At 67.1% G+C, this 230,686-nt stretch carries 197 protein-coding genes, 1 tRNA gene and 1 pseudogene (1 of these 199 cut by a window edge); 88 read left to right on the forward strand and 111 right to left on the reverse strand.

All coding sequences use genetic code 11. The annotated features are described in order from the left end of the window. Window positions 1-86: 86 nt before the first annotated feature. Window positions 87-221 carry an entericidin A/B family lipoprotein gene (locus HWX09_RS27265; protein ID WP_027781077.1) on the reverse strand — a complete coding sequence of 45 codons (135 nt, stop codon included), beginning with the start codon at window positions 219-221 and terminating at the stop codon, window positions 87-89. A 232-nt stretch (window positions 222-453) separates the two neighbouring features. Here HWX09_RS27265 and HWX09_RS27270 point away from each other — a divergent pair, with 232 nt between their 5' ends. Next, window positions 454-1,749 (forward strand): aspartate carbamoyltransferase, encoded by a 1,296-nt coding sequence (locus tag HWX09_RS27270; RefSeq protein ID WP_027781078.1) that lies wholly within the window; start codon window positions 454-456, stop codon window positions 1,747-1,749. A 107-nt stretch (window positions 1,750-1,856) separates the two neighbouring features. On the opposite strand, the gene HWX09_RS27275 is transcribed toward HWX09_RS27270, so the two are convergent. Further along, entirely contained in the window at window positions 1,857-2,276 is a 420-nt protein-coding gene (locus HWX09_RS27275; protein ID WP_027781079.1) for a type II toxin-antitoxin system VapC family toxin, read from the reverse strand. After that, the gene (locus HWX09_RS27280; protein ID WP_027781080.1) at window positions 2,273-2,512 is read right to left on the reverse strand and encodes a plasmid stability protein; all 240 of its coding nucleotides are present in this window, start codon (window positions 2,510-2,512) and stop codon (window positions 2,273-2,275) included. Before HWX09_RS27280 ends, HWX09_RS27275 begins: the two co-directional genes overlap by 4 nt. A 315-nt stretch (window positions 2,513-2,827) precedes the next feature. On the opposite strand from HWX09_RS27280, the gene HWX09_RS27285 reads away from it, so the two are divergent. The 8 genes from HWX09_RS27285 (at window position 2,828) to HWX09_RS27320 (ending at window position 8,480) form a co-directional block, all read left to right on the forward strand. After that, on the forward strand, window positions 2,828-5,071 hold the full coding sequence (locus HWX09_RS27285; protein ID WP_027781081.1) for a TonB-dependent siderophore receptor: 2,244 nt from the start codon (window positions 2,828-2,830) through the stop codon (window positions 5,069-5,071). 3 nt (window positions 5,072-5,074) lie between these two features. Further along, entirely contained in the window at window positions 5,075-5,830 is a 756-nt protein-coding gene (locus tag HWX09_RS27290; RefSeq protein WP_027781082.1) for a tetratricopeptide repeat protein, read from the forward strand. Next, a complete protein-coding gene (locus HWX09_RS27295; RefSeq protein WP_027781083.1) occupies window positions 5,827-6,510 on the forward strand; it encodes a Fe2+-dependent dioxygenase in 684 nt (227 codons plus the stop codon). Before HWX09_RS27290 ends, HWX09_RS27295 begins: the two co-directional genes overlap by 4 nt. An 83-nt stretch (window positions 6,511-6,593) precedes the next feature. Continuing rightward, window positions 6,594-6,833: a type II toxin-antitoxin system Phd/YefM family antitoxin gene (locus tag HWX09_RS27300; RefSeq protein WP_027781084.1), complete on the forward strand. Its 240-nt coding sequence runs from the start codon at window positions 6,594-6,596 to the stop codon at window positions 6,831-6,833. Continuing rightward, on the forward strand, window positions 6,830-7,225 hold the full coding sequence (locus HWX09_RS27305) for a type II toxin-antitoxin system VapC family toxin (RefSeq protein ID WP_027781085.1): 396 nt from the start codon (window positions 6,830-6,832) through the stop codon (window positions 7,223-7,225). The genes HWX09_RS27300 and HWX09_RS27305 overlap by 4 nt, the downstream gene beginning before the upstream one ends. 100 nt (window positions 7,226-7,325) lie before the next feature. After that, the gene (locus tag HWX09_RS27310; protein WP_329601537.1) at window positions 7,326-7,481 is read left to right on the forward strand and encodes a hypothetical protein; all 156 of its coding nucleotides are present in this window, start codon (window positions 7,326-7,328) and stop codon (window positions 7,479-7,481) included. 102 nt (window positions 7,482-7,583) lie between these two features. Continuing rightward, window positions 7,584-8,168 carry a nucleotidyltransferase family protein gene (locus tag HWX09_RS27315; RefSeq protein ID WP_027781086.1) on the forward strand — a complete coding sequence of 195 codons (585 nt, stop codon included), beginning with the start codon at window positions 7,584-7,586 and terminating at the stop codon, window positions 8,166-8,168. A 171-nt stretch (window positions 8,169-8,339) separates the two neighbouring features. Then, window positions 8,340-8,480 (forward strand): hypothetical protein, encoded by a 141-nt coding sequence (locus tag HWX09_RS27320; RefSeq protein WP_175888605.1) that lies wholly within the window; start codon window positions 8,340-8,342, stop codon window positions 8,478-8,480. Between the two features lie 50 nt (window positions 8,481-8,530). On the opposite strand, the gene HWX09_RS27325 is transcribed toward HWX09_RS27320, so the two are convergent. The 8 genes from HWX09_RS27325 to panE form a co-directional block, all read right to left on the reverse strand. Continuing rightward, window positions 8,531-9,289: an SDR family oxidoreductase gene (locus HWX09_RS27325; RefSeq protein WP_027781087.1), complete on the reverse strand. Its 759-nt coding sequence runs from the start codon at window positions 9,287-9,289 to the stop codon at window positions 8,531-8,533. Further along, entirely contained in the window at window positions 9,286-10,833 is a 1,548-nt protein-coding gene (locus tag HWX09_RS27330) for an FGGY-family carbohydrate kinase (RefSeq protein ID WP_027781088.1), read from the reverse strand. Before HWX09_RS27330 ends, HWX09_RS27325 begins: the two co-directional genes overlap by 4 nt. A gap of 29 nt (window positions 10,834-10,862) precedes the next feature. Then, window positions 10,863-11,951 (reverse strand): alcohol dehydrogenase catalytic domain-containing protein, encoded by a 1,089-nt coding sequence (locus HWX09_RS27335; protein WP_027781089.1) that lies wholly within the window; start codon window positions 11,949-11,951, stop codon window positions 10,863-10,865. 46 nt (window positions 11,952-11,997) lie between these two features. Further along, complete coding sequence (locus HWX09_RS27340) at window positions 11,998-13,005, reverse strand: ABC transporter permease (protein WP_027781090.1); 1,008 nt, start codon at window positions 13,003-13,005, stop codon at window positions 11,998-12,000. After that, the gene (locus HWX09_RS27345; RefSeq protein WP_027781091.1) at window positions 12,992-14,512 is read right to left on the reverse strand and encodes a sugar ABC transporter ATP-binding protein; all 1,521 of its coding nucleotides are present in this window, start codon (window positions 14,510-14,512) and stop codon (window positions 12,992-12,994) included. The genes HWX09_RS27340 and HWX09_RS27345 overlap by 14 nt, the downstream gene beginning before the upstream one ends. Before the next feature lie 62 nt (window positions 14,513-14,574). Beyond that, a complete protein-coding gene (locus HWX09_RS27350; protein ID WP_027781092.1) occupies window positions 14,575-15,519 on the reverse strand; it encodes a substrate-binding domain-containing protein in 945 nt (314 codons plus the stop codon). Between the two features lie 122 nt (window positions 15,520-15,641). Beyond that, window positions 15,642-16,601 (reverse strand): AraC family transcriptional regulator, encoded by a 960-nt coding sequence (locus tag HWX09_RS27355; protein WP_027781093.1) that lies wholly within the window; start codon window positions 16,599-16,601, stop codon window positions 15,642-15,644. Between the two features lie 254 nt (window positions 16,602-16,855). Continuing rightward, complete coding sequence (panE, locus tag HWX09_RS27360; RefSeq protein WP_027781094.1) at window positions 16,856-17,803, reverse strand: 2-dehydropantoate 2-reductase; 948 nt, start codon at window positions 17,801-17,803, stop codon at window positions 16,856-16,858. Window positions 17,804-18,052: 249 nt separating this feature from the next. On the opposite strand from panE, the gene HWX09_RS27365 reads away from it, so the two are divergent. Beyond that, window positions 18,053-19,606 (forward strand): methyl-accepting chemotaxis protein, encoded by a 1,554-nt coding sequence (locus HWX09_RS27365; protein WP_027781095.1) that lies wholly within the window; start codon window positions 18,053-18,055, stop codon window positions 19,604-19,606. An 18-nt stretch (window positions 19,607-19,624) separates the two neighbouring features. Here HWX09_RS27365 and HWX09_RS27370 read toward each other — a convergent pair whose 3' ends face one another. Then, window positions 19,625-20,302 (reverse strand): response regulator transcription factor, encoded by a 678-nt coding sequence (locus HWX09_RS27370; RefSeq protein ID WP_027781096.1) that lies wholly within the window; start codon window positions 20,300-20,302, stop codon window positions 19,625-19,627. Window positions 20,303-20,678: 376 nt separating this feature from the next. Here HWX09_RS27370 and HWX09_RS27375 point away from each other — a divergent pair, with 376 nt between their 5' ends. Further along, window positions 20,679-21,170 (forward strand): hypothetical protein, encoded by a 492-nt coding sequence (locus HWX09_RS27375; RefSeq protein ID WP_027781097.1) that lies wholly within the window; start codon window positions 20,679-20,681, stop codon window positions 21,168-21,170. Between the two features lie 8 nt (window positions 21,171-21,178). Here HWX09_RS27375 and HWX09_RS27380 read toward each other — a convergent pair whose 3' ends face one another. The 8 genes from HWX09_RS27380 to HWX09_RS27415 all read right to left on the reverse strand — a co-directional run bounded on the left by HWX09_RS27380 (window position 21,179) and on the right by HWX09_RS27415 (window position 29,947). Next, window positions 21,179-21,685 (reverse strand): hypothetical protein, encoded by a 507-nt coding sequence (locus HWX09_RS27380; RefSeq protein ID WP_027781098.1) that lies wholly within the window; start codon window positions 21,683-21,685, stop codon window positions 21,179-21,181. Window positions 21,686-21,818: 133 nt separating this feature from the next. Continuing rightward, window positions 21,819-23,216 carry a sigma-54 dependent transcriptional regulator gene (locus HWX09_RS27385; protein WP_051421296.1) on the reverse strand — a complete coding sequence of 466 codons (1,398 nt, stop codon included), beginning with the start codon at window positions 23,214-23,216 and terminating at the stop codon, window positions 21,819-21,821. A gap of 147 nt (window positions 23,217-23,363) precedes the next feature. Then, entirely contained in the window at window positions 23,364-23,948 is a 585-nt protein-coding gene (locus HWX09_RS27390) for a hypothetical protein (RefSeq protein WP_027781100.1), read from the reverse strand. Between the two features lie 154 nt (window positions 23,949-24,102). Continuing rightward, a complete protein-coding gene (locus HWX09_RS27395; RefSeq protein WP_027781101.1) occupies window positions 24,103-25,785 on the reverse strand; it encodes a hypothetical protein in 1,683 nt (560 codons plus the stop codon). A gap of 44 nt (window positions 25,786-25,829) precedes the next feature. Then, on the reverse strand, window positions 25,830-26,111 hold the full coding sequence (locus HWX09_RS27400; protein WP_027781102.1) for a hypothetical protein: 282 nt from the start codon (window positions 26,109-26,111) through the stop codon (window positions 25,830-25,832). 72 nt (window positions 26,112-26,183) lie between these two features. Beyond that, the gene (locus HWX09_RS27405) at window positions 26,184-26,774 is read right to left on the reverse strand and encodes a hypothetical protein (RefSeq protein ID WP_027781103.1); all 591 of its coding nucleotides are present in this window, start codon (window positions 26,772-26,774) and stop codon (window positions 26,184-26,186) included. A 111-nt stretch (window positions 26,775-26,885) separates the two neighbouring features. Continuing rightward, the gene (locus HWX09_RS27410) at window positions 26,886-27,209 is read right to left on the reverse strand and encodes a hypothetical protein (RefSeq protein WP_027781104.1); all 324 of its coding nucleotides are present in this window, start codon (window positions 27,207-27,209) and stop codon (window positions 26,886-26,888) included. Between the two features lie 1,814 nt (window positions 27,210-29,023). Beyond that, complete coding sequence (locus HWX09_RS27415) at window positions 29,024-29,947, reverse strand: AraC family transcriptional regulator (RefSeq protein WP_027781105.1); 924 nt, start codon at window positions 29,945-29,947, stop codon at window positions 29,024-29,026. A gap of 180 nt (window positions 29,948-30,127) precedes the next feature. Here HWX09_RS27415 and HWX09_RS27420 point away from each other — a divergent pair, with 180 nt between their 5' ends. The 7 genes from HWX09_RS27420 to HWX09_RS27450 all read left to right on the forward strand — a co-directional run bounded on the left by HWX09_RS27420 (window position 30,128) and on the right by HWX09_RS27450 (window position 48,498). After that, the gene (locus HWX09_RS27420; protein ID WP_027781106.1) at window positions 30,128-30,589 is read left to right on the forward strand and encodes a (2Fe-2S)-binding protein; all 462 of its coding nucleotides are present in this window, start codon (window positions 30,128-30,130) and stop codon (window positions 30,587-30,589) included. A 2-nt stretch (window positions 30,590-30,591) separates the two neighbouring features. Then, entirely contained in the window at window positions 30,592-32,802 is a 2,211-nt protein-coding gene (locus HWX09_RS27425; RefSeq protein WP_027781107.1) for a xanthine dehydrogenase family protein molybdopterin-binding subunit, read from the forward strand. A gap of 488 nt (window positions 32,803-33,290) precedes the next feature. Further along, window positions 33,291-33,689, forward strand: a complete 399-nt coding sequence (locus tag HWX09_RS27430; RefSeq protein WP_027781108.1) for a winged helix-turn-helix domain-containing protein — start codon at window positions 33,291-33,293, stop codon at window positions 33,687-33,689. A 403-nt stretch (window positions 33,690-34,092) separates the two neighbouring features. Then, on the forward strand, window positions 34,093-35,247 hold the full coding sequence (gene sctQ / locus HWX09_RS27435; RefSeq protein WP_027781109.1) for a type III secretion system cytoplasmic ring protein SctQ: 1,155 nt from the start codon (window positions 34,093-34,095) through the stop codon (window positions 35,245-35,247). Window positions 35,248-35,250: 3 nt separating this feature from the next. Next, entirely contained in the window at window positions 35,251-35,925 is a 675-nt protein-coding gene (gene sctR, locus HWX09_RS27440) for a type III secretion system export apparatus subunit SctR (protein WP_006480865.1), read from the forward strand. Further along, window positions 35,922-36,710 (forward strand): lytic transglycosylase domain-containing protein, encoded by a 789-nt coding sequence (locus tag HWX09_RS27445; RefSeq protein ID WP_027781110.1) that lies wholly within the window; start codon window positions 35,922-35,924, stop codon window positions 36,708-36,710. Before sctR ends, HWX09_RS27445 begins: the two co-directional genes overlap by 4 nt. 208 nt (window positions 36,711-36,918) lie before the next feature. Next, window positions 36,919-48,498 (forward strand): LWXIA domain-containing protein, encoded by an 11,580-nt coding sequence (locus HWX09_RS27450; protein ID WP_027781111.1) that lies wholly within the window; start codon window positions 36,919-36,921, stop codon window positions 48,496-48,498. 45 nt (window positions 48,499-48,543) lie between these two features. On the opposite strand, the gene asnB is transcribed toward HWX09_RS27450, so the two are convergent. From asnB to HWX09_RS27525, 15 genes are all read right to left on the reverse strand, one after another. Next, window positions 48,544-50,511, reverse strand: coding sequence for an asparagine synthase (glutamine-hydrolyzing) (gene asnB / locus HWX09_RS27455; protein ID WP_027781112.1), 1,968 nt, complete (start codon window positions 50,509-50,511; stop codon window positions 48,544-48,546). A 267-nt stretch (window positions 50,512-50,778) separates the two neighbouring features. Beyond that, the gene (locus tag HWX09_RS27460) at window positions 50,779-51,810 is read right to left on the reverse strand and encodes an EscU/YscU/HrcU family type III secretion system export apparatus switch protein (RefSeq protein ID WP_027781113.1); all 1,032 of its coding nucleotides are present in this window, start codon (window positions 51,808-51,810) and stop codon (window positions 50,779-50,781) included. A gap of 16 nt (window positions 51,811-51,826) precedes the next feature. Further along, entirely contained in the window at window positions 51,827-52,636 is an 810-nt protein-coding gene (sctT, locus tag HWX09_RS27465; protein ID WP_027781114.1) for a type III secretion system export apparatus subunit SctT, read from the reverse strand. Then, on the reverse strand, window positions 52,630-53,298 hold the full coding sequence (locus HWX09_RS27470) for a hypothetical protein (protein WP_027781115.1): 669 nt from the start codon (window positions 53,296-53,298) through the stop codon (window positions 52,630-52,632). The genes sctT and HWX09_RS27470 overlap by 7 nt, the downstream gene beginning before the upstream one ends. Beyond that, window positions 53,291-54,673: a FliI/YscN family ATPase gene (locus tag HWX09_RS27475; RefSeq protein ID WP_027781116.1), complete on the reverse strand. Its 1,383-nt coding sequence runs from the start codon at window positions 54,671-54,673 to the stop codon at window positions 53,291-53,293. The genes HWX09_RS27470 and HWX09_RS27475 overlap by 8 nt, the downstream gene beginning before the upstream one ends. Beyond that, the gene (sctL, locus tag HWX09_RS27480; RefSeq protein WP_027781117.1) at window positions 54,670-55,299 is read right to left on the reverse strand and encodes a type III secretion system stator protein SctL; all 630 of its coding nucleotides are present in this window, start codon (window positions 55,297-55,299) and stop codon (window positions 54,670-54,672) included. The genes HWX09_RS27475 and sctL overlap by 4 nt, the downstream gene beginning before the upstream one ends. Beyond that, on the reverse strand, window positions 55,281-56,030 hold the full coding sequence (locus HWX09_RS27485) for a SctK family type III secretion system sorting platform protein (RefSeq protein ID WP_027781118.1): 750 nt from the start codon (window positions 56,028-56,030) through the stop codon (window positions 55,281-55,283). Before HWX09_RS27485 ends, sctL begins: the two co-directional genes overlap by 19 nt. Continuing rightward, the gene (gene sctJ, locus HWX09_RS27490) at window positions 56,027-56,914 is read right to left on the reverse strand and encodes a type III secretion inner membrane ring lipoprotein SctJ (protein ID WP_027781119.1); all 888 of its coding nucleotides are present in this window, start codon (window positions 56,912-56,914) and stop codon (window positions 56,027-56,029) included. The genes HWX09_RS27485 and sctJ overlap by 4 nt, the downstream gene beginning before the upstream one ends. 50 nt (window positions 56,915-56,964) lie before the next feature. Further along, the gene (locus tag HWX09_RS27495) at window positions 56,965-57,438 is read right to left on the reverse strand and encodes a hypothetical protein (RefSeq protein ID WP_027781120.1); all 474 of its coding nucleotides are present in this window, start codon (window positions 57,436-57,438) and stop codon (window positions 56,965-56,967) included. Between the two features lie 124 nt (window positions 57,439-57,562). After that, on the reverse strand, window positions 57,563-57,772 hold the full coding sequence (locus HWX09_RS27500; protein ID WP_027781121.1) for a hypothetical protein: 210 nt from the start codon (window positions 57,770-57,772) through the stop codon (window positions 57,563-57,565). 140 nt (window positions 57,773-57,912) lie between these two features. Next, window positions 57,913-59,253: a type III secretion system inner membrane ring subunit SctD gene (sctD, locus tag HWX09_RS27505; protein WP_027781122.1), complete on the reverse strand. Its 1,341-nt coding sequence runs from the start codon at window positions 59,251-59,253 to the stop codon at window positions 57,913-57,915. Continuing rightward, window positions 59,234-61,276: a type III secretion system outer membrane ring subunit SctC gene (sctC, locus tag HWX09_RS27510; RefSeq protein WP_027781123.1), complete on the reverse strand. Its 2,043-nt coding sequence runs from the start codon at window positions 61,274-61,276 to the stop codon at window positions 59,234-59,236. Before sctC ends, sctD begins: the two co-directional genes overlap by 20 nt. After that, complete coding sequence (gene sctS / locus HWX09_RS27515) at window positions 61,276-61,554, reverse strand: type III secretion system export apparatus subunit SctS (RefSeq protein WP_006480854.1); 279 nt, start codon at window positions 61,552-61,554, stop codon at window positions 61,276-61,278. The genes sctC and sctS overlap by 1 nt, the downstream gene beginning before the upstream one ends. Beyond that, window positions 61,551-63,758, reverse strand: a complete 2,208-nt coding sequence (gene sctV / locus HWX09_RS27520) for a type III secretion system export apparatus subunit SctV (RefSeq protein ID WP_027781124.1) — start codon at window positions 63,756-63,758, stop codon at window positions 61,551-61,553. Before sctV ends, sctS begins: the two co-directional genes overlap by 4 nt. A 251-nt stretch (window positions 63,759-64,009) precedes the next feature. Continuing rightward, on the reverse strand, window positions 64,010-64,843 hold the full coding sequence (locus tag HWX09_RS27525; protein WP_027781125.1) for an autoinducer binding domain-containing protein: 834 nt from the start codon (window positions 64,841-64,843) through the stop codon (window positions 64,010-64,012). A gap of 283 nt (window positions 64,844-65,126) precedes the next feature. Here HWX09_RS27525 and HWX09_RS27530 point away from each other — a divergent pair, with 283 nt between their 5' ends. After that, complete coding sequence (locus HWX09_RS27530) at window positions 65,127-66,035, forward strand: LuxR family transcriptional regulator (protein WP_027781126.1); 909 nt, start codon at window positions 65,127-65,129, stop codon at window positions 66,033-66,035. Between the two features lie 116 nt (window positions 66,036-66,151). Here HWX09_RS27530 and HWX09_RS27535 read toward each other — a convergent pair whose 3' ends face one another. Further along, window positions 66,152-67,798 carry an Nramp family divalent metal transporter gene (locus HWX09_RS27535; protein ID WP_027781127.1) on the reverse strand — a complete coding sequence of 549 codons (1,647 nt, stop codon included), beginning with the start codon at window positions 67,796-67,798 and terminating at the stop codon, window positions 66,152-66,154. A 117-nt stretch (window positions 67,799-67,915) separates the two neighbouring features. Next, window positions 67,916-68,053, reverse strand: coding sequence for a hypothetical protein (locus tag HWX09_RS27540; protein ID WP_175888606.1), 138 nt, complete (start codon window positions 68,051-68,053; stop codon window positions 67,916-67,918). A gap of 1,084 nt (window positions 68,054-69,137) precedes the next feature. Here HWX09_RS27540 and HWX09_RS27545 point away from each other — a divergent pair. Both HWX09_RS27545 and HWX09_RS27550 read left to right on the forward strand, forming a co-directional pair. Beyond that, a complete protein-coding gene (locus HWX09_RS27545) occupies window positions 69,138-69,404 on the forward strand; it encodes a hypothetical protein (RefSeq protein ID WP_027781128.1) in 267 nt (88 codons plus the stop codon). 90 nt (window positions 69,405-69,494) lie between these two features. After that, window positions 69,495-70,970, forward strand: a complete 1,476-nt coding sequence (locus HWX09_RS27550; protein WP_027781129.1) for a carbohydrate porin — start codon at window positions 69,495-69,497, stop codon at window positions 70,968-70,970. Between the two features lie 124 nt (window positions 70,971-71,094). On the opposite strand, the gene treA is transcribed toward HWX09_RS27550, so the two are convergent. Together treA and HWX09_RS27560 are read right to left on the reverse strand one after the other, a co-directional pair. Further along, window positions 71,095-72,813, reverse strand: a complete 1,719-nt coding sequence (gene treA, locus HWX09_RS27555) for an alpha,alpha-trehalase TreA (protein WP_027781130.1) — start codon at window positions 72,811-72,813, stop codon at window positions 71,095-71,097. A 136-nt stretch (window positions 72,814-72,949) separates the two neighbouring features. Further along, window positions 72,950-73,579: a TetR/AcrR family transcriptional regulator gene (locus HWX09_RS27560; RefSeq protein WP_027781131.1), complete on the reverse strand. Its 630-nt coding sequence runs from the start codon at window positions 73,577-73,579 to the stop codon at window positions 72,950-72,952. A 403-nt stretch (window positions 73,580-73,982) separates the two neighbouring features. Between HWX09_RS27560 and HWX09_RS27565 the strand changes: the two genes are divergently transcribed. Together HWX09_RS27565 and HWX09_RS27570 are read left to right on the forward strand one after the other, a co-directional pair. After that, window positions 73,983-75,371, forward strand: a complete 1,389-nt coding sequence (locus HWX09_RS27565; protein ID WP_027781132.1) for an MFS transporter — start codon at window positions 73,983-73,985, stop codon at window positions 75,369-75,371. Between the two features lie 351 nt (window positions 75,372-75,722). Further along, window positions 75,723-76,934: a crosslink repair DNA glycosylase YcaQ family protein gene (locus tag HWX09_RS27570; protein WP_027781133.1), complete on the forward strand. Its 1,212-nt coding sequence runs from the start codon at window positions 75,723-75,725 to the stop codon at window positions 76,932-76,934. Window positions 76,935-76,995: 61 nt separating this feature from the next. Here HWX09_RS27570 and HWX09_RS27575 read toward each other — a convergent pair whose 3' ends face one another. Together HWX09_RS27575 and HWX09_RS27580 are read right to left on the reverse strand one after the other, a co-directional pair. Further along, on the reverse strand, window positions 76,996-77,214 hold the full coding sequence (locus HWX09_RS27575; RefSeq protein ID WP_006480837.1) for a DUF1653 domain-containing protein: 219 nt from the start codon (window positions 77,212-77,214) through the stop codon (window positions 76,996-76,998). 60 nt (window positions 77,215-77,274) lie between these two features. Further along, window positions 77,275-77,718, reverse strand: coding sequence for a GNAT family N-acetyltransferase (locus HWX09_RS27580; RefSeq protein WP_027781134.1), 444 nt, complete (start codon window positions 77,716-77,718; stop codon window positions 77,275-77,277). A 249-nt stretch (window positions 77,719-77,967) separates the two neighbouring features. On the opposite strand from HWX09_RS27580, the gene HWX09_RS27585 reads away from it, so the two are divergent. Continuing rightward, window positions 77,968-78,591 carry an HAD hydrolase-like protein gene (locus HWX09_RS27585; RefSeq protein WP_027781135.1) on the forward strand — a complete coding sequence of 208 codons (624 nt, stop codon included), beginning with the start codon at window positions 77,968-77,970 and terminating at the stop codon, window positions 78,589-78,591. A gap of 406 nt (window positions 78,592-78,997) precedes the next feature. Beyond that, window positions 78,998-79,576 (forward strand): DUF4142 domain-containing protein, encoded by a 579-nt coding sequence (locus tag HWX09_RS27590; protein WP_027781136.1) that lies wholly within the window; start codon window positions 78,998-79,000, stop codon window positions 79,574-79,576. Window positions 79,577-79,690: 114 nt separating this feature from the next. Here the strand turns inward: HWX09_RS27590 and HWX09_RS27595 are convergent, their stop codons facing one another. Together HWX09_RS27595 and HWX09_RS27600 are read right to left on the reverse strand one after the other, a co-directional pair. Continuing rightward, a complete protein-coding gene (locus HWX09_RS27595; protein ID WP_027781137.1) occupies window positions 79,691-80,290 on the reverse strand; it encodes a GNAT family protein in 600 nt (199 codons plus the stop codon). A 59-nt stretch (window positions 80,291-80,349) separates the two neighbouring features. After that, window positions 80,350-81,264, reverse strand: a complete 915-nt coding sequence (locus HWX09_RS27600) for a LysR family transcriptional regulator (RefSeq protein ID WP_027781138.1) — start codon at window positions 81,262-81,264, stop codon at window positions 80,350-80,352. A 107-nt stretch (window positions 81,265-81,371) separates the two neighbouring features. Between HWX09_RS27600 and lysA the strand changes: the two genes are divergently transcribed. The 6 genes from lysA (at window position 81,372) to HWX09_RS27630 (ending at window position 87,134) form a co-directional block, all read left to right on the forward strand. Beyond that, window positions 81,372-82,610 carry a diaminopimelate decarboxylase gene (gene lysA / locus HWX09_RS27605; protein ID WP_027781139.1) on the forward strand — a complete coding sequence of 413 codons (1,239 nt, stop codon included), beginning with the start codon at window positions 81,372-81,374 and terminating at the stop codon, window positions 82,608-82,610. A gap of 582 nt (window positions 82,611-83,192) precedes the next feature. Beyond that, the gene (locus HWX09_RS27610) at window positions 83,193-83,993 is read left to right on the forward strand and encodes a transporter substrate-binding domain-containing protein (RefSeq protein WP_027781140.1); all 801 of its coding nucleotides are present in this window, start codon (window positions 83,193-83,195) and stop codon (window positions 83,991-83,993) included. A 67-nt stretch (window positions 83,994-84,060) separates the two neighbouring features. Further along, window positions 84,061-84,720 carry an amino acid ABC transporter permease gene (locus HWX09_RS27615; RefSeq protein WP_027781141.1) on the forward strand — a complete coding sequence of 220 codons (660 nt, stop codon included), beginning with the start codon at window positions 84,061-84,063 and terminating at the stop codon, window positions 84,718-84,720. A 41-nt stretch (window positions 84,721-84,761) separates the two neighbouring features. After that, the gene (locus HWX09_RS27620; protein ID WP_027781142.1) at window positions 84,762-85,487 is read left to right on the forward strand and encodes an amino acid ABC transporter ATP-binding protein; all 726 of its coding nucleotides are present in this window, start codon (window positions 84,762-84,764) and stop codon (window positions 85,485-85,487) included. 46 nt (window positions 85,488-85,533) lie between these two features. Beyond that, entirely contained in the window at window positions 85,534-86,715 is a 1,182-nt protein-coding gene (gene metC, locus HWX09_RS27625; RefSeq protein ID WP_027781143.1) for a cystathionine beta-lyase, read from the forward strand. 74 nt (window positions 86,716-86,789) lie between these two features. Further along, window positions 86,790-87,134, forward strand: coding sequence for a DUF3088 domain-containing protein (locus HWX09_RS27630; protein WP_027781144.1), 345 nt, complete (start codon window positions 86,790-86,792; stop codon window positions 87,132-87,134). Between the two features lie 100 nt (window positions 87,135-87,234). Here HWX09_RS27630 and HWX09_RS27635 read toward each other — a convergent pair whose 3' ends face one another. Further along, on the reverse strand, window positions 87,235-88,122 hold the full coding sequence (locus HWX09_RS27635; protein ID WP_027781145.1) for a DMT family transporter: 888 nt from the start codon (window positions 88,120-88,122) through the stop codon (window positions 87,235-87,237). A 124-nt stretch (window positions 88,123-88,246) separates the two neighbouring features. Between HWX09_RS27635 and HWX09_RS27640 the strand changes: the two genes are divergently transcribed. Next, a complete protein-coding gene (locus HWX09_RS27640) occupies window positions 88,247-89,722 on the forward strand; it encodes a PLP-dependent aminotransferase family protein (protein WP_027781146.1) in 1,476 nt (491 codons plus the stop codon). A 45-nt stretch (window positions 89,723-89,767) separates the two neighbouring features. Here HWX09_RS27640 and HWX09_RS27645 read toward each other — a convergent pair whose 3' ends face one another. Together HWX09_RS27645 and HWX09_RS27650 are read right to left on the reverse strand one after the other, a co-directional pair. Continuing rightward, entirely contained in the window at window positions 89,768-91,201 is a 1,434-nt protein-coding gene (locus tag HWX09_RS27645) for a nicotinate phosphoribosyltransferase (protein ID WP_027781147.1), read from the reverse strand. Between the two features lie 73 nt (window positions 91,202-91,274). Then, the gene (locus HWX09_RS27650) at window positions 91,275-92,315 is read right to left on the reverse strand and encodes a bifunctional nicotinamide-nucleotide adenylyltransferase/Nudix hydroxylase (RefSeq protein ID WP_027781148.1); all 1,041 of its coding nucleotides are present in this window, start codon (window positions 92,313-92,315) and stop codon (window positions 91,275-91,277) included. A 191-nt stretch (window positions 92,316-92,506) separates the two neighbouring features. Here HWX09_RS27650 and HWX09_RS27655 point away from each other — a divergent pair, with 191 nt between their 5' ends. The 4 genes from HWX09_RS27655 (at window position 92,507) to HWX09_RS27670 (ending at window position 94,989) form a co-directional block, all read left to right on the forward strand. Continuing rightward, the gene (locus HWX09_RS27655; protein WP_006491214.1) at window positions 92,507-92,959 is read left to right on the forward strand and encodes an SRPBCC family protein; all 453 of its coding nucleotides are present in this window, start codon (window positions 92,507-92,509) and stop codon (window positions 92,957-92,959) included. Window positions 92,960-93,205: 246 nt separating this feature from the next. Continuing rightward, window positions 93,206-93,970: an N-acetylmuramoyl-L-alanine amidase gene (locus HWX09_RS27660; RefSeq protein ID WP_027781149.1), complete on the forward strand. Its 765-nt coding sequence runs from the start codon at window positions 93,206-93,208 to the stop codon at window positions 93,968-93,970. 54 nt (window positions 93,971-94,024) lie between these two features. Then, the gene (locus HWX09_RS27665) at window positions 94,025-94,414 is read left to right on the forward strand and encodes a lysozyme inhibitor LprI family protein (RefSeq protein ID WP_006480817.1); all 390 of its coding nucleotides are present in this window, start codon (window positions 94,025-94,027) and stop codon (window positions 94,412-94,414) included. 47 nt (window positions 94,415-94,461) lie between these two features. Beyond that, window positions 94,462-94,989, forward strand: a complete 528-nt coding sequence (locus HWX09_RS27670; protein ID WP_027781150.1) for a GNAT family N-acetyltransferase — start codon at window positions 94,462-94,464, stop codon at window positions 94,987-94,989. A gap of 25 nt (window positions 94,990-95,014) precedes the next feature. Here HWX09_RS27670 and HWX09_RS27675 read toward each other — a convergent pair whose 3' ends face one another. The 3 genes from HWX09_RS27675 to HWX09_RS27685 form a co-directional block, all read right to left on the reverse strand. Then, complete coding sequence (locus HWX09_RS27675; protein ID WP_027781151.1) at window positions 95,015-96,361, reverse strand: glutamine synthetase family protein; 1,347 nt, start codon at window positions 96,359-96,361, stop codon at window positions 95,015-95,017. Window positions 96,362-96,513: 152 nt separating this feature from the next. Further along, the gene (locus tag HWX09_RS27680) at window positions 96,514-97,071 is read right to left on the reverse strand and encodes an XRE family transcriptional regulator (protein WP_027781152.1); all 558 of its coding nucleotides are present in this window, start codon (window positions 97,069-97,071) and stop codon (window positions 96,514-96,516) included. Window positions 97,072-97,088: 17 nt separating this feature from the next. Next, window positions 97,089-98,378, reverse strand: a complete 1,290-nt coding sequence (locus tag HWX09_RS27685; protein ID WP_027781153.1) for an FAD-binding oxidoreductase — start codon at window positions 98,376-98,378, stop codon at window positions 97,089-97,091. Between the two features lie 280 nt (window positions 98,379-98,658). On the opposite strand from HWX09_RS27685, the gene HWX09_RS27690 reads away from it, so the two are divergent. After that, complete coding sequence (locus HWX09_RS27690; RefSeq protein ID WP_027781154.1) at window positions 98,659-98,886, forward strand: DUF2945 domain-containing protein; 228 nt, start codon at window positions 98,659-98,661, stop codon at window positions 98,884-98,886. Further along, a complete protein-coding gene (locus tag HWX09_RS27695; protein WP_027781155.1) occupies window positions 98,883-99,443 on the forward strand; it encodes a DUF488 domain-containing protein in 561 nt (186 codons plus the stop codon). The genes HWX09_RS27690 and HWX09_RS27695 overlap by 4 nt, the downstream gene beginning before the upstream one ends. Before the next feature lie 18 nt (window positions 99,444-99,461). On the opposite strand, the gene HWX09_RS27700 is transcribed toward HWX09_RS27695, so the two are convergent. From HWX09_RS27700 to HWX09_RS27715, 4 genes are all read right to left on the reverse strand, one after another. Further along, entirely contained in the window at window positions 99,462-100,634 is a 1,173-nt protein-coding gene (locus tag HWX09_RS27700; protein WP_027781156.1) for an HlyD family efflux transporter periplasmic adaptor subunit, read from the reverse strand. After that, window positions 100,631-102,850, reverse strand: coding sequence for a type I secretion system permease/ATPase (locus HWX09_RS27705; RefSeq protein WP_027781157.1), 2,220 nt, complete (start codon window positions 102,848-102,850; stop codon window positions 100,631-100,633). Before HWX09_RS27705 ends, HWX09_RS27700 begins: the two co-directional genes overlap by 4 nt. Continuing rightward, complete coding sequence (locus tag HWX09_RS27710) at window positions 102,843-104,366, reverse strand: TolC family protein (RefSeq protein ID WP_230469097.1); 1,524 nt, start codon at window positions 104,364-104,366, stop codon at window positions 102,843-102,845. Before HWX09_RS27710 ends, HWX09_RS27705 begins: the two co-directional genes overlap by 8 nt. A gap of 422 nt (window positions 104,367-104,788) precedes the next feature. Then, entirely contained in the window at window positions 104,789-112,324 is a 7,536-nt protein-coding gene (locus HWX09_RS27715) for an Ig-like domain-containing protein (RefSeq protein WP_027781159.1), read from the reverse strand. Between the two features lie 1,162 nt (window positions 112,325-113,486). Between HWX09_RS27715 and HWX09_RS27720 the strand changes: the two genes are divergently transcribed. Together HWX09_RS27720 and HWX09_RS34015 are read left to right on the forward strand one after the other, a co-directional pair. After that, window positions 113,487-114,224 (forward strand): sulfite exporter TauE/SafE family protein, encoded by a 738-nt coding sequence (locus tag HWX09_RS27720; protein WP_027781160.1) that lies wholly within the window; start codon window positions 113,487-113,489, stop codon window positions 114,222-114,224. A 15-nt stretch (window positions 114,225-114,239) separates the two neighbouring features. Beyond that, window positions 114,240-114,694 (forward strand): annotated as a pseudogene (locus HWX09_RS34015) (amino acid permease); the annotation flags it as partial. A gap of 14 nt (window positions 114,695-114,708) precedes the next feature. Here HWX09_RS34015 and HWX09_RS27730 read toward each other — a convergent pair. The 6 genes from HWX09_RS27730 to ftrA all read right to left on the reverse strand — a co-directional run bounded on the left by HWX09_RS27730 (window position 114,709) and on the right by ftrA (window position 121,055). Continuing rightward, the gene (locus HWX09_RS27730) at window positions 114,709-115,287 is read right to left on the reverse strand and encodes an NnrU family protein (protein WP_027781163.1); all 579 of its coding nucleotides are present in this window, start codon (window positions 115,285-115,287) and stop codon (window positions 114,709-114,711) included. A gap of 264 nt (window positions 115,288-115,551) precedes the next feature. Further along, window positions 115,552-116,235, reverse strand: a complete 684-nt coding sequence (locus HWX09_RS27735) for a TfoX/Sxy family protein (protein ID WP_175888607.1) — start codon at window positions 116,233-116,235, stop codon at window positions 115,552-115,554. Continuing rightward, window positions 116,232-117,341: a malate/lactate/ureidoglycolate dehydrogenase gene (locus HWX09_RS27740; RefSeq protein ID WP_027781165.1), complete on the reverse strand. Its 1,110-nt coding sequence runs from the start codon at window positions 117,339-117,341 to the stop codon at window positions 116,232-116,234. Before HWX09_RS27740 ends, HWX09_RS27735 begins: the two co-directional genes overlap by 4 nt. Window positions 117,342-117,401: 60 nt before the next feature. Beyond that, a complete protein-coding gene (locus tag HWX09_RS27745; protein ID WP_027781166.1) occupies window positions 117,402-118,856 on the reverse strand; it encodes a M20 family metallopeptidase in 1,455 nt (484 codons plus the stop codon). Window positions 118,857-118,936: 80 nt separating this feature from the next. Next, window positions 118,937-120,007: a nitronate monooxygenase gene (locus HWX09_RS27750; protein WP_027781167.1), complete on the reverse strand. Its 1,071-nt coding sequence runs from the start codon at window positions 120,005-120,007 to the stop codon at window positions 118,937-118,939. An 85-nt stretch (window positions 120,008-120,092) separates the two neighbouring features. Beyond that, a complete protein-coding gene (ftrA, locus tag HWX09_RS27755) occupies window positions 120,093-121,055 on the reverse strand; it encodes a transcriptional regulator FtrA (protein WP_027781168.1) in 963 nt (320 codons plus the stop codon). Between the two features lie 114 nt (window positions 121,056-121,169). Between ftrA and HWX09_RS27760 the strand changes: the two genes are divergently transcribed. Then, a complete protein-coding gene (locus HWX09_RS27760) occupies window positions 121,170-121,589 on the forward strand; it encodes a rhodanese-like domain-containing protein (RefSeq protein ID WP_027781169.1) in 420 nt (139 codons plus the stop codon). Window positions 121,590-121,679: 90 nt separating this feature from the next. Next, entirely contained in the window at window positions 121,680-122,006 is a 327-nt protein-coding gene (locus HWX09_RS27765) for a superinfection immunity protein (protein ID WP_027781170.1), read from the forward strand. A 15-nt stretch (window positions 122,007-122,021) separates the two neighbouring features. Here the strand turns inward: HWX09_RS27765 and HWX09_RS27770 are convergent, their stop codons facing one another. From HWX09_RS27770 to HWX09_RS27795, 6 genes are all read right to left on the reverse strand, one after another. Then, on the reverse strand, window positions 122,022-123,182 hold the full coding sequence (locus HWX09_RS27770; protein WP_027781171.1) for a cytochrome P450: 1,161 nt from the start codon (window positions 123,180-123,182) through the stop codon (window positions 122,022-122,024). Between the two features lie 108 nt (window positions 123,183-123,290). Beyond that, on the reverse strand, window positions 123,291-123,557 hold the full coding sequence (locus tag HWX09_RS27775; RefSeq protein WP_027781172.1) for a YodC family protein: 267 nt from the start codon (window positions 123,555-123,557) through the stop codon (window positions 123,291-123,293). Between the two features lie 353 nt (window positions 123,558-123,910). Then, entirely contained in the window at window positions 123,911-124,771 is an 861-nt protein-coding gene (locus HWX09_RS27780) for an isocitrate lyase/phosphoenolpyruvate mutase family protein (RefSeq protein ID WP_027781173.1), read from the reverse strand. A gap of 143 nt (window positions 124,772-124,914) precedes the next feature. Next, window positions 124,915-126,582, reverse strand: coding sequence for an ankyrin repeat domain-containing protein (locus HWX09_RS27785; RefSeq protein ID WP_027781174.1), 1,668 nt, complete (start codon window positions 126,580-126,582; stop codon window positions 124,915-124,917). 289 nt (window positions 126,583-126,871) lie between these two features. Continuing rightward, window positions 126,872-127,732 carry a MurR/RpiR family transcriptional regulator gene (locus tag HWX09_RS27790; RefSeq protein ID WP_027781175.1) on the reverse strand — a complete coding sequence of 287 codons (861 nt, stop codon included), beginning with the start codon at window positions 127,730-127,732 and terminating at the stop codon, window positions 126,872-126,874. Window positions 127,733-127,787: 55 nt separating this feature from the next. Beyond that, entirely contained in the window at window positions 127,788-128,141 is a 354-nt protein-coding gene (locus HWX09_RS27795; RefSeq protein WP_027781176.1) for a NirD/YgiW/YdeI family stress tolerance protein, read from the reverse strand. Between the two features lie 231 nt (window positions 128,142-128,372). On the opposite strand from HWX09_RS27795, the gene HWX09_RS27800 reads away from it, so the two are divergent. The 4 genes from HWX09_RS27800 to HWX09_RS27815 all read left to right on the forward strand — a co-directional run bounded on the left by HWX09_RS27800 (window position 128,373) and on the right by HWX09_RS27815 (window position 131,573). Continuing rightward, entirely contained in the window at window positions 128,373-129,035 is a 663-nt protein-coding gene (locus tag HWX09_RS27800) for a response regulator (RefSeq protein ID WP_027781177.1), read from the forward strand. After that, complete coding sequence (locus tag HWX09_RS27805) at window positions 129,032-130,405, forward strand: ATP-binding protein (protein WP_027781178.1); 1,374 nt, start codon at window positions 129,032-129,034, stop codon at window positions 130,403-130,405. Before HWX09_RS27800 ends, HWX09_RS27805 begins: the two co-directional genes overlap by 4 nt. Before the next feature lie 317 nt (window positions 130,406-130,722). Then, on the forward strand, window positions 130,723-131,169 hold the full coding sequence (locus HWX09_RS27810; protein ID WP_027781179.1) for a MarR family winged helix-turn-helix transcriptional regulator: 447 nt from the start codon (window positions 130,723-130,725) through the stop codon (window positions 131,167-131,169). 35 nt (window positions 131,170-131,204) lie between these two features. Then, window positions 131,205-131,573, forward strand: a complete 369-nt coding sequence (locus HWX09_RS27815; protein ID WP_027781180.1) for an antibiotic biosynthesis monooxygenase family protein — start codon at window positions 131,205-131,207, stop codon at window positions 131,571-131,573. 727 nt (window positions 131,574-132,300) lie between these two features. Here the strand turns inward: HWX09_RS27815 and blaPEN-B are convergent. Further along, entirely contained in the window at window positions 132,301-133,239 is a 939-nt protein-coding gene (blaPEN-B, locus tag HWX09_RS27820; protein ID WP_027781181.1) for a PEN-B family class A beta-lactamase, read from the reverse strand. Between the two features lie 135 nt (window positions 133,240-133,374). On the opposite strand from blaPEN-B, the gene penR reads away from it, so the two are divergent. Further along, entirely contained in the window at window positions 133,375-134,265 is an 891-nt protein-coding gene (gene penR / locus HWX09_RS27825) for a beta-lactamase transcriptional regulator PenR (RefSeq protein ID WP_027781182.1), read from the forward strand. 483 nt (window positions 134,266-134,748) lie between these two features. Here penR and HWX09_RS27830 read toward each other — a convergent pair whose 3' ends face one another. The 5 genes from HWX09_RS27830 to HWX09_RS27850 form a co-directional block, all read right to left on the reverse strand. After that, the gene (locus tag HWX09_RS27830) at window positions 134,749-135,000 is read right to left on the reverse strand and encodes a hypothetical protein (protein ID WP_006482135.1); all 252 of its coding nucleotides are present in this window, start codon (window positions 134,998-135,000) and stop codon (window positions 134,749-134,751) included. A gap of 96 nt (window positions 135,001-135,096) precedes the next feature. Continuing rightward, entirely contained in the window at window positions 135,097-137,319 is a 2,223-nt protein-coding gene (locus HWX09_RS27835; RefSeq protein ID WP_027781183.1) for an amylo-alpha-1,6-glucosidase, read from the reverse strand. A 155-nt stretch (window positions 137,320-137,474) separates the two neighbouring features. Beyond that, a complete protein-coding gene (locus HWX09_RS27840) occupies window positions 137,475-143,414 on the reverse strand; it encodes an autotransporter domain-containing protein (RefSeq protein WP_027781184.1) in 5,940 nt (1,979 codons plus the stop codon). A gap of 705 nt (window positions 143,415-144,119) precedes the next feature. Further along, a complete protein-coding gene (locus tag HWX09_RS27845; RefSeq protein WP_027781185.1) occupies window positions 144,120-144,779 on the reverse strand; it encodes a YdcF family protein in 660 nt (219 codons plus the stop codon). A 220-nt stretch (window positions 144,780-144,999) separates the two neighbouring features. Next, the gene (locus HWX09_RS27850; RefSeq protein ID WP_027781186.1) at window positions 145,000-146,034 is read right to left on the reverse strand and encodes a rod shape-determining protein; all 1,035 of its coding nucleotides are present in this window, start codon (window positions 146,032-146,034) and stop codon (window positions 145,000-145,002) included. 271 nt (window positions 146,035-146,305) lie between these two features. Here HWX09_RS27850 and HWX09_RS27855 point away from each other — a divergent pair, with 271 nt between their 5' ends. Further along, window positions 146,306-148,717 carry a patatin-like phospholipase family protein gene (locus HWX09_RS27855; RefSeq protein WP_027781187.1) on the forward strand — a complete coding sequence of 804 codons (2,412 nt, stop codon included), beginning with the start codon at window positions 146,306-146,308 and terminating at the stop codon, window positions 148,715-148,717. 102 nt (window positions 148,718-148,819) lie between these two features. Here the strand turns inward: HWX09_RS27855 and HWX09_RS27860 are convergent, their stop codons facing one another. Together HWX09_RS27860 and HWX09_RS27865 are read right to left on the reverse strand one after the other, a co-directional pair. Then, window positions 148,820-149,950 carry an ATP-binding protein gene (locus HWX09_RS27860; protein WP_027781188.1) on the reverse strand — a complete coding sequence of 377 codons (1,131 nt, stop codon included), beginning with the start codon at window positions 149,948-149,950 and terminating at the stop codon, window positions 148,820-148,822. Window positions 149,951-150,014: 64 nt separating this feature from the next. Beyond that, on the reverse strand, window positions 150,015-150,725 hold the full coding sequence (locus HWX09_RS27865; RefSeq protein WP_027781189.1) for a response regulator: 711 nt from the start codon (window positions 150,723-150,725) through the stop codon (window positions 150,015-150,017). A gap of 219 nt (window positions 150,726-150,944) precedes the next feature. Here HWX09_RS27865 and HWX09_RS27870 point away from each other — a divergent pair, with 219 nt between their 5' ends. Next, window positions 150,945-151,859: a glutaminase gene (locus HWX09_RS27870; RefSeq protein WP_027781190.1), complete on the forward strand. Its 915-nt coding sequence runs from the start codon at window positions 150,945-150,947 to the stop codon at window positions 151,857-151,859. 304 nt (window positions 151,860-152,163) lie between these two features. Here the strand turns inward: HWX09_RS27870 and HWX09_RS27875 are convergent, their stop codons facing one another. From HWX09_RS27875 to HWX09_RS27890, 4 genes are all read right to left on the reverse strand, one after another. Next, window positions 152,164-154,305 (reverse strand): hypothetical protein, encoded by a 2,142-nt coding sequence (locus tag HWX09_RS27875; RefSeq protein ID WP_027781191.1) that lies wholly within the window; start codon window positions 154,303-154,305, stop codon window positions 152,164-152,166. An 850-nt stretch (window positions 154,306-155,155) separates the two neighbouring features. Beyond that, complete coding sequence (locus HWX09_RS27880) at window positions 155,156-155,389, reverse strand: hypothetical protein (RefSeq protein WP_175888608.1); 234 nt, start codon at window positions 155,387-155,389, stop codon at window positions 155,156-155,158. Between the two features lie 312 nt (window positions 155,390-155,701). Beyond that, window positions 155,702-156,073: a DoxX family protein gene (locus HWX09_RS27885; protein ID WP_027781192.1), complete on the reverse strand. Its 372-nt coding sequence runs from the start codon at window positions 156,071-156,073 to the stop codon at window positions 155,702-155,704. A 141-nt stretch (window positions 156,074-156,214) separates the two neighbouring features. Then, window positions 156,215-157,087, reverse strand: a complete 873-nt coding sequence (locus tag HWX09_RS27890) for an NmrA family NAD(P)-binding protein (RefSeq protein ID WP_027781193.1) — start codon at window positions 157,085-157,087, stop codon at window positions 156,215-156,217. Window positions 157,088-157,344: 257 nt separating this feature from the next. On the opposite strand from HWX09_RS27890, the gene HWX09_RS27895 reads away from it, so the two are divergent. From HWX09_RS27895 to HWX09_RS27905, 3 genes are all read left to right on the forward strand, one after another. Next, the gene (locus tag HWX09_RS27895; protein ID WP_027781194.1) at window positions 157,345-157,764 is read left to right on the forward strand and encodes a helix-turn-helix domain-containing protein; all 420 of its coding nucleotides are present in this window, start codon (window positions 157,345-157,347) and stop codon (window positions 157,762-157,764) included. 186 nt (window positions 157,765-157,950) lie between these two features. Then, entirely contained in the window at window positions 157,951-158,559 is a 609-nt protein-coding gene (locus HWX09_RS27900) for an isochorismatase family cysteine hydrolase (RefSeq protein ID WP_230469098.1), read from the forward strand. Window positions 158,560-158,678: 119 nt separating this feature from the next. Beyond that, window positions 158,679-160,202 (forward strand): FAD-dependent monooxygenase, encoded by a 1,524-nt coding sequence (locus HWX09_RS27905; protein ID WP_034185233.1) that lies wholly within the window; start codon window positions 158,679-158,681, stop codon window positions 160,200-160,202. A gap of 156 nt (window positions 160,203-160,358) precedes the next feature. Here the strand turns inward: HWX09_RS27905 and HWX09_RS27910 are convergent, their stop codons facing one another. After that, a complete protein-coding gene (locus tag HWX09_RS27910) occupies window positions 160,359-161,090 on the reverse strand; it encodes a ribonuclease T2 (RefSeq protein ID WP_027781197.1) in 732 nt (243 codons plus the stop codon). Window positions 161,091-161,155: 65 nt separating this feature from the next. On the opposite strand from HWX09_RS27910, the gene HWX09_RS27915 reads away from it, so the two are divergent. Next, a complete protein-coding gene (locus HWX09_RS27915; protein ID WP_244135820.1) occupies window positions 161,156-161,710 on the forward strand; it encodes an OsmC family protein in 555 nt (184 codons plus the stop codon). A 78-nt stretch (window positions 161,711-161,788) separates the two neighbouring features. Here HWX09_RS27915 and HWX09_RS27920 read toward each other — a convergent pair whose 3' ends face one another. Further along, the gene (locus HWX09_RS27920; protein WP_027781199.1) at window positions 161,789-162,361 is read right to left on the reverse strand and encodes a hypothetical protein; all 573 of its coding nucleotides are present in this window, start codon (window positions 162,359-162,361) and stop codon (window positions 161,789-161,791) included. Between the two features lie 94 nt (window positions 162,362-162,455). Next, window positions 162,456-163,859: a hypothetical protein gene (locus HWX09_RS27925; RefSeq protein WP_027781200.1), complete on the reverse strand. Its 1,404-nt coding sequence runs from the start codon at window positions 163,857-163,859 to the stop codon at window positions 162,456-162,458. A 340-nt stretch (window positions 163,860-164,199) separates the two neighbouring features. On the opposite strand from HWX09_RS27925, the gene HWX09_RS27930 reads away from it, so the two are divergent. From HWX09_RS27930 to HWX09_RS27970, 9 genes are all read left to right on the forward strand, one after another. Then, window positions 164,200-164,841, forward strand: coding sequence for a hypothetical protein (locus HWX09_RS27930; protein WP_027781201.1), 642 nt, complete (start codon window positions 164,200-164,202; stop codon window positions 164,839-164,841). A 52-nt stretch (window positions 164,842-164,893) separates the two neighbouring features. Next, a complete protein-coding gene (locus HWX09_RS27935) occupies window positions 164,894-165,460 on the forward strand; it encodes a helix-turn-helix transcriptional regulator (protein WP_027781202.1) in 567 nt (188 codons plus the stop codon). Window positions 165,461-165,538: 78 nt separating this feature from the next. Then, window positions 165,539-166,120, forward strand: coding sequence for an HD domain-containing protein (locus tag HWX09_RS27940; protein WP_027781203.1), 582 nt, complete (start codon window positions 165,539-165,541; stop codon window positions 166,118-166,120). A 64-nt stretch (window positions 166,121-166,184) separates the two neighbouring features. Next, the gene (locus HWX09_RS27945) at window positions 166,185-166,913 is read left to right on the forward strand and encodes a class I SAM-dependent methyltransferase (RefSeq protein WP_027781204.1); all 729 of its coding nucleotides are present in this window, start codon (window positions 166,185-166,187) and stop codon (window positions 166,911-166,913) included. Between the two features lie 991 nt (window positions 166,914-167,904). Then, window positions 167,905-168,657, forward strand: a complete 753-nt coding sequence (locus tag HWX09_RS27950) for a DUF3658 domain-containing protein (RefSeq protein WP_080681173.1) — start codon at window positions 167,905-167,907, stop codon at window positions 168,655-168,657. A gap of 99 nt (window positions 168,658-168,756) precedes the next feature. After that, entirely contained in the window at window positions 168,757-169,458 is a 702-nt protein-coding gene (locus HWX09_RS27955; RefSeq protein ID WP_175888609.1) for a DsbC family protein, read from the forward strand. Between the two features lie 293 nt (window positions 169,459-169,751). Beyond that, the gene (gene macA, locus HWX09_RS27960; RefSeq protein ID WP_027781205.1) at window positions 169,752-170,930 is read left to right on the forward strand and encodes a macrolide transporter subunit MacA; all 1,179 of its coding nucleotides are present in this window, start codon (window positions 169,752-169,754) and stop codon (window positions 170,928-170,930) included. Window positions 170,931-170,932: 2 nt separating this feature from the next. Further along, the gene (locus HWX09_RS27965; protein WP_027781206.1) at window positions 170,933-172,993 is read left to right on the forward strand and encodes a MacB family efflux pump subunit; all 2,061 of its coding nucleotides are present in this window, start codon (window positions 170,933-170,935) and stop codon (window positions 172,991-172,993) included. Between the two features lie 12 nt (window positions 172,994-173,005). After that, the gene (locus HWX09_RS27970) at window positions 173,006-174,379 is read left to right on the forward strand and encodes an efflux transporter outer membrane subunit (RefSeq protein WP_027781207.1); all 1,374 of its coding nucleotides are present in this window, start codon (window positions 173,006-173,008) and stop codon (window positions 174,377-174,379) included. A 30-nt stretch (window positions 174,380-174,409) separates the two neighbouring features. On the opposite strand, the gene HWX09_RS27975 is transcribed toward HWX09_RS27970, so the two are convergent. Then, window positions 174,410-175,948: an MFS transporter gene (locus HWX09_RS27975; protein ID WP_027781208.1), complete on the reverse strand. Its 1,539-nt coding sequence runs from the start codon at window positions 175,946-175,948 to the stop codon at window positions 174,410-174,412. A 187-nt stretch (window positions 175,949-176,135) separates the two neighbouring features. Between HWX09_RS27975 and HWX09_RS27980 the strand changes: the two genes are divergently transcribed. After that, on the forward strand, window positions 176,136-177,056 hold the full coding sequence (locus tag HWX09_RS27980) for a LysR family transcriptional regulator (protein ID WP_027781209.1): 921 nt from the start codon (window positions 176,136-176,138) through the stop codon (window positions 177,054-177,056). A 40-nt stretch (window positions 177,057-177,096) separates the two neighbouring features. Here HWX09_RS27980 and HWX09_RS27985 read toward each other — a convergent pair whose 3' ends face one another. From HWX09_RS27985 to HWX09_RS28010, 6 genes are all read right to left on the reverse strand, one after another. Continuing rightward, window positions 177,097-178,236, reverse strand: a complete 1,140-nt coding sequence (locus tag HWX09_RS27985) for an enoyl-CoA hydratase/isomerase family protein (RefSeq protein ID WP_027781210.1) — start codon at window positions 178,234-178,236, stop codon at window positions 177,097-177,099. Continuing rightward, a complete protein-coding gene (locus HWX09_RS27990; RefSeq protein WP_027781211.1) occupies window positions 178,233-179,024 on the reverse strand; it encodes an enoyl-CoA hydratase in 792 nt (263 codons plus the stop codon). The genes HWX09_RS27985 and HWX09_RS27990 overlap by 4 nt, the downstream gene beginning before the upstream one ends. Continuing rightward, on the reverse strand, window positions 179,021-179,923 hold the full coding sequence (mmsB, locus tag HWX09_RS27995; protein WP_027781212.1) for a 3-hydroxyisobutyrate dehydrogenase: 903 nt from the start codon (window positions 179,921-179,923) through the stop codon (window positions 179,021-179,023). Before mmsB ends, HWX09_RS27990 begins: the two co-directional genes overlap by 4 nt. A gap of 18 nt (window positions 179,924-179,941) precedes the next feature. Then, the gene (locus tag HWX09_RS28000; RefSeq protein WP_027781213.1) at window positions 179,942-181,471 is read right to left on the reverse strand and encodes a CoA-acylating methylmalonate-semialdehyde dehydrogenase; all 1,530 of its coding nucleotides are present in this window, start codon (window positions 181,469-181,471) and stop codon (window positions 179,942-179,944) included. A gap of 112 nt (window positions 181,472-181,583) precedes the next feature. Next, entirely contained in the window at window positions 181,584-183,290 is a 1,707-nt protein-coding gene (locus tag HWX09_RS28005; protein WP_027781214.1) for an AMP-binding protein, read from the reverse strand. Between the two features lie 165 nt (window positions 183,291-183,455). Further along, window positions 183,456-184,589 carry an acyl-CoA dehydrogenase family protein gene (locus tag HWX09_RS28010; protein ID WP_027781215.1) on the reverse strand — a complete coding sequence of 378 codons (1,134 nt, stop codon included), beginning with the start codon at window positions 184,587-184,589 and terminating at the stop codon, window positions 183,456-183,458. 137 nt (window positions 184,590-184,726) lie between these two features. On the opposite strand from HWX09_RS28010, the gene HWX09_RS28015 reads away from it, so the two are divergent. The 3 genes from HWX09_RS28015 (at window position 184,727) to HWX09_RS28025 (ending at window position 188,203) form a co-directional block, all read left to right on the forward strand. After that, on the forward strand, window positions 184,727-185,761 hold the full coding sequence (locus tag HWX09_RS28015; RefSeq protein WP_027781216.1) for an AraC family transcriptional regulator: 1,035 nt from the start codon (window positions 184,727-184,729) through the stop codon (window positions 185,759-185,761). Window positions 185,762-185,882: 121 nt separating this feature from the next. Continuing rightward, window positions 185,883-187,433 carry a nodulation protein NfeD gene (locus tag HWX09_RS28020; RefSeq protein ID WP_027781217.1) on the forward strand — a complete coding sequence of 517 codons (1,551 nt, stop codon included), beginning with the start codon at window positions 185,883-185,885 and terminating at the stop codon, window positions 187,431-187,433. After that, window positions 187,430-188,203 carry a slipin family protein gene (locus HWX09_RS28025; protein WP_027781218.1) on the forward strand — a complete coding sequence of 258 codons (774 nt, stop codon included), beginning with the start codon at window positions 187,430-187,432 and terminating at the stop codon, window positions 188,201-188,203. Before HWX09_RS28020 ends, HWX09_RS28025 begins: the two co-directional genes overlap by 4 nt. Before the next feature lie 82 nt (window positions 188,204-188,285). Here the strand turns inward: HWX09_RS28025 and HWX09_RS28030 are convergent, their stop codons facing one another. After that, window positions 188,286-188,576, reverse strand: coding sequence for a type II toxin-antitoxin system RelE/ParE family toxin (locus HWX09_RS28030; protein ID WP_080681175.1), 291 nt, complete (start codon window positions 188,574-188,576; stop codon window positions 188,286-188,288). Continuing rightward, window positions 188,564-188,836 carry a CopG family ribbon-helix-helix protein gene (locus HWX09_RS28035; RefSeq protein WP_027781220.1) on the reverse strand — a complete coding sequence of 91 codons (273 nt, stop codon included), beginning with the start codon at window positions 188,834-188,836 and terminating at the stop codon, window positions 188,564-188,566. The genes HWX09_RS28030 and HWX09_RS28035 overlap by 13 nt, the downstream gene beginning before the upstream one ends. A 337-nt stretch (window positions 188,837-189,173) precedes the next feature. Between HWX09_RS28035 and HWX09_RS28040 the strand changes: the two genes are divergently transcribed. The 6 genes from HWX09_RS28040 (at window position 189,174) to HWX09_RS28065 (ending at window position 194,533) form a co-directional block, all read left to right on the forward strand. Next, the gene (locus HWX09_RS28040) at window positions 189,174-190,070 is read left to right on the forward strand and encodes a M24 family metallopeptidase (protein WP_027781221.1); all 897 of its coding nucleotides are present in this window, start codon (window positions 189,174-189,176) and stop codon (window positions 190,068-190,070) included. A 44-nt stretch (window positions 190,071-190,114) separates the two neighbouring features. Then, window positions 190,115-191,902 carry an SDR family oxidoreductase gene (locus tag HWX09_RS28045; protein ID WP_027781222.1) on the forward strand — a complete coding sequence of 596 codons (1,788 nt, stop codon included), beginning with the start codon at window positions 190,115-190,117 and terminating at the stop codon, window positions 191,900-191,902. A 29-nt stretch (window positions 191,903-191,931) separates the two neighbouring features. Then, the gene (locus HWX09_RS28050; RefSeq protein WP_027781223.1) at window positions 191,932-192,837 is read left to right on the forward strand and encodes a metal-dependent hydrolase; all 906 of its coding nucleotides are present in this window, start codon (window positions 191,932-191,934) and stop codon (window positions 192,835-192,837) included. 78 nt (window positions 192,838-192,915) lie between these two features. After that, a complete protein-coding gene (locus HWX09_RS28055; protein WP_027781224.1) occupies window positions 192,916-193,203 on the forward strand; it encodes a hypothetical protein in 288 nt (95 codons plus the stop codon). A gap of 251 nt (window positions 193,204-193,454) precedes the next feature. Then, window positions 193,455-193,832: a DUF2917 domain-containing protein gene (locus HWX09_RS28060; RefSeq protein ID WP_027781225.1), complete on the forward strand. Its 378-nt coding sequence runs from the start codon at window positions 193,455-193,457 to the stop codon at window positions 193,830-193,832. A gap of 326 nt (window positions 193,833-194,158) precedes the next feature. Beyond that, window positions 194,159-194,533 carry a DUF2917 domain-containing protein gene (locus tag HWX09_RS28065; protein WP_027781226.1) on the forward strand — a complete coding sequence of 125 codons (375 nt, stop codon included), beginning with the start codon at window positions 194,159-194,161 and terminating at the stop codon, window positions 194,531-194,533. 160 nt (window positions 194,534-194,693) lie between these two features. On the opposite strand, the gene HWX09_RS28070 is transcribed toward HWX09_RS28065, so the two are convergent. Continuing rightward, window positions 194,694-194,972, reverse strand: coding sequence for a hypothetical protein (locus tag HWX09_RS28070; protein ID WP_027781227.1), 279 nt, complete (start codon window positions 194,970-194,972; stop codon window positions 194,694-194,696). Window positions 194,973-195,785: 813 nt separating this feature from the next. Here HWX09_RS28070 and HWX09_RS28075 point away from each other — a divergent pair. After that, a complete protein-coding gene (locus tag HWX09_RS28075; RefSeq protein WP_027781228.1) occupies window positions 195,786-197,087 on the forward strand; it encodes an NCS2 family permease in 1,302 nt (433 codons plus the stop codon). A 241-nt stretch (window positions 197,088-197,328) separates the two neighbouring features. Here HWX09_RS28075 and HWX09_RS28080 read toward each other — a convergent pair whose 3' ends face one another. Together HWX09_RS28080 and HWX09_RS28085 are read right to left on the reverse strand one after the other, a co-directional pair. Then, window positions 197,329-197,619: a DUF1488 domain-containing protein gene (locus HWX09_RS28080; protein WP_027781229.1), complete on the reverse strand. Its 291-nt coding sequence runs from the start codon at window positions 197,617-197,619 to the stop codon at window positions 197,329-197,331. Window positions 197,620-197,858: 239 nt separating this feature from the next. Beyond that, entirely contained in the window at window positions 197,859-198,134 is a 276-nt protein-coding gene (locus HWX09_RS28085; protein ID WP_249189237.1) for a DUF2964 family protein, read from the reverse strand. 185 nt (window positions 198,135-198,319) lie between these two features. Between HWX09_RS28085 and HWX09_RS28090 the strand changes: the two genes are divergently transcribed. From HWX09_RS28090 to HWX09_RS28125, 8 genes are all read left to right on the forward strand, one after another. Further along, the gene (locus tag HWX09_RS28090) at window positions 198,320-200,215 is read left to right on the forward strand and encodes a sigma-54-dependent Fis family transcriptional regulator (protein WP_027781230.1); all 1,896 of its coding nucleotides are present in this window, start codon (window positions 198,320-198,322) and stop codon (window positions 200,213-200,215) included. Window positions 200,216-200,297: 82 nt separating this feature from the next. After that, complete coding sequence (locus tag HWX09_RS28095; RefSeq protein ID WP_027781231.1) at window positions 200,298-200,600, forward strand: 2Fe-2S iron-sulfur cluster-binding protein; 303 nt, start codon at window positions 200,298-200,300, stop codon at window positions 200,598-200,600. 56 nt (window positions 200,601-200,656) lie between these two features. Beyond that, window positions 200,657-201,151, forward strand: coding sequence for an SRPBCC family protein (locus tag HWX09_RS28100; RefSeq protein WP_027781232.1), 495 nt, complete (start codon window positions 200,657-200,659; stop codon window positions 201,149-201,151). Window positions 201,152-201,240: 89 nt separating this feature from the next. Continuing rightward, window positions 201,241-201,618 (forward strand): DUF2946 domain-containing protein, encoded by a 378-nt coding sequence (locus HWX09_RS28105; RefSeq protein ID WP_027781233.1) that lies wholly within the window; start codon window positions 201,241-201,243, stop codon window positions 201,616-201,618. Window positions 201,619-201,908: 290 nt separating this feature from the next. Further along, entirely contained in the window at window positions 201,909-202,274 is a 366-nt protein-coding gene (locus HWX09_RS28110) for a copper resistance protein CopC (protein WP_027781234.1), read from the forward strand. Between the two features lie 83 nt (window positions 202,275-202,357). Then, entirely contained in the window at window positions 202,358-202,801 is a 444-nt protein-coding gene (locus HWX09_RS28115; protein WP_027781235.1) for a copper chaperone PCu(A)C, read from the forward strand. Window positions 202,802-202,833: 32 nt separating this feature from the next. After that, entirely contained in the window at window positions 202,834-203,007 is a 174-nt protein-coding gene (locus tag HWX09_RS28120) for a hypothetical protein (RefSeq protein ID WP_175888610.1), read from the forward strand. A 98-nt stretch (window positions 203,008-203,105) separates the two neighbouring features. Beyond that, on the forward strand, window positions 203,106-203,735 hold the full coding sequence (locus HWX09_RS28125; RefSeq protein ID WP_027781236.1) for a LysE family translocator: 630 nt from the start codon (window positions 203,106-203,108) through the stop codon (window positions 203,733-203,735). A gap of 15 nt (window positions 203,736-203,750) precedes the next feature. Here HWX09_RS28125 and HWX09_RS28130 read toward each other — a convergent pair whose 3' ends face one another. Continuing rightward, entirely contained in the window at window positions 203,751-205,064 is a 1,314-nt protein-coding gene (locus HWX09_RS28130) for a leucine-rich repeat-containing protein kinase family protein (protein ID WP_027781237.1), read from the reverse strand. A gap of 141 nt (window positions 205,065-205,205) precedes the next feature. Between HWX09_RS28130 and HWX09_RS28135 the strand changes: the two genes are divergently transcribed. Continuing rightward, window positions 205,206-205,290, forward strand: a tRNA-Leu gene (locus HWX09_RS28135). 76 nt (window positions 205,291-205,366) lie between these two features. Here the strand turns inward: HWX09_RS28135 and HWX09_RS28140 are convergent. Beyond that, a complete protein-coding gene (locus tag HWX09_RS28140) occupies window positions 205,367-206,239 on the reverse strand; it encodes a LysR family transcriptional regulator (RefSeq protein ID WP_027781238.1) in 873 nt (290 codons plus the stop codon). A gap of 140 nt (window positions 206,240-206,379) precedes the next feature. Between HWX09_RS28140 and HWX09_RS28145 the strand changes: the two genes are divergently transcribed. After that, window positions 206,380-207,624, forward strand: a complete 1,245-nt coding sequence (locus HWX09_RS28145; protein ID WP_027781239.1) for an MFS transporter — start codon at window positions 206,380-206,382, stop codon at window positions 207,622-207,624. A 92-nt stretch (window positions 207,625-207,716) separates the two neighbouring features. On the opposite strand, the gene HWX09_RS28150 is transcribed toward HWX09_RS28145, so the two are convergent. Further along, the gene (locus HWX09_RS28150) at window positions 207,717-208,601 is read right to left on the reverse strand and encodes a LysR family transcriptional regulator (protein ID WP_034185234.1); all 885 of its coding nucleotides are present in this window, start codon (window positions 208,599-208,601) and stop codon (window positions 207,717-207,719) included. A 78-nt stretch (window positions 208,602-208,679) separates the two neighbouring features. Between HWX09_RS28150 and HWX09_RS28155 the strand changes: the two genes are divergently transcribed. Continuing rightward, window positions 208,680-209,981, forward strand: coding sequence for an aspartate aminotransferase family protein (locus HWX09_RS28155; RefSeq protein ID WP_027781241.1), 1,302 nt, complete (start codon window positions 208,680-208,682; stop codon window positions 209,979-209,981). A 93-nt stretch (window positions 209,982-210,074) separates the two neighbouring features. On the opposite strand, the gene HWX09_RS28160 is transcribed toward HWX09_RS28155, so the two are convergent. Continuing rightward, window positions 210,075-210,824 carry an SDR family oxidoreductase gene (locus HWX09_RS28160; protein ID WP_027781242.1) on the reverse strand — a complete coding sequence of 250 codons (750 nt, stop codon included), beginning with the start codon at window positions 210,822-210,824 and terminating at the stop codon, window positions 210,075-210,077. Window positions 210,825-210,868: 44 nt separating this feature from the next. On the opposite strand from HWX09_RS28160, the gene HWX09_RS28165 reads away from it, so the two are divergent. The 3 genes from HWX09_RS28165 to HWX09_RS28175 all read left to right on the forward strand — a co-directional run bounded on the left by HWX09_RS28165 (window position 210,869) and on the right by HWX09_RS28175 (window position 213,235). Beyond that, window positions 210,869-211,852 (forward strand): AraC family transcriptional regulator, encoded by a 984-nt coding sequence (locus HWX09_RS28165; RefSeq protein ID WP_027781243.1) that lies wholly within the window; start codon window positions 210,869-210,871, stop codon window positions 211,850-211,852. Window positions 211,853-211,925: 73 nt separating this feature from the next. After that, the gene (locus HWX09_RS28170) at window positions 211,926-212,783 is read left to right on the forward strand and encodes an AraC family transcriptional regulator (RefSeq protein WP_027781244.1); all 858 of its coding nucleotides are present in this window, start codon (window positions 211,926-211,928) and stop codon (window positions 212,781-212,783) included. A gap of 44 nt (window positions 212,784-212,827) precedes the next feature. Then, window positions 212,828-213,235 (forward strand): DUF2000 domain-containing protein, encoded by a 408-nt coding sequence (locus HWX09_RS28175; protein ID WP_027781245.1) that lies wholly within the window; start codon window positions 212,828-212,830, stop codon window positions 213,233-213,235. Window positions 213,236-213,265: 30 nt separating this feature from the next. Here HWX09_RS28175 and HWX09_RS28180 read toward each other — a convergent pair whose 3' ends face one another. The 6 genes from HWX09_RS28180 to HWX09_RS28205 form a co-directional block, all read right to left on the reverse strand. Further along, window positions 213,266-213,616, reverse strand: coding sequence for a VOC family protein (locus HWX09_RS28180; protein WP_027781246.1), 351 nt, complete (start codon window positions 213,614-213,616; stop codon window positions 213,266-213,268). A 160-nt stretch (window positions 213,617-213,776) separates the two neighbouring features. Next, the gene (locus HWX09_RS28185; protein ID WP_006484776.1) at window positions 213,777-214,478 is read right to left on the reverse strand and encodes an ABC transporter ATP-binding protein; all 702 of its coding nucleotides are present in this window, start codon (window positions 214,476-214,478) and stop codon (window positions 213,777-213,779) included. Next, window positions 214,478-215,251 carry a high-affinity branched-chain amino acid ABC transporter ATP-binding protein LivG gene (gene livG / locus HWX09_RS28190; RefSeq protein ID WP_027781247.1) on the reverse strand — a complete coding sequence of 258 codons (774 nt, stop codon included), beginning with the start codon at window positions 215,249-215,251 and terminating at the stop codon, window positions 214,478-214,480. Before livG ends, HWX09_RS28185 begins: the two co-directional genes overlap by 1 nt. Beyond that, the gene (locus HWX09_RS28195) at window positions 215,248-216,519 is read right to left on the reverse strand and encodes a high-affinity branched-chain amino acid ABC transporter permease LivM (protein ID WP_027781248.1); all 1,272 of its coding nucleotides are present in this window, start codon (window positions 216,517-216,519) and stop codon (window positions 215,248-215,250) included. The genes livG and HWX09_RS28195 overlap by 4 nt, the downstream gene beginning before the upstream one ends. A gap of 11 nt (window positions 216,520-216,530) precedes the next feature. Beyond that, on the reverse strand, window positions 216,531-217,457 hold the full coding sequence (gene livH / locus HWX09_RS28200) for a high-affinity branched-chain amino acid ABC transporter permease LivH (protein WP_006749488.1): 927 nt from the start codon (window positions 217,455-217,457) through the stop codon (window positions 216,531-216,533). A gap of 183 nt (window positions 217,458-217,640) precedes the next feature. After that, window positions 217,641-218,759, reverse strand: coding sequence for a branched-chain amino acid ABC transporter substrate-binding protein (locus HWX09_RS28205; protein WP_027781249.1), 1,119 nt, complete (start codon window positions 218,757-218,759; stop codon window positions 217,641-217,643). A gap of 783 nt (window positions 218,760-219,542) precedes the next feature. On the opposite strand from HWX09_RS28205, the gene HWX09_RS28210 reads away from it, so the two are divergent. Next, complete coding sequence (locus tag HWX09_RS28210; RefSeq protein ID WP_080681177.1) at window positions 219,543-220,190, forward strand: hypothetical protein; 648 nt, start codon at window positions 219,543-219,545, stop codon at window positions 220,188-220,190. Between the two features lie 85 nt (window positions 220,191-220,275). Here HWX09_RS28210 and HWX09_RS28215 read toward each other — a convergent pair whose 3' ends face one another. From HWX09_RS28215 to HWX09_RS28255, 9 genes are all read right to left on the reverse strand, one after another. Next, complete coding sequence (locus HWX09_RS28215) at window positions 220,276-220,494, reverse strand: hypothetical protein (protein WP_080681265.1); 219 nt, start codon at window positions 220,492-220,494, stop codon at window positions 220,276-220,278. Window positions 220,495-220,725: 231 nt separating this feature from the next. Beyond that, window positions 220,726-220,947 carry a hypothetical protein gene (locus tag HWX09_RS28220; protein WP_051421298.1) on the reverse strand — a complete coding sequence of 74 codons (222 nt, stop codon included), beginning with the start codon at window positions 220,945-220,947 and terminating at the stop codon, window positions 220,726-220,728. Window positions 220,948-221,318: 371 nt separating this feature from the next. Continuing rightward, entirely contained in the window at window positions 221,319-221,882 is a 564-nt protein-coding gene (locus HWX09_RS28225) for a hypothetical protein (RefSeq protein ID WP_155257269.1), read from the reverse strand. Window positions 221,883-222,027: 145 nt separating this feature from the next. Then, on the reverse strand, window positions 222,028-222,507 hold the full coding sequence (locus tag HWX09_RS28230; protein ID WP_080681178.1) for an SMI1/KNR4 family protein: 480 nt from the start codon (window positions 222,505-222,507) through the stop codon (window positions 222,028-222,030). Window positions 222,508-222,517: 10 nt separating this feature from the next. Beyond that, window positions 222,518-226,816, reverse strand: coding sequence for an RHS repeat-associated core domain-containing protein (locus HWX09_RS28235; RefSeq protein WP_080681179.1), 4,299 nt, complete (start codon window positions 226,814-226,816; stop codon window positions 222,518-222,520). Next, window positions 226,813-227,277 (reverse strand): DUF1795 domain-containing protein, encoded by a 465-nt coding sequence (locus tag HWX09_RS28240; protein WP_027781250.1) that lies wholly within the window; start codon window positions 227,275-227,277, stop codon window positions 226,813-226,815. The genes HWX09_RS28235 and HWX09_RS28240 overlap by 4 nt, the downstream gene beginning before the upstream one ends. Window positions 227,278-227,294: 17 nt before the next feature. Then, window positions 227,295-229,433, reverse strand: a complete 2,139-nt coding sequence (gene tssI / locus HWX09_RS28245) for a type VI secretion system tip protein TssI/VgrG (protein ID WP_027781251.1) — start codon at window positions 229,431-229,433, stop codon at window positions 227,295-227,297. 391 nt (window positions 229,434-229,824) lie between these two features. Next, window positions 229,825-230,334: an OmpA family protein gene (locus HWX09_RS28250; RefSeq protein WP_027781252.1), complete on the reverse strand. Its 510-nt coding sequence runs from the start codon at window positions 230,332-230,334 to the stop codon at window positions 229,825-229,827. An 86-nt stretch (window positions 230,335-230,420) separates the two neighbouring features. After that, a protein-coding gene (locus HWX09_RS28255; protein WP_027781253.1) for a diguanylate cyclase crosses the window boundary here: on the reverse strand, window positions 230,421-230,686 show its end. 1,003 nt of this gene lie beyond the right edge of the window; 266 of the gene's 1,269 nt are visible here — the last part of the coding sequence; its start codon lies beyond the right edge, outside the window — the gene reads right to left on this strand; it ends in the stop codon at window positions 230,421-230,423.

Genomic DNA, 230,686 nt, shown 5'->3' on the forward strand with positions numbered 1-230,686 from the left:
GCGTCGACGTGGACGTAAAAAAGGCGCCGGGCCGTCCCGCAATCGCGGGACGGCCCGGCGCCTTCTGCATTCCGGAACCCGTCGGCTTACTTTGCCTTTTCAGCCGAGTCGCTGATCGCCTGGCCGCCCTTCGAAATATCCTGGCCCATGCCGGCCATCGTATTGCAACCGGCAAGCGCCGCGGTCACCACCAGCAGCATTGCAGCAATCGTACGCGTCATTCTCATTCTCCTTCGAATCAACAAGCCCGACCGGGCGAATCGTTTATGGCGCGGCGCCCGGCACGCTGCCGGACACGGGGCCTGACCTGATTATACGGAGACGCACGCCGTGCGCCAGTACGGCCCCACCGAGTGCCGCGCGCCACACCACGCATACGCACAGATTTTTCTTGACTTCATTGCGCCACGAACTAATATACGCATCGCGTATATTTTCCGTCAGGAGCCGCCGATGACCGTTCCCCAGCAAGCCTTCCTCCGCGACGCGATGCGCCGCCTCAACATGACCCGCGAGGCATTCGCGAATCGCATCGGCGTCAGCCGGCGCGCACTGGATACATGGCTGCTTCCGGACGATTCGCAGGAATCGCGCGGCATGCCGGAGATCGTCGAGCGCTTCGTGTCGGAAATCGTCGAGCGCCCGACGCCGGACAGCGAGAACTATACGCAAAGCGTAGACAAACAAGGGCTCGCGAAGCAATTCCTGTTCGAAGGCAAGCCGCAATTGATCTCGGTCGACCAGTTCTCGCGGGATTCGGTCGAGGCGCTGTTCCGCGTGGCCGATGTCATGCAGCCGATCGCGCGACGCCACAAGATTTCGCGCGTGCTCGAAGGCGCCGTGCTCGGCAACCTGTTCTTCGAGGCCAGCACGCGCACGCGCGTGTCGTTCGGCGCGGCCTTCTGCCGGCTCGGCGGCTCGGTGTGCGACACGACGGGCTTCACCTTCTCGTCGATGGCCAAGGGCGAATCGATCTACGACACGAGCCGCGTGATGGCCGGCTACGTCGACGCGCTCGTGATCCGCCATCCGGAAAAAGGCTCGGTGGCCGAATTCGCGCGCGCGACCAACCTGCCGGTGATCAACGGCGGCGACGGCCCCGGCGAGCACCCGAGCCAGGCGCTGCTCGACCTCTATACGATCCAGCGCGAGTTTTCGCGGCTCGGCAAGATCGTCGACGGCGCGCACATCGCGCTGGTCGGCGACCTGAAGTACGGCCGCACCGTGCACTCGCTCGTCAAGCTGCTCGCGCTGTACCGCGGGCTGAAGTTCACGCTCGTGTCGCCACCGACGCTCGAGATGCCGGCGTACATCGTCGAGCAGATCGCGACGAATGGCCATGTGGTCGAGCAGACGACCGACCTCGCGGCCGGGCTGCGCGGCGCGGATGTCGTCTACGCGACGCGGATCCAGAAGGAGCGCTTCACCGACGAGTCGTTCGAAGGCTACACGCCGGATTTTCAGATCAACCAGGCGCTCGTCGACTCGGTGTGCAAGCCCGACACGCTGATCATGCACCCGCTGCCGCGCGACAGCCGGCCCGGCGCGAATGACCTGTCGGTCGACCTGAACCGCGACCCGCGTCTCGCGATCTTCCGGCAGACCGACAACGGCATTCCGGTGCGGATGGCGATCTTCGCGGTACTGCTCGGCGTCGAGAATCTCGTCCAGCATTCGATGCGCGACGCGACGTGGCGGCCGCCGGCGTACCTCGGGCCGGAGGATGCGGTGTTTCACGGAATCGACTGACAAGGAACGGCCGAGGGCGCCCCCAAATCGGGTGCCCCGTCCTGCGTCGGGTTGCCCGGCGCGCTTCTTCTTTTTTTACATGCGACGAACGGTCGAACGATCGACCACTACGCCGCCCACGGATCGATCACCCGCAGCCCTACCGCTTCGAATGGCGCGACGTCGCGCGTCGCAATGATCAGGTTGTTCGCCTCGGCCGTCGCTGCGATAAAGCAATCGGCGGGCACGATTGCACTGCCCACCGCACGGGCCCGCGCACGAATGCCTGCATACGCTTTGCTCGCCGCTTCGTCGAACGGCAGGATCCGGCCTCGAAACACCGGCACGACACGCTGCTCGATGCTTTGGTGCAGCCATTCCCGCCTTCGCCCTTCCGGCAATGCCGCGACGCCGAACCGCATTTCGGCAAGACTGATCGCGGCAAGAAACAACGTCTCGACGTTCTGCGCATCGAGCCACTCGACCACGGCCGCGCTCGGCTCGCGCCGCAGCGGCTCGGACATGACGTTCGTATCAACAAGAATCATTCGAAGCTCATCGGATGGGTTGGCGTCTTGTCGCGCTCGACGTCGAAATCGACGCCGCCCGCCTCTCGTCCGATTTCCGCCAGCAGCGTGCCCAGCTTGAGACGCCCGCCGGGCAGAACGGCCTGCTCGAGGATGTCGCGCACCTCGGCTTCGGTGCTGCGCCCATGTTGCGCCGCACGGATCCGAAGGGCGCGATGTACTTCGTCGGACAAATTTCGAACGGTGATCACTGGCATGATGCACTCCACTACGATTGCTTTCAATGCAGTCATATTATCACCTTGATGTCATGCAGATAACCCGCGGCGCAATCACTCTAGCCCGCCCGACGAACCCGCCACAATTGGCCATTTGGCCATTCCCCACACCCCCGCCGCCCCGCAACCACCCCGCAACATTCGTCAACAATTTCCTTACAAACACAAACAAGAACGCTTCTCATTCAATAAAAAATTACATAGAATGGCCGCTGAAAACAAATCGTAATAATTCCCGACGGCATGCACATTTCCGCAGCGCCCCGGGGCCACACCGCGAGGTCGAAGCGCACCATGAAGTCCCGTCCCGACGAGCTGAAGCTCGGTAAATTCACCACCCTGTGCAGCGTGCTCGCCGCAAGCCCCGCGTTCGCCGACGGCACGCCGCCCGCGGCGCCCGCCAGTACTGAAGGCCACCTCGCTCCGATCGAGATCCGAGGCAAGACCGAGCACAGCTACAAGGCCGACTTTTCCGCTTCCGCGAAATTCACCGCGCCGCTCGTCGACACGCCGAAATCCGTCACCGTGATCCCGCAGGAACTGATCCAGAACAGCGGCGCGGCAACGCTGACCGAAGCGCTGCGCACGGTGCCCGGCATCACGTTCGGCGCCGGCGAAGGCGGCAACCCGCTCGGCGACCGTCCGTTCATCCGCGGCTACGACACGCAGGGCAGCATGTTCGTCGACGGCATGCGCGACACGGGCGCCACCACGCGCGAGATCTTCAACACCGAGCGCGTCGAGGTCACCAAGGGCTCCGATGGCGCGTACGGCGGCCGCGGCGGCGCCGGCGGCAGCATCAACCTGATCACGAAGGCCCCGCATCTCGGCACGACGGCCGCCGCGAGCGCGGGCCTCGGCACCGACCGCTATCGCCGCTTCACCGCCGACGGCAACTGGCAGTTCGCCGATCACGCCGCGTTCCGCCTGAACCTGATGAGCCACAACAACGACGTCGCCGGCCGCGACGCCGTCAACAACGAGCGCTGGGGCGTCGCGCCGTCGATCGCGTTCGGCCTCGGCACGCCGACGCGCGTCACCGCGAGCTACTACCACCTGCAGACGGACGACATGCCCGACGGCGGCATCCCGTACTTCTACACGACGTCGAACAAGCCCGCGAACGTCGGCACGATCTATCCGGCGCCCGTCGATCGCCACAACTTCTACGGCCTGATCGACCGAGACTTCCGCAAGACCACGTCGGACATCAGCACGATCAAGATCGAGCACGACATCACGCCGAACCTCACGGTGCGCAACACCACGCGCTACACGGAATCGACGCAGGACTACATCTGGACGCAGCCGGACGACAGCCAGGGCAACGTGGTGAACGGCAAGGTCTGGCGCCGCAACAACAACCGCAACAGCGCGATCAACAGCCTCGCGAACCTGACCGAGCTGTTCGGCGAGTTCCGTACGGGCCCGTTCAAGCACAGCTTCACGACCGGTATCGAGCTGTCTCGCGAATGGGGCAAGCGCGATTCGTACACGGTCGCGACCGACAAAGGCACGATCTGCCGGAAAGGCATCGGTGCGCCGTCGGGCTACAACTGCACGAGCCTCTGGTCGCCGAACCCGAACGATCCGTGGGCCGGTTCGATCACGCGCAACAACGACTACGCGCACGCGCGCACGACGACGAAGTCGATCTACGGCTTCGACACGATCGAGCTCACGCCGCGCTGGCAGGTGAACGGCGGCGTGCGCGTCGACGACTACTCGACCCGCTTCACCGATACCCGGGCCAACGGCGGCAAGACCTATACGCGCGACGACACGCTGATCAACTGGCAGGCCGGCCTCGTATTCAAGCCCGCGCGGAACGGCAGCATCTACGCGTCGTATGCGACGTCGTCGACACCTGCCGGCATGCTGCTCGGCGAAGGCAGCGAAACGCAGTCGCTCACGCCGGGCCGCGGCGGCGCCGGCCCGAACGCCGACCAGATGGCGCCCGAAAAGAACCGCAGCATCGAGCTCGGCACCAAATGGAACGTGCTGAACGACAAGCTGTCGCTGACGGCCGCGCTGTTCCAGATCGACACGACGAACGCACGCGTGACGCTGCCGAACAACCAGTACGCGATGGTCGGCAACAAGCGCGTGCAGGGCCTCGAGCTCGGCCTCGCCGGCCAGATCACGAAGCAGTGGCAGGTGTTCGGCGGCTACACGTACATGAAGAGCGCGCTGCGCGACAACGGCAAGGACGCCGCGAACAACGGCAACCGCTTCCCGAACACGCCGAAGCACAGCCTCACGATGTGGTCGAACTACGACGTCACGCCGAAGTTCACGGTCGGCGGCGGCGCGTTCTACATGTCGGAAGTGTTCGGCGATCCCGCGAACCTCCGCGCCGTGCCGTCGTACTGGCGCTTCGACGCGATGGCGCAGTACCGGATCAACAAGAAGCTCGACTTGCAGTTGAACGTGAACAACCTGTTCAACCGCACCTACTTCGATCAGGCGTATCCGGCGCACTATGCGTCGATCGCACCGGGCCGCTCGGCGTTCATCACGTTGAACGCGCGCTACTGATCGATGGTGGGCGTGTCGCTGAAGGCACTCGCGTCGGTATCGCCGAGCGAGTTCGCCGACATCCTGGCCGGGCCGCCCGAGCGCGCCGCCGCGTGGGTCGCGGCGGCGGCCGATCACGGCATCGTCGACGCGCAGGCCGTCTATGGGCAATACCTGCTCGACGGGCACGGCGTCGCACGCGATCCGGCCGCCGCGCTCAACTGGTTCCGGCACGCAGCGCGGGGCGGCCACCCGATGGCGATGAACATGCTCGGGCGCTGCTACGAGTTCGGCTGGGGCACGGCTGCGTGCGCGCCGGTCGCCGTGTACTGGTACCGGCTCGCCGCACAGGCAAGCCTCGATTGGGGCATGTACAACTACGCGACCGCACTTGCGCTCGGCAACGGCGTCGACGAGAACCGCGCCGACGCGCTCGACTGGTTCCGCCGCGCGGCCGCGCTCGGCCATGCGAAATCGATCAACCTGATCGGCGGCTTCTACGAGGACGGCTGGGTCGTATCGGTCGACCCCGACGCCGCGTTCGACCACTATCGCCGCGCCGCCGTTGCCGGCGACTTCCGCGGCCAGTTCAACTATGCGCGGCTGCTCGCCGAGCGCGGGCGCGTCGACGAAGCGCTCGTCTGGCTCGCTCGCGTGCCGGCCACCGCGACACCTGCGTTCGTCGCGAAGATGCGCGCGTATCTCGTATCGTCGCCGGTCGCCGCTTTTCGTGCGGCGGCCATGCAACTGGCGCCGCACGCGATGGAATCCGCATCATGATGCTTCATATCCCCGGCGTACTGACCCGGGCGCAAGTCGCGCAATGCCGCGACCTGCTCGATGCCGCCGAATGGGTCGACGGCAACGCCACGTCCGGCGCGCAATCGGCGCTCGCGAAACGCAACCGGCAATTGCCGGAAGGCGCGCCGGCCGCGCGCGCGGTGGGCGACGCGATCCAGGACGCGCTCGCGCGCCATCCGCTGTTCTTTTCGGCGGCGCTGCCGCTCAAGGTGTTTCCGCCGCTGTTCAATCGCTACGAAGGCGGCGAGACGTTCGGCACGCACGTCGACAACGCGATCCGGCTGCTGCGCGGCACGGATTTCCGCGTGCGCAGCGACCTGTCGGCGACGCTGTTCCTCGAGGAACCCGACGCGTACGACGGCGGCGAGCTGTGCGTCGAGGATACGTACGGCGTGCATCGCGCGAAGCTGCCGGCGGGCGATCTCGTGCTGTATCCGGCGTCGAGCCTGCATCACGTGACGCCCGTGACGCGCGGCGAGCGCGTGGCCTCGTTCTTCTGGATCCAAAGCATGGTGCGCGACGATGGCGACCGCACGCTGCTGTTTCAACTCGATACGCAGATTCAGGCGCTTTCCGCCGAAAAAGGAGCGAAGGATCCGGTGGTCATTTCATTGACCGGGATTTATCACAACCTGTTGAGGAAATGGGCGGATGCGTAGCGTGAGCCGGTCGCGCTCAGGCGCTTGCGCCGCGTCGAACAGCGGGTCTAAAATGACCATCGTCAAATGACCATGCTCATATCATGATGCCGCACGCTCCCGTATCGAAATCCGAATTCAAGGCTCGCGCACTCGAATACTTCCGGCTCGTCGAGGCGTCGGGCGAAAGCCTGATCGTCACCGACCACGGCAAACCGACGCTCGAGATCCGGCCGTATCGCTCGCGCCAAGCTCAGCCGTTGGACATATTGCGCGGTTCGGTCATGCGCTACGACAATCCTCTCGATCCGATTGCGGAAGATGATTGGGAGGCGTCGCGGTGATCGTGCTGGATACGCATGCATTGGTGTGGTGGGTAGCGGGCGACCCTGCGCTCAGCAGGAAGGCGCGAAGCGCGATCGATCGTGCACGCAGCGAAGGCGCGCTCGCCGCATCCGCCATCTCCGCGTGGGAGATTGCGATGCTGGTGCGCAACGACCGCCTCGCACTGACGATGGATGTCGACGCGTGGCTCGCCACCGTCGCGCAAATCGACGGCATGCGCTTCGTGCCGGTCGATGCTGATATCGCCGCGAAATCCACCGATCTGCCCGGCGCGTTCCACAAGGATCCGGCCGATCGCATGATCGTCGCGACCGCGCGGCGGCTCGGCGCCCCGCTCGTCACCCGCGACGAAAAAATCCGCGCGTACGCGCACGTCAAGACGCTCTGGTGATCCGCGCACGGTCCGCAGGACAGACCGGGAAGCCCCTTCTCCGCTTCAACGTTTTTCGATTCGTCTGAACAACCGCCCGACCACATGAAATCGCCAGCTGCTGATCGCCGCGCTGACCCGCGCCGGCTTCACGAATTACCCGTCCGAATGGTGGCACTGGTCGTTCGGCGATCGCTATTGGGCCGTCACGCAGAACGAATCGCACGCAATTTACGGTCCTGTCGAGGAAAGCATGCTCGACGAAGCATCGCGATGACGGTTTTCCCGATCCGACACGCGTGACTCGGTAACATCCTCACTTGCCGATCCCCGTGTGCTCCCGCACAATCGCAGCACCTGCCTCACTCCCCTCGCGCCGATGTCCTATGCGTCACTCGCCACCGGCGTCCTGCTCGCCGGCGGCCTTGGTCAACGCTTCGACCCGAGCGGCCTGCACAGCAAGCTGCTCGCACGGCTTCCCGACGGCACGCCGGTTGCGGTCGCCGCCGCCCGCCGTCTCGCGGCCGCCACCTCCGATGTGATCGCCGTCGTGCGTCCCGGCGCCGAAACGCTTGCGATTCTGCTGAACGAAGCCGGCTGTCAGGTCGTCTATGCACCCGACGCGTTGCGCGGCATGGGCGCGAGCCTAGCGGCCGGCGTCCGCACCACGCCCGACGCGAGCGGCTGGCTCGTCGCGCTCGCCGACATGCCGTGGATCGCGGCTTCCACTTACGAAACGGTCACACGCGCGCTCGAAGCCGAGGACGCGTCGATCGTCGCGCCCGCGCACCGAGGCGTGCGCGGCCATCCGGTCGGTTTCGCCGCGCATCACTTCGATGCACTCGCCGCCCTCGACGGCGACACGGGCGCCCGCGCGCTGTTCGCCAGCGCACCGGTGACACTGCTCGACGTCGACGACCCCGGCATCCTGCGCGACGTCGATACACCGGCGGATTTGCGCTGACCGCGATTGCACGGGCCCGCAAGATCCCGCACGAACACCGCCAATAGGCGGATTTCTCCGACGATCGACGACCTGCCGCAGAATCCCGCTGCAAACACGCGCCCGATTGGCTATAACGGAGACGAGGCGCATCCGCCGCGCCACCGCCGTCACGCACTGCGCGAGTTCTCCATGAGCGACCACACGACCCCGACGCCCGAGCCACCGGCCGATCCGAACCGCGATCCGGAAAACGATCCGTTCTCGTCGCCGCCCGGTCATCACGACAACCCGCAGCAGCCGGACGAACCGCCGAGCAAGGATCCGGTCTAGCCGCGCGCCGGCCGCTCCGTGAACGCGACCCGCTAGTGCCGTGACGGAATCTAGCGCGCCGTATACCCGCCGTCGATCGGCAGCGACACGCCGCTGATCATCGACGCCGCATCGCTCAGCAAAAACAGGATCGGTTCGACGACTTCGTCCGGCTCCGCGAATCGGCCGAGCGGAATCGCGGCCAGCATCGGCGCGCGCTTCTCGGGTTCGCTCCATGCGAACTGCGCCATCGGCGTGAGCGTGACGGTGGGGTTGACGCTGTTCACACGAATGCCGTGCGGCCCGAGTTCGATGCACAGCACGCGCGTGATCGCGTCCATCGCCGCCTTCGATGCGCAATAGCTCAGATGCGCGGGCAGGCCAACGAGCGCTGCCTGACTCGACACGTTGACGATGCTGCCCCGTGCGTTCGCCTTGCCGCGTGCGTCGCGCTCGATCATCTTTCGGGCGACGGCCCGCGCGACGAGCGCCGCGCCGCGCGCATTGACGGCCATCACGCGATCGAAATGCGCGGCGCCGACCTCGAGCGCCGGTTCGAGCGACGCGATCCCCGCGCAATTGACGAGGCCGTCGAACGCATCGTACGCGGCGAGTGCGGCATCGATCGCGTGTTCGTCGCCGCCGACGTCCATGCGCAACGTATCGCACGCAATCTCGCCGGCGAGCGCGTCGAGCGCGGCCATGTCGCGCCCCGCCGCGACGACGCGCGCGCCTGCGTGCGCCAGCGCGACCGCGCACGCGCGGCCGATTCCGCTCGATGCGCCGGTGACGAGCACCGTTGACCCGCCGAAATCGAATCGTGTGTTCATGATGATGTGCCCAGCCTGTGCATGATCGGCTTGAGTGCCGGATACAGCGCCGTGTAGAGCGAAAAACGCGCATCGTACGTTTTCGCGCGGTCGGCATCGGGCCGTGCGCGCTCGACGAGCGTGACCCAGCCGCCTTGCGCGTCATCGCGCGATACGAGGCCTGCGCCGACACCCGCGAGCAACGCAGCGCCCATCGCGGCTTCGACGTCCTGCTCGATCGTCCACACCGGAAAACCCGTCACGTCCGCGATGATCTGCATCCACATCGCCGAATGCGCGGCGCCGCCGACGACGATCAATCGATCGTCCAGCGCCACCGCGCCACGGCGGCCGGCCTCGATGTTGTGGCGCAACGCGAACGCGACGCCTTCGAGCACCGCACGATAAAGATGCGCACGCGTATGCGCGAGACTCAGGCCGATGAACGCGCCGCTCGCCTTCGCATCCCATACGGGGCTGCGCTCGCCCATCAGGTAAGGCAGGAACAGCACGCCGTCGGCGCCGGCCGGCACACTTTCGGCCGCCTCCTCGAGCAGCACGTGCGGATCGCCATGCGGCAGCAAGCGTGCCGCATCGATTTCCGCATGACAGAACTGGTCGCGAAACCACGCAACCGACGCGCCGGCCGTGATCGCGCCGCCGAACACGTACAGGTCGCGCTGCCCGTCGAACACGTGCGGCATGCTGACGAGGCCATGTCGCGCATCGACGTGCCGGTTCACGTAGCCCCAGCACATGCTGGTGCCGATCATCGCGACGTGCTGTCCGGTACGCGTGGCGCCGGCCGCGAAGGTCGCCACCGCCGCATCGACGCCGCCCGCGACGACGGGCGTGCCGGCCGGCAGCCCGAGCTGCGCGGTCCATTGCGACAGCAAGCCGCCGACGACGTCCGTCGAATCGACCAGCCGCTCGGGCATCATCGTCGCCGGAATGCCGAGCATGTCGAGTGCGTCGTCGGACCACTCTCGGCGCGCGACGTCGTACACGCCGCCGATATTGCCGGCCGAACTGTGATCGACCGCCACTTCGCCGGTCAGCAGGTAGATCACGTACGCGTTCGGCGGCAGGAAATAGCGCACGTTCGCCCATACGTCCGGCCGCTGGTCGCGCAGCCACAGCATCTTGGTGAACCCGTAATAGCTGTCGACGCCGTTGCCGGTGATCACGCGCAGCCGCTCGACGTTCACATGCTCGTTGACCCAGTCGACTTCCGCGGTCGCGCGCCGGTCCATCCAGATCAGGCACGGATGCAACGGCCGCATGTCGATGTCGACCGGGATGCCCGACCCGCCGTACAGGCTGCTCACGCACACCGCGCGGATCGCATCGGCCGGCACGCCCTGCGCGCGCGCGTCGCTCACGCAGCCCGCGATGCATTCGAGCACCGCGTCGAACCACACCTGCGGCCACTGCTCGGCCCACAGCGGGCGCGGCGTATCGGGCTGGTAGCCGGCCGAGCGCCGCGCGACGATCGTGCCGTGCCGGTCGACGAGCAGCGCCTTGGTGCTCTGCGTGCCGATGTCGACGCCTATGACGTATTCCATGATGTCTCCGGTGAGGCGCACGCCGGCCGTCAGCGGGCCGGCTTCAGCAGCACCTTGATCGATTCGGGCGATTTCGCGACGCGGATCGCGTCGTCCCAGTCCTCGAGCGCGAAACCGTGCGTGACGATGCCCTTGGACGTGACGAGCCCGCGCGCGAGCAGGTCGATCGCGACCGGATAGCAGTATGGCCCGAGGTGCGCGCCGCGTACGTCGAGTTCCTTGCGGTCGCCGATGATCGACCAGTCGACGGTCGCATCCTCGCCGAACACGCTGAATTCGACGAAGCGGCCGAGCTTGCGGATCAGGTCGAGCCCCTGGTTCACGCCGACCGGTGCGCCGGTCGTCTCGATGTAGACGTCGCAGCCGTAGCCGTCGGTGAGTGAGCGGACGATCTCGCGCGCGTCGTCGCGCCGCGGGTTGATCGTCACGTCGGCGCCGTACTGCCGCGCGAGTTCGAGCCGTTCGTCGATCAGGTCGATCACGACGAGTTTCTTCGGCGTCTTCAGGTGCGCGACCTGCGTCATCATCAGCCCGAGCGGGCCCGCGCCCGCGATCACGACGACATCGTCGAGCTGGACGTCGCCGCGGTTCACCGTATGGATCGCGCACGACAGCGGCTCGATGATCGCCGCATCCTCGAGCGATACGCCGAGCGGGATCTTGTGGACGATCGCGGTCGGCGGAATGCGCATGTACTCGGCCATGCCGCCGTCGGCGACCTCGCGCTGGAAGCCGAAGATGTTGTGCACCTCGCACATCCAGTACTGCCCCGACTTGCAATAGCGGCACTTGCCGCACGGCACGATCTGCTCGGCGATCACGCGGTCGCCCATCGCCACGCCGAAATGCTCGGCCGCGCCGTCGCCGAGCGCTTCGACATAGCCGAAGAATTCATGGCCGGGAATCACCGGCGCCTTCACCCACGGGCTCGGTCCGCCCCAGAACATCTTGGCGCCGGTATAGCACTTGCAGTCGCTCGCGCAGATGCCGCACGCGGCGATGCGGATCACGAGTTCGTTCGTCCCGGGGTGCGGCTTCGCGACCTGTTCGACGCGATAGTCCTCGGGGCCGTGGCAGACGACCGCGGTCATGCGCGGCTGGGCTTCGGGTGTCGTCATGAGTTGTCTCTCTTCAAATTTATTCGGATAACTGATTGATGGACCGTTACCGCGAGCGCTCGCGGCTGATGTAGATCGCGAGCAGGATGATTCCGCCCTTGATCACGTTCTGCACATACGGGTTCACGCCGATCATGTTGAGCCCGTTGTTGAGCACGCCGAGCAGCAGCGCACCGACGAGTGTGCCGAGAATCGCGCCGCGCCCGCCGGAGATCGACGTGCCGCCCATCACGACGGCCGCGATCGCGTCGAGCTCGAAGCCCACGCCGGCGTTCGGCTGCCCGCTCATCAGGCGCCCGGTCAGCACGATCGCGGCCAGCGCCGACGTGACGCCGGCCAGCGTGTAGACGATCAGCTTCACGCGCGCGACCCGCACGCCGGTGAGCCGCGTCGCCTGCTCGTTGCCGCCGATCGCATACACGTAGCGGCCGAACGGCATCCGGTCGAGCAACAGCCACGCGATCGCATAGACCACCAGCATGATCAGCACCGGCGCCTGGATGCCGAGCACCTTGCCGCTGCCGAAGAACGCGACCCAGTCGGGCAGCCCGTCGATCGGATAGCCGCCCGTGTAGATCAGCGCGAGGCCGCGCGCGATGCCCATCGTCGCGAGCGTGACGATGATCGGCGGCATCCCCGCGAACGCGACGAACACGCCGTTCAGGAAGCCGAAGCCGAGGCCGACCGCGATGCCGATCGCCAGCGCGGCGACCGCGTTGACGCCCGCGACCATCAGCCCGGCCGCGAGCGTGCCCGACAACGCCATCACCGAGCCGACCGACAGGTCGATCCCGCCGGTCAGGATCACGCAGGTCATGCCGACCGCGATGATCGCGTTGATCGAGACCTGACGCAGCACGTTTTCGAGGTTCGCGGCGGACAGGAAGCTCGGGCTCGCGATCATCATCGCGATGCACACGACGATGAGGCCCACGAGCGGATAGAACAGCGTCGAGCGGCGCAATTGGGCCCACATCGCGCGGGGCGGCGGCGCATCGGCGGTCGTGGCCGCGAGCGTCGTGGAAGGCGTGGAAGAAGAATCAGGCAGGTTCATGGGTCGCTCCTCGCGTGCCGGCCGTGGCATAGGTCATGACCGTGTCGGGATCGATCTCGTCGCCGGCGAGGGTCGCCTCGATGCGGCCCTGCCGGAACACGGCGACGCGATCGCACATGCCGACGATTTCCGGCAATTCGGACGAGATCATGATGATGGCGTAGCCGCGCGCGGTGAGTTCGCGCATCAGCCCGTAGATTTCGGCTTTCGCGCCGACGTCGATGCCGCGCGTCGGCTCGTCGAAGATCAGCACCGACGTGTGATGGTTCAACCAGCGCGCGATCACGACCTTCTGCTGGTTGCCGCCGGACAGCGTCGCGACCTCGGTGTGAATCGACGGCGCCTTCACGCCGACGCGCCGCATCACGTCGTGCGTCGTACGCGCCTCGCCGCGCCGGTCGATCAGCCAGCGCATCGACCGGTACTTGCCGAGGTTGTTCAGGGAGATGTTGTCGCGGATCGAGAACGACGTGACGAGCCCTTCCGTCTTGCGGCTTTCCGGCAGGATGCCGATGCCCGCGCGCAGCGCGTCGGCCGGATCGGCAAGCTTCGCCGCCGCGCCACGTACGCGCAACTCCTTGCGATGCGCGCGCGTCGCGCCGATCACCGCGAGCACGGTTTCCGTGCGGCCCGAGCCGACCAGCCCCGCGAAACCGAGGATCTCGCCGGCCCGTAGCGCGAAGCTGTTCACCGGGCCGTCGCGCTCGATCTGCAGCGCATGGACGTCGAGCACGACCGGCGCGTCGACCGGCAGCGCCGGCTTCGGCGGAAAGCTGCTTTCGATCCGGCGGCCGACCATCATCCGCACCAGTTGCTCGACGTCGGTGCGCGCGACGTCGGTCGTCGCGACGTACTGCCCGTCGCGCAGCACCGTGATGCGGTCGCACACCGCGAAAATTTCGTCGAGATGATGCGAGATGAAGATCATCGCGACGCCCTGCCGCTTCAGCTCGCGCATGATCGCGAACAGGTGCTCGGCCTCGGCCGGCGTGAGCGTCGCGGTCGGTTCGTCGAGGATCAGGATGCGCGCGTCGAGCGACAGCGCCTTGCCGATCTCGACGAACTGCTGCTGCGCGACCGACAGCGTGCGGATCGGCGCATCGAGATCGATCGCCACGCCGAGCCGCGCGAAAAGGCTCGCCGCCGCGGCACGCATCCGCTTGCGGTCGCGCGCGCCCCAGCGCGTGCGCAGCTCGCGGCCGAGGAACAGGTTGTCGACGGCATCGAGGTGCGGAATCAGGCTGAATTCCTGGAACACGATGCCGACGCCGGCCGCGACCGCGTCGTGATAGTCCGCGAAATGGCGCGCGGTGCCGTCGATCTCGATGGTGCCGGCATCCGGCTGGTGGATGCCGCAGAGGATCTTCATCAGCGTCGATTTTCCCGCGCCGTTCTCGCCGAGCAGCGCATGGATCTCGCCGCGCGCGATCTCCAGATGAATGTCGGACAGCGCCTTCACGCCGGGAAAGCTTTTCGTGATGTGGCTGAGCCTGAGTATCGTGTCCATCGGCTTCTCCGTCCGAAGGGCGTCGGCCACGCCGCCGCCCTTCGCGTCGTATCGCGCGTCGCTCACCAGCTGAAACCCTTCGCGTTGCCGCGATCGACGACCTTCACGTCGACCGGGATCGCCTTCGGCACCGTCGCGCCCCACTTGCGCGCGATCGCGATGCCGAGCGCGATGCGCACCTGGTCGGCCGGGAACTGCGCGGTCGTCTCGATGAACTTCGAGTTCGGCTTCTGGATCGCGGCGACCGCCTCGGGTGCGCCGTCGACGCTCGTCAGCTTGATGTCCTTGCCGGACCCCTCGATCGCGGCGAGCGCGCCCATCGAGCCGCCGTCGTTCACGCTGAAAATGCCCTTCAGGTTCGGATGCGCGGAAATCATGTTTTCGGTGACCGAGAGCGCGGTCGCGCGCTCCTGCTTGCCGTTCTGCGTGTCGACGAGCTTCACGTTCGGGAATTTCGCGAGCCCGGCCTTGCAGCCGCGCACGCGTTCGAGAATCGGCACGACCGGAATGCCGTCGAGGATCGCGACCTCGCCGCTGCCGCCGATCGCCTTCGCGAGGTATTCGCACGACATCACGCCCGCGTCGTAATTCTTCGAGCCGACGAACGAATCGACCGGGCCGTTCGCGTTCGCATCGACGGCCACGACCACCGCGCCCGCCTTCTTCGCTTGCGTGATCGCCGACTGGATGCCGGTCGAATCGGTCGGATTCACGAGCAGGATGTCGATCTTCTTCTGCAGCATGTCCTCGACGTCGCTCACCTGCTTGCTGACGTCGTGATGCGCGTCGGTGACGACGACCTGCGCGCCGATCGACGCGGCCGCGTCGTTCAGCGCCTTCTGCATCGTCACGAAATACGGGTTGTTCAGTTCCTGGAACGTCATGCCGATGCGCAGCGGCGCGGCCTGCGCGGCGGCGGCGGGCAGCAGGGCCGCGACGGCGAGCGCGGCAACGGCCGCCACGCGGGCGGCGCGGCGGGTGGATGAAGCGGGCGATGCGTGCGTCATGACGGTGTCTCCAAAATTGTGTGCGACTTTTTCGTGGGTGAATGCGCCCCTCGCGACGTGAGCGACGCGATCGGCTGGGTAAAACACGACGAAGAAAACACGGGCGGGCGGCGGCCCGCGGATCATCCGGGCTGCGGCGCGAGCTCGGGTGCACCGGGCGTCAGCACGCGCGGCGGCAGCGGATTGCCGGTGGGTGCCGCATGCAGCGCCAGCTCGCGGCTGCGCGCGTTCAGGCGCTGCAGCGCGCGGAATTCGGACGGCGCCATCCCCTTCACCGCGCGGAACTGGCGGTTGAAGTTCGACACGTTGTTGAAGCCGGCCTGGAAACAGACGTCGGTGATGCTCGCGTCGTCGGCGAGCAGCATCTGGCACGCGGATTCAATGCGCAGACGATTCACGTACTGGACGAACGGCATGCCCGTGTGGCGATGGAATGCGCGCGAGAACGCGCTGACGCTCTGCCCGGTCAGCTGCGCGAGATCGGATTCGCGCAGCTCGGAGGCGAGGTTCTTGCCGATATACGACAGCGCGTGACTGAGCCGCGTCGGCGTGACGTCGGCCTGGTCGTATGCGGGGCTCGCGAGCAGCGTGCGTTCGGCCGCGCCGCACAGCCGCTCGAGGATCGTCATGAACAGCGCGATGCGGCGCATGCCGCGCGCGGTCAGCAACGCGTCGAACAGCGGTGCGATCGCGGCGCTCGTCGCCGCGTCGAAGCCGACCCCGCGCCGCGCATCGTCGAGCAGCGTCTGCGCGTCGCGACATTCGGGAAACGCGTCCATGCAGCGGCGCACGAAGGACGGATCGAACTGGATCACGAGATTGCGCCGCTCGACGGTTTCGCCTTCGGCCATGTCGCTGACCCAGTTGTGCGGCAGGTTCGGGCCGAGCAGCACGAGATGGCCGGGCTCGAACGAGCCGATGTGATCGCCGACGAAATACTTGCCGCGCGTCGCGACGATCAGGTGCAGCTCGAATTCGGGATGGAAATGCCAGCGGATCGTGCGATACGGATAGCCGTGCGACCAGACCTTGAACGACTCGTCGCGTCGCACTTCGACCACTTCGAGATCGGGGTGCATCATGTTGGCGTCTCCATTCCCATGTATCGCTGGCCGGCCTGTTCGGCTCGTTCGCGCGTCCGCCGGCGGTTTCGCACGGCGATGCGGACCGGTCGCATGGGAAGCAATGTAGGTCGATCGAGCGCGCGACTCCACCAACTTTACGCCTGATTTCCGATACTTTTTTGCGCAATCCGGCCATGAACGGCGCCGGACGGCAAATTTGTTGCGGCGCGCAATCGCGCGGACGGCTGCCCGCGCCGGTCGCCCGCGCCGGCTTACGCCGCCGCGTGCTCGCGTGCCGTGCGCACCTCGTACGCCTTCAGATGGTTGTACGCGATCCGCAGCAGCGACAACGCATCGGCCGCCTGCGGGTCGCGCCGCGCGAGCAGATCACCGATCACGTGATCGGCTTCGACGCGCGCATGGTTCTCGACATCGCGCAGCATCGACGCGGTCAACGGCGACGGCGTGAGCACCATCCGCTGCATCCGCTCACTGGCCGACGAGTCGGGCCGGTAGCCGTTGTGTTCGGCGATCGCGCTGCATTCGGCGAGCATCGTTTCGAGCAGGCGGCGGCCGTCCGGCGCGGCGAGAATGTCGCCGACCGAACCGCGGAACAGCGACGTGCTCGCGGCGAGCGTCGCGAGGAACACCCACTTCTCCCACATCCGCGCGGCGATATCGTCGCTGAGCGTCGCGTCGAAGCCCGCGCCGCCGAGCACGTCGGCCACCGCGCGCACGCGCGGCGATTCGCCGCCGGCAAGCTCGCCGAACGACACGCCGTGCGTGTCGTTCAGGTGCACGATGCGCTGCTCGCGATCGAGCGTCGCCGCGATCACGCACAACCCGCCGAGCACCCTGGCGGCGCCGAAGCGCTCGCGCAGCACGTCGAGGTGGCGCATCCCGTTGAGCATCGGCAGGATCAGCGTCTGCGGCCCGACGAACGGGGCGAACGACAGAATCGCATCGTCGAGGCTGTACGCCTTGCAGCTCAGCAGCACGAGATCGAACGGCGCGACGCCGGCGCCCGCGTCGCCCGCGCGCACGGTCTGCACGTTCGCGAGCGTCAGGTCGCCGCGCGGGCTGCGGATCAGCAGCCCGTCGCGCGCAAGCGCGGCCGCGCGGCCGTCGCGCACCAGGAACGTCACGTCGCGTCCCGCCGCGGCCAGCCGACCGCCGAAGTACCCGCCGACCGCGCCGGCCCCTACCACCAGAATCCGCATCGTTGCCTCCTTTCGGTTTCGTTCGGTGTCGCGCCGCCGCCCGTGCGGGCGCGACGCATACGCCATCGCCCGACAGTATAGCGGCCACTTTTATGCATATGCATAGATGCCCGCGCCCGCGTCGCGGGCATCGGGAAATGACGGCGTCTAAGGGATTTCCCGCCTACGGCGGCGCGCGTCGCGCGCCGTCAAGACACTTACCCCGTCACGCCGTCCCGGCGAGCTTCCTCGACTGACCGACCTCATACCATGCGCAACCTTTCCCTGAATCAGAAACTCGCCTCGATGATCGTCATCCTGTGGCTCGGCCTGCTCGTGATCGCCGGGCTCGGCGCATGGCAGACCCGCGCGTCGATGATCGCGGACCGCCGCGACCAGCTTGCGTCGCTGGTCGCGCAGGCCGCGAGCGTGACCGACCATTACTACAAGCTGTCGCAGCAGAACGCGATGCCGGAAGCCGACGCGAAGCAGAAGGCGCTCGAGGCGATCGCCGCGATGCGCCACGGCGCCGACGGCTATATCTCCGTCAACGATTCGAAGCCGGTGATCGTGATGCATCCGATCAAGACCGAGCTCAACGGCAAGGACGTGTCGAATTTCACCGACCCGAACGGCCAGCACCTGTTCGTCGAGATCGTGAAGGCCGGCAACGCGGAAGGCGGCAAGGGCTTCGTCGAATATCTGTGGCCGAAACCGGGTGCGGACAAGCCGCAGGAGAAGACCAGCGCCGTGCAGCGCTTCGCGCCGTGGGACTGGTATCTGGTGACCGGCATGTACATGAACGACGTGCGCTCGGCGGTGCTCGCGAGCATCGGCCGCTGGCTGGCGATGACGGCCGTGCTCGGCGCGATCGCGACGGCCGTGATGGTGCTGGTGCTGAAAAGCGTGCGCGCGAGCCTCGGCGGCGAGCTCGAAACGGCGCTCGACGCCGCGCAGCGCATCGCTCAGGGCGACCTGACCGCCCGCGTGAGCGTGAAGCACGACGATCGCGGCAGCCTGCTGCATGCGTTGCACACGATGCAGGGCGGGCTGATCGACATGGTGTCGCGCGTCCGGACGGGCACCGAGAACATCAACGTCGGCGCGAGCGAGATCGCCTCCGGCAACACGGACCTGTCGCAGCGCACCGAGGAACAGGCGGCCGCGCTCGTGCAGACCGCGTCGAGCATGGACGAGATGACCGCGAACGTGAAGCAGAACGCGGACAGCGCCGAGCAGGCCGCATCGCTCGCCGGCCAGGCCGCGCAGGTCGCGACGCGCGGCAGCGCGGTGGTCGACGACGTCGTGCGCACGATGAACGAGATCACCGACCGCTCGCACAAGATCGGCGACATCATCGGCGTGATCGACGGGATCGCGTTCCAGACCAACATCCTCGCGCTGAACGCGGCCGTCGAAGCAGCCCGCGCGGGCGAACAGGGCCGCGGCTTCGCGGTGGTCGCGGCCGAAGTGCGCTCGCTCGCGCAACGCTCGGCGACGGCGGCCAAGGAGATCAAGTCGCTGATCGTGTCGTCGAACGAGACGGTCCAGCACGGCGCGACGCTCGTCACGCATGCGGGCGAAACGATGGCCGAGATCGTGCAGTCGGTGCGGCGCGTGAACGAGATCCTCGACGAAATCAGTCACGCATCGCGCGAGCAGAGCGCCGGGATCGAGCAGGTCAACCGCGCGGTGGGCGAGATGGATCAGGTCACGCAGCAGAACGCGGCACTCGTCGAACAGGCCGCGGCGGCCGCGCATTCGCTGCGCGATCAGGCCGAGGCGCTGCGCGACGCGGTGACGCGGTTCGCGTTGCCGGCTTGACGGCGCCCCGCCCCGCACTCACGCCGCGTTGCCCGCCCGCAGCGCGGCCTCGCCGCTGCCGAGCCCCAGCCCCGCCGCGCGCTGGATCAACTCGACGTCGTTGCTCGCGCCGAGCTTCTTCATCGCGCTGATCTTCTGCGCGCTGACCGTCTGCTTGCCCTTGCTCAGGCGCTGCGCGATCGTCTTGATCGGCACGCCCGACAGATACAGGCGAATCACCTCGATTTCGCGCGCCGACAGTTTCACGGGCGTGTCGCCGCGCGTGCCGAGCGCATCGACCGCGCGGCGCACGGACGGCGACAGGTAGGCCGCGCCGCTGTAGCTCGAATGGATCGCCGTGACGATGTGGCCAACCTCGTCGAGCTTGCTGACGACGCTCACGCCGCCGATCGCGGAGATCGACCGGAAGATCAGCGGATTCTCGTTCGCGACCAGCGCGACGATCCCGACGTTCGGCCGCGTGCGGCGCAGCCAGTCGAACAGCGCGAGGCCGTCCATCTGCGCGTCGCCGGGAATCGCATAGTCGACCAGCACGACGTCGCAATCGACGCCGCCGAGCGACGCGACCAGTTCGGCCGCGCTCCGGTAGACCGCGGCGAGCTCGATCGCGCAGGCGCCGCCTGCGATCTGCTCGATACCGGCCAGCGTCAACGGCCAGTCGTACGCGAAGACGATGCGAACATTGAATTTCCTCATGCGGAGTTCCTGGTGGTTCACCGGCCGCGCCGCGCGGAACGCGCGCGACCGGTGGGGCGTTGAAAGGACATTCAGGCGATTTTTAGCCTGAAGGTCGATTCTATGAACGTATGCACGCGCGCGATATCGGACGGCGTACGAATTGGCCGCCGAAGACGTAATACGCGTTTGATATTTGCGCCGGTTCTACGTCCGGCGGCCGGCGCTCGACCGTCGCGGCATCGGCCCGATGGCCGGCATCGCGCGCCGCACGTCCGGCCAGCAGGTAAAATTGCGCATTTGCATGCCACCCCGGCCCGCCGGCGGCGAGCGACGCGCCGATGCCGGCCGCACGCCGCCGCCCCTCGCCGGCTTGCCCGACCTCCCCGCTTTGCTCATGACCGATTCCGACCTGCAATCCGACGACACCTCCATCCACGAAGACGGCCTCTGGCGCGACAACGGCTGGACGGCCCGCATCATCAAGAACGAAGACGACGACGGCTGGGCCGTCGAGATGGTCAAGGACGGCGAGTCCGAGCCCGCGCTCGTCGGGCCGTGGACCATGGGCCGCGACAAGAAGAACCCGAAGCCGATGGACGCGAACGCGTTCCGCACGCTCGTGAAGACCGCGACCGAAGTGCTGATGCGGCACGAACAGCAGCGGCGCGCGATGCTGCACAAGGAAGTGACGGTGCAGGACGAAGCCGGACAGGACGTGTCGGTGACGCTCGACATCGTGCCGGACGAGTTCGAGCCGTATGCGCAGCTCAAGGCATTCGATCCGTATGGCGAGCTGCTGGCCGAAGCGAAGGTGTCGGCCGGGTTCAAGCTCAACAAGGCCAGCGCCGAACGCTGGGCCGCATCGGGCTTCGACCGGCCGGCCTGAGTACGCGATCAGGCGCCGGCGCCCTGCTGCGCCCGCGCGAGCCGACGGGCGGCCAGCTTGCGCCGCACGAGCGCCTCGAACTGCGGCGTCGCGGCCTCGGGATCGCGCGCGGCCAGGCCCAGCAGGTTGCGCGCGAGCTGGATCGGCGTCAGCACGATGCCCCACGGCAGCCCCCACCAGCCGAGCGTGGCCGACGCGAGCAGCGCGACCGCCTGCTTCCTGCGGCCGCAGCGGCGGCAGCACACGTGGCGCCGCGTCGCCCAGCGCGTGACGAATACGAGCGACACGACGCGATGCGACGCATGGACGTCCACCGGCTGCCCTTCGCGCAGGCAGATCGGACAGGGCCCGTAGCGCCAGTCGTCGACGTACTGCCGGACCTTCGCGTCGGGCACCCGTTCGGCCTCGACGACGACCGGATGCGCCTGCGCGCACACCAGACTGCAATAGCGGCGGCCGTCGATCGACCGACCGCCGACCAGGAATGTCCTGCCGCACTGACTGCACTCTGCCACGGTAACCTCGGATAAGCGTGATGCGCCGCGTGCCGGGTGCGCGCGGATCGATGCGCGCGTCCCGGCCGGGGCCGTTTCGTGTTTTAACGGCCGCCGCCGCGAGGTCTTGAGCGCACGCGCACACCGCGGCGCGTCAGCCATGCAGCCCGTGCGCGGTCATCAGACGGTACAGCGTCGCGCGCGAGATGCCGAGCTCCGCCGCGGCGTCCGCATGCTGGCGGCGGTGACGCCGCAGGGTTTCCTCGATCGCGTGCCGCTCGGCCTGCCGACGCGCCTGCGCGAGCGTCGGCAGCCGCAACGACGTGTACGGGCGCAGCTCGAGATCGGCGGCCGAGATCAGCGGGCCGCTCGTCATCACGACCGCGAAGCGGATCCGGTTGATCAGCTCGCGCACGTTGCCGGGCCACGGATAGTTGTGGATCGCCTCGATCGCGCACGCCGTGAAGCCGCGAATCCGGTACGAGCCATCGCCGCGATAGCGCCGCAGCACGTCGTCGGCGAGCAGCATGATGTCACGGCCGCGCATGCGCAGCGGCGGCTCGTCGATGCGCAGCACGCACAGGCGGTAGTACAGGTCGGCGCGGAATCGCCCGGCCTGCATCGCGGCGTCGAGATCGACGTGGGTCGCCGACACGATCCGCACGTCGACCGGAATCGACCCGTGCCCGCCGAGCCGCTCGATCTTGCCCTCCTGCAGGAACCGCAGCAGGCTCGCCTGGCTCTCGAACGGCATGTCGCCGATTTCGTCGAGAAACAGCGTGCCGCCGTGCGCGGCCTCGATGCGGCCGATCTTGCGCTGGTGCGCGCCGGTGAATGCGCCGCGCTCGTGCCCGAACAGTTCGGCCTGCAGCAGCATCGTCGGGATGGCCGCACAGTTCACGGCGACGAACGGTGCGTCGGCACGCGACGACTGCCGGTGGATCGCCGCCGCCGTCAGCTCCTTGCCGGTGCCGGATTCGCCCGCAATGAACACGGTCGCGTCGGTGTTCGCGACCTTGCGGATCGTCGCGAACAGCCGGCGCATCGCGTCGCACGCACCGATCATCGCGCCGCCGGGCGGCGGCGGCTCCGCGGCCGGGTCGCCGTCCGCGAGCTCGAGCATCCCGTATGCATGGCCGACGAGATAGCCGATCGTCGTGTAGGCCGCCGCATTGCGCACGTAGTCGAAGCAGCAATGGCGGATCAGCCGCGCGATCGTGATGTTGCGCAGCCGCTCGCCGTCGACGAGCGCGACCCAGCCGACGCGCGGGTCACGCAGCAGCGCCTCGAACGACGCGACGTCGGGCGACGCGAAGCTGCCGAAATCGACGATGCCCGCATGCGGACGGTTCGCCTTGACGAGATTCAGCGCGTCCGCCACGGTTTTTGCGCGCCACACTTCCCAGCCGCGCGACGCGAGCGAATCGACGAGCGCGGCATCGTGCTGCCGCGACAGGTAGACGAGCGGCCGCGACGGCGCGACGGGCGTGCGCCGGAGCGCGAGGAGCGGCAGCGTGCTCACCTGCCGTTCGACATCCTGCGGGCCCGGCATGCCGAGCTGACAGCAATGGTTCACGATTGCCTCGCCGCATAAGGTTGTGTATCGGAGCGGTCGTTGCCCGGTCGCGCGTGGCGGAGCGCGTGGCGGGGCGCGTGGCCCCGCGGCGCGGCGCCGCTGCGTCCGCAAATCGGCGCCGCGTTATCGGCAGAACACGACGCGCTGCGTGTAGATCTGCGGCTCGATGACGGGCTTCGCCGCTCCGTTGAGATCGTCGCGATAGGCGCGGTAGGTCTTGCCGTTCACCGTCACGTCCGACGCGCGGGCCGTCTCGATCCTGTCGAGCCCGGCGTGCCGCCATTCGTTGACCCGGTCCGCCGCCGTGACGCTCGACTCGCCCGCGATCTTCTGCGTGATCGCACTGCCGTCGCTCCACGGCTGCGTCTGCATGTCCTCGGTGTGCTGCATCGCGCCGACCGCCTTGCCGGTCGGCTTCGGCCCGTTCCGCGCGTCGAACGGCGCGCCGCGGCCGTACACCGGCGATTGCCACGACGGCGCGTGACCGGCTTCCGGCATCATGTAGACCATCTGCGGATCGCCGATCATCATCATCGGCGCGCATGCCGTGTTGTCGGGACGGCCGAGCGTCGACAGCGCCTGCTGGACGCTCGCGGCGTTCGCGAGGGTCTGCTCGCTCAGGATGACGAAGACCGCGGGATTCTGGAAAACCGACTGCGCAGCGGCCTGCGCGCTGGCCAGCCACAAAGCGACCAAAAAGATCCTCATGATTGAGGCCTCCTTGCATCCTCGTCACGCAAAAAGAGGTGTTGACCTCGGGGAGGGGAACAACACCCGTCAAACCGGAAAAGACCATCGGGCATCGGGCCCGGCGGCGGCCGTGCGCCCGGTGCTCCGGTCGCACGGCAGACCGGCCGCATGCCTACGACGAGGTGCTCGTCGAGATGACGGTCGGCGCCGGCGCGGCCGGTGCAGCGTGCTGGTCGACCGCGGCGGGCGACAACGCTTGCGCGGGATCGGTCAGCGCCGGCACGTTTGCGGGCGACGCAGCCACCGCGGCCGCGGATTCGACCGCGTCCGGCACTTTCGCGTCCGCTGCCGGCATGTCGGCGGGCATCGCGGCGACGGCAGGCTGCGCGGCCGCCGGTGCAGGCGCTGCGGCAGTCGCCTCCGGCGCCGGCTCGGCAGCCTTCGTGTCGGCAACCGGCGCCGCGACGACGGCAGCCGCCGGCATCGGTTCGGCAACCGACTCGCCTGCGGCCTGCACCGGATCGGTCGCGGCCGGCATCGGCTCCGGTGCTTGGACCGCGACGGGGTGTGCAGGCTCGGGCGTCTTGACAGCGACGGCAGGCACGGGCTCGGGGGTCCTGTCCGCGACGGCAGGCACCGGCTCGGGGGTCTTGTCCGCGACGGCAGGCACCGGCTCGGGGGTCTTGTCGGCAACTGCCGGGGCAGGCGCCGGCGCCTTGTCGGCGACCGTCTGCGCGGGCTCCGGCGCCTTCGTATCGGCGACCGGTTCGGCAGGCGCCGGCGATGCCTTGTCCGCCGCAGCCGGCGCGGCGATGACGGCTGCTGCCGGCACGGCGGCCATCGCGGCGGCCGGTACGACCGATGCCGCGGGCGAGGTGGCGGCGATGGCAGGCGCGGCAGCCGCCGCAGGTGCCGCGGCGGCCGAAACCGCGGCGGCCACGGCCGGCGCTGCAACCGCCGGTGCGGCTGCGGCAACGGCCGGCATCGCCACTGCCGGCGTGGCGGCGACAGGCGCCATCGCCGGCACAGGGACCGGCACCGAAACCGGCGCAGCGCGCATCGAGGCCGTCTCGATCGGGCGCGTCGGGGCGGGCGCCGGCGCGGCCGAGCCGAGCGGCGGCAGGCCCATCCGGTCACGCACGATCGGATCGCGATACTTGATGTCGTCCGCGACGGTCGCTTCGACGCTGGGCGCCACGTTCGAACGCGCGAGCGGCGCGGTCGTGCCCGGGCACAGGTGCCCGGTCGCCTCCACCGCGCGCCGGTTCGCATCGCTCTGGCACAGCAGCGCGAGCGCCACGTCGGTCAGGCCCATCGCACGGAATTCACGCGCATCGAGACGCCGCACGCAGGCCTGGTCGACGAGCGTCGTGCCGCCCGTCGCGCCGAACCCCGGGAACGACACGCCGACACTCACCGAGCCCATGCAGGTATCGGACAGCGTGGTCGTGAGGCCGGGCGCCTGGATCGACGGATTCGTCTTGATCGTCTGCGTGCCGGAGTAATTGACGTTTTCCGTCGCCTGGGTGTTGTACGGGCTGCTGCCCGGTGCGCCGGTCGCGAGCGCATTCGTGCTCTGCGGCGTCACGTTGCCGCCGGCGGTGCCGGACGGCATCGTCACGTTGACGTTCACGCTCGAATTGCCGCTGCCGCGCACCCCGCTGGAGCTGGTGGCATTCCCCCCGCGCGAACTCGTCGTATTCGTGTTCATGCTCGAACCGCCGCCCTGGCTGATCGCCGTCGACGATGTCGACGATTGCGCGCTCGACGTCGAATCGGCGGTTTGCGCGTGGGCGCCGATCGTGGTCATCGCGAACATCGCCGCACATGCCACCTTGATCCTGTTGCTGTTCATTTCACTCTCCGGACGAGGTTTGACCTCCCACCCAGGCAACCGTACTAATTCCCCTGAATGCCTTCAGTTTTCGCTGCTTCCCCGAACTGCTTCCAGCCGCTGCCCAGCTGGGACCACGAGCCGGCCGACATGCCCTGCCATTGCTGGGTGTCCGGTCCGCCGATGGCACTGCCCGACGAAAGCGTTTGTTGTTCTGACGGTTTGGTTGTCTGAGAAGGGTTGTTTGACGTCTGCATATTCGATTGCCCACCATCGGCGGCACGGTCAGCGCCATACGCCGTCAGAGCCGCGAGCATCAGAGCGGCGGCAATCAGGTTCTGCTTCATGCCAACTCCTTACGTGACAACGATGCGGAAAAGAGACCAGCGTCGCTGGGAAACTGGTCCCCCCACACCTGACTAATGACTGCTCCCGGTCGCGCTCGAGTCTCCCTGGCTTCCGCCCGATGCGGACGGCGAACCGGCCGGACCGGTACTCCACACGGTCGACGTGTTGTAGTGATTCGAGCCCGCGATCGCGCCCGACCCGCCACTGCCCGTCCACCCCACGGCGCCCGCGTTGGCGATGCCGTGGTCGTTCGCGCCCGTGGCCGTGTAGTGGTTCGCGCCGAGTACGATCGTGGCGGTCACCCCTCCCGAAAGCGCATTCGCGTTCTCGTTCGTGCTGCCGTTCCCGGCGAACGAACCCGCGGCACCGATACCGCCGCCCGCCGCGAACGCGCCCCCGTTCGTGCCCGAGCCGCTGGCCGTCGAAGTCGAGTTGTGAAAAGCGGACGCCGTGCCGGCGGAGCCGGCGGGTGTCACGGTACTTCCTGCATTCGCGCCGGCCGTCGAGGTCGAATTGCTGGTATAGCTGCCGGAGCCGACCAGCACCGAACCGGAAACACCCGCCGCAACGGATTGCGTCTGGTTGGTCGTGGACGATCCGGCCGCCAACGCAGCGGACGAAATGACGGTGAGCGCTGTCGCTAACATGACTTTGGCTTTCATAGCAATTCCTTGCTGTGAGGAAGTTCGACGGTGGCGGAGCCGGGCCTGCCCTTGCGGAACAACACCCGGCATCCGTGCCGCCAGCCAATGACGAACGCTACGCGTCGCGGCTTAGTGGTGATACGTCCAGCCGGTCGAGCCCGCGTTCGCGCCGCTGCTGCCGCCTGCTTGTGCGCCGCCGAAGCCGAAGCCGCCGACCGTCGACGTTTGCGTGTGGTTCGTGTACGAGATCGAACCGCTGCTGCCGCCACCGGCCATTGCGCCGGCTGCGCCGAGTGCCGAGCCGGAATCGGTTGCGGTGAAGTGGCCGAACCCGGCGACCCCGGCCATCGTCTGGCCACCGCTCGACGAGTTGCTGCTCGAGATCGTGCCGCTCGCTGCAAACGCTGCACCCGAAACCGCCAGAACTGCTGCTGCAATCAGAAGCTTCTTCATGGTCGACTCCATAACGGCGTGGAGAGAATGAGCATGGAAGATCGCACGCCATCAATCTTCCTGCCTCGGGCAATCCTTGAAAATAAGGATTGCTATCGAATAAATAAATTATTTCAGGATCGTGAATTGGCTTTTTATTTTTGACCAGCCGAAGTCTAGTTTTATGTTTTTAAGTTGTCCAAAATTTATGAGTAGGTGTTTTCTATTATTTTTATGAACATTTGAATTCACCAAAAACATCGTCGATTACATTCACCGGAATTACACACACATCTTTCCGGCTCGCGATTTTCAATACCCCGCCCAAAACAGATACCGGCACCGGCACTCGTTTCAGGAATTGAAAATCAGCGAATGTATTGACTACCGCAAAACGCAGCGCCCGCTCGACATACGCCCTTCAGCCGGGCGACAACGAGCCTGCATTGCAGCCAGACGACATGTCTGCTCCCTGAGCTGACGAAGAAAAGCCTTCCGGATAACCCGGCCGACGCGCGTTCGATCTAATCCGGCCGGCGCCGGCACTGGCCCGGCGCGATCGAAACGGCTCTGCACGGTTGAAGAGGAATCGGCGCGACGCTGTCCGGCACGAACAGCGTGCCCCATCCGGGAGCGCTGAATGAAGGCGAGCATCGCTGTCGCCGGGTTGTCGCGCGAAACGACACCCGCTCCAACACGCGACGCGCGCGGAGGGCGGAAAATCGGCAAGGCGCTACCGACGACGCTGGCACTGCGTCGCAAGCGCTACCCCAATCAGTCCGACTACCCCTATGGTGCGCTAGAAACGCGCGGATCAAGCCACTGCTTATAGTGTTCATCGCCGCTTCCCCGACTGGCTTGTGACGAACTGGCCGCCCCCACATCATCGTTGCATCGTGTCGACCGCTCGCCGGTGCGTCCCATCTCGCAAACCGCATGCCATGCGATATTCCACTGCGCATTGCGCGCGGCATGCGGCCGTCAGCCCTGACCATTTCGCAGGGAACGGCATTTTTCGTTTCAGGAATGTATCGCGCTAACGGGGCGCCCGCGGTGGCGATCATTGAACACCGCGACGCAATGCCTTGATTTGACGGACGAATCCGGCGCGTCCAGGCGCGCCGGACGTCCCTGCGAACGGTTGTTTCAACCTTGAGAACCGTCTCCCGACACATGGCCCGCGGTTCGCGCGTTTCTGCTGACGAACCGCGTGTTGCGGAGGCCGGCAGCCGTCCATTACGCCCGGCGAACGGGGGCGAGCCGCTCAATGCCTCGCACCGCACGGCCGCCGATACGGCCGGAACACGGGTTCTCCCCGAAATACGAAACGAATTTGATTCATCCGTGAAAATACCCACACGATCATGCGGCGAAAAATATTGCCATCCGGCACGCTGCGGGCGTAATAATTAAAACAAATGCAAACACGCGATTTCGACAAAATCGCGCTCAGCGTTTTCATTCCATTCGATCAAACTCATTTCACCCATGTATCCCAGGCGAGCAATTCATTGAAGAAACGTTTTCGAGCATTTATCCGCTTGATTCTCATTATTTGAAAATGCCGATCCAAGACACCTTTCACGCCGTCGGTCTCGTAAAAACCTGATTCATCGCGCGTTTCGCCGTGTCGAACCGTATCGATCCCGCGATCGCCACGCGAGCTTCCCCTGTCCCCACGATTCACGCATGAATCACAAACGCGCGCGCCGAACGGTCACGACCCGGCCGCGCCCGCACGCAGCGGGATTTCGTCATTCACGGCATGCCGATTGCCTGATGTCGGCTCACACCGAGCGGTACACCACGGCACACGAAATACAGGCGGCCGCCCGTCAGCCGAGCAGCTCCTTCTTGCGCAGATGCACGACGTCGCGCATCGGCGGCGCGCCGAACAGCCGGCTGTATTCGCGGCTGAACTGCGACGCACTTTCGTAGCCGACGACCGCCGCCACCGACCCGACGTCGCCGCCCTGCCGCAGCAACAGCCGCCGCGCCTCGTGCAGCCGCAGTTGCTTCTGATACTGCAGCGGGCTCAGCGTCGTCACGTGCTTGAAATGATGGTGCAGCGACGACACGCTCATGTTGACCGCCTGCGCGAGCGACTCGACGCGCATCGGCTCCGCGAAGTGATCGCGGATCCATTCGATCGCACGCGCGATCCGGTGCGTCTGGCTGCCGGCGATCGCCATGTGCCGCAGCCGCGTGCCCTGCCCGCTCGTCATCAGCCGGTACAGCACTTCCTTCTCGATCAGCGGCGCGACGACCGCGATGTCGGCCGGCGTATCGAGCAGCCGCAGCAGCCGCAACGCCGCATCGAGCAGCGGCGGCGTCAGCTCCGCGAGCGCGATCCCCTCGCCTTCCGGGCCCGCGTCGGGCTCGGGCAGCCGCATCTCGGCCGCCAGCTCGACGATGCGCTGCGGATCGAGCGTCAGCGACAGGCACAGGTACGGTTCGTCCACCGACGCACGCGTCACGCGCGAGAGGATCGGCAAGTCGATCGACGTAATCAGGCAATTGTGGGTGTCGTATTCGTAAGCGTGGCCGGCGACGATCACGCGCTTCGCGCCCTGCGCGGCGATCACCAGCGCGGCGCGCGACACGCCGCAGCCGAGATCGACCGGCCGCGTGTGCCGATGCAGCATCAGACCCGGCACGGCCGTCGAATGCGAGCCGTCCGCCGGCGCGAAACGGCCGATCAGCGACGCCAGTTCGCGCCGCCCGGATTCGCGCGACGCCACGATATCGGTCATGTCCATGACGCATCCTCGAATGATTTCCCGTGTCGCGCGAGCATAGCGAAACGGCTCGCGGCGTGCGGGGGATTTGCAGGATTGTTCAATAAATTTGCAGGATTGGGTAGACGCAAAAACCGGCTGCTCGCGCACACTCCCCGCTAATCCGGCCCATGCCGGGTTTTCCCCACGGAGACAACCAAAATGCCCACCTCGTTTGTCCTGAACGGCAAGAACGTCACCCTCGACGCCGATCCGTCGATGCCCGTCCTCTGGGCGATTCGCGAACACGCGGGACTGACCGGCACGAAATTCGGCTGCGGCATGGCGCAGTGCGGCGCGTGCACGGTGCATCTCGAAGGCCAGGCCGTCCGCTCGTGCGTGCTGCCGCTCGCCGGCATCGCCGGCAAGCACGTCACCACGATCGAAGGCCTGCAGAGCAAGCCCGCGCAGGCCGTGCAGACCGCATGGGTCAAGCTGCAGGTGCCGCAATGCGGCTATTGCCAGTCCGGCCAGATCATGTCGGCCACCGCATTGCTCGAACAAAATCCGAAACCGACCGACGCGGACATCGACGCCGCGATGAACGGCAACCTCTGCCGCTGTGCGACCTACGCCCGCATCCGGGCCGCGATCCACGACGCGGCCGCGACGCTGGGAGCCTGACCATGACGATCGAACTCGACAACACCGATTCGGTGCGCCCGTCGCGCCGCACGTTCCTGAAGGCCGCCGGGGCAGCAGCCGCCGTCAGCCTGACCATCGGCTTCGACTGGGCCGGCCTCGGCCGCCGCGCACTCGCCGCGACCGCGCCGGCCAGCGATTTCGCACCGAACGCATTCCTGCGCATCACGCCCGACGGCGCCGTCACGGTGATCGCGAAGCACGTCGAAATGGGCCAGGGCGCGTATACGGGCATCGCGACGATCGTCGCCGAGGAGCTCGACGCCGACTGGTCGAGCGTGCGCGTCGAAAGCGCGCCGGCCGATGCGAAGCGCTACGCGAACCTCGCGTTCGGCACGATGCAGGGCACGGGCGGCAGTTCGGCCATGTCGAACTCGTGGCAGCAACTGCGCGAAGCGGGCGGCAAGGCGCGCGCGATGCTCGTGCAGGCCGCGGCGGCTCGCTGGAAGGTGCCGGCCGCCGAGCTGACCACCGCCAACGGCGTCGTCACGCACACGAAGAGCGGCAAGACGGCCGCGTACGGCACGCTCGTCGCCGATGCGTCGAAGCTGCCCGTGCCCGACAAGGTCACGCTGAAGCAGCCGGCCGATTTCAAGCTGATCGGGCACCGGATTCCGCGCGTCGACGCATCGTCGAAATCGAACGGCACCGCGCATTTCACGCTCGACACGACGTTCCCCGGCATGCGCGTCGCGCTGCTGCAGCGGCCGCCGCGCTTCGGCGCGACGGTGAAATCGTTCGACGCGACGGCCGCGAAGGCCGTGCCGGGCGTCGTGTCGGTCGTGCAGGTGCCAGGCGGCGTCGCGGTCGTCGCGAACGGCTTCTGGGCCGCGAAACAGGGCCGCGATGCGCTGAAGGTCGAATGGGACGAAACGAAGGCGGAGAAGCGCGGCTCGGACGAGCTCATGCGCGAATACCGGCAACTCGCCGAGAAGCCGGGCACGTCGGCGCGCAAGGACGGCGATGCCGATGCGGCGATCGCCGGCGCGGCGCGCAAGATCAGCGCGACGTACGAATTCCCGTACCTCGCGCACGCGCCGATGGAGCCGCTCGACGCGGTCGTCAAGCTGACGGCCAACAGCTGCGAGATCTGGGCCGGCGACCAGTTCCAGACGGTCGACCAGGGCAACGCGGCCAGGACGGCCGGGCTGAAACCCGAGCAGGTGCAGATCCACACGCTGTATGCGGGCGGCAGCTTCGGCCGGCGCGCGAACGCGTGGTCGGACTACGTGGTCGAGGCCGTGTCGATCGCGAAGGCGCTCGGCGCGGACGGCAAGCCCGTCAAGCTGCAATGGACGCGCGAGGACGACATCCAGGGCGGCTTCTACCGGCCGATGTACTTCCACAAGCTCGACGCGGGCCTGACCGCGGACGGCCGGCTGGTGGGCTGGCGCCACCGGATCGTCGGCCAGTCGATTCTCGCCGGCACACCGTTCGAGGCGTTCATGGTCAAGAACGGCGTCGACGCGACGTCGGTCGAGGGCGCCGCGAACCTGCCGTACGCGGTGCCGAACGTGTCGGTCGAACTCACCACCACCAAGGTCGGCCTGCCGGTGCTGTGGTGGCGCGTGGTCGGCAGCTCGCACACGGCCTACGCGGTCGAGGCGTTCATCGACGAAGCCGCGCACGCGGCCGGCAAGGATCCGTATGCGTTCCGCCGCGACCTGCTCGCGAAGGAGCCGCGCATGCGCGCGGTGCTGGAACTGGCCGCGCAGAAGGCCGGCTGGGATCCGGCCAAGCCGCTGCCGAAGGGCCGCGGGCGCGGGATCGCGGTGGCCGAGGCGTTCAAGAGCTATGTCGCGCAGGTGGCCGAGGTATCGGTCGACGCCGACGGCAAGGTGAAGGTCGAGCGCGTGGTGTGCGCGGTCGACTGCGGAATCGCGATCAATCCCGACATCGTCGCCGCGCAGATGGAGGGCGGCATCGGTTTCGGGCTCGGCGCGGCGATGCACAGCGCGATCACGCTGAAGGACGGCCAGGTCGAGCAGCGCAACTTCGACGGCTACCACGTGCTGCGGATGGCGGAAATGCCGAAGGTCGAGGTGCATATCGTGCCGTCGGCCGAAGCGCCGACCGGGGTCGGCGAGCCGGGCGTCGCGCCGGTCGGGCCGGCCGTGGCGAATGCGATCTTCGCGGCGACGGGCAAGCGGCATTACGTGCTGCCGTTCGATTCGGCGGAGAGCGCGAAGGCTTGATACGCGGAGATGCCGGCTGCCGGGCGAGGTATGCCCCGTGGCCGGCGTTTTTCAACGCATCGCGAGAACACCCGGCTTATCCGGGCTGGTTCCATGTAGGGTTCGATGTCGGCAATTAAAACCACTTATATCACTGATTCATATTGATTTTTCATTGATACCTGTAGGGTTCAATGTAGGGTTCCATGTACGGTTTCCACCGGCCGCCCGCCAACCCGGGTCGAGCGCGTGTTCCCGGCGTCTCCCCCCGTTACATCGGACGTAACGCCCGTAACGTCGCCCCGCGATGCTACGTAACAATCCTTCAGCACCGCGCCTCCCCTTTCATCGATCGTCCGGCGCTTCCCGTTAAAAATTCTTTTAAATTCAAGGCTGCCGCGCCGTCCGCGCCGCGACCGCCAGCTATTGCCATCCGACAATCCTCCCCTGGCCCGGAAGTTGCAGCACAAGGCCCGCAAACACTCCTTTACGGACATGCGAGGGCCACCATGGATTGCAAATACCTGTACATCGACAACATAAAAATCAACTTCGTGCGCCGCACGATCGAAATCGACAACAAGGTCGTCGACGTTACGCCGCGCGAATTCGACGTCGTCGAATTCCTGCTCGACAACATGAACAAGATCGTGCCCCGGCAGGCAATCCAGGAAGCCGTGTGGGGCCGCGAGCTCGGCGTGTCGTCGCGCACGCTCGACACCCATATTTCGCGGATCCGCTCGAAGCTGCAGCTCGAACACGACAAGAATCTGCGGATCATCCCGATCTATGCGGTCGGCTATCGCCTCGTGCTGTTCGGCGCGGCGATGACGCACGTCGAGCGTCACGACGCGGCGCCGATGGTGCGCACGGCCCCGCAACCCGCGATGGCCGCCGACTACGCGTAACGCGTCACCCGCGCGCCGCCCGATCGCGGCACGCCCGCCACGCTTCCCCCACCGCGCTGCGCGGATTCGCAGCACCTCGCGGCCTGCCGGCCGGACGCGGCCTGCACGCCGCCCGGTCCGCCAGCCAGCCGCGCCCCAGCCGCCGCCTCCGGGCGGCGGTTGCTTTTGACCGCCAGCCGTCGCACCGCCATGCTTCATCGCGCCCGGCCGCGCTCCGCCCTCGTTCGTCACGCTTCGTAGCGCGCCGCGCCCGGCATCTCCGCGCGATGGCCGCGACTACGGATTCCGGCGCGGCACGCGGCCATCGCCGTCCCTACAATCGACGCAGCAGCCGCGCGCCCCTCGGCGCCGCCGGCCCCAGAACAATCCGTCGAACCAACGTCGAATCCGCCCCGATCCCGCCGTGCCTGCGCTGTTCCTGACGAATGCCGACGCCGGCGACGCCGCGAACCGGGCCATGCCCGCCGCTTCCCCGCCGCCCGCCGCCGCGCCGGCCGCGGGCGCGCTCGACGCGTCGCCCTACCTGCCGCGCCTGTCCGCCGCCGCCGCGCGCGGGCTGTCGCATGCGTACGGCGCGACGGGCGCCGTCCCGGTCACGCTCGGCGAGCATGCGTACGAAGTGCGCTGGCGCGTCGACGCCGAGCCGGCCGCCGATGCGCACGCGTACCGCTTCGTCGTCGGTCCGGCTGCCGGCACGCTCTGGATCGACCCGGTCGCGGAAACCGAATGGCTCGGCGACGCAGCCGACCCGGCGGTCCCGGCCGTGATCCGCGCGGCGCTGCTTGCCGACCTGTGCGCGCCGCTCGCGGCCGTACTGCAAGCCGCGACGCGGCAGCGCGTGGAACTGCTGCCGCCGCCGGCCGGCGCGCCGGCCTCGCCCGCCTCACCGGCCGCGCTGCGGTTCGAGCTGCGCCGCGCCGACGCCGCGTGGCGCTGCCACGGCGCGCTGCTGTTCGACGCACCGGACGCGCTGGCCGTGTTCTTCGCGGCCGCGCCGGCCGCGCTCGCCGACGCGCGCGCGGCCTACGCGAGCCTGCCCGTGCCGCTCGTGTTCGAGATCGGCCGCACCGAGCTGACGACGGCCGAGCTGGCCGACGTCGTCGGCGGCGACATCATCGCGATCGAGCGCTGGAAGGCACACGAGCAGAACCTGCTGTGCGTCGCGCGGCTGCCGGCCGCGCCGGCGTGGGAAATCACCGGACGGCCGTCGGGCAACCGGCTGACCGTCGAACGAATCAGGGAGATGCCTTTGGAACCGACCCGCACCGACTCCGCCCCGCCGACGACGCACGACGCGCCGCCCGCCGACGCACCGCGCTCGCTCGACGGCCTCGCCGTCGACCTGCGCTTCGAGCTGCCGCCCACGTCGATGCCGCTCGGCGAGCTGAGCGCGCTGCAGCCGGGGGCCGTGATCGAGTTGCAGCAAGGGATCAACCAGAGCGTGATCCATCTCGTCGCGAACGGGATGCTGATCGGCACCGGCCATCTGATCGCGGTCGGCCAGAAGCTCGGCGTGCGCGTCGTCACGCTGACGCAACCCGCGCCGCGCGAGCGCTGAACGATGGGCAACCTGCCGAATCCGGTCGCGCTGATCGCGGTCATCGCCGCGCTCGGCATCGCGCCGTTCGCGGCGCTGATGGTGACGAGCTACACGAAGCTGGTGGTCGTGCTCGGCCTGCTGCGCTCCGCGCTCGGGATCCAGCAGGTGCCGCCGAACCTCGTGCTGAACGGCATCGCGCTGATCCTGTCGCTGTTCATCATGGCGCCCGTCGGGATGTCGATCCGCGACGCGCTGCAGGCGCGCCACTTCGATGCATCCGGGCAATTGTCGACCTCGGACATCGGCGCACTCGCCGATGCCGCGCTGCCGCCGATCAAGGATTTCCTGGTATCGCATACGCGCCAGCGCGACCGCGAATTCTTCGTGCGCACCGCGACGTCGGTCTGGCCGAAGAACCGCGCGGACGGCATCAAGGACGACGACCTGCTCGTGCTGGTGCCGAGCTTCACGCTCGCCGAGCTGACGAAGGCGTTCCAGATCGGCTTCGTCATCTACATCGTGTTCATCGTCGTCGATCTGCTGGTCGCGAACATCCTGCTGGCGCTCGGGATGCAGATGATCTCGCCGACGACGATCTCGGTGCCGTTCAAGCTGCTGCTGTTCGTCGCGCTCGACGGCTGGTCGCTGCTCGTGCACGGGCTCGTGCTGTCGTACCGCGTGGCGGGTGCGGGATGAACGCGCGCCGCCTGCGAACCGCCGCTGCTTGCCTGTGCGCGCTGGCCATGCTCGCGCTCGCGTGCCTGCCGGCGCGCGTCGCGCAGGCGGCCGGCGGCGGCGCCGGTTTCGCGCAACTGGCGCGCGCCTGCGCGCCGAACGTCGATCCCGCGACGCTCGCCGCGCTCGTGCGCACCGAGTCGGGTTTCAATCCGTATGCGATCGGCGTGGTCGGCGGGCACCTGACGCGCCAGCCCGCGTCGCTCGACGAGGCGCGCGCGACCGCGCGCGAACTGTCGTCGCGCGGCTTCAGCTACAGCGTCGGCCTCGCGCAGGTGAACGAACGCAATTTCGCGAAATACGGGCTCGATGAAGCGACGATGTTCGAGCCGTGCCGCAACCTGCAGGCCGGCGGCGCGATCCTGACCGAATGCTTCGCGCGCTCGTCCGGCACCGGCCGCGCCACGCAGGCCGCGTTGCGCGCGGCGCTGTCGTGCTACTACAGCGGCAACTTCACGACCGGCTTCTCGAGCGGCTACGTGAGCCGCGTCGTCGCGAGCGCGCAGCGCAATGCGCGCGAAGGCGGCGTCGAACCGATTCCCGTCGTGACCGACACGCCGCCGCCGGCGCGCGAGCGGCGCATGGCCGCGGCCGCCACGACGCCGCCCGACCGCGCGCGGCGCCTGCCGTCGGCCGCCGCGTCCGCCGATGCGCCGTCGTGCCATGCCAGGCCGGTGGTGATGATGTGCCGCGGGCTGCCGGCGAATCAGGCGAAGCGGCTGTGTGTGCGGTGTCTCGATCAGTGACGAACCGCGGCGCAAGCCGCCGTGCGCTGATCGAACGCACCGCCGTGCGCGCCTCGTAGCCCGCGTCGCGCGCGCGCCCCGACCGCGCCGCCACGCTACGAAACAGCGGCATGCCAGCCGCGAAGCGTCTCCTTACACTTGAAAGCTGGCGGCGCGGCGTACCGTGCGCCGGGTGCTCCGCGCATCGCGCGGCTCAACGGAGACGAGCATGCTGTTGATCGACGGACTGGGACTGGGCGTCAACTGGCAGCGCTTCCTGTCGGAAACGCTGAATCCTGTCGTCGCGCCCCCGCCGCCGCCGCCGCCGCCGAAACAGGACGATCCGGCAGCCGGCCCCGCGAACCCGGTCGCCGCCCCGCCGATTCCCGTCAACGCGTCGTTGGCCACCGACCCGTCGAAGCCGACCAACGCGGAGATCGCCGACGCGACGTCGCTGATGCAGCGCATGGCCGCGCAATACACGGCGCCGCCGCCCGACATCACCGTCGAGAACAAGACGACGCAAGCCGTGCGGCAGGCAATCCAGGACGCGCAGACGAAATACGACGACGCGTCGAAATCGCTGCAGGGCGCGCAGAACGTACTGCACGTGGTCAACCGCGATCCCGAATCGACGCCGGAGGCCCGCAAGGCCGCGCAGGCCGATTACGCAAAAGCGCGCACGGCGACCGACACCGCCCAGCGCGAGCTGAACGTGACGACCGACGCCGGCTACACGATCCTGTATGGCGAACAGGCCGACGCCGACAAGCCGGCCGGCATCCAGATCGACGACGACGGCAAGGTGACGAACCCGGGCGACGCGCAGGACGCGGCCAACGACAAGCTCAAGGCGCTGCAGGCCGCGTTTCCCGACCACGCGAACGACCCGAACTGGGTACCGAAGCCGGGCGACTGCACGAAAGCGGAGCAGTCGAAGCTCTACGACGACTGGAAAAGCGCCGACGCGCACGCGGCCGCCGGTACCGCGAAATACTTCGCGGATCTGTCGAACGCATACCTCGCCCGTACGCAGCTCCGATCCTACCTCGTCGATCCCGACTACAAGGCGGCACTCGACGCGGGCATCGGCGGGCTGAACGACGCGTTGGCAAAGCAGGATCTGCAGGTGAATCTGCCGGAGGCTCCCGAATCGCCCGAAGCCGCGCAAAAGGACCTCACGGCCGCGGCAAAATCGGCGAACCTCACGAACGCGGCGGTCGCGGCGGCCAACGACGCCATCGCTGTCGCGCAGGCGCAGCAGAAGTTCGACGTGGTCGCCGGCCGGCAGGGCACGGTGATCGTCGCGCCGAATTCGGCTTCGGACGCGAACGCCGCGCTCAAGCGCGCGCAGACGGCCGCGAACACGAGCGGCGGCTATCTGCAGATGCTGGCCACGCAGCAACGGGTCGACGACGCACAGGACGACTGTACGGTCGCCCAGCAGGCGTCCGACAAGTGGCACAAGGACAATCCGCAGCCGCCGCACCTGCCGCCCGTCGACGCGAAGGTCGATCTCGATCTCACCGCCGCGTACGCGAAGCTTTACAAGGCGAAACAGCAGGCGAGCATCGCGCACGACGGCTTCGTCGCCGCATACGGTGCGACGCTCGCGCAGCAGTACGACGATCAGGCGTCGAAGATCAGTGCGCAGGTGAAGGCGCAGCAGCCGCTGCTGAAGCCGTTTTTCCAGCAACCGCCGCAATTGACGTCGACCGCCGCACCGCCGGCCCCCTTTTCGTCGCTGTCGACGGCTGCGGGCGCCGCGCCGGGCGCGAGCCCGTCGCTGCCCACGGCCTTCCCGGCCCCTGCACCGACCGGCAAGAATGGCGCGTCGTCGCCGCCGATCCTGTCGCTGAGCGACCCGTCGCGATCGACGACGCCGCTGCCGGCTGCGGCGAGCGGCCCGACGCAGATCGATGCCACGCGCCTGCAGGTGGTCGCCGGCGCGCTGCGGATGGCCAGCAACCGGCTGTCCGACGACGTCAATTCGCGTGCAGCCGACGTCGCACTGGGAAACGCGCAGGACGACGTCGATCAGGCAAAGAGCGCGCTCGCCGCCAAGCAGAAGCAGTACGACGAATGGGCCGCCGCGAACCCGCCGCCGCTGCGGGTGCGCACGTTGCCGGACGGCGACGTGATCCCGGTGCCGTCGTATCGCCCGAACCCGTACCAATCCGAGCTGAACGACGCGCGGGACGCCGTCACGAAGGCGGAGAACGCCGTTCCGCAACTGCAGCTGCTGCGCGACACGTCGCGCCAGCAGGTTCTGCTCGACCAGTTCGACGCGGGCCTCGAGGAGCGGCTGCGCTATGTCGACGAGAAGTCCGACGCGGCCGACGACTACAAGAAGGCGATGCATGACTTCTACGAAGCGCATCGCACCGAAATGTCGAATTCGATGCTCGACGCGGCAAGCCTGAGCACGCAGAACGGCGGCACGATCCCGTTCGGCTTGCTCAACGAGAACCAGCAGCGCAACCTGATCGGCATCGCGCTCGGGCAACAGCCGGACGTGCCGGCCGATGCTTCGTCGCAACCCGTATCGGCAACCAAGGATTCGACTGCGCGCTTCGTCGACAAGGACAAGCTGTCGGCGATCGACTCGGTGCGCGACAAGCTGCTGTCGGTCGGCGGCGGCAAGGACACGCAGATCAGCGTGCTGCCGATGGTGTATGCCGCGAAGGACACCGGGATGACGACGAGCGCGCTGTTCAAGGTAACGGACAAGGACGGCAAAGCGCACTACATCGACGAATCGGCCGGCAACTACGACAGCATCAACGACTATCTCGACAGCAACCAGCTGTCGTCGGACGGCACCGTCGACATCCTGACCGGCCACAACGAGGACGGCTCGCAGCAGCTCGTGTCGAAGGCCGCGCACAACGACAGTACGTTCGATTCCGTGCTGAATTTCTTCACGGGCACCGGCGTCAACGTGGGGATGCTGCTCGGCGGGATGGCGCTCGAAGTGATCGGCACGGCGCTCGACGGCACGGTGATCGGCGCGGCGATTGGCGTGCCGCTGAACATCCTCGGCGCGGGGATGACCTACACGGCGATCGGTTCCGCGATGACGAAGGCAGGCCTCGATCTCGCCAACCGCGTCCAGCACGACCAGAGCATCAGTCCGTTCGACGCCGGCGCCCGCGCCGACTACATCAACCTCGTGCCGATGGCTGCCGGTGGCGCCGCGAAACTCGCGGGCACGAAGCTGTTCGAGCGCGCGGTCACGACGAAGGTCGCATCGGTCATCGCCAAGGGTGCGCAACGGACGGCGTTCGCGACCGGTGTCGCCGGCGCCGGCGAGGCGTTCGTCGAATCCGGTATCGACCTGGCGCAAGGCAATACGAAGGCGGCCGGCGAAGCATTCGAATCCGGCGTCATCAACACCGCGCTGATGGGTGCGGGGGTCGCGAAGCAACGCGCGGTCACGGGTATCCGCACCCGCACCGGACGGCCGATTGCCGCGCACACGACGGATGGCAACGTCGTCAAGGTCGATGACCAGACGATCGGGCAAATCCTGAACAAGGACGGCGCCGCGTCGCTGTCGGCCGACCGCACACGGGCGACGCTCGACGGCGAGCCCGTGAAGGTCGCGCCCAACGGCGTACTGATGGTCGGCGACAAGGTGCTGACCTACGAAGACCAGCCGATCCGCGTGCTCGACAAGGTGTCGGCGAAGCAGATGCCGCCCGGCAAGTCGGTGGTGCTCGGCCAGGACGGCACGCTGTCCGTCGTATCGGCTTCACCGAAGGCCTGGACCCACGGCACGCGGGTCGAAAGCGTGACGGACACCGGCGAGCGCCTGACGTTCGGCCCGGACGGCGCCATCGGCACGACGTCGAACATCGTCGCGAAATCGCGGCTCGACCGGCTGGACGAGATCATCGACCAGGGCAAGGACCTGCACCACCAGTTGCGCGACGCCGCGGCGAGGGAGGCACGCCGTGTCCGGCAGGCCGCCGCCGAAGGTGAAAGCGCGAATGCGGCCCACGATGCTTACAGCACGCAGCGCACGAGCGAGGCACGCGCGCAGGCCGACCGGCAGCACGACGACATCGATGCGGATCGCACGACGGCCACCCGCGGCGCCACTGCGCGCGCCGCCGATATCGACGAACCGGCCGGCGGCGGCACGCGCACGAAGCCGGACGGCCCGCCGCGCGTCGATGTACGGGTCGTCGCCCTGACGGACGAAGCGCCCGCCACGCGGCCGGCGACGTCCGACCCGGCCGGCATCGCGGTGCCGCGCGGGCCGAGCGTCGAGCCGATGCAGGTCGGCGAGCGCACGGTCTATCTCGTGCGGAACGGGGCGAGCCGCGATCCGGGTGCGCCCGCCCTGCGTCCGCAGGATCTCGACGAGCCCGTGATCGTCGTCGCCGGCGAGCACGACGCGGCGCTCGCGCCCGAGCTGGCGAACCGCTGGCAGAAACCCGTCTACGCGGCCGCACCCGACGCATTCGGCGCCGATGGGCAATTGCACGCCGACGCGCGGGTGCTGCGCTTCGATCCGGAGCCGGAACCGGTGGCGACGGCAAGCAGCCCGTCCGGAGCCGCGGGGGCTGACGAAGCATCGCCGGCGCCATCGCGCTCCGCGGCGCCCGACGAAACGGTGATCGTGCTCGCCGGCAAGCGCGGCCCGAACGAGCCGGCGATGCCGCGCGCGGTCGCCACGCCCGAACCCGTCACCGCGCACGACGGCATATTCAGCGCGCCGAACCGCGTGCTGGTGGTGGTCAAACCGGACCACCCCGCCGTGGCCGAAGCAGCGGCCAAACCCGCGGCGGATCGCGGGACGGCCGCCGCCTCCCGTGGTGACGAGACGACCGCCGAGGCCGCGGGCGACAAGACCGTCCGCACGCATGCCGGCGACGAACGCCCGTCCGTGCCGACCGACGATCCGGCGCGCGCCGCGCCCGCGGAAACGCCCGGCGCCGCGACGCCCGATTACGCCACCCCGAATCCCGGCTGGATCACGCGGATGCAGATGCGTCTGGGCGGCGCACCGTTGCCGGAAGCCGTACAGGCGCTCGCGATGCAGTCGGGCACGCTCGCGACGCAGTTGCGCATGCTGCAGGACGCCGGCTGGCGCGTGACGATCGGCAAGCGCGGCCGCGGCAGCCACGTCGATACGCGCAAGCGCCGCGTGACGATCGACGGCGGCCTCCGCGATGCCGGCAGCATCACGTACGTGCTCGCGCGCGAATCGCGCAAGGCCGTCGAAGCGATGGCCGGCGTACTGGATCACGACTACGGGCCGCGCGGCGGCTTCACGCGCAAGGCGCTCGAGGCCGAGGCACGCGCGCAGATCAGCGCGTTCGAGGCCCGCTACGAGATCAAGCTGGCAACCGGCACCGACATTGCCGCGCACCTCGCTCACCCCGACGCAATCGCGCGCGAAGGCGCGAACTGGCGCGGACGGTCGCACGACTACGCAGGCACGGTCGACCGGCTGGCGAGCACGCTGGGCGACGTGCATACGTCGGCTGCGGACGGCGCGACCTATCGCGCGTTCTACAACGACGCCTGGTCGCATCAGAAGGGGCGCGGCGGCATGCCGCGCCGGATGCCCGCGCCGCGGATGGACGAAACCGGCACCGCACCGCGCGGCGTCGCCCGCTTCGATGCGCGCGTCGCCTGGAGTCGCGCGCATGCCGAGATCGCGTCGCCGTACCGCGCGGGCGAGCGCCCCGATGCCGCCGAGCTTGCCGCCGCGCGCACGCGTCATTTCACGATCGACCCCGGGCGCCGCGTGGTCGTGCTGCACGCCGACACGCGCGCGGACGGCACCTTGCTCGTCGACGGCCGGCCGGTCAGCGCGCACGAATACATGCTCGAGATGGCGCCGCCGTTCGTGGTGCAGGAAGGCTATGCGATCGTGCTCGCCGCGAAGCACGACGGCGCCGCGCACGCGGCGCGGCTCGCGAACCTGTGGCAACGGCCCGTGTATGCCGCGCCCGCGGAAGCGGTCGGCGCGCACGGCGCGCTGCTCGATACCGGCACATTCCATCGCCTCGATCCGGCGCCCGCCGCGCCGCACGATCTCGGCCCGCTGAACGCCGACCCGCTCGGCGTCTATGCGCACGGCGACCGCAACGCGCGGGTCGACCTCGCGCACGAAGCCGGAGAACTGCTCGGCGCCGGTGGCGAAAAAACCGTATTCGCGCTCGGCGACGACGCCGCGCTCGGCATCTACGATCGCCACGCCCACGCGGAATCCGGTCACGTGCGTGCGGCGGTCGACGAACGGCTTGCGCTCGACGACCTGCGTTCGTACGGACTGCAGACGGTCACGATGAGCGGCCCGTTCTCGGTGCTCGGTCGCGTCGGCGTGCTGTATCGCCCGCTCGGCGTCCTGCATACGCACACGATGGCCGCGACCGGCACGCTGCCGCGCGTCGTCACGCGGGCCGCCCTGGAACACGTCCGGAAGATTCGCGCGGTGGTCGAACGCGAAGGCCTCGCGTTCGACCTTCAGGGCATCTTCACGCGCAAGGGCGACTTCCTGCTGAGCGATCCCGGCCCGGTCTCGCGCGACCCGATCGAACACCTGCGCACGCTGGAGAAACTCACCGAACTCGAACGGCTGCTCACGCACGGCCTCGAACAGGGCGACATCGCGATCGCGCGCCCGGTCATCGCCGACACGTTGCCGCCCGATGCGTTCGTTCAGAAGCCGTCCGTCATCACGCAGATCCGGATGCGGTTCGGCGGCGCGCCGCTGTCGAAGCAAGCGCTCGCGCTCGTCAGCCGCTCGACGCTGCTGAGCGGACAGATCGCTCAGGCCCAGGCCGCCGGCTGGAAGGTCGTGGTTGGTCGGCCCGGGCGCGGCAGCCGGATCGATACGGACAAGCAGCGCATCGTGCTCGACGGCCGGATGCGCCACACCGGTACGCTCGTGTACGCGCTCGCGCACGAAGCACAGCATGCGGTCGACGCGATCGCCGGACGCCTGCTGCTCGACGGCGCGCCCGGCGATACGCTGGTCGATCGTGCGCTGATGGCCGAGGCGCGCGCGCAAGCGAACGCGTTCGCGGTGCGCCGCGCGCTCATCGACGACACGGGCATCGACATCTCGAAGGATGTCCTCCTGCCCGACGCGATCGCGCGCGAAGCCGACCGCGTGATGCCCGGCGACGAAGCCGGCCTGCGCCGGCTCGCGGACGCGTTCGGCGACGCCGAGCCGTCGGTGCCCGGCTACGCGACCTATCGCGACTACTACGCGAGCCAGATCGCGCGCATGCAGGCCGGCGGCGCACCGCGCGAAATGGCCGCGCCGGCCTCTCCGGCGCATCGGCCGGCGCGCGGGCTCGCCGCGCGCAAGGCCGCCAAGCGCGAACAGCGCGCGCTCGATCTGCTCGCGTCGCACGGCAAGCGCGACCTGCTGCGCGTCGACGGCGACCAGCTCGACAGCATCGACGCGATGAAGGCAGCATTCGGCACCGACGCGCACGTGCTGATCGCGCTGCGCACCGACCGCCCCGCCGACCAGCTCGACGCGATCCACCCTCAGCCCGAATTCGTCGCGAGCTTCCGGACCAACGCACAGGGCAAGTTCGTCGACAAGCAGGCGGCATCGGCCGATATCGATCAGAACCTGTTGCAGGACGCGTTTCTCTCGCTGAAGGACAAAGGCGCCGCGAGCCGCGGCGATTACGATTACTACGTGTCGCCCGTCACGCTCGCCGAGTTGCGCCAGTTCGGCGGCGCCGCGCGCGTCGACGCGTATTTCGGCGAACGCCGCGCATGGGATGTCGAGCCGTCGGTCACGGGGGTCGACGCGGAGGTCGTCGAAAACGTGCACAAGCTCGATAGCGCGCCGCGCTTCCTGCGACCGAAACCCGCGGCACGACACGATCCCGGCGCGGGGACGACGATCTATGCGGTCGAACACAAGACCGGCACGGTGCTCGGCTACGCGACGCGCGATGGCGCCGGGAAATGGACCTACGTCGAAAAGACGTCGCTCGGCGATGCCACGATCGAATCGCGCGAGCTGGCCGCCGCGTTCCGGCGCCGCAGTTGGGCATTGCCTGACGGCCGCCGTGGCGTGCAGTTCGTCGTCGCGAAGGTCGCGCACGACGTCGTCGAAAGCTATGGCGGCTTCGCGCCAACCAAGATGCGCCGCCCGATCAGCAAGCCGAAGACGCCGCTGTCGAAGCCGGACGCGTACGTGCAGCGCGTGCTCGGGAAGACGCATCCGTCGCTGCGGCGCCAGAACCGCGCGGCAGCCGAGGCGGAGCTGCCCGACATCCTCCCGACGACGGCGGACAGCGCGCTCGACTTCAACGCGCACCACGCGGACGAGCTGAAACGCGCGCTCGAGATGGGCAAGATTCCCGACGGGCACTACGTGTACGTGTACGACCACGAAGGCACGATCACCGACGTGCTGACCGGGTCGCTGACCGGCCTCATCGCGGTGGAGAACGGCACGGTGCGCTGGTACGACGACGTCGGCCAGTTCCGCGACCCGCATCACCCCGGCCTGCCGCTGGAGCGGGCGACGATCGGCCGCGGGCCGTATGGCGGCAATCAGCACTTCCTGCTTTCCAGGCTCGCCCCCGACGTATTCGAGCCGCGCGCCGCCGCGCTCAAGGCGGCCGCGCTGCAAGCCGCGCAGCCGGCGGCGCCGCCGCCCGCCGCGAGCCAAGGCGGCAAAGGCGCGCAAGCGGGCAAAGGCGGCAACGCTGGCCGAAAAGGTCGCAAAGGCAAGCATGCCGCGCGCGGCACCCAGCGAAACCAGCCGGCCGCCGTCGCGCCGGCCAGGCCGCCCGCCGCCCCGCCCCCGAAACCGATCGCGCTCGAGCCGTTCCAGCCTGCGTACGTATCGGGCGTGATCGTCGAATCCGTCACGCGCTACGGCAACGCGAAGATCGCCGATTTCGCGTCGACGCTCGAGCGCCTCACCGAATGGGGCAAGCGCGACGTGGGGCGCAAGGAAGGCAACGGCCTCACGTTCACCGACTCGCCGAAGGCCATCCTCGCCGATGCCGTACTGGCGAAGAAGATCTTCGGGACGCTGCACATGTGGCGCGAGGCATCGAGCCTGCACCCGCACGGCGCGTTCACCCGCGCCCCGGCCCAGCGCAATCTGTTCATGCGGGGCGCGCAGTGGATCGGCGCGGCGCGCAGCACGGACAGAAAGCTGATCCGGCAATACGTGAAGCTGGCCACGCAGGCCAAGCTGACCGGTCTCGCCGACCGCTTCGTCCCGATGTCGCGTTCGTTCTCGCTGCGCGACGATCCCGAGCAGATGAAGCGCTACATCAGGCGATATGGCGGCGCGCTGCCGGCCGTCGCGCTGCAGGTTGATCCGTATTCGCTCGCCGCCGCGATGGGCGCCCTGCAGGATCCGGGGTTCATCCAGCGCGCCAAACGCTTCGGCGATCCGTCCGGCGCGCGCTACGACGACGATACGGCGACGCTCACGCGCACGGACGCCAACGGCACGCACACGCTCGAACTCGACGATCTCGCCCACTTGCACAAGTGGCTCACGGCGGCCTCGGAATACGGTTTCCTGCTGCGCATCGAAGCTGCACCGTCGCGGCCCCGCGTGTCGCTGGAAGACGGCCATGCGATGGCCGGCACGAACAACGGCTACGCGGAAATGCGGCGCATCGGCGAGGCGCTCGAAACATGGGCGGCGCATAACGGCGGCAAACCCTCACCGCTCGTGCTGCTGACCTTCCACGGTTCGGACGCCGTGCTCGAACCGGTGCCGGGCGAAGGCCACGTCGCGTTGCTCGACGCGATCCTGAGCCGCAAGCAGCTCGACTGGGTGCACGTCGGCCTGTCATGGGGCACGCACGGCGACGACTTCATCGCGAACGCGGATCTGACGCGCGCCCTGGCAGCAAAGATCGCCGACTACGGGAAAAACGCCCCGGAAAAATTCGCGAGACTGCACGGCGGCGATGCGCTGACGCGCGTGTTCGAACCGGTCGGCGCGCAGGATTTCGCGAATCAACAGCGGTTCCTGTTCTCGGAAATCGAGCGCATCGCGAAAAAAACGCACAAGATGTCCGACGCCGAGATAGTGGCATTACGCGACGCGCTATACGAAGGCAACACGTCGACGCTGCTGAACCAGGCACGCCGGGCGACGAACGAGACGGCGCAAGCGCGATGGAACAGCAAGGCGCCCCACAACCGGCTCGCCAGGCTGGCCCACGAGGCCGGCAAAAAATGGCTCGACAGCCATGGCGGCAGCGTTGCCGGGCGGCCGTCGCTCGCATCGGTATCGGCGGCCGACAGCCGCGTGTACTGGAAGAACGTCACCGGCCAGAAAGCGCTGCAGTACGACGCGTCGCTACCGATCGGCGCCGCGCGCAAGGCCATCGCGCAGCCCGATATGCCGAGCGCCACGATGGACGAGGCCACCGCACGGCTCAACGCGCTGCGCGTGCACCGACTGTCGAAAGCCCGATCGGACCTGCGGAACGCATGGCTCGCGGGTGGAGCCGTCGTCGGCCTTTCGACCGGGATCGGCCTTGGGTTCCATCAGCTCGATACGACCGGGCTGGGCAATGCGTCGTCGTCGCTTCTGCTGGTGTCGCGCCTCGGACGCGTGTTCCAGGTCATGCACCAGGGCGCCATCCGCAGCCTGCAGTCGGGCGACCCGAGGGCCGCGGTGGCAGCCATCACGAGCCTCGGCGCGACACTCGCGCGCCAATTCAACTCCACGGCGCACGACTACGGCGCGCATCGACTCGCTCAGCTGGAGTCCGCGGTACGCCATGCGCAGGCAAAGGCGATGCAATACGTCGAGCAATACCAGCAGGGGACGATGAGCTTCGACGACGCGAAGACGAACATCACCGCGCTCGCCGACGACGTGCTCACGCAAATGCAGGGGTTCGTCGGCGGCACGTCGCTGCAGCAACTGCATGCGGGCAATCCGCGCAGCGGGCTGGGCATCACGGCGCGCGCGGGCATGACGGTCGCATCGGTTGCGACGGTCGCGACCGGGATCCTCAAGACCTTCTATCCAGCGCACCCGCTCACGGCATTCGACGCCACGCTGGGCTGGACGGCCATCGCCAGCGGCGTGATCGGCACCGCCTACGCCGGTACGTCGCTCCTGATGGTGTCGCGACGCGTGAACGCGGACAAACGCAGTCGCGTCGTGCGCCTGCTCGATTCGACGGGCGACTTCGCGTCGGTCGCGCTCGGCGGACTCTCCGCCGTGTCCCAATGGCGGCAGGGTGAGTACGATCTCGCAATCGCGACCGGCACCATGACCTCGTTGCTGCTCGCCGGCCGGCTCAATACGCACTTCCCGAACGCGACGCCGTTCGTCAAGCGGATCCCGACCGCGGTGGTCATGATTCCGGTCGCCGCATTCGGGTACAAGTTCGTGATCGGCATCGCGCCCGTGATCGGGGGACTCTTCAACTGGCTTTTCGGCAGCGGATCGTCGCAGTCGAACGTCGCGCCGAGCGCATCGTCGAGTGCTTCGCCAAGTGCGTCATCGAGCGCGTCGCCGGCGCCATCGCCTTCGACGAGCGCCACACCATCCCAGCCGCAGCCGTCGCCAGGCACGCCGTCGAACCCGCCTTCGCCGTCGAACGCCGCGCAGCCCTACATCGTCGTCGACGGCGATTCGCTGTGGGTGATCGCGGACCAGCATCGCCAGTCGCTGCTCGACGCCGCGCACGTATCGCGTGCGGACCAGCAGGCGATGACGCGCGGCGAGCAGGATGCGCGTGCGCTGAACGAGATCCTGCAGCTCAATCCGTCGGCCGCGCGCGATCCCGCGCACTTGCCGATCGGCACGCCGCTGGTGGTCGGATGATGGTCGGCCCGCCGCGCACCCCATGCGGCGGGCGCGACCATGCCGTCACCCCGCGCGCTGCGCCTCCAGCCACGCCTGGAACATCAGCACCGTCCACAACTGGTGCTGCCAGTTCATCCGGCCCGTCTGGTGCTGGCGCCACAGCCGTTCGACCGCCGCCGCATCGAAGAAGCCTTCCTCGCGCAAGCGCGACGGCCGCAGCAGCGCCTCGGCCCAGTCGCGCAGCGCGCCGCGCAGCCAGTGGTCGACGGGCGCGCAGAAGCCCTGCTTCGGCCGGTCGATCAGCGCGGACGGCACGTACCGGTCGAGCAGCCGGCGCAGCAGTGCCTTCGACTGCCCTTCCGGCAAGCGCACCGATGCCGGCACGCGCCACGCGAATTCGACGACGTGATGATCGAGGAACGGCATGCGCGTCTCGAGGCTCACGGCCATCGCCGCGCGATCGACCTTCGCGAGAATGTCGGTCGGCAGGTACGTGAGCGTGTCGATCGCCATCGCCTGCTCGGCGAAGCTCAGATGCGCCGGCCACGCGGACACCGTGTCGAGCGGCGTCGGCGGCTCCTGCCCCGACAACGCGAGGCGCTCGGGATGATGCACCGACGACATCAGCAGCCGGTACAGCCCGATGCGGCTCTCCGCCGTCATCACATGGCCGAGCTTGTGCAGGCGATCGCCGATGCGCGACGACGATTCGCGCGCCTCCACGCCGCCCCACGCGCCCTGCGCGACGGCCGCGAGCTGGTCCGCGTGATCGGGTCGCAGCGCATGCAAGGCGGCGGCGATCCGCGCGCGCACGGCGGCCGGCACGCGATGCAGCTTGCGCCAGAGGCGCGGCGTCAGGAAGTAGCGCGTATAGCCGCCGAACAGCTCGTCGCCGCCGTCGCCGGACAGGCTCACCGTCACGTGCCGGCGCGTCAGTTCGGAGACGAGAAAGGTCGGGATCTGCGATGCATCGGAGAACGGCTCGTCGTAGATCGACGGCAGCTTCGGCACGACGCCGAGCGCATGGTCGGCCGTCACGTAAAGCTCGGTATGGCGCGTGCCGAGATGGCGCGCGACGGCCTTCGCGTAACCGGCTTCGTCGTAGCCGGCCTCGTGAAAGCCGATCGTAAACGTGTCGACCGGCGTCGCCGATTGCGCCTGCATCAGCGCGACGATCGCCGACGAATCGATGCCGCCCGACAGGAACGCGCCAAGCGGCACGTCGGCTTCCATCTGCCGCGCGACGGCCTGACGCAGGATCGTGTCGAGCTGGTCGACGGCTTCGTCGGGGCTGCCTTCGAACGGCTGCGCGCGGCCCGCCTCGATCGCCTGTTCGAGCGTCCAGTACGCCCGCACGCGCGGCGTGTCGCGCGCATGTTCGAACTGGATGTACGTGCCGGGCGGCAGCTTGCGGATGCCGCGATAGATCGTGTAGGGCGCGGGCACGCTCGACTGGCGCAGGTACAGGCACAGCGCGTCGCGGTCGACCGTGCCGTCGAAGCCCGGATAGCCGCGCAGCGCCTTCAGCTCGGACGCGAACACGAGCGCGTCGCCGATCCGCCCGTAGTAGAGCGGCTTTTCGCCGATCCGGTCTCGTGCGAGCGTCAGCACCCGCGACGCGCGATTCCACAGCGCGAACGCGAACATGCCGGTCGCGCGGCGCAACGTGGCCTCGACGCCCCACGCGACGATCGCCGCGAGCAGTACCTCGCTGTCGGAATGGCCGCGCCACGCCGGTGCGCGCCCCGCGCGCTCGAGCTCCGCGCGCAATTCGCGATGGTTGTAGATTTCGCCGTTGAAGACGAGGACGTAGCGGCCGCACGCGGAAGCCATCGGCTGCCGGCCGTGCACCGACAGGTCGACGATCGCGAGCCGCCGGTGGCCGAGCGCGATGCCGGCCTCCGGGTCGACCCAGATCCCCTGCCCGTCCGGCCCGCGATGCGCGAGGCTCGCCGTCATTCGCGCGAGCGTGCCGCGCGCTGTCTCCTCATCGAAGGCGACGCTATTCAGAAAGCCGTCGATTCCGCACATTGATTTGTCTGCCCCTGTTGACCTGTCCCGTCACGCGCGGCGCAACCTCCGGCCCGCCGTCGGGCATGACGGTCGAGCCATATTACGAAGAAATAAATCAGCAATAATTCACCAGTGAACGTCGGCGGGGTTTGGAAAAAAAATAGACGTCAAGCGCCGTGTGCGCATGACGGTGCGACAGGGCCATATCGAATCGGACCAGTCGCCCGGGAAGATGGGTAAACCGAAAAAAGGGCGGCATGCCGACAGGGGCGCCGCCACGCCGCGTCAACCCGCGCCGGTCGCCCATTTCAGCAACTGCGCGACCTCGCGGAAATGCTGCGGCTGGATCGTGCCGTTCTCGGGCGTCGTCTCGTACAGCGCCTGCGCGAGCCCGACGTTCGCGAGCGTCGGGCGCAGCGCGTCGCGGGCCAGCCGCACGATCCGCTCGGCCGCGTCGCCCTCGCCGCGCGCGAGCACCCACGGCAGCGAACCCATCCCGCCGTAGTAGAGCGCGACCGCGACGCGCGGCGAATAGACGACCACCGACGCATAGCCGATCCGGTCGGGCAACGACGCGAACTGCGCTTCGCGCGCGAGCTGGCGGCGCTTCGCCTGGACGTGCGGATCGCCTTCGTCCTCCTTGTGCTCGCGCCGCACTTCGTCGATCGACATCTTCATCTTCTGGTTGAACTCGTGCCGCTGGTGCACGATGTCGATCAGCGCCATCACGATGTAGATCAGCGCGGCCCAGCCGAACAGCAGCATCAGCAGCTTCACGATCAGCGCGAGGATCGAGACGGGCCGCGTGAAGCCCGACTGCACGGACGGGTCGAGCGACTGGACGATCAGCCAGCCGAGCGTCGCGACGAGCAGCGCCGTCTTCAGCAGCATCTTCGCGAGGTTGACGAGGTTGCGCAGCGACCACAGGTTCTTCATCCCCTCGGCCGGATTGAGCCGCGACAACTGCGGCACGAGGCGGCTCCACGCCATCACGCCGCCCACCTGCACGAAGCCCGCGAGCAACCCAGCCAGCAGGCCGGCGGCCACGATCTGCGCGGACAGCATCGCCCAGTCGCGCGCGGCGCCGTCGATCAGCACCGCGAGCCGCGCGGACGGATCGGCCGCGCCGACCGCGTCGAACACGAGCCGGAACAGCGCCTGCAACCGCGCGAACAGCGAACCGATGCCCACCGCGAGCGCCACGCACACGCCGACGAAGAACGCGGATGAAACCGTTTCCGCGCTCTTCGGCACCTCGCCTTTCTCGCGCGCCTCGCGCAAGCGCTTCGCGGTCGGCTTCTGGTCCTTTTCGGCCATGTCGGCTCCGGCGCGCTCAGCCGCCGCCGTGCGCGCCGAACAGCGCGCGCAGCAACGCCATCAATCCGCTGTCGGGGCTCAACAGCGAATGCAGCGACGCGTACACCACCGGCAGGAACAGGATCATCATCAGCACCGCGAGCGCGCTCTTCAGCGGCTGCGAAAACACGAAGATGTTGAGCTGCGGCACCGCGCGGCCGACCAGGCCGATGCCGAACTCGACGAGCACCAGCACGATCGTGACCGGCGCGGCGAGCTTCACCATCCATTCGAAGATCGTGTCGGTCTGCCGCACGATGAAGGTCTGCAGCATCGACGAGAAATCGGGGCCGAGCGAGCCGATCGGCCACCATGCGTACGACTGCGCGAACAATTGCACGAGCACCTGCAACCCGCCCGCCGTGACGAACAGCGCGATCGCGACGAAATTCAGGAATCCCGAGGTCGGGCCGCCCTCGTGCCCGCCCATCGGATCGAAGAATGCGGCGCTGCCGCTGCCGGTCTGGAAATCGATCAGGTAGCCGACACCCTGGATCGCGAACAGCACCGCGCTGAACGCGCCCGCGAGCAGCATGCCGACCATCGCCTCCTTCGCGACGAGCAGACACCACATCAGGAACGGCAGCGCGGCCACCTGCGCGGAATCGATGGTCGGCGCGACGAACGCGGCGATCACGACCGCGATCCCGTTGCGCACGAGGCCCGTGATGATCTGCTCGTTGAACACCGGCACGATCAACATGATCGGCAACAGGCGCGGCATCACGTAGAGCAGCGGCCGCAGCATGCCGGCGACGTCGTTGAAGCCCGCGGCCTGATCTAGCATCGGCGCTCCGCGGCGGCGGGCGGGGCGGAATCGTCGGGCGCGGCGGAGGCGTCGGCTTCAGCGGTGAAATCCGCGCCCGTTTCCGCTTCGGTCATGGCCGCATCGAACGCGGCGGCCGCCTCCGGTTGCGCGGACGCATGACCGGACGCGTCGCCCGCGCCGGCCACCCAGGTGCCGCCCGTCGCGAAGCGCCGCACCGCGTAGCCGTCCGCGACTTCGTCGGCGTCGCGCTCGACCCGCGCGGCGCGCGCGTGCAGCGCCTTCTCGCCGGCTTTCTCCAGCTTGTCCTCGGCGGCCTTCGCCTTGCGCGCGGCGCGCTGCAGGTCGGCGAGCGTCGCCTCGTGACCGCGATGCACGTGCGCGGCCTCGCTCACCGACGCGCTCGCGGTGCCGATATGACGGTCGAACGTGCGCGTATCGGCCGCCGCGTTCTGCAATGCACGCGCTTCGCGTACGTCGTCGGCCAGGCGCGTCTGGATCGCCGCCTTCGCGGCAACCTGCTGCGCGAGCTGCGCCTGCGCGGCCGCCAGCGCGCGCCGGCTCTGCGCGGCGATGCCCTGCTGGCGCGCGGCCGCGACGCGCGCGATCTGGCTGCGCATCTCGCGCACGCGCTTCAGGCGAGCGAGCGTCGCCAGTACAAGGCGGTCGTCGGCTTCAGACATGATCGTTCGCCAGCCTCGTCAGCTTCGCGAGCAGCGCATCGAAGCGCACGTCCTCGTCCGACGCCTGCGCGCAGAACGCGCCGATCGCGTCGCGCGCGCGCAGCGCGAGATCGCCGAGCCGGTCGCTGCCTTCGCGATACTCGCCGATCTGCACGAGCAGCTCGATTTCCTGGTACTTCGCGATCAGCTCGCGCACGCGCGCGGCCGCATGCTGGTGCGCGCGGCTCGCGACGAGCGGCATCACGCGCGACAGGCTCGCGAGCACGTCGATCGCCGGATAGCGGTTCGCGAGCGCGATCTTGCGCGACAGCACGATATGGCCGTCGAGGATCGAGCGCACTTCCTCGGCGATCGGGTCCGATTCCTCGTCGCCTTCGACGAGCACCGTATAGAGCGCGGTGATCGACCCGTGTGCGCCCTGCCCCGCGCGTTCGAGCAGGCGCGGCAGCACCGCGAACGTCGACGGCGGAAAGCTGCGCCGCGTCGGCGGCTCGCCGCTCGCGAGGCCGACCTCGCGCTGCGCGCGTGCGAAACGCGTCAGCGAATCGACCAGCAGCAGCACGCGCTTGCCCGCATCGCGGAAGTGCTCGGCAATCGCGGTCGCGACGAGCGCCGATTTCACGCGCTCCATCGCCGGACGATCCGACGTCGACACGACGACGATCGACCGCGCGCGGACATCGGGCGACAGGCTGTGCTCGATGAATTCGCGCACCTCGCGGCCGCGTTCGCCGACCAGCGCGATCACGTTCACGTCGGCCTGCGCGCCGCGCGCGATCATCCCGAGCAGCGTGCTCTTGCCCACGCCCGACGGCGCGAAGATGCCGACGCGCTGCCCGATGCCGAGCGTCATCAGGCCGTCGATCACGCGCACGCCCGTCGGAAACGGCGTGTCGATCATCTTGCGCGCGAGCGGGTTCGGCGGGTCCTGCTGCGTCGACACCCACGCGGCGCCCGTCACCGGCCCGCGATCGTCGAGCGGCCGGCCGAGCCCGTCGAGCACGCGCCCGAACAGCCCTTCGCCCACCGGAAATACATGCTCGCGCCCGGACGGCACGACGATCGTCTCCGGCGACAGCCCCGCCACGTCGCCGAGCGGCGTCAGCAGCGTCGTCTGCCGCGAGAAGCCGACCACCTCCGCGAGCAGCGTCGGCTGGTTCGGCGTGCGCAGCTCGCAAATTTCGCCGAGCCGCGCGCGAATGCCCGTCGCATTCAATATCTGCCCGACCGCGTGGTTGACGCGGCCCTGCACCGACACCGGCGAGAAAAACGCCAGCCCCGCGTCGAGCTCGCCGACCAGGCGGCCGCGATCGAACGGCGCGCCGTCGTCGTCGCCGCTTCCGAACGGCTGCGTATCGTCGAGCGGCGCGTTCATCGCGCGGCGCCCTTCAGCGCGTCGCGGCGGATCGCCTGGCGCAGCGCGTCGATCTGCAGGTCGAGGCTCGCGTCGATGCGCCCGGACGGCGTCTCGACCGTGCATGCGTGGCGTTCGAGCTGTGCATCCTCGACGATGCGGATTTTCTGCCGGTTCGACTGCCCCGCGAACGCGCCGTCGAGCGCGTCGCGCATCTCGTCCGTGCGGCCGGGCGCGATGCGCACGATCAGGAACGCCTCGTCGCGCACGAGCGGCGCGATCCGCGCGAGCGCGGCCTCGTACAGCTTCTGCGTGCTCATCTCGCCGACGATCGCGCGCACGGCCTTCACGACGATATCGGCCATCGCGTCCTTCATCGTCTCCATCGTGCGCGTGGCGGCGAGCGCCTGCGTGTACGCCTGCGCGGCCTGCTCGCGCTGCGCGCGGCGCATGCCTTCGTCGTAGCCGGCCGCCTGGCGCTTGTCGAATTCGCGCTGCGCGTCGGCGACGATGCGCGCCGCCTCCTCATGCGCGGTCGCGATCACCGCGGACGCGTCGAGCAGCGCCGCGTATTCGCGCTCCTTGAGCACCTTGCGCTCCGACAGCAGCTGCAGGTTGTCGCTCGTGATCAGAAAAGCCAGTCCCATGACGCAAGCCTCTCGGGAATCAGAAACAGGAACATCAGTTCGCCGAACTGGTCGCGCTGCGCGCGGTTCAGCCAGTACGGCGCTTCGTCGTCGATCGCGCGGTTGAATTTCAGGCGCACGCGCCGCGCCACCGCGTCGCCGGCCACGCCGATGAAATCGGCGAGCAGGCGCCCGCCGCGCGCGCGGATCACGACCGGCAGCGCGGCCGGATCGGCGCGCCACGGTTCGAGCGTTTCGGCGAGCGCGCCGAATTCCGGCGCACGTTCGAGCGCGAGTTCGAGCGCATCGCCGCCGAGCCGCGCCGCGACTTCCGCGCGGATGCGCCGCCCGGCCAGCGCGTCGCGCAGCCATGCGCGATGCAGCAGCAGCCCCGCATACGCGGCCAGTTGCTCGAGCGCCGCGCCCGGCAGCAGCGCGAGCCGCGCGCACGGATTCGCCGCGTCGAAGTCGTGCCGGTCGGCCACGCCGTGGACCTCGAGCAGGTGCCGTGCGAGCAGCTTGCGGCCGGCCGCGCCGAACGCGTCCGGCGAACGGTAGCGCGCGGGCCACTCGGCCGGCACGCGCGTCACGTGCAGATAGCGGTCGGGCCGCAGGTTGAAGTCGCAGACCAGCGCATGAAACGCGGCAGCGCGCGCGGCCGGTGGCGGCGCAAGCGGCTGCAGCCACGGCAGCAGCGCCGCGTCGGGCGCGGCGGCCGCATCGCCCGGCGGCAGCGCGTGCGGATCGCTCATGCGCCGTCGCGTGCGCCATCCGGCGTACGCAGCCCGCCGCCAGTCTGCTGCGCGGCCGAGCCGCCGCCCCCGTTCGCGCCGCGCGGCGCGCCGAGCAGGCCCGCGAGCCGCGCGCCGAACATCCCGCGCCGGGCGGCCGACAGCGCGATCACCGCGCAGGTCAGCAGGATCAGCGCGAACACGAGCCAGCCGAGCGGCGAGCGCAGCCGCAGGATGTCCGACACCGCGCTGCCGATCCCGTCCACGCGCGTCGCGCGTGCGGCGGCCGGCTGCAGGAACAGCGACACGTTGTCGTACTGCAGCCCCTCGATGCTGTGCGCGACGAGATCCTTGACCATCGGCGCCATCGCGCGCAGATCGACGCCCTGCCGGTAGCGGATGTACACCGCTGCCGACGACGGCTTGATCTTGTCCGCGAGCGGATCGTTCTCCGGAATCACGACCTGCACGCGCGCGACCACCACGCCCTCGATGTCCTGCAGCGTGCGCGACAGATCCTGCGATACGCCGTACAGGTAGCGCACGCGCTCCTCGGCCGGCGTCGACACGAGGCCCTGCTTCTGGAACAGCTCGCCGAGGCTCGCATAGCTCGGCTTCGGCAGCCCGTTCGCCTGCAGCACCGTGAGCGCCGACTGCATGTCGCCGTCCGCGACGCTCACGAGCCAAGCGTTGCGGTCCGACGTGTCGCGCGCATCGTTGTCCTTCGAAGCGCTGATGCCCGCGTCGCCGAGCACCGCGACCATCTGGTTCGCGTCGCGCTCCGACAGGCCCGAGTACAGCTCCTTCTGGCACCCGGCCAACAGCACGAGCAGCCCCGCGAGCAGCGCGCGCGCCGCCCGGCTGCGCCACGCATGCGCGCGCGGCGTCGAATCGATCGTCGTCATCGTTTGTCCGCTTCAGGGCGCGTGAGGGCGCAGGGCCGCCACGCGCACTTTCACTCCTGCGTCTTCAGCACGGTGTGCGTGAAGCCGTTCGCCGCCTGCGCAACCGACAGGCTCAACTGGTATTCCGAAATCGTGGTGGTTGCCGTCCACTGGAAATCCATCGCCTTCACCATCGTCATCAACGGGTCGCTGCGGCTGTCCGCCATCGACGTCAGCATCTCGCTGCGATGCTTGTCGATGTTCGCGTACCGCGAATCGAGATCGTTGCCGTACGTGCGCAACCGCTCGACGAGCGACGACTGGTTCGCCTGCGCGGGCGTCATCTGCACGGCCGACGCCGCATCCGCCGGCGCGCGCGACATCGCGACACCGGACGAAGGCGGCGCGGCCGACGACGCGCCCGGCTGCATCAGCGCATCGAACTGGCGCACCTGCGCCGGATCGGACGGTGTGCCCGTTTGCTGCGCGGCACTCGCGAGCGCGGCTGCGCCCGGCGGCGCCGCGCCTACGCCTGTTACCGACATGATCGTGTCCTCCTTGACCGGCGAAGCCGGGAACGGGCCGGCCGGCACGCACCTACGCCACACCGGGCGCCCGCCATGGGCCGCCCCGGCATCCGGCGTCGCGCGGCACGGCCGGCGACCGGCGTCACGCGCGGCCGGCGGAACTCAGGTGTTGCGCAACCTGGGCGTTCGCCGTCCCCTCCTGCGCGGTCACTGCGTTGCTGGTTTCGAACGTCGCAGTCGATTGCTGAACCTGAAAGTTGATCTTCGTCAGTTCGAGCTGCGTCTTGGTCAGGTCGTCGGCCTGTTGCTGGACCTGCTTCGTGTCGGTTGCGCTACCTGTGGAGGCAGTCATGTTTCGCTCCTTTACGTGAAGTTCACCTGCGTTGCCGGCGGCAGCCCCATGCCCCGCCGATGACGTGACGCGCCGCCTGCCGGCGACGTGTCGCGTAATGCGCGCACCGCGAAACGCGCTGCGCCTGATCCGTCGCGGCGCTAATGCACCGCCTGCTTCGTCGATACACCGGCCGCCGGCTCGCCCGGCAACAGCGTCGGCCCCGGCACCGGCTGCGCGACGCCCGCCGCCGCGCCGCTCGCGAGCGGCGCCACGGGAGGCGCCGGCGCCTGCTCGGGCGCGCTCGCCGACGGGCCGCCGAGCGGCATCGTGATGCGCTGACCGTTGCGTTCGAACACCACTGCGTCCGGCCCGATCGACACGACGGTCGCGCCCTCCTTCAGCCGCGCGCCTTCGAAATAGCGACTGCCGTCGACCGTCTCGATGTAGCGCTGATCGCCGTCGCTGGCGAACACGGTCGTGATCTCCGGAATGCCGGCCATGCCGCCGAGCGTCGTCGCCGTGCGCGGCGCGGCCGCGTCGGCATCGCGCACGTGATCGACCACCTCGAGCGCCGGGCGGGCGTCCTTCATGTAGTTGCGGATGCGCGGCTCGATCTGCGCGCGCGCGGCCGTGCCCGTCAGCTCGATCCGCCCGCGCCCGAGATACGTGACCGTCAGCGCCGTGTCGCTGAAATAGGTCTGCGCGGTCGCGACCAGGTCGCTGACCACGTAGATGTTGCCGAGCGCCGCGTTGTCGACGCCCGCGACGATCTGCGCGACACGCTCGCGCGCGGCCGGGTCGCTCACGTAGCCCGACACGATCACGCCGTCGTCGCGCGGCGCGACGGCCAGCTCGGGATACGCGTGCAGCAGTTGCTGCAGCCGGTGCGTGCGCGCGAGCACCGATTCGTGCTGCCACGGCAACCGCCCCGACCACGCGACAAAGCCGTAGCCGAGCGCGCCGAGCAGCACGCCCAGCCACAGCGCGACCAGCGCGATCACGAGCCGCCGGCTGCCGAGGCGGCGCAGCCCGCCCGTGAGCCAGCCGAGCCACGCGGCCTCGCGCGCGGCGTCCGGCGCATCGGTTTCGTCGGGCACCGCGACGCTCGCCTGCGCATGCCGCGCGATGCCGAGCCGGATCGAGCCGACCGTCACGACGTCGTTCGGCGTCAGCGAACGGCGCCCGGCGCCGAGCGGCTCGTCGTTGAACAGCACCGGCGCACCGGTGTCGCCGCCGTGGTTCTGCACCGTCACCGCGAGCGCGCCGACCTGCAGGCACACCTGTTTCGCGCCGATCTCGCGATCGGGCAGGATCACTTCGCAGTCGGCCGCCGTGCCGACCCAGTTCGCGCCGCGCGCGAGCGACATCGTGCGGCCGTACATCGGCCCGCTCAGGAAGCACAGGTTCCACGGCGACGCGAGCGCGGCCGCACCGGCCCCCGCGCCTCCCGCGCCGCCGGGCAATGCGCCTTCGTGCGGATCAATGATGCTCGTCGACACGGGCAGGTGCTCCTGCGGTCGTCGCCACGGGCTGCGATGCCGCATCCGCCGGCGGCGGCAACGCGGGCGGGCCGAACTTCGTGCCGGGCAGCGGCTTCGGCGTCAGCGGCACCGCGATGTCGTTGTCCGGCGGGCGATACATCGACATCCCTTCCTGGTTCGCCGGACCGTCGGCGCCCGGGTTCACGGGCGCGCCGTCCGGCGCATACATCGACGCGCTCGTCACGACGCGCGGCGTCAGCAGATAGAACCGCTCCATGTGATTGCCCGACTTGTCGGTGTACTTGAACAGGTTGCCGATCAGCGGGATGTCGGACAGCCAGGGCACGCCGCTCTTGTTCAGCCGCACCTCGTCGTCGTTGAAACCGGCGATCAGGAGGCTCTTGCCTTCGTCGATCATCGTCTTGGTGACGATGTTGCGCTGCTGGATCACCGGCACGTTCGACACGGCCTGCCCCGGCACGATGTTGCCGTCCTGGATGTCGATCGACATCATCACGCTCTGCGGATTGCCCGACACGGCCGCCGCATTGCGGATCGCCTCGTCGACGATCATCGGCGTCACCTTGATGCTCGTGCCGGTCGTCACGCTGTACAGCGACGAGTCCTGGTAGCCCGGCACCTGCACGTAGAACTGCGTGAGGTTCTCGAGGATCGCCTCGGTGTTGTCGAGCGCGAGCACCTTCGGCTTCGAACGCAGCTGCGCCTGGCCCTTCTGCGCGAGCGCGTTCACGCGCGTGAGCAGGTAATTGCGCAGCGACCCGCCGATCGACGCGGTCAGCGCGATGCCGGTCGGCATGAAGGTGCCGGTCGACCCGGTTTCGGACGCGCCGACGCCGAACGTGAGCGGCGGATTGCCGGCGCCGTTGTACTGCGTGTTGCCGTTCAGCGGGTTCTGGCCGTTGCCGATCTGCACGTCGCCGTGCGTCGTGTGCAGGCGCCAGTCGATCCCGAGGCTGTCGAGCGAATCCTCGTTGATGTCGATGATCGTCACGTTGATCTCGACGATGCGCGGCCGTTCGTCGAGCTGGCCGATCAGCGACTGGTAGCGGTACATGTTCTCCGGCAGATCGCGCACGATCACCGCGTTGATCGCCGGATCCGCGACGATCTGCGGCAGCGTGTCGCCGCCGCCGCTGCTCGAGAACGGCGAGAACCCGCCGCCCATGCTGCTGTCCGCACCGCCATAACCGCCCTGCCGCGGGCCGCCGGAAATATCGGGGAAATCGAGCCGCGGCACCGCGATCGTCAGCCCCGAGCCGAGCTTCACCTGGCGCGCGGCCTGCCCGAGCGGCGTGCTCGACGGCGCCGTGGTCGTGCCGCCGCCCTTGCCGAACAGCTTGCGCAGGATCGTCGCGACGCCCGGCACCGTCACTTCCTTGCCCGAGCGGTTGATCGTGAAGTCCGACGCCCAGCCGTATTTCAGCCGGAACGCGCGGATGTCCGCATGCGCGCCGTTCGCCGACGGATCGCCGACCGAGCCGACCGCCTGCCGCACCAGCTCGACGTAGCGGCGCGGGCCGGCCACGTACACGCTGTTCGCGCGGTCGTTGATCACCAGCGTGTAGCGCTTGTCCGGAATCTGCATCGCCTGCAGCGCGCGGCCGATTTCGCCGGACGCGTTCGGCGGGATCGGGATCATCTGCGTCTGCGACTGGTCGGCCGGATCGACGTACAGGAACGAGCCGTCGTAGTACCAGGTGAGCCCGTAGGTCGAGCAGATCGTGTCGAGCGTCTGCTGCGGCGTGCCGGAGAAGCGGCCGCTGATCACGCCGTCGACCTTCGGGTCGACCACCGCCGTTACCCCCTGCGACGACGCGAGCTCGCGGATGAAGTCGCCGATCTTCTTGCCGTTCGCGACGATCGTGAACGGCTTGTTGCGCCAGCGCAGGTCCGCGGCGCGCGCATGCTGCGTGGGCGCCATGCACAGCGACGCCGTGAGCAGCGCCGTCGCGCACACGGCAAGCGCGGCCCGTTGCAGGCTGCGCGGTTGAAACCGGATCGAGGCGACGCGTTGACGCATCAAAGGACTCCTGTGGAAGAAACGAACATGCGTTCCAGCGCCTGCTGCGCGAAGCGCAGCACTTCGCCGCCGAGCCAGCCCGACAGCAGGACGAGCGCGACCATCACGGCGATCAGCCGCACCGCGATGCCGATATTGGCGTCCTGCACCTGCGTGACGGCCTGCAGGATCGCGACGACGAGGCCCGTGACGGTCGCGATCAGCACGATCGGCAGCGACAGCAGCAGCACCAGCATCAGCGCCTGGCGCGTCAGGTCGAGGATCGTCGAGCTCGTCATTGCACGGCTCCCGGCGCGCGCACGTCGGCGCCCGCGCCGACCGTGCCGTCGTCCGGCGGGTTCTTCACCCAGCCGACCGTATGCAACTGCACGTCCTCCTCGACTTCCTGGTACGACAGCACCGCGAGTTCGGGCAACACCGGCTGCAGGATCGTCTTCACGTAGCGGCGCGCGCCGAGCGCGACCATCACCGCGAGCCGCGCGGCGCCCGGTGCGTTGCCGTGGCCGCCGGGGCCGGCCGCCTGCGCGGCCTGCACGATCGCGCGCACCTGCTCGCCGATGTCCTGCTTGACCGCGCTCGACAGCGCGAGGAAATTGCCCTGCTTGGTGCGCATCACCGCACTCTCGATCCGCTCCTGCAAATTCTGCTCGAACAGCACGACCCGCAACTGGCGCGCCGTGCCCGCGTGACGATCGGTGATCATCCGGCGCAGGTCGACGCGCACGAGTTCGACCAGCGCGATCACGTCGTCGGGCTCGTTCGGCGCCCACGTGATCAGGCTCTCGAAGATCACGCGCAAATTGCGGATCGGCACCTGTTCGGCGAGCAGCCGGCGCAGCACCTCGGTGATGCGCTGCAGCGGCACGAGCCGCGTCAGCTCGCCCACGAGCTCCGGATGATCGCGGCGCACCAGATGCACGAGCGCCTGCGTCTCCTGAATGCCGAGCAGCTCGTCCGCATGCTGGCGCACGATCTGCTCGACGTGCGCGGCAAGCGCGCTCTCGCTCGACAGCCACTTGCCGTCCGGCGCCGCGCCGTCGGGCTTGATCCACAACGCGGTCGCGAACGGGCCGAACGCTTCGGCCGGCTGGCGCTCCGCGCGCTCGGGCAGCGGCGCGACGCCGTCCCACAGCAGCCAGCCCGGCTTCAGCGCGCCGTGCGCGACGAGCACGTCCTGCAGGTAGATCCGGTATGCGCCGGCCGCCGCGCCTTCGTCGTCGTTCAGCGTGATGCGCGGGAACACCGTGCCGATGTCCGCGTCGACGCGCGCCTTCGCGCTCGACAGCGCCGCCTGCAGTTGCGCGAGATTCAGGCCCGTGCGCAGGTCGTCGGACAGCGACACCGCGATCAGCGACGTCACGCCCGCCGCGTGCGACACCTTCGCGGGCTGGCCGTCGTCGGCCGCGCCGACGCGCCCCGCGACATGAATCAGGTTGAAGCTCGGCGCGGACGTCTTGCGCTTGAGCTGCGAGACCGCGAAGGTGCCGAGGCCGAGCGCGATCAGCGCGAACGACCATTTCGGAAAGCCTGGCACCACGAGAAAACCGGTCAGCACGAACGCGGCGATCAGCAGCGCACGCGGGTGCGCGCCCAGCTGCTCGCCGAGCTGTTCGCCGAGCTGGCGCTGCCGCGCATCGCGCGTCGCGACGCGCGTCGTCACGATGCCGGCCGCGATCGACACGAGCAGCGACGGAATCTGCGACGCCATCCCGTCGCCGACCGTCAGGATCGCGTAACGTTGCAGCGCCTCGCCGATGTCCATCCCGTGCATCAGCGTGCCGACCGCGATCCCCGCGACGATGTTGATGAACGCGATCACGAGGCCCGCGATCGCGTCGCCCTTCACGAACTTCATCGCGCCGTCCATCGCGCCGTGCATCTGCGATTCCTGCTCGAGCTTCTCGCGGCGCTCGCGTGCTTCGTCGGCGCTGATGATGCCGGCGCGCAGGTCGGCGTCGATGCTCATCTGCTTGCCCGGCATCGCGTCGAGCGAGAAGCGCGCACCGACTTCGGCCACCCGCTCCGACCCTTTCGCGATCACGATGAACTGCACGACTGCGATCACAAGGAACACCACGCCGCCCACGACCACGTTGTTGCCGACCACCAGCCGCCCGAACGCATCGATCACGTGGCCGGCGTTCGCATGCAGCAGGATCAGCTTGCACGACGCGATGTTCAGCGCGAGCCGGAACAGCGTCGTGAACAGCAGCAGCGCGGGAAACGACGAGAAGCTGACCGCCGACGGCACATAGGTCGACACCGTCAGCAACACGACGCTCGCCGCGAGATTCAGCGAGATCATCCCGTCGAGCGCGGCCTGCGGCAGCGGCAGGATGAACAGCGCGACGACCGCGACGATGAAGGTCGCGAGAAACAGGTCGGCGCGCGGCGAGGCGCCTCCGAGGCGCCGTCCGGACACGCCGCGGCCGGCGGAAAACAACCGCTGCCAGTCGCGGGAGAGCGCCTTCGGTTCAGCCATCGTGCCGTAGTCCTGTCGTTATCGCCGGCTGGCACGGGCGATCCTTCCCCGTGCTGCGCGGACCGTTGAATGGGACGAGTGTAGCGACGGGAACCGGTGGAAAAAGAAGCGCGCCTCGTAGCGCGAAAGCGCGTTTTCCTCAGACGATCGAATCGGACTACGAAACCCGGCGGCCGGTTCCGGCACGCGCCGCCGGAACCGCTTCCATCGCGCGCCGGGTGTGCCGGCGCGCGCCTGCGGCAGGTGTCAGGTCAGGACGGCAGCCGCCGCGCGGCGAGGTACGCGAGCTGCGCGCGGTTCTGTACGTTGAAGAGCTTTTCGAGCGAGCGAATGTGGTGCCCGACCTTGTGCAGCGACGTACGCAGCGCGCTCGCGATTTCCTGGTCGGACAGACCGTGCACGAGCCGGTCGAGCACCTGCTGCTGCTCGTCGCCGAGCGCGAAGCCGCGCATGCGCGCGACGCGCGCCTCGAGGAACGGCAGCGCGACGCGATGCACCGCAAGACTGACCGACAGCGCACCGCCGATCACGCGATCGTCGATCCAATCGATGCCGTGCGTTTCCGACGTCACGTTCACCGCGACGCGCAGGTCGAGGCGCGGCGCCGACAGGCTGAAGATCACGCCGCTGTTCATCGCATGCGCGCGCAGATGGCCGGCGAGCGCCAGCACCTTGCGGTCGCCGCTGCCGTGCGCGGCCGCCTCGATCTCGTCGAGCCGCCACGCGACCGGGAAGCCGCTCTGCCGCACTTGCGCGAAACGCGGGTCGCTTTCGTACAGCATCCCTTCGATGAACGGCTGCATGAACGTCGCCGGTGCGAGGTCGCGCAGCAGATGCGCGCGCAGAATGCGCCGCCCGATCATTTCGTACGCGCCGTAACCGAGTGTACTGAATCCGATTTGCCGCAATCGCGCATGGCATTGCGCGAAATCGAATGACGCAAGGTCGGTTTTACCGGCCGTTATCTGGATACCGGTAAAAATGTCACGATCGATTGCTTGATATTCGTTCGAATAAGCGGCAGCGGCCGCTATATCGGCTTGTGAGAACCACTCGACGCGTGGTGCGCCGTCAGCATATGTCATGAGGAGCCCGCCCTTTCCCAATATGTGAAACTGCGCCCCGTCACGATCTGGTCTTTTCTTTATGATTTTCTGGTCGTCGTTATATGCGTGCGAATATGAACCTTTCGCCGCCATTAGTATTACGGCATATTACGCGCAGAGCGGCATTTTTGTACAATGCCCCCGCGTTTCGTCAGGGATGACGATCGACGCATATCACAACGATGCTCGGTCGCACCGCCGCGAATGCCGTACACGATACGGCCGCCGCCCGGCGATGCGCGTCGATTCCGAGGGATGGCTCATGTCCGATATTGCATTGCATGAAGAAGCGGTCGCCCCAACCACTTTGTCCCGCTCGTCGCGCGGATTGAACGCAAGCGCGGACGCGCTGCGCGAGCGCACCGTGCAGGTCGTCTGGTGCGACGACGTGAAACGCGGCGACGTCGCGCAGCCGCACGCGCCGAAGCTCGGCGTCGCCGATACGCTCGCCAACGCGCAGAGCACGGCCGAGCGCAACCGGATCGTCACGAGCCTGCTGCATCTGACGGGCTTCTCGACGTTCGCGTACTTCGCGCTCGAATTCACGCGCGAGCGCGTCGAAAGTCTCTACCTGCACGAAGCGTTCACGCCGGCCACCTATCGCGGCGACTACGTGCGGCACAACCATCACGACGTCGATCCGCGCACGCTCGGCGCGCGCGTGTGCAACATGCCGATCGTGTGGGATCTGCAGCAATTGCGCCGCGAACACCGCGAGCGCGACGATGCGCCGTGCGTGAGCCCGGCCGCGCTCGACGGCTTCCTGCAGACGATGCAGGACGACGGAATGTGCAGCGGCATCATGTATTCGATGGCCGTGCCGGGCACGCGGCTGCATGCGTTCATGAGCTTCACCGCACCGCGCCGCACGCGCGAATGGATCACGCCGGCGACGATCGAGCAGGCGTTGTCGATCGGGCTGTCGGTGCACAAGTTCGCGTCGCCGCAGCTGATCTCGACGTCGCGCGAGCGCGCGGTCAACGGGCTCACGCCGTTCGAGCAGGAGCTGCTGCTCGGCATCGCCGAAGGTGCGTCCGACAAGGAGATCGGCCGGCGCCTCGACACCAGCGCGCACAACGTCGACTATCACCTGCGCAAGCTGCGCAAGCGCTTCGGCGTCGCGAACCGGATTCAGCTCACGTACCTGACGTCGAAGCTCGAGCTGATCTGAGCGCGGGCGCACCCGAAACGAGCGCGTAAAAACGCACATGCCGGCCTCGCGGGCCGGCATGTGCGTGTTGCGGCGCGGCGCCGGGTCCGGCGCCGCCTCCTGTCAGACGCGCTGCATTACTTCAGCAGCGTCATCTGGACGACCTTCACGATCACGAGGCCGACCGCGATCACCAGATAGCCGCGCAGCACGGCCATCCAGATCCGCGTCGCGAGCGTCATGTTCTGCGGCTCGAGCGTATCGAGCGGCGGCATGCGCCACGTGTCGCGCAGCGAACGATCGACAGCCGGCTCCACGACGCGCTTGTTGCGGCGAATCAGCACCGTCGCGAGATAGCCGGCGATGGCGAGCACGGTGCCGCCCACCAGCACGTCGACGATCGCTTCTCCGCTGATGTCCGGATACATCACCGACGCGGTCAGGATGATCGACAGCAGCACCAGCACCCAGATCACCGCGCCCGTGAACACGTTGAGCTTCGTCGAGTTGACCCAGGGCCCCAGCACCTGGCGGTCGTTGCACAGCACGAGCAGGAACACCGTCGCGCTCGGCAGCAGCACGCCTGCCAGCGTCTGCACGGCTTCGGTCAGCAGCCCGAGCGGGCTGCCCGGGATCAGCACGAGCGTGGCCGCGGCCGCGACGATGCCGAAATAGACGAGATAGAAGCCCTTCGCGTCGGTCACGCCGCGGTGCAGCGAGTGACGGATCTTGAACACGTCGCCGATCGCGTACGCGGTCGACAACGATACGGCCGCCGCGCCGATGATGCACGCGTCGAGCAGCGCGACCGCGAACAGCGTGGCACTCGTGCGGCCGGCATACTTCTCGAGGCCCGCGATGACGCCGCCCGCGTCGGTGAAGTTGCCGGCTTCCGGATGGCCGCCGAACAATGCCGAGCTGAAGCCGATCATCGCGACCGCGCCCACCAGCACGAACGCGATGCCGATCCACAAGTCGACCTTTTCATATTTCATGAAGCGCGGCGTGATGCGCTTGTCGATCACGTAGCTCTGCTGGAAGAACAATTGCCATGGCGCGACCGTCGTGCCGACGATGCCGATCACGAGCAGCATCACGTCGGACAGCTTCGTATGCGCGGGCCAGTTCGGCACGAGGAAATCGCGTGTCATCTGCGCGACGGGCGGGTGGATCGAGACGAGTACCGGCACGAGCAGCAGGCTCAGCACGCACAGCCCGATCGCGAACCGCTCGAAGCGCCGGAAATCGCCGGTACTGACCGCGGCCATCGTCAGCGCGGCGGCGACGCACACGCCGGCCACCTTCGGCAATCCGAAGAAATCCAGCACGAACGTGATGCCGATGAACTCGGTGACGATGGTCAGCGCGTTGAGCAGAAACAGGTCGATCACGCTGAACGCGCCCCAGAACTTGCCGAAGCGTTCGAAGATCAGGCGCGCATGGCCGACGCCCGTGACCGCGCCGAGGCGCAGCACCATTTCCTGGTTCACGTACAGCACGGGCACGAGCAGCAGCAGGGTCCACAACAGCGTCGTGCCGTAGTTCTGGCCGGCCTGCGTATAGGTGCCGAACGCGCCGGCGTCGTTGTCGCCGACCATCACGATCAGGCCCGGGCCGATGATCGCGAGCAGCGTGCGCAGGCGCGCCCACCACGTGCCGCGCGCGCCGGTGTCGTGGTGGGCGATCGTGCCGAGCGCACCGCGGATATCGCCCAGATGGGCTTCGTCGAGCACGGCGCTGCGATCGACCGCGATCGGTGGAGAGACGTTGGAGGGCGTGGACATGATGAATTCCGTACGGCTAAGGGTTATTCGATAAGCGTGTGACCTTGGAATGCGCACGCGGCGCCGGCCCGCGGGTGGCCGCGCGTGCGCATGCCGAGGCGCGCTCGGCGTGTCTTCTCAGTGGATCAACGATTTCAGCCGGTTCAGCAGGCGGGCGAACACCCGCGGACGAGCGTCGAGCGTCAGCATCGCGTCGTAGTGGTGGCGCGATTCCGTGACGTGCGGAAGGTTCGACAGCAGAAGGCCGAAGTTCATGGTCTGGCTCCGTGCGGCGACGGCAGGCGTGCCGGCCGCTTCGTGGGCGCGGGGCCAGTCCGGGGCCTGAACGACGTGTCAGGCTAGTCGGCCGGATTGTCCCCGCGACCCGGGTTCAAATGGGTCTGCGTATGCAACGGGCATAAGGGACAACTGTCACTGTCGTTCATGGCGGCTCCTGTTCGGTGTTCCGGGGAACACGGTTGACCGCCGTCCGGCGTGCGGGCCGGCATTCGCGCGCCCGAAGAACGCATGCGCGAACGCGGCCGCCTGCCGGGCGGCGGTGAAACCGGGCAACGCATGCGAAAACGCATCACGCTAACCGGCGCGAATCAGGGTGCACGTAGGGGGTTGCTGCGGAATGACTGCTGCGCGCACCGTTTGCCTGAGGGACAAACGGCGGCTTCGATGAGGCGCGGACGTCGGTCGCTCAGGCGGAAATTTCGTTCGAAGATCGACTACTGCAGGCGTCCAAGGCGGCGGCCCCAAGAGTGAAGATGGCGGATTCTATGGATCGCCCGAAAGTGAAGTCAACCCCTCGAAACCCCATTTTTCGAAATAAATTTGCCGCCTGACGCGACTGAAAGATTTGCCCTTGATATAACGTTCCGAAACCTTTCAGCACCGTCAGGACGGCAACCCCGCGCCGATGCGTGCCAGCAACGGCCCGGCGCCCTGCCGCGCATCCTTTTCGCCCTCGCCGGGCGGCCGCGCGGCGGCCCCGCTCCGTTGCGACGCGCGCACGACACTGCGCATCCTTCGTGCGGTTTTTACTTGCGCCGCAGCAAAAGTCGCGACTACAATCCGCCCCAATTCATCACGGGAGTCCCCTCCGTGGACACATGCTCTAGTTGCAGTTCGATGCCGGTTCAGGCCGGCCAAGCCATCGCGAGATAGCAGCCAGACACATGTCTTTTGCCGCTAGCTCGCACTCGTCGGGTTAGCGCGCCTCCACCCGGGCCGGCCATCGCCGGTTCGTCAGTCGCACGCTCCGCCATGTTCCATCCTCCGATCGCAGGCCGCGTCAAGCACCCGCGCTCGATCACGTCGTCCGGCGTTCGCCGGACGGAACGGAGGCAGCGTCATGTTCTTTCAATCGTTCGCGGTCAGACTCAAGCGCATCGTGCACGTCACGCGCAATCGCGCGTTTTCCCGCCTCTCGCCGTTCGCCCGGGCACTCAGCCACTGGCGCGGCGTGGCCCTCGCCCATGTGCCGGCAGCGCCGCGCCCGCTCGATTGCGTGCTGATCGCCGCGACGGCAGCCGCGGTCGCGCTCGCCGCGCTGCTGTGCTCCGTCGCGCCCCGCGTTGGCTTCGCGCAGGTGTGGCGCGTCGGCGGCTGGCTGCCGTAAGCCCTTCTCCGTGCGGGCCGTCTCGTCATGCGCCTCGCATCACGTTCCCGTTTCTTCAGCTTAACTAATCAAACTGCCAACGGAACCCAAATGAAGAACCTGCTCTCACCCGTCCTTCGCGCCGAAGCGCTCGCCACGCTGCTGCTGTCGCTCGCCGCCACCTCCGCATTCGCGCAAGCAGCGTCTCCCGCCGCCGAACCGGCGGCCGGCGCGAGCGACGCCGCCGCCCCCACACATCAGGCCGCCGATGCTGCCGCGCCCGCTCCCACCGGCCTTTGGGAGCGCTCGAACCTGCTCGGCAACATGGGCGGCCTGCGTGACGTGCTCGACGAGCACGGCGTCACGCTGAGCCTGCAGGAAACCAGCGAGTACCTGTACAACACCTCCGGCGGCACGAATCGGGGCGGCGCGTACCAGGGGCTCACGCAGTTCGGTTTCACCGTCGATTCCGGCAAGGCGATCGGCCTGCCGGGCGGCACGTTCAACGTGTCGGGGCTGCAGATCCACGGCACCAACCTCACGCAGCGCTACCTGCAGACGTTGCAGACCGCGACCGGCATCGAAGCCAATTCGACCACGCGCCTGTGGGAACTCTGGTACCAGCAGTCGCTGCTCGACGGCAAGATCGACGTGAGAGTCGGCCAGCAGAGCGTCGACCAGGAATTCATGGTGAGCCAGAACGCGGCGACGTTCATGAACGCGACGTTCGGCTGGCCCGTGCTGCCGTCCACCGACCTGCCGTCCGGCGGCCCCGCGTATCCGCTGTCGTCGCTCGGCGTGCGGCTGCGCGTGAAACCGGCCGACGCGTGGACCGCGATGATCGGCGTGTTCGACGGCAATCCGGCCGGCCGCGCCGATGGCGACGCGCAGGTGCTGAACGCACATGGCACCAACTTCAACCTGCGCAGCGGCGCATTCGTGATCGGCGAAGTGCAGTACGCGCTGAACGCGCCGTCCGCCGATCAGAAGGCGCCGCAGCCGGCGGGCCTGCCCGGCACGTACAAACTCGGCTTCTGGTATCACTCGCAGCACGCGAACGATCCGCGCTACGGCACCGACGGGTTGTCGCTCGCCGATCCGGCGAGCAACGGCACCCCGGCCACGCATCGCGGCAACTACGGCTTCTATGCGGTCGCGGATCAGATGGTGTGGCGGCCATCCGCCGGCAGCCCGCGCTCGGTCGGCGTGTTCGCGCGCGTGATGGGCTCGCCGGGCGATCGCAATCTCGTCGATTTTGCCGCCAACGCCGGCGTGACGCTGAAGGCGCCGTTCGTCGGACGCGACGACGACGTCGCCGGCATCGCGATCGGCTACGCGAAGATCGGCTCGCATGCGCGCGGCCTCGACGGCGACACCGGCGTGTACACGACGCCCGGCTATCCGGTGCGCCGCGCGGAGACGGTCATCGAAGCGACCTACCAGTACCAGGTCGCTCCGTGGTGGCAAGTGCAGGCCGACCTGCAGCACTTCTTCCGCCCGGGCGGCGGCATCCCGAACCCGAACGCGGCCGGCGCGCGCATCGGCGACGAAACGGTGGTCGGCGTGCGCACGACGATCACGTTCTGACGCAAGCCGCATGAAAACACGGGCCGGACAGCCGCTTGCGCGACGTTCCGGCCCGTGCGGTTGCTTGCCGTGCGGGCACACGGGCCGCCCCGCGCGTTACTCGCGGTGCGTTGCTCGCAGTGCATTACTCGCCGTACAGCCCCAGCAGCTTCAGCGTGACGCCGTTGGTCCAGCCGAAGCCGTCCTGCAACGGATATTCGCCGCCCCCGCCACCGCCAGTACCGGCGCCCTCGACCACGTATTTCTCGACGAGCTTGCCTTCGGTCGCGTACACGTGCTTCACGTCGGACAGGAAACGCGTGCCGATGTCCTTCGCGAGCGCCGGTTCGCCATAACGGCGCAGCCCGTCGATCGCGATCCACTGCAGCGGCGCCCAGCCGTTCGGCGCATCCCACTGCTGGCCCGTGTTCTCGGTCGTCGTCGCGAGGCCGCCCGGCTGCAGCAGCGTCTTGCGCACTTCGCGCGCGGTCGCCTTCGCGCGCTCCGGCCATGCGACGCCCGCGAACAGCGGATACAGCGCGGCCGCCGTCACGCCGTCGCGCGGCTTGCGCAACTGCCAGTCATAGTCGCCGTAATAGCCGCGACGGTTCCACAGGTAGTGATTGATCGCGGCCGCACGCCGCGCCGCGCGCCCTGAAAAATCGGCCACGCAAGCGATGTCGCGCGTGATCGCGCAGCCTTTCACGATCGTCGTCTCGAGATGGAACATCAGGCTGTTCAGATCGACCGGCACGATGGAGGTCGTGCGGATCGTCGCGAGCGTCTTGCCGTTGCCGAACCAGCGCGAGCTGTAGTCCCAGCCGCTTTCGGCGCCCGCGCGCAGGTCGCGGTACACCTCGTTCGCCGGGCGGGACGGCACCGATTTCGCGGTGGTCACGTCCTCGAGATACGACTCGTCGCGCGGCGTGTCGCTCGCATCCCAGTAACGGTTCAGCACGGCGCCGTCGGGCATCGCGACCACGTTGCGCGCCGCCTGCCCGCGCGGCGTCGTGGTTTCGCCCTGCATCCAGTACGCATGCTCCTTGCGCAGCGCCGGCAGGTATTTCTGGTAGACCTTATCGCCTTCGGCCTGCGCGGCGAGCGTGACCATGTATGCGAAGAACGGCGGCTGCGAGCGGCTCGCATAGTACGTGCGGTTGCCGTTCGGGATGTGCCCGATCGTATCGATCAGGTATGCGAAGTTGTCGAGCATGTCGTCGACGAGATCCTCGCGCCCCGACACCTGCAGCCCCAGCATCGTGAAGTAGGTGTCCCAGTAGTAGCCTTCGCGGAAGCGGCCACCCGGCACGACGTACGGCTTCGGCAAGGGAATCAGCGAACTGTACGGGGGCGCCGTGACGCTCGTGCGCGTGAGTTGCGGCCACAGCCAGTCGATGTGCTGGCGCAGCGTCTGATTCGGCGGCGGCGTCACGCCGCCTTCCGGTGGCGGCGTGAAATGCTGGTCGACGAACGCCTTCAGCGAGAAGCCCGGCTGCGATTTCTGTTGCTGATACAACTGCACGATCGTCGCGGGATCGGTATCGGGCGTGGCGTCGACGAAGGTCTTCTGGTCGGGATAGAGCTGCGCGGTCTGTACCGCGACGAACAGGTCGCCGTAGAGCTGGCTCGGCGGCGGCAGCAGCGTGCCCGACGCGGGAGCGGGAGCCGCTGCGGCGGTGGCAGGCATCGCGGACTGGCTGGCCGCTTGCGCGGCGGCCTGGTTCGCATTGTCGGCCTGCGCGGCGCAACCGGCGACGGCGAGATAGGCGATGGCCAGTGCGGCAGCCCAGCGCAGACGCGGCGCGGGCGGTGACTGACGCGACGGGAAGCGAGATGCAAGCGGTGCGGCACGACGTGACGTCATGGCGTGTCCCCTCCTTTCGATGGTGAGTGGATCGGCACGAGGTCTCGTTCGCGCGCGCGTTCGTCTCGATGGCCTTCGATCGATACGCGTCAAATTGTGGTGCGAATGGGTGCGACTGTCGCACGAAACATGCATGTCAAGCAAGTTTCGATTCGCGCGACTCCCGGAGATAACCGCGCACCGCCCGCCACGCACGCGCTTCGAGCGCATCCGCATCGGTCTCGCCGCGCGCGCCCGCCGCATCGACGATGCCTTTCACGATCGCGAGCAGATCGTGCGCGACGACGTCGGGCGCGGCGACGCGCGGCGCATCCCGCAACCCGAGCGCATGCAGCAAGGTCGCGTGGATGCGGTCCGCGATGCGCGCGGTGCGCGCGCCGAGCGGCAACCGCGCTTCCTCGAAATCGATCAGCCGCGCGAGCGCCGGCCGGCGCATCTGGTGCGCGACGGCCCCCCGCACCAGCGTGCGCAGCACGTCGTCGCAGGACGACAGCGCGGCCGCCCGATCGACGTCGTCGAGCAGATGCGCGCTCTCGCGCTCGACGAGCGCGGCGGTCAGCGCATCGCGGTTCGGGAAATATTGGTAGAGCGAGCCGATGCTCACGCCGGCCAGCGCGGCGACCGCGTTCGTCGTGTAGCCGTCGAAGCCGTCGCGCTCGAGAATGCGGGCGGCGGCCTCGATGATGGCGTCGACGGTGGCCACCGCGCGGCGCTGACGCGGCGCCTTGCGCGGCGAAAGCGGAATGCACGACGACGATTCGGACATGGCGGGACGCGAGTTTTGAATATGAGCAAGCGCTCATATTTTAGAAACGCATTGCCACGCCGTCAAAGGAATCGATACGAGCGGGCCAACGTCGACCCGCTCGTCGCATTCGAGCACGAGTGCGGTCGGCGTGCCGTGCGAAACGCCGTTCGGCGATCACTGCGTCGACGTCCGGCCCGGCATCGAAAACGCGCTCGCGCCCCGCTGCGGCGACGTTGCGTTGGTCGCGCCGAGCAGCGTATGCGGCACGCACGAGCAACGCATCGCTCGCACATGCGCAGTCGTCCTTTCCACGCCGCCCGCCGGACAAGACGACTGTTGCAACATGCGGAACAACTGTTGTCGTACGTGACGCAACGGTCACATTGTGGGCATAATGGCGTCTTTACCGCGCGCCCTGCCCATGTCGCCCGTCTTTCTAGCACCGCTCATCGTTGCCTGTGCGTTGTTCATGGAAAGCGTCGACGCGAACATCATCGTCACCGCATTGCCTGCGATGGCGAGGGACTTCGGGCACAACCCCGTCACCCTGAACATTGCGATCACCGCCTACGTGGTCGGTCTCGGCGTGTTCATCCCGATCTGCGGCTGGCTCGCCGACCGCTTCAGCGCACGTGCCGTGTTTCGCACCGCGATCGGCATCTTCGTCGTCGGCTCGCTGATGTGCGCGGCGTCCAACTCCCTCGGCCTGCTCACGTTCGCGCGCTTCATACAGGGCGTCGGCGGCGCGATGATGGTGCCGGTCGGCCGCATCATCATCTTCCGCGCGGTGCCGCGCTCCGATCTCGTGCGCGCGATGAACTATCTCGCGATTCCCGCGCTGTTCGGGCCCACGCTCGGGCCGCTCGTCGGCGGCTTCATCACGACCTACCTGCACTGGCGGATGATCTTCTTCATCAACGTGCCGATCGGCCTCTACGGGATCTACCTCGCGAGCAAGCACATCGCGAACACGCACGAGCCCGATCCGGGCCCGCTCGACTGGTTCGGCTTCCTGCTGTCGGCAAGCGGCGCCGCGCTGCTGCTGATGGGCCTCACGCTGATCGACGGTTCGCTCACGTCGCGCTCGAACGCCATCATCATGTGCGTGGCCGGCGCCGCGATGCTCGCGCTGTACGTGCCGTACGCGCGCCGCAAGGAACGCCCGGTGCTCGATCTCAGTTTCCTGAAGATCCCGACGTACCACGCGAGCGTCGTCGGCGGGTCGCTGTTCCGCATCGGGCTCGGCGCGGTGCCGTTCCTGCTGCCGCTCGCGCTGCAGGAAGGGCTCGGCATGAGCGCGTTCCACTCGGGGCTCATCACGTGCGCGTCCGCGCTCGGCGGCGCGGTCAGCCGCTCGACCGCCACGCATACGCTGCGCCGCTTCGGCTTTCGCACGGTGCTGATCTACAACGCGGCATTCGCGGGCCTCGCGATCGCCGCGTACGGCGTGTTCCATCCCGGCATGGCGACCTGGGCGATCTGGCTGATCGTGCTCGTCGGCGGCATCTTCCCCGCGCTGCAGTTCACGAGCCTGAATTCGATGATCTACGCGGACATCTCGCCGCGCGACGCGGGCCGCGCGACGAGCCTCGGCAGCGTCGTGCAGCAGATGTCGCTCGGCCTCGGCGTGACGGTGGCCGGCCTCGTGCTGCACGTGTCGCACTGGCTCCAGGGCCATCAGGAGATGGTGTGGTCGGATTTCTGGCCCGCGTTCCTCGTGGTCGGGCTGTGCTCGTTCGCGTCGATTCCGATCACGCGGCGGCTGCCGCCCGGCGCCGGGGACGAAGTCGCGCGCGGCAAGCGGCAATAAGCGGCCGACGCGGCGACATGACCTGTCGCGCGGCAGCGGATGACGAACCGGAAAAAAAATCAGCGGACATCCACACGGGGCCGGTGCACGGCCGCATGGATGTCCGCTCAGGGCTCCGGGTCTCCCGATGGGGGTGGGAATCCCGGATTCGCTTCCTGCGTGCCATGGACATATGTGCGTCGGAAGCGGAATCGTTGCGCGCACTTGTCGTCGCGCCATGAACTGCACTATAGGGAAACTTGCAAAACGCATCTGTCAACCATTGTCAGACGCGTTGCGGCCGCACGTCGCACGCGCGCGCCGCTTTCGCGCTAAAGTGGCTCCCGATCGTCCTTCTCGACCGTCCTTCCGATGCTCACGCTCTCGCCCGCCTCCGCCCGCGCACTGCATCTCGCCGCACAGGGCCTGCTCACGCCACCGCGCCGCAAGGCGACCAAGTCCGACGTGCTCGACACGATCCGCCGGATGGCGCAGTTGCAGATCGACACCATCCACGTCGTCGCGCGCAGCCCGTATCTCGTGCTGTTCAGCCGTCTCGGCGATTTCTCGCCGCACTGGCTCGACGAACATCTCGCCGAGGCGCGCCTGTTCGAATACTGGTCGCACGAAGCGTGTTTCCTGCCGATCGAGCAGTTCGGGCTGATGCGCTACAAGATGCTCGATCCGTCGGGGATGGGCTGGAAATATGCGGCGGAATGGCACGAGCAGAATCGTCCCGAGATCGAACGGCTGCTTGCGCGGATTCGCGAGGAGGGCCCGGTGCGGTCGGCCGATTTCGCGCGCGAGGATGGCGTGAAGGGCAACGGCTGGTGGGATCGCAAGCCGGAAAAGCGTCACCTCGAAGTGCTGTTCACGACGGGCGACCTGATGGTGTCGGAGCGCCGCAATTTCCAGCGCGTGTACGACGTGCGCGAACGCGTGCTGCCCGGCTGGGACGATGCGCGCGACCTGCCGCCGCGCGATGCCGTGCTGCCTGCGCTGCTCGACTACACGTGTCGCGCGCTCGGCGTCGTGCGCGCGGACTGGGTGGCCGACTACTATCGGCTGCCGCGCCGTTCGTACCGCGCGGAACTCGAGCGGCTCGCCGAGGCCGGCGATCTGATTCCGGTGCGGATCGACGACTGGAAGGAGCCGGCCTACGTGCACCGCTCGCTCGACGCGCTACTGCCGGCGGCTGCGGACGACACGCTACGCTCGACGGTCACGACGCTGCTGTCGCCGTTCGACCCGGTCGTGTGGGATCGCCGGCGCGCATCGACCCTGTTCGGTTTCGACTACACGATCGAGTGCTATACGCCGGAGCACAAGCGGCGCTACGGCTATTTCTGCCTGCCCGTGCTGCATCGCGGCCGGCTGGTGGGCCGCGTCGACGCGAAAGCGCATCGCACGCTCGGCACGTTCGAACTGAAGGCCGTGCATGTCGAGCCGGGCGTGCGGTTCGGCACCGGGCTCGCGGCCGACGTGGCGAAGGCCGTGAAGAAACTCGCGGCGTGGCACGGCACGCCGGAGGTGACGGTCAGGCATGCGCCGCCGGAACTGGTGAAGGCACTCGCCGGTACGTAACGCACGTACGCTCGCTCACGCAACCGGCCCACACTGCGGCGCATGCGCCGCCGGCCGCGGATCAGTCGCGCAGCTTGCGAAAACGCGGCGTGCCGTCTTCGAGATTGCCGTTGAACATCGCTTCCGGCCGCACCCAGAGCCCGCGCGCATGCGGCCACAGATGCTCGTACACGACCACCGACTCCTCGGTTTCGGAATGGCGGGCAACGCCGATGTAGCGGTACAGGCCGCCCTTGTAGTGGCGGTGCGTTGCGAGCTGTTCGGCTTCCTGTTCGGTCATGGCGTGCTTCTCTCTTCGGCAAAAAACGGAAAGCGCGTATTGTATGCGCTGCGCCGCCCGTCAGCGTTTCGTATAGATGTCGGGGCGGCGGATCTCCATCAGCCGCTCGGGGTTCGCGGGCGGACCGAAACCGACCGGCCGGTACAAATCGTGCGCGTCGGTCGTCGCGAGCATGATGCGGCGCAGCCCCTGCACCATCTCCTGCGCGAATATATGGTCGATCAGTGCGCGGCCGTAGCCGTTGCCGCGTTCGGCCGGCAGCACGAACACGTCGCACAGGTACGCGAACGTCGCGTGATCGGTGACGAGCCGCGCGAACCCGACGAGCCGGTCGCCGACGTACGCGCCGAAGCACAACGAACCCTCGATCGCCCGCTCGACGACGTCGCGCGGAATACCCTGCGACCAGTACGCGTCGCGATGCAGGAAGTCGAAGATCGCGTCGATATCGAGTTCGCGCTTGTCGGTGGAAAATCTGAGCGTGGCGGGGGTGGCAGCGGGCACGTCTGTTCTCCGATCGGGGACGGAAGGCGGAGCATCGACGATACCGCGCTGGCGAGTGGCGGACAAGGGTGCGGGAGGGCACCGCGGAAGAACAGGCGCGCGTCGAGACCTATACAATATTTTTATATCTATTCCGGCAGCGCCTCACTTGCACGGTTACACGTACAAAACCTTCAAATCAGCATCGTGTCCTGCTATCGCTACGAGTAGGCCCCATGTCGCCCGCCCGATAAACTTCCACGCTGCCTCATGACCTATCGCCTCGTCGCATTCGACTTCGACGGCACGCTCGCCGATTCGCTCGACAGTTTTCTCGCCGCGCTGTCGGAAGCGTCACGCCTGCACGGCTTTCGCGACGCCACGCCCGAACTGCGCCCGGCGCTGCGCGGCATGTCGGCGCGCGACATCATCCGCGCGCTCGAGGTGCCGATGTGGAAAGTGCCGCGGGTGACGATCGACATGCGCCGCCTGATGCGGCCGCGCATTGCGCAAGTGATGTTGTTCCCGGGCGTCGACGAAACCTTCGACGCGCTCGCCGCCCGCGGCATCCGCATCGCGATCGCCACGTCGAATACCGAGGAAATCGTGCGTGACCGGCTCGGCCCGCGCATCGGCGCGCGCGTCGATCATTTCGCATGCGGCATTCCGCTGTTCGGCAAGGCGCGCCGTCTGCGCGCGCTCGTTCGCGAGGCCGGCGTGCGCGCCGACGAAGTGCTGTACGTCGGCGACGAAATCCGCGACGCGGATGCGGCACGGCGTGCACATATCGCCTTTCAAGGCGTCGCGTGGGGCTACACGGCGCCCGACGCGTTGCAGGCATATTGCGCGACGCCGTTGCTGCCGCGCCTCGATGCGCTGATCGATCGCGTGTAAGGCTTTCACGCACGCCACCCACACCCGCGACCCTCTCGCCCGACGCGCCGCCACGGCAACAGCCGCGACAACATCACGCCGATGAAATGCAGATGACACGCACGTGCATCTCATGCATTGCATGCGCCACGCGCACGCAAAAATTGCCGCCGCCGCATGCGCATAGGTAGGCACTACCTGTCCGCGCGCATGCCCCTCGATTCGTCTTACCAACCGTTACACAAACCACAGCACGGTTGCACCTGCTACTCGACCGCTCTCCTAGAATCAGTCGGGCCGGAAAACACTTCGACCGGCGCCGCGGCAGAGCGGCGGTCGAATCCGGCCCGGGCGCGCCCGGTCTCTCGCACAGCGACGGATCACACGATCCGTTTTTCAACCAGAGCCCCGATCGAAAGGAGGTCACATGAACCGCTTTCCCCACATTTCGCGCCTTGCTTTGTCTGCCGCCGGCCTGCTTCTCGTCGCCGTGACGGCGACCGCGCAAACAGCGCAACCGGCGCCCGGCGCGTCGGCTGCGCCGGCCGCGACCGCGACGCGCATCCACGAAGCCGACCAGGCCTTCATCACGGACGGCACGAAGACCGTGTCGACCCAGCACGACGCCGCGCGCATCGCCGATTCGCGCACGTCGGACAGCCAGGTCAAGGCGTTCGCGCAACGCGTGTCGACCGACGATGCAAAGATCATTCAGGCGATGCGCGCGGCGAGCCCGCGCGGCGTCGACGTGCCGGCCAACGACCCGGACACGACCGTGCTGAACAGCATCAAGAGCCTGCGCGGCGCCGAATTCGACAAGGCGTATATCGAACAGGTCGCGCTCGCCGGCCAGCAGAAGGCGATCTCGGCGTTCCAGGCCGAAATCGCGTCGGGCCGCGACACCAAGCTGAAGGAAGTCGCACGCCAGGCGCTGCCGATCCTGCAGGCGCACTACGCGGACGCGCAGAAGCTCGCGCAGCGTCATCACCTCGCATCGGCGCAGTAACGCGATGCAGCGCCGCGTATCGTGCGCGGCGCACCGTTTCCCCCGCCGTCGCGCTGCCGCCTCCCCTGCCGGCGGCGCGACGCACGTCGAGCATCAGGCGTCCCGCGTCACACCTCAGGTCGCCAGCTTCGCCTCGAGTCGCGCACGCACTTCCGGCCATTCGTCGTCGATGATGCTGAAGCGTACCGAGTTGCGCTTGCGGCCATCCGGCATGATCCGCTCGTGGCGCACGATGCCCTCCTGTTTCGCGCCGAGCCGCAGGATCGCCGCGCGCGATTTCTCGTTCAGCTCGTCCGTCGTGAACTGCACGCGCACGCATTGCAGCGTGTCGAACGCATAAGCCAGCAGCAACCACTTCGCCTCGGTATTCGCGCGCGTACGCTGCGCCGATTCGCTCAGCCACGTATGCCCGATCTCGAGCTTGCGATTCTTGCGGTCGATCTTCCAGAAGCGCGTACTGCCGATGGCGCGGCCCGACGCGCGATCGACGATCACGAACGGCATCACGGTGCCGGCCGCCCGCCCCTGCAACGCCGCGTCGATGTAGGCGTCGACCGTATGCGCACCCGGCACGACCGTGACCGTCAGGTTCCACAACTCGCCGTCGGCCGCGGCGTCCAGCAGCGCCTGCCGATCGGATGCATCGAGCGCGCGGAGGACGACACGTTCGCCGGTGAGGGTTGGTTGCTCGAGGAAAGACGATGCGTCGGTCATGGCGGGATTCCGGAAAATGAGGACGATGGCGGCGAAACGCCCATCATACGGCGGCGCTGCTAGCCGAGGAGTGCGGCCAGCCGGCGGCGGATCGCCTTCGCTTCGCCGCGCAACGCGTCGGCGAACGCATCGACGAGCAGGTTCTTCGGCCGGTGCTCGGGCACGATCACGCTGACCCGGTACGGAAACGAGCGCGTCAGCGGCCGCACGTGCAGGTCGCGGCCGACGAAATCGAGCGCCGTGAGCGGGTTGACGATCGCGGCCCCCAGCCCTTGCCGAACGAACGCACACACCGACACCGCCGACGGCGTGTCGACCACCGAACGCGGCGCGACGCCGAGCTGCGCGAACGCCTCGTCGATCAGGATGCGGTACGGATCGTTCAGCGACAGGCTCACGAACGGGCGGTCGGCGAGATCCGGCAGGTCGATCGCGTCCTGCGCGAGCAGCGGATGGCCGTCGGGCAGCACGCACACCTCGTCGACTTCGAGCAGCGGCGTAAGCAAAGTGCCGGCCGGCGCGACGTCGTGCTCGGTCAACCCGAGGTCGTAACGTTGGGCAGTGAGCCACTCCTCCAGCACCGGCGACTCCTGTGTCGCGATCGACACACTGACGCCCGCATGCGCGTCGTGAAAGCGCCGGCACGCACCGGGCAGGATCGCGTGCGAGAACGCCGGCAACGCGATCACCGACAGTTGCCCGTCGCGAAACTCGCGCAGGCGCGCGGCCGTCGCCGCGACGCGTTCGAGCCCCACATACGCGAGCCGCACGTCGTCGAACAGCGTGAGCGCGGCCATCGTCGGGCGCAGCCGGCCGGGCGCGCGTTCGAACAGCGCAAAGCCGACGACCTGCTCCATCCGCGCCAGCTCACGGCTGATGGTGGGCTGCGACGTGTACAGCATCTCGGCCGCACGCGTGGTGCTGCCGGTGACCATCAGCGCGCGAAAAACCTCGATATGACGGTGCGTGAGCATGACGTATATATCAAAAATGAATCGAGTATCGATAGATAGGCATTTTACTGTATAGACAAATAGGCGCATCATCCGGCTATCCGTTCATTCGATCCGATTTATCCGCCATGTCCCTCGATTCCCGCCAGCTCGCGACGCTCGCGCAGCAATACGGCACCCCGCTGTGGGTGTACGACGCCGACGTCATCCGCGACCGCATCGCCCAACTGCGCCAGTTCGACGTGATCCGCTATGCGCAGAAGGCGAATTCGAACGTCCATATCCTGAAGCTGATGCGCGAGGAAGGCGCGTGTGTCGACGCCGTGTCGCTCGGCGAGATCGAGCGCAGCCTCGCGGCCGGATTCAGTCCGACGGGCGAGCCGGAAGGCGTCGTGTTCACGGCCGACCTGATCGACCGCCCGACGCTTGCGGCGGTGCTGAAGCATGGGGTGACCGTGAACGCCGGTTCGCTCGACATGCTCGCGCGCATCGGCGAGCACGCACCCGGCCACCGCGTGTGGCTGCGCGTCAACCCCGGTTTCGGCCACGGCCACAGCAACAAGACCAACACCGGCGGCCCGCAGAGCAAGCACGGCATCTGGATCGACGACGTCCCGCGCGCGATCGAGATCGTGCGCCAGCATGGGCTGAAGCTCGTCGGCATCCATATGCACATCGGTTCGGGCGTCGACTACGGCCACCTGTCACAGGTGTGCGATGCGATGGTCGATCTCGTCACGTCGCTCGGCCACGACATCGACGCGATCTCGGCCGGCGGCGGCCTGTCGATTCCGTATCGCGACGGCGAACCGCGTGTCGACGTCGGTCACTACTTCAGCCAGTGGGACGCCGCGCGCAAGCGGATCGAACGGCATCTCGGCCATCCGGTGCGCATCGAGATCGAACCGGGCCGCTTTCTCGTCGCCGAAGCCGGCACGCTCGTCACCGAAGTACAGGCCGTCAACCACCGGCCGAAACACGATTTCGTGCTGATCGACGCGGGCTTCAACGATCTGATGCGCCCGTCGATGTACGGCAGCTATCACGCGGTGTCGGTGCATGCGAACGATGGCGCGCCGCCCGTCGGCCGGCCGCTCGTCGACCTCGCGATCGCCGGGCCGCTGTGCGAATCGGGCGACGTGTTCACGCAGGATGCAGGCGGTGTGGTCACGCACCGCAAGCTCGCGCAGCCGCGGATCGGCGACCTGCTGTTCCTGCACGACGCGGGCGCGTATGGCGCGTCGATGTCCTCGAACTACAACAGCCGGCCGCTCGCGCCGGAAGTGCTGGTCGATCGCGGCACGCCGCGACTGATCCGCCGCCGGCAGACGATCGGCGAATTGCTCGCGCTGGAAACGTTCGAGTAACCCGCCCGGCGTGACGAACGCCAACGGCCAGGCTTGCCGCAACCGGCAGCCTGGCCGTTTTGCTTTTCGGCATGCCGCCGGGTCGCGCGCGGAGCAACCGCGCGAGCGCGCCGTAGCACCTGATCCCTCTCCTCGCGCGCAACCGCAGCAGATCGCTTGCGCCACCTTTCGCGCGCAGAGAAAAACATTCCACGTTGCGTGAAAAGTGCACGCATCTTTGGAAACACATTCCCTTTTGACAAAACTAAGATTGCCCTCAGTCGCACGGCATTCCCGCCGGATACGCGTCGACGATGCGTCCGGCCCACCACTCGCAACGCTGCACGGGCAACCATGAATTACACGCTTGAACGCTTCACCGCGCACGCCGGCCGTCGCCTCGGCTCGCGTGCCTGCGTCCGCCATCCGCACGCGCACCGCACCTTCGCCGCGCACGAACGCATGCCGTAACGCACGGCATCGCGCACGGCGAATCACCACCCTCGCCGACTCACGCTTCACCGACTTCCCGCTCACGGCGACGCCGCCCGTCGCCGCGGCTTCGCGCATCCTGAATTTTCGACAACAACCACGGAGACAACCATGAAGCACTTCACCCCGACGTTCAAACACGGCATCGCGGCCGCCCTCCTCTGCGTCGCGGCCACGACGTCGCACGCGGCGGACCTGCTCGACACCGTCAAGCAGGCCGGCGTGCTGAAGATCGCGCTGGAAGGCACCTACCCGCCGTTCGATTACCGCAACGCCGACGGCCAGCTCGAAGGCTTCGACGTCGACGTCGCGAAGGCGGTGTCCGCCCGCCTCGGCGTGAAGCCGCAGTTCGTGACGACCGAATGGAGCGGAATTCTGGCAGGCCTGCAAGCCGGCAAGTTCGACGTGATCGTCAACCAGGTCGCGATCACGCCGTCGCGCCAGCAGGCGCTCGACTTCAGCGCGCCGTACGTGTATTCGTCCGCGCAACTGCTGCAACGGCAAAACGATGCGCGCGCATTCAAGTCGCTCGACGAATTGAAGGGCAAGAAGGTCGGCGTGACGATGGGCAGCAACTATGTCGACCTGGTCAAGACCGTGCCCGCGATCGACCTCCAGGTCTATCCCGGTACGCCCGAAAACCTGCGCGACCTCGCGGCCGGCCGTATCGACGCGGCAGTCAACGATCGCCTGATGCTCAGCTACCTGATCAGGAACTCGCACCTGCCGCTGCGCCCGGGCTCCGTGCTCGCGGGCGGCGAGGACCGCATGGGCATCCCGTTCCGCAAGGGCAATCCGAAATTCGCGAAGGCGATCGACGATGCGCTTGCGTCGCTGCAGCAGGACGGCACGCTGAAGAAGATCTCGATGCAGTGGTTCGGCGCCGACACGACCAAGCCCGTGACGCAGTAACGCAGCTCGCCTCGCGCCCGCGCGCACGAATGCGCGGGCGGGCCGGCACACAATCAGGAGACACGCAATGGAAGCAATCGAACTGGTCGTTCATACGCTGCCCGTGATGGTCAAGGGCGCGGTGTTCACGCTGAAGTTCGCCGTCGCATCGATGGCGCTCGGCCTCGTCGTCGGGCTCGTGGTCGCCATCATGCGCATCGGCAGCAACCGGCTTGCCGCGAGCCTCGCGCAAGGCTACGTGAGCCTGATGCGCGGCACACCGCTGCTCGTGCAGATGTTCGTCGTCTACTACGGCCTGCCCGATCTCGGCATCACGCTCGATCCGACCACGGCCGGCATCTTCACGCTGACGCTCAACGCGGGCGCCTACCTGTCCGAAAGCATGCGCGGCGCGATCCTCGGCATCGGCCGCGGGCAATGGGCCGCCGCGCACAGCCTCGGCCTCACGCACGTGCAGACGCTGCGCTACATCGTGTGCCCGCAGGCGCTGCGCCTCGCGGTGCCGAGCCTCGGCAACACGCTGATCAGCCTGATCAAGGACACGTCGCTGGTCTCGGTGATCACCGTCACCGAGCTGCTGCGTTCGACGCAGGAAGTGATCGCCGCGACGTTCCAGCCGCTGCCGCTCTATCTCGCTGCCGCCGCGATCTACTGGGTGCTCAGCACGCTGCTCACGCGGCTGCAGGGTCGCGTCGAGACGCGCCTCGCGCTGCCGTCCACGCATTGACCGCGCCCGGGATTCCCATGAACTCCATCGACGGACAGAACATGATTACGCTCGACAACGTATCGAAATGGTATGGCAAGCACCAGGTGCTCTCGGCCTGCAGCGCGGCGGTCTCGAAAGGTGAAGTGGTCGTCGTGTGCGGGCCGTCGGGCTCCGGCAAATCGACGCTGATCAAGACGATCAACGGCCTCGAACCGTTCCAGAAAGGCAGCATCACCGTCGACGGCACGCGGCTCGGCGATCCCGCCGCGAAGCTCGCGCAATTGCGCGCCCGCGTCGGCATGGTGTTCCAGCACTTCGAGCTGTTTCCGCACCTGCCGATCACCGAGAACCTGACGCTCGCGCAGACGAAGGTGCTCGGCCGCCGCAAGGACGAAGCGATCGAGAACGGCATGAAGCTGCTCGACCGCGTCGGCCTGAAGGCGCACGCGCACAAATATCCGGGGCAGTTGTCCGGCGGACAGCAGCAGCGCGTCGCGATCGCGCGCGCGCTGTCGATGAACCCGGTCGCGATGCTGTTCGACGAGCCGACCTCCGCGCTCGATCCCGAGATGATCACCGAAGTGCTCGACGTGATGGTCGAACTCGCGCGCGAAGGCATGACGATGGTCTGCGTGACGCATGAGATGGGCTTTGCGCGGAAGGTCGCGCATCGCGTGATCTTCATGGACCAGGGCGCGGTGGTCGAGGATGCAGCGAGCGACCGGTTCTTCGCGGCGCCGCGCTCCGAGCGCGCACGCGACTTCCTCGACAAGATCCTGCATTGACCGCGCCACCGCCGCCCCGCTTCGATCGACACTCAAAGGAGACATCTTGAACCACCTGCTTTCGACCGACACCGTTCTCGCCCATGAAGGCCGCTCGCACGGCCAGCCCGGTTCGCCCGTGAACCCGCCCGTGTACCGTCAGTCGACGCTGCTCTTTCACGGCACCGACGCGCTCGACGCCGTGCGCGGCACGCCGCTCGCATACGGACGGCACGGCAGCCCGACCACCCGCGCGCTCGAGAAGGCGCTCGCGCGGCTCGAAGGCGCGCATGCCGCGCTGCTGACGCCGAGCGGCCTCAGCGCGATCACGACCGCGCTGCTCGCGGTGCTGAACCCGGGCGACCATCTGCTGATGGTCGATTCCGTGTACGACCCGACCCGTTCGTTCTGCGATGAAACGCTGGCGCGTCTCGGCATCGAGACGACCTACTACGACCCGGCGGCCGGCGCGGACATCGCGTCGTCGATGCGGCCGAACACGCGCGCGGTATTCGCCGAATCGCCGGGTTCGCTGACCTTCGAAGTGCAGGATATTCCGGCCATCAGCCGCGTCGCGCACCGGCACGGCGCGGTCGTGCTGCTCGACAACACGTGGGGCACGCCGCTGAATTTCCGCTCGTTTTCGCATGGCGTCGACGTGTCGATTCACGCGGCGACCAAATACATCGCCGGGCACTCCGACGTGCTGATGGGCGCGATCCTGACGACCGATGCGCTCGCGCCGAAAGTCACGCGCTTCTACCGGCAACTCGGAATGACCGTCAGCGGCGACGACGCGTATCTCGCACTGCGCGGCCTGCGGACGCTGTCGGTCCGGCTCGAGCGGCACCAGCGCAACGCGCACGTGCTGACCGAATGGCTGTCGCAACAGCCGGAAGTCGCGCAGATCCTGTATCCGGCGCGCGCCGGCGACGCCGGCCATGCGCTGTGGCAGCGCGATTTCACGGGCGCGTGCGGGCTGTTCGGCGTGGTGCTGCATCCGCAGGCCGACGAGGCCGTGCGCGCGCTGCTCGACGGCATGACGTGCTTCGGCATGGGATACAGCTGGGGCGGCTTCGAAAGCCTGATCATCCCGTCCAGTCCGTCGCGCCACCGCACCGCCACCCGCTGGACGGCGGCCGGCCCGCTGCTGCGGATTCATGCGGGGCTCGAGCATCCCGACGACATGATTGCCGACCTCGCCGCCGGCTTCGCGCGAATGCGCGCCGCCGCACTTGCCGAAGCGTGAAATCCGGCGGCGTCGCGCACGTCGCTCCGTATCGCGTTTTCTTCGACGTTCCCCCCTCTCATAGCGAGACCATCATGAAAGACACGCTGTTCATTCTCCGCCCCGACTTCTTCAAGGACTCCGAAGGTCCGTTCTACTGCGGCGATTCGGTTGCCGTCGAAGGGCTGTTGAGCTTCTATCCGCGGTTGCGCGACGCTGTCCACGTCGAATACGTCGACGCACCGCGCCCGCGCCAGCCGATCGTCGCGCTGATCGGCGCGGACAACCAGTCGGCGCCGGTACTCGTACTTGGCGACGGACACGCACCGAACGACGACACTCTCGCGATCCGCGAACACAACGGCCGGCGCTTCATCGATTCGCCTGCCGATATCCGGCGATATCTGTCGTCGCAGTACGGCGTCGCGCACGTCGCGTAAGCACGCCGGCGCGTGCGGTCGAGCGGTTGCACTGAACGGAGCGCGCGATGAGCCGCCCCTTTCGCGCACCGCCGGCCGCACCTTCGCTCAGGAGGGTGCGTCACCCCGCGCGCTGCACGGGCGCCATCCTCGAGAAGTACTTCGCGCCCGCCACGCAGCCGACCACCACGACCGTCACGACGACCATCGACGGCGGCACCGTCTCGTGCAGCAGCCCGGCCGCGAGCAGGAGGCCGAGGAACGGCTGCAGCAGTTGCAACTGGCCGACGCCCGCGATCCCGCCGAGCGCAAGCCCGCGATACCAGAACACGAAGCCGATCAACATGCTGAACAGCGACACGTACGCGAGCCCCCACAGCGCGGCGGCGTCTACGCCGTCGAACGACGCGGGCGAGGTCAGCCACGCGAGCGGCAGCATCAGCGGCAGCGACAGCACGAGCGCCCACGAGATCACCTGCCAGCCGCCGAGCTGGCGCGACAGCCGCGCGCCTTCCGCATAGCCGAGCCCGCACGCGACGATCGCGGCCAGCATCAGCGCATCGCCGACCACCGATGCCTGCCCGCCGTTGCGCAACGCAAACGCGGCCACCGCGCCGCTGCCGACGATCGAGAAGATCCAGAACGGCAGCCGCGGCCGCTCGCCGCCGCGCCACACGCCGAACAGCGCGGTCGCGAGCGGCAGCAGCCCGACGAACACGATCGCATGCGCCGACGTCACGTGCTTCAGCGCAAGCGCCGTCAGCAACGGAAAACCGACCACGACCCCGAGCGCGACGACGGCCAGCGACACGGCCTCGGCACGCGACGGCCGCTTCTGCTTCAGCACGACGAGCAGCAGCAGGCCGAGCGCACCGGCGATCGTAGCGCGGGCGAACGTGAGGAACAGCGGGTCGAGCCCTTGCACCGCGACACGCGTCGCGGGCAGCGAGCCACTGAAGATGATGACGCCCAGCATGCCGCTGAGCCATCCGTCGGTCGTCTTTTGCACGGTCAACCCTGAATGGAAAATGGATGACCGATGATCCGCCGGCGACGAAAACGGCGTAAGCTACAGCCCAATACAATTCAGCCAAACTGTACTGAACAACCAGCCGTACAGTTCATCGTCCGCCATGAACCACTCCGCCCCGATTCCCACTCCGCCCGCGCCGTCGCGCACGCGCGTGGAAACCGTCATGGATACCCTGCGCGCGCGAATCGCGAGCCGCGCGCTGATGCCCGGCGCGCGCGTGCCGTCGATCCGGATGATGGCCGACGCGCTCGGCGTGTCGAAATCGACGGTCGTCGATGCGTACGAACGGCTCGCGAGCGAAGGCGTGCTCGTCGCACGGCGCGGGTCGGGCTTCTACGTGTCCGGCCACGCGCCGCCGCTCGCACTCGCCGAATTGGGCCCCCGCCTCGATCGCGCGCTCGATCCGTTGTGGCTGTCGCGCCAGTCGCTCGAAGCGGCGCCGACGTCGGTGAAGCCCGGCTGCGGATGGTTGCCGTCGTCGTGGCTGCCCGACGAAAGCCTGCGTCGCGCACTGCGCGCCGTGTCGCGCGACGAACCCGATGCGCTGACCGACTATGCGACGCCGCTCGGCCTGCCCGCGCTGCGCCAGCAGCTTGCATGGCGGCTCGCCCAGCACGGCGTCCACGCGGAACCCGCGCAGATCATGCTGACCGACGGCGGCACGCACGCGCTCGACCTCGTGTGCCGCCTGCTGCTGGAACCCGGCGATACCGTCGTGCTCGACGATCCGTGCTACTTCAACTTCCAGGCGCTGCTGCGCGCGCACCGTGCGCGGATTGTCAGCGTTCCGTTCACGCCGAACGGCCCCGATCTCGTGCGCTTCGAGCAAGTACTCGCCGAGCACCGGCCGCGCCTGTACATCACCAACGCGGCACTGCACAACCCGACCGGCGCGACGCTCGCGCCGCCCGTCGCGCACCGGCTGCTGACGCTCGCGGCCGAGCACGGGCTGCTGATCGTCGAGGACGACATCTTCGCGGATTTCGAGAGCACGCCCGCGCCGCGCCTCGCGGCGTTCGACGGGCTGTCGCGCGTCGTGTCGATCGGCAGCTTCTCGAAAACGCTGTCGGCCGCGATCCGCTGCGGCTATATCGCCGCGCGCCCGGAATGGATCGACGCGCTCGTCGACCTGAAGCTCGCGACGTCGTTCGGCAATGCGCAGATCGGCGCGAACGTCGTGCACCGGCTGCTGATCGACGGCACGTACCGGCGCCATCTCGACAGCCTGCGCGCGCGTCTCGCGGATGCGATGGGCGAAACGATCCGGCGCCTCGCGCGAGCCGGCCTCGGGATCTGGACGGAGCCGCGCGGCGGGTTGTTCGTGTGGGCGCAGTTGCCGGACGGGCTCGACGCCGCACGCGTCGCGCGCCACGCGCTGGACCACGACGTGGTCCTCGCACCCGGCGACGTGTTCAGCGCGTCGCGCAGCGCGACGTCGTACATGCGCTTCAACGTGTCGCGCTGCAAGGGGCCTGCCGTGTTCGATGCGCTTGCGCGGGCAATGGAGGCGGCGCGTGCGGTGGAACGCGGCAGCGCGGCGGCGGACGCCGGCGGCCGTGCGCTGGCCGGCAAGTGACACGAACCGGCCGCGCCGCGGCGGGACGCCCCGCCGCCGCCTGCGTCACACTTCCCCCGCGTGCGCCCTCGCCCTCACCTCGGCGAACGACGTATCGACGAGCAAACGCCCTGTGTCGAATACCGTGTCGAGCGCCTCGTCCCATTCGCCTTCAAGCGCACGATCGTCCCACGCAATCGGCAGCGTCACCGTTCGATACTCGCCAGTGCGGCGATTGCGCAGCAGCGTGAGCCGCCCCTGCTTCGAGCGCTTGCCCCGATCGGTGACCGGATCCTTGCGGACGTCGTGCCACACGCCGCCGCGCCGGATGGCCGAACACTTCATCGCAAAGCGCTGCGTGTCGCGGTTCACGCGCTGCAACAACGCGCCACCCATACCGAATACGACGTTGCCGGCCGCGTAACCCGCCTCGTCGAGCGCAACGAGGATCGCTTCGATCGACTGCTCGTCGACACCGTCGCCCTGGATCACGCGCACACGGTTCAGCACGCGCCGCCCCTTGCCGTTCACGGACGAACCGAACGACGCATCGAGCGCCCGCACCGTCTGCAGCACGATCGTCACCGGGTCGCCGGAATCGGGACGCACGACGAGCGTCGCGCCCGAATCGATCACCGCCTGCCGAAGTTCGCCGCCCCACAGATCGAGTGCGGCGAACAGATCGTAGGAGTCCGACACGACCGATACGATCGCGCCCGGCAACCCGAATCGGCCGATCATGTTGCGGTACGCATCGGCCTCGCCTTCGCGCCCCCACGACGTGATCGTGCTGTGCTCGGCCGCCGGCACCGAGTAGGCGGCCATCGGCTCGCGATAGAAGCGGTTCGCGGCGAGCACGCCGAGCACCGTGTCCGAGCCCATGAAGCTCACGAGATGCGCGGCGCCGCCGATCGCGGCCGATTCCGCGCTCGACACGCCGCGCGCGCCGAAGTCGTGCAGCTTGAACGGCAGTTGCGCGAGATCGTCGTCGGTCCTTTCGAGGAAGCGGCGAATCGTTTGGCGCAGATGCCAGCTGCGGGTCGCCACCGTCACCGGATACCAGATGCGCAACAGCATCGTCTCGAGATACGACGCGAGCCAGAACACCTGCGGATCCTCGCATTCGACCGTCATCAGCACGTTGTGCACCGGCACGATCGCCCCTTCCGGCACCGCACGGATCTTCACCGGCAGGTAGCCGTCATAGTGCTCGACGATATGGCGCCATCCTGCTTCGTTGAACGGCTCGCCGTGCACGGTGAAGAAATCGCGCGCATCGTCGATCATCGCATGCGTGACCGGCTTGCACAGATACTCCTTCAGCAGCATCTGGAGGCCGAAGAACAGCGTGCGGTCGTAACGGCCGCCGCGCGATTCGACGTACGAGAACATCGCCGATGCGTCCGGCGGATATTGCAGGAAGTGGGAAGCCTTGTACGAATCCGTGTTGAGAATCGGATTGGCGAGAACCGCGGCAAAGCCGCCGGGATCGTTTTGCATGGCTAGAGCTCCTCTAGGCCGTTGAAGTGCCGCCGCGTCTGTCGCGGCGGACCGAATGCGGGGAATCAGCGCGTCACAGCTTCCCCAGGAAGTGATACGCGATATCGAAGTGATCCTCGAACATCACGTTGCGCATCTGCGCGAATTCGTTGAGCGGGACCCAGCGCGCCTTGTCCGCGTCGTCGCTGCCCTTCACGCGCGGCAGTTCGCCCGTCGGAAAGTTGAACAGGCACGCATGCGTGATCGTTCGGCCGCGCAGCGAACGCGTCGGGTGATCGAACACCTGGCGATCCTTGATCGAGCCGCGCAGCACGGGCTCCGGGAGCTTGAGGCCGGTTTCCTCGCGCAGTTCGCGAATGCAGGCCGCGTCGAGCCGTTCGTCCTGGTTCACGAATCCGCCCGGCAGCGCCCACAGGCCGCGGCCCGGTTCGCTGCGGCGGCGCACCAGCAGGATATGGCCCGAGTGCACGACCACCGCATCGACCGTCACGAACGTGACGGGATACGGCGCGGCCGCCCAGGCCTTGCGATACGCGGCGATGAATTCGGCTTCCGACTTCAGTTGCGCGAATTCCGGCTGCGTGCGGAAACGCTCGAGCCAGCCGAACACGGGTTCCGGCACGGCCCACTGCACGAAGCTGTTGGTGCGTTCGGCGAAATACTGGTCGCGGATTTCGGTGGCGGAGATGTCTTCCGTCGCGTCGACGTCGACGAGTTCCCATTGCGGGAACATCCGCAGGTAATACGACGTGGCGTCCTTCTCGTGGCCGATCAGCCCGACCCTGCGCTGCGCGATATCGCCGAGCGTGGACGCGACGGCGTCCTGCACCCAGCGCACCCAGTCGCCGTCGTTGTAGGTCGAATCCTGCAGCGGGGCGATCGTCACGCGGTCGCGCTCGGATGCATCGAGCAGCGAAGCCAGCATCTGGCGACGCTCGTCGAACGAGAACGGATCCTTGATGGTGCGGGGCTTGTCGGTCGACCCGATCAGCACGCACACGCGCTCGGCCCGGCTCAGTGCCGATTTCAGCACGTTCAGGTGACCACGATGCGGAGGCTGGAAACGACCAATGAAAACGAGCGCATCGAAGCGCCGGTTCTGTTGCGTACTCATGAGGCTCCCTCAAGAGATTGAAACGCTTCGGGTCTGTCCCGAAGGGTTGGAATGAATCGTAGGGGAATTCCCGAAGGACGTCAATCGAGTCCATTCGAGCCCACGCTCGACTTGACGAAGTCTGACGAAACACGCGTTATTGGCGCGGTACACTCGATCGCATCCCAATCCACGCCCTGGCGCCCGCCCTCATGAGGATCTCAGTCAGCCGGACCGTCGGCGTCGATCGCAGGCGCCTGTTTACGTGGTCGCAGGATTACGGACGGCGGCTCGTGTGGGACAACTTCCTCATCGATGCCTATCTGCTCGACGGAACGACCGCCGATGTCGGCGTCGACGCGTTCTGCCGCAGCCAGTCGGGCGCGACGATGGTGTCGCGCTACATCTCGTACCGTCCGCCGCAGGTCGCCGCCGTCGAAATGGTCGAAGGGCCGAAGGTGCTCGAACGCTTCAGCGGCAGCTGGAACTTCACCGAGCGCACGGCCGGGTCGACCGAGGTGAAATTCACGTACCACTTCCGTGCGCAGCCATCCTGGCTGCGCTGGCTGCTCGAACCGCTGATCGGCGCGTTCTATCTCGTGCAGACGCGCCGACGTCTCGATTCGTTCAAGCGCTGGGCCGAAGCCGAAGCGCTGCCGCGGTGACCGGCGCGCGCCGCCTGCCGTACGCTGCGCGCGTGCCATCCCGACATGCGCACGCCCCCCCGTGACGCCATGCTCGCAGCCCCGTGTAGCTGGCCCGAGCTTCGGCTTCCGGCCGGTGCGAAAGCTGCCGTTTCGTCATCGCGGCGCCACCACCACCCGCTATAATCGCGCGACATTCCGACTGCATTGAGCAGGCCGACGGTGGCGCGCCGTTCGACGCGCCGTACGCCCTTCTCGACAACAACAATGATGAACCGAACCCTCCGACGCCTTCGCCCGCTCGTGCGCGCCGCCGCGCGCGTGCTCGCATGCGCCCCGCTGCTCGGCGCACCGCTGGCGCTGCACGCGGCCGGCACCGCGGGCACGCCCTTTACCGAGCCCGCGACCGGGCGCTATATCGTCGTCGACACCGGCCATACGCCGGCGCATCCGGGCTCGACCGGCGCGAGCGGCCGCGTCGAATACCTGTACAACCTCGACCTGTCCGGCGCGGTCGCCGACACACTCGCCGCGCATGGCGACCGCGTGCTGCGCACGTCGGCGGACGGCCGCGAGATCGCGCTCGATCGGCGCTCGACGCAGGCGCCCGACGCGAACCTGTTCGTGTCGATCCATCACGACTCGATGCAGCAGCAGTTCATCGACGCGGGTCGGCAGCGCGAATTCCGAGGCTTCTCGGTGTTCGTGTCGGCGCGCAATCCGCACTATGCGCAGAGCCTGCGTTGCGCGAAGGCGATTGCCGAGCGGCTGGTCGCGGCCGGCGAACGGCCGTCGCTGTATCACGCGCAGCCGATCCGCGGCGAGAACCGCCCGCTGATCGATCCGTCACTCGGCATCCACCGCTTCGACGATCTCGTCGTGCTGCGCACCGCGCCGATTCCGGCCGTGCTCGTCGAAGCCGGCGTGATCGTCAATCCGGACGAAGAAGCGCGGCTCGCACGGCGCGAGACGATCCAGCGCCTGTCCACCGCGATCGCGGGCGGCATCGACGCGTGTACGGCGCCCGAATAAACGACGGTATCGCCCGTCGGATTCAACGGTTTTCACCCAGCCAGGAGCATCACCATGAAAAAGAAGAATCTGCTCGCATCCTGCGCATTGCTCGCGCTTGCCGTTCCGTTCGCCGCGCATGCGGCCGGCTGCGGGAAACCGCGCAGCGCGTTCGACCAGGTGTATTGCACGAGCACGCAGTTCTCGCAATCCGACCGCGATCTCAACGACGAATACGGCCGGCTGCGCAAGCAACTGAGCGGCGATCAACAGGCGACGCTGAAGGCCGGCCAGCTCGCGTGGCTGAAACAACGCGACGCGCAGTGCAGCGAAACGCGCGGCAGCAGCTACCTCGTCGATATCCAGTGCGCGAACGACATGACGCAGTCGCGGCTGTCGTTCCTGCGCGAGCGTGAACGCGAATGCTCGAGCACCGGGTGCGTGACGTCGAAGCTCGGTGAGTAAGGTCGAGCAGTAACACGGCATACGGCAACCGATCGCACGGGGAACGCATGGCACCGAACACGGCGACGATCGACATCCGCTCGGCCACATCCGCCGATGCACCGATCATCGCCGACATCCACGTCGCGTCGTGGCAAGCCACCTACATGGACGTCATGCCGGCGCCGTTCCTCGCCGGCCTGTCGGTCGAAAAGCGCACGGCCGCCTGGCGCCAGGCACTCGACGCAGGACGGCCGCGCGTCGCGCTCGCGTTCATGAACCGCGTACCGACCGGCTGGATCGCGTACGGCCCGACGCGCGACACCGACAAGGACCCTGCGTGGGGCGAAATCGAAGCGATCTATCTGCATCCGTCGCATTGCGGACAAGGCATCGGCACGTTGCTGGTCGATCACGCATGCCGATCGCTGCATGACGCAGGCCATGTGTGGGTATCGCTGTGGGCACTGGTCAAAAACCGTCGCGCGAGAGCGTTCTACGAACGCGAAGGTTTCGTCGCAGAACGCGACATCAAGACGTTCGAGATCGACGGTACGCCGATCGAGGAAGTGCGCTACTGGCGCGCACTTCCTTGACCGGCTTCCTCGACGCACGCGGCACTCACAGAAACCACCGATACTCCCGCGCCCCGATCTCGTTGCGAAAATCCAGCTCCTCCTGCCGCTTGTTCTCGCAGTACACCATCACGAACTCGCTGCCCAACCCGTCGCGCACGGCCGGATGATCCTGCATCGCGGCGACCGACGACAGCATCTCCTTCGGAAAATCGATGCCGCTGCCGCGATCCTCGTTGAGCGGCGCGATCGGCTCGAGCCGCGCATCGAGCCCGTGCTCCATCCCGCCGAGGATCGCCGCAAGCACCAGGTACGGGTTCGCATCCGCGCTCGCGAGCCGGTGCTCGATCCGCAGATCGCGTGCATCCGACTCCGGAATCCGGATGCATGCGTCTCGATCCTCGAAACCCCAACTCGCGCGACTCGCCGCGTTCACCATCGACCCGTAACGCCGGAACGCATTGTGATTCGGCGCGAACACAGGCATGCAATGCGGCAGCAGCGCGAGGCAGCCGGCCACCGCATGCCGCAACGGCCGCTGTCCGTCCGCCGCCAGCAGGTTGCGCCCCGCCTCATCGTACAGGCTCACGTGCACGTGCATCCCGCTGCCCGGCGCATGCAGGTACGGCTTACCCATGAAGCTCGCGCGATAGCCATGCCGCAACGCGACGCCGCGTGTGCTGCGGCAGAACAGCGCCGACCAGTCGGCCGCACGCAGCGCGTCGTCGGTATGCCCGAAATTGATCTCGAACTGGCCGGGTCCGAGCTCCGCGGTGATCACCGTCGCATCGACGCCCTGCTCGCACGCGGCGTCGACCATCTCGTGCAGCACGTCGGAGAAGCGCGACAGGCGTTCGATATGCATGTTCGGCTGATCGTCGCGGTCGTCGCTCAGGCGGTCGCGCGGATACTGCGGCACGCCTTCCGCGAGCCGCGCGGCGAACAGGTAAAACTCGAGCTCGAATGCGACGACCGGCCGAATGCCGCGCGCTGCGAACCGCCGCAGCACGCGCGCGAGCACCTCGCGCGGCTCGAATTCAATCGGGGAATCGGTGCCGTCGGAGCTGATCAGCATCTGCGCAAGCGGCTGCCGCTCCCAGCGCACGGGCTTCAGCGTGCCGGGAATCAGGCGGCGCGGCGCATCGGGATCGCCGTCGTTGAAGCAGTAATCGCCGATCTTGTAGAGGCCGCCCTGCGTGCCGAGCAACACGCAGTTCTGCGGCAGCTTCAGCAGCGCGCCGGATGCGATTTTCTCGAGCGCGTCGATGGGATAGCGCTTGCCGTAGAAATGCCCGGGGAGATCGAGGCAGATCAAGTCGACATAACGGATCTCGGGGTGCGCCTGCCGAAATGCGCGGACTTCACTGACCAGCGCGGGAACGACGTCAGCCATGTCTCATCCTTTTCATGTCTCGTATGGCGGCGCCGCGGCGCGGCGAACCGGATTCACGCGGAACGCAGTGCAATGTACGCCGCATATCGATCAGTACTGCAAACAGGCTGCGTGGCGCGGCGGCCTGCGACACCGCCCGCCCCGCCGGCCACTCAGGTGAACACCCAGATCACGCGCGTCGGCGCGTCGGTCAGGTTCGCATACCGGAAGCGCTTGTGCGCGGGAAGCTGAAACGCATCGTTCGGACCGAGCGTGACCGGCGTGTCGTCGCCGTCGATCCAGATCGTCAGTTCTCCTTCGAGCACGAAGCCGCCCTGCTCGTCGCTGTCGTCGACCGGCCGCTCGCCGCTGCTCGCGCCCGGTTCGAGATGGCTTTCGAGGATCGAGAAGCGCGCACGCATGTTCGGCGACACGAGGATGTCGGTAATGCCGGCCGCGTAATACACGGTGCGGCGTTCGTCGGGCCGCGTGACCCATGGCACGCTGCGCGGCTTGCTCAGGCTGTAGAAATACGTGGTCGGCACACCGAGCGCCTCGCCGATCGCGGTGAGATCCGCGACCGTCGGACGCGACAGTCCGCGCTCGACCTGCGACAGAAAGCCGACCGAGCGGCCGATCCGTTCGGCGAGATCGTTCAGCGTGACCTTGCGATGCTTGCGCAGGTCGCGGATCAGGATCGCCAGACTTTCTATCTCTTCGCGTTCGTTCATGATGGATTTCGGTGCAGTCAAACGGTATCGCGCAGACGGTACCAGGCCTTGCCGATCGCTTCGAGCGGTGCGGCCAGCCGGTCGCCGCCGGGAAAGCGTGGGTTGCGGATGCGCTGGTACTGCGCGAGCAGGTGTGCGTCGCCGAGCACGGCGTCGGCCACCGCGCGCGCGCCGGCGAGCGTCGGCAGCACGCCGTGCCCCGAAAAACCCTGCAGCCAGAAGCGCTGCCCGTGGCGGCCGATGTCCGGCGTGCGGCGCATGCTGATGTCGATGTGACCGCCCCACGCGTAGTCGAGCGGCACACCGGCCAGTTGCGGGAACACGCGTTCGAGGTGCGGGCGCGTCGCCGCCGCGATATCGGCCGGGATGCCGCCGAGATACGTGCAGCCGCCGCCGAACAGCAGCCGGTTGTCGGGACTCAGGCGGAAATAGTCGGGCACGAACTGGTTGTCGATCACGCAACTGTTGCGCGGCAGCAGCGCATGCGCGACGTCGGGCGCGAGCGGCGCCGTTGCGACCTGGTACGTGCCGACCGGCAGCAACCGGCGCGCGAGATCGCGATCGAGCCGGTCGACGTACGCATTGCAGGCAAGCACCAGCACGTCCGCCCGTACTTCGCCACACGCCGTGCGGGCGATGTGGCCGCCCGCCGTCTCGCGACAGTCGAGCACGCGGCTCTGTTCGAAGATGCGGCCGCCCGCGTGCTCGATCGTCTGCGCGAGGCCGAGCGCGAGCTTCAGTGGGTTCAGGTGGCCGGCCTCCGGATCGTGCAGCGCGGCGAGATAGCGCGTGCCGCCGATCCATTCAGGCATCTCGTCACGCCCGATCACGCGCAGCCGGTCGTAGCCCCACCGCTCGGCCGCCTCGTCGCGCGCCCGCGCCAGCATCGCGACGCGCCGCGGCCGCACCGCGGCCCACAGGCTGCCGGGCCGGTAGTCGATGTCGAAACCGTGCCGTGCCGGCAGTTCGCGCACCTCGCGCGCAGCCCAACGCATGCTGTCCCACAGCAGGCGCGCGCCGTCGCGGCCGAGCGCATCCTCGAGCGGCTGCATGTCGCACGACCAGCCGAGCAGCGCCTGTCCGCCGTTGCGGCCCGATGCCGCCCACGCGACGCGGCTGGCTTCGAGCATGACGACCCGCTTGCCGGCAAGCGCAAGGCGCAGCGCCGTATGCAGCCCGCTGAAGCCCGCGCCGACGACCAGCACGTCGGCGTCGACGCGTTCGTCCAGCGCGGGCCGATGCGGGATCGGCGCCGGATAGGTGCCGGCGTAGTAGCTTGCGACGTGACGGTCGGACTGCACGAACATGCGGAACCCCGTGAAAATTACGCCGAGAAATTTCATGAAAATCTAGCATGACAATTTCATGCGGGCAAGCGGGGGGACCGGCGTCCATGCCGTTGGGAAAATGAAAGGCACGCCGATTGCGCATGCAGCACGGCTACCGCCGCCGACGTCCGTGTCTTTTACCGTGTGCGGTCGCGGCCGATAATGAACCCATGCACGCTCTTCCTCGCCGCCCCCGGCGCGCACCGCCAGGGTCGCGAAGGCCGACCCACCGCGCATCGACACAAGGAGGCACCCCGGCATGACCACGCCATTCAGGCTGGGCGACCACGTCCGCTGGAATTCCGAGGCCGGCTACGTGACCGGCACGATCGTTGCGATCCACACCGCCGACTTCGACTACAAGGGCCATCGCCATCGCGCGTCGCCCGAGGATCCGCAGTACGAGATCAAGAGCGACCGGACCGACCACGTCGCCGCGCATCGCGGCCGCGTGCTCGAACGCATCGACGGCAAGGACGACGCATGACGCTCCCGTTCTACACGATCGGCCATTCGAACCGCACGCTCGACGAATTCATCGACCTGCTCGACGCGGTCGAGATCACGCTGCTCGCGGATATCCGCAAGATGCCGCGCTCGCGTACCCATCCGCAATTCAACGAAGCGACGCTGCCGGATGCGCTCGCCCCCGCCGACATCGCGTACGAACACATCGCCGAACTCGGCGGCCTGCGCGGCAAGTCGCACGGCGTGCCCGACGACATCAACGACTTCTGGACGAACCGCAGCTTTCACCGCTACGCGGATTACGCCATGTCGCCGGAGTTTCACGCGGGCCTCGACCGGTTGATCGCACAGGGCCACGAGCAGCGCTGCGCGATCATGTGCTCGGAAGCCGTGTGGTGGCGCTGCCACCGGCGAATCGTGTCCGACTACCTGATCGCGCGCGGCGAAACGGTGCTGCACATCATGGGTCGCAACCGCGTGGAACCCGCGCGGCTCACGGCCGGCGCCGTAATCCGGGACGATGGCACGATCGTCTACCCGGATCCCGAACGCAGCGATTCGGCGCCGCACGCATGATCATGCCGCGCATGCGCACTAGCGTTCGCGCAACGCCTCGGCGGCCCGGTTCAGCGGCTTGACGAGGTAGTCGAACACGGTGCGGCGCCCGGTGCGGATCTCCGCGGTGGCGACCATGCCCGGCAGGATCGGATGCCGCTTGCCGTCGCGGGTTTCCAGATACGCGTGCTGCGTGAGCACGTAGACGCGGTAGTAATACACGCGCCGGTCGACCTGGTCTTCGATCGTGTCGGGCGAAATCCGCTCGACCTTCGCCGGCAGCGAGCCGTAGATCGACGACTCGAACGCCGTGATCTTCACGGTCGCCTCCTGCCCCGGATGAATGAACGCGATGTCGCGAGGGCTGAGACGCGCCTCGATCAGCAACTGGTCGTCGAGCGGCACGATTTCCATCAGCATGCCGCCCGGCGGAATCACGCCGCCGACCGTCGACACCCGGATGTCCTTCACGATGCCGCGCGCCGGCGCGCGAATCACGGTTCGTCGCAATTGATCGGCACGCCCTTCGCGAACCTTGAGCAGCGGTTCGAGATCGGCCATCGTCTTCGAGTAGTCGGCTTTCAGCGCGACGTAGTACTCGCTCTGCGCCGCCGACAGCTTCGTCGAGAATTCGGCGGCCTTCTGACGCAGCCGGAGCACCTCCACCTCGTTGGTCGCGCCGGTTTTCAGCAGCGGCAACGCAATCCGGAGCTCGTCCTCGGCGAGGCGCAACTGTTCGCGCAGGTTGGCGACGTTTTCGCGAAACGCGCGCCGATTCGCGACGAACAGCTGACGCTCGCGCCCGGTCACGGCCTTCTCGTTCGCCAGTTCCGCCGGGAAGTCGATGCCGGGCAGGTCGTTCATCTCCGCATACAGACGCGCCGCGCGCCCTTGCAATGCGGTGATCCGCTCCAGCGTTTCCTCCATCGACGCGCGCGCGAGCACCGGATCGAGCGTCGCGAGCCGTTGGCCCGCGTCGACGACATCGCCCTCGCGCACCGCCAGTTCCAGCAGGATGCCGCCTTCGAGGCTCTGGATGACCTGCCCTTTCGATGCCGGCGTGACCTTCGCTTCGCCGACCGCGACTTCGTCGAGGTTCGCGAACACGGACCACACCAGGAAGATCGCCAGCGCGGCGACGATCAGCCACAGCATCCGCCGGGCGGGCACTGCTTCGCGCGCGCGATTCACCAACCACGGAAAATCGCTCATCGCGTCTCTCCCGCCATCCGCGCCGGCAACGGACGCGAGCCGCCGTCCGGTGCGCGCGCGGCGGCCGCCGGCTCCGGCGTGCCGGAGCCGCGCAACGCGGCCAGCACCTCGTCCTTCGGACCATCGCGCACCACGCGCCCGCCATCGAGCACGATGATGCGATCGACGATCGACAGCACCGGATAACGATGCGTCGCCACGATCAACGTGCGATTGCCGAGCCACTGCTGCAGGCGCTCGACGATCGCCCGCTCGGTCGCCTCGTCGAGCGATGCGGTCGGCTCGTCGAGCAGCAACACGTTCGGCGAGCGCAGAATCACGCGGGCCAGCATCAGCGCCTGCTTCTGGCCGCCGGACAGGCCAAGGCCGCTTTCGCGCAGCTTCAGGTCGAGGCCGTGCGGCTGCCGCAGCAGCAACTGGTCCGCGCACGCGACCTTCATCGCGGCGAGCATCGCGTCGTCGGTGGCGAGCGGACTCGCGATCAGCAGATTCTCTCGCAGCGTGCCGTAGAAGAGGCTCGATTCCTGCAGCAGCATCCCGACGTCGCGGCGGACATCGGCAACGTCGATCAGCGGCATCGGCGTGTCGTTGAACAGGATGCGCCCCTGCACCGGCGTCGCGAGCCCGCCGAACAGCCTCAGCAACGTCGATTTGCCCGCGCCGACCCGGCCGAGGATCGCGACCCGTTCGCCGGGTTCGATCGATAGATTCGGAATACTGAGCACGGGTTTTTCCTGGGGATCGAAGCTGTATCCGACCTGCTCGAAGCGATATCGGCCGACGAGCGCCGGCTTGTGATACGCATCGACCGCCGGATCGTGGTCGACCGGCAGCGCGAGCAGGTTGTCGAGCCCCTTCTTGCCCGCCCGTACGTTCTGGATGCGCGACAGCACGGCGGGAATCTGACCCAGCGGCGCGATCGTGCGGCTCGTCAGGATCGAACAGGCGAGCACGGCGCCGAACGACAGGCTCGCGTCCAGGATGCCGTACACGCCGGCAACCAGCACGCCGGCGTAGGCAAGCTGCTGCACCGTCTGCGCGAGATTGACCAGCAGGCCGGCCAGCCGGCGTTGCTGCAAGCCGATATCGGCATTCACGCGATTCGTATGCGCCCACATCTGCCGGAATCGCGGCTCCGCCTGCAACGCCTTGATGTCCTCGGCGCGATAGATGGCCTCCATCAGGATCGCGTTGCGCAGCGCCGATTCCTCGAGCCCCTGGTTCGACAGCTTCGCCAGCGGGATTTGCGCAAGCACGCCCGGCAGGATCAGCAGCGGGATCGCCGCGAGCGGCACGAATGCAAGCGGCCCGCCGAGCAGCCAGATGATGAACAGGAAGGTGATGACGAACGGGATGTCGATCAGCACGCCCATCGTGCTCGACGTCAGCAGTTCGCGCAGCTGTTCGAGATCCCGAAGCTGGGCGACCAGCGTGCCCGGCGAGCGCGGCCGCGCATCGTTGCGGATGTCGAGCACGCGCGCGAAGAACATCGCGGACAGCTTGAGGTCCGCCTGCTTGCCGAAATGATCGGCAATCGACACGCGCGCGGTACGGAGCAGCAGTTCCAGCGCGAGCGCGAGCACGACGCCTGACGCCAGCACCCACAACGTATGCGTCGCCCGCGCAGGGACCACACGATCCCACACCTGCATCGCGAACAGCGACGTCGCGATCGCGAGCAGATTGCCGAACAGCGAGCCGGCGCCGAGATCGAGCAACACCTTCCATTGCGCCGAGAATAGATCGTGCAGCCAGGTGTCGGGTTTGGCGGACAGGTAGCCGTCGACGCGCTCGTCACGCCGCGCGACCCGCTCGTGGACGATCAGCACGCGGGCCGGCCATGCCGGCGCCGGCGCGTCCAGATCGATCGCGCGTTCGAGCGGCTTGCCGTCGAAGACGAACTGGACGACCGCACGTCCCGCCGCGACCGACACGATCACACCGACATGTGCATCGTCGAACACGGCGAGCGCCGGCAGCATCGCCGGCGTGAGCCGCGCCGGCGGCAATGCGACGAACTGCGCGGCCAGGCCCGCGGATGCGGCGACTTCGACGACGGCCGCGTCCGGGTCCGCGGCGCTCGCCCACGATGCCGCGCCGCGCACCTGCTCGGGCGAGACGGCCAGACCGAGGTGCCGTGCCGCGAAAATCAGCGGGTCGGCCCAGCGCGCGATGTCGGCGCCGGCATCGCGCCCGGCGCGAAACGCATCATTCATGACGACTCCCCTCGTGTTCGCGCAGCAATTCGACGAACTTGCCGACTGCCACGTATGCCTTGATGCGCGCAATCGCGCCGTCGGCCAGTGCATTGATCGACTCGACTTCCGATTCGAAGATGTCGCGCTCCGGATTCACGACGTCGGTCAACGTACGCTTGTTCAGGATGTATTCCTGCCAGTACAGGTCGCGCGACGCCCGCGACAGCGCGGTCACCTTCTCGTAGCCGTTCAGGCGTGCCGCGGCACCCGACGCTTCGATCTGCGCCGACTTGAGCGCGCTGCGCGTGACGAGCCGCCGGTTCTCGAGGCTTTCACGGTTCGCGCGCAGTTCGGCTTCGGCGGCCGCGATCTGGTGTCGCGCCAGGCCGCCCAGCGAGTAGTTGCCGCTCACCGCGAAACCGATCCACGTATCGTTGGTGGCGTTCGGTCGGCCGCTCGATATCGAACGGCTCGCGCCGATACCGATGGAAGGAAAGCGCTCCGCCTGGGCGACCCGCACGCGCGCATCGGCCGCATCGACGGCGGCCGCCGCGGCGAGCACCGACGGCGTTCGTTCGATGTCGCCGCCGGCATACCCGAGATCGCCGACGAAATCCACCGTGCCGCCGAGATTCGCCACGCGGCGCGGGCGCGCGCCGATCAGTTCGGTGAGCTTCGCGGCGGCGACGTCGAAGCGCGTGTTGGCCTTCAACACTTCCGCCTGCGCATGCAGGATCGCCAGTTCGACCAGATTGCGGTCCGACGAAACCGATAGTCCGGCCCGCACGCGATCGAGGATCTTCGTGCGCGTGTCGCTCAGCGCGACGACCTGACGCCGCGCGGCCGCGACGACGTCCTGGCTGGCGGCCAGTTCGACGAACGTCGTCGCCGTCTGGTACGCGACCGTCTCGATCGTGTCGGCCAGTTGGTACTGCTTCTGGCTGCGCGTCGAGTCCGCCGCGGAAATCCGCCCCGACGTGCGGCCGAAGTCGTACAGCAACTGCGACACGCCGATCGATGCGCGCGTGCCGGTACGGTTGCCGTTGCTGCCGAAACTTCCGCCATAGCCGGGACGCACGCCGTAGTCGATCTTCGGGTACCAGGCCGCCTTCGCGACCTCGACCTCCGACATGCTTTGCGCCACTTCCGCATGGGCGCGGCCGATGTCGGGATGGCGCGCGATCGCGACGCCGACGGCGTCGCGCAGCGTCAGACGGTCGAGCGCGATGCGCAGCGTTTCGCCCGAATCGCCGCCGGCATCCTCGGCATCCTCGGCGCGCCCGGCAGCGGGGACGTCGAACTCGTCCTGCCTGTCCGGCGTGATCGTCGTCACCCCCGCCGTCATCCCATCATGCAGCGGCGACACCGGCGCTTGCGGGTCGATCGGCGCCATCGCGCGGGACAGGTTCGCGAGGACGATGCGCCGCGCCGGATCCACGGGCGGCAATGGCGGCGCCAGGTGCCGGCGCGGTGCGGCGGCGGGCATGCCGGCCGGCAGCGGCACGAACGACGCCGTCGCCACCGCCGGCCGCATCGACGGAGCGGCCGCCCTGGGAGGCGCTGGCGGCGCGGCCGGCAATGCATACGCAGACGGTGCCGTGACTGCGTGGACCGCATCAGCCGGCACGCGCGCCGCGGTCTCGAACGAATCGGTCAGCCGGCCGCTCGGCAGCGGCGACGACGACGCGAACGCCGCCGGTGCGGTGTCGAGCAGCGCGATCGCGAACAACACATGGCCTGGATGGAAAACGGCACGCACCGCGCAAACGGCGCGACGCAAGGTGTATCTGGAACGAGCGATTGTCTTGAGCATCATCGGGACGCCGGCGGCGAGCCGTCCGGCAAAGCAGGCCCCCCTTGCCGCGGGGACGGATATGCGTCGGGCAAGCCCGCGTCGCGATGCGACGGGGCTCGCCGTGTCGGGGGAGGCAGGCCGGCCTCCCCGTCGCGCCGCGGTCAGACGATGATCTGCTGGTTTGCGAGCAGGGTCTCCAGGTTGGTCGTCACGTTGTTCAGCGTGACGAGGGTTTCGGAACCGAACGCCGTCCCGGCGCCGTCGCGATCGATGCTGATCACCGTATCGGCGCCGACGTTCGTCACCGACAGGAACTGCCCGATCGTGTCGCCCGCATCGATCGTGGGCACGCCGTCCACGTAGTGTGCGGGTCCGTCGGCATCGGTCGTGTAGCCGACCAGCAGCTTCGACAGATCGATCTTGTCGCCGCTCGTATCGGTCGGGCCGCTGGCCAGCTGGAAGTCGGTGATGACGTCCTGACCGTTGCCGCCGGTGTTGTCCGCGCCGACGACTTCCCACAGGAACACGTCGGTGCCGGCGCCGCCCGTCAGCGTGTCGTTACCGGCGCCGCCGATCAGGATGTCGTTGCCGTTGCCGCCGTCGAGCGTGTCGTTGCCGGCACCGCCGCGCAGCAGGTCGTTGCCGTCGCCGCCGTTCAGCACGTCGTCACCGCCGTAGCCGTACAGGCGGTCGTTGCCGGACGTGCCGGTGACGGTATCGCTGCCCGACGTCCCCTCGATGATCGACGCCGACTGCGTCGAGCCGAGCAGGTTCGCATTCAGCAACTGACCGGCCGTGGCCGACGCCGACAGGCCTGTCTTGTCGGTCGCGGAGATCGTCACGCTGTCGAGCGCGCTGACGCTGATGAGGCCGCCGTTCAGCGTGATCGAACCGAGAAACTCGTTGAGCTTCAGGTTGTCGATCGTGCCGCCGTCGGTCGCCGTGATCGTCAGGTCGGACGACGGCCCGATCAAGCCGAGGATCCCGGGGTTGTTGACGACGTTGAAGTGCAGCCCCAGTTCGTTCGCCAGCGCCTGGTTCGCGTTGAACTGCAGCGCGCCGAGGCCGATCAACCCGCCGTAGTGCAGCGTCACGTGATCGAGGTTGTTGTTGTAGTCCGATGCGGAGAACGCCTGCTGCGTGCTGAAATCGATCAGGTTGAGCAGATTCGCGCCGATGATCCCGAGCAGGTTCCCCGACGCCTGCGCCGATACGACCGGTGCGACGTTCGGATCGATCGTGAAAAGCTGCGAGGTCGTCGGGCCGAGGTTGCCCGCCGCATCGACGACGCGCACCGTCGCCGTGTAGTTGGCCGCGGACAACACGCCCGGTGCATACCAGGTCCAGTTCGTGCCGTTGACGGTCGCGTTGGTCCAGTGTGCGCCGCCGTCGAGGCTGACCTGGACGACCTCGCCCGCGCCGAGCGCCGCGTTCAGCGTGCCGCCCAGGGTCGGGGTCGTGTCGCCGGTGATCCAGTCGTTGGGTACGCCGGTGTTGTCGGTCAGGGTCGTGAGCGTGGCCGTCGCGGTCGGGGCGGTCGTATCGACCGTGATCGCGAACGATGCGCTCGGTGCGCTGACGTTGCCTGCGGTGTCCGTTGCGGTGACGGTCAGGCTGTGTGCGCCTTCTCCCAGACCGGTAGTCGGCGTGAAGGTCCAGTTTCCGGATGGGTCTGCCGTCGTCGTGCCCAGCAGGGTCGCGCCGTCGTATACATTGATTGCGCTACCCGCCTCCGCCGTACCGGCAAGCGTCGGGGTCGTGTCGTCCGTCGTTGCACCCGTGGTCAGCAGGCCGGCGATCGAACCGACGTCGTCCGTGACGGTAGCGATGATCGGTGCGGCCGGTGCCGTCAGGTCTGCAACCGTTACCGATGCGGACGGACCGGTGTTGCCGGCCGCGTCGGTGGCCGTCACGCCGATCACCGTGCCGATCGGCAGCGGGGTCGATGGAGTGTACGTCCATGCGCCGCTCGGATCAGCCGTTACGGTGGCATCCGGCGTACCGTCGCCGTTCGTGTCGATGTTGAGCGTTGCGCCCGCTTCGGCCGTGCCCGACAGCGATGTACCGTCCGTCGCGTTCACCGTCGGAATCGATGGGGCTGTCGTATCGATCGTCAGGTCGAAGGCCGTGCTCGGGGTGCTCACGTTGCCTGCGGTGTCGGTTGCGGTGACGGTCAAGCTGTGAGCGCCTTCTCCCAGGGCGGTGGTCGGCGTGAAGGTCCAGTTTCCGGATGGGTCTGCCGTCGTCGTGCCCAGCAGCGTCGTGCCGTCGTACACATTGATTGTGCTGCCCGCCTCCGCCGTACCGGCAAGCGTCGGGGTCGTGTCGTCCGTCGCTGCACCCGTGGTCAGCAGGCCGGCGATCGAACCCACGTCGTCCGTGACGCTAACAACGATCGGTGCCGCAGGCGCGGTCGTGTCGCCAGCCACCGTTACCGAGGCGGACGGACCGGTGTTGCCTGCTGCGTCAGTGGCCGTCACGCCAATTACCGTACCGGCCGGCAGCGGAGTCGACGGCGTATACGTCCACGCGCCGCTCGGATCGGCCGTCACGGTGGCATCCGGCGTGCCGTCGCCATTCGTATCGATGTTGATTGTTGCGGCCGCCTCCGCCGTTCCCGACAGCGATGTACCGTCCGTCGCGTTCACCGTCGGAATCAATGGGGCTGTCGTATCGATCGTCAGGTCGAAGGCCGTGCTCGGGGTGCTCACGTTGCCTGCGGTGTCCGTTGCGGTGACGGTCAGGCTGTGAGCGCCTTCACTCAGGCCGGTGGTCGGCGTGAATGTCCAGTTTCCGGTCGGGTCTGCTGTCGTCATGCCCAGCAGTGTCGTGCCGTCGTACACATTGATCGTGCTACCCGCTTCCGCGGTACCGCTCAATGTCGGCGTCGCATCATCAGTAGTACCACCAGAAGTGATTGCGCCAACAACGGAACCCACGTCGTCCGACACGGTGCCGATGATCGGCGCGGCCGGCGCCGTCGTGTCGCCAGTCACGGTCACCGAGGCGGACGGACCCGTATTGCCTGCTGCATCAGTAGCCGTCACACCAATCACCGAGCCGACGGGCAGCGGGGTCGACGGCGTATACGTCCACGCGCCGCTCGGGTCGGCCGTTACGGTGGCGTCCGGCGTGCCGTCGCCATTCGTATCGATGTTGATTGTTGCGCCCGCCTCCGCCGTACCCGACAGCGATGTACCATCCGTCGCGTTCACCGTCGGAATCGCCGGGGCTGTCGTATCGATCGTCAGGTCGAAGGCCGTGCTCGGAGTACTCACGTTGCCTGCCGTGTGCGTTGCGGTGACGGTCAGGCTGTGAGCGCCTTCACCCAGGCCAGTGCTCGGCGTGAACGTCCAGTTTCCGGACGGGTCTGCTGTCGTCGTGCCCAGCAGTGTCGTGCCGTCATACACGCTCACCGTGCTGCCTGCTTCCGCCGTACCGGCAAGCGTCGGGGTCGTGTCGTCCGTCGCTGCACCCGTCGTCAGCAGGCCGGCGATCGAACCCACGTCGTCCGTGACGCTAACAACGATCGGTGCCGCAGGCGCGGTCGTGTCGCCCGTCACTGTCACTGAGGCGGACGGACCGGTGTTGCCTGCTGCGTCAGTGGCCGTCACGCCAATCACCGAGCCGACGGGCAGCGGGGTCGACGGCGTATACGTCCACGCGCCGCTCGGATCGGCCGTCACGGTGGCGTCCGGCGTGCCGTCGCCATTCGTATCGATGTTGATTGTTGCGCCCGCCTCCGCCGTTCCCGACAGCGATGTACCGTCCGTCGCGTTCACCGTCGGAATCAATGGGGCTGTCGTATCGATCGTCAGGTCGAAGGCCGTGCTCGGGGTGCTCACGTTGCCTGCGGTGTCGGTTGCGGTGACGGTCAGGCTGTGTGCGCCTTCACCCAGGCCGGTGGTCGGCGTGAATGTCCAGTTTCCGGTCGGGTCTGCTGTCGTCGTGCCCAGCAGCGTCGTGCCGTCATAGACGCTCACCGTGCTGCCTGCTTCCGCGGTACCGGCAAGCGTAGGCGTTGCGTCATCCGTACTGCCGCCAGAAACGATCGCACCAACAACGGAACCGACATCGTCCGTGACGCTAACAACGATCGGTGCCGCAGGCGCGGTAGCGTCACCCGTCACCGTTACCGAAGCGGACGGACCCGTATTGCCTGCCACGTCGGTGGCCGTCACGCCAATCACCGTACCGACCGGCAGCGGAGTCGATGGAGTGTACGTCCACGCACCGCTCGGATCGGCCGTTACGGTGGCGTCCGGCGTGCCGTCGCCGTTCGTGTCGATGTTGATCGTCGCGCCCGCTTCGGCCGTACCCGACAGCGATGTACCATCCGTCGCGTTCACCGTCGGAATCGCCGGAGCTGTCGTATCGATCGTCAGATCGAAGGCCGTGCTCGGAGCACTCACGTTGCCTGCCGTATCCGTTGCAGTCACCGTGATCGAGTGCGCGCCTTCGCTCAAACCCGTGCTCGGCGTGAACGTCCAGTTTCCGGACGGATCGGCCGTCGTCGTGCCCAGCAGGGTCGTGCCGTCGTACACATTGATCGTGCTACCCGCTTCCGCGGTACCGCTCAATGTCGGCGTCGCATCATCAGTAGTACCACCAGAAGTGATTGCGCCGACAACGGAACCCACGTCGTCCGACACGGTGCCGATGATCGGCGCGGCCGGCGCCGTCGTGTCGCCAGTCACGGTCACCGAAGCGGACGGACCCGTATTGCCTGCTGCATCAGTAGCCGTCACACCAATTACCGTGCCGGCCGGCAACGGGGTCGACGGCGTATACGTCCACGCGCCGCTCGGATCGGCCGTCACGGTGGCGTCCGGCGTGCCGTCGCCATTCGTATCGATGTTGATTGTTGCGCCCGCCTCCGCCGTTCCCGACAGCGATGTACCGTCCGTCGCGTTCACCGTCGGAATCAATGGGGCTGTCGTATCGATCGTCAGGTCGAAGGCCGTGCTCGGGGTGCTCACGTTGCCTGCGGTGTCGGTTGCGGTGACGGTCAGGCTGTGAGCGCCTTCACCCAGGCCAGTGGTCGGCGTGAATGTCCAGTTTCCGGTCGGATCGGCCGTCGTCGTGCCCAGCAGGGTCGTGCCGTCGTACACATTGATCGTGCTACCCGCTTCCGCGGTACCGCTCAATGTCGGCGTCGCATCATCAGTAGTACCACCAGAAGTGATTGCGCCGACAACGGAACCCACGTCGTCCGACACAGTGCCGATGATCGGCGCAGCCGGCGCCGTCGTGTCGCCAGTCACGGTTACCGAAGCGGACGGACCCGTATTGCCTGCCACGTCGGTGGCCGTCACGCCAATTACCGTACCGGCCGGCAGCGGAGTCGACGGCGTATACGTCCACGCGCCGCTCGGGTCGGCCGTTACGGTGGCGTCCGGCGTGCCGTCGCCGTTCGTGTCGATGTTGACCGTTGCGCCCGCCTCCGCCGTTCCCGACAGCGATGTACCGTCCGTCGCATTCACTGTGGGAATCGACGGAGCTGTCGTATCGACCGTCAGGTTGAATGCCGCGCTCGGAGTACTCACGTTGCCTGCCGTATCCGTTGCAGTCACCGTGATCGAGTGCGCGCCTTCGCTCAAACCCGTGCTCGGCGTGAACGTCCAGTTTCCGGACGGATCGGCCGTCGTCGTGCCCAGCAGGGTCGTGCCGTCGTACACGCTCACCGTGCTGCCTGCTTCCGCGGTACCGGCAAGAGTAGGCGTTGCGTCATCCGTACTGCCGCCAGAAGCGATCGCACCAATAACGGAACCCACGTCGTCCGTCACGGTGCCGATGACCGGCACCGCGGGTGCCGTCGTGTCGCCAGCCACCGTCACCGAGGCAGACGGACCCGTATTGCCTGCCGCGTCCGTAGCCGTCACGCCAATTACCGTACCGGCCGGCAGCGGGGTCGACGGCGTATACGTCCACGCGCCGCTCGGATCGGCCGTCACCGTTGCGTCCGGCGTACCGTCGCCATTCGTATCGATGTTGACCGTCGCGCCCGCCTCCGCCGTTCCCGACAGCGACGTACCGTCCGTCGCATTCACCGTCGGCAATGCAGGAGCCGTCGTATCGATCGTCAGATTGAATGCCGTGCTCGGAGCACTCACGTTGCCTGCCGTATCGGTTGCAGTGACGGTCAGGATGTGAGCGCCTTCACCCAGCGCCGTGGTCGGCGTGAACGTCCAGTTTCCGGAAGAATCTGCCGTCGTGGTGCCCAGCAACGTCGGGCCGTCGTACACATTGATTGTGCTGCCCGCTTCCGCTGTACCGCTCAACGTCGGCGCCGCATCATCCGTACTGCCGCCAGAAACGATCGCACCAACAACGGAACCCACGTCGTCCGCCACGGTGCCGATGACCGGCACCGCGGGTGCCGTCGTGTCGCCAGCCACCGTTACCGAGGCAGACGGACCGGTATTGCCCGCCGCGTCCGTAGCCGTCACACCAATAACCGTGCCGACCGGCAACGGGGTCGACGGCGTATACGTCCACGCCCCGCTCGGATCGGCCGTCACCGTTGCGTCCGGCGTACCGTCGCCATTCGTGTCGATGTTGATCGTTGCGCCTGCTTCGGCGGTGCCAGACAGCGACGTACCGTCCGTCGCGTTCACCGTCGGCAATGCCGGAGCCGTCGTATCGATCGTCAGATCGAAGGCCGTGCTCGGAGCACTCACGTTACCTGCCGTATCCGTTGCAGTCACCGTGATCGAGTGCGCGCCTTCACCCAAACCCGTGCTCGGCGTGAACGTCCACTTCCCGGACGAATCCGCCGTCGTCGTCCCCAGCAACGTCGTACCGTCATAGACCCTCACCGTACTCCCCGCTTCCGCGGTACCGCTCAACGTCGGAGTCGTATCGTGCGTCGCACCGCTGATCGCAACCGGATGTTGCGCATCGTCGTTGACGGCCGTAATCGCAGGTGTTTCCGGCACGACCGTATCCACCACGATCCCCACCGTGCTCAACTCGCTCGTATTGCCGCTACTGTCGGTCTGCGTCACCGTGATCTGATGGGCGCCTTCGGGCAACGTACCGGGCGTGTACGACCAGTGCCCGTTCGCGTCCGCGGTCACCGTACCGACCGTCTGACCATCGATCTGGATCGTCACGGTCGCGTTCGGCTGAGCACCCGAACCGGCGATCGTCGGCGACGCCCGACCCGTGACGATATTGCCGTTGCCGCCAATCGGCTGCCCATCGATCGAGTCGATCGCCGGTCGCGCGGGTCCGGTCGGCGTTCCGCCGCCGCCACCGCTACCGCCACCATCCCCGCCGCCGCCGCTGGCCGCGGCTGCCGCAATGCCGCCGGCCGCTGCGACGCCGCCGAGTATTCCGAGCAGGGCACCGGTCGACAAGCCGTCGCCGATCGGCGCATAGACGAGCGCCGAATCGACGATGCCGTCGCCGGTCGCCTGCAGGGCGGGGCCGAACTGCACAAGAAATCGCCCGTCGTCCTGGACGAAGACGAGATTGTGATAATCCGCGCCGTTCTCGAAGAACGCCTGCACGCGCACCGTTCGGCCGTCCTTGAATTCGACGACCAGGTCGTTCCCGGAGCGCGCGTAGTTGGCCACGTCCTCCTTGTGAGCCGACAGCAGGAAATTGGCGGGACCGCCCGGCGACGCGACGACCTGCGAACCATTGGCGACCGGAACATCGACGTGATTGCTCAAGACCGACGAGGAAACCATTGCCCGACTCCTTGTAGATGGGGGTGACAAACCTGGCCCGTCGCTGACGGGCAAACGTTCAACCAAACAGGCGCGACGGGGCACGACGCGATTTCGCGCCGCTGCAAATCGGGTATCCGGCTCACGCGGGACGCAATGAGCCGCTAGCCCGCCCGAGACGGTCTATAACGGAAAAGGAAGAGGAAAGGAGCCGGGGCTGCTATGGAATCAGCGAGGAATCCAGACGGCCGGAAAAGCCGTTCGCCCTGCGTGCCGGGAAACGGCCCACTACGGCGCACCACCCCGACAGACGTATGTGTTTGATGGCCCTTGTGCCGCGGATTTTCTCCATACGGCGATTTTTGGTTTGATATTGGATCTGCATCTCTACCGCCCTCGCCATATTAGTTATTTCCTTTTATCGCGAATAATCAACAATTCGCTCGATCAAGGCGAATTGTCGCGGTGCACCATTACTCTCTTTATGTACCGCTCGTGCCTGCATTTAGATTACACCGATCTTTCATGGACATGATTGCACTCCGTTGAAGCTTTTACAAATATTTTCAGTCTTTCGCTCATATATTTTTCCATCACTATAAAAAGATAAACAATTTGCAGGATTGATTCGTCGAATTCATTGTCTCGACAATGATTTATCGCGATTTGGTTATCTCGAAAAGCCCGGCCGCATGGGCTCACGTCCCGGAACGAAAACGAAATCAGATAGCGGCATGCAACTATATTGAGGCCGTGTATTCCGGCGCGTCGCATCCGGCTACAAACCTCGTCGGGAACAAGGATCTTTTCGGGCCCTTTCGTTCTTGTCGATCTCTATCGAAAGCCCGTAGCCATCCACGGCGCCGCCAAACCTCCACATCCGTCTGCCGAACACCCGGAATTCAATTCAGTCTTCGCTGTAACGATATCCGTCACACCGGAAAACCAGCTTCCCAAAAAACCAAATCTGACAAATCCTAAAAAGGAAATAAATAATGAGGTTTTGTCCAAATTGAATCCTCGCCATAGATAATCGGTGCGCGTTTTGTCCGCGCACCGGTCATCGCCCGCATGGCGCGAACGTGCGTGCGTGGACGGCGGTCCTGAATTACCATCGTGCATCCTCGCGCGGCGGGCTTGGCCCGTCAGCGGTTGCAGGTCGGATATCCCGGATCAATCGATCGTGCTTGCTCTCATCATCGTCGCCGGCCTGTGGGCCGGCCTCCAGAACGCCCTCGCGGGCGGCGGTTCGTTCGTCACGCTGCCCGCGCTGATCGTGTCGGGAATGTCACCGCTCGCGGCCAACATCACGTCGACGGTCGCACTGTTCCCCGGCCAGGTCACGACGGGCTGGGCAAGCCGGACCATGGTGAGCGGCGTGGGCAAGCTGCCGTTTCGCGCATTGTTCGCGATCAGCGTGGCCGGCGGCGCGCTCGGCGGCCTGCTGCTGCTGAAAACGCCGTCGTCGATCTTCTCGCAACTGGTGCCGTGGCTCGTGCTGTTCGCGACGGTCGTGTTCGCGTGGGGCAGTTTCTTCCGCAAGCCGGGCGCGGGCGCGCGACATCTCGGCCCCGTCGCGACCGGGGTCTCGCAGTTCCTGATCGCGGTCTACGGCGGCTACTTCGGCGGTGGCATCGGATTCCTGATGATGGCCGCGCTGACGATGGCCGGCCTGCCGCCACGCCACGCGATGTCGACCAAGAACGCGCTCGCGGGCGTGATGAACGCGTCGGCGGTCGTGTTGTTCCTCACTTCGCCGCACCTGCACTGGCACGCGGCTATCGCGCTCGGCGGCGGCGCGATCGTCGGCGGCCTGCTGGGCGCGTGGGCGCTGCATCGCGTGAACGAACGCGTGCTGCGGATCGCGATCGTCTGCATCGGCGCACTGCTGACCGTCGGGTTGTTCGTCAAACCGATCTGAAGCCACGCTCGTCCCACCGAGATCGCCGCCATGGCCGCGGGCGAATCGGAAAACCCGAGCAGGAACGTGATCCGCACGATCAACAGCGCGATCGTGCGCGTGATGGTGTTCTACGTCGGCTCGGTGTCGATCCTCATCCTGTGCATGTCATGGACCGACAAGGTCAACCTGAAATCGCCGTATGTATCGCTGCTCGGCATGGCGGGCTTCACGGGGGCAGCCGTCGCGACGAAGACGCGCTGTTCGTGTCGTTCATGTCCGTGACGAACTCGTTCCTGTTCTCGAACTCGCGCGTGCTGTCCTCGCTGAGCCATCGCGGCCACGCGCCCGCGATGTTCGGCCGCGCCAACGCGAAGGGCGTGCCGATGAACGCGCTCGTGCTGTGCCTCACCATCTGCGTGTCGATCCTCGGCATGCACTTCGCGAGCGGCGGAGATTTGTTCCTGCTGCTCGCGAAGAGCAGCGGCGCGGGTGCGCGTTCCGTTCAGCCGAACGGCCGCACGCCGATCAGCGGGCCGTGCAGGAACAGCGCGAACACGGCCCAGGCGACGAGTCCGGCGGCAACGGCCGCGACGTCGCCGGCCAGCCCACCGGCCGGATAGCGGACCCCGTCGCGGCGGTCCCGTGCACGCGACACGACAAAATCGACGATCGACCACACGAAGAACGCGCCGAACAGGACGACCGCGTGCACGGTGCCGTTCACGAGCAGGTGCGCCACCGCCCAGACCATCACGCCTGCCAGCATCGGATGCCCGACGAGCGTCTTGATCCGGTTGCGCGGCACGTACGACGCGGCGATCAGCACGAACGCGATCGCGGTCAGCATGCCCGTCAGGTGGCGCACGCCGACCGGCGACACCCACAGCAACGTCGCGCCCGCGCGGGCGATCCCGTACCCCCAGACGATCAGCACGAAGCCGACGATCGACGCGATCGCGTAACCGCCCTTCCAGCCCTTCTCGCCGATCCGCTCGATCGTCGCGGACCGCCAGCCGTCGGCGACGATCCGGATCGAATGCACACCGAGGAAGATCGCTAAACCGAGAATCAGGACGAGCATCGGCTGTCTCCATCTGGAATGATGAGTGGGGAAGCATTCCACGCGGCGTCCGTGCGCCGTTCGCGGAGCCGGCGGCGAGGCCGGTGCGGGTCGCGCCAGGCACGGGCGCAACCCGCGCCGATCATAAACGCCGGGGCCGCCGTTGTGAAGCATGCCCGATGTGCGGCGCGTCAAGCTCGATGCATTCGTGGGCCGGTTCGTGCCGGCATGCCTGAAAGAAAGGAAAGCGAAAAATTGCGAGGCTGTCGCGCCGCGCGGTCGGTGCTACGTCTGCTTGCGCTTCGTCGCGGCCTTCGGCGCCGGTGCACGTGATGATTTCGAGGCCGGTTTCGCATTCTGCGCCGACGCCGGCTTCGATGCGGATTTCGCCGCTGGCCTGGACACCTTTTTCGGCTCCGGCTTCGATGCAAGCTTCGCTGCAGCTTTCGGCGTTGCTTTCGGCGTTGCTTTCGGCGTTGCTTTCGGCGTTGCTTTCGGCGTTGCTTTCGGCGTTGCTTTCGGCGTTGCTTTCGGCGTTGCTTTCGGCGTTGCTTTCGGGGCGGCCGTCGGGGCGACTTTCGGCCCTGCCCCGGATACCGTCTTCGACGCCACCCTCGCCTTGCGCTTCGGCGGCCCGGCCAGCAGCGCCGCGCGATACGCGCTGCGGCACCAGTCGAACAACGCGCCCGCATCCTCGAGCACGTCGGCCGGCGTTTCGTAATAGCCTTCGAGCGCGACGGTGCGCGTGGGCCGCGCATACGAGAACGGCCCCATCCCCGCCGCGACGAACGCCGGGCGGTTCACATCGTCGACGCGCAGGAACAGCGACCCGCGCGACATGAAACCGAACATCACGCCGTCGAGCCGCAAGGCCGCACCGCTGAAGAACCGTGCGACGGCGACCGTCCCGAGCGGCGCAAGCTGATACGCGATTTCCTCGCCGTGCGCCTTCTCCGCCTGCCAGCTCATGCGGGTGCCTCGCAGCGCCGCGTCCACGCATCGAGCTCGGCGGCGTCGAAACCGACGGCCGCCGCGCTCTCGCGAATCTGCCGCCACGTCGCGCGGTCGACCGGAATGCCGGCCGTGCCGCGTACCGCGCGGCTCGCCTCTTCCGGCTCGCCGGGCACCTGCACCGGCGCATCGCCGGCCCGCGGCGACGCCTTCGCCCAAGCGACGAATGCATCGGCTTCGCGTTCGGCGTCGGCCGCGTCGAACGCTGTCGGATCGATCAGCACCGACAGCATCCCGTTGACGATCGCGCTCGTCTTCTGCAGCGTATCGCCGTACGTCGTATGCCCGCCCACGAGCGCGCCGCCGAATATCTCGCACATCGCCGCGAGCGCATACCCCTTGTGCAACCCGAACGGCAGCAGCGCGCCGAACGGCTGCTCGTGCATCACGGCCGGATCGTCGGTCGGCTGGCCGCGATGGTCGATCAGCGCGCCGGCCGGCACGCGCTTGCCCTGGTTGTAGGCGACACGCGTCTTGCCGTACGCGATCGCGCTCGTCGCGAAATCGAGCAACAGCGGCGCCTTGCCCGCCCGCGGATACGCGGCGCAGAACGGGTTCGTGCCGAAACGCGGATCGGTGCCGTGCAGCGGCGCGACCAGCAGGTCGCCCGGCACGTTGACGAAATGGAACGACACGAGCCCCGAGCGCGCGCACTGCTCGGCCCAGTGCCCGATGCGGCCGAGGTGATGAACGTCGCGCAGCCCGATCGTGCAGATGCCCATGCGCCGCGCGCGCTCGATCCCTTCGACCATCGCCTCGAACGCGATCACCTGGCCGAAGCCGCGGCCGCCGTCGATCGTCAGCACCGCGCCGCCGTCGCGGACGATCGACGCGTGCCCGTTCAGTTGCAACTGCCCTTCCCGCCACGACGCGACGTAGTTCGGGATCGTCCCGATCCCGTGCGAATCGTGGCCCGCGAGATTCGCGCCGACCAGGTGATCGGCGACGAGCGTCGCCTCGCGCAGGTTGCTGCCGGCCCGTTCCCAGAGTGCCTCAACGAATGCATGCAGCGGTTCATCGCGCATGCGCAGCGGTTCGGCATCGGGCGTCGGCAGTGCGATCATCGGCAACACTCCATCAAGTCGGTTCGGGTCGGGCAATCGGCACGTCGGACGTTGCGACGATCAACGCGCGGTCGCGATCACGTCGGCCACCGCCGCAGTGAGCTTCTTCGCGTACGGCACGTGCAGGAACTCGTTCGGGCCGTGCGCGTTCGACTTCGGCCCGAGCACGCCGCACACCATGAATTGCGCTGCGGGGAAGCCCTCCTGCAGCACGTTCATCAGCGGAATCGTGCCGCCCAGGCCCATATATGCGCAGTCGGCGCCGAAGTGGCGGCGCGACGCGGCGTCGAGCGACGACGCGAGCCACGGCGCGAGATCCGGCGCCGCCCAGCCTGTCGCAGCGCCCGCGTCCGGCTTGAACGTGACCTTCGCGTTGTACGGCGGATCGAGTTCGAGCAATGCCTTCAGCTGCTGCACGGCCTGCACGGCGTCGACGAGCGGCGGCAGGCGCAGCGACAGCTTGAACGCGGTACGCGGACGCAGCACGTTGCCCGCATCGGCGAGCGCCGGCATGCCGGCCGCGCCGGTCACCGACAGCGACGGGCGCCATGTCGAATTCAGCAGCGCCTCGCGTGGATCGGTCGTGGTCGGCAGCACGGGTTTGCCGTCCGCGCCGCACGCCCACGGCAGCCCCTTCCACACCGTGTCGCCGAGAATCGCGGCGGCCGCCTCGGCTTCGCGCACGCGGCTCGACGGAATCTCGCAATGGAACGCGCCCGGCAGCAGATTGCCGTTCTTCGCGTCTTCGAGGCGCTCGAACAACTGACGCATCACGCGGAAGCTCGACGGCGCGATGCCGCCGTAGACGCCCGAGTGGATGCCTTCTTCCAGCACCTCGACCTGCAGGTCGCCGGACACGAGGCCGCGCAGCGACGTGGTGAGCCACATCTGGTCGTAGTTGCCGGCGCCCGAATCGAGGCAGACGACGAGCGACACCTGGCCGAGCCGGTCGCGCAATGCGTCGACGTACGGCAGCAGGTCGTAGCTGCCCGACTCTTCGCAGGTCTCGATCAGGCCGACGCAGCGCGGCCGCTCGATGCCCTGCTCGTCGAGCGCGCCGAGCGCCGCGAGGCTCGCGTAGATCGCATAGCCGTCGTCCGCGCCGCCGCGGCCGTACAGCTTGCCGTTCTCGAACTTCGGCGTCCACGGGCCGAGGTCCGCGCGCCAGCCGTCGAATTCGGGCTGCTTGTCGAGGTGGCCGTACAGCAGGATCGTGTCGGTGCTGCCCGAACGCGTCGCGGGCGTCTCGAAGAAGATCACCGGCGTGCGGCCCGGCAGGCGCACGATTTCGAGCTTCAGGCCTTTCACCGGCTGGCGTTCGGCCCATTGCGCGGCATCGGTCACCACGCGCTCGAGATAGCCGCGCTTCGCCCAGTCGGGGTCGAATGCGGGACTCTTCGCGGGAATCGCGATGTAGTCGGTCAGGGCATGGAGGATTTCATCGTTCCACTTGCGCTCGACGAAGGTCACGAGCTTGTCATGGTCGAGGACGGGGGTAGTGTCGACGGAAGTCATGGTGGGGGTGCCTGGATCGGGCTGACGAAAAACCCGATGATACGCCGATGCCCCCGCGCCGGCGCCCCCTTCCCCGCCGTTCAGACCGCCTTCGGAAACGCGTCGCGCAGCCCGGCCGCGCATGCGAGGGCGTCGCGCCACAGGCGCCGCGTCAGTTCACCGGCATCCTCTTCGCGCGCAAGCGCCGCGGCCTCGCCCGACCACAGCAGCGAAAAATCGTCGCGGCCCTGCCGCTCGAACGCGCCGCGCAGCGGATCGACCGCGGCCGTCGCGAGCGGAAACGCGGGCGCGAGCGCACTCATCGGCCCCTGTTCGCGCATGAAGCGCGTCAGCAGCCCGCGTGCGGGGCGGCCCGTGTACAGGTTGGTCATGCGCGTGCCGTCGTCGCGGGCGGCGCGCACGGCCGCGCGATGCTGTGCTGAACGGCCAGCCTGCGGCGTCAGCAGGTAGCCGGTGCCGATCTGCACCGCGCGGGCGCCCAGCGCGAACGCGGCCGCGATGCCGCGCCCGTCGGCAATCGCACCGGCCGCGATCACCGGCGCGCGCACTGAATCGACGATCTGCGGCAGCAACGCGAACAGACCCGGTTGCGCGTGGATATCGTCGGTCAGGAACATCCCGCGATGGCCGCCGGCCTCCGCCCCCTGCGCAACGATCGCGTCGACGCCGCGTGCATCGAGCCAGCGCGCCTCCTCGACGGTCGTCGCGGACGACACCACCCGCGCCCCCGTGCGGCGCACGCGGTCGAGCAGCGCGTCGTCCGGCAGTCCGAAATGGAAGCTGACGACGGCCGGCCGCAGGTCCTCGACGACCGCGCACATCGCATCGTCGAAAGGCGCGCGGCCAGGGCCACCCTTCACGTCGGCCGAGTCCAAGCCGGCTTCCGCGTAGTAGCCGGCGAGCGCCGCGCGCCACCGCGCGTCGACCTCGGCATCGGGCGCGGGCGGCGCATGACAGAAGAAATTCACGTTGAACGGCGCGGCCGTGCGCGCGCGGATCGCCGCGATCTCGTCGCGCAACTGCTGCGGGCCGAGCGCCGCGCACGCGAGTGAACCGAGCCCGCCGGCTTCGCACACGGCAATCGCGAGCGGGCTCAGCGAACCGACCATCGGGGCCTGGATCAACGGCAAACGGGAAGGCAGCATCGTCATCGGCATCCTTGTTCGGAATGAGTGGCCGTCGCCACACGGGTTGTTCTTTTCATCGTCGCGCACGAGCCCTCCCGCCCGGCGCCTGCTACGTGCCGCCGCGATCCATCCCGCGCCGATACGCGGCCGGGCTCGTCGCCGCGACGCGCCGGAAATGCCGGCGCAGCGATTCCTCGGAACCGAATCCCGCACGCGCCGCCACCTGCGCAAGCGACAACGCGGGCTGCGCTTCGAGCATGTCCTTCGCGACGTTCACGCGTTCGCGGATCAGCCACGCGAGCGGCGACATTCCCGTCGCGTCCGCGAACTGACGCTGCAACGTGCGCGTGCTCATCGCGGCCTGCGCGGCGAGCGATGCGAGCGTGTGCGGCTCGGCCGCATGCGCGCGCATCCAGTCGATCAGCTTCGCGAGCCGGTCGGTGCCGCCCGGCGCGACCGGACGCGGCACGAATTGCGCCTGCCCGCCGTCGCGATGCGGCGGCAGCACGAGGCGCTGCGCAACGCGGTTCGCGATCGCGCCGCCATGATCGCGGCGCACGAGATGCAGCAGCATGTCGAGCCCCGCCGCCGAGCCGGCCGACGTGACGACCTGCCCTGCGTCGACGTACAGCGCATCCGGATTCACGCGCAGCGCCGGATAACGCGCCTGCAGGCGTTCCGCATACCGCCAGTGAGTCGTCACGGTGAGGCCGTCGAGCACGCCGGCCGCCGCCAGCACGAACACGCCCGAACAGATCGAGCAGAGCCGTGCGCCGCGCCGGTGCGCGGCCCGCAATTTCTTGAGCAACGGTTCCGGCGGCCGCTCGTCCGGATCGCGCCAGCCGGGAATCACGATGGTATCCGCGCGATCGAGCGTCGCGAGCCGGTACGGCGCGGCAACGGTAATGCCGCCCGCCGCCCGCACGGGCCCCGGCTCGCTCGCGCATACCGCGAAGCGATACCAGTCGACGCCGAGTTCGGGGCGCTCGAGCGCGAACAGTTCGACCACGCAGCCGAATTCGAACGTGCAGAGGCGATCGTAGGCGAGTGCGACGACGAGATGATTGTGCATGGCGCGATGTTACCGGAACTTGTCGATCGCGCCACTGCCGCCAAACGCGCCGAACCGCGATACTGCCCTCCATTGCGGCGCGTTCCGTGCCCGTTCAACCCGGAGAGCCTGACCATGTCCTACGTCACCGACGTCCCCGCGGCCGACAGCCTCGCCGCCCTCGCGCATTTCGAGGCATCGCTGCGCTTCGAAACCGATTGCTGGGACGTGCACGACGCAATCGCATCCGGCACGCCCGATTTCGTGCTGCTCGACGTGCGCGGTCCCGACCAGTTCGCCGCCGGCCACGTGCCCGGCGCGCGCAACCTGCCGCGCCGCAAGATCATCGAAAGCAAGCTCGCCGGCTACCCGGCCGGCACGCTCTTCGTCGTCTACTGCGCGGGGCCGCACTGCAACGGCGCCGCGCGTGCGGCGATCCGGCTCGCCCGCCTCGGCCGCCCGGTCAAGCTGATGATCGGCGGCGTGACGGGCTGGCTCGACGAAGGTTTCGCGCTGAGCAACGAAGTGCAGTCGGCAGGTGCCGAAGCCGCCTGATCGTCACCAAAAGCGCAACAATCAATTGCCAGCACATAAACGGAAAAAGCGCGACAATCAGCCCCATTGCAGTTCGGACGGAGCAGCACCATGCATGACGCAGTCCTGATTCAACTGGCCGGCTCGGTCGTCGCGATCGCACTCTATTTTCTGCCGGCGATCATTGCAGACAGGCGCGGCCGGCACGACAAGCTGACGATCGCACTGTTCAACGCACTGTTCGCGTGGACGGGCATCGGCTGGTTGATGACGCTGTACTGGGCGTGCCAGCCGAACCCGCGCACCGACGTCGCGCAGACGATCCTCGCGAAGCGCCGCGGCGTCAGCATGCGCACCTTCTCGACCGGCCTCGTCGAACGCGTGCAACGCCGCGTCGCCGCCCAGGAGCAATGGGCGGAAAAGCAAGGCTGCCGTTAGGTCCCCCTTTCCCCTTCACCGTATCGCGTCGAACTTCGGCATCCTGATGTTGGTCGACGCGCGGTAATCCCACTTCAGTGCCTCGCGCGGCGGCCAGCCGCCCGCGCGCAACCGCGCCGCGAACGCCCCCGCCGTCACCGCCCGTGCGATCCGCTCGCCCGGACACCCGTGCGGCCCCGTGCCGAAGCCGAAATTCGGCCCCGTCGGGCGGCCAGGCATCAGCCGGTGCGGATCGCGATGCACGGCCGGATCGCGATTCGCCGCGGCAAGCACGACGAGGATCGCATCGCCGGCCTCGACGCTCACGCCTTCGATCGTCGTGCGTGCCGCGACGAAGCGGCGCGTGTTCTGCACCGGTGAATCGAAACGCCCGACCTCGGCGACGAATGCGTCGAGCGCGGCGGCGTCCGGCATCGCGCCTGCTTCGCCGCTCCATGCCACGAGCGCATTGCCGAGCCATCCGGCGCTCGCCTCGCACGTCTGCGACAGCAACCCGACGAGATTCGCGACCTGCGCGCCGCTCGCCTGCCAGCCCGACGCGCGGGCCGCTTGCTGCACCGCAGCGACCAGCGTGCCGTCGTGCGCATGCGACCGCGCGACGCGTTCCGTCATCCGGTCGAGGAGTTGCCGCGCCGCGTCGCTCGCGCGCGCCAGCGCCGCGGCATCCGACAACGGCGACAGCGCGGCAACGAACTCGACGACCCGCGCCGCGATGTCGTCGAGCTGCGTTTCGTCGAAGCCGAGCAGATCCGCCACCGCACACACGGGCACCGTCATGCACCACGCGTTCAGCGCGTCGGCATCGCCGGGCGTCGGCAGTCGCCGCGCGGCAAGCGCCTCGGCGCGACCGCGCAGCGCATCCGTGTCGATCGGCGCGAATGCCGCGCGCAACGCCTGCTTCGGCACGTCGTGTCGCGACGCGCCATCGTTCATGCGCACCAGCTCGCCGAACAACGCGCCGGCCGTCGTGCCGCGCAATGCGGGCGGCACCGGCGCGTCCAGCGGGCGCACCCGGCAGGCCGGGTGGCCGAGCACGGCCGTCACGGCCGCCGCACGGCTCGCGACCCACAGGCCGAGCGTGGCGTCGAACGCGAGCGGCGGCCCGTCGACGAGCGTTGCGTAATAGGGATAGGGATCGCGGTGCGTGACCGCGGCAATGGGATCGGTCGGGTTCATGCGTTCAGTATCGGCGCAGCGCGCCGCCGCATGTTTCGGGATTGCGTGAAATGTCGTCGCACGGACGCCGGGCACCCGGCGCCGCGGCGTCGCAACGGCAAGCCGGCGTCAGGCCGCCGACCGGTAGCGGTGCGACTGCATGCGCAACCGGACCCGCCCGGCCGAAATCGCGCGCGGCTCGGCCACCACCGTATCGTGATGGAACATTTCCTGGCGGAACTCGCCGCTTTCGTCGAACCACTGGCAGATCAACCAGTCGCCGTCGTCGAACACGACCGGCCCGGCATACGTGACGGTCATGCGCGGGCCGCCCGTTTTCAGCGTCACGACATCGCCCACGCGAAACCTGACGCGGTGATTTTCTCGGATCGTCATCGCTCTCTCAGCTTTTTATATATTGAATATGTTGATATTCCCGGCGGCCCACCGGCTGGCCATTTGAACGTGCCGCAGATTATCAATCAAAAAATCATCCGGCAACTCCCGCGCAAGAAAATGCTCAGAACGGAAACCTGCAACAATGCTCGACATCGTCGCGGATGACGGCCTGCCGGGCGTCAGTCCGGCGTGGCTTACACGCCGGCTGCGGCCGTTCGGGCGGAATGCGGAGAATAGACGATGATTTTCGCGCCGTCATCGACGATTAATTCGGACGCGAAATCGGTTGATTATTGTCAATCAATGTTTCGCCGGAAACGATTCCAGCCGATTCCAGCTTTTATTGGGGCTCATTCGTCGAACAAAATCGGCGAATTATCCGGCGCGGCAAACCAGCGGTTGATATCGCGCCCCGGTACAGCCGCCCGGGTAAAGGTGAACGTGCCGTCGCGCCGCATCTCCGTCGCCGCACGCAGGAACGCGCCGAGCGCGGCCCGCGCCAGCGCGCCGCCGACGCTGACGCGCTTCACGCCGAGCGCCGCCAGCTCGTCGAGGCTCAGCAGGCCGCCCTGCAGACCCATGACGACATTGACCGGTGCGCCGACCGCCCGGGTCACCGCCGCGATCTCGTCGGCGTCGGTGATGCCGGGCGCATACAGCACGTCGGCGCCGGCGTCGCGATAGGCGACGAGCCGCGTGATCGTGTCGCCGAGGTCACGCCGGCCGTGCAGGTAGTTTTCGCAGCGCGCGGTCAGCGTGAACGGAAACGGCAGCGCCCGTGCCGCATCGACGGCCGCCGCGATGCGCTCGACCGACGCGTCGCGTGCATAGATCGGCGTATCGGCGCGGCCGGTCGCATCCTCGATCGAGCCGCCGACCGCGCCCGCCTCGGCCGCCAGCCGGATCGTTTCAGCCACCGTGTCGGGCGCGTCGCCGAAGCCGTTCTCGAGATCGGCGCTCACCGGCAGGCCGCCCGCGGCGACGAGATCGGCGATGTGATCGAGCATCGCGTCGCGGTCGATCGCGTTGTCGGGCTGCCCTTTCGAAAACGCGTAGCCGGCGCTCGTCGTGGCGAGCGCCTCGAAGCCGGCCATCGCGAGCAGGCGCGCGGTGCCGGCGTCCCACGGATTCGGGATGATGAACGCGCCGGGGCGCGTGTGCAGCGCACGGAAAGCTTCGGCGTGGCGGGCTTGCAGGTCGGAACGGGGCATCGCGAACTCCGGGGCGGTGTGGACGAGTGAGCTTACGCCGGCCGTGCACGCGACGTTTCAGCGTTCGCCGAAATGTCGTCGCGCAACGGGAAAAACCCGGCCGTGCCGAATGCGAGCCGCCACGCACGGCCGCCCGCGTCGGTTCACGTCGATGCAGGCAGCCCGACATCGACGCCGAGCAACACGTCGGCGACGGTCTCGGAGAACCGCATCGCGCGACCGTCGATCAACACGCCATCCGGATTCGACGGATCGCGCACCGCTGGCGGCACGCCGTGCGCGAGCAGCACGCGCGCGCACGCTTCCCAGTCGGGATCGCCGACGCCCTCCGGCTCGTTGACCGACGCCCAGGACAACGTACCGAGCGCATCGCTGTCGAACCCGTGCACGTCGCGCCAGTTGGCGCCGTGCGCGAGCAGGAACGCCAGCAGTTCGGCATCGCCGCGGAACACCGCGTGGTTCAGCGCGCTCGCGTCCCAGTCGCCGCCGCGCACGGCGATCGGCCAGCCGAGTTCGACCATCACCTTCACCGCATCGCGCGAACCCCATGCGGCGGCGTCCGGCAGCAGCCGCAGCCGGTCGTCGGACAGCGCACCGGGCAGCTCGCGATGGCGCGCCTGGATGCGCCGCGCGTCATCGGCATCGGCGCGCGCGCAGGCCGCGACGAACGCGTCTTGCGCGTCGAGCGCCTCCTCCGCGCCGGCCGCGCGCAACAACGCCGCGACGTCGGACAACCCGGTCTGTATCGCGAGCCGGTACGCACTGACGCCAGCGGCGGTCCGCGCGCGGGGATCGGAGCCGGCCGCCAGCAGCGCGGCGACATGGCGCGCCGGGCAACGCACGGCGATCGCGCGCAACAACGGCGCGCCCCACATCGTCGTCGGCCCGTCGCCGGCCGGCTCGTTCGGGTCGCCGCCATGCGCGAGCAGCCATTCGAGCGCGGCCGCGTCCGGCACGTCGAGCGCCCGCCGCAACGCATTCGTCCCGCCCACCCGGGCGCCGTACTCGAGCAGCAGGCGCGTGCACGCCGGGTTCTCCACCGAGTGATACAGCGATTCGCCGTCGTTCGGATCGGCGCCGGCTTCCAGCAGCATCGCGGTGAGCGCCGCATCGCGATTGACGCCGGCGGCGCCATATAGCGCCGACAGCGGCTGCGACTCGTCGGGCTCCGCAAGCGAGGCCGGCGGATACCGGTTGCCGATCCGCTGGTTCGGATCGGCGCCCGCATCGAGCAGATGACGGGCGCATGCGCGCAGCCGGGCCGCGAATTCGGGAAGCTGCGCGAGCCGCGAATGCGTGACGGCGACGAGCGGCGGCAACTTCAGCGCACCGCCGGCGCGCGCGATCCAGCCGGGATCGGCGGCCAGCGCCGCCTTTACCGCGTCGAGATCGCCCGCCGCGCATGCGATGGCCAGGTCCGCCGACACGAGATCGGGATGGTCGAGCAGCAATTGCGCGGCGACGCGCGGCCGAGATGCGTCGAAGCCGCCGGTCACGTCGGCGCCGTACGCGAGGTCGAGCCAGCGGCTAATCAGCTGCGGCCGCGGCTGCCGTGCGAGCGCATGCGTTTCGACGAACACGCCGAGATCGGCCCACGAAGCAAAACCGTACTCGCGTGCGATGCAGGACTGCGCGTCGTGCAGGCGCAGCCCGAGCGCGAGCGTTTCGTCATGCGTGCGATTCGCGGCCGCCGGCAGCGACTGGACGAAGCGCGCGACGGCGTCGACGTCGCCCTGCCGGTACAGGCGCAACAATGCCTTGGCCTGCTTTTTCAGATGATCGGGATGGGCGTCGGGAGGCAGCTTTTTCATGCGGATCCTCGTGCATGGTTGGCCGAAGGTCCGCAATACCGCCAGCACAAAGGATGGGGGAAGACTGGATTTGCCGCGACAGGTGGGTTGAACCCTTTCCGCGGACCCGGAAGCGACCTGCATCGCTGCCCGGTATCGTAGGCGACGGCCGCTGGCAGCGTCAATCGTGTGGCGCGACGACCTGCTTGCGCACCTCCGGGTCGCCCGCGTCGGTCACTGCATAGGTCAACGTCATCGGTTGCGTGGGGTCGTCAATGAAGGTTGGCGGAAACCGAACGTCCTGGGCCCGTCAAACGACGTACGCGCCCTTCGCGTGCAGCTCCGCTTCGGTCCGCTCGAGCGCCGCGATCGCATCGCTGCCCTCGAGCGCCAGCAACTGCGCGACCAGCGCCTCGGCCATCGCGTGCGCGGCCACCAGCGACGGAAAAAACGACGGGCTGTCGTGCGTGAAGATCAGTTGCGCGTCCGCGTGCAGCGCGATCGGCGACACCGCGCTGTCGGTGATCGCGACGATCCGGCTGCCCTGGGCCTTCGCGGCCTGCGCGACGCGCGTCGCTTCGGCCGAATACGGCGCGAAGCTGACGATCACCGTCACGCTCTGCTTCGCGATCGTCCGCAACTCCATTTCGAGCGAACCGGCCACGCCGTTGAGCAGCGACACGGTCGGACGAAACAGCCGGTAGCCGTAGACGAAACCGAAAGCGACCGGATAGCACGAACGAAACCCCGCCACGTGCACGTGCGATGCCTTGCGGATCAACCTCGCCGCATCCGCGAGCGCGTGCTCGTTCTGCGCGGCGGTCGCCGATAGGTTGTGCTGCTGCGCGGCGAGCAGATCGTGCGCAAGCGATGCCTTCGCGTCGGGCCGCACGAGCGAGCGCGCACGCTGCGTGAGCGGCTCGGGGCGCGTGCGCACGCGCGCGACGCACAGGTCGCGCAACTCGTTCCAGCCGGGAAAACCGAATTGCTGCGCGAGCCGCACGAGCGACGCAGGCTGCACCTGCGCGCGCTGCGCGACCTTACGCATCGACGACGTGGCGACTTCGTCGGGATGATCGAGCAGGAAGGCGGCGCCCGCCTGAAATTGCGGGCTCAGCTCGGAAAATTGCGCCCGGATCCGGGACGCGAGTTCGTCGAAATTGGCGGCCATCTTGGTGGGAACGGGAACCGGTCGTCCATGGTATCACCGGCCCCGCGCCCACCGGTCAGCGCAGCACTTCGACGTGATCGGCATCGACCTTCACGCGGCCCGACCATTTGCGCTCGAATTCGCCGGTCAGCTTCACCTCGTTCTTGTCGCTGACCGGCTGGCCCGCCGCCCACAGCTTGTGGTCGATCTCGACGCGGATCGTGCCGGTGGCGTCGGCGAACTCGTAATCCTCGCCGCCGACGTGCTTGACGATGCGCCCCTGCAACTGCACGTGCTGGTCGTCCTTGCCGTTCGCGAGCAGTTCCTTGACGGTCGTCGGGGTCAATGCGGACGGCCCCGTGTATTGCGCGTAGACGGCGGCGGGCAGCGCGACGAGCGCAATCGCCAGGATTCTGGCCAGGTGTTTCATGATTTCGTTCCTCTTCCTCGATGTGGCGCCGCGCTCCGTTGAACGCGACGGCGCCAGATTACGGACCGTAAGATTAAGCAACCTGAAGGGTATACCGAAGCGAGACGGCGCCCCATTGGACGAGTACGAAAGCGGGCCTCGCACCGCGCGCATTTAAGCTCGGCCTAAGACGCGTGCGCTTATCATGAGAACCCCGGGCGCCGGGCGCCCCCGTTGGAGAGACACGAATCCATGCGCGTACTGCTCGTCGAGGACGATCCGCTGATCGGCAGCGGGCTCGAACAGGGCCTCAAACAGGAAGGCTTCGCGGTCGACTGGGTGAAGGACGGCGACGCCGCGTCGCTCGCGCTGCGGGCGACCGGCTACGGGCTGCTGCTGCTCGATCTCGGGCTGCCGAACCGCGACGGCCTGTCGGTGCTCGCCGCGCTGCGCCGCCGCGACGAAAACCTGCCCGCGATCATCATCACCGCGCGCGACGGCGTGCCCGACCGTATCGCGGGCCTCGACAGCGGCGCGGACGACTATCTCGTCAAGCCGTTCGAGCTCGACGAGCTGCTCGCCCGCATCCGCGCGGTCAGCCGCCGCCATGCAGGCCGCGCGCAGACGACGCTCGCGATCGGCCCGCTGCGGCTCGATCCCGTCAAGCACCTCGTCTGGCTCGACGACGACGAAGTGCCGCTGTCGCCGAAGGAATTCGTGCTGCTGCACGAGCTGATGCGCGAACCGGGCGCGGTGATTTCGCGCGAACAGTTCGAGGAACGGCTGTACAGCTGGGGCGAGGAAATCGAGAGCAACGCGGTGCAAGTGCATATCCACAACCTGCGCAAGAAACTCGGCCACGACATGATCCGCACGGTGCGCGGCGTCGGCTACCGGATCGGTGACGGCACGTGACGCGCATGCAACGCGCGGTCGCGCGCTGGCGCAACGCGTCGCTGCGGCGCCGCCTGCTGACGTGGCTGCTGCCGGCCGCGTGCGTGATCGGCCTGGTCGCGAGCGCCGGCACCTACTGGGGCGCGCTGCGCGAACTCGACGACCTGCTCGACGACCAGATGCGCAGCATGTCGAAACAGATCGTCGTCGGCCCGAACGGCGAGCTGTCGTTCAGCAACCAGGCCAAAGGCAAGCATGGTTTCGAAGCGAGCGACCCCGATGCGGTGCTGCTGCAGGTCTGGCGCAACGGCACGCTCGTGTATTCGACCGACCGCGACTCGAAGTTGCCGCCGCCCGCGCAGCAAGGCATCGCGAGCGTCGACGTCGGCGGCCAGCCGTGGCGCACCTATGTGACCGAGCGCGGCGGCACGACGATCCGGCTCGCGCAGGCGCGGCATGCGCGCTGGGAAGCGATCGCGGGCATCGCCGTCCATCTGCTGTGGCCCGTGTTCTCGATGCTGCCGCTGCTCGCGCTCGGCCTGTGGTTCGGCATCGGCGCGGGGCTGCGGCCGTTGCGGGCAATCGCGTCCGGCCTGAAACGCAGGAATGCGAACAACCTCGAGCCGGTCGACGTCGCATCGATGCCGAACGAGGTCCGCCCGCTCGCCGAGGCGATCAACGACCTGCTCGCCCGCCTCGACCGCTCGTTCACGTTGCAGCGGCACTTCATCGCCGACGCCGCGCACGAGCTGCGCACGCCGATCATGGGGCTGTCGATCCAGTCGCAATTGCTGCGCCGCGCGGCGACGGCCGAGGAACGCGAGCACATCCTCGCGCAAATCCATGCGGGCACGACGCGCCTCGGCCACCTCGCCGAACAGTTGCTGACGCTCGCACGCCTCGAACCCGATGCGCAGGCGGCCGTCGCCGCGTCGGCGCCGCTCGATCTCGCCGCGCTGTGCCGCTCGGTGGTGTCGGACCGCGCGCGCGTCGCCGACGCGCACCGGATCGATCTCGGTGCGATCGTCGACGGGCCCGTGTTGACGGCGGGCAATGCCGACACGCTGCGCGTGCTGCTGAACAATCTCGTCGACAACGCGATCCGCTATGCGGGCGAAGGTGCGCGCGTCGACGTGTCGGCGCGCATGGACGGCGCGACGCCCGTACTCGAAGTCGCCGACGATGGCCCCGGCATCCCGGAAGCCGAACGCACGGACGTGTGGGAACGCTTCTATCGCGGCGAAGGCGCGCAAGCCGCCACGTCGGGCAGCGGGCTCGGGCTGTCGATCGTCAAGCGGATCGCCGAACAACATCGCGCGACCGTCGCGCTCGGGACCACGCGCGGCGGACGCGGGCTGACCGTCACGGTGCGCTTCCCGCGCCCGGCCTGATGCGCGGACGGCGGGCGGCTTGTCCACAGATTATGTTGGCAAGCTTGTGGACAACCTTCCATTAACGGCACCAAGCCGTTGATCGGAAAGGGTTTGTCGTGTGTGCGCGGCAAATGCGCCGGCGCGGAGCAAGCACGCGCCCGCATCAGTTGGCGTAGACGATCCGCTCGACCCGAAGGCCGGTCGAGGTTTCGAGGATGTCCGCGAGCTTCTCAGCGCTGCAATACAGCAGTTCCCTTCGTCCGCGCTCATTCGAAAATTTGACAACCAGTTGTCCATTACGTAAAATGGTTGTCAATTTACGATCCGAGCTGGATATGACGAAATCCGACAAGTTGACCGCCGTCGCGCTGTCCGTATTCCGGTTGAACGGCCTGCTGATCGAATGGGGCAACGCCTTCGCCGGGCCGCACGGCTTGACCAGCGCGCGCTGGCAGGTGCTGGGCGCGATCTCGATGGCGCAGGACGCGCCGAACATCCCGCAGATCGCCGATGCGATGGGTATCACGCGGCAGGCCGTCCTGAAACAGATCAACGTGCTGACCGACGAAGGGCTGGTGTTGTCGTTGCCCAATCCGGCGCACAAGCGCTCGCCGTTGTATGCGCTGACGCCGCGTGGCGAAGCGGCCTATCAGGCCGTGGTCGAGCAGTGGCAGCGGCATGTCCGCGACATCGCCGTCGATTTCAGTTCGGCCGACCTCGACGCGGCGCTGCGCGTGCTGTCGGCGATGTCCGGCGCGCACGGCCCAGGCGGCCACGCGTGATCGCCCGCTTGCCCTCTACCCCACCAGGAGTACCCATGCCTCAGTTCAAGCCGATGGATCCGGCCTTTCCGATCCAGCAACAGATCGCGATCGACGCGGAGCCGGTCGTGCTCGTCAACGTGTTCACGCTGGCGCCCGCCGACGAAGCCGACTTTCTCGCCGTCTGGAAAGACGACGCGGAGTTCATGAAGCGGCAGCCCGGATTCATCTCGACGCAGCTTCACCGCGCGCTCGGCGACAGCCCGACCTACCTGAATTATGCGATCTGGGAATCGACGGATGCGTTTCGCGCGGCCTTCACGCATCCGGAGTTCGTCGCGAAGCTGTCGGCCTATCCGTCGTCCGCCGTCGCCAGCCCGCACCTGTTCCAGAAGGTCGGCGTGGCCGGTATCTGCACGGCGTGAGCCGGCGTGCGAGACGTGGCAGTGCGTGGCATCGGCCGAATCGCGAACACGGACTTCTCCACAGAAAATGTTGGCAAGCTTGTGGATATCCTGCGCACCGTGACGCTAAACCCTTGATCCGATGGACTTTGGCACGCGTGATGCAGACGAGGCGCGGGCAATGCCGCCGCCTTCACCGCTTCGCCGCACATCGCATCACGACGCCACGCCGCCACGCCGCCACGACGACGTACGCCCGATGGACGTCGTCACTCCCGCACGCATGCCGGACCGGCGCGGCGCCACTTACCCACAGATTGTGTTGGCAAGCTTGTGGATAGCCTGCGCATACCGCGATCAAGCACTTGATCCGAAAGACTTTGTCCGCGCCGCCTCGAAACGGCACACGGCCGCCCGATCGCCTGTTGCGTGACGCCTCGGCACGCGACGCGCCGCCTGCCACGCTTGTCCACAGATTGTGTTGGCAAGCGTGTGGATAGCCTGCGCATACCGCGACCAAGCGCTTGATCCGAAAGACTTTGTCCGCGCCGCTTCAAATCGAGCACGGCGGCGCGCGTCATGCCGGACGCCGCCACTCGCGGGCTTGTCCACAATTTTTGTTGGCAAGCATGTGGATATCCTGAGCATGCGCGACCTAAGTCGTTGATCGCACAACGTTTGATCGCGCGGGTCACGACTGCGGCACGGCGCGTCCGAGGCGCGCGCCACCCATGCCGTGCCGCGCGGCTCAACCGAACGTCTGCGCGACGATACGCGCGACCGACGCGATCACGTCGTCCTTTGCCCGCGCATCGGCGCGCGTCTGCGTGTAGTACACGACCAGCACGATCGGCGCGCGCGACGTCGGCCAGATGACGCCCGCGTCGTTCGTCGTCCCGTAATCGCCGGTACCGGTCTTGTCGCCGACCACCCACCCAGCCGGCACGCCCGCGCGAATTCGCTTGTCGCCGACCTTGTTGCCGCGCAGCCACGTGATGAGCTGCGCACGCTGCGCGGACGGCAGTGCGTCGCCGAGCGTCAGCACGCGCATGCTGGCGGCCATCGCGGCGGGCGTCGTCGTGTCGCGCGGGTCGCCCGGCAGCGCGGTATTCAGTTCGGTCTCCCATCGATCGAGACGGAACGTGTCGTCGCCGATCGAACGCGCATAGGCCGTTACCGCCGACGGGCCGCCGATCAGCTTCATCAGCAGGTTCGCAGCCGAGTTGTCGCTGTACTGGATCGTGGCCTCGCACAGCGCGGCGACCGTCATGCCCGTGCCGACATGCTTCTCCGACACCGGCGAATAGTTGACGAGATCGGCCTTGGTGTACGTCACGCGCTGTTGCAGCAAGCCCGGCCGCTCGACGCTCTGCGCGAGCACGGCCGCACTCAGCATCGCCTTGAACGTACTGCAGAACGGGAAGCGCTCGCCCGCACGATGCTCGATGGCCCGGCCGCTCGCCGCGTCGATCGCGCACACGCCGAGACGGCCGCCCGCGTCGCGCTCGAGATCGGCGAGCGTCGCCGCCGCCGCGGCGGGCGCAATGGCGTCCGCGGCAGCCGCCCCTGCCGCCGTGGTTTCGTCCGGTGCGGCGGCCTGCCGCGACGCGCACGCGGTGACGGTGAGAACGAGCGGCGCCGTCGCGGCGGCCAGCAACAGGGTTCGACGTTTCGATGAGTAGGTCATGTCGGTTGTCTCGTGGTGGAATGGCGGCGAAACGGTGTTGCGTGTCGAAAACGGCCGGCCGCCGAGACAGCACTATCGGGACTTTACGGTTGACTGACAAGCAACGATAATTGAGCGCTGACAAAAGAAATTCTTATGACGAAGCTCCGCCCTCATCTCCCGCTCAATGCGTTGCGCGCGTTCGAATCGTCGGCGCGCCACCTGAACTTCACGCGCGCCGGCCTCGAGCTGAGCGTGACCCAGGCCGCGGTCAGCCAGCAAGTGCGCTCGCTGGAGGAGCGGCTCGGCTGCACGTTGTTCACGCGGTTACCGCGCGGCCTCGGGCTGACCGACGAGGGGCGCGCATTGCTGCCGGTACTGAGCGACGCGTTCAGCCGTATCGAGACGGTGCTCAAGCAGTTCGACGGCGGGCGCTTCCACGAGGTACTGACGCTCGGCGTCGTCGGCACCTTTGCCCTAGGCTGGCTAATGCCGCGGCTGAAGCAGTTCGGCGATACGCACCCGTTCGTCGAGCTGCGGCTGCGGACCAACAACAACGTCGTCGACCTCGCCGCCGAGGGCCTCGACTTCGCGATCCGCTTCGGTGAAGGCAACTGGCCGACGACGCGTAACGAGCGGCTGCTCGATGCACCGCTCACCGCGTTGTGCACGCCGGACATTGCGCGACGCCTCGCGCGGCCGGCCGATCTCGCGAACGAAACGCTGCTGCGCTCGTACCGCACCGACGAATGGCTCGGCTGGTTCGATGCCGCGCAGCTCGAACCGTGGGCCGTCAACGGGCCCGTGTTCGATTCGTCGCGGCTGATGGTCGAGGCCGCGATGCAGGGCGCGGGCGTCGCGCTCGCGCCCGCGTGCATGTTCGCGCGCGAACTGCAGCTCGGCCAGCTCGCGCGGCCGCTCGACATCGACGTGCGTGCGGGCGGCTACTGGCTCACGTCGCTGAAATCGAAACCGCTGACGCCCGCGATGACGCTCTTTCGCGACTGGATCGTGGCGGAAGCGGCCGGCGCGGCGCCCACCGAGTAACGCCGCCGCGCTTGTCCACAGAAAGTGTTGGCAAGGATGTGGATATCCTGGGTATCCGAGGCCTAAGCCCTTGATCGCGCATACATTCGCGCGCCGATGCACGGCGCGGGCAGCCTTTGCGCACGGGCTTCGCGCACCCGTCGCATTCCGGCCGGATCCTCAACCCGTACGACGCAATCGATTGCGAGTTGTCCACAGATTTTGTTGGCAAGCCTGTGGATATCCGTCAGATCGGACGCGTAACATCTTGATACACAAGGGGATTCAGTGCACGGACCTTGACCGGTCAATGGTGTGGCACGGAAACGGTTGCCGAACCGCACGCCGTGCACGCGTGGCGCGCCCGGCCGATGGCCGCGCGGTTCTCCACAGATTGTGTTGGCAAGCTTGTGGATATCCTGCGTATCGGGCGCCTAACCGATTGAGCGGACGAGGTTTTGTGCCGCGTCCGCCGAATCGGGCAGCGGCTGCGCCGCCCGTGCGTCAATGGCGGTCGAGCCCGCCGCGCAATTCGCTCGCCTTGTCGCGCAACGCTTCGTAGCCCGAACGCGCATGCTCCGGCAGGTCGGGATCGCCGATCAGTGCGCCGAGCGTTTCGATCAGGCTGAACAGGATGCCCTTCGCCGCGCCGACCGCGATGCTCTGCGATTCGATCGACTTGTGCAGGTGGTCGACCGCCGCTTCCAGATTCTCGAGCTTGTGCTCGCCGTCGTCGGGCCGGTTGTCGGTCGTCATCGTCTACCTCCGCCATCGTTCAAGGGTCATGTCACGATTCTATGCCGCTGCGCGCGAACGTGGCGCGACATCGCGCAACGTTCGCGCGGCACGCCGCTACAGCACCGCGACCACCTTCACGCGGCCCGGCTGCTCCGCCGCGGCGACCACCTGGCCGTCGACACGGCGGAACGTCAGCGACACGGTTTCGTCGCCGACGCGCAGCGCATCGATCCGCAGCCAGTCGACGCCTTCCGGCAATGCCGGACGCTCGACGCGCACCTCGTGGCGCGACGCGTCGATGCTCACGCCGAGGCACGCCTGCAGCATCATGAACGGCGCGCCGGCCGCCCACGCCTGCGGCAGGCAGGCCACCGGATACGCGGTCGGCGGTTCGCCGCGCCGACGCGGGAAACCGCAGAACAGCTCCGGCAAGCGCATCTCGAAGCTCACCGCCGCCTCGAACAGCGCGCGCAGCAGGTTCACCGCGGCCGTCTTGTCGCCGTAGCGCGCCAGGCCGCGCGCGATGAGCGCATTGTCGTGCGGCCACACCGAGCCGTTGTGATAGGCCATCGGGTTGAAACGCGGCTGCCCGGCCGCGAGCGTGCGGATGCCCCAGCCCGTCTGGAACAGCGCCGAGCCAAGCACGCCGGCGACCGCCGCGCCGCGTTCCGCGTCGGGCAGCCCGAACGCAAGCAGATGGCCCGCATTCGACGCGAACACGCGGCACAGGTCGCCATGACCGTCGAGCGCGATCCCGTAGAAATCGCCTTCCGGCATCCAGAACAGCGCGTCGACCTGCTCGCGCAGCGTCTTCGCGCGCAACGCGTAGCGCGTCGCGTCGGCAGCATGGCCGCGCCGGTGCGAGCAAGCCGACATCGCGTCGAGCGCCGCGCACGCATAGGCCTGCACTTCGACGAGCGCGATCGGCCCGTCCGGGAAACGGCCGTCCGCGTGGAACACCGAATCGTGGCTGTCCTTCCAGCCCTGGTTCGCGAGGCCGCGTTCCGACGTGCGCTGATAATCGAGCAGCCCGTACGGATTGCGGTCGCACTTGTCGATCACCCATTGCGCGGCGCGCTCGAGCGCGGGCCACAGCTCGTCGATCAGCGCTTCGTCGCCGGTGCGTTCGACATAGGCGCCCGCGAGCACGATGAACAGCGGAGTCGTATCGACGCCGCCGTAGTACAGCGCGAACGGCACCTCGCCCGTCGCGGCCATCTCGCTGCGGCGGAACTCGTGCATGATCTTGCCGGGCTCCGCGTCGCGGAACGCGGAGGTCTCGCGCGCCTGATGCTCGGCGAGAAAACGCAGCACGCCGCGCGCGAGCGACGGCTGCAGCCACAGCATCTGCAGCGACGTGATGATCGCGTCGCGGCCGAACGGCGTCGAGAACCACGGGATGCCCGCATACGGGTACGGCCCCGTGTCGAGCTGCGTCGTGAGCAGCCCGAGATCCGCGAGCGAACGATCGAGCCATGCGTCGAACAGCGGATTGCCGGTGTTCACGCGCGCCATCGACTCGCGCCGTGCCCGCATCTCGCGATGCACGCCGACGAGCGCGGTGCGCAGCGCGACGCGGCCGCATCCGGGCCTTTCGGCCTGCGCGGGCCCGAGCGTCGCATCGACGGTCAGGTAAATCGACACGCACGCCTGCGCGGCGATCGTCAGCGTGTAGTCGGCGCGATCGACCGACAGCGCGTCGGGCGCCGGCGAGAAATGCACGGTCACGTTGCGCGCCACGCTGTCGAGGCCGTCGTAGTGCAGCCGCACCGCGCCCGCGTCGACGCGCGGCGCGCCCACCGTGCCGCGCTTCGGCCGCCGCGTGCCGCGCACTTCGAACATGTCCTTGAAATCGGCCGCGAACGACAGCGACAGCGGCACCTCGGCTTCGCTCGCGCCGTAGTTCGTCAGCGTCAGCGCTTCGTAAAGCACGTCGCCCGCGAGCACGCGCATGCGCTCGATATGGATCACGCCTTCGGGCGTCTCGTGGCCGCCGAGCGGCGGCAGCGGGCGGTTCGTCAGGTGCGCGGTGAACGATGCGTTGTCGGCGCTCGTCGCGCCCGACAGCAGCGACGGCGCGCGGCCGCCGAACGTCAGGCGCCAGGTCGACAGCACGCGCATGTCGTCGACGAACAGGCCGTCGTCATGCCCGCCGATGTCGCCGAGCGCGTCGCTGACCACGAACGCGTCGCCGGATTTCAGCACGTACTGGTTGTTGCGCGCGAGGGCCTGCGGATCGGCTTCGGGCGCGATGAAAGCGGGACCCGACGCGGTGGTCGGGGCAATGGGCGCGACTTGCGGCGCCTGCGTCGTCGTGGCTTCGGCGTGATTCGGCATCGATGCTCCTGTGTCGAGGCGCAACGCGCGGCGCGCGTCGCGTGTTTCGCACAGGATAGGCCAGAACGGCGAACGTGCGCAGCGCCGAAACGGCCGCGACGCCATGCGACGTTGCTTCATCGCATGGCGTCGCGTACGGGCACGTCAGTTGCCGGTCAGAATTTCCACAGGATGTTGCCGAGGATCGCGTTGTCGCGCACGCCGCTGCCATACTGGCCGCTGTACGTGAGGCCGAGCGTCAGGCGCTTCGTGATGTTCGCGTCGATGCCGGCTTCGAGCACCGCGCTGTCGCGAGCAATCGGCACGCCCGACACCTGGAACGACGTGCCGCCGTTCGCGAACGTGAACGCCGATGACGGCCGCACGTTGCCGAACGCATGCCGCCAGCCGACCGTGCCGCGCGCGGTGAACGTGCCGCTCGCGATCGAGCCGAGCTGCGATGCCGCGCGCAGGCCGAGCGTCGAGAAGCCGACGTGGGTCGTCTCGCCGCCGGCACGCAGCGCGGCCGCGCCGCCGGTTTCCGTATAGCCGTCGGTATGCAGGTTCACATACGCGAGGCCCGCGAACGGCTCGATCGCGACCGGGCCGACCGGCAGCGCGTAGCCGACTTCGCCGAACACCTGCGCCGAATTCGCGTTGTAGCCGGCCGAGTCGTGATCGGAGAAGCCCGCGAAGCCCGGATAGCGGTCGCTGTTGATGCGATACCACGTGTACGACGCGCCGCCGCGCACGCCGAGCGCGCCATACTGCGCGCCGCCGTACAGCGACAGGTAGTAGCTGTTCACCGCAGCCGACGAACTCTGGTCGTTGTCGAGCGAGCTGTGCGTGACGCCCGCGGCCAGACCCGCACGCCACTTGTCGTTGAGCGCCATGTCGGCGCCGGCGATGAAGCCCGTCATGCTGCGCTTGATCGTCGACGCGTTGCCGTCGCCGGCGAGGCGACTGCGGCCGCCGAACGCCTGCCCCCAGACGACCGGCTGATAAGGCGTCCCGCCGTAGCACCCTTCGCGCGAACCGATCCGGCGTTCCGGCGGCAGCGTCGGGTCGGTCACGCCGGCCGTGTTGTCGCCGCACAGCGCGGCGCCGCCCGACGACAATGCCGCGAGCGGGCCCGATCCGGGCGCGAGGCCCTGACGGACGCGATCGGTCACCGCATCGCGCACATAGCGGCTGTCGAGCAGCAGCATGCTCTTCAGGCTCGCCTGCAGTTCGCCATCGAGCAGCCCGTACGCGCGGCGCGCGGTGGGCGCGTCGGTCGTCAGCACCGCGTCGTACAGCGGATTGCCGGTGCCGAGCCCGCCCAGCGCGGTCGCGACCGAGCGCTGGTTCGGCGTCGTCGCGACGTCGGGCAGCGACGTGCCGTTCTGGACCAGTTGCAGGTACACGTGATCCGGATCGTAGCTGAGCTTCGGCATCAGGAACGCGTAGTTCGCGTTCACCTGGCTGAACACGCCCTGCACGCCCGACGATGCGGTCAGGATCGTGTAGGTCGTGCTCGGCTGGTAGCTGCCCTGGTTCGCGAGCACCTGCACGGCGCCGCCATTGAGCATCGCCGTGCCGCTCGCCGCGAGGCTGCCGCTTTGCTGCGGCGTGGCGGCGACCTGGAACGTCGAACCCGGCTGGAATGTGACGTTGCCGGCCACGTTCAGCGACGCGCCCGGCTGCGTGGCGGCGGCCGTCGCGCCGCCCTGCACCACGAGGCCGCCGATCGTGCCGGTGCCCGTCAGCGTCGCGCCGTTCTGCACGGTGACGGTCGACTGGCCGAGCGAACCGTTGACGGCGAGCGTGCCCGCACCGACCGTGGTCGGGCCGCTCAGCGTGCTCGTGCCGGTCAGCGTGAGTTGTCCGCTGCCGGCCTGGGTGAGCGAGCCGGTGCCGGACAGCACGCTCGCGATCGTCACATTGCCCGATTGATCGACGATCAGCGCACCGTTGTCGACGACGTTGCCGGCCACGCTGCCCGACGTGCCGCCGTTGCCGAGTTGCAGCGCGCCGCCGGCTGCGATCGTGGTGCCGCCCGTGTACGTGTTGTCGCCGGTCAGCACCTGCGTGCCGCTCGCCACCGTCACACCGCCCGTCCCGCCGATCGTGCCGCCGAACGTACTGCTGCCGCTGCCGTTCAGCGCCAGCGCATTCGCGCCGAGATTCACGTTCGTGCCGGCCGCACCCGACAGCGCACCGACCGTTTGCGTGCCGGTCGCACCGCTCACGTCGAACGTCGCACCGGCGCCCGCGAGATTCACCGCGCCCGTCGCCTCGAGACTGCCGCCGGCGCCGAGTGCGAGTGTGCTGCCGCCGTTGATCGTCGTGCCGCCCGTGTACGTGTTCGCGCCCGTCAGCGTCTGCGTGCCGGCGCCCGCCAGCGTCACGCCGCCCGTCCCGCCGATCGTGCCGCCGAAGGTGTTGTTGCCGCTGCCGTTCAGCGTCAGCGCATTCGCGCCGAGATTCACGTTCGTGCCGGCCGCACCCGACAGCGCACCGACCGTTTGCGTGCCGGTCGCACCGCTCACGTCGAACGTCGCACCGGTGCCCGCGAGATTCACCGCGCCCGTCGACGCGAGACTGCCGCCGGCGCCGAGTGCAAGCGTGCTGCCGCCGTTGATCGTCGTGCCGCCCGTGTACGTGTTCGCACCCGTCAGCGTCTGCGTGCCGGTGCCGGCAACCGTCACACCGCCCGCCCCGCCGATCGTGCCGCCGAACGTACCGTTGGTGGCGCCATTCAGCGTCAGCGCATTCGCGCCGAGATTCACGTTCGTGCCGGCCGCGCCGGTCAGCGTGCCGAGCGTCTGAGCGCCCGTCGCGCCGCTCAGGTTGAACGTCGCGCCCGTGCCCGCGAGGTTCACGGCGCTACCCGAGGCGAGACTGCCGCCCGCTCCCAGCGCGAGCGTGCTGCCGCCGTTGATCGTCGTGCCGCCCGTGTACGTGTTCGCGCCCGTCAGCGTCTGCGTGCCCGTGCCGGCAACCGTCACACCGCCCGTCCCGCCGATCGTGCCGCCGAACGTACCGTTGGTGGCACCATTCAGCGTCAACGCATTCGTGCCGAGATTCACGTTCGTGCCGGCCGCACCGGTCAGCGTGCCGATGGTCTGCGCGCCCGTCGCACCGGCCAGATCCAGCGTCGCGCCAGCGCCCGCGAGGTTCATCGCGCCGGTCGACGCGAGGCTGCCGCCCGTGCCGAGCGCCAGCGTCCCGGCGTTGATCGTCGTGCCGCCCGTGTAGGTACCCGCGCCGGTCAGCGTGGTGGTGGCCGCGCCGTCCTTCACGAGACTGCCCGCGCCGGAAATCGCGCCGCCCAGCGTGAGACTGTTGCTGCCGCCCAGCGCCAGTGCGGCACCCGTGCCGAGATTGACCGCATTGCCGACCGACAAGGCTGCGCTCGTATCGAGCGTCGCCGTGCCGCCGACGTTCAGCGCGCCAGTGCCGAGCGCGCCGTTGTTGCCGAGCACCAGGCTGCCGCTATCGAGGTTCGTGCCACCGGTGTAGATATTGGCGCCGTTCAGCGTCTGCGTGCCGGTACCCGACAACGTGAGACTGCCGGTGCCGCCGATTACCCCGCCGAACGTGCCGCTGGCCGTACCGCCCAGCGTCAGCGCGTTGGCGCCGAGATTCACGCTCGTTCCCGCGACACCCGACAGCGCGCCGAGCGTTTGCCCGCCCGTCGCACCGGCCAGATCCAGCGTCGCGCCGGCGCCCGCGAGGTTCATCGCGCCCGTCGATGCAAGGCTGCCGCCCGCGCCGAGCGCGAGCGTGCCGGCATTGATCGTCGTGCCGCCGGTGTACGTGTTCGTCCCCGTCAGCGTCGTCGTCGCCGCGCCGTTCTTCACGAGGCTGCCCGCACCGGCAATCGCGCCGCCCAGCGTGAGGCTGTTGCTGCCGCCCAGCGTGAGCGCGGCGCCCGTGTCGAGGTTGACCGCATTGCCGACGGACAAGGCCGCATTCGTATCGAGCGTCGCCGCCCCGCCGACGGTCAGCGCGCCGGTACCCAATGCCGAGCCGTTGCCGAGCACCAGTCCGCCGGCGTTCAGCGTCGTGCCGCCCGCATAGTTGTTCGCGCCCGACAGCGTGAGCGTCGCCGCGCCGTCCTTCACGAGACCGCCTCCGCCGGAAATCACGCCGCCGAGGCCGAGATCGGTGCTGCCGCCAAGCGTCAGCGTGGTGCCCGTCGCGAGGTTGACGCCATTTGCCAGGGACACGTTGGCGGTCGCGTCGAGCGTCGACGAGCCGTTCACGTTCACCACGCCGATGCCGAGCGACGCATTGCTGCCGACGACGAGGTTGCCGCCGTTCAGGTTGGTGCCGCCCGTGTACACGTTCGTGCCCGTCAGCGATTGCGTGCCGGTACCCGACAGCGTCACGCTGCCGGCCCCCCCGATCGTACCGGCATAGGTCGCATTGCCGGTGCCGTCGAGCGTCAGCGAATTCGCGCCGAGGTTCACGTTCGTGCCGGCCGCGCCGGCCAGCGAGCCGATCGTCCGCCCGCCCGATGCGGCGCTCACGTCGAACGTTGCGCCCGCACCGGTCAGGTTGACCGTGCCGGCGGCCGACAGACTGCCGGCCCCACTCAGCGCGAGCGTGCCGCTATTGATGGTCGTGTCGCCCGTATACGTGTTCACGCCGCTCAGCGTCATGGTCGCCGCGCCGTTCTTCGTGAGGCCGCCGCTTCCGTTGATCGCGCCGGTCAGCCCGAGATTGCTGCTGCCGCCGATCGTCAGCGTCGAGCCGGTGGCGAGATTGACCGTGTTGCCGAGCGTCACGTTCGTGCTCGCGTCAAGCGCCGCCGACGCATTGACGTTCAGCGTACCCGTGCCGAGCGCCGAATTGTTGCCGACCACCAGGCCGCCGGCGTTGAGGTTCGTGCCGCCCGTGTAGCTGTTCGCGCCGGACAGCGTCAGCGTGCCGCCGTCGTTCTTCGTCAGCACGCCGCCGCCCGACACCGTGCCGGAGAGCGTCAGCCCGGTCGCGCCCTGCACCGTCAGGCCACCCGTGCCGAGCGACACGTCGTTGGAGACGTTGAGCCCCGCCACGCCCGCCTGCAACGCGCCGCCGTTGCCCGTGACGGTGCCGGTGCCGAGCGACGCGTTGTCGTTGATGATCGCCACGCCGCCGCTGAGCGTCGCGTCCTGCGCCGTGGACGCACCGTTGATGGTCCAGTTGCCGCTCGCGACGTCGAGGTGATTGAAGTTGATGTAGTTGTTGACCGCGATCGTGCCGTTCGCCGCGGCGCCCTGCTGCAGGTTGAGCGTGTTGTTGCCGCCCGCGCCGCCGTCGACGACGCCGGTTGCCGCCACGCCGAGCGTGATCGGGCCGACCGTGATGTTGAATGCACCACCGGTGCCGCCGGCCGTGTTGACCGACGAGCCCGTCACGGCATTGAACGTATTCGTGCTGTTCGCCCCCATCGACACGCCGCCGTTGATCGTGCCCGAGTTGGTGAACGTATTGCCCTGTCCGGGCGTGCCGTTCGTGCTGAACGATACGCGACCGGTAATCGTTCCGCTGTTCGACATGTTGACCGTGCCGCCGCCGTATGCGGCGACCACCGGCGCATCGGCGCCGACGAGGGTCGCGCCGGATAGTGCCGTGGAGCCGATCGAACCGGTGTTCGTAATGGTCGACGTGCCGCCCGTGCCGTTTTGAACCGACAGCGCCATGCCCGTCACGCCGGCGATCGCCACGCCGGTCGAGCCGTTCATCGTGCCATTGTTGGTCACGGTCGTCGTGCTCGCCGACGCGTTGCCGACTACCGTGCCGCTCGACAGGATGCCGAGCCCCGAGCCGAGCAGCGCCGGGGCGATCGTGCCGTTGTTGGTCAACGTCGTGCCGCTGCCGGTCAGCGACATCGCCGTGCCGCCGACACCGAGCAGCACGCCGACGCTGGCGCCGGGGTTGACCGTCACGTTCAGGTTGTTCGCGCTGTTCGCGTAACTGGGTGCCAGCGGGTTCGCGACGCCGGAACAGGTCACCGTGGTGCCCGCCGTGCTGCAGGTCGCATAGGCGGGAACGATGCCCGCGCCCGACAGCGCCAGAAACACGCCCGTGGGCAACAGCAGTCTCGGAAACGGCTCACCCGCTTTTTTCGAACGCGCAATATTCATGCTGTCCCTCGTTATTGATTTCGGCCCTGGTATTGGTATCGCGGCCGCACCGCATGGCACGCAGTAGAAAATCACGGACAAAAGCGTCCGCCCCGATAATCGCGACGCGATATCGGTTTATTCGTGGATGAAGTTTTGATCGACCCGGGAATACGGTCGAAACTAGTCGAATGACATGATGGCGGCCCCTGGTTTTTGCAGCGACTTTCTGGTTGATTCGATTACTGCCCTGCTTTTATCAGACAAGGCTATATCAAACGCAAACCGTTTTCCAGTCGATGTTTACCCATCGGATCAAGCGTCGACGAACATGTACTTTTTACCCGCCAGGGAGCTCCGGGTACGACACCCCGCACGTTTTTCGCCGGCTTATTTTGATTTTTCGCAAAGATATCGGACACGACGCATCCGTGAAAACGCCGATATATATGGTTTTGATTCAATACAGACGGATTTTGCAGCGCAATATTTTTACCGCGACGAATCGTCAATATGGATAATCAGCATCCGCTTAATAGACGAACCGAATTGTTGAGCTTCCAGGGAAATTATTTTGATTTTTCGCCGTGCAAGGGATTTTCAACACGAATCGTTATCGTTTATCTGGTGTCGATGGCGTTCGCGCAGCCGGCATGAGACGACGGGAACCCGGAGAAAACAACGAAACCACGCATGCCGAAAGCGCGCGCTCCCGAGGTCACCACATCACGAAAACAGGCTCATCAGATAAAGCATCGGCCGAAACGAGACCGGTCGCGCATCGGGATTCGCCCACAGACGCACCGCATAGACGGCATAGGCCGGTACCTCGCGCCAACTCGAATAGACATCGCGCAGTTGAAAGCGGCGCGGATACGCGGCGGAGATGTTCTCCCGCGCAATGCCGACACGCTCGAACGCGAGGCGCGCCCGCGCGAGATGGTAGTACTGGCTGACGATCAGCACGCGCGACAGGCGATGCGCGTGCAGGTAGGCAAGCGTGTGCCGGGCGGTCGCGAGCGTGTTGTCGCCCTGGTCGTCGACGGCGATCCGGTCGGCCGGCACGCCGCGCGCCACGAGGTAGTCGCGCATGGCCGTCGCCTCGTTCAGACCGGGGCCGTCGATCGCGCCGCTGACCAGAAACGCCGGGCACTGCCCCGTGCGGTAGCAGCGCACGCCGACGTCGAGCCGGGCTGCGAGCACGGGCTTCGGCGCGCCGGTGTCGTCGAGCGCGTTGCCGAAGATCACGGCGACGTCGGCCGGTTCGCTCGGCATCCGCATCCCGTATCCGACGAGCGCGACGGCGGCGGCGCCCCAGATGCACGCGACGACGGCCAGCAGGCGGCCCGTTCGGGCCGCAAAGCCCCGTTTGGTGTGGTCTTTCAAGGTTTTCGGTCTCTCAGGTCGTCGGGCGTATCGGCTGGCCCGGCCCCGCATGGGCGCGTAACGCTAGCATGGCGCGCTCGCGCGTGTCCACGCGCCGGACCGACGCCGGGCCGCTACCGGCCTTTCGGCACGATGACCGACGGCGCGCGCCCGGGTAAGCGGGCCGGCAATACGGAGATCGAAAGAGTATGAATGGCCGCGCCGCGCGGCCCGGACCGATTCAATCGGCCGGGCACATCGCGAGCCGCCCCATCGCCTCGCCGGCGCCGCGCACCGCGCAGGTGGCCGGCTCGTCGGCGACCCGTGCGACCAGCCCGGTCTCGTCGTACAGCAGGCGTTCGAGATCGGCGAGCAGCGCGCCGCCGCCGGTGAGCACCACGCCGCGATTCGCGATATCGGTCACGAGTTCGGCCGGCGCGTTTTCCAGCACCGACTTCACCGCGCCGATCACCTGCTTGAGCGGCGCGGCCAGTGCGTCCGCGACGTCGTGATTGGACAGCTCGACCGAACGCGGCAGGCCGTCGCCGATGCTGCGGCCGACGGCGCGGGTCGACGTGCGCGGCACCGCGCTGGTGGCCGAGCCGATCGTCTTCTTCACGTGCTCCGCCGTCTGCTCGCCGAGCAGCACGCCGTACAGGTTGCGGACATGGTTGACGATCGCCGCGTCGAACTGGCTGCCGCCGACGCGAATCGCCTCGCGGTACACGATGCCGCCGAGCGCGATGACGGCGACTTCGGTCGTCCCGCCGCCGATGTCGATGACCATCGAGCCGACCGGCTCGGTCACCGGCAAACCCGCGCCGAGCCCGGCCGCGAGCGATTCCTCGATCAGTTCGACCTCCGATACGCCGGCCGCGAACGCGGCCTCGCGGATCGCGCGGCGCTCGACGGCCGTCGCGTCGGACGGCACGCACAACGTGACCTCGACGCGGCGGCCGAAGCGCGAGCGGGTGCGCGACATGTCGATGAAGCTGCGGATCATCTGTTCGGCCGCGTGCGCGTCCGCGATCACGCCGTGCCGCATGGGCCGCACGGATTCGAGATGCCCCGGTTCGCGGCCCAGCAACGCCTTCGCGAGCTCGCCGACGGCCTCGAGAATCGGCCGCGCGTCGCTTGCGCCGCCCTTGCGGAAGCAGACGACCGACGGCTGGTTCAGCACCACGCCGCGTTCGTGCGTATAGATCCGCGTACTTGCCGTTCCCGGGTCGATCGCAACGGGTTGCGAAAACAACTTTCCGAACAGCGGTGTCGACATATCAAACCTTTGTGAGGGAACGGGCCGGGACAGCCGCGCCGCACTTTTTGCCGCGCGTCCATGCCGCCCCATCACGAGCTTAGCGGCAAATCGTTCCGATACTTTAGGCAATTCCCGTGATTTTTTCGCGACGAAATTGCCGAACGTGGCGTTTCGGGCACGTCCGGCTACGCAACGGCCTCTCGCGTTGGGCCTGTAAAACACGGTAATCTCTCGGTCTTGCCTGCTCCCGGCAGGCCTCAGACGCACGATCACGCCAGGTATGTTCACCATGACAGCGACCGTTTTCTTCCGCTGGGCGCCGGTGCGCCCGCTCTGCACGGCGCTCGTTGCCTTCTGGTGCTGCACGGTCGCCGCCCAACCGCTGCCGGCCACCGAATCCGCCGCTGCCCGGACCGTTGCCGCTGCCGCCAACGCCCTGGCCGCCGCCGCGCCCGCCGCACCCGCCGCGTCGACGCACACCTGCACGGCCGACGGCGGCCCGGCCGGCCGCCCGTCGATCGGCCTCGTCCTGTCCGGCGGCGGCGCGCGCGGCTACGCACACCTCGGTGTCCTGAAAGTGCTGGAGGACAACCGGATTCCGATCGACTGCATCGCGGGCACCAGCATGGGCGCCGTGGTCGGCGGCCTGTACGCGAGCGGGATGGCGGCCGACGAGATGCAAAAGCGGCTGTCGGAAGTCAATCTGGCGGATATCGCGTTCGACGTGACGGACCGCGCGGACCTGCCCCAGACCAGCCGGGAAGATGAACGCCTGTACATCAACGGGCTGACGCTCGGCTTCGGCAAGAAAGGCGTCAAGGCGCCGGTCGGCCTCGTCCAGGGCAATCGGCTGCAGGCGCTGCTCGCGAACTGGACGGCCGCCGTGCCGACCAACCAGCCGTTCGACCTCCTGCCGATCCCGTACCGCGCGGTCGCGACCGACCTGCAGACGGGCCAGATGGTCGTGCTCGACCACGGCTCGCTGCCGCTCGCGATTCGCGCGAGCATGGCGATGCCGGGCCTGTTCGCGCCGGCCGAGATCAACGGGCACGCGCTGGTGGACGGTGGGCTCGTCAGCAACCTGCCCGTCGACACCGCGCGGCAGATGGGCGCGAACATCGTGATCGCCGTCGACATCGGCTCGCAACTGCGCCCGCTCGACGCGCTCGCGTCGCCGGCCGACGTGATGCAGCAGATGGTCGGCATCCTGATCCGCCAGAACGTGACCGCGCAGCGCAAGCAACTCGACGCGCAGGACGTGCTGCTCACGCCGAACCTCGGCTCGCTCGCGTTCACCGATTTCCAGAACGCGAAGCAGGCGATTGCCGCCGGCGAGGTCGCCGCGACCGCGGCGCTGCCGAAGCTGCGGCGTTTCGCGCTCACGCCGGAACAGTACGCGGCCTACCGGTCCGCGCACGCGCAGCCGCTGCCGCCGCCGATCCGGATCACGCGCATCGACATCAAGACCAGTGGTGGCGTGCCGAAGCGCGTCGTCAGCAACGCGCTGCATGTGAAACCCGGCGACATCTACGATCCGAAGACCGTCAGCCAGGATTTGCTCGGGCTCACGACGGGCGGCAACTTCGAGAGCGTCACGCAGCAGATCGTGAGCCGCGGCGACGACAACGTGCTCGAGATCGACGCGCGCGAGAAGTACTGGGGGCCCAACTTCCTGCTGTTCGGGCTCGGCATGTCGAGCAGTTCGACCGACGAAGGCGGTTTCCGCCTGCACGTCGGCTACCGGCGGCCGTGGCTCACCGAATCGGGGCTCGAATTCCGCGCGGACACGACGATCGGCAGCGACCTGCAGTCGGCCCGCGTCGAATTGCGCCAGCCGCTGTCGTCCGCGTACGGTGTGTACCTGTCGCCGTACGCGGAATACCAGCGTCGCTATGCGAACCTGTACGACGACTCCGGCGACGTGAAGATCACGCAGTACCTGATGCAGACGGCACGGGCGGGAATCGATCTGGGCCTGCCGATCGCGCGGCTCGGCGATTTCCGGATCGGCCTCGGTTACGTGACCGGGCACGGCTCGCCGACCTACAACTTGCCGTTCGACAACGGCAGCGGCCAGACGCTGCTGTGGCCGAGCTTCACGTCCCAGGCGCTGATCGCGCGGGCGCGGTTCGTGATCGATCAGCTCGACGATCCGATGTTCCCGCGCAAGGGTTATTTCGGCGAACTGCGAATCGAACGCTCGCTCGTGTCGCGCAACGGCGGCTCGGCACAGGCATTCGACGACGGGATCAACAACGCGCCCTATACCGAGATCTACGGCAAGGCGATGATCGCGCAGCAGTTCGGCCGGCACAGCGTCAGCGCGACGATCGAAGGCGGCAAGAGCATCGGCGGCACCAACCTGATCAACGCGTTCAACTTCACGCTCGGCGGCTTCCAGCATCTGTCCGCCTATGCGGCCGATCAGCTGAACGGCAACGAGCTGGCGTACGGGCAGGTCACGTACATGAACCAGTTGATGACGTTCAACGCATCGCCGATCAAGGCGTTGTCGGTGGGCGCCAGCGCGGAAGTCGGCAACGTCTGGTCCAGCGGCCAGCAGATCGGCGGCGGCGCGCTCAAGCAGAGCTACACGTTCTTCACGAGCCTGTCGACCGCGTTCGGGCCCGTCTACATCGGCGTGGCGCTCGCGCCCGGCGGCCGACGCAACTTCTACCTGCAGCTCGGCCGCACCTACTGAGCATGCGCGGATGCCGCTTCGGCGGCATCCGTGACGTCGGTGCGCTCGGCGGCAGCCTTCGTCGTCACGATTGCCGCGGATCGGTCCTCGCGCAGCGTAGCCCTAGACCGGCCAACTGATCTCGAAGCGCGCGCCGCCGAGCTCGACCGGATCGACGACCGCGATCCGGCCGTTGTGCGCGTGGAGCACCTGCCGCGTGATCGACAGGCCGAGCCCGTAGCCGCCGGTGCGACGGTCGAGGCGCACGAACGCGTCGAAGATCCGTTCGCGCTCGCTCTCGGGCACGCCGGGGCCGTCGTCCTCGACGAAGATCCCGATATTGCCGTGCACGAGCGAGATTCCGACAACGATCCGCGATTTCGCGTACTTGCTCGCGTTGCGCAACAGGTTGCGCATCGCATACGACATCAGCCGCCGGTCCATCTTCACGCGCAAATCCGCCCCGATCGCGATACGCGACTCGATCGCACGGTCCGGATACAGCAGTTGCGCGTCGTTCACCTGGTGCTCGAACCATGCGACCGGCGCGGTCATCTCGATGTTCGACTGCAGCGAGCTGTATTCGAGCCGGGCATACGTGAGGCTCATGTCGATCAGTTCCTCGAGCTCGGTCACGTCCTGCGCGATGCTCTCCAGCGCGCCTTGGTATTCGGCCGCCGAACCCGGTTCGCGCAGCATTTCGAGCGCGAAGCGCACGCGCGCGAGCGGCGTGCGCAGTTCGTGCGAGATCCCGTTCGTCAGATCGCGCTGCGCGGCGATCAGCCGCTCCATGCGCATCGCGAGCGCATTCAGCGTGCGCGCGAGCGGGCCGATGATCACGCTGTGCGATTCGCGCGCGCGCGTGTTGAAACGGCCGCCGGTGAAGTCGATCGCGCGCTCGCGTACCATCACCAGATCCGACCAGACCGGCCGCATCCACCGGTACGCGGCGAGCGCGGGCGCCGTAAACACGAACGCAAGCACGATCCAGATGTCGCCCGGCAGCGAGTCGAACGCATGCCACACGACCTGCGGCGACAACTCGACGCACAGCGCGAGCGCGGGCACCAGCGCGGTCAGCAGGACGAGGCCGAGCAGATGCAGGTAGGTGCGCACGTACAGGCGCGACCAGCTCGGAATGCGGTCGGCGCGCGTGTCGGTCCACGCGCGACGGAAATGCAGCCAGCGCCATTTGACGTAGCGCAGCGTCGGCAGCGGTGGTGCATCGGGGTGCGAACGGGTGGGTCGGATCATCGCGGCTCCCGGCCGGCGGGCGGAATGCCCGCGCGGAACGTGACGGCGTCGCGCGACGGCGGCGTCATTCCCACGCGTGCTTGCTGAATTGATAACCCTTGCTGCGGATCGTCTTGATCCGCTGCGGGTTGCTCGCGTCGTCGCGCAGCTTGCGGCGCAGCTTCGAGATGCGCCCGTCGATCGTGCGGTCGAGACCGTCAAATTCGACGCCGCGCAGTTGCAGCATCAGATCGTCGCGGCTGACGACTTCGCCCGCATGGCACACGAGCGCCCACAGCAGGTCGAATTCGGCCGACGTCAGCTCGGGCGTGCTGCCGTCGGGCAGCACGACGGTGCGGTCGGTGCGGTCGATCGAGAACTTGCCGAACGCGTAGCGCTCCGGCTGCGGCGCGCTGCTCTCGGCCGCGCGCGCCGGCGCCCGGCGCAGTTGCGCCTTGATCCGCGCGAGCAGGATGCGCGGCTCGACCGGCTTGTGCACGTAGTCGTCCGCGCCGAATTCGAGGCCGAGCAATTCGTCGAACGGCTCGTCGCGCGCCGTCACCATGATGATCACGCCGTCGTACTGCTTGCGCGCCTCGCGGCAGATTTCGAAGCCGTCCTTGCCCGGCAGGTTCACGTCGAGGATGACGAGATCGGGGCGAATGGACAGGATCGCCGGCACCGCGGCGTCACCATGCAGCACGGTATCGACTTCATAGTCGTTCTTGCGCAGGTAGCCGGCGATCAGCGTGGACAAGCGGGTGTCGTCTTCGACGAGCAGGATGCGAAAAGACATGGGCGGCGGTCGAGTCATCGGGAAAGCCGCGGCGGCGCCGGCCGGTGCCGGACGCCGGCCCTCGGCCGAAACGTACCGCATGATACTGCGCCCGCCGCTTGCCTGTTTGCCGGTCTCGAAAATAAGGGCGCGATTCCGGCCGCGCTTGACGAATCGGCGCCGGGACGGTTCCATACGGGCTCGCCGGAATCCGGCCATGCCTCTACCCTGCCTGACGCGATGAATTACCAGACGATCCTCGAACGCATCCACACCGAACTCGCCCCCTGGATTGGCCAGGGACGAGTGGCCGACTACATTCCCGAACTCGCGAAAGTGCCCGCCGACAAGTTCGGGATGGCCGTCGTGACGCTCGACGGAAACGTTTACACGGTCGGCGATGCGCACGAACGCTTCTCGATCCAGAGCATCTCGAAACTGTTCGCGTGCACGCTCGCGTTCCAGTTGCTGGGCGACGCGCTGTGGGAACGGGTCGGCCGCGAGCCGTCCGGCACCGCGTTCAATTCGCTGGTCCAGCTCGAAAGCGAGCGCGGCAAGCCGCGCAATCCGTTCATCAACGCGGGCGCACTGGTCGTCACCGACGTGCTGTGCCGCCGCTTCGTGAAGGCCGAAACGGCGCTCGTCGAATTCGTGCGGCGGCTGATCGGCGCGAACGACATCGACTACGACTCGCGCGTCGCGCTGTCGGAGTTGCAGCACGCGGAGCGCAACCGCGCGATGGCGCACTTCATGGCGAGCTTCGGCAACATGCAGATGCCGCCCGATACGGTGATCGACGCGTATTGCCGCCAGTGCGCGATCACGATGAACTGCGTCGAACTCGCCGGCGCCGCGCTGTTTCTCGCGAACGGCGGCGTCGCGCCGGCGACCGGCGAGCGGATCATCGATTCGAGTTCCGCGAAGCGGCTGTCGGCGCTGATGCTGACCTGCGGCACCTATGATGCGGCCGGCGATTTCGTGTACCGGGTCGGGCTGCCGGCGAAGAGCGGCGTCGGCGGCGGGATCGTCGCGGTGCTGCCGGGAGAGATGGCCGTGTGCGTGTGGGCGCCGGGGCTGGATGCGAACGGGAATTCGTTGGCGGGGACGCTGGCGTTGGAGTGGTTGACGACTTATACGGGAAGGTCGATTTTTTGAGGGGGCGAAGTTAAGCGTGCCTCATTTGGCGCAATGGCGGCAGATTTACATTGGCGCGCACGGGCACGCTCAATGGGGAACTCAGCCATCGGCAGCAATCGACCCAAAGCCGACGTTCGATGCTTGTGCGCGGCTATGACCGCTTTCGAATTTGAGCGGCCATGCGTGGAGGCGCGCTGCCAGTTGCAGCATTCCACAGGGCGCCGTGGCCATATCGAACGTTGAGCGCGTCCGCTTGAGTTGGAATCTGGTTCGCCTAACTCCCGCTGCCACTATCGTTCTGATGTCCGGTCGGAGTTTGCGGTCATTCAACTCTCCCCAGTGTTTCGGCGGTGATTTTGAGTAGCTCGACCGCGTCCGTCGCCAGCGGAATCTCAACGCGATAGCTACCATCCGCGGCACGCCACGGAAATATGCCGAATTGCCAGAGAAGCCGCTCGGTGTGCCGATTCAAAGCAAGGAACTCATCGAAGCTGGTCCACTCGCCTCGTCGGCTCCATAGCTCAGCCAGTTGGCGGTGGTAAGTATCGAACCAGTTACGTAAGCCCGTCTCTTCAAGAAGAGCGACAAGCTCCGGTTCATCGTCCAATGGCGCGGTGCCCAGCCCATCGCAGTGGCCGAGAAGATTGCCAGCGTGCTCAAGGACGAAAGCGAGGCGCGGAAGTATCTCGTGAAAGAGCAGAACCAAGTCACCATGCTGACGGTAGGCTAGCCGCGCGGACGGAACTCTCTCCTTGGCCTCAAGTAGACCGTTTGCGAGAACCTCGGCTTCGGCTTTGCCGTGGGCGCGATTGAAGGCCGCGGCGGCCCGCGACGCGAAATACCCATTCCAACCCGGGTAGGCCCCCACCTGCATGTCGTGGCCGAAGCTGTCTTTGAAGGGCTTCAGCAAGATGCCAGGAAGCGCATCGTCGAAAATCTGGGTACAGCCGATGAGCGCCAGTTGTTTGACGAGCGCATGCACGGCGACGGGGCGATAGAATGTGTCTTCCCTCACAAGTTCGCGAGCGAGCCCACCGTTCATCACGACGTGCCCCTTGACGACGCCATCACGAAGGACTGAGGGTGACTGCGCAATGCCGACACCCAATTCTGATTGGTAGGTTTCGAGGGGCTTGGTTGTTGGGAAGCCGCGATCGAGGGTGCGAAGCGCTTCGGGATAGTTGTCGGCGAACGTGATACCGTCGAGGCGGTCCAGCGGTATCGTCCAGCATGCCTCGCCTACGATCTGAGCGGTTGCTTCGGCGATCCTGTTGCGCGTGGAGTTATCGAAGTCGCCACGGAAGACAATCGCGATTGAACGAGGTACTTTGCGTGACGGCCGGTGGGTATCAGAATTGATTTCCGATCGAATGGCGTGTTCACCAGTGGGTGGTAACGCGGACTGCGGGCTCGGAAATAGTTCATAGACGCCGCTTCGAATTGCATCCTCTACCACGGTGAGCGCACGACAGCCCAAGGTGGGCAGGAGACTTTCCAGCTCGACTGACCGAGATCCGCTTAGGAAGTAGGTTTGACAGCACGCGGCCGCGGCCGCGTTGAATGCAGTAACGTCGACTGGCGGGGTGTCTGGCAAACATCCAACCAATAGTACCCTTGAACTTAGCGGCAGGATGACGGTTCGGACCTCATCCGGATCAGCCATCATCAGCGGTTTCCAGTCGCCACCCGCCTCACGAGCGAGTGCAACACAATCGGGAAGAATGAGATCGTTTTTCGCCTCGTCGACGCGCCACTCGAACGCACCGAGCGACTGGACACGTGGATCAGGCGCCATGGAGGCGGCGAGAGCTTTGTTATGACCGTCGCGAGCCAAGTTCGGTGCCTTCTCCTCAAGCTGCTCGAGCGTGCACATCAATGGAGCGAGATACCCGGTGGCAGCCGATTCGAAATTTTCCTTCGCAAGGAAGAACGCAACCCTCTCTAGCACTGGTTCAGGAAGGCCGAGCTGTGCAAGCGTTGAGTTCTTGTTGAGTGTGTCACCGAGGCGTTCGTGAAAGCGGTCGGTTGGCTCGGGTTCATCTAAGCCCAAAAGCCTTAAGACGGTATCCTGATTCCCAAAGATTGTCCGTGCGTGATTTGCAATGCTCCGCACCGCTTGAGCGAAAGTACCGCGCAAATGCGCGTTTCGAGTCGTGAGGTGTGCCACCACCTCTGCCGCGACTGCCGAGGGAGCCACGGCGCCTATCGGGACTGCGCGAAGCGCCGCGACCAACTGACGGAGACGGTTCTCGTAGTCGGTTATGTGATCGTCAAGCGTTTTACTGCCGTCGGTCGCCAGTCGGGAATAGAAATAGCCCTCAGCTGCCACACGATCGATGCCGGAGATGAAGGGGGCCGTCCGACCACGTCGATAGACGTAGACCTGCTGAACACCGTCGGCCCTCGGAATGAGGAAGCCGCGGAGGAATAACTGCGGAATCTCGTGCTGAACTTTTCCGGCCATGGTTGCGCGATTTAGGTTATTGGTCCTCGGACCACGTAAGCGAACTCTAGCGTAGAAACGATGGGAAGATGGTGCATAGCAACACGACGTACCGTTCGAGGCGCTCCGGCGGTGAGAGACGGTATTGCATGGAAACCGTCACTGCGCGCGTGCCCGTATTGAGAGATTGGTGAATGCTTTAGCCTGAGATACAGCGGTCTGAGTTAGTTGAAGGTGCTCACGCTGGCAGTCGGTGATCGCGTAATTCTCGTTTGAGTCGCGATCGTTTCATTTCGGCCGTTGCATACCCTTCACGGCGAGAGGGCCGCTTTACGTTGCCGCGCTGCCGTTTGAGTGTCCGGGTGCACTTCCGGCAAGATGACCGCACTTGGCCGCTACCCGCCAAACGTAACGGACGGCTGTCGACCCGAAGCGGTCCGTGGGAATTCTAAAAAGCGGACGCTGGTCACCGAGACACGTTGTCTAATGCTGGACTGACCCAAGCAGCCCCAACGCACGCCCAGATGAGCTGTTAGGATTTTGCAAGGCGGTCATTGCAGTGAATCCAGGCCGAACTGCTCGACTAGGTCGGGGAAGCCAAGCGACGTTGCGACCCTGGCAAAGGCACTGCGCTCTGCTGTCGATGCGACTGCAAGTGCAGATGCGATCTCCTCAAGTGCGTTCACGTCGTCGTCCTCAGTGTGCAAGTTGCCCGCTGATCGATGTACTTAACGGCGAGTACCAGTGCCTTGGCTAGTGCATCCATGTCTGCCTTCAAAAGACCTAATGTGATGTGAAACCCGTGCACTGAAGAACGCGATTTGTGACAAATTTCCAACGACCGCTTCTGGCCTATACGGATATTCGCCCATCAGCCTGATTGAAGGTTGGCTACGCAATCGTTGATTGCCTGTGCGAACAGCGGGTTGGATAAATCGATACCGACACGCGCTAGCGATAGCAACAATTGCTCGCCGCCTTCAACAACCCCTACGATGCGCCCGTTTTCGATCGGATCGCTGAAGCTGGGGAGTGCTTCCGGCAAGTCGGATTCGATACTTGCGATTCCGGCTTCAACCCTGAGATCGATTCCGAACGGTAGCAAGAATTCTCGTCTGAAGCCTCATTGTTGACGATCTCGGACCACCGTCGACTGACCCTAGTTGACCAATTCGGTCGTCGAAGGCGGCGCGACACCGACCCGCACAGTCTGCCCCGCAGGAGTCTCTGTCACTTCATATTGCAGGAGTGCGGGGACGCCGGCGTTGGAGTGGTTGACGACTTATACGGGGCGGTCGATTTTTCGATGCGACGAAGTCAGGCGTGCCTCCTCTGACACAACGCGATTTGCAACCAACAACCGATTCCCAAACAGCACCTTCAGCATGCTTTCAAGCGTTTGACGGCCGCATAAAACTCAGGCTCTTGCCACGGAACCGACGGCGAGCCGCCTGCGCCAGGTGATCCAGCCGATCCCACTCGATAGTATCGCCGCGACGAGCGGCGCCACGCCATGTCCGTATTCGCCGTAGAACGCGACGGTCGCGAGCGCAGCCAGCATCACGGCACAGCCGAGCGCCGAACCCCACAGTCGCGTCCTCGTTCGCGCCAGCAGGATGGCGGTCGTGAGTTCCAGCGCGCCGGTCACGAAATGGAACCCCGGCGGATATCCCCACTTCAGGTATTCGTCGACGATGGATCGCGGGGCAACGATGTTGCTGAGCGATCCCGCGACGAAAAAAGCCGCCAGCAACAACGGCAATACTTGGTGCCACGACATCTTGGACATTCGTCCTTTCTCCTTGTCTGATCCGCGTGCCGCCGTAAACCAGTGTGGCTGGCTCGTCGACGAGCCAGCCAATCACCGCTGACTGCCGCGGCTCGAAAAAGGCGGCCTACGCGCCTCCGTTCTCGATGTGACTGCCCCGGTTCAAGTGTTGGCGGCCTTGTAGGCTGCCGCAAAGACGTCGCGAGGAAGCGTCGTGCCCCCGACGTGCTCCGTCCCGTCGACACCGATATCCATCCATCCCGCGTTGACGGCATCGAACATCGCTTCGGCCGGCCCGGTCTGGCCCTTCGGGATGCCGAACCGTTCGAATGCTGCCGGCCACTCGGCCCGGGGGATGGCGAAGGCCTTGACGTCGCGCTGCATGATTTCGCCCAGTTGGGCCGCGACCTGATCCGCGCTGAACATCGAGCCAAGCTCGACGACGCGATGCCCTGACCACGCCGGCCCGGTCAGCAGCGTCGCCACCTCGGCACCGATGTCGTCGGTCGCGACCATGGTCGATTTCCGGCTCGTCGGGTTGTAGTAGACAGGCAGCGTGCCGCCTTGGGCGACGTGCAAGCCGTAAAGGAAGTTTTCGAAAAAACCGCCGGCTCGCACATAGGCAATCGGCAATGTCAGGTCGCGAAGCCCTTGCTCCAGAAGTGCCAGGGCCGTGATCATTCCCAACCCGCTGGTTCTGTCCGCCCCCATCGACGAGAGTGCGACCACCCGCGGCGGCGGTGCCTTGGTCAGCGCGTCGACATAGTTCGCGATCACACCCCTTGCTTCGCTGAAATCCGGCGACGGAGCCCAGACACCGGGCAGCATGACAAACGCACCTTCCACCCCTTCAAGCGCCCGCGCGACTGCGTCCGCATCGTTCCAGTCGCCTTCGATCACTTCCACGCCTTGATCCGCCCAGTGCATCGCCTTGTCGCGATTCCGGACCAGCGCACGGACCTTCTTGGCTCGCGCCAGCAGGTGTCGGGCCGTTGCGCCGCCGACGCGTCCTGTTATTCCTGTTACCAAAAACATAGGTTTCTCCTGAAATCAGTATTGCCTTCGAGCATCGATAACTGACACTCGCCCCAGGTAAAAGCCGCGGCAGCGCCTTCAATCCATGGCGAGCCGGGTGTCCGCCGGCACCTGAATATCGAAAGCGGGAAACAGGGGCCGGTATGAGAACTTCTCGAGGTACGGTCTAAGTTCGAGGGCAGGCCTATCATAGAGACCTGCGCCTCGCACCGTAAGGAGGCAGTTTTTTGTTACCAGAAGAGTTGAAGGGAACCCGAATGAGCGCTGCAGAGAATGCAATCGAGAGATTCGGCCGATATCAACGTCAGTCACGTGACGCCCCGCCCGCCCACTGTGCGGTTCGCGACGTGCTCGACCGAATCGGCGACAAATGGAGCATGCTCATGATCATGGAGTTGGCGACGCGATCGCAGCGCTTCGGCGAGCTTCGCCGATCCCTCCCCGACATTTCCAAGCGCATGCTGACGCAGACACTCCGCAATCTGGAGCGTGACGGACTCGTCACACGTCATGTTTTTCCCACCAAGCCGCCAAGCGTCGAATATCGTCTGGCTCCGCTCGGTCGATCGCTGCTGGACCCGATGGCGGCTCTCGTCGATTGGGCCGATCGAAGTTATGCCGACATCCATGCCGCACGCACGCGCTTTGACGGCGCACTCGCGGATGTTCCGCGCTAGATGCGCCACGAGGCCATACCAACTTGTTGAAACGCGGCACTGCCTCGAATGCCGGACGACTGGCGCGCGCCGTTTGCCGGATTCTTCTACTATCTGTCGCGCAAGCCCGATAAGGCAGCACCGAAAAATTGCCCGAGCTATTGGAGAACGTCGTTCATGAACGAGGAAAACGCATCGGATATCGACATGGCAACCCGCTCGCCCGCCAATGACGACAACGTGCACGCTCAGCCTTTCCCCATCACGCCATCAAAAACCGCGCTGCTCGTCATGCATTACCAGACCGACATCCTCGGCCTGTTCCCGTCGGTCGCGCCCGAGCTGCTCGCCAATACGCGCCGTCTCTGCGACGCGGCACGCGCCGCCGGCATCGGCGTCTGGTTCGCGAATCTCCGCTTCAGCCCCGGCTATCCGGAAGTCAGCCCGCGCAACAAGAATGGCCAGGGCATCAAGCAACTCGGCCTGTTCATCGACGACGCCCCGTGCCCCGAACTGGCCAGGCAACCCGACGAACCGCTGATCATCGCCCACCGCGCAAGCGTATTCTTCGGCACCGATCTGCAGGCACGGCTCGTCGCACAAGGCGTCGATTCGTTGATCATGGTCGGCATCGCGTCGACCGGCGTGATGCTGTCGTCGATCGCCCACGCGAGCGACGCCGATTTCCGCCTCTACACGGTCAAGGATTGCTGCTACGACCCGGACCCGGTGGTCCACGAGCATCTGTTCGCCACCGCGTTCGAATCACGTACGACGGTGCTGTCGCTCGCCGATGCGCTTCGGCTGCTGGCGTAACAAATCTCGTCAATGGAACGACATTCCATTACTTCCCCGAAGAGAGCGCAATACCGGCGCGTACCGCCCTCTCGATCACACCGGGCCGCCCTGGCCTGAAACCGAGCCCCCAATCCCCGATGAATGTGCCCGTGACCCATGATGTCGTGATTGCCGGAGCCGGCCCTGTCGGCCTGTTTCTCGCGTGCGAGCTGCGCGTTGCCGGCGTCTCCGTGCTGGTGGTCGAACAGGCGGACGAGCCGGAATCCCCGCTGAAGCATCTCCCGTTCGGCATGCGCGGCCTGTCGGCGCCGACGATCGACGCGCTCTACCGTCGCGGCTTGCTCGACGGCATCGCGCTGGCGCCTCATGCAAAGGACACCGCGCACTGGATGCGCCAGGCGCGTCGTCCGGCCGGCCATTTCGCCGGCATTCAGTTCTTCCACGACGACGTCGATGCGTCGCAGTGGCCGTACCATCTGCCCGGCCCGGCCGGCACGCACATGGCGACCGACATGGCGCGGGTCGAATCCGTGCTGACCGCCCGTGCGCACGCAACGGGCGTCGAAATCCGCCGCGGCCTTGCCGTCGAGGGCTTCGATCAGTCGGACGATGGCGTCACGCTGTACGCGGGCGGCGAGACATTGCGCGCACGCTGGCTCGTCGGCTGCGACGGCGGCCGCAGCGCGGTCCGCAAGGCCGGCGGCTTCGCGTTCACCGGCACCGACGCCGAGTTCACCGGCTACTCGATCGAAGCCGAGTTCGCCGATCCGGGCGCGCTGCTGCCGGGCCGTCACCACACGGCGGCCGGGATGTACACGTACACGCCGCCCGGAACCGTGGCGCTGGTCGAGTTTGACGGCAGCGCATTCCACCGGAGCGGGCCGGTGACGCTCGAGCATGCGCAGGCCGTCCTGCGGCGCGTGTCCGGCACCGCCATCACGTTGACCGCGCTCCGGCTCGCGGCCACGTGGACCGATCGCGCGTACCAGGCATCGACGTACCGCAACGGCCGCGTGCTGCTCGCGGGCGATGCCGCGCACATCCACTCGCCGCTCGGCGGCCAGGGGCTCAATCTCGGACTCGGCGATGCGATGAATCTCGGCTGGAAGCTGGCCGCGACGATCCGCGGCGACGCGCCGGACGGGCTGCTCGACAGCTACACGGACGAACGGCATCCGGTGGGCGCACGCGTGCTCGACTGGTCGCGTGCGCAGGTCGCGCTGATGCGGCCGTCCCCGAGTTCGCGCGCGCTCGCCGCGATCATTCGCGATCTCGTCGACACGCGCGACGGCGCGACGTACTTCGCCGAACGCTTGTGGGGCGTGTCGCTCGCGTACGATCTCGGCGGCGGCCATCCGCTCGTGGGCCACGGCGTTCCCGACTTCGAACTGGCCGACGGCACGCGGCTCGGCGAACACGTCCGGCACGGCAAGGGCGTGCTGCTGGACTTCGATGCGAATCCATCGCTTCGGGCACTGGCAAACCGTTGGCGAGACCGGATCGCCTATATCGCGAGCGATGCGAAAGACCGGCTCGGGCTGCGTGCGGTGCTGGTGCGCCCCGACGGCTTCGTCGCATGGGCCTGCGATGACGATGCGGACATCGACGCAGCCACGCATGCGGCCACTCGGTGGTTCGGCGTACCGTCCGCGACGCGTTGAGCGCAGCCGCGTGACGCAGGGAGCGGTCGCGTCTTGCCGACCGACGTACCTGCATGCGTGCCATCAACGGCATGCCCGAATGCCCATGCCATCCGTCCTGCCGCCGCCCTGACCGCCGGCGACGTGCGCGATGTCGCGCACGTCAGCCGCCTCCCGTCACTTCGCGATGAACACACCCGACGTCGGGCACGTGCCCTGCGTATTGCCGTCCGTCACGAGCGACGCCGCGCTCGGAAACTGCGCGGTCGCATTCGTCTTCACCGCGATCCACGCTTCGGTGAAGTAGCTCACGCCGTTCGTCTTCGTGCACTTCAGCGACACCGCGCTGCGCGTGTTGCTGCCGAACGCGCCTTCGAACGCCGACAGCAACTGGTTACGCGTGACCGTCTTGCCTGCGTTCGCTTGCAGGAATGCGTTGAACGACGTGTTGCCCAACCGGCTGATCATGCCCGACGCCTGGTTCCAGTAAGCATCGGGCGTGGCCGAATTCGAACACGTGCCGTGCTTGAACCACTCGTGCTTGTCGAGACACGATGCGACGCCCGGCATGTACGTCGACAGCGTGTTGCGGGTCGCGCTGCTGATCGGGTATGCGTCCATGCTGCACCACTGGTGCGCGTTGTCGAGATCGATGTCGTTCTGGGGCACGCCGCAGTAGAACGGCTGATTGCCGTCGTAACGGTTCGGCCACATCCCGTGCAGCGACAGGCTCGTCGCCGCATACGAGCCGGCGAGGTTCGTGCATTCCGGTGTGTCGTGCGACGCGCAGAAGCCGGGCTCCCACGATGCGGCGAGCAACAGGTAGTCGTAGCTGGTCTGCGCGGCGGCGTGCAGTGAAACGGAAGCGACGGCGAGTGCGGCAGCGGCGCGGGCGAGCGTCTTGAGCATGGCGTGTTTCCTCGGAAAGGGCTTGCGGTCGCGGGATGCGCCGCAAGGTTGTCGAATGTCTGCCCATGATTGTTGCTGCCGCAACGTGGCACGAATGTGAAGGTGGACGAAAGAATTCGCGGGGCGCCGCCGACGCTGTTACAGCGGGTACCGGTACCGGTGATTGCCTTCCTTCGCGTGCGATGCCGGCATACGCTGTCGTCACTTTCATCCTGCAACGGAGCATTCTCATGGTGACGGCCACGCGGCTGGGCAAACCGTACTGCGTCGAGATCGGGAACGGGCGCAGCCTCGTGCGCTCGGACACGCACAAGGAAGGCATCGGCGGCGACGCCGGCATGCGGCCGCATGAACTGCTCGAAGGCGCGCTCGCGGCCTGCGTCCGCATGTCGGTCGACCTGGCCGCGGAGCGGGCGGGCATGACGCTGCCGACGTGTAGGGTCGACGTCGCCATCGAACGCCTCGATCGCGAAACCGGTTTCGACATCACGGTGCGCTTCGCGGCGCCGCTGTCGCAAGCGCAGCAAATACTCGTCAGCAACGCGGTAAAAGCCTCGCCGGTCGCCCGCACCCTCGGCAAGCCGATACGGATCGGCCCGGCCACGATCGCGCACGATTGAGCTGACCGCCACGGACGTTGCACCATCGGCGCCAGTGCGTCGCCGATCGAACGGCATGCGCTTACCGCACGTGATCGCTCAGGTGCCGAGCTGCGTGCACGCGCGCGCCGACGCTTCGGGGCCCTCGAGCGCGAGAATCTGCCACACGCCGATGCTGACGCGCTGGCGCGCCGCCGTCGACGCGTCGGCCAGCAACGCCTCGACACGCGGTGCGACATCGGGCGCCTTCTGCTGCAGCGCCGCGTGATGCCGCGCACGAGACGCCGGCCCGGATTCGTACACGTCGCAGAGGCGCACCATGCCGGCGAGGCCGGCCAGCGTATCGTCCTTGTCGATCGCTGCCGGCTCGACGGGCGCGAGCCCGTTACGCTCCGCCGGCGGCAGCTTGTTGCGCGCGCCTTCGTCGATCGCCGTGGCGGAAGCCGGCGGCAGGCCGCCGATCGCCGCGACGATCCGGCTGCCCGCGGCGATCATGTCGCCCTGGCACGTAATCTTCTCGGCGGCCGCGACGTTCGAACAGAACGACACCGACATCCGGTACACGTCGTTGCTCATGCGCGGCACTTCGTCCGTGCCCGCCTGCGCGAGGCCGGCGCTCGCCAGCGTCAGCGCGGCGGGAATCAGGATGCGGAACGCTCTCGTGTTGTTCATTGTCGTCGTCTGTGGGTGCTGATGGCGGGCAATATCGCCGGGCCGCGCGCAGGCGCCCCTCGTGATGCCGGGCCCGCATCCGGCGCCACGCGTTTCACTTCATCGACGCCGCCTCCGATCCGCCGGGCGACAGCGCCGCGCTGTCCTGCTCGCGCCACGCGCGGCGCGACGCCATGATCGCGCTCACGGCCGAGCGCGCAACCTTCCACCACGCGAACGGACGCGGATCGGCGAGCATGCTGAGCGCGCGCGCATAGTCGAGCGTGAGCCCGGGCGTCCACGCCATCGTCACCGCACGCTTGCGGATCTGCGCGGCCACCCACAGCTCGGGCGTGAGCAGGAGCCGCACGAATGCGCCCCACCCGGCCCGCGCGCCCTTCAGCCGCCACACCGCGCCGTCGAGCGCGGCCTCGAGCGCATACGACACGGTGCTCGAGCAGTTGCGGTGCGTGAGGTTGTACGTCGTGTTCTGCCGGTACGACGACCAGAACGCATCGAGCTTGGCCGGATCGTAGTTGCGGATACGCACGCGCACCGTCGACGGACACCACGCTTTCGACTCGGTCGCATAGTCGGGCTGGAACAGGCCCGGCACGTCGTTCTCGCGCGTCGCGCGCAGGATGCGCGTGAATTCGTCCGGAGAACGATCGATTTCGACGCCCGGATACAGGCTGATATAGATGCCTTCCGGCGACTCCAGCGCCGCATGGCCGGTCGAGATCACGCCGTTGACGTCCACCGCCGCAATATAGCGGTCGATCACCGGATAACGCTGCGCCTCGGCCTTCGACGTGCCGGTCGGCGTCCATACGTGCACGGTGAGTGCCCGCTCGCCGTCGGCCGGCGGGCCGTCCCATTCGGATTGCGCGAACTGCGGCAGGTCCGGTGCATCGTCGAGATCCGGCGCAAGCGCCGGCGCGGGCGACGTCGCGAACGCCGGGTTGCGCGTGAGCCGCCGCACGCGTGCGGCGAGGCTCAGCATGTGCATCCCGCCGAACATCAGCAACAGGCCGAGGCAGTACGGCACGGTGCCCGCGTAGTGCGTCGGGTACGGCTGGAAGAAGAAGATCGCCAGCAGGATCTCGACGACGCCCCACGCGAACGCGACGTTCCAGCGGCGATAGCGCACCATCCACGCGGAAGTGCACTGCAACAGCCCGTCGACGAGAAACAGCGTGCCGAAGATCATCGACAGCAGGAAGTGGCCGTGATGATGGCCGGCGAACACGAGCCCCGCGGCCACCACGACCGCGATGCCCTTCACGTAGCGCAGGATGCGCTGCCCGCCGACCCCGCTGCCGGCCACCGCGAGCGTCGCGAGTCCCTCGATCAGGAACAGCCAGGCGAACAGTTCGATCGGAAAATGCAGCGCGCCGTCGAGCGCATCGACGAAAATGCCGACACCCGCGACGACCCACAGCCAGCCGAGCACGGTCAGCCCGCGCCAGCGGGTCCGCAGATATTCGATGCCCAGCAGCAGCAACACCAGTCGTACCATTGCGCCCTCGTATCTTTTTCGGGAAACGCGCGGCCTCGCGCTCCCTGTCGTTGCGACCACGCGTCGGGCGACGCGCCGGCCGGAAGGCGGTCATCGTTGCCGGCGCGTCATGTCGTCGACATGATCGACGGCGGCCGGCACGCGCCGCTCTGGCCGAATAATAAGATATGGCGGGGCCAGTTGAAAGCCTCGCGAAAACGTTCTCGGCGCGATGCGGGCGGGTGCGGTCACCTAAAGCCACGACAGATTTCGGGTTCGACAACGTCCGGCGGATACGCGAGAATCCGGCTTCCGAGGGCGAAAGCCACCAAACCGAACCGCACAGACGGGACAAAAACAAATGAATGGATCGATTACGCGCCGGCGCATGCTTGCCGCCTGCATCGCCGCGAGCAGCCTCACGCTGTCGGGCTGCTTCACGCCGGCGCTCTACGAAAACCGCGACGAAGCCTACATCGAGCATGTTTCCGCGTTCCTGATCACGAAAGACGGCAAAAAGCTGGTGGTGCTGGGCGAGCGCTATCACTACATCTTCGATCTGCCGGACAAGCTGCGCCCGGTGCTGGCGGCCAGCTACCGCACATCGCTGCATACGTCGTTCAGCAGCTTCCATGCCGACGGCAGCGACGTGACCGGCGACTACGACACCGTTCTGTCGAAGGATGCGTCGGCCGACGCGCGCCAGGCGGCCACCGCCGACGGCTTCACGGCCTCGCGCGACCGGATCGAACTCGACGGCAAACTCGTCGGCAAGCGCTATTCGACCGAGGGCTTTACGCTGAAACCGAATGGCGCCGCGCAACCCTTCAACGAGCGCTATACGGTCCGTATCAGCGAAGCACCGTCCGCGTTCGCGAAGGGGCTCAGAATTCTCGCCACGCCGGTCACCGTGGCGGCCGACGGCGTACTCGTGCTGGGCGGGATCCTGCTGCTGCCGGTCGCCTATTTTTCGCTCAAGGACCGGCCACTGGTCGGGTTCTAGGCCGGCCCGGCGCGCCGCGGCGCCGGCCGGCGCATGAAACAGGAGCATCGACATGCCACACCTGCCGCTTCATCCGTCCTCGCTCGGCCCGCAACTCAAGCGCTGGCGCGCGCTGCACCGCGTGAAGCAAAGCCATGCGGCCGAACTGTTCGGCGTCGCGCAATCGACGATCTCGCGCTGGGAGGCCGGCCGCCAGCAGATGTCGCCCGCCGAGCGCGCGACGGCCGAACGGCTGCTCGCCGCGCGCCTCGGTTCCGCCGGCGACCACGCACTCGCGCGGCTGATCGCCGGCAGCGCGGGCCGCATGCATCTCGTATGCGATCTCACGCACCGTCTGCTTGCCAGCTCGCCGACGCGCGCGGCCGAGTTCTCGCAGCCGCTTTCGACGCTGCTCGGCACGTCGCTGTGGCGCTACGCGACGCCGGAAATCGTCCGCATGGAAGCCGCGCTCGACCCGCTCGGCTGGCACGACCGCGCCGGGCCGCCGAGCGTCGAGTTCGACACCGGCGCGAATGCGTCGCGCGTCGTGCCGATTCGCGGCAGCCGGTGCCGATGGACACGGATGGCGTTGTCGGACGGCTCGGCCGTGCGGCTCGTGGAAACGCTCGACGCACGCTGACGTCCGCGCATATTTCATGCGTGGACGCACCGTCGCCGGCCGGCGTACGCTTGGCGGTTCATCGCAAGGACGCCGACCATGAATTCCGATACGATCCACGCCCGACTCGATTTCCTGCGCGAAGCCGAACGCCTGAAGGACGTGCTGCGCAGCGGCCATACGTCGGGCGGGCGCCCCGAAAGCACGGCCGAGCACAGCTGGCGACTGTGCCTGATGGTGCTCGTGTTCGCCGACGCGCTGCCCGGCGTCGATACGCTGAAGCTGCTGAAACTGTGCGTCGTCCACGACCTCGGTGAAGCGTTGCACGGCGACATCCCCGCGATCGAGCAGGCCGCGCATCCCGACAAGAGCGCGCACGAACGCGACGATCTCCTGACGCTGACCGCGTCGCTCGACCGCGCGGTGCGCGACGAGATCGTCGCGCTGTGGGACGAATACGAGGCAGCCGCCTCGCCGGAAGCCCGCGCGGCGAAGGCGCTCGACAAGCTCGAAACGATCCTGCAGCACAACCAGGGCAGCAATCCGCCCGATTTCGACTATGCGTTCAATCTCGGCTACGGCCGGCGCTATACCGACGCCGCGCCACTGTTCAGTGCGATCCGCGAGATCGTCGATGCCGATACGCAGCGCAGGATCGACGCGGGCGGACACCGCGCGTAAGCTCGCGGAATCGGGCGAGCTACTCCGCTCGCGTCGCTCGCCCTGCCCGCATGAGAGCCGACGCATGACGCAGAACATCTACGACGATCCGGCCTTCTTCGAAGGCTACAGCCGCCTGAACCGCTCGATTCACGGGCTCGACGGCGCCCCCGAATGGCCAGCGCTGCGCGCGCTGCTGCCCGACCTGCACGGCCGTCACGTGCTCGATCTCGGTTGCGGCTACGGCTGGTTCAGCCGCTGGGCGGCCGACCGGGGCGCGGCCGGCGTGCTCGGCATCGACGTGTCCGAACGCATGCTCGAACGCGCGGCATCGACTGCCGCGCATCCGGCGATCACGTACCGTCGCGCCGATCTCGAGACGCTCGCGCTGCCGGATGCCGCGTTCGATCTCGCATACAGCTCGCTCGCGTTCCATTACATCGTGCACCTCGACACGCTGTTGCGTGCGATCCATCGCGCGCTCGTGCCGGGCGGCCGGCTCGTGTTCTCGATCGAGCATCCGATCCATACGGCGCCGCGCCGGCCCGGTTTCGTCGTCGATGCGCAAGGTAACCGTTCGTGGCCGCTCGACGGCTACCAGCGCGAAGGCGAACGCGTGACCGACTGGCTCGCGCCGGGCGTCGTCAAGCAGCATCGCACGCTCGGCACGCTCGTGAACCTGCTGATCGGCAGCGGCTTCACGCTCACCCACCTCGACGAATGGGGGCCGACGCCCGAGCAGGTCGACGCGTTGCCCGCGCTCGACGAGGAACGCGACCGGCCGATGATGGCGATCGTCGCCGCGCGGCGGTAGCGCGGGGCACCCGTTCTCGTACCTATCGCCGACTGTTCGATATAAGCGGCACGCGGACCTCTCCGCCCGGAAACCATGTTCGATTGCCGCGACCGCGAAGCCGCCGCAAGTCGCATTCAGCACCAGTACGGATGGGCTATATATGTCCCGTCTTCCGCAACATGCCCGTCCCCGCGCGCCATCAGTTCGATACCTTCGCCACCGCCCGGCCGATTCGCGCGCCGCTTGTGCCGGACCGGACAGAACGTCCAAGCCGTTTCGCCAACGGCGCTCTAATTTCCTGTCTCGATACGCGAAATCCCTGATCCCGCCTCCGGCGAGGGTCCCGAGTCAACTCCCCCCGCCATTGCGAAAACGCCAATCAGCTCGATTTAACAAATTTAACAAAAATAACAATCAGCAACAATTTGATTATCTCAAAAAAATAACCTCTTGAAAAATCACCTCCTTAAAAATTAATCTATGAAACACAGGAATACTAAATTGTAAGCGAAAAAAATCTCAAAAACACATCCATTCCGTCAAGCGCTCACTGCCTTTCCTCAACCCGCTACAAAGGAGGTTTCGATGCGTTCCAAGCAGAGCTTCTTCACACGAAGGGCCGCCAGATCGACTGCAGTCGCCTTTGGCATTGCCATTTCCCTGCTTCATCCCGGCATCGCTGCCGCTGATGGGCTCGCGAACCAAATCCTCGAGGGTCCGAACAATTCCAATCAACGAGCATTCACAAGTTGCTCCGTTTTCTACACAATGTGTATCCAACGATACGGCAGCAGACCCGGCAGCACGGCTGGTATGACACGATGCGCAGATTGCTTGAATAACTGTAACCGTTCGAATGGATGGTGGCCGATGATCAGCGGTTGCGCCGTATAACGATAGCTACACGCTTCGTCGTGAGTGGTTATGTCGATAGGTTCTCAACTGCAGAAAATGGTCGTCGTTCACTCGCGACGAGGTTGAAATTTTCATCCCAGATCGAGGCATCCCAATGATCAAAGGTCACAAAAATTTAGTCCATGCATCATTCTCGGACATCACCTTCAACGTCATCGAGTCCGCAATTGCAAACGGTAATTTGACTGGGCCGCACGTTCTTATTGACGGAAACTGGCACCTCGGGCCTCTCAAAAAACGCAACATCTCGACACTGTCGACCTGGTTTTCCGATCATTTTGGATATATCCCAGATGACTTGACCATCCAAGAACCCATCGCCGCCACTGACAAGACGAAAAAAATATGCGCATGGGTAGACCCACTATCATCCGTCGAATATGCTAATTTCCTACATTGGATAAGCCATCAAACAACGGACGATTTTTTCGTCGTTCCCGTCCCTAAAGGCGTCGCCTATCCCGCCCAGGCGAATTTCCTTGAGCTTACCGAGCGCTTCAACAACGCAATTGAGAAAAAATCGAACGACATCAAAACCTATACCCACGAATGGGGTGCACTCATTGAAGAAAACGGCGATTTCAGATTGATCGACGAAACCGGAACAATACGATCATTGCAATCTTCTGATTTCGATGAATATATTCTGAGCTCCACAGCTGAAAAATGGGAACCTTCACCCATAGTAGTATTGCGCATAATGGAAAAAATTCACTTTGAAAAACGCGACTTTCCGGGAGACATCTTTCTCTATCATCGGCTCAAAAAACTTTCAGACACTGGTGTTATAGAGAAAAAATCCGAGACCAGCATTACGCAAACCCAGATAAGAATCGTGAATTCCTGAAATTTCACCCTTCAGCCACGCCAACTCCGATTTCCATTCATTATGCCGAATAACCTTAAACCCCTTCTAACGTCGCTTCTGACAATCGCACTCACAACAATGCACACCAAGGCTTTTGCCATTGATGAGGAAGTGAACTTGCAACGAAAATTGCAGGCCAAACTCCCCGAATTGAAGATAGAGAACGTTACCCCATCTAAAATTGAAGGGCTATATGAAATCACCGCTAATTCCCAAATTTTTTACAGTAACCCGTCCGGATCTCACATTATTATCGGCAATCTATTCGACACCACCAATCAGGAAAACATAACAGAAAAACAGCTTAACAAGATTAACAGCATCAACATCAGCGATCTTCCATTTCAATATGCCATCAAACAAAAAAATGGAACTGGAGAGCGTGTGATCGCCACATTCTTCGATCCCAACTGTTTGTTTTGCAAGAAAATGACTCCGGAGCTAGGCAAGATTCCCGACGCAACCATATACATTTTTCTGTACCCAGCCCTTTCCACCGACTCCGCCATCAAATCCCAAAGCATCCTGTGCTCAGAAAACCGACTTCAAGCATGGAAGCAATGGGTAGAAAGAGGAAAAACCACCACCCCCGGAAAACATTGTCAATCCGCCATGACCAATGAACTCATTTCTCTGGGAAAGAAACTCAACATCAGGGGCACGCCCACCACATTCCTGCCTTCCGGACAAAGAATCGCGGGATTTATTTCCGGGGAAGATCTGACCGACAAGATCGATCGCAATAACCACGCGAGGCATGGAACCTCTTCTCGCCCCTAAAGTTGCGAGGGCATTCCGCAGTCACGGTAGCGAGAATCGAATCCGGGCGACGATCGTCTCAAACACCGACAAAGCTCGGCAGCCGCGCCGTACAACCGCCGGCACAATTCAGCACAATTCCTACACGAATTCACGAAATTACCTCGATTATCATGACCGCCTGACCTGAACCTGCACTGCCGCGCCGTATCCATCCGACTCGTCTATCGATCTGCACTGCATGCCACGATTGCAGGACCACCCCGATTGGCCGTCCACACCGTCGACGCCCGATTCATCAACGCCGCATTCTCATGAATAAGAAGATCCGCCGCCGGCTCACCATGCTGGCCATCAGCGGCGCAGTCATCGCTACCGCCGTTGTAGCAATAACGATAGCCACGCCGAGCAAACATCCGCAGTATCTGTCCGCGCCAGTCACCCGCGGCGATCTCGAGAACGCGGTGCTGGCGACCGGCGCGCTGCAGGCGTTCAAGCAGGTGGACGTGGGCGCGCAGGTGTCGGGGCAGTTGAAGACGCTGAAGGTCAAGCTCGGCGACAAGGTCACGAAGGGCCAGTGGCTCGCCGAAATCGATCCCGTAATCTCGGAAAACGCGCTGCGCCAGGCGCGCGCCAGCGAAGAAAGCCTGCGCGCGCAGCAGCAATCGGCCGCCGCGCAGTTGACACAGGCCGAGCTCGCGTTCCGCCGCCAGCAGGCGATGCTGCCCGACGATGCAACGTCGCGCGAATCGTTCGAGGCAGCGCGCGCGACGCTCGACGTGCAGCGCGCCTCACTCGCATCGCTCGCCGCGCAGATTCGTTCGGCCCGCATTCAGATCGAGACCGCACAGGCCAACCTCGGCTACACGCGCATCGTCGCGCCGATCGATGGCGAGGTCGTCGCGATCGTCACGCAGGAGGGCCAGACCGTGATCGCGCAGCAGCAGGCGCCGGTGATCCTGAAGCTCGCGGAGCTCGACACGATGACCGTCAAGGCGCAAGTTTCGGAAGCCGACGTGATCCGCGTGCGCGCCGGCCAGACCGCATATTTCACGAGCCTCGGTGAACCGGACAAGCGTCACTACGGCAAGCTGCGTGCGATCGAGCCGGCACCCCAGAACTTCGCCGACCCACAGAACACCCTCAGCGGCAGCACGAAGCCGAACAGCGCGGTGTTCTACAACGCGCTGTTCGACGTGCCGAATCCCGAGCATCGGCTGCGCATCGCGATGACCGCGCAGGTCAACATCGTGCTCGGCGACGCACGCAACGCGCTGATCATTCCGGCCGCCGCGCTCGGCGAGAAGCGCAAGGACGGCACCGTCGCGGTACGCGTGCTGCGCGCCGACGGCAGCACGCAAACGCGCCACATCCGTGTCGGCATCAACAACAACGTGCGCGTCGAAGTGCTGGCCGGCCTGAAGGACGGCGAGCGCGTCGTGATCGGCGAAGCGTCGGCGGACGAACACGCGCCGCTGTCGGACGTGGTGTAACGATGAGCCAGCCCCTGCTGAAACTCGCCGCCGTCACGCGACGCTTTCCGGCCGGCGACAAGGACGTCGTCGTCCTGAACAACGTCAACCTGGCGATCGACGCGGGCGAGATCGTCGCCATCGTCGGCGCGTCCGGGTCCGGCAAGTCGACGCTGATGAACATCCTCGGCTGCCTCGACCACCCCAGCGAAGGCACGTACACGGTCGGCGGACGCGACACGCACATGCTCGACAGCGACGAGCTCGCGCAGTTGCGCCGCGAGCACTTCGGCTTCGTGTTCCAGCGCTATCACCTGCTGCCGCACGTCGACGCGGTCGCGAACCTCGAAATGCCGGCGATCTACGCGGGCACCCCGCGCGCCGAGCGGCACGCCCGCGCTCGCGCGTTGCTCGCGCGCCTCGGGCTGGCCGATCGCGCACATCACCGGCCCGGGCAACTATCCGGCGGCCAGCAGCAGCGCGTGAGCATCGCGCGCGCGCTGATGAACGGCGGCCAGGTGATCCTCGCGGACGAACCGACCGGCGCGCTCGACACGAAAAGCGGTCAGGACGTGATCCGCATCCTGCACGAGCTGAACGCGCTCGGCCATACGATCGTGATCGTCACGCACGACAAGGCCGTGGCGCGCCATGCGCGGCGCATCATCGAGATCAGCGACGGCGAGATCGTCGCCGATCGGCCGAACCGCCACTACGCGGAAGCGCTCGCGGAATCCGGCGTCGGCGCGGCCGCAGCGGCCGCAATGGCCGAAACGGCAACCGACACACCGTCCGCACCGGCTTCCGGGGATGCCACGCTGCCCGCCGAGACCGAAGCCGACACCACTACCGATCCCGCCCCGCGCGCCCGACGCTTCGCGGCCGGCACCGGCCGCTTCGCCGAGGCGTGCCGGATGGCATGGATCGCGCTCGTGTCGCACCGGCTGCGCACGCTGCTGACGATGCTCGGCATCATCATCGGCATCACGTCGGTCGTGTCGATCGTCGCGGTCGGCGAAGGCGCGAAACGCTACATGCTCGAGGAGATCGGCAGCATCGGCACCAATACGATCAACGTCTATCCGGGCACCGACTGGGGCGACAGCCGCGCGGATACGATCCAGACGCTCGTGCCCGCCGACGTCGCCGCGCTCGCCGAGCAGCCGTACGTCGACAGCGCGACGCCCGAGACGTCGCGCACGCTGCTGCTGCGCTACCGCAACATCGACGTCAACGCGCTCGTGAGCGGCGTCGGCGACCGCTACTTCCAGGCGCGCGGGATGCGTTTCGCGCTCGGCGTCGCGTTCGACGACGACGCGGTGCGCCGCCAGGCGCAGGTGGCCGTGATCGACCAGAACACGCGCCGCAAGCTGTTCGGCGCGACGCGCAATCCGGTCGGCGAAGTGATCCTCGTCGACAACGTGCCGTGCATCGTGATCGGCGTGACCGCCGACAAGAAAAGCGCATTCGGCAGCGTGAAGAGCCTGAACGTATGGGTGCCGTACACGACCGCGAGCGGGCGCCTGTTCGGCCAGCGCTATCTCGACAGCATCACCGTGCGCGTGCGCGACGGACAGCCCAGCGCCGCCGCCGAGAAAAGCCTCGAGAAACTGATGATCCAGCGCCACGGCCGCAAGGACTTCTTCACGTACAACATGGACAGCGTGGTCAAGACCGTCGAGAAGACCGGCCAGTCGCTGACGCTGCTGCTGTCGCTGATCGCGGTGATCTCGCTCGTCGTCGGCGGCATCGGCGTGATGAACATCATGCTGGTGTCGGTCACCGAGCGTACGCGCGAGATCGGCATCCGGATGGCGGTCGGCGCGCGCCAGTCCGACATCCTGCAGCAGTTCCTCGTCGAGGCCGTGCTCGTCTGCCTGCTCGGCGGCACGATCGGCATCGCGCTGTCGTTCGGGCTCGGTGCGCTGTTCTCGATGTTCGTCGCGCAGTGGAAGATGGTGTTCTCGGCCGGCGCGATCGTGACCGCGTTCGTGTGCTCGACGCTCACCGGTGTGATTTTCGGGTTCATGCCCGCGCGCAACGCGTCGCGGCTCGATCCGATCGATGCGCTCGCGCGCGACTGACGAAACATGGCCATGACGCATTCCTCCCTGCTTCACCGTCTCGGCGCATTCGCGTGCGCGGCCGCGCTGCTCGCCGGCTGCGCGGGCGCACGCCATGATCCGCTGCCGGCCGTCGCGATGCCCGCGAACTGGGCCGCGCCGGTCGCGGCCGAGGCGCCGGCCACCGCGCGCGACTGGTGGCGCAGCTTCGGCGATCCGCAACTCGACGCGTTGATCGACGACGCGCTGCGCGCCAACGGCGATCTCGCGATCGCGGCGATCCGCGTGTATCGCGCGCAATTGCAGGCGGGGCTCGTCGACACGAACCTGACACCCAGCGTGACGCTCGGCGCGAACGGCGCGGTGTCGCGCACGCTCGATACCCACCAAACGAGCCGATCGAGTGGCCTCACCGGTTCGCTCGGCTACGAAATCGACCTGTGGGGCCGGCTGGCCGCGCTGCGCGATGCCGCGCACTGGGAAGCCGACGCGACGGCAGCCGATCTGGAGGCCGCGCGGCTGTCGCTGATCGGCACGACCGCGGCGCTGTACTGGCAGATCGGCTATCTGAACCGGCAGATCGCGCTCGGCGACGCGAACATCGCATATGCGGTGCGCACGCTCGCGCTCGTTCGGTCGCGGCACACGGCCGGCGCCGTGTCGGGGCTCGATCTCGCGCAGGCCGAACAGAGCCTCGCCGCGCAACGGGCGGCGCAAACGCAGCTGATCCAGCAGCGGACCGAGAACCGGCACGCGCTCGCGATCCTGTTCGACCGGCCGCCGCAGCAGCTCGCGGCCGAGCCGGCGGCGCTGCCCGACGCCGCGCCGCCCGACGTGGCGGCCGGTCTGCCCGCGAGCCTGCTCGGCCGGCGCCCCGACCTGCGCGCGGCGGAATTCCGGCTGCGCGAGTCGCTCGCGCAGGTCGACGCGACGCGCACGAGCTTCTATCCGACCTTCACGCTGACCGGCAGCGCCGGCACGACGAGCACGAGCCTCGAGCGCGTGCTGACGAACCCGGTCGGCACGCTCGGGCTCGGCCTCGCGCTGCCGTTCATCCAGTGGAACACGATGCAATTGCAGATCAGGGTGTCGAAGTCGCAGTACGAGGAAGCGGTGGTCGGCTTCCGACAGCGGCTCTACACGGCGCTCGCGGAAGTCGAGAACGCGCTGTCGGCACGCGTGCAGCTCGAGCGCGAAGCCGAACAGCGCGCGCTGTCGCTCGTCCAGGCGCAGCGTGCCGAACGGCTGGCCGCCGCGCGCTTCGCGGCCGGCGCGACCGCCGTGCAGCCGTGGCTCGACCAGCAGCAGGTCCTGAGGAGCGCACAGAGCGCCGACGAACTGACGCGCCTGAACCGCCTCAACAACCAGATGAAGCTCTATCGCGCGCTCGGCGGCGGGACGTCCTGACCGGCCGTCACACGCCGTACGCCGGCCGCGTCATTCGCATACGGCCGCCTCGCGCCGCGCCGGCGCGAACGCCACCGTGCTCGCGGTCGCGAGCACGGCCACGCCCGCCGCGCCGTACACCATCACCCAGCCGAACCCATGCACGAGCGCCGCGTGCAGCGCCGCGCCGCTCGGATCGGCCTGCCCGAGCGCCGGCGCGATCGCCTGCAGGCCGTCGGTGCGACCCGACGCGATTTCCTGCGCGAGCCGGCGCAGCGCCGCCTCGCCGATCGCGCCGGCCGGCCCGCCCTTCAGGCTCGCGACGATCCCCGCCACCAGTACGAAGCCCATCGCCGCGATGTTCAGCGCGAGCGAGATCATCCGCGCGCTCATGTCGATGCCCGACGCCATCCCGGCCCGCGCACTCGGCACCGCGCCCGTGGTCGTGTTGGTGACGGGCGTGTTGGTCAGCCCGAGCCCGATGCCGGCGATCACGCAGCCCGGCAGCATCGTCAGCCAGCTCGCATGATCGGCCGCGCTGCCCAACCGCATCAGCACGAAACCGGCCGCGATCGTGAACAGGCCGCCAGGGATCACGACGCCCGGCCCGTAGCGCAGTGCGAGCCGTTCGCCGAACGGCGGCGCGATCAGCGTCGGCAGCGTGTACGCGAGCAAGGCGAGGCCGGCCGTCACGCTGTCGTAGCCGAGCGCGACCTGGAACCAGATCGGCAGGTAGATCATGAACGGCCAGAAGCTGAAGTTCATCCCCATCGAGCCGAAGATCGCGCCGGTGAACGCGCGAATCCGGAACACCGAGAAGTCGAACATCGGCCGCGCGCTGGCGCGCTCCGCGGCGACGAAGCCGACCAGCGCGAGCACGGTCGCGCCGAGCACGCCGAGGCCGGCCGTGCTCGTCAACCCGAGTTCGGCGCTTTGGGTGATGTAGAACGCGAGACCGAGCACCGCGAGCGACAGCGTGACGATGCCCGCGATGTCGAGCGACCCCGCATGCGGATCGCGCGATTCCCGCACCGCGCCGCCGATCAGCACGAGCGCGACGGCCGCGAGCGGCGCATGAACGAGGAACACCCACGGCCAGCTCGCCAGCGCGACGATCGCGCCGCCGACGATCGGCCCGAACCCGAGGCCGATGCCGAACACGATCCCCCAGATCCCGAATGCGCGGCCGCGCTCGCGCCCTTCGCGGAACTGGTGCGACAGCACGGCAATCTGGCAGATCAGCATCGCGCCGCCGCTCGCGCCCTGCAGCAGCCGGCCCGCAACGAGCACCGGCACGTTCGGCGCGAGCCCGCACAGCAGGGACGTCGCGCCGAACAGCACGGTGCCGATCACGTACACGCGCTTGCGGCCGAACCGGTCCGCGAGCGTGCCGGCCGCCATCAGCACCGTCGTACACGCGATCGTGTACGCGTTCATGATCCACTGCATGCCGTTGAAATCGCCGTGCAGCACGTGTTCGAGCGTCGGCAGGATCACCGGCACGCTCGAGATTTCGAGGCCGAACATCAGCGACGTGAGACAGACGGCCGCGAGCGCGACCGCATTCCTGCGAGAGTCGGATAGCGTCATGCGTATTGCGCGGCGGCCCGACGACAGGTCGCGCGCCTCCAGGTAAGTAGGATTCGCCGCGTGCGGCGGTGACGCACGCTGAACGGGAATCGGTACTATAGTGAGAATTCCCCTCCCCATTGACGCACGCATTTCCATTCACTGGGGAATCCCAGGACCCAATCGATCCAATCGACGCAAACCCGTAATGACCGACAGACTCGACGGCGTAACGACCTTCGTCCAGGTCGTGGAATCGGGCAGCTTCGCGCTGGCCGCGGAGCGGCTCGACATGACGCGTTCGGCGGTCGGCAAGGCGATCGCGCGGCTCGAGAAGCGGCTCGGCGCGCGCCTGCTGCAACGCACGACGCGCAGCCAGAGCCTGACCGACGACGGCCAGGCGTACTACGACCGCTGCGTGCGTGCGCTCGCGGAACTGGAAGCGGCGGAAGCCGATCTCGACTGCGGCCGCCACGAGGCGCGCGGCAAGCTGCGGCTGAGCGTGCCGCTCGCATTCGGGCACCACTGCGTGACGCCGATCGTGCTCGACCTCGCGCGCAATTACCCGCATCTGCGGATCGACGTGTCAATCACCGACCGCTTCGTCGATCTCGTCGAGGAAGGGATCGATCTCGCGGTGCGGATCGGCACGCTCGCGGACAGCACGAGCCTCGCGGTGCGGCGGCTCGGCACGCAATACGGCAGCCTCGGCGCCGCGCCGTCGTATCTCGCGCGCTACGGGATGCCGAAGACGCTCGACGACCTGAAGCACCACCGGACGATCGCGTATTCGCGTTCGGGCATGGTGCAGCCGTGGGACTTGCGCGCGCCGGACGGCTCGACGGTGCGGGTCGACATGCCGCATCAACTGAGTTTCGACGACGTGCAGGCGATCGCCGCGGCCGGTGCGTCGGGGTACGGGATCGCGTGGCTGCCGAGCTGGCTGCTCGACCATTACGTGAAGCGCGGGGAGATGGTGGTCGTGCTGGATCGCTGCTTCGTCTGCGAAGGCGACATTCACGCGATCTGGCCGAAGACGCGCTACCTGCCGCGCAAGACGCGCTGCGTGATCGACGCGCTCGCGCAGGCGGTTCCGCCGATGATCGCGCGCCAGGGCGAAGCGCAATGAGACGCGTGGAAGCCGACGCGCCGCACGGCGCGTCGACGCATCATGCCGCGCCGAGATCGGCGAGCGGATGCGCGAACAGCTTCCACGGCGACGTCAGGAAATGCCGCACGCGCTCGGCGCGCAGCTCGACGAGCGACGCGGGCGCCCAGCGCGGCTTGCGATCCTTGTCGACGAGATGCGCGCGCACGCCTTCGCAGAAATCGCCTTCCTCGATCGCGCGCGCCACGATGCCGAGCTCCATCCGGAACGATTCCGCGAGCGTCATCTGCCGGCCGCGCAGCAGCGCCTCGCGCGTCACGGCGAGCATCGTCGGCGAATGGCTCGCGAGCGCATCGAGCGTCGCCTGCAGCCATTGGCGGTGCTCGCGCGCCAGCTCGTCGCGCGCCAGGTCCTGCGTGAGCGTCGCGACGATCCGCTCGACGGTCGAACGCTTGTCGAAGTGGCGGACGATCCACGGCATCTGGCCGTCGAGCGCGGCATGCGGCACCACGTTGCACGGCGGCTCGAACACCTTGCGCAGCAACGGCAGCGCATCGCCGTCCCACTTGACGCTTTCGATGCGCGTCTCGAACGTATCGAGCCACGCGGACGGCACGCACAGGTCCGCGAGCTTCGCGCTCAGCGCGTCGGCGCCCGACAGCATCGTGCCGGTCAGCCCCACGTACAGTTCGAGTTCGACCGGCATGCGCGACAGAAAATGCGTGGCGCCGACATCCGGCACGAGGCCGATGCGCGTTTCCGGCATCGCGATCCTGCTGCGCTCGGTCGCGACGCGCAGCGCCGCGCCCTGCGCGAGACCCATGCCGCCGCCCATCGTCACGCCGTCCATCAGCGCGACCACCGGCTTCGGGAACGTGTGGATCGCGTAATCGAGCCGGTATTCGTCGACGAAGAACGGCAGCCAGGTCTCGCGCTGCGCGACCATCCTGTACAGCGCACGCACGTCGCCGCCCGCGCAGAAGCCCTTCTCGCCCGCGCCGCGCAGCACGACCGCGACGATCTGGTCGTCGTGGCGGCAGCGCTCGAACAGCGCGGCCAGCTCGCCGATCATCGCGTACGACAGCGCGTTGAGCGCGGCCGGCCGGTTCAGCGTGATCAGCGCCACGCGGTTCACCACGCGATACAGCACCTCGGGCGCATGCTCCGCGAATGCGCCGTGATTCGTCACCGGCGTGCTCATCGTTGCGCCTCCCCATCGGTGCGCCACTGCGGCGCGCGCTTGCCGAGGAACGCCGCCACGCCTTCGCGCGGATCGGCCGTGTCGAACAGGTCGACGAAGCGCTCGCGCTCGACCGCGAGGGCCGCACCGCGCGGCACGCCGCGGCGCGCGAGGCCGATCAGCTCCTTGCTGTACGCGAGCGCGTGCGGGCTTTGCCGCGCGACGTTGCGCGCCAGCGCGAGTGCCGCATCGCGCGCGGCGCCGCTTTCCACAACGTCTTCGACGAGGCCGATCCGCAGCGCGGTGGCCGCATCGACGCGCGCACCGGTCAGGATGATCTTCTTCGCCCAGCCTTCGCCGACGAGCCAGGGCAGCGTCTGCGTGCCGAGCCCGCACGGCAGCAGGCCGACCGACGGCTCGGGCAGCGCCATCTGCGCATGCGTCTCCGCGATCCGCAGGTCGCACGCGAGCGCGCATTCGAGGCCGCCGCCCATCGCATAACCGTTGATCGCCGCGATCGTCACGACGCGTGCATCGTGCAGCGCCTCGAACGCCGCGCCGAAGCGCGACGCCATCGCGCGCGCGACCGCAGGATCGCCGTCGGCGAACGTGTTGAGGTCGGCGCCCGCGCTGAAGAACTTCGGGCCGTCGCCGGTGATCACCAGCGCGCGCACGCGCGGGTTCGCATTCAGTTCAGCGACGGTTTCCTGCAGCTGCTGCAGCCCGTCGGCGGTAAAGGCGTTCGCGGGCGGACGCTTGAGCGTCGCGCACGCGATCGCGCCGTCGTCGACGTAGTCGAGTTCGATCATGAGGCGTCCTTCTTCGTGGCCGGTTGGTACAGGCGGATCACCGCCGAGAAATCGAGCTGGCCGTCGCCGCGGCTGCTCATCGTCTGGTACAGCTGCTGCGCGAGCGCGCCGAGATAGACGGGCTGGCGTACCTGCTTCGCCGCATCGTTCGCGAGGCCGAGATCCTTCAGCATCAGGTCGGTGCCGAAGCCGCCCGAGTAACCGCGCGACGACGGCGCGGTCTCGATCACGCCCGGATACGGGTTGTAGGTGTCCGAACTCCAGCAGCGGCCCGTCGACGTGTTGACGATGCCGGCCAGCACCTTCGGATCGATGCCGAGCGCGACGCCGAGCGACATCGCCTCCGATACCGCCGCCATCGAGATGCCGAGCACGAGGTTGTTGCAGACCTTCGCGACCTGCCCCATGCCGGTCGCGCCACAGTGAACGATGTTCTTGCCCATGCCGGCGAGCACGGGTTTCACGCGCTCGAAATCCGCACCGCTGCCGCCGACCATGAAGGTCAGCGTGCCGGCCGCCGCGCCGCCGGTGCCACCCGACACCGGCGCATCGACGAACGCGCCGCCGTGCTCGCGCACCAGCGCACCGAACGCCTGCGCGCTCGCCGGGTCGATCGTGCTCGAATCGATCACCGTCGCACCCGCGCCGAGGCCGGCCAGCACGCCGTTCTCGCCGGACAGCACCGAGCGCACGTGCGGCGCGGCCGGCAGCATCGTGATCACGAACGTCGCGCCCGACGCCGCATCGCGCGGCGACGCGGCCACCTGCGCGCCGGCGTCCTGCAGCGCGCGCAACGCGTCGGCGCTCAGGTCGAACGCGTGCACGTCATGGCCGGCTTTCAGCAGATTCAGCGCCATCGGCGCGCCCATGTGGCCGAGGCCGATAAATCCGATTTTCATGTTCGTTTCCTCCGCCGCTCAATGCAGCCGGATCGTCGTATTCACCGGGCCGGCCGTCGTGTCGTCGTCGAACCAGCGCGCGGTGACCGTCTTGGTCTGTGTATAGAACTGCACGACCTGCTTGCCGTACGGGCCAAGATCGCCGAGCTTCGAGCCGCGCGAACCGGTGAAGCTGAAGAACGGCACGGGCACCGGAATCGGAATGTTGATGCCGACCTGCCCGACGTCGATCTCGCTCTGGAACTTGCGTGCCGCCGCACCGCTCTGCGTGAAGATGCCCACGCCGTTGCCCATCGGGTTCGCGTTGACGAGCGCGATCGCGTCGTCGAGCGTGTCGACCTCCATCACGACCAGCACCGGCCCGAAGATTTCATGCGTGTAGATCGACATGTCGGTCGTCACGCCCGAGAAGATCGTCGGGCCGATGAAGTTGCCCTGCTCGTAGCCGGCCACCTTCACGTCGCGACCATCGAGTTCGAGCTTCGCGCCTTCCTTGATGCCCGCTTCGATCAGCGTCAGAATCCGCGCCTTCGCGCCGCGCGACACGACCGGTCCGACGTCGGTGCCCGCTTCCGCGCCCGCATTGACCTTCAGCGCCTTCGCCTTCGCGACGATGTCGGGCAGCCAGTCCCGTGCCTTGCCCACCAGCACCGCCACCGACGTCGCCATGCAGCGCTGGCCGGCCGCGCCGAAGCCCGCGCCGACGAGTGCGTTGATCGCCTGCTCGCGGTTCGCGTCGGGCAGCACGATCGCGTGGTTCTTCGCGCCCATCATCGATTGCACGCGCTTGCCGTGCTGGCTGCCGAGGTTGTATACGTGCGTGCCGACCGCCGTCGACCCCACGAACGAGATCGCCTTCACGAGCGGATGCGTGCAGATCGCGTCGACGACTTCCTTGCCGCCGTGCACGACGTTCAGTACGCCTTTCGGTACGCCGGCCTCGAGCGCGAGTTCGACGAGCTCCATCGTCGACATCGGATCCTGCTCCGACGGCTTGAGCACGAACGTGTTGCCGCACACGATCGCCATCGGGAACATCCACAGCGGAATCATCGCGGGGAAATTGAATGGCGTAATGCCCGCGCACACGCCGAGCGGCTGGCGCAGCGTGTAGGTGTCGACGCCGCCCGCGACGTTCTCCGCGAATTCGCCCAGTTGCAGCGTGCCGACCGAGCATGCGTGCTCGACCACTTCGAGACCGCGGAAGATGTCGCCTTCTGCATCGGGAATCGTCTTGCCCTGCTCGGCCGTCAGCGTCTTCGCGATGCGCTGCTGGTTCGCGCGCACCAGATCCTGGAACTTCAGCATGATGCGCATGCGCGCGGCGATCGGCGTGTTCTTCCACGTCGCATACGCGGCGTGCGCGGCCTGCACGGCCGCGTCGACTTCCGCGACGGTCGCGAACGGCACGCGCGCGAGCACCTGCTGCGTCGCCGGGTTGACGATGTCGCGCCACTCGCTGGTGGCGGACTCGACGAAGGCGCCGTCGATCAGCAGCTTGACCGTCGGCACGTCTTGCCCCGTACGGGGCGTCGGATTCGCGTTCATCAGAGCTCTCTCCTTGCAGTGGGTCGCGGCGTAGCGGCATGCCGCCGTGCGACCGGTTCGATTCGGCTACGGGCGGCGGCCGCGGAATGCGGCACGCGCGGCCCGCGGTCGGTCATTTCAGTTCGGCGGCGAAATCTTCTTCCCAGTATTCGCCGGGCATGCGCGCGGTCGCGTCGTCGCCGCGTTCGATCTCGCGGCGGCGCAGTTCGACGCGACGAATCTTCCCCGAGATCGTCTTCGGCAGCTCCGCGAATTGCAGGCGGCGGATGCGCTTGTACGGCGCGAGCTTCTCGCGCGAGAAACGGAAGATCTCCAGCGCGAGCGCGGGGCTTTCCTCGTAGCCCTGGCGCAGCGTGATGAACGTTTTCGGCACCGACAGCCGCACCGGGTCCGGGCTCGGCACGACGGCCGCCTCGGCGATCGCCGGATGCTCGATCAGCACGCTCTCCAGTTCGAACGGGCTCAGCCGATAGTCGGACGACTTGAACACGTCGTCCGCGCGGCCGATGTACACGTAATAGCCGTCGTCGCGACGCATCGCGATGTCCGACGTGCGGTAGTGGCCGTCGCGCGTCGCGTAGGCCGTGGCGTCGGGATTGTTCGCATAGCCCTTCATCAGCCCGACCGGGCGCGTGACGTCCGCGCCGATCGGCAGCGCGACCTCGCCTTCGGTCACCGGCGCGCCGTCCGGGTCGAGCAGCGCGATCCGGTAGCCGGGCAGCGGCCGGCCCATCGAGCCCGCGACCACCGGCTGGCCCGGCGAGTTGCCGATCAGGCAGGTCGTCTCGGTCTGGCCGTAGCCGTCGCGAATCGAGATGTTCCACGCCTTCTTCACGCGCTCGATGATCTCGGGATTCAACGGCTCGCCCGCACCGACGATCTCGCGCAGCTTCACGTCGAACGACGCGAGCGGCTGCTGCACGAGCATGCGCCACACGGTCGGCGGCGCGCACAGCGTGGTCACCCGGTATTGGACGAGCGCATCGAGCACGACCTTCGGCTCGAAGCGCGCATAGTTGAACGCGAACACGCACGCTTGCGCATTCCACGGCGCGAAGAAGCAGCTCCATGCGTGCTTCGCCCAGCCCGGCGAGCTGATGTTCCAGTGGATGTCACCCGGCTGCAGGCCGACCCAGTACATCGTCGACAGATGGCCGACCGGATAGGTGCGATGCGTATGCTCGACGAGTTTCGGCTTCGACGTCGTGCCCGACGTGAAGTACAGCAGCATCGGATCGTTCGCGTGCGTGACGGCGTCCGGCTCGAACGCGGCGCTCGCCGCATAGCCGTCGTTCATCGCGAGCCAGCCCGCGCGCGGCGCGCCCGCGACGATCTTCCGCGCGAGACCGAGATCGGGCTGCTCGAATTTCGCGGCTTCGTTCTCGTCGACGATCGCGTATTTCGCGCCGCCGATCCGCACGCGGTCGCGCACGTCGTCGGGCGACAGTTGCGTGGTGGCGGGCAGCACGATCGCGCCGAGCTTCATCGCGGCCAGCATCGCGTCCCACAGCTCGACACGGTTCGGCAGCATCAGCAGAATGCGGTCGCCGCGCACGACGCCGATCGAGCGCAGCCAGTTCGCGATCCGCGACGAACGCTCGGACATCAGCGCGAACGAATACGGATCGCCCGTGCCGGTCGCCGCATCGACGATCCACAGCGCGGGCTGCTCGTTGCCGCGCGCCATCGGGTCGAAGTAGTCGAGCGCCCAGTTGAACGCATCGAGCACCGGCCATTCGAAATCGCGATACGCGGTGTCGTAGTCGGTGCGATGGCGCAGCAGAAAGTCGCGTGCGTCCAGGAATGCCTGTACCGTCATGTGTCGTCTCCGTCCAGTCTCCATGCCCAGCGGTCAACCGGCGCACGTGCTGCAGCACATGCCCGGTTCCGTGTTGCACGGCGCACGGTCACGTCGTTGCGTGCCGCGTTCACCGCGCTGCCCTCGTGCCCTGCGTGATGCTGTCGTCGGCGCGACCGTCGCGGCTCAAAGCTGCCGCGCGATCACCATCCGCTGCACTTCGCTGGTGCCTTCGTAAATCTGCGTGATGCGCGCGTCGCGATAGTGACGCTCGACTTCGTAATCGACCAGGTAGCCGTAGCCGCCGTGAATCTGGATCGCGTCCGAGCACACGCGCTCGGCCATCTCGGACGCGAACAGCTTCGCCTGCGACGCTTCCGACAGGCACGGCAGGCCGGCCGTACGCAGCTTCGCCGCGTGATGCACGAGCAGCCGCGCGGCGTTGATCTGCACGGCCATGTCGGCGAGCTTCTGCTGGATCGCCTGATGCTCGGCGATCGGCTTGCCGAACTGCACGCGCTCGCCCGCATAGCGGCGCGCCTTGTCGAACGCGGCGCGCGCGATGCCGAGCGCCTGCGCGGCGATGCCGATGCGCCCGCCTTCGAGGTTCGACAACGCGATCTTCAGCCCTTCGCCGCGATTGCCGAGCAGGTTTTCTTCGGCAATCGCGCAGTTCTCGAACGTGATCGGGCACGTATCCGACGCGCGGATGCCCATTTTCTTCTCGGGCTTGCCGACGATGAAGCCCGGCGTGTCGGTCGGCACCAGGAACGCGGAAATGCCGCGCTTGCCGGCTTCCGGGTCGGTCATGGCAAAAACGATCGCGACGCCCGCGCGCTGGCCGTTGGTCACGAACTGCTTCGCGCCGTTCAGCACCCACTTGCCGTCACGCAATTCGGCCCGCGTGCGCAGGTTGTTCGCCTCGGAACCGGCATGCGGCTCGGTCAGGCAGAATGCGCCGATCACGCGGCCGGCCGCCATGTCGGCCAGCCAGCGATCCTTCTGCGCGGGCGTGCCGAAGCCAAGGATCGGCCCGCAGCCGACCGAGTTGTGCACGCTCATCATCGTCGCGCACGCGGCGTCGCCGGCCGCCACTTCCTCCATCGCCAGCGCATAGGCCACGTAGTCCGTATACGAGCCGCCCAGTTCCTGCGGCACGATCATCCCGAGCAGGCCCAGCTCGCCGAGCTGCGCGACGATCGCGTCGGGCAGATGCGCGTCGTGGTCCCACTGGGCCGCGTTCGGCGCCAGCATCTCGGTGGCAAAAGCGCGCGCGGCATCGCGGATCATCCGCTGGTCTTCGGTGTAAAGCTCGTCCATGGTGCTGCAGTCTCCCGCGGCCGCCGGGCGCGACCGTCCTTACGTTTCGATGCAACAAGTGTAGGCAAGCACGCGCGACTGTTCGATGCTCGCGTCGCTCATTTACACTGAGCGTTTTTGCCACACCGGCGACACCGATGAAGCAGGAAGACAAGGGAACCGTCGCGATCAGCCTCGTCGCGTACAGCGTCGCGCTGGCCACGCGGCGCGGCGTCGCGGCCGAGCCGCTGCTCGCGCAGGCCGGCATCGCGCCCGCGCTGCTCGGGCAGCCGCGCGCACGCGTGTCCGCGCAGCAATATGGCGCGTTGTGGAACGCCATCGCGCGCACGCTCGACGACGAGTTTTTCGGGCAGGATCGCCACCCGATGCGCAGCGGCAGCTTCATCGCGATGAGCCAGGCGGCGCTGTCCGCCCGCGACGGGCTGCACGCGATGGCGCGCGCTGTGAACTTCATGCACTGCGTGCTCGACGACCTGCACGCGGAACTCGACGCGAACCCGCAGCGCGTGCGGCTGCGTTTCGTGCACCGCAACAACAGCGCGACGCCCGCGATGTTTACGTACGCGACCTACTTCATCATCGTCTACGGGCTCACCTGCTGGCTGATCGGCCGGCGCATTCCGCTGCTGCATGCGAGCTTTCGCTGCGACACGCCGCCCGCCGATCACGAGTATCCGTCGATGTTCTGTGACGACATGCGTTTCAACGAGCCCGATTCGTATGTCGATTTCGATCCCGAATTCGCGACGCTGCCGGTGGTGCAGAACGCGAAGACGCTGAAAACGTTTCTGCGCAACGCGCCGGCCAGTTTCATCGTCAAGTACCGCAACCCGAACGCGCTCGCGCAGCGCGTGCGCGCGGTGCTGCGCGGGATGCCGCCCGCCGCGTGGCCGGGCGCGGGCGGGATGGCCGCGCGGCTGCACGTGGCCGAGGCCACGCTGCGCCGCAAGCTGCACCAGGAAGGCCACGCGTATCAGTCGATCAAGGACACGCTGCGGCGCGATCTGGCGTTCGAGGCGCTGGCCGACCCCGCCCGCACGATTGCCGATGTCGCGGCCGCCACCGGGTTCGCGGAACCGAGCGCGTTCTACCGCGCGTTTCGCAAATGGAGCGGGCGCAGCCCGGCCGACTATCGCGACGAAGTGCTCGCGCGCGGCGGCGGCGCCGGCTGAATCCGGCCGGCGCCGCCGCACCTTCGCGCTTTCCGCCGAAACCGCCTAATCTTCAAGTATCGGGCTCACGCCCTTTCCGCAAGCCGGACGGCACGCGGCCGTGCGCCGCCCGGACGTCCCGATGCGCTTTCACCGTCATGGGCCGCCGCCGGCGCCTGCCGCGCCCGACGGCCGCCCCCGTCACCCGCTGTCCGCGCGGGTCGCGCGCGCCGCGCTGTTCGCGGCGCTGCTCGTCGTGTGCGCCGCGGTCGCGGCGCCGCCATCGGCCGACGCGCCGGCCGCGCGTCCGGTCGTCGTGATTCCCGTCAACGGCGCGATCGGCCCGGCCAGCGCCGATTTCATCGTGCGTTCGCTCGACCGCGCGGCCCGCGAGCACGCACCGCTCGCGATCCTTCAGCTCGACACGCCCGGCGGCCTCGATACGTCGATGCGGCAGATCATCAAGGCCATCCTCGGCTCGCCGGTGCCGGTCGCCGCGTTCGTCGCGCCGGGCGGCGCGCGGGCGGCGAGCGCGGGCACCTACATCGTCTATGCGAGCCACTTCGCGGCGATGGCGCCCGGCACCAATCTCGGCGCGGCATCGCCCGTGCAGTTCGGCATCGGCGGCGCCGCGCCGCCGGGCGCGAACCCCGCCACGCCGCGCCCCACCGGCGCATCGGCTGCATCGGACGCGTCCGCTACGGCTGCCGCGCTGCCGACCGATACGCAATTGACCGAGATCCGCAAGGCGATGCAGGACGCTTCCGCGTACATCCGTGGCCTCGCGCAGTTGCGCGGGCGCAATGCAGAATGGGCCGAGCGCGCGGTACGCGAGGCCGTGAGCCTGTCGGCGAACGAGGCGCGCGCGCAGCACGTCGTCGACCTGATCGCGCAGGATCCGGCCGATCTCGCACGCCAGCTCGACAGCCGCACCGTGACGACCACCGCCGGCACGCTGCATCTCGCGACCGCTCACGCGCCGCTCGTCGTGCTCGCGCCCGACTGGCGCAGCCGCTTCCTCGCGATCATCGCCGACCCGAACGTCGCACTGATCCTGCTGACCATCGGCATCTACGGCCTCTTCTTCGAATTCGCGAACCCCGGTTTCGTGCTGCCGGGCGTCGCCGGCACGATCTGCCTGCTGGTCGGGCTGTTCGCGATGCAGTTGCTGCCGATCAGCTATGCGGGCCTCGGCCTCGTGCTGCTGGGGCTCGGCTGCCTCGTCGCCGAGGCCTTCCTGCCGACCTTCGGCGTGCTCGGGTTCGGCGGGATCGTGGCGTTCACGATCGGCGCGCTGATGCTGATCGACACCGACGTGCCCGGCTACGGGATTCCGTGGCCCGTGATCGCGAGCCTCGCGCTCGGCGGCGGCCTGCTCGTCGCGGGTGTGTCGAGCGTCGCGCTGCGCGCGCGGCGCCGGCCGGTCGTGACGGGCGCGGAGGCGATGCTCGGCAGCATCGGCGAAGTGCTCGACGACGGCCTGCATCCGGACCAGCCGAACGACGCGGCCGGCGCGCCGCCGTCGGCCGCCGGCTGGGCGCGCGTGCACGGCGAGCGCTGGCGCGTGGCCAGCAGCACGCCGCTGGCCGCCGGCTGCCGTGTGCGCGTCACCGGCCGCCACGGGCTGACGCTGACGGTCGCGCCGCTCTACGACATGCCTGCGCCCGCCCATCCCCAGGGAGAACCTTCATGATTGGTTACACGTTCGGCTTCAGCAGCGTCCTGGTCGTCTTCGTCGTGGTGCTGGTCGCGTCGTCGATCCGCATCTTTCGCGAATACGAACGCGGTGTCGTGTTCATGCTCGGCCGGTTCTGGAAAGTGAAGGGGCCGGGGCTCGTGCTGATCATCCCGATCGTCCAGCAGGTCGTGCGGATCGACCTGCGCACCGTCGTGTTCGACGTGCCGCCGCAGGACGTGATCACGCGCGACAACGTGTCGGTGAAGGTCAACGCCGTCGTGTATTTCCGTGTCGTCGATCCGGAGAAGGCCGTGATCCAGGTCGCGCGCTTCTTCGACGCGACGAGCCAGCTCTCGCAGACGACGCTGCGTTCGGTACTCGGCAAGCACGACCTCGACGCGCTGCTCGCCGAGCGCGAGCAACTGAACGCCGACATCCAGAAGACACTCGACGCGCAGACCGACGCGTGGGGGATCAAGGTGTCGACGGTCGAGATCAAGCACGTCGACCTGAACGAGACGATGATCCGCGCGATCGCGCGGCAGGCCGAAGCCGAACGCGAGCGGCGCGCGAAGGTGATTCATGCGGAAGGCGAATTGCAGGCGTCGGAGAAACTGCTGCAGGCCGCGCAGACGCTCGCGCGGCAGCCGCAGGCGATGCAGTTGCGCTATCTGCAGACGCTGACGACGATCGCCGCGGACAAGAATTCGACGATCGTGTTTCCGCTGCCGATCGATCTGCTGGGGGCGTTGCTGGAGCGGTTGGGGGGAAAGCGGGAGGATTAACGACGCCGAGGTCCGTATGAACGACATTCCGGCCATCGTGCAACGGAGCGTTGCACGATTCCGGCGGGCGCGGCCCGGTCGCTCAATACCCGGCTTCCCGTTGATGCCTGATCGTCAGAATCGTGACGCCATCATCATCGACCCTGTACATCACCACGTATCCGCTGTCGCCGAAATCGATCAGCCATTCGCGAAAAACCGTATCGAGTTCGTCAACGGGACGGCCGAGCCGGGGCTGTCGAACCAGAACATCGACGCCAGGACGAATCGCCTTGATCGCACGACGCGCGGCCGGCGGATCGTGGTCGGCGAGAAAACGATGAAGGCGGACAATCGCTTGCTGGGCAGTTCGCGTCCAGATCAGTCGTGACACTCGGGCGGCTCCGCTGCTTCACCGGCCTCGAGCTTCTCGAGATACGCGTCCATCTCCTCGTGCGTCACGTGCAGCCCCGTCGACTGATAATCTGCCCATGCCTGCATCGCTTCCTGCTTGAACGACTCGCGCTTTTCCTCGCGCGCCACATATTGCGCAATCGCCTCGCGCATGATCCAGTGCGGCGTGCGCCGGCGCTGTTCGGCCAGATGACGCACCCGGTCCTGAAGGGCCGGATCGAGTTTGATCGAGGTTGCCATGATAAAAAGTATCCAGAGGTATTACCTTTGAATATTGTAGGTCTGCCCTCCCTCGAAAAGCAATGTCGGATGGACGCCGGAAAGTATCCCGGCCATGGGCACGCTAGAGCCTTCCCTCCATTTCACCCCTCCATTAGGACAAATCCCCACCCCCGGGGGCTGGCGCGTTTTCCGGAACCGCCTATGATTATTACATTACTCAATGGCACATTAAATGCTGACTGAATAACGCGTGACGGCGGATGCCGGCGGGCGCATTCCGGGTCAGCGCCCCGCAAAGCATGGGACCCGAGTAAGCGCGGAAGCGCCGACTCCGGTCGACCAATGGAGACGCATCATGACCGACCACCCGCTGCCGGAAGTCCACCTCGACGAACTGCCGCAATTCCGCGCGGTCCAGCAACTGGCGTACCGCTGCGTCGAAACCGTCGGCGCGATGCTGTACCCCGGCATCACCGAGAAGGAAGCCGCGCGCCTCCTGACCGAATGGCTGCAGGACAACGGCGTGCACGACTGGCTGCACAAGCCGTTCGCGTGGTTCGGCGACCGCACCGCGTTCGAGGGCTTCTCGGGCCTCAAGCACATGGGCGGCTTCAATCTCGCGTTCTTCCCGAGCAACCGGCAGCTCGAAACCGACATGCCGGTGATCCTCGACGTCGCGCCGGTACTCGACGGCATCGTCGCCGATGTCGGCTACGCGCACTGCCTCGGCCGCAACCCGATCCTCGAGCAGTTGCAGGACGACCTGATGGACCATCGCGACATGATCGTGCGGCTCGTGAAGGCGCGACGGTCGATGGCCGAGGTCGCGCAGGAAGTCGACGCGCTGTGCCGCCGCCAGGGCGTCGAGCCGCGCCACAAGGCCTATCCGTTCAAGGTGCTCGCGCATCGCGTCGCGAAGATCCACAAGCTGTCGAAACCGCGCTTCGTCGCGCGCTTCGGGCTGAATGCGACGCGCAACCTGCTGCTCGACCAGGGCCGCGCGGCGAAGCAGCAAGGCTGGTCGCCGCTGTGGTCGATCGACCGCCGCTCCGAGCATGCGCCCGTGCCGGGCCTGTGGGCCGTCGAGCCGCATCTCGGCTTCGCCGGCGTCGGCGCGAAATTCGAGGAGCTGCTGGTGATCACCGACGACGACGCGTACTGGCTCGACGAGGACCTGCCGCACGTGCGCCGCTGGCGGCGCCGCCAGGCCGAGCGCGCGCAGGCCGTTGCAAACGTGCCGGCCGCCGCCTGACCCACCCGCTTCCTCTTCCCGACTCCCTGAACGACGGACTCACGATGCAGCCTCTTTCCGACGAAGCGCCGCTGGCCCTGTTCGAATCGGTTCACAGCGAGACGGCGGTCGCCTCCGGCGACCTGACGCTCGCGGTCCGGACCTGGGGCGACCCGGCCCGTTCGCCGATCGTGCTGGTGCACGGCTATCCCGACGACAGCAGCGTCTGGCAGCACGTCGCGCCGCTGCTCGCGCGCAAGCATTACGTGATCGCGTACGACGTGCGCGGCGCGGGCCTGTCCGGCGTGCCGAAGCGCACGGCCGACTACCATCTCGCGAAGCTGACCGACGATTTCGTCGCGGTGATCGACGCGCTCTGCCCCGGCCGCGCCGTGCACCTCGTCGCACACGACTGGGGCTCGATCCAGGGATGGGAATTCGTCACCGATCCGCGGCTCGCCGGCCGCATCGCGTCGTATACGTCGTGCTCGGGGCCGTGCCTCGACCACGTCGGCTTCTGGCTGCGCGAACGCGTGCTGCGCCCGACGCCCGCGTCGTTGACCAGGCTCGGCGGCCAGCTCGTGCGCTCGTGGTACGTGTATCTGTTCCACCTGCCGTTCGTCCCCGAGCTCGGCTGGCGGCTGTGGCTCGGCCGCGCGTGGCCGGGCCTGCTGCGCCGGCTCGAGAAAACGCCCGCCGCGCCGCGCCCGACTCAGGCCGACGACGGCGCACGCGGCGTACGCCTCTATCGCGCGAACTTCATCCGCTGCCTGTTCGCGCCGCGCGAGCGCTACGCGCACGCACCGGTGCAGACGATCGTGCCGCTCGGCGACAAGTACGTGAGCCCCGCCCTGTCCGAGAACCTGTCGCGCTGGGTGCCGCAGTACTACCGCCGCGAAGTCGCTGCCGGCCACTGGCTGCCGCTCGCCGATCCCGCGCGCTTCGCGGATCTCGCCGGGCAATTGATCGACGCGGTCGAATCCGGCAACGAACCGCCCGCGCTCGCGAACGCGCGCCGCCGCGCAACCAGCGGGCGCTTCAGCGGCAAGGTCGCGGTCGTCACCGGCGCGGGCAGCGGGATCGGCCGCTGCGCGGCGCTGGCCTTCGCACGCGAAGGCGCGACGGTCGTCGCATGCGACATCGATCTCGCGAGCGCCGAGCGCACCGCGCTGCTCATCGGGCTGATCGGCGCGCACGCGCATGCGAAACGTGTCGACGTCGGGTCCGCGGACGAAATGGAAGCGCTCGCGACCTGGGTCGGCGGCGAACTCGGCGGCGCGGACGTCATGATCAACAACGCGGGCATCGGCATGGCCGGCGGCATCCTCGACACGAGTACGCGAGACTGGGAGCGCATCGTGCACGTGAACCTGTGGGGCGTGATCCATGGCTCGCGGCTGTTCGCGCAGCAGATGGCCGCGCGCGGCACCGGCGGCCACATCGTCAATACCGCGTCGGCCGCCGCGTTCGGCCCGTCGCGCGACCTGCCCGCGTATGCGACGACGAAGGCCGCGGTGCTGATGCTCAGCGAATGCATGCGCGCGGAACTCGCGGAGAAAGGCATCGGCGTGACGGCCGTGTGCCCCGGTTTCGCGGAGACCGGAATCATGGCGTCGACGCACTACGCGGGCGCCAGCGCACAGGACGAAGCGCGGCTGCGCAAGCGCGCGACCAAGCTGTACCAGATGCGCGGCCTGAAACCCGAAACCGTCGCGCGGGCGATGGTCGACGGCGTGCTGCGCAACCGCCCCGTCGTCGCGGTGGGCGGCGAAGCGCACGCGATGCGCTTCGTCGGCCGCTTCATGCCGTGGCTGGGCCGGATGATCGCCCGCGTCAGCATGGCATCGCATTGACGGCGCACGACGCCGCACAGGGAGACAACATGACCGATACCGCCGACTACCACAAGATCAGGGCCCGGCACGTGAAGTTCGACTTCAGCGATACGCCGATCACCTGGGTGCCGAACGATCCGGGCAGCACGCACATCATCAACACGCTGAACCTGCTGTTCCCGGAAGGCGAGCTGTGGTTCTGCCGCGTGTACAACAAGGCGCTGCCGCTGATCGCCGATGCACGCCTGCGCGACGAAGCCGAAGGCTTCCTGCGGCAGGAGGCCGTGCATTCGCGTTCGCACGGCGGCGTGCTGAAGCACTACTACGACCGCCACGGCATCGACACGAAGCCGTTCACGCAGAAGCTCAACCGGCTGTTCACGCGCGTGCTCGGCGAGCAGCCGCTGGGGCTGAAGATCGGCCATACGCGCTTCTGGCTGCGCCAGCAGCTGGCCGTGATCGCGTCGCTCGAGCATTTCTTCGGCTATCTCGGCAACTGGGTGCTCAACGCGCACGGCCTCGACGAAGGCCGAGCCGACCCGACGATGGTCGATCTGCTGCGCTGGCACGGCGCCGAGGAAGTCGAGCACCGCACCGTCGCGTTCGACATCTACCGGCACCTGGGCGGCACCTATCCGGAGCGCTGCGTGCACATGGCGTTCGTGATCCTGCTGCTGCTCTACTACATCACGACCGGCGCGAAGTTCATGTACCGGCGCGACCCGGACGCCGGCCGCTACCCGGGCTTCGTGCTCGCATGGCGGCAGGGTTCGCGGCGCGGGCACCTGCCGTCGTTCTGGAAGGTGATCGGCGCGGCGCTGCGCTATTTCAAGCCGGGCTATACGCCGCACCACGAAGGCTCGACCGAGCAGGCGCTCGCCTACCTCGCGCGCTCGCCGGCCGCGCAGGCGGCCGCGCACGGCGGCAACTGGGGCACGACGAAAGGCGCGTGAGCGGGTTTCGGCCGGTTCGGCGGGCAGCGCCCGCCGAAATGCGTACAATCGCGGCTTCAATTTCCCGGAGGTACCGCGATGGCCATGAAGAAAACCGATCTCGAAAAGAACAAGGCGCTCAAGCTGACGCAAGCAATGAAGCAGTCGAACGCCACGCGTTTCGGCAAGGGCGCCGACGAAACGGCCAAGCTGGACCGCCGCGCGCAGCGCAAGCTCGACCAGGAACAGGGACTCGTGCCGTTCGCGTGCAAGCTCAACGCCGAGCTCGTCGAACAGCTGAAGGCACGCGCGGCCACGCACCCGGAAGGGATGACCGGCCTGCTGTCCGAACTGATCGTGAACGGCCTCGCGCAACGCGACGCGTAACCGCCACGTATCTCGAAATTTCCGTTGACACGGCTGCGCGGCCGCGACACACTCGTTCGCATGCCTATGCTCAAGCCCGTCGCCATCGCGCATAAAAACCGAGTGAACGCCCACCCGCGGCGATCACCGGAGGCGCTTGTGCGTTAGCATCGAGATTCAGTCACGCATGTCACAAGGCCTCGCCGGAAACGGATGAGGCCTTTTTGTTTTGGTGCGCGTCATCCCGCCCGGCTCAACGGATGGAGATGACGATGGACCAAGCAAGCCGGCTGGTTGTCTGCCCCGATCGGTGTCGCACCGATACGATCGCGTTGCCGAGAGTCGAGTTGCATTTCACGGTCGCGCCGCGCAAGACGCTGGCGTGGCGTGCGCGGCACGCCGCCGAGATCCGCGCACATGACGCGACGCTGTGGATCACGCGGCTCGGCAGCATCGACGATTACTGGCTGCGCACCGGCGACGTGCTGCGCGTGCAGCGCGGCGATCGCCTCTGGATCGGCACCGACGACGACCGGCCTGCCGAAGCGTCGATCACGACCGTGTACGTGATGCAGCGCGTTACATGGCTTGCGCGTGCGCTCGCATGGATGCGCGACCGGCTGGGCAAGCGATGGCGGGGTCGCGCATGACGCACGCATCGCTGCGCATCCGATCCAGGTGCGCCGCGACATCGTGAAACACCGCATGCGCGCGGCAACGCATCGCCCGCGCATATCTCGAAAATAGTCGTTGACAACGCCGCACGCCGACAACAAAATCGTTCGCATGCCTACGTTCAAGCTCATCGCCATCGCGATTCATTGCCCGGTGAACATTCGAAAGAATGGATCACGGGAGGCGCTTGTGCGTTAGCAATCGAGCAGTACCGCATGTCACACAAGGCCTCGCCGGAAACGGATGAGGCCTTTTTGTTCTGGTGCACGTCATCCGTCCGGCTCACTGAATGGAGCAGACGATGGACCAGGCAAGCCCGCTGTTTGAACGCCGCGATCGGCGCCACGCCGGCACGATCGCGTTACCGACCGTCGTGATCCGCTTCGCGGTCGCGCCGCGCACGACGATGACCTGGCGCGCGCCGCAGGACGCGGAAATCCGCGCGCACGGCGCGGCGCTGTGGATCACCCGGCCGCCGAGCATCGACGATTACTGGGTGCGGCCCGGCGAGGTGCTGCGCATCGCGCGCGGCGAGCGCATCTGGCTCGGCACCGATGCCGACCGGTCGGCCGAAGCGACGATCACGACCGCGTACGTGCGGCGCGGCGAACGCGTCAGGCGCATGCTCGCGCAAGTGCAACGTTTGCTCGTCGGGGTAGGGAGAAGGAGCGGATGAGCGACGCGCCGTTACGCACGCGATACGCGGGACGGCCGCGACCGGAAACGGACGCACCCGCGGCACAACGCGCCGCAGGTGCGCATCGAAGGACGCGGCACGCCGGTGCGTGCCGCGAGCGATCGCGCGCCGTGCGCAGCAACGGGATGCAGCAGGTGCATCAGGTGCTGGCGGCGAGACGCGGGCCCGTGCTCCGGGGCGTGGAATCAAGGTCGGGGCGTTGCGCGGCCTGCGAGGTCACCCACGGATCGATGCCCTGCTTCTGCACCTCTTCGAGGAATGACACACGTGTGCGCCAGTAATCCGCCTGTAATTTCGCATCGATGACGCGCTGTTCGGCTGTGAACAGTTCCATGCGCGCCGTCACGAGCATCGACGCGGCGGTTTTTTCCGGCGTGGGGGCGTGTCGCATCGCCCAGCGGCTGATCCAGTTCAACATGCTGACCTCCGTGATTACGGACGAACCCGCATCGGGCAATCGCAATCGGCCGTGCCTGACCGGCCGTGCCTGCCCAATCGCGCAACGGCCTTGACCGCCATGCACCGCCTGGCCTGCACGGACTGCGACTCCCCCGCATCGGCAATTACCGGCCGGCGCGTGTATGCGCGGTGTATCTATCCTAGAAAGACTTGCCGGTTTACGCGATGGGGTCTTGCAATCTTTTACACAGAAACCACAGTCGCCCCCGCATCGCGAAATGGCAGTTGCGGACGGGACGGCTTCGGCGCACGATTGCCCGATACCTGCAACCGCCTGGACTGACGAATGGCCGCTGCACGCCGCTGCCGCGCGCACGCACCGGCCGCGCACGTACGTTCGCATGCGTGCCTCACCTGCGCCGCCTGCGCCGCGTTCGTGCAGCATGCGGGCACTCCGTTTCAGTCGCATGTCATCGCGCACCGGCCGCGTGCGACGTTGCCGGCGTGCCGTTGCGCACGCATCGGCTGGTGTCGCCCGCCTGCCCCGCGCCCCTTCCGCTCGCTTCCACCGCTTCGACCATTTCAGCCATTTCTGCCGGCCCGTGCCGCGCGAACCGGTAAAATGCGCGCCTTCGTCGCGCGGGCGGGCTGCCCAACCGTTCGCGCGCAGGCAACCGATCGTGCCCCCCAACTATATCGTCCGAGCTATCCGCGCTATTACAATCCGCCGATAGCCGGACAATAGTGGCTGGTTACAGTGAGCCGGCCGCACTGCCTTTACAACAATTCGGCACAACAATCAACACGACAACCCGACCGGAGAAACGCGTTCATGGAATCCATCAAGCGGTATTTCGGCTTCGCTGAAGCCGGCACCGACTTCCGCACCGAAATACTCGCGGGCGTCACCACGTTCCTGACGATGGCCTACATCATCTTCGTCAACCCCGCGATCCTCGGCGACGCCGGCATGCCGAAGGAATCCGTGTTCGTCGCGACCTGCCTCGTCGCGGCGCTGGCGTCGGTCATCATGGGGCTGTACGCGAACTACCCGATCGCCTGCGCGCCCGGCATGGGCCTGAACGCGTATTTCGCGTATACGGTCGTCAAGGGGATGGGCTTCACGTGGCAGGCCGCGCTCGGCGCCGTGTTCATTTCCGGCTGCCTGTTCCTGCTCGTCACGCTGTTCCGCGTGCGCGAGGCGATCGTCAACGGCATTCCGAAATCGCTGCGGATCTCCATTACCGCCGGTATCGGCCTGTTCCTCGGCATCATCTCGCTGAAGACGTCGGGCGTGATCGTCGGCAATCCGGCCACGCTCGTCACGCTCGGCGATCTGCACAAGCACGACACGATCCTCGCGATCGTCGGCTTCTTCACGATCGTCACGCTCGACCACCTGCGCGTGCGCGGCGCGATCCTGATCGGCATCATCGGCGTGACGATCCTGTCGTTCTTCTTCGGCGACAACCAGTTCCACGGCGTGTTCTCCGCGCCGCCGTCGATCGATGCGACGCTGTTCAAGCTCGACATCCGCGCCGCGCTGTCGACCGGCATCATCAACGTGATCCTCGTGTTCTTCCTCGTCGAACTGTTCGACGCGACGGGCACGCTGATGGGCGTCGCGAATCGCGCGGGCCTGCTCGTCGAGGGCAAGATGAACCGCCTGAACAAGGCGCTGCTCGCCGACAGCACGGCAATCGTCGCGGGCTCGGTGCTCGGCACGTCGTCGACCACCGCGTATATCGAAAGCGCGTCGGGCGTGCAAGCGGGCGGCCGCACCGGCGTGACGGCCATCACCGTCGCGGTGCTGTTCCTCGCGTGCCTGTTCATCGCGCCGCTCGCCGGCGTGGTGCCGGCCTACGCAACCGCGCCCGCGCTGCTGTACGTGTCGTGCCTGATGCTGCGCGAGATGGTCGAGGTGCCGTGGGACGATGCGACGGAAGCCGTGCCGGCCGCGCTGACCGCGCTGCTGATGCCGTTCACGTACTCGATCGCGAACGGTGTCGCGTTCGGCTTCATCGCATACGGCGGCCTCAAGCTGCTGACGGGCCAGGCCCGCACGGTCAAGCCGATCGTATGGATCATCGCGGCCGTGTTCCTGTTTCGCTTCTTCTATCTCGGCAGCGAGTAAGCGAAGCGCATCGCTGCGCCGCGCGATGAAATGAAAAAACGCCACCTTCGGGTGGCGTTTTCGTTTTCGCACGATTCTTCCGCGATCCTCACGAATCGACGCGCATGATCCTGCCGACGCTCGGGCCATCCCGCGCGGCCCGCATACGAAAATGCCGCCCGGCCCCGCCGAACGGCATTGCGTGAAGGCAACGTCTTCGCGTGCGCCGCTCGGATGTGCGCGCCGCCAGACGTGCGTCGTGTCATCCTCGCCAGTTGGCCTCGTAGAAACGCACGTAGCCGCTGCGCAGCGTCACGCATTGCGCGCGCGTTTCCGACAGCAGGCGCCGCGCGGCCGCCTCGATGCGCTCGCGGTGCTGGTCGAATGCGCCGACCATGTCCTCGAAGCGGGGCGATGCCGCGCCGAAGTGGTCTTCCAGCGCCTCGGCGGTGATCTGACATTGGACGCGCTCGCCATTGACCAGTGCCGTGAACGCCAGCATCAGGTCACGCCCCGAATACTCCGGCTTCTCGTTCGTGAAATGGATCTGCATGGAGCCGCCTCGACCGGTAGAAAACGAATGACCGCGTCCGTCGTCCGCTACCGGCCGGACGAAATGTACGCGGGCTCGCCGGCGGAGGCCCCGACCGCGGAGTGTGGCGCGGTCGATGCATGCCGGTTGAATTCCACTTTAGACGGTTTCGCGCGGGAGACAAAAATTTCGGTGTGCGTCGTTCCGACGCGCATTTCGTCTGATCTGCGCGGCATCCGGCACCGTTTCGCAAACGGGCGTCAGTGCGGATCGGTCGGCCAGACGTTGAGCGCGATCGCGGCGGTCGTGACGCCCACCGCAATCGCGGCCGCTCCGTATCTCACCGCGTCGGTCAGGTCGAACAGCAATCCGTGGATCGCCACGGCAATGCCGCCCAGCATGATGAAGGTGGCGATGGCCGCCAGCACGACTCTCAGTTCCGCCCGAACCATGATGCGTCTCCCGAACGGATGCATGTCGCGTCGCATGCTTGTTGCAGTGCGGAACACGGCGCGTGCGTGCTCCATTTCCATCATTGCAGGCGGGCGCTTAAAAGCAAGGGGATTTTGTTCGCGGTCGCACATCGCACGTGGCGCTTGTATGATGATGCGTACCCGGACGGTCGGCTGTCGCGCCGAATGGTGCACCGCGAGCGGAGCCGCACTCCGCCGCCGATTCCGATCCGGCCGGCTCCAACGGCCCCGGGAACAGGAGACAAACCATGCCGCAATCCTTCGTGCTGCCCGCCACCGTGGGGCGTACCGACCTGCTCGCGCAGGCGCATGCGCGTTCGACCGCGGTCGGCCTGCGCGCGCACGAACGCCCCGATTTCTCGCCGCTGTCGCGTCTCGCGCTGCGCGAACTGCTCGACACGAACCACACGCTGTTCTCGCACGCACGCCCGGTGATGGAGGATCTCCACGCGCAGATCGCCGAGACGCAAAGCCTCGTGCTGCTGACCGATGCCGACGGCGTGATCCTGCACAGCATCGGCGACGCGGACTTCATCGAGAAAGCGAACCGCGTCGCACTGTGCAACGGCGTGTCGTGGGCCGAAGGCGCACGCGGCACCAATGCGATCGGCACCGCGCTCGCATCGGGCCAGGCCGTCGTCGTGCACGGCTCCGAACATTTCCTGCGCGCCAACCACATCCTCACCTGCGCGTGCGCGCCGATCGTCGATCCGTTCGGCCGCACGCTCGGCACGCTCGACGTGAGCGGCGACCCGCGCGGCTCCAGCCCGCATACGCTCGCGCTCGTGCGGATGTCCGCCCAACTGATCGAGAACCACCTGTTCGCGAACCAGTGCGGCGAAGCGCTGCGGCTGCGCTTTCACGCACACGAGGATTGCGTCGATTCGCTGTTCGCGGGGCTCGTCGCCTTCGGCCCCGACGGCGGGCTGATCGCCGCGAACCGCAGCGCCCAGTTCCAGCTCGGCGCGTCGTTCGACGCACTGCAGCACCAGGCCAGCGACGCGTTGTTCGGCATGCGCTTCGGCCAGCTCGCGCAGCAGGCCGCGCGCGCGCCGGGCGCCACGTTCCGCCTCACGCTGTCGACCGGCGTGCGCGTGCTCGCTCGCTGCGAATTCCCGGAAGCGCAGAAAACGACCGTCGCCGTCACGCCGCCCGCGCCGGCCGCACGCGTGCGCGCGCCGGACCCCGATGCGATCACGTTCGCGACGCTCGACACCGGCGACGCGCGCATGGCCGCCGTGCTCGAACGCGTCGCGAAGATCCGCGGGCGCGACCTGCCGCTGCTGATCCTCGGCCAGACCGGCACCGGCAAGGAATGGCTTGCCCGCGCGCTGCATCAGGCGTCGCCGCGCGCGGACGGCCCGTTCGTCGCGGTCAACTGCGCGGCGCTGCCCGATTCGCTGATCGAGGCCGAGCTGTTCGGCTATGAAGACGGCGCGTTCACGGGCGCGCGCAAGCGCGGCAGCCCCGGCAAGATCGTGCAGGCCGACGGCGGCACGCTGTTTCTCGACGAAATCGGCGACATGCCGCTCGCGCAGCAGGTGCGGCTGATGCGCGTGCTGCAGGAGCGCGCGGTGATGCCGCTCGGCGGCGCACGCGCGGTGCCGGTCGACGTGCGCGTGGTCTGCGCGACCCACCGCGATCTGCGCGCGATGATCGCGGACGGCACGTTCCGCGAAGACCTGTTCTACCGGATCAACGGGCTCGCGGTCACGCTGCCGGCGCTCGCCGCACGCACCGACCTGCCGGCGCTCGTCGAGCGGATCCTCGCGCGGCTCGCGCGCAGCGAGCCGATGCCGCGCCGCCTCTCGGCCGACGTGCTCGACGCGTTCGCGCGCCACCGCTGGCCCGGCAACCTGCGGCAGATGACCAACGTGCTGCGCACGGCCGGCATGCTCGCCGACGGCGAAGCCGAGATCGCGCTCGCGCATTTGCCCGACGATTTCTGGCTCGACTGCGACGACGCCGCGGCTGCACCGGAAGCCGCCACGCCGGCCGGCAAGCGCGAAGGCACGACGCTGCAAAGCCACCAGGCCGCGATGATCGACGCGGTGCTCGCGCGGCATGGCGGCAACGTATCGGCGGCCGCGCGCGAACTCGGCCTCGCGCGCAACACCGTGTACCGGTATCTGCGACGCCACTGACGCCCACGGCTGGCGGCCGTCGGCCGCCGGCGGGTTCGGGTATGCTTGGCGCGTTGCCGCCGAACCGCTGCCCGCTTCAGTCATGACCGATCCAGAACACCCGCCCCTCGTGCGCATCGAGCCGCTCGGCGCACGCTTCGACGCGCCCGATTCGCTGACGGTGCTCGAAGCCGCCGCGTTCGCACGCGTGTCGCTGCCGCGTTCGTGCCGCAACGGCACGTGCCGAAGCTGCCTGTGCAGGATCGTCAGCGGAAGCGTACGCTACACGATCGAATGGCCGGGGCTGAGCCGCGAGGAAAAGGCCGACGGCTATACGCTGCCGTGCGTGGCCGTCGCAACGTCGGACCTCGTGCTCGACGTGCCCGACGCCGTCATGCTCGACTAGACACGGCGCGCCAGCGCGCGTCGACCTGCAACGCTCGATTCTGCATGGAGAACGCGATGATCCAGCAAACCGATCGCATCGAAAAACAGGCGCTGCTCGGCGCCTCGCCCGACCGCGTCTGGGCAGCCGTCAGCAATTCCGGCGAATTCGGCCAGTGGTTCGGCGTCTCGTTCGACGGCCCGTTCGAGGCCGGCCAGCCGCTGTTCGGCCGCATCACGCCCACCCGCGTCGACGACGACGTCGCGAAGGCGCAGGAGCCCTATGCGGGCACCGCGTTCGAAATCGTCGTCGATCGTATCGAGCCGCGGCAACTGTTCTCGTTCCGCTGGCACCCGTTCGCGATCGACCCGCATGTCGATTACGCATCCGAGCCGATGACGCTCGTCACGTTCACGCTCGCGGCGCAGGCCGGCGGCACGCTGCTCACGGTCACCGAAACGGGTTTCGACCAGTTGATCGAGGCGCGTCGCGCGACGGCGCGCGAAATGAACGACCAGGGCTGGGCCGCGCAGATGACGCTGATCGCGAAGTATCTGGCGCTGCCCGCGTAGCGCGCCGCTACGCCGCACGTTCGGGCCGGCCGGCGAATCGACGTGCGTGGCATAATCGGCGGCATCGTCGCCCACCCGCCGCGCATCGCATGCTGAGTCGTCGTCTCCGGAAGATCGGCAGTCTGATCGGGATGCTCTTCATCCTGATGACGGCGCTCGCACCGACGATCTCGCAGGCGCTGACCACGCAAGGCCGCGTCGACGCGCTGCTGGCCGGTTACTGTTCGTCCGCGCCGGCCTCCGGCGACCGCTCCGCCGATGCGTCGATGAAAAGCCTGCAGGCGCATCTCCACGCATGCGGCTACTGCAGCCTGCTTGCTCATACTCCCGCCCTGCCTGCGCCCGAACTGACGTTCGCGGCCCACGTGCATGCGATCGAGCATCGCGCGGCGACCCGCTTCGAAAGCCTGCGCCGCGCGCTGCCGCTCACGGCCGCGCAACCGCGCGCTCCGCCATTCGCGTCCTGATCCGTCGTCATTGCGCGTGATGCCGTCGTGCATCGCGTAGCCTGCGCACGCCGCCCGCGTGCGCGACATGCCACGTTTCGAAGGACGATCATGTCTCACCATGCTGCGCGCGGCGTCGTGCCGTGCGCGTGGTCGGCCGCCGCCGGTCCGGATTACCGCGCCCGCATTCGCCCGCATGCGAATGTCCGGCAGCGCACGGCCGCGCCAACCGCCGCCGGCATCGATGCCGCTCGCGCGGCCGTCCGTCGAATCCGTCTTTTCCATCCGATTCGTCACTCGCTCATCCAGCCATGAAAACCACCACTTTCGTTCGCGGCGCACTCGCCGCACTCGGCTTCGTCGTCATCCAGGCCGCCCATGCGCATGCGCTCCCGAAAACACAGGACCCGGCCCCCGGCGCCACGCTGTCGAGCGCGCCGCACGCGGTCACGATCGACTTCGGCGAGGCGCTCGAGCCTGCGTTCAGCTCGATCGCCGTGACCGACAGCCAGGGGCAGTCGGTCGTCGACGGGAAGTCGGCCGTCGACGCCGGCAACCGGAAGCGGATGCGCGTCGCACTGACCGGCCTGAAAGCCGGCACCTACACGGTCGCGTGGATCGCGGTGGCCAGCGACGGCCATCGCACGCACGGCCGCTACGCATTCACGCTGAAGTAACGCACGCGATGCGCATCGGCGCGCCGTGCCGATCGCATTCGCATCGATGCCCCAGGGCATCGCACCGATCAGGAGAACAAACGATGAAACGCTCGATTTCGACCAGCATGCTCATGGTACTGGCGCTGCATGCCCCAGCCACGTTCGCCGCGCCGGCCATACAGGCCGATGCGTGCTGGATCCGCACGATGCCGGCGACGGTGCCGTCCTCCGGCTACTTCACGCTGAAGAACAACGGCGACGCGCCCGCGACGCTCATCGGTATCGACACGCCCGCATACGGGATGGCGATGGTGCATGAAACGCAGACGAGCGGCAGCACCGCGAAGATGGTCCACGTCGACTCGGTCGTCGTGCCCGCGCACGGCACGGTCAGCTTCAAACCGAAGCGCTATCACGTGATGCTGGAAGCGCCGCGCCAGGCCGTCGCGCCCGGCGCGAAGGTGCCGTTCCGGCTGCGTTTCGCGGACGGCTCGGCCGTGTCCGTGACCTGCGACGCGAAGGCGCCGACCTACGCCGGCCAGTAACGCCGCCTGCCCCTCGACCGAAGGAGACGCACATGAAAGACCGCCTGCCGCTGGCCGACCTGATCGTTCGCTACCGGACGCCGCTGAATGTCGCGGTACTGATCGTCTGCGGCTCATGGGCCGCGTGGATCGCGTGGATGACGCGGCCCGCCGCCATCGATACGCCGCCGCCGATTCCCGCGTACTGCATGCGCGACGCGCGCTGACGCGTCGCGACGGCACGGTTCCGGCGGCGGCCCGCGCCATTATTGGCGTGGCATCATCGCATCATCCCGACCGCCGCAACCGCCTCCCGGAGCGCCGCATGTCCATTCAGACCTGGATGCTGTTTGCCGCAGCCTATCTCGCCACGACGCTGTCGCCGGGGCCCAACGTGCTGCTCGTGATCCGCAACACGGTGCGCTACGGCACGCACGGCACCGTCGCGACGATCGCCGGCAATCTCGTCGCGCAGGGCGTGGTCGTGCTGCTGGTCGCGCTCGGCGTCGGCGCGCTGCTGGCGGCGATGCCGCCGCTGTTCGTCGCGATGAAGGTGGGCGGCGCCGCGTATCTGATGGTCCTGGGTGTGCGGCAGTTGCGCGGCGACCGCAAGGCCGCCGCATCGAGCGATGCGGCGAGGAGCATCGTGCCCGATCGCCGGAAGCTGTTCCGCGAAGCGCTGTTCGTGTCGGGCAGCAATCCGAAGACGATGATCTTCCTGTCCGCGTTCATGCCGCAGTTCATCGTGCACGACCGCCCGCTCGCGCTGCAGTTCGTCGTGATGTACGCGACGATCGCCTGCACGGTCGTGATCGTTCACAGCGTCTATTCGGCCGGCGTGCGCCGCCTGCATCGCGGCTTCGGCATGAGCCGCGCGGTGCGCGCGCTCAAGCGCGCGAGCGGGCTGCTGTTCGTCGGGCTCGGCATCAAGCTGCTGACCGCGCGGCAGGCGTAAGCCGGCCCGATTCCGTCAGTGCATGCGAGCGGCCAGTGCGGCCGTGATCTCGTCGAACGACGGCCGTGCATCGACGTCCTCGTTCACGCACGCCGCCGCAAGCGGATCGAGCGCGCCGGCATGCGGTTCGCATCGCTCGAGTAATTCGCCGAGCAGATAGCCGAACGCGCGCACTTCGAGCCGCTCGAACCGGGCGCCGCGTGTGCGCTCGTTCACGTCGTAAAGCGACGCCGCCCCGAAATCCCCGAGCAACGCGCCGCCCGCGCCGTCGTGCAGGATGTTGTGCGCATACAGATCGCCATGCATGATGCCGCGCGCGTGCAGATGGCCGGCGACCGAGGCGATGCCGTGCGCGATCCGCAGCGCTTGCGCCGGATCGAATTTCAGATCGGCAGCATAGACGTCGCGCGTGCAGGACGCGAAGCTCGGCGGCCCGGCGAGATTCGTCAGTGCGGGATCGACCTGCTCCATCACGAGGCCGTGCGTGCCGTCCGGATGCCCGCGCAGCTTGCCGATCACCGGGATCAGGTTCGGATGACGGTCGGCATGCAGGCATGCGGCCATTTCGCAGTCAGGCAGGCCGTCGCTCGTGACCGCGCCCTTGAACAGCTTGACCGCGACTGTGCGCGGCGGATGGCCCGCCGCCCGCCACTGCGCGCGATAAATGACGCCCGACGCGCCCTCGCCCAGCTTCCGTTCACATGAAAGGGCCGCCCAGTCGATCTCCGCGACGTCCGGCCCGGCGGACGCCGTGGCTTCCGGCCCCGCACCGAACGGATTGCCGGCAACGGCGAGCCATGCGAGACGCGGCAGGCGCGGCAGCCAGTCGGGCAACGCTTCCAGCCGGTTCGCCGACAGGCGCACCAGCTCCAGCGCGCGGCACGCGGCCATTTCCGCAGGCAGCGCCCGCAGCTGGTTGCCGGCAAGCATGAGCTTCTGCAACCGCGCACAGTCGCCGATGTCGGGCGGAAGTTCGTCGATCGCGTTGTCGGTCAGGATCAGCCAGCGCAGCGCAGGCGGCAGCGCGCCGCGCGGCACGGTGCGGATCCGGTTCGCCTTGAAGCCGATCATGTCGAGCTGTTCGCACGCGCCGAGCACGTCGGGGAAGGCGGTGAAGCGGTTGCCCGACGCGAACAGGATGCGCAGACGATGCAGCCGCGGCAGATCGTCGGGCAGCGCGGACAACGCATTGCCGGTCAGGTCGAGCACTTCGAGCGTGTCGGCCAGCTCGAAGATCTCTCGCGGAAATTCGGTCAGTCCGCACGCGAGCTTGAGTTGCCGCGCGCCCGACAGTTGTCCGGACTGCAGCTGTTCGAGGGTATGTATCACGGAGAAAACGGGTGGCGGTTGCGGGGACCCGTCGGGTCGATCGGACGAATTCTACCGGCATCGACGGCGTGCCCGTACACGACCTTGTCACATCCCCTTCACAAACGCGCGACGTGACGTTAGAATTGCGCCCCTTGCAGTGCCGACGTGGTGAAATTGGTAGACACGCTATCTTGAGGGGGTAGTGGCGAAAGCTGTGCGAGTTCGAGTCTCGCCGTCGGCACCAGATGCGTTTCCAGCGCATTCCGAGCATGATCTGAAACCCGCGACAGCATGTGGCTGCGCGGGTTTTTTGTTGTCGGCTACGCCAGCAACAGAAAATTCCGCACCACCGCGGACGGCTCGTCGCAGCGCGACGCGATGGCCAGCCTGGCGCGAAACCGGTTACCCGAGAACGGCCGGTACACGACCCCGGGCACCTGCACCTGCGTAATCGCCTTCGGCACGACCGACACGCCGAGCCCGGCCGCCACCAGCGTCACCGCGGACGCGATCTGCGGCGCCGGTTGCGCCATGCGCGGCTCGAACCCGGCGGCCTGGCACGCAGCCACGATGTCGTCGAACAGCGCGCCGCCGGCCGCGCGCGGCACCTGCACGAACGACTCGTCGGCCAGCTCCGCCAGATCGATGCGCCGGCGCTGCGCCAGCCGATGCGCGACGGGCAGCGCGACGAACATCGGCTCCTCGTCCCAGTCGGCTACCCGCAGCGTCGCGGCGACGCGGCGCTCGGGCCGCACGATCGCGACGTCGAGACGCCCGGCCTCCAGCGCCTCCAGCAGGACGCCCGACGTCGCCTCCTGCAACGTCAGCTCGGCATCCGGAAACGCCTCCCGAAAGCGGCGAATCAGATCCGACACTTTCGGATTGAACGCGGCCGTCCCGGTGAAACCGACCCGCAAATGGCCGGTTTCCCCGCGCGCGGCGCGCCTTGCCGCCCGCGCCGCGCGCTCGGCATCGTCCAGCACGCGTCGCGCCTCTTCCGCGAAGACCTCGCCCGCCAGCGTCAATTCGGCGCCGCGCGCGGTCCGCTTGAACAGCTCCACGCCGAGCTCGTTCTCGAGCGCCTTGATCTGCTGGCTCAACGGCGGCTGGCCGATGCCGAGCGTTTCGGCAGCCTTCGTGAAATTCGACGCGGCCGCGACGGCCAGAAAGTAGCGCAGATGCCGAAGTTCCATTCGTGACGTGACCTCGCGGTGAGTCGGGGCTGGCCTGTCAGCCAGTGTTAAAACATATCGCTGCGGTTTCTTTCATATATTGGACATATATATGACGGTGCGCAAGAATTCACGTATTCCGTCGCACATCGAGTGCATCCATGTTCTCCGCTTCGATTTCCCGATCCATGCCCGGCACACAACCATCCGCATCCGACGATGCGCTGCCGGCCGGCGTGTCCCCGCGCTCGCCCGCATACAAGCGCATCGCGTTCGCGCTTTTCCTCGCCGGCTTTTCCACTTTCTCGCTGCTGTACTGCGTGCAGCCGCTGCTTCCCGCGTTCGCACGCGAGTTCAACGTCGGCGCGGCGTCGAGTTCGCTCTCGCTGTCGCTGTCCACCGGGATGCTCGCGGTGTCGATCCTGTGTGCCGGCGCGCTGTCCGAACGGGTCGGCCGGCGCGGGCTGATGTTCGCGTCGATGACGCTGGCCGCGCTGTTCAACATGCTCGCCGCGCTGTCGCCGAACTGGCACCTGCTCCTGGTCTGGCGTGCGCTCGAAGGCTTCGCGCTGGGCGGCGTGCCGGCGGTGGCGATGGCCTATCTCGCGGAAGAAATCGCCGCCGACGGGCTGGGTTTCTCGATGGGGCTCTATGTCGGCGGAACCGCGTTCGGCGGCATGATCGGACGGATCGGCATGAGCGCGCTCGAGGAGCACTTCTCGTGGCGAACGGCGATGCTGTCGATCGGCGTCGTCGACCTGCTCGCAGCGCTCGCGTTCGTGATGCTGCTGCCGGCCTCGCGACGCTTCGTGAAGCGCACCGACCTGACGCTGCGTCACCACCTGCGGCTGTGGCACGCGCAACTGCGTCACGCACGCCTGCCGTTCGTGTTCGCGATCGGCTTCCTGGTGATGGGCGCGTTCGTGACGATCTACAACTACGCCGGGTTCCGACTCATGGCGGCGCCGTTCAACCTGAGCCCGACCGCATGCGGGCTGATCTTCGGCGCGTACCTGTTCGGGATGGTGTCGTCATCGAGCGCCGGCGCGCTCGCCGATCGTCTCGGGCGGGCGCCGGTGCTGGTCAGCGGCATCGTCGTCTTCGCGGCGGGCCTCGCACTGACGCTGTCGCACTCGCTCGCCGCGATCGTCGTCGGCATCGTGCTCGTGACGATCGGCTTCTTCGTCGCCCATTCGGTCGCGAGCGGCTGGGTCGGCGCGCTCGCGGGCGCCGCGAAAGGGCATGCGGCTTCGCTGTATCTGCTCGCCTACTATGTCGGCTCGAGCGTGCTCGGCTCGGTCGGCGGCGCGTTCTGGCAACGCGGCGCGTGGGCGAGCGTCGCCGCGTATGTCGCGGTGCTGCTCGCGGTCGCATTGCTGGCTGCGCGGCGGTTGAGCCGCAGTTGAGCCGCGCGTGATGCGACGCGATGCGGCGGCGGAGATACCGGGCCGCACGCCGGTGTCGGCCTCGTCGATGATCGACCGATTCGCGTCGACCCTCAAAGCAACGGCAGCGTTTGCCGGATATGGTCGGCGAATGCTGTCGTCAGATGCGACGGCCGCTTCCGGTCGAACCTCAGCGTAATGCCCACCGCCGGCAACGGCGGCAAGCGCGGATCGCCGTTGACGATCGCGAGGTCGGCCGGCACGGCCGTCTGCGTCATCACCGCGAACGCCTGCCCCGAGCGCACCAGCGCGATCAGCCCGGCGAGACTGCTGCTCGCATACGCGACGCGGTAGTCGCGGCCGGCGCGATTCAACGCGTCGCAGGCCGCGAGGTGATCGAGCGTATCGCGATCGGACAACGCGAGCGGCAACGGATCGAAATGCGCGGGTTCGAGCCCCGGATAGCCGATCCAGACGAGTTGCTCGCGGCGGATGATGTCGTCGGTCGCGCCGTCGTCCGGTAGCGAAATCATCGCCAGATCGACCGCGCGCTTCTCCAGTTGTTCGACGAGCCGCGGCGTCGGCCCGCAGACGACTTCGACGATCGCCTGCGGATGCTGGCTCGAAAACTGCCGCAGCAGCGACGGCAGCCAGACCTCCGCGTAATCGTCCGGGCAACCGAACCGGATCGTCCCCGACAGCCCCGTGCCACACAGGTCGGCCATCGCCTCGTCGTGCAGCCGCAGGATGCGCTGCGCATGCACGAGCAGCCGCTCGCCCGGATGCGTCAGCACCACGCCACGGCCGGTGCGCTGGAACAGCGGCTGGTCGACGGCCTCTTCGAGCCGCTTCATCTGCTGGCTGAGTGCGGATTGCGTGCGGCCGACGCGCGCGGCCGCGCGGCTCAGCGCGCGCACCTCGGCAATCACGACGAACGAGCGCAGAAGGTCGATTTCGAGCGAAAGCCCCAAGGTATTAGCTCCTTTTCTACCTTGCATTAGAACTATTCGTTTCCATCAAACCAGACGCGCGCCTAGACTGCAAGCGATCCCTGCCCTTTTGTCCGGAGACGCCCGATGTCCCTGAACGACGACGCAACCTTCTGGCGCAATGCCAGGCAGCACCTGATCCGCTACGGCGGCACGTTCGAGCCGATGATCATCGAGCGCGCGAAAGGCAGCTTCGTCTACGATGCCGACGGCCGCGCGATCCTCGATTTCACGTCGGGCCAGATGAGCGCGGTGCTCGGCCACAGCCATCCGGAGATCGTGTCCGTCGTCAGCGAATACGCGGGCAAGCTCGACCACCTGTTCAGCGGCATGCTGTCGCGGCCGGTCGTCGATCTCGCGACGCGCCTCGCCGACATCACGCCCGCCGGGCTCGATCGCGCGCTGCTGCTCAGCACCGGCGCGGAATCGAACGAGGCGGCGATCCGGATGGCGAAGCTCGTCACCGGCAAGTACGAGATCGTCGGCTTCGCGCAGTCGTGGCACGGGATGACGGGCGCCGCCGCATCGGCCACGTACAGCGCCGGCCGCAAGGGCGTCGGCCCGGCATCGATCGGCTCGTTCGCGATTCCGGCGCCGTTCGCGTACCGGCCGCGCTTCGAGCGCAACGGCGCCTACGACCCGCTCGCCGAACTCGACTACGCATTCGACCTGATCGACCGCCAGTCGAGCGGCAACCTCGCCGCGTTCATTGCGGAGCCGATCCTCAGTTCCGGCGGGATCATCGAATTGCCCGAAGGCTATATGGCCGCGCTCAAGCGCAAGTGCGAGGAACGCGGCATGCTGCTGATTCTCGACGAGGCGCAGACGGGCGTCGGCCGCACCGGCACGATGTTCGCGTGCCAGCGCGACGGCGTGACGCCCGACATCCTGACGCTGTCGAAGACGCTCGGCGCCGGGCTGCCGCTCGCGGCCATCGTGACGTCGGCGGCCATCGAGGAGCGCGCGCACCAGCTCGGCTATCTGTTCTACACGACGCACGTGTCCGACCCGCTGCCGGCGGCGGTCGGCCTGCGCGTGCTCGACGTCGTGCAGCGCGACGGCCTCGTCGCACGCGCGAACACGATGGGCGACCGGTTGCGGCGCGGCCTGCTCGACCTGATGGAGCGCTTCGACTGCATCGGCGACGTACGCGGGCGCGGGCTGCTGCTGGGCGTCGAGATCGTCAAGGATCGCCGCACCAAGGAGCCGGCGGACGGGCTCGGCGCGAAGATCACGCGCGAGTGCATGAACCTCGGGCTCAGCATGAACATCGTGCAGTTGCCCGGCATGGGCGGCGTGTTCCGGATCGCGCCGCCGCTGACCGTCAGCGAGGAAGAGATCGACCTCGGCCTGTCGCTGCTGGAGCAGGCGATCACGCGCGCGCTGTAGCGGCACGCGGCCGCCCCGTCCTCGCGTCACGCGATCCGTCGCGCCGGTTCGAAGTTCCGGCGCGACGCGTTGATGTTTCGTATTCCGGATCGATCAGCGCGCTTCGGCCGCCCATGCTTCGGCATCCGCGCCGGCAGGGATGCGCAGCGGGCTCGACGGATCGGTTGCCGCGCGCCATACGGCGTCGGCGACGTCCTGCGCATGGGTAATCGGTGCGGACGCATCGAGCATGCGCGCGAAGGCCTTCTCGACAAATTCCGCATACGCTTCGTGCTCGAAGCCGTGCATGTTCGCGCGCGCGTTCTCGGCGAAGCGTGTGTCGGGCGCGCGGCCCGGCAACACGAGATGCACGCGCACGCCGAACGGTTCGAGTTCGGCCGCCATCGATTCGGTGTACGCATTGACCGCCGCCTTGGTGGCGCGGTACGCGCTGACCAGCGGCAGCGCCTTCAGCGTGACGCTCGACGTGACGTTCACGACCACGCCGGCCCCGCGCTGCCGAAACTGCGGCAGCACCGCCTGCGTCACCGCCATCGTGCCGATCGCGTTGGTCTCGAACAGCGCGCGCACCGTATCGAGCGGCGCCAGCTCGGCCGGCGCGGCCGCGCCGAAACCCGCGTTGTTGACGAGCACGTCGATCGGGCCGGCTGCGTCGATCGCGGCGCGAATGCTGTCCGTGTTCGTCACGTCCAGCGGCAGCACGCGCAAGCGCTCCGACGGCGGCAGCACGTCCTCGCGCGGCGTGCGCATCGTCGCGACGACCTGCCAGTCGTGCGCCAGGAAATGGCGCGCGATCTCGAGGCCGAAGCCGGAGGAACAGCCGGTGATCAATACGGTCTTCATGCGAACTCCTGACGGGTTGTGTTGAGCAAGTGTTCGTACGATAGATGGCCGGGCCCGTATTCGCTACAATCGAAAATCCGCTTTTCTTTTGCGAGAGTCCGGCGATGATCGACCCGCTCACCGAAGTCGTGACACTGCTGCAACCGGCTGCGCGGCACTCCAAGTCCGTTCACGGTGCGAGCCCGTGGCTCGTGCGTCGCACGGTCGCCGGCGAGCCGTTCTATTGCGTCGTTCTCGACGGCGGGTGCCGGATCGCGATCGACGGGCACGCGCCGATCGAATTGCGGGCCGGCGATTTCGTGCTGATTCCGGCGGCGTACGGCATCGCGACATCGAGCCTCGAACCGCCGCCGCCGGGCGTCGAATCCGCACCGCCGGTGGCGCTCGACACCGGCGAATACCGGGTGGGCGATCCCGGCAACCCGGTCGACACGCGCATGATGCTGGGCAACTGCAGCTTCGGTTCGCCCGACGCGGCATTGCTGGTGTCGCTCCTGCCGCGAGTCGTGCACGTGCGCGGCGATCCGCGGCTGACCACGCTCGTGCAACTGGTGCGCGACGAGTCGCGCGCGCAGCGGCCCGCGCGCGAGATCGTGCTGTCGCGGCTGATGGAAGTGCTGCTGATCGAGGCGTTGCGATTCACGGCCGGCACGCACGCATCGCCCGGCCTCGTGCGCGGGCTCGCCGACAGCCGCCTCGCGGCCGCGCTCCGCGCAATGCACGCGCGCCCGTCGCATCCGTGGACGATCGTCGAACTCGCGAAGGAAGCGGCGCTGTCGCGCTCGACCTTCTTCGAGCGCTTCAGCCGCGCGGTCGGCGTCGCGCCGATGGAATACCTGCTCACGTGGCGCATGGCGCTGGCGAAGGATCTGCTCCGCCGCAACGAAGGCCGCATCGCGGAAATCGCGGCGCGCGTCGGCTACAGCTCCGCGAGCACCTTCAGCGTCGCATTCACGCGGCATGTCGGCCGGCCGCCCGCGCAATACGCGCGCGACGAACAGGCGGCGGTCGAACCGATCGAACCATGAACCGCACCCGCCACCGTTTCCTCGCCGACCGCGTATCCCTCCCGTCAGGCAATGACGACGTGCGAGGCACCCGATGACGACCGCGACGACCCGAGCCGGCACGACGGACCACTGGCTCGTCGCACACCGCGATGCGGAAACCGGCATCGAAAGCCTGCATGCGCATTTCAACGGCCATGCGTACGATGCGCACGACCACGACGACATGCTGGTCGGCTTCACCGAGCAGGGCGTGCAGCGCTTCCAGTGCCACCGTTCACTGCATACCAGCGTACCGGGCCGCGCGATCCTGATCGAGCCGGGCGCGATGCACGACGGCCACGCGCCCGAAGCCGACGGCTTCACGTACGGGATGCTGTACCTGCCGCAGGCGTGGGTCGAGCGCGCCGCACGCCGGCTCGACCTGCCGGGCCTCGGCGGCGTCGAAGCCACGTTCGGCCACACGCTCGTCGACGATCGCGACCTCGTCGAGGCGATCCGGAACGCCTTCTTCGCGATCCACGACAACGAAGGTCGGCTCGCGCGCGACCAGACGCTCGACCGCCTGCTGATGCGGCTCGGCAGCCAGTTGGGCGGCCCGCTCGCGCTGGAAGGCGGCGTCGTGCCGCCCGCGATCGCGCGCGTGCGCGACCTGCTGCACGAACACATGGACGGCAACCTCGGCCTCGACGAACTCGCGAGCGTCGCCGGCATCGACCGGTTCCGGCTGACGCGGATGTTCCAGCGCGCGTTCGGCACGTCGCCGCACGCGTACCTCGTGCGCTTGCGGCTGCGCGCCGCACGAAAACTGCTGGCCGCCGGCCGAACGCCCGCGCAGGCGGCCGCCGACGTCGGCTTCGCCGACCAGAGCCACCTCGGCCGCTGGTTCCGTCGCGCGTACCGGATCACGCCGGCCGCGTACCGGCAACTCTGCACAAACGTTCCAGACTGATCGCGCACGACATCCGATCATGGGCGCTTCAACCGGGAGCAAGCATGTTCGATACAAAAGTAGCGCTGATCGTGCGCGACGATCTCGCAGCGTGGCAAAAACTCAACGTCGTCGCGTTTCTCGCGACGGGTGTCGCGGCCGGTGCGCCGGACGCACTGGGCGAGCCTTACGAGGATGCGGCCGGGCGCCGCTACGGCCGGATGCTCGGCCAGCCGATGCTGGTGTTCGCGGCCGACTTGAATGGATTGCAGGCCGCGCACCGGCAGGCGCTGTCGCGGGAACTGACGATCGTGCCCTACGTGCGCGCGATGTTTTCGACCGGACACGATGCGGCCAACCGCGAGGTGTTTCGCGCGGAGGATGCAGCAAATCTGGATCTGGTCGGCCTCGCGCTGCACGGGCCGAAGAAGGCCGTGGACAAGGCGGTGAAGGGGTTGGCGTTGCATGCGTGAACGCCGGCGTGCCCCGCTCGCCGATGCTGCTCAGCGATGCGCGAGCACGTTGACGAGCTTGCCGAACGGGTCGCGCACGTAAAACCGCCGCACGCCCCATGGCTCGTCGGCCGGGCCGTATTCGACGGGCACGCCTGCCGCATGAACGCGTGCGAGCGCTTCATCGACATCGTCGACTTCGATCGACAGATCGGGTGTCGGCGTGCCCGACCCGCCCTGCGACGCGAAGCTGATCTGCACGTCCATCTGCTCGGCATTGCCGTAGGTTGCGATCCAGCCGTGGTCCATCAGCAGGTCGAGGCCGAAGATCTGCTGATAGAAACGCTTCGCGTCGTCGACTGATTGCGTGTCGATATTGGCGACGATTCGTTTGACCTTCATCGGTTTCCTCCGCAGCGCGAAGATGTAGCCAATTTGACTACGATCGAAGCCAAATCGGCTACAGATTTCCTGCAAAACGGGTCTTGCGCCTGTCGTCCCGAAGCATCCAGGAAGGATGCCGCAAGCCGCTGGCCCATTGCAGGCCGGCGGCTTTCCCCCATCAACCGCCCAGATAAGCCTGCTTGATCCGGTCGTTCGCGAGCAGGTTCGCGCCCGTGTCGGCCAGCACCACGCGCCCCGTTTCGAGCACGTAGCCGCGATCGGCCACGCCGAGCGCCTTGTTCGCGTTCTGCTCGACGAGGAACACCGTGACGCCTTCGTCGCGGATCGTGCGGATGATGTCGAAGATCTGCGCGATCACGAGCGGCGCGAGGCCGAGCGTCGGTTCGTCGAGCAGCAGCAGACGCGGCTTGCTCATCAGCGCGCGGCCGATCGCCAGCATCTGCTGCTCGCCGCCCGACATCGTGCCGGCCCGCTGCGCCGCGCGTTCCTTCAGGCGCGGAAACAGCTTGAACACATGCTCGATGCCGTCGTCGATCTCGTGACGGCTCGCGAAGAAGCCGCCCATCTTCAGGTTCTCCAGCACCGTCAGGCTCGGGAACACGCGCCGCCCTTCCGGCGAGATCGCCATCCCCTGCCGCATGATCTGGTGCGTCGACATCGCGGTGATGTCGTTGCCCTCGAACAGCACGCGGCCCGACGATGCGCGCGGCGTACCGCATACCGTCATCATCAGCGTCGTCTTGCCGGCGCCGTTGCTGCCGATCAGCGTGACGATCTCGCCCTTGTTCACCTCGATCGACACGCCCGCGAGCGCCTCGACCGCGCCGTAGTGCGTATGGACCTGTTCCAGCTTCAGCATCACTCTTCCCCCAGATACGCCTTGATCACGCGCGGGTCGTTGCGGACCGCTTCCGGCGTGCCGATCACGATCGGCCGGCCGTGCTCCATCACGAGGATGCGGTCGGACACGCCCATCACGAGGCTCATGTCGTGTTCGATCAGCAGCACCGACACGCCGAATTCCCGGCGCAGCTTGTCGATCAGGTGCTGCAGTTCGATCTTTTCCTGCGGGTTGAGGCCGGCGGCCGGCTCGTCGAGCATCAAGAGGCGCGGCTCGGTGATCATGCAGCGCGCGATCTCCAGACGCCGCTGGTGTCCGTACGACAGCGTGCCCGCCGGCCGGTTGGCGACCGCCGTCAGCCCCATCCGGTCGAGCCACACGGCCGCGCGTTCGAGCGCCTCCTTCTCGGCGTGGCGATACGCGGGCGTCGCGAACAGGCCGTGCAGCAGCCCCGCCTTCACCTTGCGATGCTGCGCGACGAGGAGGTTCTCGACGACGGTCAGCGACTTGAACAGGCGGATGTTCTGGAACGTCCGCACCAGGCCTTTCAACGCGATCTTGTGGCTCGGCAGCCCGGCGATCGCGTGGCCGTCGAGCACGACGTCGCCGCCGGTCGGCCTGTAGAAGCCGCCGACGCAATTGAACACCGTGGTCTTGCCCGCGCCGTTCGGCCCGATGATCGCGAACACCTCGTCGCGGCGCACATCGAAATCGATGCCGTCCACCGCGAGCAACCCGCCAAAGCGCATCTGCAGCCCGGCGACCTTCAACAGTTCTGCATTCGCGCTCATTGCGGGAGCTCCACGTGGGGACGGCTCGCGGGCAGCAGGCCCTGCGGACGCCACATCATCATCAACACCATCACCAGACCGAAGATCAGCATCCGGTACTCGGCGAACCCGCGCGCGACCTCCGGCAGCACGGTCAGCAGGATCGCCGCGAGAATCACGCCGAGCTGCGAGCCCATCCCGCCGAGCACGACGATCGCGAGGATCAGCGCCGATTCGATGAAGGTGAACGATTCAGGGTTCACGAGGCCCTGACGCGCCGCGAAGAACGCGCCGCCGATACCCGCGAACGCGGCGCCGAGCGTGAACGCAGACAGCTTGATGCGCGTCGGGTTGAGACCCAGCGAACGGCATGCGATCTCGTCGTCGCGCAGCGCTTCCCACGCGCGACCCATCGGCATGCGGATCAGGCGGCTCGTCACGAACAGCGTGAAGCCCACCAGCAGCAGCGCGATCAGGTACAGGAAGATCACCATGTGCTCGCCGCTGTATTCCAGCCCGATCAGTTCATGGAAGGTCTTCGCGCCTTCGACGCTCGCCGAGCGCGCCATCTCGAAGCCGAACACCGTCGGCTTCGGAATGCTCGAGATGCCGTCCGGGCCGCCGGTGAGGCTCGTCAGGTTGTTCGCGAGCAGGCGAATGATTTCGCCGAAGCCGAGCGTGACGATCGCGAGATAGTCGCCGCGCAGCCGCAGCACCGGGAAGCCGAGCAGGAAGCCGAACGTCGCCGCCGCGATCGCCGCGATCGGCAGGCATTCCCAGAACGACAGCCCGAAATACTGGTTCAGCATCGCGTACGTATAGCCGCCGACCGCATAGAACCCGACATAGCCGAGATCCAGCAGCCCCGCGAAACCGACCACGATGTTCAGCCCGAGCCCGAGGATCACGTAGATCAGCGCGAGCGTCGCGACGTCCACCGCACCGCGCGAGCCGAAGAACGGCCACACGAGGCCGACCGCGAGCAGCACCCAGATGATCGCGCGCTGCTGCCGCGCGCCCATCGCGGGCGCCGCCGGCAGCTTCACGGCCGCTTTCGCGCGCATCAGCCACGGCTTGAACAACTGGAACAGGAACACGGCCGCGACCGCGATCCATACCGGGCGCCAGTGCGGCGTCAGCACCACCTGATAGCCGTCGAGCTTCAGTTGCAGCCCGAGCACCGGAATCGTGAGGATCGCCGTCAGGACCGCGGCGACCACCGCATTCTTCAGCGCCTGGCCGAACGAAGCGTCGGCGGCCGGGCGGCGAACGGAAATGACTTGACTCATCTGCGTCTCCCTCAAACCTTTTCGATGTCCGACTTGCCGAGCAGGCCGGTCGGGCGGAAGAGCAGGATCAGCACGAGCAGGCCGAACGCGACCACGTCCTTGTACTCGGCCGGCATGTAGCCCGCGGCGAAGGTTTCCGCGAGGCCGAGCAGCACGCCGCCGAGCATCGCGCCCGGGATGCTGCCGATCCCGCCGAGCACCGCGGCGGTGAACGCCTTGATGCCCGCGACGAAGCCGATATACGGATTCAGCTTGCCGATCGTCAGCCCGATCAGCACGCCGCCGACGGCCGCCAGCATCGCGCCGAGCACGAACGTGAACGAGATCACGCGGTTCGTGTCGATGCCGAGCAGGTTCGCCATCTTCATGTCCTCGGCGCACGCGCGGCACGCACGGCCCATCCGCGAATGCGAGATGAACAGCGTGAGCGCGATCATCAGCACCAGCGTCACGCAGACGATCAACAGGCGCGCATACGGAATCGTCACGTCGAAGTCGCCGCCGAGATGGATCTCGAACGCGCCGGAGATCAGCACCGGCACGGACACGTCGCGCGCGCCCTGGCCGATCTGCACGTAGTTCTGCAGGAAGATCGACATGCCGATCGCGGAGATCAGCGGCACGAGGCGCGGGCCGCCGCGCAGCGGCCGATACGCGACGCGCTCGACCGCGAAGCCGTACAGGCCCGTGACGATCACCGACACGATCAGTGCCGCGCCGAGCACGAGCGGCAGCGGATAGCCGGCAGAAATGCCGATGGCCGTGAGGGTCACGAGGCCCACGTATGCGCCGATCATGTAGATCTCGCCGTGGGCGAAGTTGATCATGCCGATGATGCCGTAGACCATCGAATAGCCGATGGCGATCAACGCATAGATCGCACCCAGCGTCAGGCCGTTGACCAGCTGCTGGGCGAATTGCGGAAAGAAGTCAGTCATGTGCGGGAAGCTCCCGTTGGCGCCGCGTCGCTTGCCGCGCCGGATCACGGCTGCGGCCGCGCGCAACGCACGGTGTCGTCTCGGGCCGCCTTCTTTGGCCGCGCACGGGGAATGCGCGGCCAAATGCGCACGCGCTCCGCCCGGGTGACGGGCAGAGCGGGTGCGCGGGGCGGGTACTCCGTATTACTTGGCGGCGGTCTTCGTCGCGTCCTTGTGCCACGTGTACACGACGAACTTGAACGCCTTCAGGTCGCCCTGCGCGTCGTACGACACCTTGCCGATCGGCGTGTCGAACGTCGTCTTGTGCATGTACGCGGCGACCTTGGTCGGATCGGTCGTCTTCGCTCCGGCGATCGCGTCGGCGATGATCTTCACCGCTGCGTACGACGGCATCTGGAACGGGCCGTTCGGGTCGCGCTTCTTGTCGGCGAACGCCTTCACGAGCGCCGCGTTGGCCGGATCGGCCGAGAAGTCGGCCGGCAGCGTGACCAGCATGCCTTCCGAAGCCGGGCCGGCGATCGCCGTCACGTCCTTGTTGCCCACGCCTTCAGGCCCCATGAACGTCGCCTTCACGCCCTGCTCGCGCGCCTGGCGCATCAGCAGGCCCATTTCCGGGTGGTAGCCGCCGAAGTAGACGAAATCGACGCCTTGCGACTTCAGCTTCGTGATGATCGCGGAGTAGTCCGAATCGCCGGCGTTGATGCCTTCGAACAGCACGACCGGGATCTTCGCGGCTTCGAGGTCCTTCTTCACCGACGATGCGATGCCCTGGCCGTACGACTGCTTGTCGTGCAGCACCGCGACCTTCTTCGGCTTCACGTTATTGATGATGTAGTGCGCGGCAGCCGGGCCTTGCTGATCGTCGCGACCGATCGTGCGGAAGATGAAGTGGCGCTTCTTGCCTTCGGTCAGCTGCGGCGCGGTGGCCGACGGCGTGACCATCACGATGCCTTCATTCTCGTAGATGTCCGACGCGGGAATCGTCGAACCCGAGCACACGTGGCCGATCACGTACTTGATCTTCTGGCTGACGATCTTGTTGGCGACGGCGACGGCCTGCTTCGGTTCGCACGCGTCGTCCATCAGCACGACTTCAAACTTGTTGCCGCCCGCACCGCCTGCCGCGTTGATCTGTTCGATCGCGGTCAGCGCGCCGGCCTTCACCATGTCGCCGTATTGGGCGACCGAGCCGCTCATCGGACCAGCGATGGCGATCTTCACGGTTTCCGCTTGCGCGGCGGCGGCGCCCGCGGCGAACAGCACGGCGGCGACGGAAATGGACGTAAGACGGGACAGCGTCATCTGGGAGCTCCTCGATGTTGTTTAGTCATACGGGCAAAGGCGGCATGACTTGCGCAATCGAACAGCACCCGGGGCGAGGACATGGGACACGCCCGAGACACATAGAAGACGGAACTCCGGCGGAATGTTGCGTAGCGGGGCCCGGCTCTTGCAGTCCCCGAAGGGGACGTCTGGTTCGGAAAGACATCGTGATGCGTCTTGCATTGCGCAAGCGTTTCGCCTGCCCCGCTTGCCAAACCGCTTGATCGGAGGGGTGGTCCGACAGCCGTTGGCAAGGCAGTCGAAATTATATGGGCGTTTTTAAATCGTCTGTCAAAAATGCCTGTCGACTGAGGGAAAACACGTAGGTTTTGCGGGTGGCGCGGTGGCGACGGTGGCGCAACCGGAAGCGGGCGACAACGTTTGCTGGTGGTGCAATTGGATTGCTATGGTGGGTGCCGGTTTGGCTGTCTGCCTTGCTGCGCCTTGGGTTCGGCAATCTCTGATTGCGTGCGGCGTGTTCTTGGTTTGCTAAGGGTCCGATCGTTGAAATTCAATCGACTGATGATTGAGCCGGCAAGCACCAACAGGGGGCGCTCGGTCGAGGCGGCAAATCCTTCCACTTGCTGACAGATCTAGACATTTGGAAGCTCGTTGTTATTTCCATGAAATAATATGAATTCGCCTCTGCAATCCAGCCAGCCTTCCTGCGAGCCGCGCCCGCCGCACTTCGCAGTCGCCTCAGGGCCGCTTCGACGCCCGTCCGTCGCCCAGCCGCCAGCCAGTGATCTGCCGTTTTTTTCAATGCACATCACCCGCTTTGGATCGCTGATGAATCATCCCTTCCGCTTGTCTTCCGCCGCCGCGATTGCGTGCGCGCTTTCTGTTTCCGTCGCTGACGCTTCAGGACCCGATACGCTGACCGATCGGTCGGCCGGTGCCAATGTGTTTCGTTCGGAACGTCGTGCTGCTGCTCGTGATGGTGGGCATGCCGCACGTATGAGCCGATACCGCGTGCAGTACGTTGCGCCGGTGGAGCGGAGTCCGTTCGATACGCCGGATACGCGGCCGGTGCGTGTGTCGGGCGAGACGCTTGAGCCGCAGCCTTCTGCTGGACACGAACCCGAGTTTGTATTGCCATCGAACCGCGTTGCGCTCGGTGCGGGTGGCAGTGATAGTTTCGGTCGCGCGTTGTCCGGACATGAACAGCGCGAGCAGAACTGGAACGAGTACCTGCGAGATAACGGCTCGCGGCCGGCTGGTGGTGGCGGCTCGTATGCACCAACGCGGCCGTACGATGCCGCGCGTGGTCCGCACGGTACGCCGAATCCGTTCGATCCGTCGGTGCCGCAACCGGAGACGCGTACGTTCTACGACAATGGCGCGGGTACGCATTGCACGGCTACTGGCGGTGCGAGGACGTCGCGGTCGTCTTGCAATATCGCCTGGTGATGCGGTGGGGCGGCCGATTGCGACTGCCCCGCCCGGCGCGCTGCGCGATTTCGCGCAGCGCGGCCGCATCCTGCGACGCTGCCTGTTACAACTGCGTGATGGTCGGCCTGCCGGGCTCAATATCGATTCGCGCCTTTCGGCCCGGGACAAAACTCGCAACGTTGATCAGCCACATTCCACCAATCTTCATGTACGGGTAGAACTTCTCCGGCTTGAGTTCGGTTTTCGGCGTATCCCACATTTCCTGGATCGTTACGAAACGTTCCGTCTTCGGTGGCCGTGCTTTATGATTCGCCTTAGCCATGGGCAACTCCTGTTCAGTTGGCTTTGGTTAGCGGGTCGTGATGGCGGGCAAGTCGACACCTGCGCCATCTATTCGGAACACAATTGATTCGAGCGTGACGTTTGGAAACAGTTCTACGAGTTCGGACTCGACAATGTGCGCCGGGCTCGATACTTCGTTAGCCAATGCAAAGTCTTTTGAGTGCGCGCTTGCGGATTCCATTTGTGCTGAGTGTGGGCCTATCCGTCACACTCATTCAGCAGGGAAGCCCCCTTTTTTATATCCGCTCCACAAAACCTTAACTGGCCAACTATCCCGTTTCCCGGCCAACATGCTCTTTGCGATCAGTTCGGCGTCGCCTGAAATTCTTCCCGCGATGTCGAAATTTCCCGAGACTCGAAACGAGAGCTTGAATTCCTTCTCTCTATAAAATCCCAAGAATTTCTTGTCGTCGGCTACGAGGGCCGAATCCATCGACCTCGTTAAACGCCTGCATCTAGAGATCGTCGAATGATGCAGCGTCCCTTTGTCAAATAGGCCATCGAAATCCTAGCCAGTAAAAAATCGAAAAAGCTCGGCTTGGATATCTCCGAATCGATACTATTTAAAATCTCATTTGGCATTCCATAGTCACTGTTCCTTGTGCCGGTGGCACTACAGCGACGCTACCGTCAGTATAGATTCCCGCACCCTCCGGACGGAGGACAACTGCCATTGAACTTCCGGATCCGCCGGCCAAACGCGTCGCACTCGAAATGCGTTGGCACGACCTCGGTCGAACTACGATTTGATTATGGGTAATCAACAGGTCAATCGTTTTCATGGTTGCCCCTTGAATTCATGATTCAGGGAGAACCAAGACTGAATAACCACTCGTGATATTTCATCTTGTCACGATCTGCCAAGGTACCTGCAACGAGTTCACGAGCAAAATCTCTCTGCACGCTCATCTCATGAACGACTGGATTCGCAACATATCCTCCAATCAAATCAAAACTCTCCAAGTAGTCGATTCGGTTTATCAGAATCTCGGCACATGCAACCAACCGTTCTACGTTATGTTCAGCACACCATTTCTCCAAAAAAGACAGCCCTGCTAGCAAATCAGTCGCACCGTGGGCCGCAGCATTGCCATCCATTTCGACTGCATCACCCCCCCAATCCACTTGCTCTAGATCGCTGAGCAGATTGGAGTTTTCGTTTCCGTTCCACACCTGATCCAGGTAAGCGCCGACTCGTTGTCTGATGTGCGCCCTTGTGCCCCCTGCATGCGTAGCAAGGAACTCGAATATTGAATCATCGTGCGAAAGTCCAATACAACACCAAACACCAAAACGAGCAAGGTTATCGAGTTTGCCATCAGCAAGAACTGATTCGAGATATTTTTTATGTGACTCGATATCGAACATACTCACCTCCTCATGGCATCTGGTGAAAGGTGCAGCCGGTCAGCGACATGGCAAGCTTGATCAGCTTCAACTTGCTTGCAAACGCTCCTAGCGGCGACCCTTGTTCGCCCAGCCCTGCATTGCCATCGCGTCGCAGGACCGAACGCTAGCCGAATGCCTCATCTTCAGAAACGAGCGATCTGACGAATTGGTCAAATGAATCAGTCAGACGCCGATCAGCCTTCTGGCGGTTCTCCAAGTCCGTCAACGTTTCGTCGTAGGTGTCGGTCAACCAATAATGTACGGCACCGCTACCGGTGTCGACACAGAAGAGATTACCGCCAGGATCAGTGGCAAATGGAACAAAGGTTCGAGGGTATCCGCCCTCACCCGCGACTCGCGCATAAATGCTCTGAATATTAGGCTTGCTAGCACCCTGCGTTCCGATAGGAAGGAATTCGTGGACCCATATCGGTTCCCAATCATCCTCCATTGGAAACCAGTCGAGAACTGGCATGCCACCATTGAACTTCAGATAGTGTCCCTTCATCGCTTCCGGTAGCTGGACGCCTAAGTCGCTCTCGAGCTTCTCTATGCCCGATCGGTCAATTGCGGGTCCACACTTCGAGAACTCATTTTGCTTCATACTTTCTCCGTTAGCATCCTCGTTTGGGACTGCGCCCCTTCAACCATCCCTGCTCTTGGGCGACCCGCACGGCGTCGGGGGAATCGTATGCAACGCCAAAGTGCTTTGCAAATTGATCCGCCGAACCCGCATGCGGGAAAGTGTCGATATGTGCTTGCGTTTCGACCAGTTGCATCGTCGTGCGCCCCGTCTCAGGATTGAAGTCGTTCAGATGGTGCCACGTATAGCCGGTGGCATCCGCCTTTGAAATATTCGCTTCTTTGAATGCCTGAACAAAGTCTCTCGATCTCGATCCCTGCATGGTGATCTCTACGATATTCCGCTGGCCTTCCGTCGCCGGAAACAGAGTGGGACTCCCAGAAAAGTCGACGCCTTGGTAAGCCCATCCCCACGGATCAATCCATTGGATCGGATTCGGTGCGTACCGGTAGAGGTTCGTTCCACCTAGCAGGCCGATCGGGTCAGGATTGATGAACCGACCGATATCCGGATCGTAGAACCGAAACGTGTTGTAGTGCAGCCCCGTCTCACGGTCCAGATACTGCCCTTGAAAGCGCAAGTTCTGCGGTCGCGGTGCGTGAGCGGGCACCGGCGCAGCCGCTTGAACGTCTCCCCACACCGCTGTCGGTCGATCTGGCGCCCGCGCGATCCACTCCTCCTGCACGGCGTTGCCCCAAACCTTGTAACGAGCCTGCCAGATCAACTCGCCGTCCGCGTCGGTCAGTTCCTCCGGCAGCCCCGACACATCGTTGTGGAAATAGTAGACCGCATCCCTTGCATCGGCATCGTTCGCCGCCGGCTTGCTCTGATCGATCCGTGCGAGCGGCACATAGCTGTTGGACTCGTACAAGTACGTCAACGCTTCCTCGCCCTGACGATCGTGATACGTCTCCTGCACGAGTCGCATACCGTCCCACAGGAAATCCGTACTGGCGTAACTGCCATTGAGTTTCCGAATCCGGCGGCCAAACGCGTCGTACTCGAAATGCGTCGTCGCGATGCCAAGCCGATCCTTCGTCACGACGGTCTTCAACTGGTTCCAATCGTCGTATTCAAGAACCAGTTCTTTGGCAGGCCCGTGTCCACTCAGTTTGCGAACAAGTCGTCCATATGCGTCGTACTCGAAGCGCTTGTCCTCGAACATCTTGAGCCGGTTGTTCTCGACGTAGCCGCCCGGGTGATCGCTCGACACCAGGTTCGCCGCCGCATCCCAGCGAAACACTTCCGACGGCAATCCCGGCCCTACTGCCTGTTCGATGCGCCCTGTCGGGTCATACCGATAGCTCGTCGTGCCATAACGCTGATCGCGCTTCTGGATCACGTCACCTGCGGCATCGTATTGCCACTGCTTCGCAAGCAACTCGCCCCCCGCCGTACCGCGCTGTGCAGTTTGCCGAGCACGGCGCCCCACCGCGTCATATCCGAAGTGACTCGTCAGCTTGCCCTGCGTCCGTAGCACCTCGCGATGCAGATCGTCCCGTTCGATGTCTGCAACTGCCGTGCCGTCGAAACGAATCTGGTGCACATGCCCTGAACCGTAATGCAGCCAATCGATCGAGCGCTCGCCGGAAATCGCCGTGCTGACACGATTGCCAAGCTCGTCGTAGGTGTGTGCGAGCCAGCCAGTCGGCGTGTATTCCTCGACGACTTCTCCGCGCGCGTCGTATTTCAGGCTGACGCGATTCTTCAGTGACGGCCCGCGCGCGGCAAGTGTGTACAACTCGGCCGATGTGATCCGGCCTGCCTTGTCGTACAAGTACTCGCAGCGCTCATGCGGAGCTTGCTTCGCCGTCAGTCGCCCGGTCGCATCGCGCTCGTATCGTGTCTCGAGTTGGCCATCGCGTACGGTCGTTCCTTGACCGCACACGTCGTACTCGTACGTACGCTTGTGGCCATCCAGCCCAATCTGTGCGGACACGAGATCGCGACGATCATACTGAAAGCGATACGTCTCATGGTTCTCGTTGGTCAGGCTGGCTAACCGGAACGCATCGTCGTAGCCGAACCGCACGACACGATCGGCCGCATCCGTGCGTGCCAGCAACAATCCACGCGAATTGAGTTCGTAGCGCGTGCTGCGCTGATTCGCATCCGTGATCTCGACGAGGCGCCCCGCCGCATCGTACCGAAACGTCTGACGCGCACCATCGGCCGTCCCAATCCCCGTGACCCGCCCCATCGCGTCCGTTTCGTACACGGTAGCCTGCCCCGCCGCATCCGTCACCCGCGCGAGCGCACCGCGTGCGTCATACGCAAACCGCGTGACCTTGCCGGAACAATCGGTATACGCGGTCAACTGCGCCCGGCCATTCCATTCGAGGAACTTGTAGCCGCCGCGCGCGTCGCGCATCGTATGCACGAGCCCATGATCGTCGCGGTAAAACTCGGTCGCGAAGCCCACCGGATCGCGCGTCATCGTCAGGTTGCCGCGCGCGTCGTAACGATAGATCCATCGCGCGTTGGTCGGATCGATTTCCGCAACCGGCAGATCGTAGTACCCGTTCCATTCGATCCGCTCGACCTGGCCGAGCGCGTCGATGCGCTGCGTCTGCCGCCCGCGCTCGTCATATTCGAAGCGAATCGTATTCCCGGCCGGATCGGTCGTACCGATCAGTTGCCGCATCGCATTCCATTCGAGCCGCCAGATATGGCCCTCGGCATCCGTATGACTCGTCGGCTGTTGATCCTCGTTCCACGTCCATTGCGTCACGCGCCCGATTTGATCGGTGATCGTCACCGAACGCAGCGCAAGGTCCGCGTCGAACGTGTACGTTTCGCCGTCGTCGGTCCAGTGGCGCACGACACGCGCGTCGCGGCCGACGCCATTCCACGCGTAAAAGCACTGTAGTCCGCCGGGCAGCGTATGCCGGGTCATCAGGCCGTGCTCATAACCGAAATACCGCCCGGTATGGCCGCTGCGATCGGTGACCGATGCGAGTTCGCCGGCGCTCGTATAGCCGTAACGAACCAGGATCTCGGGCAATTCGCCATCGACGCCGCGTACCAGTTCGATCGATGCGACGCGTCGCGAATGCCCCGAATCGTAATGCAGCGCCAGCACACGGCCGGCGCTATCGTGAAGCCGAACCGGCTGCACCCGTTCGCCGACACTCGCACGCTCGATCTCGATCCAGTTGCCGTTTCGGTCCTCGAACCGCCGAAGATCCAGTGTTTCAGCATCCGACGCCAGTGCTCGGGCCGGGCCGAAATCGCGATACAAACCGTCGACCGTTTCGACCACATAGTGCCCGCCGGCGGTACAAATCAGGTAAATGCCTTCAGGCACGCTGAAATGGCTTTCGCCAGGCGGCACCGCCGGGAATTCGATCTCGCGCCCCTGTTCGTCCCAGTACGTGATCGACGTGACGACACCGTTCTCCCGCCCCAACCTCAACTCGACACTGATCGGCACGCTCCACCCCGTCCCGAACAGGCCATCGGCGCGATCGTCGTGACTGCTGTAAAAACGCCGCCAGACGATAGGCAGCGGACCAGGCAACACGAAGTCCGTGTCGTCGCTGCCGTCGAGAATCTTGCCGCCGGTGATCACGTTGACGGGGTGGCCGGCCGACGGCTGCATCTTGCTGCCGAGCCATGTGCCGAATATGCCGGCCGCGAAGTTCATCGCGAGACACGGCAGCTTGCCCTTGACGAAATCGCCCCAACTTCCCTTGCCTCGACCACATAGCGCAAGCGCAATACCGATCGCCGCGCCGAGTCCGGCGACCCACGGTCGCGCCGCACTGATGTCGCGCACGGTCTTCGTGCCGCCGCCGAAGAAAACGTCCGGCGAGCCCTTCGAGATCGTGCCGTCACAGGTGGTCTTGTCGTCAACCCGCGCCGCGGGCAGATCGTTGATGAACACCACGTCGGAGCCTTGCGCAACGAATTGCGGGCCGGGATGATCGCTGCACAGAACCGGATCCATGTCCGCGCCGTCGGCCGCGCGCGCGGCAGGCTTCCCGTTGACGAACACATTGGGCGAGCCGTTCTGGATCGTACCTTTCTCCTCGGGCGGAGAAATGGCATTGCCGAGCCCCTTCGCGGCCTCGTCGATCTCGTCGTTGAGGCCCGAGCCCTGCATGTAGGCGGCCACGCCGACACCGATCGCCAGCACGATGGGCGTCGCCAACCCGCCGGTGCCGATTTCGAGCGCACCCAATGCACCGAACACGAGGCCTTCCGCTATCGTGGTCAGCGCCCATCCGATCCCCAAGCCGCCCAGCAGCGACCCGCCCATGCCGAGCAGGTCGCCCGCGAGCGTCGTGTGGGTAAAGGGATCGTCCTTACGAGCGGCCGGCTGGCTCATGAGCGGCCGGCATCCGAAACCAGCATGGGCGCAGCCGGGCGCGGCTGGAAGCTCTCCAGCATGCGCGCGGCCAGCGCACGTTGTTCGTCGTTGAGCGGCGCGGCATTGGTCAACGTCATCACGATGACCTGCCCGCCGGCATCGAGCCGAAACGCCGTCTGCATCTGATGAAAGGTGCGGCCGTCCTGTTCATGCGTCGATTCCGTCTGTACGCCGGGGCATTCCGCCCGCCCGACCGTCACCGGGCGTCGCGACTGCACGTTCAGGTTCTGCGCGGTGCGCGACGCCTGCGCCCATTCACGCTCGACGAACGCATCGATCGACTCCTGCTCGCGCAGCCGGCCGCGGGACACGACGAGACTCAGCCCGCCCGGGCCGACGGGAAGAATCAGCATGTTGACGGTGCGATCAAGCGCCGCGTCCGGCAATTCAAAGGTACCTTCATGGATTGCGTAGTGCATGGCTGGTTTCGTTCGACTTATTTGTTGAGATCGATGCGCTGTCCGTTGACCATCACGCCGTCGTCGGTCATCAGGATCACGGAGCCCTTGTGCTCGAGGCGGATGCCTTCGGGCGCGAGCGAGATCGAGCTGTCCTGCACCTTCAGCAGGATGCCGCGCTCGGCCATGTAGACCTGCGTGCCGCCGCCACCGTCCTTCGCCGGCGTCGTCACCTCGACGGCAGTCGCCGTGGTGCTGCGCTTCTCGGCGATCGTCTCGGTCAGGTTGCCCTGCGGAATCTGCTTTTCTTCGCTGCCCGTCGCCACGAGGACGGTACGCATCGGTCCCATCACCTTGTGCGTCTCGTTGTTCTCGACGACGGTGTTCATGTCCTTCTGCGCGTGCATGAAGAATTCCTGCATGCCGTTCGTATCGGTCATGCGGATCTCGTTCGACCCCTGCCCCTTGTGCGTCTGGCTCTTGATCCCCATCGTCTGGCCAGCGGCACCGTGGTACGGGTTGCCCTGCTCGCCGTTGAACACGCGGCCGACGATCACCGGGTTATCCGGATCGCCTTGATTGAACGCCACCAGCACTTCCTGCTTGATCCGCGGAATCGCGGCCGCGCCCCAACCGTCGCCCGCCCACGGCTGCGACACGCGCACCCACATCGAATCCGAGCCGTCCTTCTTGCCGCGCCGGTCCCACGGGAAATTCACTTTCACCGCGCTACCGTTCGTATAAATTTCCTCGCCCTTCGGCCCGACGACGATCGCCGACTGCGTGCCGTGAATCACCGGCTTCGGCGTCGCGCGCGGCGCACGGTACGGAATCTTCTTCGGCAGCAGCGCGAAGCTGTTGCGGTACGGCAGCTTCGCGCTGTGCTGCGTGTAGTCGTTCACCGCCTCGTGACGCACGTGCAGGATCACGTATTCCTGATTGTTTTCGAGGACGGGGTGATTCGCCACGTTGATGGCGCCGGCCGTCGTCATGCGCCACGCGTAGCCGCCGCCGGTATAGCGATGGGCTTGCACCTCCTCGGCCTCCATCGCGAAACGGGCGTAGCGGTTGCCGTCGTCGCCGTGGTCGTACAGCGACTGGTGCTCGAACCGCTCGGTCGCATCGAGCCGCGCGTGCTTGAGGTTTTGCGGCCCGGCCTCCACCAGCATCAGCGGCGACGACGGATTCTGGTGATTGAAGTCGCGGAACGTGACCTTGCCGACGCCGAAGCGCCGGCCTTCGTGCAACTGGTCGATGCCGCCGTCCTCGCTGGCCTCGGTCGCGGCGAACGGCACGGTCGCGAGCCCGTCGATCGGGCGGAACAGCAGGTTCGTGTCGCCGATCACGAGAAAGTGCTTGTCCTTCTCGTAGCGGTGCGTCCAGACGAGCCCCTCCTGCTCCATCAGCCGCGCGCAGAAATTGTAGTAGCTCTCCTGGTACATCACGACGTACTCGAGCGGCTTCTGGCTCGTCCGGATGTCGAACGAGAAATCGGAAAAACCGTGTTCCTGGAAGATCTCGGTGAGGATGTCCTGGGCGGTCTTGTTCTGGAAGATCCGGCAATCGGTCGAGCGCGTCAGGAACCAGAACCACGGCACGGCCGTCAGGTGGTATTGCGTGACGTTCCCGGGGTTGCCGGCGCGGTCGAACGACGCGACGTAGCCGTCGAAGTAACGATCGCCCTCGACCGCACCCGACGCCACGACGCGTTCGAGCGTCGACAGGCGCGCCTGCTGATCGAAGCGGATCTTGACCTGCTGGCCGATCAGATCCTCCGGGCGCAGGTCATGGCGGTGCGACAGCAGGTCGAGATGAATTTCCGGCAAGCGGTTCACGTGCTCGTCGACGATGGCCGCGCTGACCAGCAGCACGTCCGGGCCGAGCGGTGTATCGAGCGTGACGTAACGGTTGAGCTGGGTCAGGCGCGCGGGGTTGGCTGCGCCGTTGATCGCTTCGGCAATCGCGCCGGGCGTCTTGTCCATCAGCGAGAAGCCGGTCTGCGCGAGCTGCATCGCGCGCTGGACGGTGTCGACGTGCCCGGCCAGGCCGGCGAGCGGCCCAAGGCTGCCGGCCACACTCGACGCGACCGGGCCGGCAAGGCCGCCGAGCGCGCTCAGGGAGCCGAACGCACCGCCGCCCAATCCAGTGGGAATACCCCCGTTCGGAGCGAAACTCATTCTTGTTCCTTGCGTGTGATCTCAGGTTCCATCGGCCGGTTCGCCGGTCCGCGGCTTCGATAATGTAGGGTAAAACCCGACTGCTTGAAAGTCTTCCGCAAACGTTTGCTTTCCGGCCCTTAAAACTGAAACCTGGACCGGCAGCAGAGCGCCTGAACGCAGGTCGTCCACGGCCAAGCAGCGCGACGGTCGGCAATGAAAACCGTGCCGCTGCGTACCTCGATAAGCCGGACAGCCCGGGACACCACGACGATCAACGGATGCTCGGATGTTTGCGTGACAACGGTAGGAAACAGTTGAAACTAACCGACCTCATGCCGGGGTCAGTGTTTGAACGAACATACTGCCTACCGGTGGGCAGTCGCGTCATCGCGATCGCGGCGCACTTTCCTCACCGCGGCGAAACCACAATCGCCGCCCGCCGGTTCTGCGCCCTCCCTGCCGGCGTCTTGTTATCCCCTACCGGATCGCGCTTCCCTTTCCCGACGATCGCGATCCGCTTCGCATCGAGTCCGACGTCAACCAGTTCAACGGCAACGACTTCAGCCCGCCGCCTCGACAACTCGAAATCGTAAGCAGCCTCCCCCTCGTCGTCCGAGTACCCGTAAACCCGCACCCCGTTGATCCCCGCCGATCTCAACGTCCGCCCGATCCGTTCGACGATCCGCCGAACATCCGGCTTGAGGTTATACCGGTCGAAATCGAACAGAATCGGCCCGGTCGAGCCGAACTCGAATCCCTGCCCGGTCTCCTGGAACCCGGCCGACTTCAATGCCGTGACCTGCGTCTGCGTCAGCCCGCGATGAAGCGGCGGCGCCTTGCAGCCCGCCAGCAGCATGCACAGCAGCAGCGCACTCCCGACGCACATCCGCCCCATGCTCACAGGAAACGAGTGGTTCATTTCACATCCCCTTCCATCGCGCCCGCGCTGCAAGCGCTTCTTTTAACCGCCGCCGCGGCCTCGCCCGCAGCGCTAGTCGATCGACCTCACACCGGCCCTGCAACGCTCTCCGCCAACCGCCAAGATCCCGGCCGCGCGCGCTTGGCGCGGTACATCGCGATATCCGCCGCGCGCAGCAAGCCGCTCGCGTCCGACGCGTGATCGGGATACAGCGCAACGCCGGCACTCATCATGGTGGCCACCACGCGGCCGTCGGACAGCTCGATCGACGGCGCCATGCCGGACAAAATCTCGTCGGCGATCCGGCACACGCTGCCCGCTTCGGGCACCGCCGCCAGCATCACCGCAAATT

The sequence above is a fragment of the Burkholderia sp. BCC1208 genome, assembly GCF_902833095.1.
In the GTDB taxonomy this organism is placed as follows: domain Bacteria; phylum Pseudomonadota; class Gammaproteobacteria; order Burkholderiales; family Burkholderiaceae; genus Burkholderia.

Coding starts and splice junctions, on each gene's coding strand:
- HWX09_RS27265 (WP_027781077.1), bottom strand. CDS start 221: ATGACGCGTACGATTGCTGCAATGCTGCTGGTGGTGACCGCGGCGCTT.
- HWX09_RS27270 (WP_027781078.1), top strand. CDS start 454: ATGACCGTTCCCCAGCAAGCCTTCCTCCGCGACGCGATGCGCCGCCTC.
- HWX09_RS27275 (WP_027781079.1), bottom strand. CDS start 2,276: ATGATTCTTGTTGATACGAACGTCATGTCCGAGCCGCTGCGGCGCGAG.
- HWX09_RS27280 (WP_027781080.1), bottom strand. CDS start 2,512: ATGCCAGTGATCACCGTTCGAAATTTGTCCGACGAAGTACATCGCGCC.
- HWX09_RS27285 (WP_027781081.1), top strand. CDS start 2,828: ATGAAGTCCCGTCCCGACGAGCTGAAGCTCGGTAAATTCACCACCCTG.
- HWX09_RS27290 (WP_027781082.1), top strand. CDS start 5,075: ATGGTGGGCGTGTCGCTGAAGGCACTCGCGTCGGTATCGCCGAGCGAG.
- HWX09_RS27295 (WP_027781083.1), top strand. CDS start 5,827: ATGATGCTTCATATCCCCGGCGTACTGACCCGGGCGCAAGTCGCGCAA.
- HWX09_RS27300 (WP_027781084.1), top strand. CDS start 6,594: ATGATGCCGCACGCTCCCGTATCGAAATCCGAATTCAAGGCTCGCGCA.
- HWX09_RS27315 (WP_027781086.1), top strand. CDS start 7,584: ATGTCCTATGCGTCACTCGCCACCGGCGTCCTGCTCGCCGGCGGCCTT.
- HWX09_RS27320 (WP_175888605.1), top strand. CDS start 8,340: ATGAGCGACCACACGACCCCGACGCCCGAGCCACCGGCCGATCCGAAC.
- HWX09_RS27325 (WP_027781087.1), bottom strand. CDS start 9,289: ATGAACACACGATTCGATTTCGGCGGGTCAACGGTGCTCGTCACCGGC.
- HWX09_RS27330 (WP_027781088.1), bottom strand. CDS start 10,833: ATGGAATACGTCATAGGCGTCGACATCGGCACGCAGAGCACCAAGGCG.
- HWX09_RS27335 (WP_027781089.1), bottom strand. CDS start 11,951: ATGACGACACCCGAAGCCCAGCCGCGCATGACCGCGGTCGTCTGCCAC.
- HWX09_RS27340 (WP_027781090.1), bottom strand. CDS start 13,005: ATGAACCTGCCTGATTCTTCTTCCACGCCTTCCACGACGCTCGCGGCC.
- HWX09_RS27345 (WP_027781091.1), bottom strand. CDS start 14,512: ATGGACACGATACTCAGGCTCAGCCACATCACGAAAAGCTTTCCCGGC.
- HWX09_RS27350 (WP_027781092.1), bottom strand. CDS start 15,519: ATGACGCACGCATCGCCCGCTTCATCCACCCGCCGCGCCGCCCGCGTG.
- HWX09_RS27355 (WP_027781093.1), bottom strand. CDS start 16,601: ATGATGCACCCCGATCTCGAAGTGGTCGAAGTGCGACGCGACGAGTCG.
- panE (WP_027781094.1), bottom strand. CDS start 17,803: ATGCGGATTCTGGTGGTAGGGGCCGGCGCGGTCGGCGGGTACTTCGGC.
- HWX09_RS27365 (WP_027781095.1), top strand. CDS start 18,053: ATGCGCAACCTTTCCCTGAATCAGAAACTCGCCTCGATGATCGTCATC.
- HWX09_RS27370 (WP_027781096.1), bottom strand. CDS start 20,302: ATGAGGAAATTCAATGTTCGCATCGTCTTCGCGTACGACTGGCCGTTG.
- HWX09_RS27375 (WP_027781097.1), top strand. CDS start 20,679: ATGACCGATTCCGACCTGCAATCCGACGACACCTCCATCCACGAAGAC.
- HWX09_RS27385 (WP_051421296.1), bottom strand. CDS start 23,216: ATGCCGGGCCCGCAGGATGTCGAACGGCAGGTGAGCACGCTGCCGCTC.
- HWX09_RS27390 (WP_027781100.1), bottom strand. CDS start 23,948: ATGAGGATCTTTTTGGTCGCTTTGTGGCTGGCCAGCGCGCAGGCCGCT.
- HWX09_RS27395 (WP_027781101.1), bottom strand. CDS start 25,785: ATGAACAGCAACAGGATCAAGGTGGCATGTGCGGCGATGTTCGCGATG.
- HWX09_RS27400 (WP_027781102.1), bottom strand. CDS start 26,111: ATGAAGCAGAACCTGATTGCCGCCGCTCTGATGCTCGCGGCTCTGACG.
- HWX09_RS27405 (WP_027781103.1), bottom strand. CDS start 26,774: ATGAAAGCCAAAGTCATGTTAGCGACAGCGCTCACCGTCATTTCGTCC.
- HWX09_RS27410 (WP_027781104.1), bottom strand. CDS start 27,209: ATGAAGAAGCTTCTGATTGCAGCAGCAGTTCTGGCGGTTTCGGGTGCA.
- HWX09_RS27415 (WP_027781105.1), bottom strand. CDS start 29,947: ATGGACATGACCGATATCGTGGCGTCGCGCGAATCCGGGCGGCGCGAA.
- HWX09_RS27420 (WP_027781106.1), top strand. CDS start 30,128: ATGCCCACCTCGTTTGTCCTGAACGGCAAGAACGTCACCCTCGACGCC.
- HWX09_RS27425 (WP_027781107.1), top strand. CDS start 30,592: ATGACGATCGAACTCGACAACACCGATTCGGTGCGCCCGTCGCGCCGC.
- HWX09_RS27430 (WP_027781108.1), top strand. CDS start 33,291: ATGGATTGCAAATACCTGTACATCGACAACATAAAAATCAACTTCGTG.
- sctR (WP_006480865.1), top strand. CDS start 35,251: ATGGGCAACCTGCCGAATCCGGTCGCGCTGATCGCGGTCATCGCCGCG.
- HWX09_RS27445 (WP_027781110.1), top strand. CDS start 35,922: ATGAACGCGCGCCGCCTGCGAACCGCCGCTGCTTGCCTGTGCGCGCTG.
- HWX09_RS27450 (WP_027781111.1), top strand. CDS start 36,919: ATGCTGTTGATCGACGGACTGGGACTGGGCGTCAACTGGCAGCGCTTC.
- asnB (WP_027781112.1), bottom strand. CDS start 50,511: ATGTGCGGAATCGACGGCTTTCTGAATAGCGTCGCCTTCGATGAGGAG.
- HWX09_RS27460 (WP_027781113.1), bottom strand. CDS start 51,810: ATGGCCGAAAAGGACCAGAAGCCGACCGCGAAGCGCTTGCGCGAGGCG.
- sctT (WP_027781114.1), bottom strand. CDS start 52,636: ATGCTAGATCAGGCCGCGGGCTTCAACGACGTCGCCGGCATGCTGCGG.
- HWX09_RS27470 (WP_027781115.1), bottom strand. CDS start 53,298: ATGTCTGAAGCCGACGACCGCCTTGTACTGGCGACGCTCGCTCGCCTG.
- HWX09_RS27475 (WP_027781116.1), bottom strand. CDS start 54,673: ATGAACGCGCCGCTCGACGATACGCAGCCGTTCGGAAGCGGCGACGAC.
- sctL (WP_027781117.1), bottom strand. CDS start 55,299: ATGGGACTGGCTTTTCTGATCACGAGCGACAACCTGCAGCTGCTGTCG.
- HWX09_RS27485 (WP_027781118.1), bottom strand. CDS start 56,030: ATGAGCGATCCGCACGCGCTGCCGCCGGGCGATGCGGCCGCCGCGCCC.
- sctJ (WP_027781119.1), bottom strand. CDS start 56,914: ATGACGACGATCGATTCGACGCCGCGCGCGCATGCGTGGCGCAGCCGG.
- HWX09_RS27495 (WP_027781120.1), bottom strand. CDS start 57,438: ATGTCGGTAACAGGCGTAGGCGCGGCGCCGCCGGGCGCAGCCGCGCTC.
- HWX09_RS27500 (WP_027781121.1), bottom strand. CDS start 57,772: ATGACTGCCTCCACAGGTAGCGCAACCGACACGAAGCAGGTCCAGCAA.
- sctC (WP_027781123.1), bottom strand. CDS start 61,276: ATGCGTCAACGCGTCGCCTCGATCCGGTTTCAACCGCGCAGCCTGCAA.
- sctS (WP_006480854.1), bottom strand. CDS start 61,554: ATGACGAGCTCGACGATCCTCGACCTGACGCGCCAGGCGCTGATGCTG.
- sctV (WP_027781124.1), bottom strand. CDS start 63,758: ATGGCTGAACCGAAGGCGCTCTCCCGCGACTGGCAGCGGTTGTTTTCC.
- HWX09_RS27525 (WP_027781125.1), bottom strand. CDS start 64,843: ATGACATATGCTGACGGCGCACCACGCGTCGAGTGGTTCTCACAAGCC.
- HWX09_RS27530 (WP_027781126.1), top strand. CDS start 65,127: ATGTCCGATATTGCATTGCATGAAGAAGCGGTCGCCCCAACCACTTTG.
- HWX09_RS27535 (WP_027781127.1), bottom strand. CDS start 67,798: ATGTCCACGCCCTCCAACGTCTCTCCACCGATCGCGGTCGATCGCAGC.
- HWX09_RS27540 (WP_175888606.1), bottom strand. CDS start 68,053: ATGAACTTCGGCCTTCTGCTGTCGAACCTTCCGCACGTCACGGAATCG.
- HWX09_RS27545 (WP_027781128.1), top strand. CDS start 69,138: ATGTTCTTTCAATCGTTCGCGGTCAGACTCAAGCGCATCGTGCACGTC.
- HWX09_RS27550 (WP_027781129.1), top strand. CDS start 69,495: ATGAAGAACCTGCTCTCACCCGTCCTTCGCGCCGAAGCGCTCGCCACG.
- treA (WP_027781130.1), bottom strand. CDS start 72,813: ATGACGTCACGTCGTGCCGCACCGCTTGCATCTCGCTTCCCGTCGCGT.
- HWX09_RS27560 (WP_027781131.1), bottom strand. CDS start 73,579: ATGTCCGAATCGTCGTCGTGCATTCCGCTTTCGCCGCGCAAGGCGCCG.
- HWX09_RS27565 (WP_027781132.1), top strand. CDS start 73,983: ATGTCGCCCGTCTTTCTAGCACCGCTCATCGTTGCCTGTGCGTTGTTC.
- HWX09_RS27570 (WP_027781133.1), top strand. CDS start 75,723: ATGCTCACGCTCTCGCCCGCCTCCGCCCGCGCACTGCATCTCGCCGCA.
- HWX09_RS27575 (WP_006480837.1), bottom strand. CDS start 77,214: ATGACCGAACAGGAAGCCGAACAGCTCGCAACGCACCGCCACTACAAG.
- HWX09_RS27585 (WP_027781135.1), top strand. CDS start 77,968: ATGACCTATCGCCTCGTCGCATTCGACTTCGACGGCACGCTCGCCGAT.
- HWX09_RS27590 (WP_027781136.1), top strand. CDS start 78,998: ATGAACCGCTTTCCCCACATTTCGCGCCTTGCTTTGTCTGCCGCCGGC.
- HWX09_RS27595 (WP_027781137.1), bottom strand. CDS start 80,290: ATGACCGACGCATCGTCTTTCCTCGAGCAACCAACCCTCACCGGCGAA.
- HWX09_RS27600 (WP_027781138.1), bottom strand. CDS start 81,264: ATGCTCACGCACCGTCATATCGAGGTTTTTCGCGCGCTGATGGTCACC.
- lysA (WP_027781139.1), top strand. CDS start 81,372: ATGTCCCTCGATTCCCGCCAGCTCGCGACGCTCGCGCAGCAATACGGC.
- HWX09_RS27610 (WP_027781140.1), top strand. CDS start 83,193: ATGAAGCACTTCACCCCGACGTTCAAACACGGCATCGCGGCCGCCCTC.
- HWX09_RS27615 (WP_027781141.1), top strand. CDS start 84,061: ATGGAAGCAATCGAACTGGTCGTTCATACGCTGCCCGTGATGGTCAAG.
- HWX09_RS27620 (WP_027781142.1), top strand. CDS start 84,762: ATGATTACGCTCGACAACGTATCGAAATGGTATGGCAAGCACCAGGTG.
- HWX09_RS27630 (WP_027781144.1), top strand. CDS start 86,790: ATGAAAGACACGCTGTTCATTCTCCGCCCCGACTTCTTCAAGGACTCC.
- HWX09_RS27640 (WP_027781146.1), top strand. CDS start 88,247: ATGAACCACTCCGCCCCGATTCCCACTCCGCCCGCGCCGTCGCGCACG.
- HWX09_RS27645 (WP_027781147.1), bottom strand. CDS start 91,201: ATGCAAAACGATCCCGGCGGCTTTGCCGCGGTTCTCGCCAATCCGATT.
- HWX09_RS27650 (WP_027781148.1), bottom strand. CDS start 92,315: ATGAGTACGCAACAGAACCGGCGCTTCGATGCGCTCGTTTTCATTGGT.
- HWX09_RS27655 (WP_006491214.1), top strand. CDS start 92,507: ATGAGGATCTCAGTCAGCCGGACCGTCGGCGTCGATCGCAGGCGCCTG.
- HWX09_RS27660 (WP_027781149.1), top strand. CDS start 93,206: ATGATGAACCGAACCCTCCGACGCCTTCGCCCGCTCGTGCGCGCCGCC.
- HWX09_RS27665 (WP_006480817.1), top strand. CDS start 94,025: ATGAAAAAGAAGAATCTGCTCGCATCCTGCGCATTGCTCGCGCTTGCC.
- HWX09_RS27670 (WP_027781150.1), top strand. CDS start 94,462: ATGGCACCGAACACGGCGACGATCGACATCCGCTCGGCCACATCCGCC.
- HWX09_RS27675 (WP_027781151.1), bottom strand. CDS start 96,361: ATGGCTGACGTCGTTCCCGCGCTGGTCAGTGAAGTCCGCGCATTTCGG.
- HWX09_RS27680 (WP_027781152.1), bottom strand. CDS start 97,071: ATGAACGAACGCGAAGAGATAGAAAGTCTGGCGATCCTGATCCGCGAC.
- HWX09_RS27685 (WP_027781153.1), bottom strand. CDS start 98,378: ATGTTCGTGCAGTCCGACCGTCACGTCGCAAGCTACTACGCCGGCACC.
- HWX09_RS27690 (WP_027781154.1), top strand. CDS start 98,659: ATGACCACGCCATTCAGGCTGGGCGACCACGTCCGCTGGAATTCCGAG.
- HWX09_RS27695 (WP_027781155.1), top strand. CDS start 98,883: ATGACGCTCCCGTTCTACACGATCGGCCATTCGAACCGCACGCTCGAC.
- HWX09_RS27700 (WP_027781156.1), bottom strand. CDS start 100,634: ATGAGCGATTTTCCGTGGTTGGTGAATCGCGCGCGCGAAGCAGTGCCC.
- HWX09_RS27705 (WP_027781157.1), bottom strand. CDS start 102,850: ATGAATGATGCGTTTCGCGCCGGGCGCGATGCCGGCGCCGACATCGCG.
- HWX09_RS27710 (WP_230469097.1), bottom strand. CDS start 104,366: ATGCGGCCGGCGGTGGCGACGGCGTCGTTCGTGCCGCTGCCGGCCGGC.
- HWX09_RS27715 (WP_027781159.1), bottom strand. CDS start 112,324: ATGGTTTCCTCGTCGGTCTTGAGCAATCACGTCGATGTTCCGGTCGCC.
- HWX09_RS27730 (WP_027781163.1), bottom strand. CDS start 115,287: ATGCTCGTCCTGATTCTCGGTTTAGCGATCTTCCTCGGTGTGCATTCG.
- HWX09_RS27735 (WP_175888607.1), bottom strand. CDS start 116,235: ATGAGCTGGCAGGCGGAGAAGGCGCACGGCGAGGAAATCGCGTATCAG.
- HWX09_RS27740 (WP_027781165.1), bottom strand. CDS start 117,341: ATGATCGCACTGCCGACGCCCGATGCCGAACCGCTGCGCATGCGCGAT.
- HWX09_RS27745 (WP_027781166.1), bottom strand. CDS start 118,856: ATGACTTCCGTCGACACTACCCCCGTCCTCGACCATGACAAGCTCGTG.
- HWX09_RS27750 (WP_027781167.1), bottom strand. CDS start 120,007: ATGACGATGCTGCCTTCCCGTTTGCCGTTGATCCAGGCCCCGATGGTC.
- ftrA (WP_027781168.1), bottom strand. CDS start 121,055: ATGCACAATCATCTCGTCGTCGCACTCGCCTACGATCGCCTCTGCACG.
- HWX09_RS27760 (WP_027781169.1), top strand. CDS start 121,170: ATGTCCTACGTCACCGACGTCCCCGCGGCCGACAGCCTCGCCGCCCTC.
- HWX09_RS27765 (WP_027781170.1), top strand. CDS start 121,680: ATGCATGACGCAGTCCTGATTCAACTGGCCGGCTCGGTCGTCGCGATC.
- HWX09_RS27770 (WP_027781171.1), bottom strand. CDS start 123,182: ATGAACCCGACCGATCCCATTGCCGCGGTCACGCACCGCGATCCCTAT.
- HWX09_RS27775 (WP_027781172.1), bottom strand. CDS start 123,557: ATGACGATCCGAGAAAATCACCGCGTCAGGTTTCGCGTGGGCGATGTC.
- HWX09_RS27780 (WP_027781173.1), bottom strand. CDS start 124,771: ATGCCCCGTTCCGACCTGCAAGCCCGCCACGCCGAAGCTTTCCGTGCG.
- HWX09_RS27785 (WP_027781174.1), bottom strand. CDS start 126,582: ATGAAAAAGCTGCCTCCCGACGCCCATCCCGATCATCTGAAAAAGCAG.
- HWX09_RS27790 (WP_027781175.1), bottom strand. CDS start 127,732: ATGGCCGCCAATTTCGACGAACTCGCGTCCCGGATCCGGGCGCAATTT.
- HWX09_RS27795 (WP_027781176.1), bottom strand. CDS start 128,141: ATGAAACACCTGGCCAGAATCCTGGCGATTGCGCTCGTCGCGCTGCCC.
- HWX09_RS27800 (WP_027781177.1), top strand. CDS start 128,373: ATGCGCGTACTGCTCGTCGAGGACGATCCGCTGATCGGCAGCGGGCTC.
- HWX09_RS27810 (WP_027781179.1), top strand. CDS start 130,723: ATGACGAAATCCGACAAGTTGACCGCCGTCGCGCTGTCCGTATTCCGG.
- HWX09_RS27815 (WP_027781180.1), top strand. CDS start 131,205: ATGCCTCAGTTCAAGCCGATGGATCCGGCCTTTCCGATCCAGCAACAG.
- blaPEN-B (WP_027781181.1), bottom strand. CDS start 133,239: ATGACCTACTCATCGAAACGTCGAACCCTGTTGCTGGCCGCCGCGACG.
- penR (WP_027781182.1), top strand. CDS start 133,375: ATGACGAAGCTCCGCCCTCATCTCCCGCTCAATGCGTTGCGCGCGTTC.
- HWX09_RS27830 (WP_006482135.1), bottom strand. CDS start 135,000: ATGACGACCGACAACCGGCCCGACGACGGCGAGCACAAGCTCGAGAAT.
- HWX09_RS27835 (WP_027781183.1), bottom strand. CDS start 137,319: ATGCCGAATCACGCCGAAGCCACGACGACGCAGGCGCCGCAAGTCGCG.
- HWX09_RS27840 (WP_027781184.1), bottom strand. CDS start 143,414: ATGAATATTGCGCGTTCGAAAAAAGCGGGTGAGCCGTTTCCGAGACTG.
- HWX09_RS27850 (WP_027781186.1), bottom strand. CDS start 146,034: ATGTCGACACCGCTGTTCGGAAAGTTGTTTTCGCAACCCGTTGCGATC.
- HWX09_RS27855 (WP_027781187.1), top strand. CDS start 146,306: ATGACAGCGACCGTTTTCTTCCGCTGGGCGCCGGTGCGCCCGCTCTGC.
- HWX09_RS27860 (WP_027781188.1), bottom strand. CDS start 149,950: ATGATCCGACCCACCCGTTCGCACCCCGATGCACCACCGCTGCCGACG.
- HWX09_RS27865 (WP_027781189.1), bottom strand. CDS start 150,725: ATGTCTTTTCGCATCCTGCTCGTCGAAGACGACACCCGCTTGTCCACG.
- HWX09_RS27870 (WP_027781190.1), top strand. CDS start 150,945: ATGAATTACCAGACGATCCTCGAACGCATCCACACCGAACTCGCCCCC.
- HWX09_RS27875 (WP_027781191.1), bottom strand. CDS start 154,305: ATGGCCGGAAAAGTTCAGCACGAGATTCCGCAGTTATTCCTCCGCGGC.
- HWX09_RS27885 (WP_027781192.1), bottom strand. CDS start 156,073: ATGTCCAAGATGTCGTGGCACCAAGTATTGCCGTTGTTGCTGGCGGCT.
- HWX09_RS27890 (WP_027781193.1), bottom strand. CDS start 157,087: ATGTTTTTGGTAACAGGAATAACAGGACGCGTCGGCGGCGCAACGGCC.
- HWX09_RS27895 (WP_027781194.1), top strand. CDS start 157,345: ATGAGCGCTGCAGAGAATGCAATCGAGAGATTCGGCCGATATCAACGT.
- HWX09_RS27900 (WP_230469098.1), top strand. CDS start 157,951: ATGGCAACCCGCTCGCCCGCCAATGACGACAACGTGCACGCTCAGCCT.
- HWX09_RS27905 (WP_034185233.1), top strand. CDS start 158,679: ATGAATGTGCCCGTGACCCATGATGTCGTGATTGCCGGAGCCGGCCCT.
- HWX09_RS27910 (WP_027781197.1), bottom strand. CDS start 161,090: ATGCTCAAGACGCTCGCCCGCGCCGCTGCCGCACTCGCCGTCGCTTCC.
- HWX09_RS27915 (WP_244135820.1), top strand. CDS start 161,156: ATGATTGTTGCTGCCGCAACGTGGCACGAATGTGAAGGTGGACGAAAG.
- HWX09_RS27920 (WP_027781199.1), bottom strand. CDS start 162,361: ATGAACAACACGAGAGCGTTCCGCATCCTGATTCCCGCCGCGCTGACG.
- HWX09_RS27925 (WP_027781200.1), bottom strand. CDS start 163,859: ATGGTACGACTGGTGTTGCTGCTGCTGGGCATCGAATATCTGCGGACC.
- HWX09_RS27930 (WP_027781201.1), top strand. CDS start 164,200: ATGAATGGATCGATTACGCGCCGGCGCATGCTTGCCGCCTGCATCGCC.
- HWX09_RS27935 (WP_027781202.1), top strand. CDS start 164,894: ATGCCACACCTGCCGCTTCATCCGTCCTCGCTCGGCCCGCAACTCAAG.
- HWX09_RS27940 (WP_027781203.1), top strand. CDS start 165,539: ATGAATTCCGATACGATCCACGCCCGACTCGATTTCCTGCGCGAAGCC.
- HWX09_RS27945 (WP_027781204.1), top strand. CDS start 166,185: ATGACGCAGAACATCTACGACGATCCGGCCTTCTTCGAAGGCTACAGC.
- HWX09_RS27950 (WP_080681173.1), top strand. CDS start 167,905: ATGATCAAAGGTCACAAAAATTTAGTCCATGCATCATTCTCGGACATC.
- HWX09_RS27955 (WP_175888609.1), top strand. CDS start 168,757: ATGCACACCAAGGCTTTTGCCATTGATGAGGAAGTGAACTTGCAACGA.
- macA (WP_027781205.1), top strand. CDS start 169,752: ATGAATAAGAAGATCCGCCGCCGGCTCACCATGCTGGCCATCAGCGGC.
- HWX09_RS27965 (WP_027781206.1), top strand. CDS start 170,933: ATGAGCCAGCCCCTGCTGAAACTCGCCGCCGTCACGCGACGCTTTCCG.
- HWX09_RS27970 (WP_027781207.1), top strand. CDS start 173,006: ATGACGCATTCCTCCCTGCTTCACCGTCTCGGCGCATTCGCGTGCGCG.
- HWX09_RS27975 (WP_027781208.1), bottom strand. CDS start 175,948: ATGACGCTATCCGACTCTCGCAGGAATGCGGTCGCGCTCGCGGCCGTC.
- HWX09_RS27980 (WP_027781209.1), top strand. CDS start 176,136: ATGACCGACAGACTCGACGGCGTAACGACCTTCGTCCAGGTCGTGGAA.
- HWX09_RS27985 (WP_027781210.1), bottom strand. CDS start 178,236: ATGAGCACGCCGGTGACGAATCACGGCGCATTCGCGGAGCATGCGCCC.
- HWX09_RS27990 (WP_027781211.1), bottom strand. CDS start 179,024: ATGATCGAACTCGACTACGTCGACGACGGCGCGATCGCGTGCGCGACG.
- mmsB (WP_027781212.1), bottom strand. CDS start 179,923: ATGAAAATCGGATTTATCGGCCTCGGCCACATGGGCGCGCCGATGGCG.
- HWX09_RS28000 (WP_027781213.1), bottom strand. CDS start 181,471: ATGAACGCGAATCCGACGCCCCGTACGGGGCAAGACGTGCCGACGGTC.
- HWX09_RS28005 (WP_027781214.1), bottom strand. CDS start 183,290: ATGACGGTACAGGCATTCCTGGACGCACGCGACTTTCTGCTGCGCCAT.
- HWX09_RS28010 (WP_027781215.1), bottom strand. CDS start 184,589: ATGGACGAGCTTTACACCGAAGACCAGCGGATGATCCGCGATGCCGCG.
- HWX09_RS28015 (WP_027781216.1), top strand. CDS start 184,727: ATGAAGCAGGAAGACAAGGGAACCGTCGCGATCAGCCTCGTCGCGTAC.
- HWX09_RS28020 (WP_027781217.1), top strand. CDS start 185,883: ATGCGCTTTCACCGTCATGGGCCGCCGCCGGCGCCTGCCGCGCCCGAC.
- HWX09_RS28025 (WP_027781218.1), top strand. CDS start 187,430: ATGATTGGTTACACGTTCGGCTTCAGCAGCGTCCTGGTCGTCTTCGTC.
- HWX09_RS28035 (WP_027781220.1), bottom strand. CDS start 188,836: ATGGCAACCTCGATCAAACTCGATCCGGCCCTTCAGGACCGGGTGCGT.
- HWX09_RS28040 (WP_027781221.1), top strand. CDS start 189,174: ATGACCGACCACCCGCTGCCGGAAGTCCACCTCGACGAACTGCCGCAA.
- HWX09_RS28045 (WP_027781222.1), top strand. CDS start 190,115: ATGCAGCCTCTTTCCGACGAAGCGCCGCTGGCCCTGTTCGAATCGGTT.
- HWX09_RS28050 (WP_027781223.1), top strand. CDS start 191,932: ATGACCGATACCGCCGACTACCACAAGATCAGGGCCCGGCACGTGAAG.
- HWX09_RS28055 (WP_027781224.1), top strand. CDS start 192,916: ATGGCCATGAAGAAAACCGATCTCGAAAAGAACAAGGCGCTCAAGCTG.
- HWX09_RS28060 (WP_027781225.1), top strand. CDS start 193,455: ATGGACCAAGCAAGCCGGCTGGTTGTCTGCCCCGATCGGTGTCGCACC.
- HWX09_RS28065 (WP_027781226.1), top strand. CDS start 194,159: ATGGACCAGGCAAGCCCGCTGTTTGAACGCCGCGATCGGCGCCACGCC.
- HWX09_RS28070 (WP_027781227.1), bottom strand. CDS start 194,972: ATGTTGAACTGGATCAGCCGCTGGGCGATGCGACACGCCCCCACGCCG.
- HWX09_RS28075 (WP_027781228.1), top strand. CDS start 195,786: ATGGAATCCATCAAGCGGTATTTCGGCTTCGCTGAAGCCGGCACCGAC.
- HWX09_RS28080 (WP_027781229.1), bottom strand. CDS start 197,619: ATGCAGATCCATTTCACGAACGAGAAGCCGGAGTATTCGGGGCGTGAC.
- HWX09_RS28085 (WP_249189237.1), bottom strand. CDS start 198,134: ATGATGGAAATGGAGCACGCACGCGCCGTGTTCCGCACTGCAACAAGC.
- HWX09_RS28090 (WP_027781230.1), top strand. CDS start 198,320: ATGCCGCAATCCTTCGTGCTGCCCGCCACCGTGGGGCGTACCGACCTG.
- HWX09_RS28095 (WP_027781231.1), top strand. CDS start 200,298: ATGACCGATCCAGAACACCCGCCCCTCGTGCGCATCGAGCCGCTCGGC.
- HWX09_RS28100 (WP_027781232.1), top strand. CDS start 200,657: ATGATCCAGCAAACCGATCGCATCGAAAAACAGGCGCTGCTCGGCGCC.
- HWX09_RS28105 (WP_027781233.1), top strand. CDS start 201,241: ATGCTGAGTCGTCGTCTCCGGAAGATCGGCAGTCTGATCGGGATGCTC.
- HWX09_RS28110 (WP_027781234.1), top strand. CDS start 201,909: ATGAAAACCACCACTTTCGTTCGCGGCGCACTCGCCGCACTCGGCTTC.
- HWX09_RS28115 (WP_027781235.1), top strand. CDS start 202,358: ATGAAACGCTCGATTTCGACCAGCATGCTCATGGTACTGGCGCTGCAT.
- HWX09_RS28120 (WP_175888610.1), top strand. CDS start 202,834: ATGAAAGACCGCCTGCCGCTGGCCGACCTGATCGTTCGCTACCGGACG.
- HWX09_RS28125 (WP_027781236.1), top strand. CDS start 203,106: ATGTCCATTCAGACCTGGATGCTGTTTGCCGCAGCCTATCTCGCCACG.
- HWX09_RS28140 (WP_027781238.1), bottom strand. CDS start 206,239: ATGGAACTTCGGCATCTGCGCTACTTTCTGGCCGTCGCGGCCGCGTCG.
- HWX09_RS28145 (WP_027781239.1), top strand. CDS start 206,380: ATGTTCTCCGCTTCGATTTCCCGATCCATGCCCGGCACACAACCATCC.
- HWX09_RS28150 (WP_034185234.1), bottom strand. CDS start 208,601: ATGCAAGGTAGAAAAGGAGCTAATACCTTGGGGCTTTCGCTCGAAATC.
- HWX09_RS28155 (WP_027781241.1), top strand. CDS start 208,680: ATGTCCCTGAACGACGACGCAACCTTCTGGCGCAATGCCAGGCAGCAC.
- HWX09_RS28160 (WP_027781242.1), bottom strand. CDS start 210,824: ATGAAGACCGTATTGATCACCGGCTGTTCCTCCGGCTTCGGCCTCGAG.
- HWX09_RS28165 (WP_027781243.1), top strand. CDS start 210,869: ATGGCCGGGCCCGTATTCGCTACAATCGAAAATCCGCTTTTCTTTTGC.
- HWX09_RS28170 (WP_027781244.1), top strand. CDS start 211,926: ATGACGACCGCGACGACCCGAGCCGGCACGACGGACCACTGGCTCGTC.
- HWX09_RS28175 (WP_027781245.1), top strand. CDS start 212,828: ATGTTCGATACAAAAGTAGCGCTGATCGTGCGCGACGATCTCGCAGCG.
- HWX09_RS28180 (WP_027781246.1), bottom strand. CDS start 213,616: ATGAAGGTCAAACGAATCGTCGCCAATATCGACACGCAATCAGTCGAC.
- HWX09_RS28185 (WP_006484776.1), bottom strand. CDS start 214,478: ATGCTGAAGCTGGAACAGGTCCATACGCACTACGGCGCGGTCGAGGCG.
- livG (WP_027781247.1), bottom strand. CDS start 215,251: ATGAGCGCGAATGCAGAACTGTTGAAGGTCGCCGGGCTGCAGATGCGC.
- HWX09_RS28195 (WP_027781248.1), bottom strand. CDS start 216,519: ATGAGTCAAGTCATTTCCGTTCGCCGCCCGGCCGCCGACGCTTCGTTC.
- livH (WP_006749488.1), bottom strand. CDS start 217,457: ATGACTGACTTCTTTCCGCAATTCGCCCAGCAGCTGGTCAACGGCCTG.
- HWX09_RS28205 (WP_027781249.1), bottom strand. CDS start 218,759: ATGACGCTGTCCCGTCTTACGTCCATTTCCGTCGCCGCCGTGCTGTTC.
- HWX09_RS28210 (WP_080681177.1), top strand. CDS start 219,543: ATGCACATCACCCGCTTTGGATCGCTGATGAATCATCCCTTCCGCTTG.
- HWX09_RS28215 (WP_080681265.1), bottom strand. CDS start 220,494: ATGGCTAAGGCGAATCATAAAGCACGGCCACCGAAGACGGAACGTTTC.
- HWX09_RS28220 (WP_051421298.1), bottom strand. CDS start 220,947: ATGGATTCGGCCCTCGTAGCCGACGACAAGAAATTCTTGGGATTTTAT.
- HWX09_RS28225 (WP_155257269.1), bottom strand. CDS start 221,882: ATGTTCGATATCGAGTCACATAAAAAATATCTCGAATCAGTTCTTGCT.
- HWX09_RS28230 (WP_080681178.1), bottom strand. CDS start 222,507: ATGAAGCAAAATGAGTTCTCGAAGTGTGGACCCGCAATTGACCGATCG.
- HWX09_RS28235 (WP_080681179.1), bottom strand. CDS start 226,816: ATGAGCCAGCCGGCCGCTCGTAAGGACGATCCCTTTACCCACACGACG.
- HWX09_RS28240 (WP_027781250.1), bottom strand. CDS start 227,277: ATGCACTACGCAATCCATGAAGGTACCTTTGAATTGCCGGACGCGGCG.
- tssI (WP_027781251.1), bottom strand. CDS start 229,433: ATGAGTTTCGCTCCGAACGGGGGTATTCCCACTGGATTGGGCGGCGGT.
- HWX09_RS28250 (WP_027781252.1), bottom strand. CDS start 230,334: ATGAACCACTCGTTTCCTGTGAGCATGGGGCGGATGTGCGTCGGGAGT.